Genomic DNA, 230,686 nt, shown 5'->3' with positions numbered 1-230,686 from the left:
TGCAGTCAGTCGCTTGCATGACAATGCGAGCAGCACGAGCTTCGAGCTTTTTATTGGTGGCCTTTACATCAACCATCAGGTTTTGATAGCTCTTCCCCAAGCCAATCATACTGGCGGTTGTTAGCATATTGAGTACCAATTTTTGGGCGGTTCCTGACTTTAATCGTGTTGAGCCTGTGAGTGCTTCAGGACCGACTACCGGAGATATAGCAACGTGAGCGATCTCGGCAATAGGGCTGTCCGGGTTGCAAGATAGTGCAATGCTTTTCGCGCCAATGCGGTTCGCATAATCAATTGCACCAATCACGTAAGGAGTTCGTCCACTGGCGGCAATGCCGACGAGGACGTCTTTGTCTGAAAAACGAATACGTTTGAGTTCTTCCTCGCCAAGTACTAGGGAGTCTTCAGCGCCTTCTTGAGCCTTAAACATCGCTTCTTTCCCGCCAGCGATTAACCCTATTACCATATCATCACTGACACTAAAAGTTGGTGGGCACTCTACCGCATCAAGTACGCCTAATCGTCCGCTGGTACCAGCGCCAAGATACACTAAGCGTCCACCTTGCTTAAATGCATTAGTGATAATATCGACGGCATGGGCAATGTTAGGCAGTTCTTGCTCTATTGCCAAAGGAACCAATTTATCTTGTTGGTTAAGACGGGATACGACGTCGAATGAGTTTAAAGTATCGATATCCATGGTATCAGGATTACGGGTTTCTGATACTAAGTGTGACAAAGCGGAAAGTAACGCATCGTTAGTCATAAATGAACGGCTCCTAAGGTTAATCTGCAGTATAAATTACGCCTAATGATGCAAAGCGACAAGCGCCAGTGACACTAGGTAAATTACTCGGTAAGTTGTGTAGGCGTCGCTGTGCGAGCCAAGCGAATGCCATCGCCTCCATAAAGTCGCTATCGACACCGTGTTGTGACGTCGTTGTCATATGCCAGTTAGGCAGAGCCGCCTGAATCCTTTCTACTAGTAAAGGATTATGCGCGCCACCGCCACATAGATATAGTACGGGGGATTGCCCAAATTGATGTCGGTCAACGGCTTCTGCAAGAGTCTGTGCGGTAAGCTCACATAAGGTACGTTGTACATCAGCAGGATCGTCGTATGGCGAGAGTAATGGCCGCAGCCAGTCTAAATGGAAGTATTCACGTCCGGTGCTTTTAGGCGCGGCCAAGGAAAAGTAGCGATCATGTTTGAGCTTGCTAAGCAGCGGTTGGATTATTTGACCCGTTTTCGCCCATTGTGCATTGGCATCATAGTGCTTACCTTGGTGAGCCAAACACCACGCGTCCATCAGCATATTGCCAGGCCCCGTATCGTAGCCCAGAGTTTGTTCTGGGGTTAATACGGAAATATTAGCAATGCCTCCGATATTAGCAATCACTGTGGTCGCATCGTGTTGTCCGAACAAAAAATGATGGAATGCGGGAACCAGTGGCGCCCCTTGACCACCGAGCGCCATGTCTTTACGTCTAAAGTCTGCAACGGTCTTTATCCCTGTTTTTATCGCTAATAAATTCGCATCACCTAACTGACAAGTAAATGGGTGAGCATGGTTGGGGCGATGAAAAACGGTTTGTCCGTGGCACCCGATAGCTTGAATATCTTTGGAGGTTAGCGCTGTACGTGCTAACAGTTGGTTGACGGCTGTGGCATATAACGCGGCGAGTTGATGATCGGCGTCGCCTATTTGTTCAATGGTTGTCGCTTGATTACTCGCGATAGATAATAACGTACTACGCAGTTGTTGAGGAATAGGGTATTCAAGTGCGTCGATTAGCTGTACGCGCTTCGATTGAACATCAACTAACGCGACATCAATGCCATCAAGGCTGGTTCCTGACATAATACCGATATAAAAAGCACGCTTAGACATAGTCAATCCTTCGTCATATTTACCTAATATTTGCTTGCCATTGTATACTCCGAACAGACCTATCGTCACAATAGTTACCCCAGATAATGGTGGACTGTTGCTCTTGATAAGGTTTACGAGCATAGTTTATAACCTAATGTTATCACTCATCGCGTGTTGTCAGTGAGTGGAGCGTAATTTTAATAAACAAGGAGATAGCATGGGGCCGCTTTGGTTAGACGTGTCGGGATACGAATTAGATAATGAAGAAAAAGAGATTCTGGCGCACCCGACAGTGGGGGGTGTTATTTTATTTGCACGTAACTATTACGATAACGATCAATTGAGCGCATTGACTGCCAGTATTCGTCGTGCCGCAGGGCGGCCGATTCTAATTGGGGTTGATCAAGAAGGTGGGCGCGTGCAGCGTTTTAAAGAGGGATTCTCTTTAATTCCAGCAGCGCAACAGTATCAACATGCGCAGCATGGTGAGTATATAGCCGAGCAAGCAGGCTGGTTGATGGCAATGGAGCTGATTGCTCATGATATTGATTTAAGTTTCGCTCCAGTGTTGGATAAAGGGTATGAGTGTCAAGCGATTGGTACTCGAGCCTTTGGAGAAACGCTATCGTCGGTGATTACCTATAGCTCAGCTTTCATGCGTGGCATGAAATCGGCGGGTATGGCAACAACAGGTAAGCATTTCCCAGGTCACGGCGCCGTGATTGCTGATTCTCACTTAGAGACTCCTTATGATGAACGCCGTTCGATCGCCGATGATTTGGCGATTTTTCGCCATCAAATTGAGTCAGGATTGTTAGACGCTATGATGCCCGCTCATGTGATTTATTCTTCTTATGACTCTGCGCCAGCCAGTGGTTCTGAGTATTGGCTTAAGCAGGTACTACGCCAAGAAATGAATTTTTCTGGAATTGTGTTTTCGGATGACTTAAGTATGAAAGGTGCACAAATCATGGGGGGGCCCGTGGTTCGAGCACAACAGGCACTGAAGTCGGGGTGTGACATGGTATTAGTGTGTAATGATCGAGAGGCTGCGGTCAATGTTCTTGATGGTTTAACCATTCAATGTGTTGAGAACGCCTCTCAATTAAGAAAAACTCAACAAGTATCACGTGACGATTTGATGCGTTCTCGTTTATGGAATGATGCAGTACGCTCGATGGAAGCGTTACTTGTCTAGGGCGCAGAAAGTTAGGATGGGTGTAAACAAAACTGTACATTAAATGTTTTTATAAATGTACACTTGAATTGTTCGATAAGCCTGTTAACTTATATATCAAGGTTAAGGCCATACATAATGAATTGTATGTGTAAAAAAAAAATTACAGGTATGTGGTAATGAAAAAGAGCGAGCTAAGCGATATCCATATCGTGGAAGAAGATATTCTGATTACACCGGATGTGTTGAAAGAAAAAATCCCGTTGAGTGACAACGCCCGTCGCTTTATTCGTCAATCGCGCCAAACGGTTGCTGATATTATTCATAAACGTGATCACCGTTTATTGGTCGTGTGTGGACCTTGCTCTATTCATGATACCGAAGCCGCAAAAGATTATGCCCGTCGTTTAAAAGCGTTATCAGAAACCATTAGCGATGAAATATTTTTAGTCATGCGTGTGTACTTTGAAAAACCAAGAACCACGGTGGGATGGAAGGGGTTGATTAATGACCCACATCTTAATGATACCTTTGATATTGAGCATGGTTTACATGTTGGGCGTCAATTGCTGGTGGATTTAGCTGAAATGGAGATTCCACTTGCAACTGAGGCGTTAGACCCAATCAGCCCTCAGTATTTGTCTGATACCTTTAGTTGGGCTGCGATTGGTGCTCGCACAACTGAATCACAAACTCACCGTGAAATGGCCAGTGGTTTATCTATGCCAATTGGTTTTAAAAATGGCACTGACGGCAGTCTTGCTACTGCGATTAATGCGATGAAAGCCGCTTCGTCTAGCCATCGCTTTATGGGCATTAGTCGTGAAGGACAGGTGTCGTTATTAACGACACGAGGTAACCAAAATGGTCATGTCATTTTACGTGGCGGTAAGCAGACCAATTACGATTCTGTTTCAGTTGCAGAATGTGAACAGGAAATGGCGGCAGCGAAGTTAGATGCTTCACTTATGATTGATTGTAGTCATGCGAATTCATGTAAAGATTACCGTCGACAGCCTTTGGTTGCCCAAGATGCCTTTACCCAAATTATTCAAGGGAATCGTTCCATTATTGGTTTAATGATTGAAAGCCATATCAATGAAGGTAATCAGTCCGCAGACTTACCATTTGATGAAATGGACTATGGTGTTTCAATTACCGATGCATGTATTAATTGGCAAGATACTGAGCAATTACTCACTCGCGCCCATTCTGAACTTGCTCCGTTCTTAAAAGCGCGTTTAGACAACGAATAAGGGTAGTCCCATGGCCGTGGAACTGAATGAATTACGAGATAAAATTGACAGCGTTGATAAGCAAATTGTCGATTTGCTTGCGCAACGATTATCCTTAGTTGAAGAGGTGGGGAAGGTTAAAAGCGAGCATGGCTTGCCTATTTATGCACCGGATAGAGAAGCGGCTATGCTGGCATCACGCCGTGAAGAAGCCACACGACAGGGCGTACCTCCACAATTAATTGAAGATGTGTTACGTCGTGTCATGCGGGAGTCTTATGCCAGTGAAAAGGACTCCGGTTTCAAATGTTTGCGACCGCAGTTACGCTCTGTAGTACTGATTGGTGGCAAAGGACAGCTGGGCTCATTATTTGCGAGAATGTTCCGGTTATCTGGCTACAACGTTGAAATTATTGAACGTGATGATTGGGATAACGCCGACCCTATTTTAAGTCGTGCAGGATTGGTGATTGTCACGGTTCCCATTCATCTGACTGAATCGGTGATTGCTAAGCTAAGTGGTTTACCTGACGATTGTATTTTAGCGGACTTTACGTCTGTCAAAACTAAACCGTTACAAGCAATGCTAAATATTCATAAAGGGCCTGTTGTCGGCTTACATCCAATGTTTGGACCCGATGTCCCAAGTTTAGCTAAGCAAGTGATTGTGTGTTGTAATGGGCGAGATGTGGATGCTTATCAATGGTTGTTAGAGCAGTTTGCCATTTGGGGGGCGAGTGTCTGTGATGTATCAGCGGAAGACCATGATCATGGTATGACCTTGATTCAGGCGCTACGACACTTTACGACTTACGCCTATGGTGTTCACTTGTCACAGGTGAAACCAGATGTGCAAAAGCTATTACAATTGAGCTCGCCTATATACCGTCTTGAGCTTGCTATGATTGGACGCTTATTTGCACAGGATCCTAATCTTTACGGCGATATTATTCTTTCTTCCCCAGAGAATTTGGCGATGATTGAAAACTATAAAGTCAGCTTTAATGAATCGGTACGTTTGATTCAGGAAGGAGATCGACACGCTTTTATTGAACAATTTAATGCGGTGAGTGATTGGTTTGGTGATTACTCTCAGCAGTTTATGAAGGAAAGTCAGAGTCTGCTGAAGCATGCGCATGACGCTGTGCATCGAGGCTAACTAACTTTCCTGAAAGCGTTGCTTTAGTTAATGACGCCGCCATGAGAGACGATGGCGGCGTTTATTTATGGGGTGGCAGCTCGATCAAATGCTCTAAATCTTCATGGAATTGCTTATCATCACCCATATTCAATTCTACTAATCGCTTGTAGTGGGCTAAGCTTTCAATATCCACATGATCGACATCCAACTTGATGTAGTCACTGGCTATATCTTTTACTTTTGTACTTAAATCAATTTCAATATCTGTATCAGGCAAAATCAGAACGACTTCAACCACTTTATTGATATCTAAAGATTGCGGCGGCTGGCACGCAATCATTAATCCATGAATAGAGATATCCTGTATATGGCCACTAAAGCTCAGTTCATCCCCTTGCAGTAAGGTGACAGGTGCATGATAGGTGACTCTTACAAACTCTTCTTTTTCCATTATGTTGATTCAACTCGTTAGGATGTTCTAATGAGGATAGCAAAGATTATCAAGATTGGTGTAAATAAAAGGGCGACTTACGCCACCCTTAATACGATTAAAAAGTTACTTAGTAATACGTTTGTATTTCACACGATGTGGTTCCGTCACCTGTGAACCTAATGTCGCTTTTAACCATTCCATATAATCGGTGTAGTTACCTTCATAGAAGTTCACTTGCCCTTCATCACGATAATCCAATATATGAGTCGCGATACGGTCTAAGAACCAGCGGTCGTGTGAGATAACCATGGCACAGCCAGGGAATTCTAACAATGCTTCTTCTAAGGCACGTAGAGTTTCTACGTCCAAATCGTTGGTTGGCTCATCGAGTAGTAATACGTTACCACCTGATTTTAATAGTTTGGCTAAGTGAACACGGTTACGCTCACCGCCTGATAGCTCGCCAATGATTTTTTGTTGATCAACACCCTTGAAGTTAAAGCGTGAGCAATAGGCTCGAGCTGGAATTTCAAAGTTATTAATGCGAATGATATCAGCGCCTTCGGAAATTTCTTCGAATACGGTGTTTTTATCATTCATGCTATCGCGGAACTGATCGACAGAGGCCAGCTTAACCGTTTCCCCAAGATCAATCGAGCCTGAATCCGGCTTCTCTGTACCACTTAGCATCTTAAATAGTGTTGATTTACCTGCACCGTTAGCACCGATAATACCGACAATGGCGCCTTTTGGCATACTAAATGATAGGTCATCAATTAATACGCGTCCGTCGAACGATTTGGTTAAGTTGTTTACGTCGACGACTTTATCACCTAGGCGTTCACCTGGCGGGATAAAGAGTTCGTTGGTTTCGTTACGTTTCTGATGTTCGCTGTTTTGTAGCTCTTCAAAACGTGACATACGCGCTTTTGATTTAGATTGGCGTCCTTTTGGATTCTGACGAACCCATTCGAGCTCTTTCTCAATCGTTTTTTGATGCGCTTTTTCTTGTGCGGCTTCATTGCGTAAACGAGCGTCTTTTTGCTCTAGCCACGAGCTATAGTTACCTTGCCATGGGATACCTTCACCACGATCTAGCTCGAGGATCCAACCCGCCGCATTATCGAGGAAGTAGCGGTCGTGGGTAATAGCAACAACGGTACCGGTATAATCACATAAGAAGCGCTCTAGCCATGCGACAGATTCGGCATCCAAGTGGTTGGTTGGCTCATCGAGCAACAACATGTCTGGTTTTTCTAGTAATAAACGACAAATTGCAACACGACGGCGTTCACCACCTGATAAATGTTCAACTTTTTGATCCCACTCAGGTAGACGCAGGGCGTCAGCCGCACGTTCTAAAGCGTTATCTAAGTTGTGGCCATCTTTGGCTTGGATAAGGGCTTCTAATTCACCTTGTTCTTTGGCAAGGGCATCAAAGTCGGCGTCAGGTTCTGCGTAAGCTGCGTAGACTTCATCTAAACGGGTCAACGCTCCTGCCACATCAGACACCGCTTCTTCAACGATTTCACGGACCGTCTTGCTCTCATCCAATACCGGTTCTTGCGGAAGGTAGCCAACATTCAAACCTGGTTGAGGACGTGCTTCACCATCAAATTCATTATCGATCCCTGCCATGATGCGTAGCAGAGTGGATTTACCTGAGCCGTTTAGACCAAGGACACCAATCTTAGCGCCTGGAAAAAAACTTAAGGAGATGTCTTTAAGGATTTGTCGCTTGGGTGGCACAATTTTGCTCACCCCAGACATGGTATATACGTATTCAGCCATTGCCGATCGTTCCTACTCTTTCAAATGAAAACCGTCATTCTATACTAATCATAGATTTTTTGTTACCGGGGCGAAGGCTTTTTCCTTGTTAACGAAATGCACTAATATCTTAGTTAAAATATGTGAACTAAGCGGATTAACAGAGAGAAAAACGTGAGTTGTCTAATTACTTACATCAACTTTACATCCTGCTGGTTTACATTTGCCTTGATAGTTTGCGTAATGAACAGTCCACAGCAAGCATGGAGTAGGAACTTTAACTCATGACGTTATATCCGGCAGTAAAACGAAAAGTGTGGGTCGTATTTTCACTTTTTATGATGAATTCAGTGGCGAGCGTGAATGCCTACGCTCAGCCGTCTTTGGACAAACAACGTGAGCTCTATGAACAAGCACAAGACTGGTTAGATCACGAGCAGGTATCTAAATATAAGCATATTCGACATAAGCTGGTTGGGTATCCATTAACCCCTTATTTAGACTATCGAACCTTATTGGTAGGGATTGGCGATAAATCACCGGTAACTGTGCGTGCTTTTATTGATAGTCATCGTGAATTTCCTTTTTCACGGCGTATCAGTGCACCGTATTTGTCAGCGTTGGCTGAGCAACATAAATGGAAGACATTGCTGGCATTTCAAACGCATGAACCTTCAGGGGAGAAATATCGCTGTGATTACTACTATGCCAAGTTAAAAACGGGTGATACTCAAGCGGCTTTTCAAGGCGCCAAAAAAATGTGGCTGAGTGGACAAAGTATTTCAGATGCATGTGATGATTTGTTTAAACAGTGGGCCGCAGCTGGGCAGCGTAGTGATGATTTGATATATCAACGTATGTTGTTGGCGTTTAGTGCTCATCAGTCACAATTATTAAGCTATCTTGCTCGGCAATTTTCTGGCTCGAAATGGGTGACAGCAGGGCAAGCAGTACGTGAGCTTTATGACGATCCTGAGAACGCCATCGCAGTCGCGAAACGCTTACCCAACTTACCTCATCGAGAGCAAGTACTCACGCTTGCTTTAAAAAAGTTGGCAGTACGAGATCCCGAGCAAGCAAAACATGAGCTAGAGCAAGGTAAGGCATTATCGATTTGGTCAGATTCCCAAGCCCATAGGCTGGAAAAACGGATTGCTTCTCAGCTATTTGATAGTGACGATATCGCCTTGATCCAGTGGCGCGATCATGTCATTGCACAGAGTCATGATACTCACTTGATCAGTCGACGCATTCGTTTTGCAATTCGTCATGCTGATTGGAAAGGTGTCAAAGTATGGATCTCCTTATTACCTAAGAAAGACCAAAAGACGTTACGCTGGCAGTTTTGGCAAGCGCGAAGTGACATGATGCAAGGGCATTCTGCTCAAGCGAAAAAACAGCTACAAGCCATGCTTGGGAAGCGAGATTTTTATAGTGTTGCCGCGGCTAAATTATTAAATCAACCTGTTAAGTTTCCTACGAGTACATTGACTTATCAGCCTCATTCAGTGAAAGATTATCACGTCGCTTTAGCGCGTATTGATGAATTAATTCAGCAAGATAAAATCACGGCTGCGAAAAGTGAGTGGTCATGGTTACTATTACGAGTACCTAAGAAAACTAAAACCATGTTAGCGGCTTACGCGTTACAACAACATTGGTATCACCTCACCGTTAGCGCAACGATTTCAGCGCAGTTATGGGATTATCTTTCATTACGTTTCCCATTAGCTCATCAGTGGTGGTTCCAGTTTTATGGTGAAAAGCATGATATTGAGCCGTTAACGTTAATGTCAGTCGCGCGCCAAGAGAGCGCACTGGATAGTGAAGCACACTCTCCTGTGGGAGCTCGTGGTATTATGCAAATCATGCCTGCGACCGCTCGTCATACGGCATCTAAATATCAACTCGATTATTCTAATGCTAAGCAATTATATGATGTGGGTAAAAATATCGAGATTGGTAGTCGGTATTTTGAAAGCCTGATGAATCGCTATGATGACAATCGTATATTTGCGCTAGCAGCCTATAATGCAGGGCCGACAAGGGTTAAGCGTTGGAGAGGGGATACTCAAGGTCGCTTAGGTCCATTTGCCTTCATTGAGGCGATTCCCTACAAAGAAACACGTGGGTATGTGCAGAACATTTTAATGTTTGAAAATTACTATCGCCGCTTAGCTCAGTCACCTAAAGCGTTTTTACGCCACAAGGAGATGAAAGCAAGATATTGATTCTTTTCCATAGTCATCTAAAATGGCTAGGTGTATCACTGGACGAGTACGATTATGTCACTGCAACCGGAATATCAAGACTGGCAACAATTAATGACGTTGTTAGATAATGCCACGCAACAGGAGCAACACGATATGTTGCTGACAATGTTAATGACGGCAGATGAGCGAGAGGCGTTGATCGCTCGCGTTAATATTTTATGTGAGTTGATGAAAGGCGATATTTCTCAGCGTCAGATCAGTCAGATGTTAGGCGTCGGTATTGCGACGATTACTCGTGGCTCTAATGAGTTGAAATCGTGCTCGGAAGATCAAAAAGCACATTTAGAACAATTGCTGTTGCCAAAAGGGACCTAACTAAAAACGCTAGTGAGTCATTCACTAGCGTTTTTTATCAATGGCTGGTTAACCGAGTTAATGGCCTAATGAGTTAAAGGCTTGCTGGATAATGGTCTGGATTCAGAAAAGGCACCAGTGCAAGAATTAACGCTTGATGATAAACAGAGCTGCGCGTCAAATGATGTTGTGTCAATAAGCCAATGGCTCCGCCTTTTTGTTTAATATTGTCGGTCGCAAATACCTCATCCATCACATCTCCCAATTCGTGTGCGTTGGCAAGTTTGGCAAGCACTTTCGGCGGTAGAGCTAAACTCGAAGAACGTGATTCACCCTGATGTTGCTCTGACTCAATCACAATCCATGCAAAAGTGGCATTGCCTTCAATCCCCGCTTCAATTCCGACATAATAATCTGAACCAGGTTCTGCTTGTTTGGCATTATGGACTCGATTTCTTGCGCCATGACGAGTTTCGTTATCACTCATCGGCTGATCTGCTACCCCCGATGGAATATCAATGCCATTAAATTGAAAAACGGTGTCTGGAAATACCATTTCAAACGCACTTTTCACTGCATTAATTTTAGCAGGGTTAAGAGAGGCAATAGTCACGGATGGCATAAGAGGTCCTTTAGCGTAATTGGATGGTTGTTGGCTTAACATTTTCAATAGGATAAGATCCTAAAACTTTTAAATGAGTAGTCAATGCCGTTAATTCAACCAGTGCTTGCTGCATCTCTGGAGAATCAAGGTGCGTTTGTAGATCAACGTAGAACATTTCTTCCCAAGGGTTCCCCATGATCGGCCTAGATTCGAGTTTTGTCATATTAATGCCATAACGTTGTAGCACCTGCAATGAGGAGACTAAAGAACCCGCTTCTTGAGTGGTGGACATGATCAGTGTGGTTTTTGCTGGAATTTGCAAAGAGACATCGACCGGTTTTCGAGCGACAACGATAAATCGGGTATAGTTTTCGTTTTGGTTAGAAATATGCGTTTTAATTGGCTGCAACCCATACAATTTACCACTGGCAGCACTGCCTATCGCAGCAACATCGCTGCGCCCTAATGATTGCACTGTTTTCATGGCATCGGCGGTACTCACACAGCTTTTAAGTTCGATGTTTTCCATGTGGCGTAGAAATTCGCTGCATTGTTGGTGTGGTTGTGGATGCGAATATAACTCACGAATATGTTCTAGCGGTACATCCCCGTTGGTTAATAAGCTATGCTCGATTGGATAGGTGATTTCTCCGACGATGTAAAGTGTGGTGTGCTGCAATAAATCATACACTTCATTAATTGAGCCAGAGCTGGTGTTCTCTATTGGGAGCACTCCAAAATCAGCCTGTCCGGCTTCAACCGTATCGGTAATATCGCGGAAATGTTGGCAATTAATTTCGAGTAAGTCAGTGTGCTTACGGCTAAAATAGTCACGTGTGGCGAGGTGAGAATAGGAGCCTTTCGAGCCAAGAAAAGCGACACGTGTGCGAGGAGTTCCATCCTGTGGATTAGCAAGTTCTTGTAAATACGCTTGTTGTAGTAAAACAGAATCTTCAATGATGGTATGGAAAAGTTTAGTAATGTACTGGGCATCCAGATCATAATTGGTCTTACCTGACTGAATTAATTTGACCAGTAGCTGCTGTTCACGTTTGGCGTCTCTAACGGGTTTTTTGGTATTCACTTTACTTTTCGCGACTTCAATGCTGAGTGTGCGCCGTTGTGAAAGCAGTGCAAGCAATTGATCATCTAGCTCATTAAGACGTAATCGTATTTCATCCAAACTCAGTGAAGTATCAGTCATAACAGTATCATCCTTATAAAAAAAGCCTCCCAACAGGGAGGCTTTCTGTTCGTTTTTGACTTTTTTATGCCAACGAGCATGCCTCCAATAATTAATGGAGAGTAAAGAAATCAAAGACGAACAGTTGTTGTGTCATATCGGTTGTGATTATTTTATCGATAGATTCGGTTTGATTTTACAATAAGCAAGGGGAGCGTTAGCGTCAAGCAAAAAAATAGCGCCCTCAGGCGCTATTCTTGGAAACGATTATTCTTCTTCAAGAGGAATTGGAGTGACGCCTCTTTTGGCTTCATGTTTATGACTGTATTTATTCAGTTGTCGCCCTAGTTTCTGTTCAACTTCGTTGATGGCAACATACAAATCTTCATGCACAGCGGATGCGGTTAATTGACCTTTAGGAACACGGATACTGGCTTCAAATTTTTTCTGCTTGTTAGGCTCTTCACTGAATGTTGCTTGGCAGCTAATCAAATCAACTTGCCACTTTTCCAGTTTTTTAAATTTGCTTTCAATATGATTACGGATGGCAGAGGTAACGTCGATATTTTTACCTGTAATGTTCAATTTCATAATGCCCTTCCTTCTGTGGTATCCCTTATGGGGTGTGACCAGAATGCAGGATAAATGACTTGTGATGTGTGACCTGAGTCACTTTTTTGTGTGAGATTTGTTAGATTAAAAATGAACGTGATCTGTCGCAAGGAGTGAGGTAAAAAACTCAAGAAAAGCCTTGAGATTCGTGACAATCACGTTACATTGAAGGTATTGAAACTAAAAATACTCGGCATTTTAGCGGGTCTTCTCGTTTCAAAATAAGGTAGTGCAAACTAATGTGGCCGGATAAACAGTGATGTCATGCACTGATTATCCGGCCATATTCATAAAAAAGGCCGCATCGATGGATGCGGCCTTTGCTTTTGTGGGGATTATTTTACCGGATTGAGCTCCATGAGCTTCTTAGTGCGTTCAATCGGTTTTTTTAAGCCTAGTGCTTGGTAAGCTTTCAATTCGATTGGAATTGATTTGCGTGCAGCTTGTGTATCTGGATACGTTTTTTGAATTTCTTGGGCTCGATTAATTGCCGCGATATACGCTTTTCTGCGCAAATAAAAATCAGCGGTTGCCAGATCATAATCAGCGATGCGGTGTTTTAAAGACTCCATACGTTTTTTCGCATCTTTTGCATATAAGCTATTCGGGTAGCGTTTCAAGAGTTTTTTGAAATCGGCGAAAGCAGATTTTGCTGGCTCAGGATCTCGGTCGCTACGATCCATACCAACAAATTCTTGTACAAAGTTACGATCTTGAGCCATATAAATGAGGCCACGCATATACAAAACCCAATCGATTTGTGGGTGGGTTGGGTTTAAACGGACAAAGCGTTGACTGGTGGCAAGAGCCATCGCGTAATCATCGCTCTTGTAATAAGCGTAAATAAGATTAAGTTGTACTTGTTTTGAGTAAGCACCAAAAGGATAGCGAGAATCAAGTGCTTCGAGTTTTTTGATGGCAGTCTGCCAGTTCCCTGATTGTAGAGACTCCTGAGACTCGGAATAAAGCTGTGAAGGAGGTACATCAGGCACTACTTTGTCGCTGCTAGAGCAGCCATATAATAGTGTGAGTGTGAGTAAGCCTGCGATAGTCTGATATTTCATGTCAGGAGATGCTTCCTTGAAATTAGTGCTTCTTTAACTTAAGAGCCGTAGCTCCAAAAAACGTGACGTTACTTTCTGGACAGTAACAGATACAATGGCGTCATATATTATCCATACTAGTGGCATTAGTCCCAAGGTTTTTGAAAAAGTTCGATATGGCGCAACAGATTGAATTAACCCAAACAGTAACAGAGCAACAGTTAGGTCAACGTTTAGACCAAGCTGTCGCTGAACTATTTACCGATTTTTCTCGTACTCGCCTGAAAGAATGGCTCATCACTGGAAAAATTTCTGTTGACGGCAATGTCGTCACTAAACCCAGAACTAAAGTCTTAGGCGGTGAAGTTATCACTGTTCAGGCTGAACTGGAAGACGAGGAGCGTTGGGAAGCGCAAAATATTCCTTTAGAGATAGTTTACGAAGATGATGACATCATTGTGATCAATAAACCGCGTGATTTTGTGGTTCATCCAGGAGCAGGCACTCCTGATGGCACCATTTTGAATGCGTTGCTTTATCACTACCCACAAATTGCGGAAGTTCCGCGAGCTGGGATTGTGCATCGTCTTGATAAAGATACCACGGGCTTGATGGTGGTGGCTAAAACTGTGCCAGCGCAAACTCGTTTGGTTCGTGCTTTGCAAAAGCGTAATATTACGCGTGAGTATGAAGCCATTGCGATTGGTACAATGACAGGTGGTGGTCAGGTTGATAAACCGATTGGTCGTCATGCCACGAAACGTACTCTAATGGCGGTGACTATTTCGGGACGTCCAGCAGTGACTCATTACCGGGTAGCTGAGCATTTCCGTGAACACACCCGTATTCGTTTACGTTTGGAGACGGGGCGTACTCACCAAATTCGTGTGCATATGTCTTATATTCAGCATCCGTTGTTAGGTGATCAAGCCTATGGAGGGCGAGCTCGCATTCCAAAGGGTGCAACAGAAGAATTGGCAGAAGAAATTCGCGCATTTGATCGTCAAGCGTTGCATGCAGTTATGCTACGATTTGACCATCCTATAACCAAAGAAACATTAGAATTTCACGCACCAGTACCGGATGATATGGTAGAAATGGCGGCAGCCTTGCGTTTAGACGCAAAAAACCATCGCACTGAAGAGTACTAAAACTATGCATCATGTTATTCCTAACTGGCCTGCACCGAAACACATTAAAGCGTTTTCATCGACGCGGATTGGTGGGGTATCACAAGGGGTTTATCAAGGTTTGAACTTGGGAGCCCATGTTGGGGATAATATGAATCATGTCGAAAGGAATCGACATGCTATTGCCGAGTCTCTAAATATGCCATCTGCCCCCATTTGGCTAAATCAGACGCATTCCACTTGTGTGTTACGCGCAGAATCGCCTCAATTAGATACGCATGATGCTGATGGTATTTGTACAGCATTACCTCAGGTTGTGTGTACCGTCATGACGGCGGATTGTTTGCCTGTTTTGATTACCAATACTAGCGGAACGCAAGTGGCCGCCGTCCATGCTGGGTGGCGAGGTCTCGCGGGAGGGATTATTGAAAATGCGTTGGCGCAGATTCAAGGTGAAGCATTAGTGTGGCTTGGGCCTGCAATTGGTCCTGATGCATTTGAAGTCGGGGCGGATGTGATTGAAGCCTTTACTCAAGTTCACCCACAAACCGAAAGCGCTTTTACCCTCCAAGAAAATGGTCAATGGCTGGCCAATATGGATGAAATTACGCGTATTCGCTTACAGTCATTAGGCGTAGATGGTATCTATTCCTCAAAAGTTTGTACCTACCAACATCCACAACAATTCTATTCCTATCGTCGTGATGGCATTACAGGAAGACAAGCAAGTTTCATCTGGATCCAACCTTAATTCTCAATGTGCAATTAAACTCATTCTTAAGCCTTGAAATTTGCTGATTCTGCTACCATTTTGCTAGCGTAGTCCATTTTACTCATTTGAGGTTAGGAAGGTTGTTATGCGCCTTGATAGATTCACCAGCAAATTTCAAGTAGCAATATCTGATGCCCAGTCATTAGCATTAGGCCGCGATCATCAATACATTGAGCCAGTTCATTTAATGGTGGCATTAATGGATCAAAATGGCAGTCCGGTTCGTCCTCTATTGACGATGCTTGATGTGGATGCCATGCAGCTTCGTTCTAAGCTCGGAGAAATCCTTGATCATTTACCTAAGGTGAGCGGTATTGGTGGAGACGTTCAGCTCTCTAATCACTTAGGCTCCCTGTTTAATATGTGCGATAAAGTCGCGCAAAAAAGAAAAGACTCCTACATCTCTTCGGAAATCTTTTTACTGGCCGCGATTGAAGACCGTGGCCCGCTAGGCAAACTCTTAAAAGAATTTGGATTGACCGAGAAAAAAGTCAATGAGGCGATTGAAAGTATCCGTGGTGGACAAACGGTCAATGATCCTAATGCTGAAGAATTAAGACAAGCTCTCGAAAAATATACGATTGATCTGACCGAGCGTGCCGAGCAAGGTAAGTTAGATCCGGTGATTGGCCGAGATGATGAAATCCGCCGTATTATTCAAGTGCTGCAGCGCCGTACCAAAAATAACCCTGTTATCATCGGTCAGCCTGGCGTTGGTAAAACAGCGATTGTTGAAGGCCTTGCTGAACGTATCATCAATAATGAAGTGCCAGAAGGCTTAAGAGGCCGCCGCGTATTAGCTCTTGATATGGGCTCATTAGTGGCGGGAGCAAAATACCGTGGCGAATTTGAAGAGCGTTTGAAGTCGGTGCTCAATGAGCTAGCGAAAGAAGAAGGCAACGTCATTCTCTTTATTGATGAATTGCATACCATGGTCGGAGCCGGCAAAGGCGAAGGTTCGATGGACGCCGGTAATATGCTAAAACCAGCGCTCGCGCGAGGTGAATTGCATTGTGTCGGGGCAACCACTTTAGATGAATATCGCCAATACATTGAAAAAGATCCTGCACTGGAGCGCCGTTTCCAAAAAGTGCTGGTGGATGAACCAACTGTGGAAGATACCGTCGCCATTTTACGTGGATTAAAAGAGCGTTATGAACTGCATCACCATGTAGAAATTACCGACCCGGCGATTGTAGCCGCTGCTGCGTTATCCAACCGCTATATCTCTGACCGTCAACTTCCAGATAAAGCAATAGATCTTATCGATGAAGCGGCCTCAAGCATTCGTTTACAGATTGATTCCAAACCTGAATCTCTCGATAAGCTAGAGCGTCGTATCATTCAACTTAAAATCGAACAACAAGCGTTAACCAATGAACATGATGACGCGAGTGAAAAACGCTTGGGTATCCTCAATGAGGAACTGGATGAAAAAGGACGAGAATATGCCGAGCTTGATGAAATTTGGAAAACTGAAAAAGCAGCACTTCAAGGTACTCAGCATATCAAAGCTGAATTAGAGCAAGCGCGGTTAGATATTGAAATGGCAAGGCGTGCTAGTGACTTAAGCCGCATGTCTGAATTGCAATACGGGCGTATTCCTGAATTGGAAAAACAGCTTGATCTGGCTACTCAAGCAGAAATGCAAGAGATGACGTTATTACGCAATAAAGTGACTGAAGCAGAAATAGCGGAAGTGTTATCTCGGCAAACTGGAATTCCGGTATCGAAAATGCTTGAAGCAGAGAAAGTGAAGCTGCTGAGTATGGAAACGGTATTGCATGAACGTGTAATTGGTCAAGTTGAAGCCGTCGATGTGGTTGCGAACGCGATTCGCCGTAGCCGGGCAGGGCTATCGGATCCTAACCGCCCGATCGGTTCCTTCTTATTCTTGGGGCCAACAGGGGTCGGCAAAACCGAATTGTGTAAAACGTTAGCGAACTTTATGTTTGATAGTGAAAACGCCATGATACGTATCGATATGTCAGAATTCATGGAAAAACATTCTGTGGCTCGATTAGTTGGTGCTCCTCCTGGTTACGTGGGCTATGAAGAAGGTGGCTACTTAACTGAAGCCGTGCGTCGTAAGCCTTATTCCGTCATCTTGTTAGATGAAGTCGAAAAAGCACACCCCGATGTTTTTAACATTTTATTGCAGGTGCTTGATGATGGACGTCTAACCGATGGCCAAGGTCGTACCGTTGATTTCCGTAATACGGTGGTCATTATGACTTCCAATTTAGGCTCTGAACGTATACAAGAGCAATTTAATACGGTTGATTATCAGGGTATGAAAGATCAGGTCATGGACATTGTGGCTCAGCACTTTCGTCCAGAGTTCCTTAACCGTATCGATGAGAGTGTAGTCTTCCACCCATTAGGGCAAGAACAAATTCGCTCGATAGCTTCTATTCAGCTGCAACGTTTACGCGAACGTTTATTAGATAAGGACTATGAGTTTCATGTAAACGATGAAGCGCTATCTTTTATTGCGGAGATAGGCTTCGATCCGGTATATGGTGCTCGACCTTTAAAACGAGCTATTCAACAATATGTAGAAAATCCACTGGCAAAATCAATGTTGGCAGGCGAGTTGTTACCGGGTGAACCAATTATGATAGGGGTTAACAATGGTCATATTACGGTTAATCAGTAACGATTAGCTTGTATTAATAATAGTGATTAAGCAAAAACCCAGACCATGAAAGTAAAAGTCTGGGTTTTTTTGTGCTTTTAATGAGCAGGTAGCTCGATAATTAGGCGCTTAAACCCAATTGTTACGTTTTATTGAAATTAGCTATTGCGAACTGTCAGAAAGTGCCTATAATTCGATTCCGTTGTCAGGCAAAGACAAAACGTCTTACTCGCAACAAGCGGCATTAAGTTTAAGAAATTAAATGAAAAAAGTGATTGACTTTCAAATACTAATCGCTAAAATGGCCGTCCGCTTTGAGATGAAACACGAAGCGCAGCTCTTTAACAATTTAAACCTATCAATCTGTGTGGGCACTCGTTGATGATAATCAATAGTTTCTTCGGAAACAAAATTGGTTTCAATGAACTGAGTGACCAATCGAGATTAACTTTGTTAATCTTGGCACAGTCAATTCATTATCATTCTGTTGGAATGATAATAGCTTTAAGATTACATGTTTGTTTTAAACAAATATTAGTTTTGAAGTCAGTATTCATTGAGCCGAAAAAACTTTAATTGAAGAGTTTGATCATGGCTCAGATTGAACGCTGGCGGCAGGCCTAACACATGCAAGTCGAGCGGTAACATTTCTAGCTTGCTAGAAGATGACGAGCGGCGGACGGGTGAGTAATGCCTGGGAAATTGCCTTGATGTGGGGGATAACCATTGGAAACGATGGCTAATACCGCATAACGCCTTCGGGCCAAAGAGGGGGACCTTCGGGCCTCTCGCGTCAAGATATGCCCAGGTGAGATTAGCTTGTTGGTGAGGTAAGAGCTCACCAAGGCGACGATCTCTAGCTGGTCTGAGAGGATGATCAGCCACATTGGGACTGAGACACGGCCCAAACTCCTACGGGAGGCAGCAGTGGGGAATATTGCACAATGGGCGCAAGCCTGATGCAGCCATGCCGCGTGTATGAAGAAGGCCTTCGGGTTGTAAAGTACTTTCAGCAGTGAGGAAGGGGTAACGTTGAATAGACGTTATTCTTGACGTTAGCTGCAGAAGAAGCACCGGCTAACTCCGTGCCAGCAGCCGCGGTAATACGGAGGGTGCGAGCGTTAATCGGAATTACTGGGCGTAAAGCGCATGCAGGTGGTCTGTTAAGTCAGATGTGAAAGCCCGAGGCTTAACCTCGGAATTGCATTTGAAACTGGCAGGCTAGAGTACTGTAGAGGGGGGTAGAATTTCAGGTGTAGCGGTGAAATGCGTAGAGATCTGAAGGAATACCAGTGGCGAAGGCGGCCCCCTGGACAGATACTGACACTCAGATGCGAAAGCGTGGGGAGCAAACAGGATTAGATACCCTGGTAGTCCACGCCGTAAACGATGTCTACTTGAAGGTTGTGGCCTTGAGCCGTGGCTTTCGGAGCTAACGCGTTAAGTAGACCGCCTGGGGAGTACGGTCGCAAGATTAAAACTCAAATGAATTGACGGGGGCCCGCACAAGCGGTGGAGCATGTGGTTTAATTCGATGCAACGCGAAGAACCTTACCTACTCTTGACATCCAGAGAACTTTCCAGAGATGGATTGGTGCCTTCGGGAACTCTGAGACAGGTGCTGCATGGCTGTCGTCAGCTCGTGTTGTGAAATGTTGGGTTAAGTCCCGTAACGAGCGCAACCCTTATCCTTGATTGCCAGCACGTAATGGTGGGAACTTCAGGGAGACTGCCGGTGATAAACCGGAGGAAGGTGGGGACGACGTCAAGTCATCATGGCCCTTACGAGTAGGGCTACACACGTGCTACAATGGCGCATACAGAGGGTTGCCAACTTGCGAAAGTGAGCGAATCCCAAAAAGTGCGTCGTAGTCCGGATTGGAGTCTGCAACTCGACTCCATGAAGTCGGAATCGCTAGTAATCGTGAATCAGAATGTCACGGTGAATACGTTCCCGGGCCTTGTACACACCGCCCGTCACACCATGGGAGTGGGCTGCAAAAGAAGCAGGTAGTTTAACCTTCGGGGGGACGCTTGCCACTTTGTGGTTCATGACTGGGGTGAAGTCGTAACAAGGTAGCGCTAGGGGAACCTGGCGCTGGATCACCTCCTTAATACGAATGATTATTGCGATGAGTGTTCACACAGATTGATATGGTTTAGAAAGTTAGAGCATACCTTGCTTTAAGCAAGGGTAGTGGGGCTATAGCTCAGCTGGGAGAGCGCCTGCATGGCATGCAGGAGGTCTGCGGTTCGATCCCGCATAGCTCCACCATCTTTAAATATATTAATTAGTGTATTTAAAAATGGTGTTTTTTTTGTGAAAACAGTATTGCTCTTTAACAATTTGGAAAGCTGACAAAATAATCGTATTTAGCGATAAATATGAATTATTTGTAAAAGTTCTCAATGTTTGTTGTATCAATTGATATGAACAAACACCAAACACATTCAAGTGTTCTTGGAAAATCATGCTCTTTTAATAGAGTATGTATTCAAAATTGAGTCCGGCAATATCGAGTCTGCAACATGTCCTTTTTGTCTTCACTTTTCAAAGTGAAAGCAAAGAGTTATGCAGACAAACCTTGGTGACTTTGTTCATCAACTCAAAACTTTTTTGGGTTGTATGGTTAAGTGACTAAGCGTACACGGTGGATGCCTTGGCAGTCAGAGGCGATGAAGGACGTATTAACTTGCGATAAGCGTAGATGAGGCAGTAAAAGCCACTTGAGTCTACGATTTCCGAATGGGGAAACCCAACTGCATAAGCAGTTATCGTTGCGTGAATACATAGCGTAACGAGGCGAACCGGGAGAACTGAAACATCTAAGTACCCCGAGGAAAAGAAATCAACCGAGATTCTGGAAGTAGCGGCGAGCGAAACCGGATTAGCCCTTAAGCTTTTTATGCGTCAGGTGAAGTGTCTGGAAAGGCACGCGATACAGGGTGATAGCCCCGTAACCGGCAACGCATTTTAAGTGAAATCGAGTAAGGCGGGACACGTGATATCCTGTCTGAATATGGGGGGACCATCCTCCAAGGCTAAATACTCCTGACTGACCGATAGTGAACCAGTACCGTGAGGGAAAGGCGAAAAGAACCCCTGTGAGGGGAGTGAAATAGAACCTGAAACCGTGTACGTACAAGCAGTAGGAGCCTCTTTTATAGGGTGACTGCGTACCTTTTGTATAATGGGTCAGCGACTTATATTCAGTGGCAAGGTTAACCGATTAGGGGAGCCGTAGCGAAAGCGAGTCTTAACTGGGCGCACAGTCTCTGGATATAGACCCGAAACCGAGTGATCTAGCCATGGGCAGGTTGAAGATTGAGTAACATCAATTGGAGGACCGAACCGACTAATGTTGAAAAATTAGCGGATGACTTGTGGCTAGGGGTGAAAGGCCAATCAAACTCGGAGATAGCTGGTTCTCCCCGAAAGCTATTTAGGTAGCGCCTCGGACGAATACTACTGGGGGTAGAGCACTGTTAAGACTAGGGGGTCATCCCGACTTACCAACTCTTTGCAAACTCCGAATACCAGTAAGTACTATCCGGGAGACACACGGCGGGTGCTAACGTCCGTCGTGGAGAGGGAAACAACCCAGACCGCCAGCTAAGGTCCCAAATTATTACTAAGTGGGAAACGATGTGGGAAGGCTCAGACAGCTAGGATGTTGGCTTAGAAGCAGCCATCATTTAAAGAAAGCGTAATAGCTCACTAGTCGAGTCGGCCTGCGCGGAAGATGTAACGGGGCTAAGTAATAAACCGAAGCTGCGGCAATATTCCTTTTGGAATGTTGGGTAGGGGAGCGTTCTGTAAGCCGTTGAAGGTGGATTGAGAAGTCTGCTGGAGGTATCAGAAGTGCGAATGCTGACATGAGTAACGATAATGGGGGTGAAAAACCCCCACGCCGGAAGACCAAGGGTTCCTGTCCAACGTTAATCGGGGCAGGGTAAGTCGACCCCTAAGGCGAGGCTGAAAAGCGTAGTCGATGGGAAACGGGTTAATATTCCCGTACTTCTTACAATTGCGATGGGGGGACGGAGAAGGCTAGGTGGGCCTGGCGATGGTTGTCCAGGTTCAAGTGCGTAGGCTGAGTATTTAGGTAAATCCGGATACTCATTAGGTCGAGACACGACGTCGAGCACCCAAGGGTGTGAAGTCATTGATGCCATGCTTCCAGGAAAAGCCTCTAAGCTTCAGATTGTAAGGAATCGTACCCCAAACCGACACAGGTGGTCGGGTAGAGAATACCAAGGCGCTTGAGAGAACTCGGGTGAAGGAACTAGGCAAAATGGTACCGTAACTTCGGGAGAAGGTACGCTCTATATAGGTGAAAAGACTTGCTCTTGGAGCCGAAAAGAGTCGCAGATACCAGGTGGCTGCAACTGTTTATTAAAAACACAGCACTGTGCAAAATCGTAAGATGACGTATACGGTGTGACGCCTGCCCGGTGCCGGAAGGTTAATTGATGGGGTTAGACTTCGGTCGACGCTCTTGATCGAAGCCCCGGTAAACGGCGGCCGTAACTATAACGGTCCTAAGGTAGCGAAATTCCTTGTCGGGTAAGTTCCGACCTGCACGAATGGCGTAATGATGGCCACGCTGTCTCCACCCGAGACTCAGTGAAATTGAAATCGCTGTGAAGATGCAGTGTACCCGCGGCTAGACGGAAAGACCCCGTGAACCTTTACTACAGCTTGGCACTGAACATTGAACCTACATGTGTAGGATAGGTGGGAGGCTTTGATATGCAGACGCTAGTTTGCATGGAGCCGTCCTTGAAATACCACCCTTGTAGTTTTGATGTTCTAACTTGGTTCCCTTATCGGGAATGAGGACAGTGCCTGGTGGGTAGTTTGACTGGGGCGGTCTCCTCCCAAAGAGTAACGGAGGAGCACGAAGGTGGGCTAATCACGGTTGGACATCGTGAGGTTAGTGCAATGGCATAAGCCCGCTTAACTGCGAGAATGACAATTCGAGCAGGTGCGAAAGCAGGTCATAGTGATCCGGTGGTTCTGAATGGAAGGGCCATCGCTCAACGGATAAAAGGTACTCCGGGGATAACAGGCTGATACCGCCCAAGAGTTCATATCGACGGCGGTGTTTGGCACCTCGATGTCGGCTCATCACATCCTGGGGCTGAAGTCGGTCCCAAGGGTATGGCTGTTCGCCATTTAAAGTGGTACGCGAGCTGGGTTTAGAACGTCGTGAGACAGTTCGGTCCCTATCTGCCGTGGGCGTTGGAGAATTGAAAGGGGCTGCTCCTAGTACGAGAGGACCGGAGTGGACGAACCTCTGGTGTTCGGGTTGTGTCGCCAGACGCATTGCCCGGTAGCTAAGTTCGGGATCGATAACCGCTGAAAGCATCTAAGCGGGAAGCGAGCCTTGAGATGAGTTCTCCCTGGCGCTTTAAGCGTCCTAAAGGGTTGTTCGAGACTAGAACGTTGATAGGCAGGGTGTGTAAGCGTTGTGAGGCGTTGAGCTAACCTGTACTAATCGCCCGTGAGGCTTAACCATACAACACCAAAAAGGTTTTGTAACGGACTCAATATGAGTACTTGAGTGTGTGAGAACGGCTTTTAAAGCCACAAAAAACAGCTTTCCAGATTATTGTTATGGCCCTTGGGCGATAACAGAAAGAATTTGCTTGGCGACCATAGCATTTTGGACCCACCTGATCCCATGCCGAACTCAGCAGTGAAACGAAATAGCGCCGATGGTAGTGTGGGGTTTCCCCATGTGAGAGTAGGTCATCGCCAGGCTTTAATCCTTGTCTTCAGATGTTAAATATCTAAAGACAAAACTAAAGATATAGCATTGTTTTTGTAAGACTTATCTTTAGATACTGAACATAGCGGAGCGGTAGTTCAGCTGGTTAGAATACCGGCCTGTCACGCCGGGGGTCGCGGGTTCGAATCCCGTCCGTTCCGCCATTTATTTTAGGGGTGTAGCTCCAATTGGCAGAGCAGCGGATTCCAAATCCGCGTGTTGGGAGTTCGAATCTCTCCACCCCTGCCATATCAATAAGCCTCAGTCGCAAGACTGGGGCTTTTTTGTTTGTTGTTTCTTATCGATTGATTTGTAGAAAAGCGCAGCGGATTCGCTTTCCATAAGCCCGTGCGTGTTGGGTGTTTGAATCTCTCCACCCCTGCCATATAAAATAGCCTCAGTCGTAAGACTGGGGCTTTTTTGTTTGTTGTTTCTTATCGATTGAGTTGTAGAAAAGCGCAGCGGATTCGCTTTCCATAAGCCCGTGCGTGTTGGGAGTTCGAATCTCTCCACCCCTGCCATATAAAATAGCCTCAGTCGCAAGACTGGGGCTTTTTACGTCTGTAGCTAAGGCTATAGATGAGGGGAGATTTGTATAGAAGCGCAGCGGATTCGCTCTTGGTAAGTTGATCTTGTTAGACGTTTGGGAGGAATGTCTGTGGTTAATGCATGGTGATGCAGTAGATTTTATTCGTTGAATGTTCGTTCAAAATATTCTCGAAGGGCTTATCGTTAACTGGTACTCTGTTAAGTCGAGCTGTGGCACATAATGTGTCAGCTCATAATCATTGATATTACGATAGAGGAGCTGCTATGAACTCAGTAGTTAACACGATACAAGCCCACCGTTCTATTCGAGCATTTACAGAACAACCTATTAGTAAAGAGCAACTCGACTCGATTATAGAAAGTGGTTTAGCGGCGTCCACATCGAGTTTATTACAAACCGTATCTATAGTCAGAGTCACGGACCCTGCGAAGCGTAAAGCGCTAGCAGAATTAGCAGGCCCACAACCTTGGATTGAAGCTGCCGCTGAATTCTTGGTGTTTTTCATTGACTACCAACGTCACCATGAAATTAGTGATCAAGTGAAGTCTGAATATACTGAGCTAACCCTTATTGGTGCTGTAGATGCAGGTATTATGGCGCAAAATTGCTTATTAGCGGCCGAGTCTATGGGGCTTGGCGGTGTGTATATCGGTGGACTACGTAATGATCCAGCTCGTGTTGATGACATTCTAGGCCTGCCAGAAAACAGCGCGACTTTATTTGGGATGTGTTTAGGACATCCGGCGCAAGATCCGCAGAAGAAGCCTCGTTTACCGGCCAGTGTTATTGTACATGAAGATCAGTATCAACCACTGGATCATCAAGCGATTGCAGACTATGACCAAGTGATGTTGGATTATTATGCCACACGTTCTGGTAATACTAAGCAACAAGGATGGTCTGAGCAAATCACCAATACATTAAGTAAAGAGTCACGTCCGTATATGCAAAGCTATTTGCATAGTAAAGGGCTGAATAAAAAATAGAGGATAAGGTGCCAGTATGAGACTGGCACTTTTATTTTCCATTTAGGGCAAATATGCCTTTAATTCAGCTTGGCTAAGTGCGGCGCTAGAAAAATCAGAGATGATCACGCCATGGGATTGTTTTTGTCCTTTGCGCTCATTGAAATAGTTGAGCAATCGCTGGTTAATATCATTAGAGACTTTTGGAATGTTAGGTATTCCTAACGTTGGTGAGTAGCCGCTAGAAAAGTTCAATGTTAAGACTCCCGGTGACTGTGCTGCATTATCTAAGTTTTGTTTAATAACTGACCATTTATTGTTATTGGTTGAGCTTTTGACTTTATAACTGTCTTGTACGTGAATCTTCACCCCTTTACTTTCCTGCGTATTAAAAGAAGTATTATCTTCCCAATACGTCATATCTATTCCACCAGATGTATAGAAAGAACCCGCAAAGCGACGGAGCAGAACAATTTTACCACGGGCTTGCCCCATCGTAGGTAAATAGCTATGACCCCACCAAAAATTGCGATAAGCAGGGCGGTTTTTATAGTCCACGAAGGTTTGCTCAAAACTGTGTGTATTACCCGTAGCATCGTATTCTTCTTTGACTTGCATGAGCACGGTTTCACTGGGATGCAGGTTCAAGAAATCCGTCACTTGCTGCATAACGTCATCAAAATTTAAGTGTTGGTAGATGGACCCGTGGTGAACCAGCAACGAGTCTTGATAATGGCGTAAGCGAATATCGAGGTAGCGAACACCATTATCCAATTGCTGAGCGATAGTGGTATTTTGAGTTTTAGCAATACCAGGCAAAGGTTCATGTGTTGCACCAGAGTCATGGGTGCCAGGAATGGTCATAGCGGTGAGTTGTGTATCATCACTAACGGTGTTCATCCAATCGGCCAACGGAGCCGCTTGGGCGTTAAATGCAGTGCAAGCCCCTGTTAACAGGGCAATATTGATTAATAATTTCATTAATAGCCTACTTATTCGTCCATAATATAATGCAATTATTTGCATTGCTTATTAGCTTATATAGACAAGTAGGTCCTTCAATGACAAAGCGGTTGCAAACGTATTTTTTGGAATACATTCTTGTTTTTTTTTGCAACAGAATAAAAAAAGCCTGACGTTAGTCAGGCTTTTAATCGAGATGGGCTAAGCAAGGCCTTGAATAATTACAAACTTTTCAAGGAGCTGTTCTTCTGTCTCAATATTATTAGGGTCGGTAACTATGCACTTATTGATCGGACAGACCGACTGGCACGTCGGCACTTCATAATGACCTTTACACTCGGTACATAGGTCGGGATCGATTTCATAAATCTCATCCCCTAAGTAAATCGCACCGTTAGGGCATTCGGGTTCGCACATGTCACAGTTGGTGCACTTTCCCGTGATCAATAAAGCCATGGTTATTTTCCTACTGGGTTACGCGTATCTTGACCGCCACCTAGGTTACGCATCAACAGTGCATAGTCTAAGTTCATATCTTCAGGCATAGGGATAAACACAAAGTGTCCATTGCCTTTTGCATCATCAACAGCTTGGCTTTTACGGTTTTCCATCATTTCAAGAGTGAATACAACATTACCATTTGGCGTCATAAGCTCGAGGCTATCACCAACAAGAAATTTGTTTTTCACCTCGACTTCTGCCAATGCGCCGCGACGCTTACCTGTGAATTCACCGACAAATTGTTGAGTCTCAGAGACAGAGTAGCCATTATTATAGTTTTGGTAGTTATCATGGGTATGACGACGTAAAAAACCTTCTGTATAGCCACGATGCGCTAAATTCTCTAGTGTTGACATGAGTGACTCATCAAACGGCTTACCCGCAACGGCATCGTCGATCGCTTTGCGGTAGACTTGGGCAGTACGTGCACAGTAGTAGAATGATTTGGTACGGCCTTCAATTTTTAATGAATGGATACCCATCTTGGTCATGCGTTCTACGTGTTGAATCGCACGTAAATCTTTTGAATTCATGATGTAGGTGCCGTGCTCATCTTCATAAGCGGCCATTTTTTCATCGGGTTTATGGCTTTCAGATAATAACACTACGTCATCGGTAGGTTTGCCTAGACCAATCGCCGAATCTGGACGTTCATTTTTGACTTCAATGGCTTGAGTGTCGACATCTTTTTTAGGATCAAAAGCTTCAACAATTTGACCGGATTCGTTTTCGGTGCCTTTTTCGACTTTATATTCCCAACGGCAAGCATTAGTACACGTCCCTTGGTTAGGATCGCGCTTATTCATGTAACCTGAAAGTAAGCAGCGGCCAGAATAAGCCATACATAATGCACCGTGTACAAATACTTCAATCTCAGTATCAGGACAGTTTTCACGAATTTCTTCGATCTCTTCTAACGATAATTCACGAGACACGATAACACGCTCAACACCATTGGCAGCCCAAAACTTTACGGTTGCCCAGTTAACGGCATTAGCTTGTACGGACAAATGGATAACAGTGTCTGGAAACGCTTCTCGCACCATCATAATCAGTCCTGGATCGGACATGATCAAAGCATCTGGCCCCATATCGACAACGGGTTTGAGATCGCGAATAAAGGTTTTTAGTTTTGAGTTGTGTGGCTGGATATTACATACCACATAGAACTTCTTGCCTTGAGCATGAGCTTCATCAATGCCGATTTTGAGGTTTTCATGATTGAACTCGTTATTACGCACACGAAGACTATAACGAGGTTGGCCGGCATAAACGGCATCGGCGCCATATGCAAAGGCATAGCGCATGTTTTTAAGGCTACCAGCTGGTGATAGCAGTTCAGGGACGAAAGTGCTGGATGTTGTCATGGTTTGTATTCTCAATCTGATTTCAAGTCAGGCTAATACCACCTGATGGTATTAGGTAGGGGCGCAGATTTTACGTCAAATCGAGCGATATGAATAGAGATCACAAAAGAAAAACCACTCTATTTATATGGAAAATAGAGTGGTCAGTAGTTATTTAATGCTGAGTATCAGAAAATCCACCCAGTGCATCAAATAAATTGGGTAAGAATGCGCCTAATTCACCACACATAAGCGAAAAATCGGCATCAAAACGCGCCGCTTGGTCTTCACGTGGAATGTCTTCATTTTCATCTTTTAATTCATCGCTAAAGCCCAGACGCTTAATGCTGCAATCATCACTAAGTACAAAGCTAATACGATCTTGCCAGTTGAGCGCCAGCTTGGTGACGACTTTATTGTGTTCAATATGGCTCAAGATCTCTTCGCTGGTTAACTCTTGTTTTTTACAACGAAGCACCGCGCCATCTTCGAGTAATGAACGGAGCTCAGCTTCATCCATTAACGAAAAGCCTTGTGGAAGTTGACCTTTTTGTACCCATTCCGTTAGCGTAGTTTCAATCGGAGTTTCAGGAATCGCGGGTACAACCGGTAAACTTCCCATTGTTTTACGTAATAATGCCAGTACATCTTCTGCTTTCTTATAGCTACTGGCGTCCACTAAAATTAACCCTTGGCTTGGCATAATCAATACATAGGTGTATTGGCTGCGAGGGAACGCACGTGGCAGTAAATCAATCACAATATCTTCTTTGATATTGTCTTTTTCTTTTTTCTTCAGTGGGCGACCTTCTTGCTGCTCGATGGTTTCGACTTTTTCAGCAAGTGATTCTTTAATCACAGATGCTGGCAGCATTTTTTCTTCTTTCTTGGCACACAGGAGAATACGATCATCACTCACGTGAGTCATCATGTCGCCTTGCTTACCCATGGCATGAACCCAGCCAAATTTTTGTTTATCTTGGCTGCCGCACGGCGTGAAGCGAAATTCGTTCAGTTGTTGTTCTAGCTTGTCAGCATTGAAAGTTACATCACGGTTGACGCGATAAACCATACAGTTTTTAAACCACATATCTCTTTTTTCCTTATCCGAAAGTTCACCATAATAGGGCATTTCATAGCGCTTGTCTTAAGCAATTTAATCGCGATAATGGTGAACAACGCGAGAAACTTATATGAAAATTTCTTTGCAAAGGTCACAAAAGTGTCATAATTATTATTGATAATGCCTACAGTTGATAATAAGCAAAGGTTATTCAATTATGACTAGAAGGATTCTAGTAGTTGAGGATGAAGCTCCAATACGTGAAATGCTCTGTTTTGTTCTTGAACAAAAAGGTTACCAAGCCGTAGAAGCTGAAGATTACGACACGGCAGTCAGTAAACTCTGTGAACCTTTTCCTGATCTAGTATTACTAGATTGGATGCTCCCCGGTGGTAGTGGTATCAACTTCATAAAACATATGAAGCGTGAAGAACTAACGAAGAATATTCCGGTTGTGATGCTCACAGCTCGTGGTGAAGAAGAAGATAAAGTTCGTGGACTTGAAGTCGGAGCGGATGACTACATCACTAAACCTTTCTCACCTAAAGAATTGGTCGCGCGCTTAAAAGCGGTGATTCGTCGTGTTACCCCAACCGCGTTAGAAGATGTGATTGATGTACAAGGTTTGAAGCTGGATCCTGTGTCGCACCGTGTCACATCAGAAGAAGCGCCGCTTGATATGGGGCCAACCGAGTTTAAAATGTTGCACTTTTTCATGACCCATCAAGAGCGCGTGTATAGCCGTGAACAGCTTTTGAATAACGTCTGGGGCACAAATGTCTATGTTGAAGATCGTACCGTTGATGTTCATATTCGACGTCTACGTAAAGCGCTAGAGAGTGTCGGTCATGATAAATTGATTCAAACAGTACGTGGTGCGGGTTACCGTTTCTCTACTCGAGCTTAAATAAGGTACCGACTTAGACCTATGGCTGAACGATTAACTTGGAAAAAGCTGGCTTGGGAGCTGGCTTTTTTTTACTTACCTTGGATTATCACTGGATGCATCTTTGGGCACCTCTCTTGGTTATTGTTTACGGCAACTGCACTGCAGTTGTTGTGGCACCTCTATAATCAAATTCGCCTATCTTCTTGGTTGTGGGATGAAAAACGCTTATCGCCACCTTCAGGATCCGGTCAGTGGGAATCGCTATTTAATGGGATGTATCGATTACAGCAGCGACAACGTAAGAAGAGACGTGAACTAAGTAACTTGATTCGTCGTTTCCGCAATGGTGCCGAATCTTTACCTGATGCGGTCGTGGTTTTTCGCTCCGAAGGTAATATCGTATGGTGTAACCGTTTGGCGCAGCATCTATTAGGGTTTCAGTGGCCAGATGATAATGGTCAGCCGATTGCCAACTTAATTCGCTCTCCCGATTTTATTAAATACCTTAAAAAAGCCGATTTTACCGATCCATTAGAAATTCGTTCCCCACTAAACGTTGAACGCTCATTAGAATTACGGATTGTGCCCTACACCGATGGTGAGCATTTGATGGTGGTACGTGACGTTACGCAATTAAAGCAATTGGAAGGCATGCGTCGTAATTTCTTTGCCAATGTATCTCATGAGCTGCGTACGCCAATGACGGTGTTACAAGGGTATTTAGAAATGACTGAAGACCCAGATATGGTGGTAGGGCCTATGTGGCCCAAAGCTCATGGTGTTATGACCGAACAGTTATCGCGGATGAATAGTTTAGTTAATCAGCTACTCACATTGTCGAAAATTGAGGCCGCGCCCAAGCATGAGTTGGAAGAAACCGTTAATGTACCGGGCATGCTAGAAGTGCTTGAAAAAGAAGCGCAAAGCCTAAGTGGTGATGGCGCACATCAACTGAATTTTGAGATCGATAAACAGTTAACAGTGCTCGGAGATGAAGACCAACTGCGTAGTGCGATTTCTAACTTAGTGTACAATGCCGTGAAGTACACTCCTGATGGCTCAACCATCACAGTACGCTGGTTCTCCAGTATTCAGGGCGCACACTTGCAAGTTATTGATACCGGCGATGGTATTGAACCTCAGCATTTACATCGTTTGACGGAACGCTTTTATCGTGTCGATAAAGCCCGCTCTCGTGATACCGGAGGCAGCGGCTTAGGTTTAGCGATTGTAAAGCATGCTTTGTCACATCATGAATCGCGCTTAGAAATTCAAAGTAAAGTCGGAGAAGGGAGCCAGTTCTCCTTTGTTCTTCCAACTCGATTGGTGGTAAACCTTGATCCAACGACGTAATTATCATATCCGCGTGACTATGGCTCTGCTAGTTGTTATGGCTTTGTCCTTGGCTTCTTCTGTGTGGGCAAAGGATAAGGTCGTTTTACCTCAGTATCAAAAGAGTATCGGTGTGACGGGCAGCCTTACTAGTGTGGGGTCGGACACCTTAGCAGGCCTAACTACTTTGTGGGTTGAAGACTTTAAAGAGATTTATCCGAATGTGGATGTACAAGTACAAGCCTCTGGTTCGGCAACGGCGCCGCCAGCACTAACCGAAGGTACCGCACAAATAGGGCCGATGAGCCGCCCAATGCGCTCGCGAGAAATTGATGGCTTTGAACGTGAACATGGCTACAAACCTGTCGAGCTCAAGATTGCCATTGACGCAATTGGGGTGTTTGTACAAAAAGACAACCCGATTAAAGGCCTCAACTTTACTCAGCTCGATAGTATTTTTTCTGAAACGTTAAATTGTGGCGCGACTAAAAAAATCAATACTTGGGCTGAATTGGGATTATCTCAGCGCTGGGCAAAGCGTGGCATTCAATTGTTTGGTCGTAATTCCGTATCGGGAACCTACGGCTACTTTAAAAAAGTCGCGTTATGTCGTGGTGACTTTAAACGCAACGTAAATGAACAGCCAGGTTCGGCATCTGTTGTGCAATCGGTGGCATCATCGATTAATACCATTGGCTATTCAGGAATAGGCTATCGTGTATCGGGTGTTAAATTACTGCCGATAGCAAAAGAAGGCACCGATTATGTCGCGCCGACTAAAGAGAATATTTTCTCCGATCGCTATCCATTATCACGCTACGTCTATGTTTACGTAAATAAGAATCCACTCAAACCTCTTGCCCCGATTGAACGAGAGTTCATCCGTTTTATATTTTCTCGGCAAGGTCAAGCGTTGGTACAGCGCGAAGGATACCTTCCTCTGCCAGCACAGCAAGCAGAGGAAGAACTTGCGAAAGTTGGATTAACGCCTTAATCATGATGGCTTAAAAGACTAACTCCCAGCCGATTTGATCCCAATATTGTTGTTCGGTTTGTAAATCGGCATGTAGCAGCAAGTTATTTTCTAACCAGTTCTCATCAGCACAAGTTAAATGCCATGCATCGTCGTGGATAGATAAGTAGAGTTCGGGTAAGACTTCTTCGTGACGTTGGCTGTTAACGACAATCGCGAGACGTAAAATACGAATTAAGCCCAGAATGTGTTTTTTCTTAAAGAGTGCAAAATTACTCAATTCATTGAGCTTGAGCGCTTTACGCTGAAAGCGGGCTAAGGTCGCAAGAACTTGTTGTTGTTCACGGTTAAACCCTGCCATATTGGTGTAGGTAAGAATGTATGCTGAGTGACGGTGGAAGGCTTGATAGCTGATATTCAAACCGACTTCATGGAGCAAAGCACTCCATTCGAGTAATGCGGGTAACTCTGAACTGGATTTTATTCCGATATCACCACCGACTTGATCTAAAAAGTCGCGAGCATAACTTTTTACTTTCGCGGCATGCTCTAAATCGACAGCATGTTTATCTGCCAACGCTTCTGTAGTGCGCAGGCGAATATCACTGTATTTGAAGCGATCTTCCATTTCATACAGCAAACCTTCACGTAATGCGCCATCGGAAAAATGCATTTCTTTAATATGCAGATCGCGAAAAATCGCCGCCATGATCGCCACACCTGCGGCAAATACTGGTTTACGATCGTCACTTAAGCCATCAAGTTCAATGTCATCAATAGTGCGCCATGTACATAACCGCTCGATTAACTCTTCTAAACGTGGTGCGGTAATGATGCCATCTTCATGCCCCAAGCCAATAAGGACATCTTTAATGGCTTTCGCGGTACCAGAAGAACCAAATGCGACTTTCCAGCTTGCTTTACGATAAGTGTGTGCCAGAGACTCTAAACGTTGTTGCGCCGCTAAAATGGCTTGTGCAAAGTTCTTTTTCGATAGCTTATTATTTGTAAAAAAACGTTGGGTATAGCTAACACATCCCATTTGTTTGCTGTTCACATGGGTGGGTGCAAAACCTTGACCAATGATCATCTCGGTACTGCCGCCACCAATATCCACCACGAGCATCGCATCATCAGACGTGGGCTGAGTATGAGCAACCCCCAGAAAGATTAAGCGCGCTTCTTCTATCCCGGCGATGACTTCGATAGGAAAGGGTAAAATCTTCCGGGCTCTTTCAATAAACGTTCTTGAATTAGTGGCTTGCCTTAGGGTATGGGTTGCAGCAATCCGCACATTATCTGGCGCAAAATCTTGAATACGTTCGGCAAACATAGCAAGGCAATCTAGTGCTCTTTGCATGGCTTCTTCACTGAGATTTTTGTCTTCATCCAGACCTGCCGCAAGATGAACACGCTGTTTATGGCGGCTCACAATTTGTAAATCTTTATCAATGACTTTAGCCACGACCATGTGAAAGCTATTGGAACCAAGGTCTAGAGCGGCGATATCACGAGAATCATTCGTTAAATTCATGTTTTCTCACTTCGCTTATCCGTTTACGAGTTTGTTTTTCCATATTTTTAAGATAATCGTAAATTGCGCTTTGTGAGCGAATTTTCTTCCGATTTCCACGCTCAACATAACGGTTACTCATTTCTTTATCAATCACACGCGCTTTGACGGTATCGGTGAGCTGAATATTAAAAATATCAATGATGCGTTTTTTGAGCCGTTCATCGCGAATAGGAGCGGAGACTTCAATGCGGTAATCAATGTTTCGTGTCATCCAATCGGCGGACGATATCCACACTTGTGGATCCCCATTATTGTGAGTGATCAACACACGTGGGTGCTCTAAGAAACGATCGACAATACTAATGATTTTGATGTTATCGCTAATCCCTTGCACTCCCGGCACTAAAGAACACATGCCGCGAATAATCATATCTATTTTTACACCGGCTGAGCTGGCACCATAAAGTTTGTTAATTAACCCTTTATCGACCAAATTATTGACTTTGATTTTCATCGCAGCAGGTAATCCGGCACGAGCATTGGCGATTTCATTATCAATAATACGGTAAAGCTGTTTACGCGAGTTACGCGGAGACACAATTAAATGGTTAAATGTGACTGGTCGATAGGGGTTTTCAATATATGAGAATACATGGCGGACTTCTTCGGTAAGATCTTTATCTGCGGTGAGTAACGCAAAGTCGGTGTAGATACGTGCCGTTTTCTCATGGAAATTACCTGTGCCAATATGAGCATAACGATTGATTTCACTGCCTTCTTTACGCGCAATGAGCAGTAACTTAGAGTGAATTTTCATGCCAGGTACGCCAAAAATGACCTGAACGCCTGCATCAGTAAGGATTTTCGACCAACTGATATTGGCTTCTTCATCAAAACGCGCTTGCAGTTCCACTACCACCACCACCCGCTTACCATTATGCACGGCATCGATTAACGAATTCATTAATCGCGAATCTTTGGCGACGCGATAGATATTGATCTTGATACTGATAACTTTGGGATCAAAAGATGCCTGACGGACTAACTCCGAGATATGTTCGAACTGATGATAAGGGTAATGCAGCAAAATATCTTTATCTTTAATGGCATCAAAGGCGTTTAAGTGGCCTTCAAAATCCGCACAGCGTAAAGGTGGTTGTGGTTTATTTTCTAAATACGCACGGCCAAGGTTAGGAAAGCCAATGAAATCTTTGAAATTGTGATAACGGCTCCCAGGAAGTAAACTATCATAATCAGAAATTTGCATTTTATGACACAGGAACTGCAGCATATCGTCGGGCATCTCGCGTTCGTAAACAAAACGGACTGGCATGGCGGTCAGCCTTTGCTCTAATCCTTCGGATAGCTGTTCTAATAAACTGTATTCGACTTCATGACTGAGATCGTATTCGGCATCACGCGTCATTTTCATCGCGTACCCATTAAGCTCATCGTAGTCAAAAAAGCCACGAAAAATATCGTCTAAACAGAAACGAATAACGTTATCGAGCAAAATAATGGTTTTACGGCGTTTTCCTTTCGCTTCAGGAAGCTGTATAAAGCGAGGCAAGTGATCGGTAGGAATTTCAACTAACGCATATTGAGAGTGATGATTTTGTTGTAATTCGACGGCGATATACGCGTATTCGTCTTTAAGAAATTGCAGAACATCGATGTCATCATCCATGAGAAGAGGGGTGATATGTGGTAGAACATGATCACGAAAATAATCGGTTAACCAAAGCTTCTGATGATCATCAAGCTGAGTTTCATTTACTAAAAAAATACGGCGCCTGGCCATTTCAAGAATCAATTCGTTGTACAGATTATCGAACTCTTGGCTTAGTTTATACGCCTTATTTTGCATTTGTGCGAGCAAGTGCTTCGCTGGGTTATTGCCACCGCGTTCATTATTGATCAGAATACGGCGTTTCACATCAGCAAAACGAACTTTGTAGAATTCATCGAGGTTATTGGAAAAGATACCGAGAAAGCGGATGCGCTCAATTAAAGGGACTGTTTTATCTGCCGCTTCTTGCAGTACCCTCTCGTTAAAAGATAACCAACTAAGCTCTTTTTCTACGTAAAGCTTTTCTGCACTCATGAAATACCTTTTTCTGCCGATGGAAAGAAATTTTAGTTCATAGTCTGCAAACTAGTTTTTTTGTATGACATTTTTATTACATCGATTGCATATTTGACAAACAAGGGACTTTTTGCTGCTTTAACCAGCAATGTAATAAATTTGTCATTTAAACGACATATACTCCGTTAACGCTACCTAAGTTGAGAACCTCATGATACACACCGATTTTTCGTTAAATCAAAGAGACAAGCAAAGACGTTGGAAAGACCGTCTTGTGCGAGTTGGTGTGACTTTTGGAGGCGTCGGCGTTTTAGGCTTTCTTGTTCTCATGTTTGTCTATTTAGCTATGGTTGTTATGCCGTTGTTTAGTGGTGCGAAATTTACCCCTAATATTTACAAACAAACGCTGCCGATTGCCAATGTTTGGCACGTAGATCTTGATGATTACGGTAAGCACCTATTAACCGTGAGTCAGGCGGGGGAGGGTCAATTTTGGTCATTAACCTCTGATGAACCTAAGCCGCTGAAAAGTGTATCATTATTAAAAAAACCACAACAGCTGGTGGCGATGCCGTCGGATTATGCGTGGTTTGCTTTACTGGATAACCACGATCAGGTTGTCGTGGCTAAGCCAACCTTTCATTATCAGGTTACCAAGAATGGCCGTACGTTCAACCCTGGTTTTCAGCAGCATCGTTATGATTTGACGCCAGACTCAAAGTCGACCCAAATTACTCAATTTACATTTACTAAGACACCTGAGCTTGTCATGTTTGCAAGTTACCTATCGGATAACTCGTTACATGTGCGCTGGAAAAATGCAACGGATAAAAAGTTCACGAATTTTCAATTTCCAGCCGCGTTCGATGCGGTTGATCAGCTACTATTGACCCCCGATGGTAAAACGCTTTATGTACGTAACCACAATAACCTAATTGTCGCTGAACACAAAAAATCTCGCTTTGTGGTGAGGGAAATCGTCGATCTGACCAAGGCTCAGCCGAAGCGTCAAGTTACCGATGTCCGCTTACTCTCTGGAGCTTACTCATTACTTGTATCGTATGATAATGATGAAGTAAGCCAGTGGTTTGATGTATTAAAAGATCAAGTGCGTTCTTTGCACCATATTCGTGATTTTCACTTAGCAGCCCATAGCCAGTTTTTGTTACCGGATACCTTTAGCAAAGGGTTTTACAGTTTTCATCAAGATGGAACAGTACAAAACCACTTTACCACCAGTCATAAAACGTTATTTTCTGAAAAGGTGTTTGAGAAAGCGCCTAAGCTTGCGTCAATGACGAATAATGAACGTTATTTAGCGACCTATAGTGATAATCATGTGGTGTCAGTATCACGCATTAGTAATGATTACCCTGAGATTTCTTGGTCCTCACTGTGGGGAAAAGTTTGGTACGAGCATTACCCTGATCCGCAGTTTGTGTGGCAGTCTACGTCAGCCAGTGATAAATTCGAACCTAAATTCAGCTTAGTACCAATTGCATTTGGAACCTTAAAAGCGGCGGCTTATGCGATGCTTTTTGCGATTCCGATTGCGGTTTTTGGCGCGATTTATACCGCCTATTTCATGACGGCTAAGATGCGCCGTGTGGTTAAGCCGAGTATTGAGTTAATGGAAGCGTTGCCGACGGTGATTATTGGTTTTTTAGCCGGCCTGTGGTTCGCACCATTGGTTGAAAGAAACTTAGCCGCCATCATGTCTTTGATGCTCGCTCTACCGCTTACCACCATGATCGTGGGCTATTTCTGGTCCGTCATTATTCCTGAAAATATGCGTAAACGTATCCCCGGTGGTTGGCATGTGATTATTCTTATTCCGGCTATCGTACTCGTGACGTGGGCAACATTATCGCATAGTCAACTGCTCGAAATGTGGATGTTTAATGGCGATGCCCGTGTATTCCTTATGGAACACGGTATTGACTTCGATCAGCGTAATGCGCTGGTTGTTGGGTTTGCTATGGCCTTTGCTGTGATACCGACGATTTTTACCATTGCTGAAGATGCGGTGTTTTCTGTTCCCCGGCATTTATCCGATGGATCGCTCGCGTTGGGGGCTACGCCTTGGCAAACCTTAACAAGAGTGATTTTACTAACGGCGAGTCCTGGTATCTTTTCTGGGATTATGATGGGGTTAGGGCGCGCTGTCGGTGAAACCATGATCGTCTTAATGGCGACAGGTAATACGCCCATACTCAATTGGAACATTTTTGAAGGGATGAGAACCTTATCAGCAACGATCGCGGTAGAATTACCGGAATCGGAAATCGGCAGTTCGCATTACCGCGTATTATTTTTAGCGGCTTTATTGCTATTTACCTTTACGTTTGCAGTGAATTCGTTAGCGGAGTGGGTTCGCCAACGCTTACGTGCTCGTTATCGCATGTTATAAAAGGGGAACGAAGTGATCAACTGGATAAAATCCGGCGCCCCTTGGGTTTGGCTTACCGGCGGAGCAGTCAGTATTAGCTTGATCTCCGTGCTAGGATTGTTGCTATTAATTGGCTGGAAAGGATTAACCTATTTTTGGCCAGCTCCTTTGTATCAATGGCAAGATAATTCTGGTCATCGCCTGATTGGCCAGCTTTACGATCACGATGAAGTGCCACTCAGTCATTTGCATATTGATAAATTGCATTTAAGTAAAGCAATTAAGCAAAAGGGATCGGTCGAACGTCTGCACATTAAGATTGCGAATCGAGAACGTAATACCGCCGATTTTGTATCTGTTCTTGGTATCGATCTCTCCAAGCCCTCTCGGCCTAAAGATTGGGCGGTGATTGACCGTGAGCGCAATGGACAATTTTATGGTCGGCCGGTGCAATATGTATTAGCGAACGGACACACAACGGCTGATATTGGCCCGAATCTGCAACAAGGCATGCAGCAAGCGGCTGATATTCGGCGTAAAATTGATGATCTTATCCAACATAAAATAGGCGATTTAGGTCAAAAAATTGAACGCCTGCAACGGGAAAAACGCCGCTTACAGTTGAATGATCAATTTACTCCTAATCAGCAACGCGAAATTGAGTTAGAGAAAACGCGTTTGGACAACCAATTGTCTTTGGCGGAAAATCATGTGGATGAGTTGCGTAAACACCTCGGAATGCAGGCCTTAATTTTAGAAGATATGACTGGGCAGCGGGTGGCGATTCCGGTTAAACAGATTTTACGTTTTTGGTATCCAAATCAACTGACATGGACAGAAAAAGTCACACATTGGGCGAAAGGTGTGTGGCTGTTTTTATCGGAAAAGCCGCGCGAGTCGAACTCGGAAGGTGGGGTGTTTCCGGCGATATTTGGCACCATTTTATTGGTGTTACTTATGTCGATAGTAGTGATGCCATTAGGAATCGTCGCCGCTGTGTATTTACATGAATACGCAAAAGATAATGCTTTTACTCGTATGATTCGCGTGGCGGTGATTAACCTTGCCGGTGTACCGTCAATTGTTTATGGAGTATTTGGTCTGGGCTTTTTCGTCTACACCATTGGTGGGTCAATCGATAAACTTTTTTTTGCCGATCGTTTACCCGCCCCAACATTTGGTACACCAGGATTATTATGGTCGGCATTAACGTTAGCGGTATTAACCTTGCCCGTCGTCATTGTGGCTACCGAAGAAGGGTTAAGTCGTATCCCTTATTCGATTCGCCATGGCTCGCTTGCTTTAGGGGCTACACAGTTTGAAACGGTCTGGCGCATTGTGTTGCCGATGGCCAGTCCAGCGATGATCACAGGCTTAGTCTTAGCGGTGGCGCGCGCTGCCGGTGAAGTTGCGCCATTAATGTTGGTCGGTGTGGTAAAATTGGCCTCTAACTTACCCGTTGATGAGCAATTTCCGTATTTGCATTTAGAGCGTAAATTTATGCATTTGGGCTTTCATATTTATGATTTAGGTTTTCAAAGCCCCAATATAGAAGCCGCTCGACCATTGGTTTACGCGACGGCATTTTTATTGGTTGCGGTGATTATTACGTTAAACTTAACGGCAATCAGCATCCGTAATAACTTACGCGAAAAATTCAGAACCTTAGGACAGGATTAAGCATGTATTCAGTCAATCAGACATTAGGCTATGAGCTTCCTTTGGACGTCAATAACCTTGATGACGAGCAAACTTCGATAGAAATTGAGAATTTGAGTCTTTATTACGATAAGCAGTATCAAGCGTTAAAAGAGATATCAATGCGTATTCCCAAGGGCAATGTGACGTCTTTTATTGGCCCGTCTGGATGTGGTAAATCCACACTGTTACGTTGTATTAATCGTATGAACGATTTGGTTGAAGATTGTCATATTGAAGGTCAGGTCAAGCTACATGGTAAAAACGTTTATCAGCATGATGTTGATGTACCGACGTTACGTCGCCGTATCGGTATGGTGTTCCAGCGTCCCAATCCTTTTCCTAAATCGATTTATGAAAATGTAGTGTATGGACTACGTTTACAAGGGATTAAAAATAGTCGGGCGTTAGATGATGCCGCCGAACATGCGCTGCGCTCAGCAGCGCTCTGGGATGAAGTTAAAAATCGATTGCATGAAAATGCATTTGGCCTTTCTGGCGGTCAGCAGCAACGCTTGGTGATCGCGAGAGCGATAGCTATCGAACCTGAGGTACTGTTGCTTGATGAACCTACCTCAGCATTGGACCCGATATCAACGTTAACGATTGAAGAGCTTATTCATGAATTAAAACAAAAATATACCGTCATCATGGTGACGCATAATATGCAGCAAGCGGCGCGGGTCAGTGATTATACGGCATTTATTCATATGGGCTCACTGGTTGAATATGCAGATACGGATACGATCTTTACATCGCCAACCAAAAAACAAACCGAAGATTACATAACGGGGCGTTATGGCTAAAATAGGCAGAAACCACCAATGATGCAATTAGGTCGACACATCTCAGGGCAATTCAATGCAGAGCTAGAGTCTATTCGTACGCATTTATTAACGATGGGCGGGCTGGTGGAACAGCAGCTTTCTTATGCCATGCATGCTTTACATAAAGACGATATTGAACTGGCACGTAAAGTAGTGCGCGATGATCATAAAGTGAATGCGATGGAAGTATCGATTGATGAGGCTTGCACGCGTATTATTGCCAAGAGGCAACCAACGGCCAAAGATTTGCGTCTTATCATGTCGATCATCAAGACAATTACAGATTTAGAGCGTATTGGTGATGTTGCAACAAAAATGGCGTATATCACTATTGAGAGTAGTACGGTTAAAGAGCGCACGTTTCAGGCCGCATTAGAGCCATTGTGCCGCTCTGCAATTGAAATGCTCCATCAAGTTCTCGATGCGTTTGCTCGTATGGACTTAGAAGCTGCAGTCCGCATTTATAAGTTGGATGATAAACTCGATAATGAAGTCGAGAGCGTGATTGCGAGCCTGACGACATCCATGATAGAAGATAGCGATAATATCCCCAATATTCTTACTGTCATGTGGTCGGCGAGGGCGATTGAGCGCATTGGCGATCGCTGCCAAAATATTTGTGAATATATTATTTATTTCGTTAAAGGTAAGGATGTAAGACACATCGACGAGCATACGATAGATGAAGCGGTTGAGGATTAACGTTGTTTGCTGATTCAAACCCCTGTTTTTATTACATCAATAGTCTATCTCTAACCTATAAAAAAATCCCAGCCTAGGCTGGGATTTTTATTGATGATGACTTTTTAACAGCGGCACTGACTGAGTCAGTGCCATGTCCCTTAAGCGTACTTAAGGCAAAGTAATTTATTTTTTGTCTAGATCTGAAGAGTGCTCAGAAAGGTAAGCTGCAACACCGTCTGTAGACGCTTGCATACCTGATTTACCTTTTTCCCACTGTGCAGGACATACTTCGCCGTGCTCTTGGTGGAAAGAGAGTGCATCTACCATACGTAGCATTTCGTCAATGTTACGACCTAGTGGGCCGTCGTTCACAACTTGGTGACGAACAACACCGTCTTCGTCGATTAGGAAAGAACCACGTAGTGCGATGCCAGGGCCGTTTGGATCAGCAACGTCAAACGCGTTAACAACTTCATGCGTTGTGTCTGCAACTAGTGGGTAGTTAACTTCACCGATACCACCGTTGTCTACAGACGTTTTACGCCATGCATTGTGTGAGAATACAGAGTCGATAGAAACACCGATCACTTCACAACCTTTTTCTTGGAAGTCAGCTAGACGTTTGTCGAATGCGATGATTTCTGATGGGCAAACGAAAGTGAAGTCTAGTGGGTAGAAGAATAGAACAGCTTTCTTACCTTTAATGAATTCAGAAAGGTTGAAGTTATCAACGATTTCACCGTTACCTAGAACTGCTCCAGCGGTAAAATCAGGGGCTTTGCGACCAACTAGTACCATTTTTATTGCTCCTAAATATAGCATTATGTGTGAGCCCAAACAGTGTGTTTGGGTCATTCCGTGTAACTACAAGACAAACTATAGTACAAAGGGTAGTATAGAAAAAAGCGAATAAAATAGATTATCTTAATCGAAAAAAGCGATGAGACATCGCTGTCGGAATTTCTCTGTGTATTGCAATAAAATAGTAATAAAATTATGAATAAGTGGCCAAGTTTAAAGCAAATCCATTACCTAATCACGTTGTATGAGACACGTCATTTTAGCGATGCTGCCGAACGCTGTTTTGTTAGTCAATCGACTTTAAGTAAAGGCATTCAAAATTTAGAAGAATTGATCGGTTGCGCGCTTTATGAGAAGAAAGATCGCAAAAGTCCGCTGGTGTTTACGGTTGCAGGCGAAGAAGTCGTCAAGCTAGGTCGTGAATTATTAGCTCAAGGGCAAGATTTAGTTGAATTAGGCAAAATATGCAGTGGTAGCACCATGGAGGGGCAACTCAAACTTGGTTGTATTCCAACCATTGCGCCTTTCTTATTGGGAGATTTAGTGCAGCAAGTGAATCAACATTTTCCTAAGCTACATTTACTCTTACGAGAAGATACCACGACAAACTTACTCGCGGCTTTGAGAGCCGGAACACTGGATGCGTTGGTGTTGGCGCTCCCCGTTGAGATTGGCGAAATGGAAAAGCGCATTGTCGGTAAAGACGGTTTCCATATGGTTATGAGTCGTGAGCAAGCGCAGGCCTTACCTAAGCCGCTACGCTATCATGATTTGCCTGATCAATCGGTATTCTTACTAGAAAATGAGCATTGCCTTACCGAGCATGCGGTATCAGCCTGTCGGCTGACTGAGAAAGAGAAAATTAATCCATTTACTGCCACCAGTTTACATACATTGGTGCAAATGGTCGCGAACGGGTTAGGCACGACATTTATCCCCCACATGGCAATCAAACATGGTTTATTGAATAATCAAAATTTAGTCACCGTAGATCCACCTGGGCAACAAGCCTATCGGGATATCGGGTTGGTATGGCGGCCGAGTTCGTCGCGTTCGCAATCTTTTCAGCAATTAGCGGACATTATTAGTACCTTACTCGATCCTTAAGTACGCCAAGTTGACTGACACAATAACTAGGAGTAAGTATTTACTCACTCCTATGTCGCATTAATAAAAGGGGGGCTGATGTTAATCGGCTGCCTCTGTTTCTTCTGGTTCAATGTTTTCTTGTATTTCTAATAAGTTAATTGCAATGGCAATGAAGTCGGTATCGGTAATGATGCCTTCTAATTGGCCTTTATTGACCACAAGTAAGCAACCAATACGATGTTTGTGCATATATAGCGCACTTTCTTTCAAGCCTGCTTGAGGAGCAACGGTCATGACATTGGTATGCATGATTTCATATAGTTGAGTGGTATCTTCGCTCGGGTTTACGCGATGTTGCTGTAGAGTCGAGACTTGCGCTGCGAGGATATCGCGTTGGGAAATGACGCCCTGCAATTGTTGGTTGTTATCAATAATTGGGATATGGCGAATATCTAACGCGTCCATCATATTACGCGCATCAGCAATCGTATGAGTTCGCGATAATGTGTGTGGGTTACGAGTCATCATTTCTTCTACTTTGATCATTATTAGCTCCATTTCCTCAACGATTTTATTCACTATAGTTTCTTGGACGTAAGCATACTGAGAGCTACTTCAGTTTTCCTGCTGACAACATCAAATTGATGCGAGAAAAGGGCAGTCCTGTATCTTATCGATACTTAGGTATATACTATCGCGCCGCGCAAGATCGCATTCATTCACTAAGTAAAGATCAGAAGTCATGCACGTTTCAGATTTTCATTTTGACCTACCGGATGAGCTGATTGCTCGTTATCCGAAAGAAGAGCGTACCGCGAGTCGTTTATTGCAGTTAGATGGCAATACTGGCGATGTTGTGGATGGGACGTTCAAAGATGTTTTAGACATCGTACAACCGGGTGATTTGCTCGTATTTAATAATACTCGAGTCATTCCTGCTCGTATGTTTGGGCGAAAGGCCTCTGGCGGTAAGCTGGAAGTGCTCGTCGAGCGTATGTTAGATGATAAGTCTATTTTAGCGCATGTTCGTTGTTCAAAACCGCCAAAGCCGGGCACACAGTTGTTCCTAGGTGAGAACGATGAGTATCAAGCTGAAATGTTGGCTCGTCATGATGCGTTATTTGAACTGCGTTTTCAGTCTGAACTGACTGTCCTCGAGATTCTTAACGCCATCGGACATATGCCACTGCCGCCTTATATCGATCGTCCAGATGAAGACGCCGATAAAGAGCGCTACCAGACGGTCTATAATAAAAAACCGGGCGCGGTCGCTGCGCCGACAGCCGGACTGCACTTTGATACCCCTTTAATGGAACAAATCAAAGAAAAAGGTGTCGAATTCGCTTACGTTACTCTGCACGTTGGTGCTGGGACTTTCCAGCCTGTTCGTGTTGATGACATCGAAAACCACCATATGCACTCCGAATACGTTGAAGTTCCGGAAGAAACTGTTCAAGCCATTCAAGCTGTGAAAGCACGTGGCGGTCGAGTGATTGCTGTAGGCACTACGTCTGTACGTTCTCTAGAGAGTGCGGCGCAAGATGCATTGAAAAACGGAACCGAACTGGTGCCATTTTTTGGTGATACAGAGATATTTATCTACCCTGGGTATGAATATCAATTGGTTGATTGTCTTATCACCAATTTTCACTTGCCGGAGTCGACCTTAATTATGTTAGTCAGTGCCTTTACGGGTTATGACAACATTATGTCGGCCTATCGACATGCAGTAGAGCAAGAATATCGCTTCTTTAGTTACGGTGACGCGATGTTCTTACATAAACGAGATATATAATAAATGTGTTTCGTCGGTTTCTGGGTTAGGTAAATAACCCAAACCAAATATATCAATTGATTCTTAAAGGTCGCTAGGGTTGTTAACTTAGTGACCTATAATCCCGTCAGACTGTTTCTCTGACATTGGAGGCTTTGTGAAATTACAGTTCGAATTGAACAAAAAAGACGGTACCGCCCGTCGTGGTAAAATAACGTTTGAACGCGGCAGCGTACAAACTCCTGCATTTATGCCTGTCGGTACCTACGGGACTGTCAAAGGTATGACTCCGGAAGAAGTAAAAGGAACTGGCGCTGAAATTCTATTAGGGAATACGTTTCACCTATGGTTGCGTCCAGGCCAAGAAGTGATGAAACTGCATGGCGATCTGCATGACTTTATGAACTGGCAAGGTCCGATTCTGACTGACTCAGGCGGTTTCCAAGTCTTTAGTTTGGGCGATATTCGTAAGATCACTGAACAAGGGGTGCATTTTCGCAACCCAGTGAATGGTGATAAGATTTTCATGGATGCAGAAAAATCGATGGAAATTCAAAAAGATCTAGGGTCTGATATCGTCATGATCTTTGATGAATGTACTCCATATCCAGCGACGCATGCGCAAGCAAAAGCGTCAATGCAAATGTCACTACGTTGGGCTCAGCGTTCACGTGATCACTTTGATGCGTTAGAAAACCCTAACTCATTATTTGGTATCGTGCAGGGTGGCGTGCATGAAGATCTGCGTGATGAGTCGGTTAAAGGTCTGACTGATATTGGATTTGATGGATACGCTGTTGGCGGTTTAGCCGTGGGTGAGCCGAAAGAAGAAATGCACCGTATGCTAGAGCATACGTGCCCGCAACTTCCTGAAGATAAACCACGTTACCTTATGGGTGTGGGTAAACCAGAAGACTTAGTCGAAGGCGTACGTCGCGGCATCGATATGTTCGATTGTGTTATGCCAACCCGAAATGCGCGTAATGGACACCTATTTGTGACAGGTGGTGTGATCAAGATCCGTAATGCGAAACATAAAACGGATACAACCGCCCTGGATCCAGAGTGTGACTGTTACACTTGTCAGAACTATTCTAAATCGTATTTGCATCATCTAGATCGTTGTAACGAAATTCTTGGTGCACGTTTAAATACTATCCATAACCTACGTTATTACCAACGTGTTATGGAAGGTATTCGTCAAGCAATTGATGAAGATCGTTTTGATAGTTTTGTTGAGGAGTTTTACGCACTGCGCAACCGTGAAGTGCCACCTCTACAAAAAGATAACGCTTAATCATGGGAACCAAGCAAGTTTCGCTATGCCATTAACTTAATGGTAGGCTTGAATTTTGCTTGGTTCAGCCCAATTACAATCATATATAAATTAACAACAACTTAGAGGACGTTTTAATGAGTCTAATTTCTGTAGCACACGCTGCTGGCGAAGGTGCAACACAGCAAGGCGGCGGTATGAGCATGATTATTATGCTTGGTATGTTTGCTGTCATTTTTTACTTCATGATTTTCCGCCCGCAACAAAAGCGTGCTAAAGAGCATAAAAACCTTATGGCTTCGATGTCAAAAGGCGACGAGATACTAACCAGTGGTGGTTTCGTTGGTATTATCAATAAAATCTCTCCAGAGAATGATTTCATTGCAATTGAATTAAACTCAAGCAATGTTGTTGTTATTAAGAAAGATTTTGTTTCTGCAGTACTACCTAAAGGTACTATGAAGTCCCTTTAATATAGCCAAGGATTCTTGCTGTGCTAAACCGTTATCCTCTTTGGAAGTATTTAATGGTGCTGTTTGCCATCATTATTGCCGCAGTCTATGCGCTTCCTAACTTATACGGTGAAGACCCGGCTATTCAAATTACAGGGGCACGTGGTGCCTCTGTTAATATGTCAACGCTGGACTCTGTCACTCAAGCGCTCGATACCGCGCACATTTCTCATCAATCTGTTTCTCTAGAAAATGGTTCCATTTTAGTTCGTTTTAAAGATACAGACACTCAATTAACCGCACGCGACACGATTCGTTCTGCTCTTGGGCAAGATAAGATCGTCGCGTTAAACCTTGCACCAGCGACGCCAACTTGGCTACAAGATATTGGTGCTGCACCAATGAAGCTCGGTCTTGATTTGCGTGGTGGTGTTCACTTCTTAATGGAAGTGGATATGGATGCCGCTCTTGATAAGCTGGTGGGTCAACAAGAAGATGCATTCCGTACTGAGCTACGTGATGATCGTATTCGTTACCGCGCGATCAGCCCGAAGAAACATAGCGTAGAAATTACGTTACGCAGTGAAGAGCAAGTCTCGAAAGCGAAGGCGTTACTTGAAGAAAAACATCGTGATATGACGTTTACTGAAAGTGACAAAAACGGCCGCCCTCTTTTGGTCGCGAACTTTACAGAAAAGCGCATGCAAGAAATTCGTAACTATGCGGTAGAGCAAAACCTGACGATTTTGCGTAACCGTGTTAACGAATTAGGTGTTGCTGAGCCGCTAGTTCAACGCCAAGGTACAAACCGTATCGTCGTGGAACTTCCTGGCGTGCAAGACACGGCTCGTGCGAAAGAAATTTTAGGCGCAACCGCGACACTTGAATTCCGTCAAGTGGATGAAAGTGCTGATATTGGCGCAGCCGCCAATGGCCGAGCGCCAGCAGGCAGCGAAGTGAAAAAAGATCGCGATGGGCGTCCGGTTGTGTTGAAAAAACGTGTCATCTTAGGCGGTTCAAGTATCACTGATGCGTCATCGAGTACCGATCAATATGGTCGACCACAAGTTAACATCTCACTCGATAGTGAAGGTGGTAGCAAAATGTCGGCGTTTTCGAAAACCCATATTGGTAAGCTAATGGCGACCGTATTCACTGAATACAAAGATAGTGGCAAGAAAACCGCTGATGGCAAAGTTATCTTGAAGAAACATGAAGAGGTCATTAACCAAGCGACCATTCAGTCAGCACTTGGTAGCAGCTTCCGTATTACGGGCATCAACTCAGCATCTGAAGCTCACAACCTTGCCTTGCTGTTGCGTGCGGGTGCCTTGATTGCGCCTATCTCCATTGTCGAAGAGCGTACGATTGGCCCATCAATGGGACAACAAAATATCGACATGGGCGTTAAAGCATGTATTTGGGGTTTGGCTGCAGTGATGCTGTTTACGCTATTGTATTACCGCCGCTTTGGTCTGATTGCGAATATCGCATTGTTATCTAACTTGGTGCTGATCATTGGTGTTATGTCATTGATTCCAGGGGCAACTATGACATTGCCAGGCATTGCCGGTATTGTCTTAACCGTTGGTATGGCAGTCGATGCAAACGTATTGATTTTTGAGCGTATTCGAGAAGAAATTGCCGATGGACGTAGTCCTCAACAAGCCATCAATCAAGGTTATGCGAATGCGTTTAGCACCATTGCCGATGCCAATATCACCACCCTAATTACTGCGATCATCCTGTTTGCAGTCGGAACGGGAGCGATAAAAGGCTTCGCGGTGACATTATCCATTGGTATTTTAACGTCCATGTTTACGGCTATTATCGGGACACGTTGTATCGTGAACCTGATGTATGGTGGTAAACGTATCAAAAAATTGTCGATCTAAGGTTAGGAATCATTATGTTTCAAATTCTGAAACCAGGAAAATTGATCGACTTTATGAGTCGTTCAAAATACGCGTTTGTTTTTTCAATGGTATTGATCATAGCTTCTATCGCAACCTTATCGATTAAAGGGTTGAACTGGGGCTTGGACTTTACTGGCGGTACCTTGATTGAAGTCGGCTTTGATCAATCAGCAAACTTACAAGAAGTTCGAGAGTCATTGAAGGCGAAAGGCTTTGACGAAGCGACGGTACAAAACTTTGGTTCTACTAAAGAAGTATTGGTTCGTTTACGCCCAAGTGGTGATAAAGTTAAAAGCGTCGGTGAAAATGTACTCTCAGCGATCAGAGAAGGTACCGGTAAACACGTTGAGATGCGCCGGATTGAAACGGTGGGCGCGAGTGTCGGTGACGAATTAGCAGAAGATGGCGGTCTGGCCATTATTGTCTCGCTAATTTGTATCCTGATTTACGTGTCCGCACGTTTTGAATGGCGTTTGGCAGCAGGAGCCGTGTTATCGTTGGCGCACGATGTGACCATTACTTTGGGTGTGTTCTCTTTGATGCAAATTGAAGTGGACTTAACCATTGTCGCGGCACTGCTAACCGTGGTCGGTTACTCATTGAATGATACTATTGTGGTATTTGACCGAATTCGTGAGAACTTCCGTAAGATGCGTAAGGGCTTACCGGCAGAAATCATGAACAGTTCAATTACGCAAACATTGAGCCGTACGTTAATTACGTCGGGTACCACGTTATTTGTGGTGATTGCCTTGTTTGCTGAAGGTGGTGCGATGATCCATGGTTTTGCTACCGCATTACTGCTTGGTATTACCGTAGGTACTTATTCATCGATTTATGTCGCATCGGCATTAGCGTTGAAACTGGGCATTACCAAAGAACACCTCACACCTGTTCAGGTGGAGAAAGAAGGTGCTGAGTTTGACCAGTAACCTTAAATAAAAAAAGCCACATTACGTGGCTTTTTTTATCACTGATAGATTGTTTTATTAACCGTGAAAGGGGAGTAGTCATGACTATTTCACAATTAGATTCCAAGACAGCACTTATTGTCATTGATTTACAAGAAGGCATCGTACCTCTCGCTCCAGAAGCAGAGGCAAAAGTTGCCGTTGAAAACTCGATAAAATTAATTAATACCTTTCACACCAAAGAGTTACCTGTGGTGCTTGTCAATGTGGCAGGTAGTGCCCCTGGGCGGACGAGTTATGCCCACTCCGGCGGAGAAGAAGTACCGACAAACTGGGCTGATTTGATTCCAGCATTACCGCGCAAAGATGACGATATCTTAGTGACAAAACACTGTTGGGGAGCCCTGATGAACACGGACTTACACACTCAGCTTCAGCAACAAGGCGTCACACAAGTTGTCGTGGTGGGTATTGCCACATCTATGGGTGTTGAGTCGACAGCACGTCAAGCGTATGAGCTGGGCTATAATGTGACCTTGGCCAAAGATGCTATGGCTGATCTAAGTTTCACTAACCATCAGCATTCGGTTGACAATATATTCCCAATGATAGCTGAAATAGGTTCGACGAACGACTTACTTAATATCTTGAACGCTTAGAGTTTATCTGAGAATACAATAGGCGTGTATCAGCGTGCATAAAAAAGCCCGAACTCATTGAGTTCGGGCTTTTAGCATCTGTGACGAGGCTTAATAACTACTTCAGGATAGCGTCGTTCGCGTTTTCGCGGATGTGTTTAATAATTGTTTTTACACCACGAGCGCTTGAAGCAACAACGTTACCGGATTTTAGATAGTTAGTGCCACCCGTAAAATCGGTCAAAATAACGCCTGCTTCGCGAGCGATAAGATCGCCAGCGGCTAAATCCCAAGGTTTCAAACCAAGCTCGAAGTAACCTTCAACGCGGTTGGCCGCTACGTAACATAAATCTAAAGCAGCAGAGCCTGTACGACGGAAATCAGCACACTCACCAAATAATGAAGAAAGGATCTTCATGAAAGATTCTGAGTGCTGTTTTTGTTTGAATGGGAAGCCAGTCGCGAGGATTGCGCCTTGCAAATCTTTGATTTGTTTTACGCGGATACGTGCATTGTTCAATTGTGCACCAGAACCACGTTGTGCGGTGAACAATTCATTCATCATTGGGTCGTAAACACACGCAACTTCTGTTTTGCCTTTCATGCGCACAGCAATAGAAACAGCAAAATGAGGAATGCCTTTTACAAAGTTAGTCGTGCCATCCAGTGGGTCGATGATCCATTGTACGTCCTTATCTTTTCCTTCGATAAGACCGCCTTCTTCTGCCACAATACAGTGCTCAGGGTAAGAGCTCTGGATAGTATGAATAATCATGGCTTCAGCTTCTTTGTCTACGTTTGTGACAAAGTCATTAATACCTTTCTGAGTTGTTTCAATTTTCTCAGCGTTTTCTAGAGATTTAGCAATATGATTGCCTGCTTTTCGCGCGGCGCGAATAGCAATGTTTAGCATTGGATGCATACGGTTTCCCAACGGATGTTAAAGAACGAAAAAGCGGCGGGCAGTATACCAAAACTTTACCAAAAGGGAAGTGGTTATTTTATAATCATTCATTGGAAGAGGTTGTAAAAGGGTCTGACCATTTTTATAAGGAGTATGATAAACTCACATCCGCGATTTTTTAAACGGTGTAATCCTTCATGCTAGACAATATCAAAGTCGTTTTAGTTGAAACGTCACATTCCGGTAACATTGGTTCTGCTGCTCGCGCCATGAAAGTTATGGGTCTTAGCAACCTCGTTTTAGTGAACCCTCAATGTTCTATTGATGAGCAAACCATGGCGTTGGCTTCAGGTGCCAGTGACATTGCAATGAATGCTCAAATTGTTGAAAGCTTAGATGAAGCGGTCAGTGATTGTGGGTTAGTTGTGGGCACCAGCGCACGTTCAAGAACACTAGAATGGCCAATGCTCGATCCAAGACAATGCGGTGAGAAATTTGCGATTGAGACAGAGTCCCATCCTGTTGCGATCGTATTTGGGCGTGAACGCACCGGTTTAGAAAACCATGAATTACAGCGATGTCACTTTCATGTAGCGATTCCCGCTAACCCTGATTATAGCTCCTTGAATTTGGCGATGGCAGTACAAACATTATGTTATGAATGCCGAGTCGCGCAGTTAGATCGTGATGCTGCAGCGTATGCGAAACCGCCAGCAATGGAGTACCCGCGTCAACAAGAGCTGGAATTGTTTTATGATCACCTTGAAAAAGTGGCAACACAAGCGGATTTCATTAACCCAGATCAGCCAGGGCAGGTAATGAACAAGTTGCGTCGTTTGTTCAGTCGTGCGCGACCAGAGGCTCCTGAGTTAAATATTTTACGAGGAATTTTGTCGTCCGTTGAAAAGAAAATTAAAGATAAATAACCTTTTAATTTTTGTGGATGAATACCTGAGTAATTTACTCAAATAAATACTTGACCAAATTAGTCGGGTATGGAACACTGAGACCATATAAACAATGTGGATACGGTGTGATATGAGACTGACTTCGAAAGGAAGATATGCAGTAACAGCGATGCTTGATGTAGCGCTGAACTCGCAACAAAATCCGGTGCCTTTGGCCGATATATCAGAAAGACAAGGTATTTCACTATCATACCTTGAGCAATTGTTTTCCAAGTTACGCAAAGCTGGATTAGTCTCTTCTGTTCGTGGTCCTGGTGGCGGTTACCGTTTAGGTTCTGAACCAACAGATATCTCAATCGGTACAGTTATCGCTGCGGTGGATGAATCCATCGACGCGACCAAATGTAATGGTAAAGGGGACTGCCAAGGTGGAACTCGTTGCTTGACTCATACCCTTTGGCGTGACTTAAGCTCACGTATCAGTGACTTCTTAGATAACATCTCGCTCGGTGAGTTGATGATTGATAATGAAGTTTTACAAATTTCCGATCGCCAGACTGCTGGTTTGACGGTTAACCACGGGATGGCACAGAATAATTCAAATACTGTCACCGTTAGTGCAACCCCCGCTGGTATTAATGCTCGCTCGTAGCGGCAATATTACATTGGAGTAGAAAATGAAACTGCCTATTTATTTCGACTATTCAGCAACCTGTCCTGTTGACACACGCGTTGCTGAAAAAATGGTTCACTTCATGACGATGGACGGTAACTTCGGTAACCCAGCTTCTCGATCGCATCGTTATGGTTGGCAGGCAGAAGAAGCAGTAGACACGGCACGTGAGCAAATTGCTGATCTATTGAATGCTGATCCTCGTGAGATCATCTTTACGTCTGGCGCAACTGAATCTGATAACCTTGCAATTAAAGGTGCCGCGCACTTTTATGGTAAAAAAGGTAAACACATCATCACGATTAAAACGGAGCATAAAGCCGTTTTAGACCCTTGTCGCCAGCTAGAGCGTGAAGGTTTTGAAGTGACTTACTTGGCCCCTGAACCTAATGGTTTGGTTGATATCGCCAAGCTAGAAGAAGCGATGCGTGAAGATACCATCCTTGTCTCAGTGATGCATGTGAACAACGAAATCGGTGTGATTCAAGATATTGAAGCGATTGGCGAACTATGTCGCTCTCGTAAAATTGTCTTCCACGTTGATGCGGCTCAATCGGTGGGTAAACTGCCTATCGATATGCAAAACCTTAAAGTGGACTTGCTATCCATTTCTGCACACAAAATTTATGGTCCTAAAGGGATTGGTGCGCTTTACGTACGTCGTAAACCACGTATCCGTTTAGAAGCGCAAATGCACGGCGGTGGTCACGAACGTGGTTTCCGTTCAGGCACACTCCCGACTCACCAAATCGTGGGTATGGGTGAAGCGTGCCGTGTCGCTAAAGAAGACATGCAAAAAGATTACGATCATGCCATGGCGCTTCGTACTCGTATGCTAGATAGCTTAAAAGATATGGAAGCTGTGACAGTCAATGGCGACTTAGACCAACGTCTTCCAAACAACTTAAACATTAGCTTTGCTTTTGTTGAAGGTGAATCATTACTGATGTCATTGAAAGACATTGCTGTCTCATCAGGTAGTGCATGTACATCAGCAAGTCTAGAGCCATCATACGTACTTCGTGCGCTGGGTCTAGATGATGAGCTTGCTCATAGTTCTATTCGTTTCTCTTTCGGTCGTAACACGACAGAAGAAGAAGTAGACCACGCAGTGAAACAGATTCGTGAAGCCGTGACTAAATTACGTGACATGTCACCACTTTGGGATATGTATAAAGACGGCGTAGACCTAAGCACTGTTGAGTGGAGCAGTCACTAAACTGCTTCGATAACACAAAGGATTAAAGGTAAAAATCATGGCATATAGCGAAAAAGTACTCGACCACTACGAGAACCCACGTAACGTAGGTTCATTTGAGAGTGAAGACCCATCAATTGGTAGCGGCATGGTTGGCGCACCAGCATGTGGTGACGTAATGCGTCTACAAATTAAGGTGAGCTCTGAAGGCATCATCGAAGACGCAAAATTTAAAACGTACGGTTGTGGTAGTGCGATTGCTTCAAGCTCTCTTGTAACAGAGTGGGTTAAAGGTAAGAGCATTGATGAAGCTGCATCAATTCAAAACTCACAAATTGCTGAAGAACTAGAACTTCCACCTGTGAAAGTTCACTGTTCTATTCTTGCAGAAGACGCTATCAAAGCAGCGGTTTCTGACTACAAGAAAAAATCTCAGTAATTAGAGTGAATAAAGAGTGGGACTTGCTGGTCCCACTCTGTTTTGTGAATTTAGATAATTTAAGGTTGTAGTATGGCCATTACTCTTTCAGAAACCGCTGCGCACCGCATTCAAACCTTTCTCGATAATCGTGGAAAAGGCATCGGTCTGCGTCTTGGTGTGAAAACAACCGGATGTTCTGGTATGGCATATGTACTGGAATTCGTTGATGAGCTGAACGAAGAAGATCAGGTTTTTGACGACAACGGCGTAAAAGTAATTATTGACCCGAAAAGTTTAGTTTACCTAGATGGTACTGAGCTGGATTACAAGAAAGAAGGGTTGAACGAAGGTTTTGAGTTCAATAACCCGAATATCAAAGGCGAGTGTGGTTGTGGTGAAAGCTTCACCGTTTAACTGTAATTGCTCAGAGTTCGGTGTATTGGCTAGCCTGAAAAACAGGACAAGTTTGACATGAACTATTTTGAATTATTTGGGCTACCAACTCAGTTTACACTGGATGGTAGCCTTCTTGCTTCTCAGTTTCGCGAATTACAAAAACGCTTTCACCCTGATAACTTCGCATCAGGTTCAGAAGGTGAACGGTTATCCTCGGTTCAGAAAGCGTCGCAGATCAACGATGCTTATCGCGTTTTAAAAGCACCTATTAGCCGTGCTGAATATCTTGTGTCTCTGCATGGTATTGAACTGCGAGGTGAGCAGCAAACACTGCAAGATCCTATGTTTTTGATGGAACAAATGGAACTGCGTGAAGAGCTGGAAAATATAGCGTCTAGCTCCGATCCTGACAGCGCCTTAATGACTTTTGATAGTAAAGTTTCATCACTGATGAAAACCCACCTTACACAAGTTGAACAGCAACTTGATAATGAAGAGTGGGAGAGTGCAGCTGAGACAACTCGCAAACTTAAATTCATTGCAAAATTAAAAGATGAAATAGAAAAAGTCGAAGATAAATTACTCGGCTAATTCGAGAATAAGGATCCATCCATGGCATTACTTCAAATTGCAGAACCGGGTCAAAGCGCCGCTCCACATGAGCACAAGCTGGCAGTCGGTATTGATTTGGGCACGACTAATTCTCTGGTCGCGACTGTACGCAGTGGCACCGCATCAACACTGAATGATCCTCAAGGTCGTAGTATTCTGCCTTCTGTTGTCAGTTACACTAAAGATACTGTCAATGTGGGCTACGATGCCCGTGAGAATGCGAAATTCGATCCGCAAAATACGGTTAGCTCCGTTAAGCGTATGATCGGCCGCTCTCTTGAAGACATTCAGACTCGCTACCCAGACTTGCCATACCAGTTTAAAGCCAGTGAAAAAGGCTTACCTATTTTGCAAACTGCACATGGCGAGAAAAATCCAATTCAAGTCTCCGCTGATATTTTGCAAGCCTTAGGCGCCCGTGCAGAAGAATCTTTGCAAGGTGAACTATCCGGCGTAGTGATTACGGTACCGGCTTACTTTGATGATGCTCAGCGTGCTGGCACGAAAGATGCCGCGAATCTCGCAGGGCTGCATGTATTACGTTTACTTAATGAACCTACCGCTGCGGCCATTGCTTACGGCTTAGATTCGGGTCAAGAAGGCATCATTGCCGTTTACGACCTGGGTGGCGGTACCTTTGATATTTCTATTTTGCGTTTATCAAAAGGTGTGTTTGAAGTCTTGGCAACCGGTGGTGATTCAGCCCTTGGTGGTGATGACTTTGACCAATTGATTGCTCAGCACTTGAAAGAAGCAATAGGTATAGAAGGCGCATTATCTGCAGAGAAGTACCGTGAGCTACTTAATGCCGCCACTCAAGCAAAAGTTGATCTGTCTAATGCTGATAGCGTGATTGTCGACGTGCTTGGTTGGCAAGGCACACTCACGCGTGCCGACTTTGATGATTTAATTAGGCCTTTGGTTAAGAAAACGCTCATGTCTTGTCGTCGTGCTCTACGTGATGCCGATGTCGGAGTCGATGAAGTCCTCGAAGTTGTCATGGTTGGCGGCTCAACACGTACTCCACTGGTCCGTGATATGGTTGGCGAGTTTTTTGAACGAGAACCACTGACGAGTATTAACCCAGATGAAGTGGTGGCGATTGGCGCAGCTCAGCAAGCCGATATTTTAGTCGGTAATAAACCCGACTCAGAAATGTTGCTGCTGGACGTTATTCCATTGTCGTTAGGCATTGAAACCATGGGCGGTTTGGTGGAAAAAATCATTCCACGTAATACCACTATTCCTGTGGCTCGAGCTCAAGAATTTACCACGTTTAAAGATGGCCAAACTGGCATGACTGTTCATGTGATGCAGGGCGAACGTGAACTGGTTGACGATTGTCGTTCTCTAGCCCGTTTTTCTTTAAAAGGCATTCCGCCAATGGCGGCAGGTGCAGCGCATATTCGTGTGACTTATCAAGTGGATGCGGATGGCTTACTGTCAGTAACTGCCATGGAAAAAAGCACAGGTATTCAATCAGAAATTCAAGTGAAGCCTGCGTATGGTTTGAGCGATGATGAAGTGGCTAATATGCTACGCGATTCTATGACGTATGCGGAAGATGATATGCACGCTCGTTCGCTTGCCGAGCAACGTGTTGAAGCGGATCGCGTGATAGAAGGGTTAATTTCTGCTATGCAGCAGGATGGGGACGAGCTTTTGACAGACGCAGAACGCGCAGTCTTACTTGAGTCCATCGAAGCATTGATTGAATTACGTAACGGCGAAAATCCAGATGCGATTGAACAAGGCATCAAAGATACGGATAAAGCCAGCCAAGATTTTGCTTCTCGCCGCATGGATAAATCTATTCGTGCCGCATTAGCAGGTCAGTCTGTAGACGATATATAGAGATAATAACCATGCCAAAAATTATTGTTTTACCACATAGTGAGTTATGCCCTGAAGGTGCTGAACTAAGTGGAAATACCGGTGAGTCGGTGCTTGATGTGGCACTGAAAAATGGCATTGATATTGAGCATGCGTGCGAAAAATCGTGTGCTTGTACAACTTGCCATCTTATCATTCGTGAAGGTTTTGACTCACTTGATGAAAGTGATGAGCTAGAAGATGATATGCTTGATAAAGCATGGGGGCTTGAGCCTGAATCTCGTTTAGGTTGTCAGGCTCGTATTGCTGACGAAGATCTCGTGGTTGAAATTCCGAAATACTCGCTTAACCACGCGAAAGAAGATCACTAATCGACAAAGCCGTCTTTCGCTAGGCGACATCAATAATAGGAAGCAATTATGATATGGACAGACTCGCAGGATATTGCGATCGAACTGAGTGAAAAGTTCCCAGAAGTTGATCCCAAAAACGTCCGCTTTACAGACCTTCATCAATGGATATTAGATCTTGAAGAGTTTGATGACGATCCAGAGCGTTCTAACGAGAAAATTCTTGAAGCCATCATTCTTTGTTGGATGGATGAGCTTGATTAAGGGTTTTTCGTGAGTCGCTAATTTGTAGTGCGGTCTCATCGTCAATTGAAAAACGAGCCTAAATGGCTCGTTTTTTTATTCTAACTGTCATTTTTTTCGCGCATAATGCTAATATGCGACAATAATGATTCGTCATGGCGCAGGTTCGCGTCATAGTAGATAAGACAAGGAGAAACCATGTCTGCACATATGTCTGTATTTTTAAGTACCGAAGCTCCTCAGCCTCAGTGGGGAGAAAACGCATTGATTTCGTTTGATGAGCATGGTGCTCACATTCACGTCAAAGAACTCTCTGATTTCGCTAGTGTGCAACGCGCCGCACGCAAATTCTGCTCGCAGGGCATTCGTCAGATCCTACTGGCCGGAGAGAACTGGGGCTTAGAAAGCATTTGGGCCTTTTATCAAGGCTATCGCGAAGCGAAACACCGCAATCATGTTGAATGGGCAGAGCTACCAGCGGCAGAGCAAGAAGAGCTGAATGCTCGTATTAAAGTCATCGACTGGGTACGTGACATCATCAACAAAACAGCAGAAGAAGTGGCACCGCGTCAGCTGGCAACAATGGCGGGTGAATTTATTAAATCCCTGTCCCCAGAAAAGGTTACTTACCGTATCGTCAAAGATAAAGATCTATTGACGGAAGGTTGGGAAGGCACTTACGCCGTCGGCCGTGGCTCGCAACGTACATCCGCCGTCCTACAGCTTGATTACAACCCAACAGGGCAAGAAGACGCGCCTGTTTATGCATGTATCGTCGGCAAAGGTATCACGTTTGATTCAGGCGGCTACAGCTTGAAACCGTCTAATATGATGACGTCGATGAAATCGGATATGGGTGGTTCAGGCACGGCGACAGGGGCACTAGCGCTGTCTATCTTGCGCGGATGCAATAAGCGCATCAAACTGATTTTATGTTGTGCTGAAAACATGATTTCAGGTCGCGCACTCAAGCTAGGCGATGTTATTCGTTACAAAAATGGCAAAACCGTTGAAGTGATGAATACGGATGCGGAAGGCCGTTTGGTATTGGCTGATGGTTTGATTTATGCCAGTGAACAAAAACCAGAAATGATCATTGATTGTGCAACATTGACCGGTGCGGCCAAAAATGCCTTAGGTAATGATTTCCATGCGCTATTGAGCTTTGATGATGCGCTGTCAGATACCGCACTCCAATGCGCAGCAGAAGAGAAAGAAGGCTTATGGCGTTTACCGTTATTTGAATTCCACCGTGAAATGCTGCCATCAAACTTTGCTGATATGTCGAACATCTCTTCTGGGGATTATGCGCCGGGTGCAAGCACCGCTGCCGCGTTTTTGTCGCACTTTGTGAGCGACTACCAGTCAGGTTGGTTACACTTTGATTGCGCAGGTACCTACCGTAAATCAGCGAACGACAAGTGGGCGGCTGGTGCAACGGGGATGGGTGTGAAAACCCTTGCAAATATCTTAACTCAATAATATTAATCGTGACTTAGCGAGGATTAACGGGCAGGTAATATGCCCGTTAATTTTCTCTAATCATCATACTTTGTGTGATAACAATCATGACTTGCACCAATCGTGGTCGATAATTCGTCACGAATGCTAAAATTTATCTTATTGTTATCCAAAGTTTTATAATCCAATTCATAGTCATTTAACGATAATCAAAAAGGACATCTTATGTCTCTAGAAAGAACATTTTCTATCATCAAACCTGACGCTGTTCAGCGTAACTTGGTTGGCGAAATTTATAACCGCTTTGAAAAAGCGGGTTTAAAAATCATTGCCGCTAAAATGGTACACCTGACAGACGAGCAAGTTTGCGGATTTTATGCCGAGCATGAAGGCAAAAGCTTTTTTGGCCCGCTAAAAGAGTTTATGACGTCTGGGCCGATCATGGTGCAAGTATTGGAAGGCGAAAGTGCGATTACCCGTTACCGTGAACTCATGGGAAAAACCAACCCAGATGAAGCTGCATGTGGTACTTTACGCAATGATTATGCGTTAAGTATGCGTGAAAACTCGGTCCATGGCAGCGATAGCCCAGAATCTGCGGCCCGTGAAATAGAATTTTTCTTCCCAGCATCAGAGATTTGTCCGCGCTAAATAGCAATGAAATCGATGTGAAAATGAAAGCTTCTGACGACAGAAGCTTTTTTTATACTCATCACTTATTGGCTCGGGTAAGTAAAACCATAGTTTAGATAAAGACTTAGAGAAAACGCGGTTTTAATACACTTGTTGTCATTGCGTAAAGCCTGTACAATTCGCGCCCTTATTGACTATTCCACGTTTGAGAGGCCTTCATGACTAGTAATAAAGTCAACTTATTAGACTTTGATCGCAAAGGTATGCGTACATTTTTCTCAGAAGAATTAGGTGAGAAAGCGTTTCGTGCCGATCAGGTCATGAAGTGGATCTACCATTTTGGTATTGATGACTTCGATAACATGACTAACCTAAACAAAAAGTTGCGCGAGAAACTACACGCAAAATGTGTGGTACAAGCACCAACAGTCTCTGCTGCTCAATATTCATCAGATGGTACGATTAAATTTGCAATGAATGTCGGCAACCAAGATGTTGAAACGGTTTATATTCCAGATGGTGATCGTGCCACATTGTGTGTGTCTTCACAGGTCGGTTGTGCCTTGGATTGTAAGTTCTGTTCAACCGCACAGCAGGGGTTCAACCGTAACTTACGTGTCTCTGAGATCATTGGTCAGGTATGGCGTGCCGCGCGAGAAGTGGGTCTGGAAAAAGAAACAGGCCGCCGCCCAATCACGAATATTGTCATGATGGGAATGGGCGAGCCATTACTAAACATGAAAAACTTAATTCCATCATTGGAAATTATGTTAGATGATTTAGGGTTTGGTCTATCGAAACGTCGCGTTACAGTATCGACATCGGGTGTGGTTTCTGGTCTAGAACAAATGATCGATAAAATCGACGTGGCCTTAGCGATTTCTCTCCATGCACCCAACGATGCGTTACGTAGCCAAATCATGCCGATCAATGATCGTTGGAATATTGATGCGTTTCTTGATGTGGTGCGCCGTTATATTGCGACATCCAACGCTAACCGCGGTAAAGTAACGGTAGAATATGTACTATTGGATCATGTGAACGATGGCACTGAGCACGCAGAAGAACTGGCTCAGTTAATGCGTGGTACGCCATGTAAAATTAACCTAATTCCATTTAATCCGTACCCAGGTTCTCCGTATAACAAGCCAAGTAACTCGCGTATCGATCGTTTCCAGAAAACATTGATGAAGCATGAGCACACAGTGACCATTCGTAAGACGCGTGGTGATGATATCGATGCGGCTTGTGGCCAGTTAGTTGGTGAGGTTCTTGATAGGACTAAGCGAACGAAAGCCAAAGAGCTCGCCGCTCAAGCAATTCCATTTACTGCGATCTAAAAGAACGAAAGAAACAGGCCAGCAATCGCTGGCCTGTTTTGTAATAAAATGTGCAAATGGATGATTTTTGCCCATCCTACTGTCAAAATCAGGAAAAACCTTGAGCTGTTTGTTATTTCTGATTCAATTCATTGTTGTTTCGTTACTAATATCTATTAGAATGAAACATTAGGCTAAAAGTAATTTGAAACTCAGTTGACACTGAGGTTAGTAAGTATCACCTTGTTGAAGTCTGCCATTAACTCTAATAAAAAAATCTAGCAATAGGCTTTTGACTTGAGCACAAACAAGAGATAAATATCGCGGATGAATATGGAACACGACGACACAACAGTGAACAACAACAAAAGCACGCTTCCACCCGGCACGTTATTGAAAAATAAACGTGAGTCTTTGGGGTACTCTAAGCAGGATGTTGCGAGTAGATTGCGTCTGCGTATTGCGATTATCAATAGTATCGAAGGTAATGAGTTTGAATCCGATCAGGTCGCAACGTTTACGCGTGGTTATTTGCGATCTTATGCCAAAGCCGTCGGTATGTCAGATGCTGAGATTTTAGAATCGTACGAAGAACATTGCAAAGTGGCAGATGCAGAACCTGAATCTATGCAAAGTTTTTCTAAGCAAACCAAGCGCGATAAAAATGATAATCGTTTGATGACTCTAACCTGGGTTATTCTGTTGGTGATTATTGGTATGTCTTCTTTATGGTGGTATCAAAATAGTCAGCAAGATACGTTGTCTCCCCAGTCTAATTCAACGAAATCGTCGATTCCTAGTGTGTCAGAGATAAAAAAAGCGGCAGTGGACGAAGAATTTAACACGGTGAGCGACCTGACAAACCCATCAGTTGATAACCAAGCAGTGCAAGAGTCTCAAGAGCCAAAAGAAGATGCTCAACAAGAGTCAACGGCAGCGGAGCAGTCGAGTAGTGATGACAGCATAGACAAAAGCCAAGCTGCAGCACCCACTGCATCAAAAAGCACCCAATCAACGGAACAAGCGACACCTAATACCTCCTTATCAATGCGCTTTATCGCGGATTGTTGGATTCAAATAAAAGATGCGACAGGTAAAACCTTAGCAATCGGTATCAAGAAAAAAGGACAATCTCTAGATGTGAGTGGTAATAAACCATTCAAAGTTGTCCTCGGAGCTCCTGAAGCGGTTCAAATGTCCTTAGGCGATGAATCCGTTGACCTTTCTGGTTATACTTCAGGGAAAGTAGCAAGATTGACCTTACCTTAGACCATTATTATGCAACAACAAAATCCTATTAAGCGTCGTAACTCGACTCGGATTCATGTCGGCGACGTTCCGATCGGCGGTGGGGCACCCATTGCTGTTCAATCTATGACGAACACCAGAACAACAGACGTTGATGCGACCGTCGCGCAAATTCGCTCATTAGAGCAGGTTGGCGCTGATTTAGTTCGTGTATCCGTTCCAACCATGGATGCGGCTGAAGCGTTTAAACAAATTCGCCAACAGGTGAATCTTCCTCTTATTGCGGACATTCATTTTGATTATCGTATCGCGCTGAAAGTGGCCGAGTACGGGGCTGACTGTTTACGTATTAACCCAGGCAACATTGGTAAAGAAGAACGTATTCGCTCCGTTGTCGATTGTGCGCGTGATAAAAATATCCCGATTCGTATTGGTGTCAATGGCGGCTCATTAGAGAAAGAGATTCAAGAAAAATATGGCGAGCCAACACCAGAAGCTTTGGTTGAATCGGCTATGCGTCATGTGGATATTCTAGACCGCCTCAACTTTGATCAATTTAAAGTCAGCGTGAAAGCCTCAGATGTGTTCTTATCAGTGGGGGCTTATCGTCTATTGGCAAACCAAATCGATCAGCCATTGCACCTTGGTATCACCGAAGCCGGTGGTGCGCGTGCGGGGGCGGTGAAATCGTCCATTGGCTTAGGCATGTTATTGGCTGAAGGTATTGGCGATACATTACGCATATCTCTGGCGGCGGATCCAAGAGAAGAAATCAAAGTTGGCTTTGATATTCTGAAATCACTGCGCATTCGCTCGCGCGGTATTAATTTTATTGCGTGTCCGAGTTGTTCTCGTCAAGAGTTTGATGTCATCAATACGGTTAACCAATTGGAACAACGTTTAGAAGACGTGCTAACACCGATGGATGTTTCGGTGATTGGTTGCGTAGTGAATGGCCCAGGAGAAGCGGAAGCTGCACACCTAGGCTTAGCGGGTAGTAATCGCAAAAGCGCTATTTACGAAGACGGCGTGCGCCAAAAAGAACGTTATGATAACGACAACCTTGTCGACCAATTGGAAGCAAGAATTCGTGCTAAAGCATCAATGCTCGATGAGAAAAATCGCATCGATGTAACTGAAGTAAATAGTGAATCTTAAAATCTCAACGATATTACGGTAAGTATTGTGGCTAAAACAATTCAAGCAGTTCGAGGCATGAATGATTGTCTCCCAAGTCAATCTCCACTTTGGCAGAAAGTGGAAGGTGTAGTTAAGAATGTAATCGGTGCCTACGGGTATAGCGAAGTACGTATGCCAATCGTTGAGATGACCCATCTATTTAAACGCGCCATTGGTGAAGTCACCGATGTTGTTGAAAAAGAGATGTATACCTTTGATGATAACGATGAAAGCTTAACTTTGCGTCCAGAAGGCACGGCAGGCTGTGTGCGTTCAGGCATTCAAAACGGTTTGCTATACAACCAAGAACAGCGTCTATGGTACATGGGCCCGATGTTCCGTCACGAACGTCCACAGAAAGGGCGCTATCGTCAGTTCAACCAATGTGGTGTTGAGGTGTTTGGTATTGATGGCCCGGATGTCGATGCAGAGCTTATTATGATGACGGCTCGTCTATGGCGTGAGCTGGGTATTTATGAACACTTACGTTTAGAGCTTAATTCGATCGGTTCTCTTGATGCTCGTGCTAATTACCGCACGGCTCTGATTGAATTTTTTGAACAGCACCAAGAAGTTTTGGACGAAGATGCGAAACGTCGTATGTACACCAATCCATTGCGTGTATTGGATTCAAAAAACAAAGATATTCAAGCTATTCTTGGTGATGCGCCAAAATTAGCTGATTACTTAGATGATGAATCCCAACAACATTTTGCTGGTTTGTGTGAACTTCTTGATGCTGCTGGTATCGAATATACAGTTAACCAACGCTTAGTCCGTGGTCTGGATTACTACAATCGTACTGTTTTTGAATGGATCACCGACAGCTTAGGTGCCCAAGGCACGGTATGTGGTGGCGGACGTTATGATGGATTGGTAGAGCAACTTGGCGGCAAAGCAACGCCTGCTGTCGGTTTCGCTATGGGTCTTGAGCGTCTTGTATTAATGATGGAAAACATGGGGAATCTGTCATTGCGCCGCGCGGTTGATGTTTACGTTGTGACGGCAGGTGCAGGCACGATGTTAGCGGGCATGAAAATGGCTGAGCAACTGCGTGAACAAGTTCCAGGACTGCGTGTGATGAGCCATTGTGGCGGCGGTAACTTTAAGAAGCAGTTTAAACGTGCCGATAAAGTAGGAGCTGCGATTGCGCTCGTACTAGGTGAAGACGAAGTCAACCAAGGTACAGTTGTGATTAAAGATCTGGCTGGTGGCGAACAAACCACAGTACAACAAGCCGAAGTAGCGGATAAACTCGCTCACCTCGTATAAGTACGCTGACTTTGCGATATTTCATTTAAGAAGGACAAGAAGTGGAACTCTACGATACTGAAGAACAGACAGTTGAAGCGATTAAAGACTGGTGGAAAGAGAATGGCAAAGCGGTCATCGTTGGTGCCGTTATTGGTTTGGGTGGCTTGTTAGGATGGAATTACTATCAAGGTGCGCAGACGGATAAGCAAGAAGATGCCTCTGCAAACTACACCCAGACGATGCAAGCGTTATCGACCGACAGCGACAAAGCTCAATCACAAGTGCAAGATTACATTGATGCTCATAAAGATACGTCTTATGCCGTGTTAGCGTCCATGCAACTCGCGAAAGTACAAGTAGAAGCAGGTGAACTTAAGAAAGCCGCGACTCAGCTTAAATGGGCACAATCACATACAGATGATGACGCATTAGCACCGGTTATAGCGTTACGTCTTGCACGCGTAGAGTCTGAGCTAAAACAGTATGACGATGCACTGACCACCCTAAAAGGTGTTAAAACCAAAGGTTGGGAAGGACGTGTTGATGAGTTGCGTGGTGATGTATTGCTCGCTAAAGGTGATAAAAGCGGAGCTTATTCTGCGTACTCACAAGCTCAGCAAGCGAAAGATGTTAGCCAAACGCTACAAATGAAATTGGATGATTTAGCCAAGTAAGGGCCTAAGTTGATGAGAAAGATGTTCAACAAAGTGCTGCTTTCAGCTTCTGTACTGGGCTTATTGGCTGGTTGTGCTGGAGAAGAAGACAACGTAATCATGGCACCTGTTCCACAGGTAAAAAACCAAATTACGATGGATTCAGATTGGAGTACTTCGATTGGTGATGGTGTTGGTGATTTTTATTCCAAATTAAAACCTGCCTATGCCTATGACAACGTATATGTCGCCTCGCGTGACGGCGAGGTGCAAGCTTTAAACCCAGCGACAGGAAACGTTGTTTGGGAAGCTGATTTGGAGAAAGATAAGCCAGCTCGTTTAGCCGGTGGTATCGGTTATGCCTATGGGCTTATCTATATCGGTAGTGAAAACGGGGTGATTTACGCGCTGGATGCTAAAACCGGTAAGGTAAAATGGACGCATGATGTAGATGCGGAAGTATTAGCAACGCCAGTGGCGGATAATAACGTCGTCATGGTGAATACCAGCCGAGGTTCTCTTATTGCCTTGGATCATACTACAGGTAAACAAAAATGGGTGATCAGTACCGAAGTTCCTAACCTAACATTGCGTGGAGATAGCGAACCTGTTTCGTTTTCTGGCGGTGTATTTTGGGGGACGCCATCTGGTAGTTTAGCGGCAGCGATTATCGATCGCGGCCAACTGATCTGGCAACAATCAATTGGTCAACCGAAAGGCGCTACTGAAATTGATCGCTTAGTTGATGTCGATGCGTCACCGCTAATCATTGGCACTAACTTATATACGATTGGTTACAATGGACAGCTAGTGGCTGTGGATTTACGTTCCGGTAAGCCAATTTGGAAGCGTAATTATTCTTCAGCGACCGACATCGCAACCGATGGCTCAAAAATTTTTCTAGCGACTGATGATGATCACTTAGTGGCCGTTGATTCACGTAGCGGTACTGAGCTATGGAGCAATGCTAAATTAGAAAATCGCCTAGTGACAGCACCCACCATGATTGATGGTTACTTAGTCGTAGGTGACTCTGAAGGCTACCTATATTGGTTAGACCCAGATACAGGTGATTTTGTTGCCAAGCAAGAAGTCGATAGCAGTGGGTTTGCGGTATCGCCACTCGCATTAGACGATGGTTTTATTGTGGTCACGCGTGATGGTTCTGTAAAGAAACTGACGCTAGACAAATAAAACGTGATATAATTCACAATTGGCTCCTGGCTGGTAACAGCTAGGAGCCGTTTTATTCTTATTTATAGTATGTGATTTTAGGTAAACATTATTCTATAAGAGACTTTTTCCCTATAACTACATAAAAACGAAGATGTGTTGAGGTTATTATGGTACCTGTAATTGCTCTTGTTGGGCGTCCAAATGTTGGTAAATCCACGTTATTTAACCGACTGACTCGCACTCGAGATGCATTAGTCGCTGACTTTCCTGGATTAACGCGTGATCGTAAATACGGTCAAGCGAAACTAGGCGAGAACGAATTCATTGTGATTGATACCGGCGGTATTGATGGCACTGAAGAAGGCGTAGAAAACAAAATGGCTGAGCAATCGTTGGCGGCTATTGAAGAAGCGGATGTTGTATTGTTCTTAGTGGATGGACGCTCTGGTTTGACATCCTCAGACGAAATGATCGCTGACCATTTACGTAAATCCGATAAGCCATCGTTTTTAGTGGTGAACAAAGTCGACGGTGTTGATGCCGACGCCGCCAGCGCTGAATTTTGGCAGTTGGGTATTGACCATATTTTCCAAATAGCGGCAGCTCATGGACGTGGCGTTAGCGTCATGATTGATCGCGTATTAACCCCGTTTGCAGAAGAACTAGCAAAAGAAGCAGCACTTGAAGACCTCACAGGTATTGAAGACGAATCTGAAAAGCTAGACTACACCGAAGAAGAAGCAGAAGAAGCGTACAAACGTTTACAAGATCAACCGATCAAGCTTGCTATTATCGGTCGTCCAAACGTGGGTAAATCGACTCTGATTAACCGTATTCTTGGTGAAGAGCGTGTTGTTGTTTATGACATGCCCGGTACGACGCGTGATTCAGTGTACATCCCGATGAAACGTGATGAGCGTGAATACGTATTGATCGATACTGCAGGTGTACGTCGCCGTAAACGCATTAACGAAACTGTTGAGAAATTTTCCGTCGTGCAAACGTTGAAAGCCATTGAAGATGCGAATGTTGTTTTAGTCGTAGTCGATGCACGTGAAAATATTTCAGATCAAGATCTTAGCTTACTTGGTTTTGCCTTGAACGCAGGTCGTTCAATCGTGATCGCGGTAAACAAATGGGATGGATTGGATAAAGACGTAAAAGAAAGCGTGAAAAAAGAACTCGATCGCCGCTTAGGCTTTGTTGATTTCGCACGTATTCACTTTATTTCTGCATTACATGGTACCGGCGTTGGCCATTTGTATGAATCAGTACAAGAAGCGTATAACTCGGCAACCACTCGTGTGGGAACCTCAGTACTCACGCGCATCATGAAAATGGCGACAGATGATCACCAACCACCAATGATTCGTGGTCGTCGCGTTAAAATGAAGTACGCGCATGCCGGGGGATACAACCCGCCAATCATCGTTGTACATGGTAACTTGGTTGAAGAGTTACCCGATTCGTACAAACGTTACCTGATGAACTACTATCGACGTGCTCTCGAAATCATGGGGACACCGATTAAGATTCAATTCCAAAGCAGTGAAAACCCGTATGAAAATAAAGGCGGGAAAGGCACTCTCTCTCAAGAACGTAAACGCAAGCGCTTGATGGAAATGGTTAAATCACGTAAGAAATAGAAAAAAAAGCCCAAGTTATCTTGGGCTTTTGTTATTCTGGGCCAATAACATTTATGAGGCCCGATCATGTTCCCTTCGACACTCGTTACTTTTCCCCATTCTTCAGATACATTGACTGCCACTGTATTAGCCGTACAGCCACACGCAGACGGTATCGATATTGTTACAGATATTACGCCATTTCATCCAGTGAGCCATATTTGGCCTGATCAGCCTGCCGATAAGGGCGAGCTGTATTATAGCGGGCAAACCTATCCAGTGACCGATTGTTTCACAGGGGTGGTCGAACACGCTACGGGGCAGCTTTACGTCCATCATGACATTCCAGTAAAGCGTAATGAATCAGGATGGAGCTTTGTTGTTGTGCATCGCATTGATCATTCCGATGCAAATATTGCTTGCCATGACTCTGTTGAGCTCTCAATCGATAAGGAATATCAAACATCGCTTAGCCTTGCACACACTGCAGAGCACCTGGTCAGCATGGCATTGAATAAAGTACTTCACGAACAGGGATATTGGCGCAAAGAGGCTGATCGTAAAGACCCGCTTGGTCACTATCATTTTCATAATTATGCTCAAGAAGCGAGTCGAATTACGCCTTATGCAGCGTTGGTCTCTTATCGATTAGGCAAAACGCTACGCAAACGTGGCCTAAATACCCATGAAATGATGGAAGATCTCACAAGCATCATAGAGCAAGTCAATGCTCAATTAGCTCTCTGGATCGCTCATTCGGGGAAAATTGAACTGATTTGTGAAGGTGATACTTTAACAGACTCTCGATACTGGCAATGCTATTTACAAGATGATCTGGTAGCAAAAATGCCATGTGGTGGTACCCATGCGACACACTTAGGTGAGTATAAAGTGATTACCGCAAGTGTCATACCGCATGATTCACTGCATTTTGAACTCCAAACGCATGTTGATGTAATTTGAGTCAACGATCTTTTTATTAAATGCTGTATATTTCCTATTATAATCTCATGGTTAGTATAATAATCTTTAATAAATCCATATACAGCATATGTAACTCATGCTTTCGGGGTGTGGTTATATAAAAGTTCTTTTAAGTACAGATCGCTGATCAAAGGGTATTAAGGGCAAGATCATGCAATGATCCATATGTACAGAGTAGAGCATGACGAATAAATGTGGTCGAGTTCTACTCATTTGTGATTTAGATCATGATTTATAGTGCAACGATCGTTGAAACTAACACAAAAGGAATGAGGAAAATGTATGGAAGATCGATGTCCGCAGTGCGCAGAATTATTACAGTGGGACGGGGGTTATGTGTGTCACTCATGCGAGCAGCATTATCACAAGCAAGTTTACTGCCCAAGTTGTCATCGCCCATTAGAAAAGCTACAAGCGTGTGGTTCAGTTAGCTATTTTTGTAATACATGCAATGAGTTAAAGTCTAAATCAGCCGTAAATACAGTATTTACGGCGAGTGATCATGAGGCTTAAGACGAAGTGACTGTCGAGTAAATTTCACCGTCGGCAACGCGAGTAATAAGCTTATCACCCGGTTTAACATCCGTAGTGTTATGGATAACTGTCCCTTGCTCATCTTGGGTTATCGAGTACCCACGAGAGAGGGTCGAGAGTGGGCTAACGGTATCGAGTTTCTCTGTTAGCATACCGAATTGATAGCGACGTTTGAGTAACTGACGTTGCATCGCGTCTTTAAGTTGGCCTTCGGCTATCGATAACGCATGCTTTTGACTGGTAATGCGTCTTACCGGAGATTGTAACTGTAAACGGTACTCTTGCCGAGCAATATGCTGGCGAGTATGCGTTAAGTGACGTTCAATCGCACGGCGTAAGCGCGCTTCTTTATCATCGAGTAACTGTTGCTGTCGCTGTAAACGATACATTGGGTGTTGCTGATTCAAGCGATACTGCAGTTGCTGAAGCGCGTTTTTGTGTTGTGACACATAGTAACGCCATTCACCCAGCAGTTTATGCTGATAATTAACAAACGCTTGCCGTTTATCACTATTATCACGGCTGACCAATTCAGCTGCGGCAGAAGGCGTTGGCGCGCGAACGTCTGCAACAAAATCCGCAATCGTCACATCTACTTCATGGCCGACAGCACTGATCACTGGGATCTGGCTGGAATAAATAGTCCGAGCGACAATCTCGTTATTAAAACACCACAGATCTTCAAGTGACCCACCACCGCGGCCGACGATCAACACATCACATTCGTTACGGCTGTTGGCACAACCAATGGCCTGTGCAATGTGCAGCGCCGCATCATTCCCTTGAACCATCGTAGGGTAGATGATAACGGGTAAGCTTGGATCGCGGCGTTTTAGTACATTAAGAATATCATGCAAGGCTGCACCGGTTTTAGAGGTAACGATTCCCACACAACGCGGATGCTCAGGCAATAAGTGCTTATGATCTTGAGAGAATAAGCCTTCTCCAGCCAGCTTCATTTTGAGTTGTTCAAACTCTTGTTGAAGTCGGCCATCACCTTCTGGTTGCATACTATCAATAATGATTTGGTAGTCGCCGCGTGGCTCATAAAGGGATAAACGGGCTTTAATGAGTACTTGCTGGCCATTTTGAGGACGAAATTGTACAAGACGATTACGACCTTTAAACATGGCGGCTTTGACTTGCGCTCGAGAATCTTTGAGCGTGAGGTACCAGTGACCGGAGACAGGTGCGGAAAAGTTAGAGATTTCACCCACTAACCAAACGATGCCCATTTCAGATTCTAGAACACGACGCACTTCAGCATTGAGACGAGAAACCGTATAGATATTTTGATTGGCGAGGTTAGACAAAGCAAATTTCCGAGACGAAGGTATGGAAGTTAGCGACAAAATAATACATACCTAGGGGGGTAATGCAAATTATTTTTAAAAAAATGTATAGCCAACCGATTGCTTGGTGGGTATAATCCTTCCGCAATATCAAATATTAATCTTTATGGTTATGCGAAACGACGATAAAGATTGTTTACTTTAAACTCCACTGTTTGTGAGATATTGCACATGTTACGAATTGCAAAAGAAGCTCTGACCTTCGACGATGTTCTACTCGTCCCAGCCCATTCCAATGTTCTACCAAGTACAGCCGATCTTCGCACTCGACTTACGAAAAACATTTCGCTAAACATCCCAATGATTTCAGCGTCTATGGACACAGTGACAGAAGCTCGCCTTGCTATCGCACTTGCCCAAGAGGGCGGTATTGGATTTATTCACAAGAATATGTCTATTGAACAGCAAGCTGAAGAAGTTCGTCGCGTGAAAATTTTCGAAGCCGGCGTGGTCACACACCCTGTGACGGTTAGCCCTGATGCGACTATCTCTGATGTTAAAGCACTCACTGAAAAGCACGGTTTTGCCGGTTTCCCTGTGGTGTCTGACAATCACGAATTGGTGGGTATCATCACTGGCCGTGACATTCGCTTTGTGACGGATATGACTAAATCTGTTTCTGCGGTAATGACGCCAAAAGAGCGCCTAGTGACGGTTGCCGAAGGGGCGTCACGTGAAGTAGTACAAGAAAGCATGCACCGTGATCGCGTAGAGAAAGTGTTAGTCGTGAATGATGAATTTCAACTAAAAGGCATGATCACAGCAAAAGACTTCCACAAAGCAGAGCGTAAACCAAACGCGTGTAAAGACGAGCATGGACGTTTGCGTGTTGGTGCTGCAGTTGGCGCGGGTGGTGGCAATGTTGAACGTGTTCAAGCATTGGTTGATGCTGGCGTTGACGTGCTATTGATCGATTCTTCTCATGGTCACTCTGAAGGCGTTCTACAACGCATTCGCGAAACTCATGAAGCATTCCCTAACCTCGATATTATCGGTGGTAACGTCGCAACAGCAGCGGGCGCGCAAGCACTTATCGACGCTGGTGTGAGCGCAGTGAAAGTCGGCATCGGCCCAGGTTCTATTTGTACCACTCGCATCGTCACTGGTGTTGGTGTGCCACAAGTAACGGCTGTGTCTGAAGCAGCATCGGTTGCTGACGAGCATAATATTCCGGTCATTGCTGATGGCGGCATTCGTTTCTCTGGCGATATTTCAAAAGCGATTGCAGCGGGCGCATCGTGTGTCATGGTTGGCTCAATGCTAGCAGGCACGGAAGAATCTCCGGGTGATGTGGTACTTTATCAAGGTCGTTCATACAAAGCTTACCGCGGTATGGGCTCGTTAGGCGCGATGTCTAAAGGTTCATCAGACCGTTACTTCCAAAGCGATAACGCGGCAGACAAATTGGTTCCTGAAGGAATTGAAGGTCGTACCCCTTATAAAGGTCGCCTAAAAGAAATCGTTCACCAACAAATGGGTGGTTTACGTTCTTGTATGGGGCTGACTGGGTCGGCTGATATTGAAGCTCTACGTACTAAAGCAGAGTTTGTTCGCATCTCTGGTGCAGGCATCAAAGAATCACACGTACATGATGTGCAAATCAGTAAAGAAGCACCGAACTATCGTGCTTAATTAATACCTCAAGTAAACGTTTGCTTTTTTTGCTTGAAGACTGATGAGGAGGCGGGTAGACTCGCCTCCGTTCCCTAATTTAGCTGGTAAAGACTCCCCAATATGACAGACATTCATGACCAACGAATTCTAATTTTAGATTTCGGCTCTCAATATACTCAACTTGTTGCTCGTCGCGTGCGTGAAATCGGCGTTTACTGCGAACTATGGAGCTGGGATGTTGAAGAAGCGGATATCCGCGAATTTAATCCAGATGGAATTATCCTTTCTGGTGGCCCTGAAAGTGTAACAGCGAACCAGTCACCACGTGCGCCCCAGTATGTGTTTGACTCTGGCGTTCCTTTGCTCGGTGTATGTTACGGTATGCAGACCATGGCAGAACAGCTAGGCGGCAAAGTTGCTGGCTCTGATCTGCGTGAATTTGGTTATGCGCAAGTAAAAGTGAATAATGACTCTACCATCTTCAATGGCTTGAAAGACGCCGAAGATGAGAACGGTAACCCACTGCTTGACGTATGGATGAGTCACGGCGATAAAGTCGTTGAAATTCCATCTGATTTCGTAAAAGTGGCGTCAACGGATACCTGTCCGTATGCGGCGATTGCGAACGAAGAGAAAAAATACTATGGCGTGCAATTCCACCCAGAAGTGACTCACACTAAACAAGGTCTTCAAATGCTTGAAAACTTTGTATTAGGCGCGTGTGCTTGTGACCGTTTATGGACGCCAGCATCGATCATCGAAGATGCCGTTGCTCGTATTAAAGAAACCGTCGGCGATGACGAAGTTATTCTTGGTCTTTCTGGTGGTGTTGACTCTTCTGTTGTGGCAATGCTGGTACACCAAGCGATTGGTAAGCAGCTCACCTGTGTGTTTGTGGATAATGGCTTATTGCGTTTGAACGAAGCTGAGCAAGTCATGGACATGTTTGGCGATAAATTCGGCTTAAACATTATTCATGTCAATGCGGAAGATCGCTTCCTTGATGCATTACAAGGCCAGTCTGACCCAGAAGAAAAACGTAAGACCATTGGTGGCGTGTTCATTAACGTATTCGATGAAGAATCACGTAAACTGAAAAACGCAAAATGGTTAGCGCAAGGCACTATTTACCCAGATGTGATTGAATCAGCCGCATCAAAAACCGGTAAAGCGCACGTGATCAAATCTCACCATAACGTTGGCGGCCTGCCAGACGACATGGCAATGGGCTTGGTTGAACCACTACGTGAATTGTTTAAAGACGAAGTGCGTAAAATTGGTCTTGAACTTGGTTTACCATACAACATGCTATTCCGTCACCCATTCCCTGGGCCAGGTTTAGGTGTGCGTGTACTGGGTGAAATCAAAAAAGAATACTGTGATTTACTGCGTAAAGCCGATGCTATCTTTATTGAAGAACTGCACGCTGCGGATCTTTACAACAAAGTATCACAAGCGTTTACGGTTTTCCTTCCTGTTCGCTCAGTGGGCGTAATGGGTGATGGCCGTAAATATGATTGGGTTGTGAGCTTACGAGCCGTTGAAACCATCGACTTTATGACCGCGCATTGGGCACACTTACCATACGATTTCTTAGGTAAGGTCTCTAACCGCATCATCAATGAAGTGAATGGTATTTCCCGCGTGGTTTACGATATCTCAGGCAAACCACCTGCGACGATTGAGTGGGAATAATGCTCCTTTAAGAAAGGTCTGGCATTAACAGGCACTAAATCATACCTAAGTCCGCGTAATTGCGGACTTTTTTTGTTTTTGGCTTAGTCATTTTTGGCAATGTCTGGCAACACCAAGCACGGTTTGACCGTGGTATTTTGATGGGTATGATTCATCGGTAATGCCATGGATTACGCCCGATACCATGCTGAGTGTTTTTGATGGGACATGGTATTAAATCATTATATCTATCTGTTTTATAAAGATTAATCTCTGGTTTTTTAGGGGTGTTTCAGCATGGTATTAAACAACAATAATAGGTCGAAACATGCTGACTGATACCAAGCTACGCAATCTCAAGCCCAAAGATAAACTATATAAAGTTAATGACCGTGATGGCCTCTATGTTGCTGTCACCAAAGCGGGGTCTATCTCCTTTCGTTACAACTACTCGATCAATGGTAGGCAAGAAACCATTACCTTTGGTCGCTACGGAGTAGGGGGCATCACGTTAGCAGAAGCGCGTGAGCGTCTCAATGAAGCGAAGAGAATGGTTATTGATGGAAAGTCACCGGCCAAAGAGAAAGCCCGTGCTAAGGCGAGAACGAACGACGCTGAAACCTTTGGTGCCTGGGCCATAAAATGGCTGCGAGGCTATCAGATGGCCGATTCTACCCGGGATATGCGTCGCTCAGTTTATGCTCGAGAACTTAAAGATAAATTTGGTAACTGGAAGCTCACAGAAATTACGCATGAAGATCTGCGTTCACTGACTGACTCGATAGTAGAGCGTGGAGCACCCGCAACGGCTGTACACACGCGTGATATTGTACTCCAGGTGTATCGGTGGGCAATTGAACGGGGCCAGAAAGTTGAGAACCCGGCAGACCTGGTTCGGCCCGCAAGTATCGCGCGATTTGAACCAAGAGACCGAACGTTAACACCAGCTGAGATCGGTTTGATGTACCGATATATGGAAAAAGTAGGAACCACGCCTTCGATTCGTGCTGCGGTAAAATTGCTATTGCTAACTATGGTGCGCAAAAGTGAGTTAACCAATGCGACTTGGAGTGAAATTAATTTTAGCGAAGCGCTGTGGACGATTCCGAAAGAAAGAATGAAAAGACGAAAGCCTCACCTGGTGTTTTTGTCACGCCAGGCGATGGACATTCTTATTGCCTTGAAGACATTTGCTGGTGGATCTGATTACATTCTTCCTTCTCGTTATGACTCCGATGCCCCAATGAGCAGTGCGACAATGAATCGTGTATTGGCTCTAACGTACAAGGCCGCTCAAAAAGAAGGTCAGTCACTAAGTAAGTTCGGGCCACATGATTTACGTCGAACAGCGAGTACTTTACTGCATGAGGCTGGATACAATACGGATTGGATAGAAAAATGCTTAGCACATGAGCAGAAAGGGGTTAGGGCTGTTTACAACAAAGCCGAGTACCGAGAACAGCGCGCGGCCATGTTGCAGGATTGGGCTGACATGATTGACGAGTGGGTTAATTTATATTCCTAGAAAAAGGGGGATATACTGCCCCTTTTTAATTTTACGGTACAGACTTTACCAAGAAGGCATTTTAAATAGACGTCCACTTTGTCCATTATCGTGAAGATTTAGGACGATTTCCTCGTCTGAGAAATTAACTCCAGATGGCATATCGGAATCAATAACTGTTAATATATACTGTATGCCGTATAGTTCAGAATAAGTTCTTACAAAGTTTAAAAAGGCTTTTTTCTTACGTTCATCAAGTGTTTCTAATCCACCGTCATGATAAATAAACCGAACGAAGTCGGCATTTGAATAAGCAAAGCTAACTGATAAATCATATCCCATACAAAGAATCTTTTTATATGAATGACCATCACTCTCACCTGTCTGCTCACCGGTATCACCCATTATTCCGGCATAGAACTCTAAGTTTCCTTCTTTGTTCTGTTTAGTGCTAATAAAACCGTTCTTATCTAAAACACTTAGAACAAATATAGAGAATAGATTTTTAATTGAACTGTAAACACCTTGTTTATCTTTAGTTACCTCTTCTCTGTTATCCTTAATTAACGCTTTTGTAAGCGATTGCTCGTTTTCATCTTCGTTTATTTTTTCTTCTGTTTCACTTATTTTTTTACTTAATGTAAGCTTTCTATTTATATCATTTATCTCTGTTTTAATAGAAAGAAGTATAGATGTGACTTCTTTATATTTATCAAAAGTTCCTATTTTATTTAAATATGATAGTTTTTTGGAACGAGATGTGTTTAATTCTTCAAGTTTATTTGTTACGAGATTAAGCTCGTCTTCTAATTCTTTAACTTTGACTTTAACGTATTTTTTTCTTTCTGTTGTTATTTTTCTTTTGAATTCTATTAGATCATCATAGGACTTTTTTATCTGTCCATCGAATATTATCCCAGCTTCCTCAAATAGTTTTTGGGTTAAAGATGTTTTCAGGTTTATTTTTTCGTCTTTTAGTGTATTGTTTAGTTTTCTTATATTGGCAGAGAGGTAATACTTTACTTTGTTTAATTCGGAAATGTCTTCATCTATTTCTGATACTAATTTATTTATATTTTCCGTGTCTACCTTATTAAAGTTAAACGTGTCTAACTGTTTCTGTAATGATTCAGATTCTTTATTCTTTATATCCAATAATCCAGTTAATACTTCTTCTTCGTCTCCTAGTATTTCTCCAATATCTAAGCGTAATTCCGTAAGTAGTTCTTTTGATTTCTCAATATCATAAGCTAGTTCATAGTTTCGCTTCAGATTATCCGCATTAAAACCGAGGATTTTTCCTACGTATGGCTTCCAGTGTAGATGTCTTCCTAGGAAATTACTCAACTTAAAAATATCAGAAAAATCATCTTGATTTCTTAGAGCATAATTAATTGCAGTTCGATAGTCCCATGGAGATATACTTTTTAAATTAAAGTTTGCATCCAGAATTAACTTCGCTGTATCAATAGGTATATCGAAATAATCCCAGAACTTATCACTTGATAAGGTGAAGTCTTGTTCTTTTTCTTTGTGTATTTTTATCGATATTTTTGTGTTGGATGATACAGATCTTTTTACAGTTAAGTACTTTCCGTTGTTTAACTTTAATTCTAAAAAAAACACAAAATTCTTAAATTTTTCAAAGTATTTAAATAGAAAGAATGAAGGCTTTCTTTCTTTTAATAAACAATAATCAATTAGGTCCATTAATCTGCTTTTTCCAAGATTATGGGTGTCCTTATCCTGATTTTCACGAAGTTTTATTTCTGCAAATACAACATTGAATCCTTCATTAAATGTAATAGGATTAAATATGTTATTTTTGTTTGAGTAGATTTTAGTTAATTTCATTTTCCTATATACTCAACTAAGTCATTTTTTTCATGATATTCAATTAAACCAAGAATAAATAAAAACTCCAATGATAGATCCAAAAGATATATCGCCTTTTCATTCTTCTTTTTTAGTTCTTCGTATAAGTTGCTGTAAGGCTCAACTTTTTTATATTTTATCCGCTTTAGCAAAAAAGAAGATACAGCTAAAACAGTCAAATCAGGATGAGAGTTCTTATTAGGCTGTAATAGCATAAATGCCATCCTTTTCACTTTCCACTTCACCTATATCACAAATGTAATACATATAGTGTAGCATTAGTTTTGTTAATCTTTTGTTGGTTTTACAGTCTTGGTCTCTAGATATTATTAGATCATAAATTTTTTCAATTATGTAATTGAATTCATGTGTTGGTTTTTTTATTGCTCTGATTTTTTCGTCTAACTCTGATTTGCACTCTAAATATTTTTCCTGAAACTCTGAGTTTTCGGGTCTAGACAAGAAGTCGCTTATTTCATTAAAGGCAATCATTTTGTTTTCAATTATCTTAGAATAACTTGAATTTAAATTATTAATTTTGTTTTTCTTTTCTAAAGATGTTCTTTTAATATTTTCTATGGTTTTTTCTGGTTTGGTATTAACTAGTTCATTAATGTTTGTTATTTCATTTTTAATGCGAATAATCACATCCGCAAGCTCATCTGGTTCTATATTTAGAGGCATATCAAAAGCATTTAGATCTACTTTTTCAGGAATGTCAGGAAAAGCCTTTAAATAATTTTCAATGTCTTCAACTCCAAGTAGGACTATATTTCTTTTTTCCAGGCCGGTTTGATTCGACATATAGTCTAAAATTTCTTCATGAGCATTTGCTGGTAACTTTCTATTAGCGAATAGCATGTAGTTTTTCATACCATCTTCTAAAATCAACTTTCTCATTTTTTCGACTTCTTCATTCACGATAGAGCTTTTAGAACCGAAAAAGTCGTTGTCTGAAAACTTTTTATTATACTCGGTGGTATGCTTCGCCTGAATGATTGTTAAGCCTGTCCATGGATCCCTATAGCTAGGTATATCTGTGGCTTTACCGTCAAACCGAGCATCTCGACCTCCATCAGCTCCATCTGCAAAGGTTTTAGTGCCGTAGCCCAATAACTTATAACATAGTTGAATAACCAACGACTCAAATTGTTTGGGAGATATTTCAGAATAGTTGTATTTCATAGCATCAAGTTGCATTCGGTTTTGATACATTCTCTTCCATAAACACATAACTATCAACCAATTGGTGAAAATATCGTGAAGTTAGTAGTTGTAACGCATTGTCCACCTAGAGGGTGGCGCAGCCTTTTAGTGCTATTTATATAAATTGGTTGGATTTTAGCGGCTAAAGTTTCTCATTAATTTTGAACGTTGGTAGCTGAAATTCTTCTCGAATAGTTCCCAAGGCCTTAGACACAGCTTGGTTTGACAAAGGCTTACCCGTGATTTCACCCAGCAATATACCAATATTTTCATTAGATTTGTTCTGTTTGCGAAGAACCAGCATGCGCTTTTTATTGTCCGTTATCCGATAATCTACCATCTTGCGCGCTAAATTGCGTAGTTCGGGTACATTAGTTGGGGCCAGTGAAGAGTTCAGCATGAAGTGATAAAAGTACTCATCAATTAATCTATCTCCGGACTTAGCGTTATGACGGTCTGGATGAGCTATTTGGCGTCGTAATCTCAAGACTTCTTTCTCAAATTGTTCTGTAGAGCGCTTGGCTTGCTTATATAGAGAGTTCCATCGGCCATGAAGCTTGGGACGATGGTTTAGACAGTAATTCGTACTCAGATCTGGTCGCTTTTTCTTTCCTTCTTTTTCATCATTGTCTTTAGCATTGTCATGATCATTGTTTTCTCTCTCAATATATCCGTGTTTTGTCCATGTGTGCATGAACTGTGAAAACTCTGTTGGGTTCCCACACAAGGCACACAGTCGTGTTTTTTTATCCGCTTTTAAACTGATATCAGGCGCTAGTTTTGATCTATGAGGTTTCTTTCCTTCACAAATCATAAACAATGATTTGAGCATATCTTGAGTCGATATGAATAGTATGTCTTGCTCTGTGTGGGAGCTCTTCTCAACAAAGTCGCGTAAATAAAAGTGAATTTGGTCGGCCGTATAACGAAAACCTCTCAACTTGATGAGATCACTATAGTTACACTTTTCTCTTGAGATAGAGCAATAGGACAAATACTGGTTTGGAAGGCTACTCAAGTATTCCGATACCACGGGATCAATCACCTGTTTAATCAAGTTTATGATGCTGTGGCTTTTAGACTCTTCCGAGTATGAATGCCATTTCTCCCTAAAAATGCGAATGGCATTTGCTACAGACTTATCAGAATTCTCCCATACAGGGATATAAAACTGACCTAGTCGTTCTGACGCATCTACCTCAGTTTCAAATATTTTCATATCCCACTTTTTTGTCCAATGATTGGTCTAATCTACAGGCAACTCCTGGCATTATCAACCCAAGAATGTTGAAAAGGAGAAGGTTATGAATCCATCAATGACAAACAAAACGCTGATTAATCGCAAGACCTTACTCAGCATGATCCCTTTGTCTGATCGAACAATCTATAACCTGGAACAGCGTGGTGAGTTTCCTCGTCGTATTGTTCTGACCAGCCGAAGTGTTGCTTGGGACCTAGCTGAAGTGGAGAACTGGATAGAAGAAAAGCGCAGATCTGCGTTAAAAGCCGCAAGACCCGGTTTTATTTGGTAAGTCTGAGTTCATATGACGATCAAAGATGTAACGGATGTTCAGGCTAGGGGAACCACTCGGCAAAAAAGTGCCTCGGGTGCCAGCGGTAAGCTAGAGCTAAGCACGAAATATATCGACAACATCATAGCAATCCAGGAGTGCAGTGCTCAGGAGGCTAATGAACTCGGTTTTATCGCTCGGCTTTTGATTCAAGCAACCATACCGCATAGCAAACCCCAATCGAATGAGTGGAGTCGTAAGAATGGTAATTTCACAATGCACATGATGGCCCCCTCATCGGTAGGTTTGCCTTATGGTTGCTATGCACGTTTGCTTCTGGTTTGGATGACCACTCAAGCAGTAAGAAACAAGTCCAGATTGGATAAAGGTTATATCGATGAGGCAGAGGCGCGCAGGCTTGAATTAGGGAATTCTCAGAGAAGTTTTATGGCCGAACTAGGGTTATCGGGAACTGGGGGGAAAGATGGTTCTATTCCGCGTTTGCGTGAGCAGATGGGCAAACTTTTTAAAACCACCATTAGCGTTATGTTTACGGAACATAATGAAGGTGATGAATATATTGCTGAGGATGAGATTGGTGCCAGAGTGGCGGATGTTTCACATATATGGTGGAGCACAAAGCATCCAGATCAAAATTCATTATGGGGCTCTTGGGTAGATCTGTCGCCAAAGTTTTTTCAACTGATAACAGATAAACCAGTTCCTCTAGATATGAGGGTTTTGCGGTTGATTAAGCGCTCTCCTATGGCTCTTGATATATATTGCTGGGCAACATACCGAGTCAGCTATTTAAAACGTTCAACAGTCATTCCTTGGGAAGGGCTAATGGACCAAATAGGAGCCAATTATCCTAATACTTCTCAGGGGCATCGAGATTTCAGAAAACGGTTTCTCGATGGGCTTAAAAAGGTTCAATATGCATGGCCAGAGCTAGATGCTACTCCAACTCAAAAAGGATTGCTTTTGAAGCCTAGTGCTCCTCAAGTACCTCGACGGACAAAGCGATAGAGTGAGCGGCATGAAACAGTATGTACGCACCATTCTTGATGTTATTAAGCCTGGGTATTTAGAAAGTTATCCACGCATGTTCTGTCCCGCTTTAAAGGGGGTATTTTGCGCATGTTCTGTCCCGGCTTACGCATGTTTTGTCCCGGAGTGCGCATGTTCTGTCCCGCGAAGTACCAAAAAGTTTTTTAATAACAGGTGGTTGTAGATCCCCCTATAGTACTTTCCTGTAGGTATACCTATATAAAAAAATAAACCTGTAGTTGAACAAACAAATATTGTGGATAACTTTGATAAATAAGTTGCTCAAAAGTGTCAATGAAATCATTTTTTGGGAAGTTATGTATTTTTAACGTTATGAAAAATAAAGTATTTTTATTTTAATTACCTTGGCGTTTAAACATTTATTGACACTTGAGGGGCAGTTAAACACGAAGGCTTTGAATTTAGCCTAGATCGGAAAGTGTAAGGAAAGCTGTGCTTTTCGGTGTCGTGATATTGAGTAAAGCCAACACACATAAATTACTGTAAGACCGCTATTTCAGCGCTATTCAGTCGTTATAAGAGTGCTGTAACTATCGGCTTTTTATATAAACAGATTACCGAGCAGGCAAAACAGGAAAATACACAGAAATGCAGACTTGTATGCAGAGGTTACCTTGCTAAAACCAATGCTGATATGCGGGCAGGATGTGTGAAGTAGGCCCACCATGCAAGCATGGCGAAGCCTCTTCACTTATGACTTATTCGCACCTTCGGCACTCAACGTTGATCCTGCCCTGCGGGGCCTGAGAGAGGATACACAGATGGAGAACAACACAAATAATACGACGAGAAAGAATAGTCCTCCGATTAAGGTCTATTGCCTACCGGAAGAGCGTGCGCTGATCGAATCCATGTCAGTACAGGCAGGGCTCAGTGCTTCGACCTATTTGCGTGAAGTAGGCCAAGGCTATCGTATCCAGGGAATTACCGATGCAGAGCATGTACGCGAGTTAGTGCGGGTTAATGGTGACTTAGGACGTCTGGGTGGATTGCTGAAGTTATGGCTTAGTAATGATGCCAAGGTGGGACATGTTGGGGCCAATACGATCTTGGCAGTGCTTAATCGTATCGAGGCGACGCAAGATCAAATGAGTTCACTTATGGAGACTATTCTTCGCCCGAGGGTGGACCAATGATCGCCAAGCATGTCCCGATGCGTTCTCAGGGGAAATCTGACTTTGCAGGCTTGGTGAATTACATCACCGCTCACCAGAGCAAAGAGCATCGACTTGGTAACGTTCGTTTAAATAACTGTGAAGCGAAAACCGTGCGCGATGCGATCAGTGAGGTGTTGGCGACTCAGTTTGCGAACACCCGAGCAAAGAGTGATAAAACCTACCACCTGATAGTGAGCTTCACTAATGGTGAACAGTTAGAAGCGCATACTTTAGCCGCGATAGAAGAACGCCTTTGCCAAGGCTTGGGCTACGGTGAGCATCAGCGTGTCAGTGCTGTACACAATGATACGGACAATCAACATATCCATATAGCAATTAACAAGATTCACCCTACTCGCAACACAATCCATGAGCCGTATTACCCGCATAAAAAGCTAGCGGAAATGTGCGAGGCCATCGAGCAGGACTTTGGTTTGCAGCCGGATAATCATATACCGCGCAAGCGCGGGGCCGAATCACGTGCGATGGATATGGAGCGGCATTCGGGTATTGAAAGCTTAGTGGGGTGGGTGAAGCGCGAATGCATGGACGAGATTAAATCAGCCAATAGCTGGCAGGCGTTTCACCAGGTCATGCAGGACAATGGTTTGCAGTTAAGAACGAGAGGAAATGGTCTAGTGATCGTTGCCGACGGTGAAGCGATCATCAAAGCGAGCACCTTGGGACGTGAGTTTTCTAAACCCAAACTCGAAGCGCGCCTTGGTCCCTTTGAAGCGACTGCATCGGATTCTGTTAAGCCGAGCCGCCAATATACACACCGACCTGTTCGCTTGAAGGTGAATACCACCGAGCTATATGCCCGTTATCAAGCAGAGCAGAAACGTGCCGCAGAGAGTAAAACGCAAGCCCTTGAGCAGGCTCGTCGTGATAAAGATCGACAGGTTGAAAACGCCAAGAGGAAAGGGCGTGGCCGTCGCGCAGCGATTAAGTTAACCGGTAGTAATAAGCTTACTAAGAAGCTTTTGTACAAACAGGCCAGCGATGCATTGAAAAGCGATCTTGAGCGCATTCACAAGCGTTACCAAGAGCAACGGCAAACGATATATCAAAGCAATAAACGCCAAGCCTGGGCAGATTGGTTAAAGAGCCAGGCATTGCAGGGAGATAGCGAAGCCCTCAAAGCGCTACGTAGCCGAGAGGCTGCACAAAAGCTCAAAGGTAATAACCTCAAAGGAGACGCAGTTCAGGCCGAGCCCAAAGCAACGGTCGATACGATTACGAAAAAAGGCACCATTATTTATCGAGCAGGTAACAGCGCCGTGCGTGATGATGGTGAGCGTCTACAAGTGGCGACGGCTTCCAATCAAACCAGTGTCTTAGCTGCGCTAAAGGTAGCAATGGAGCGTTACGGTAATCGTATTACCGTTAATGGTTCGCCTGAGTTCAAAGCGCGAGTAATCAAGGCGGCGGTAGATGGCAATCTGTCTATCAAATTTGCCGATCAAGGACTAGAACGCCGTCGTCAGGCATTTATGGCCCAGAATAACATGGCCAAGCGGTCTGATAAGCCTGGCGTGTTACCGATTGGCAAAGTGCCACCTCCACGCCGTGGCCGGTTGCAAAACCTATCTCAGTTAGAGGTCTTAGCGATACAGTCAGGCTCTGTAACTCAAAAAGCGACGGTCATGTCGGCACTAGAGCAGCGTAAAGCTAAGCTCCAAGCTGAGCAGGCAGCTAAAAAGGCGAAAAGACAACATAAGAGCCGATCACGTTGATGTGATTGCAAAGGAATCGACGGAAGCCCTAACCGCTTCGGTTGGTAATAACACCGATGTTTAACCCTATTTGGCCGCGCGTTTTACGGTGTCGCGCAGGTCGGGCGCCGGGATAGTAAGTGGCGATCTATCTCTGAAAAGGCCCACATTCACCGCTGGCAACGGCAGGAGTAGGAGACGAGCCTACAGGTTGGTGAATGCAACTTTTAGTCATAATAACTAAGAGTAATTAACCATGTTAAAACGAAAAATTTTAGCGGCTAAAATTCCCGTGCTTGCCATCTCCTTGGCGTTAAACCTTTCTAATCCTGTATATGCGGGGATTCCGGTTGCAGATGGTACGAATCTAGTTCAGAACATCATGTCGGCAATGGAAGCTGTTACACAGACTACTAAGCAAATTCAGCAGTATCAAACCCAGTTGCAGCAGTATGAAAATATGCTGCAAAACTCGATGGCCCCTGCTTCATATATTTGGGACCAGGCGCAGCGGACCATCAACGATCTGAACCAGGCGACCAACACACTCGCCTATTATCAGAACCAGCTTGGTAGCCTCGATGCTTACCTAGGCAAGTTCCAGGACGTAGCCTATTACCGCAGCTCGCCATGCTTCTCTTCGGCGGGGTGCAGCGATGCCGAACGCGCCGCAATGACCGAGAACCGACGCCTTGCGTCTGAATCGCAGAAAAAGGCCAACGACGCGCTGTTTAGGAGTTTGGAACAGCAGCAAGATAACTTGGAAGCCGATGCCCGTCAGCTCAATCGCCTGCAATCTGGTGCTCAGAGCGCGGACGGCCAACTGGCTGCGATTGGTTACGCTAACCAGCTTGCTAGCAACCAGGCCAGCCAGCTCCTGCAAATCCGCAGCTTGCTGATTGCTCAGCAGAATGCCGTTGGTACTCGGATGCAGGCGGATGCTGACCGCGAAGCTCAATATCAAGCGTCCCGTGAAAGGTTGTTCGATATGGGTGAGCCAACCGACCGTTCAGAAAACAGGAGTTTTTAGTTATGAAGAATATTACCCGAGTTTTTATCGTTAGTGCGTTGGCCTCTTTTGTCCTGGTAGGATGCGGTGAAGATAACGGGCCAAAGCCTGCAACGATCAACTGTAACAACCCGAACCTGACGAAAGAGCAGAAGGAAAAAGGGAACTGTCTTTGGGATATGGGCGAACCCACGGATCGCTCCAAGAATAAGGGGTTCTAATCATGAGCAAGATATTCATTCGACTTGTGATGCTCCTGGCCGTTGTACTGACTTCGCAAACTGCGTCAGCGGCCATTGATCCTAATGGTGTCTTGGATGAAGTGGCCGTGCGTTTCATGACGGCCAGTGCTACTTGGGGCACGGTAATTACAAACTATGCCGCCTGGCTATTCTGGACGCTGGGAACTATATCCCTTGTTTGGACTGGTGGGACCTTAATCCTTAAACAAGCGGATATAAGGGAGTTTTTTGCCGAGTTCGTCCGCTTCATCCTGACGTTTGGTTTCTTTCTCTGGTTGCTCAGAAACGGCCCAGACTTTGCGACGTCAATCATCGACTCGTTGAGAATGATCGGTGCTCAAGCCGGTGGCCTTCCGAGAGATCTAACCCCGTCAGAGCCTATTAGTATTGCGTTCGACATTATTGTGAAAGCTGGTGAGTCCTACAGCATCACAAGCCCGATAGATAACTTGTCTATCTTCTTAATCACGTTGGCAATTTTGGCGTGTATGGCGGTAGTGGCGGCAAATGTGTTGTTGGCCTTGGTGACGGCTTGGATATTAGTCTATGCCGGTGTTTTCGTGCTGGGGTTTGGTGGTTCGCGTTGGACTTCAGATATAGCAATCAACTACTTCAAAAGCGTATTAGGCGTTGCTTTGAAGTTGATGACAATGACGTTGCTTATTGGCATTGCTATGTCGATCATGGACGGTTTCTATGCCGAACTATCCAATGATGCTCCCATGCGTGAATTGTTGGTGATCTTTGTCGTTTCATTGGTTCTCGTGATGCTCATTCACTCGGTTCCCAATGTGGTCGCTAGCCTGGTTCCTGGAGGCGGTACGGCGACGGGTGCTGGCAGTATCAGTGCCGGGGCGATGGCCGGAGCGGCTGTTGCCACTGGTGGTATGGCTGCCGGTGCCGCAATGGCTACCGCCGGCGGTGCGTCTGCTATTCAGGCTGCATTTGCAAAAGCGGGTGAGAATGTAGCGAATAATACTGACGTTATGTCGAGCTTGGGCGGTGCATTTAATAGCGGTGGTGATTCTGATGAGGCTGGCTCCTTCTCCCAAGCTTCCGGTCAATCTTCTAGCGGTGGCGAATCCTCTGGCGGCGGCTTTAAAGGTAGCGCTGTAAAAGCGGGGCGTATTGCAGCGGATACCGGTGCGAATTTGGTCAAGGGAATGGGGGATATGGCCGGGGATAGAATCAGTGGCACTAGCGGAGGCCGTTTAGCCAGCTCGATCCGAAACAGTACGAAAGATAACGGGGATGATGACGATAAGGAGGGCGACTGACGATACTTCCCCTGCATTTGACAACGATAGCTTAGGCGGCGGCACTGGCTGGATGAATCAAACCGGCGGCTTTGATGGCCTATCCAGTGAGGACCAGAAAGAAGCCCGCCAAGCACACGCAGAATGGCAAGAGCGCGACCCGGAAAAGCACACCTTCGACGTTGAGGATTACGTTTCGTATGCCCAGGAACGTGAACAGGAACGAAATAGTGAGATTGCCAGCTTTGTTAAAAAAGGCCGCATGGCCTAACTAGATAAGGATTACTGATTATGGAGTTTAGCTTTCCACCTCAAAACCTTGCGGAGGTATTTGGTTTCTTCGCAGTGATGTTCATTGTGATGCTGGCCTTTTATTTTTTGGGGCAGTGGCTGCACAGCACCGGACACGGCCCGAAGATGAAAGCCATTGCCGACAAAATGGAGGTATTCCAAAACAAGCTGGCAGGGCGTGCTTACAAGGACATGACGAGAACGGTCGATCAAATCGACAAAATGAGACGCTGGCTATTTGGCCGACGCAAGTAGTTAGAAAGCACACGGGCCGGTGATGGTTGACTGGCTCGCATTATGTCCATTACATACTTATCAGGTATGAATAGAATGTGAAGGATTCTACCCAACTGCCATGTTTATAAATCTACTGTCTTAAGATCTTCTATCGGAAAATCACCATCAACTAACTCTACTGGTTCGGAGTTTATACCGATAGCCGCATAATAATCTTCACCGTGAAGTGATTTGTAGTTAACGAAATATGAATGTATTTTATTTTCTAAAATAATATTTTTTTGTTTTTCAAGCCATTTAAGTCTGTCAGTTGTGAAGAAAACAAGCTTACAGATAAACATACGGCTTAGAACGGATGGAATATATTCTTTTTTATCGAATGTTGTAAAAGGGTTACCTATGGAAAGAACAGATATAGATTTATCTCCCCCTTTATCACGCATCCTCTCTGCGGAGTTATAAATTCCACTTGGCAAGAATACACCTGTTTTAACTCCTTTCTTCATAGCAATTGACGCCATTCTTTTATCAAATGCAGATCCGCCAAACAAAATGCTATAATTGTTTTTAACACAATAATTTATTAATTCATCTACGATAGACTTTTCTTCATCGTTAGGCTTTGTGCTAGAAATAACAGCAACATCAAACTCTGTAATTAAATCCCCAAGAACCCAGAGATCTTTTTCTGTATAACGTATTAATCCAGATGGATAATTATTTTCATCTTTAGCTACAGCGTATACACCTAGGTTCTCCAGTTCAAATATTTTCTTAGACGGAATTGATACTTTTTTACCAGCCTTCTTCGAAGATTCTGGTTCAAATACAAGAATTTTGTTTGACGTTTCTTTAAGGTATTTTGTGATTAGCTTCTTAACTCGTTCCCAATCTAGTCCCCCATGTCCACATCCAAGAGCAGGCAATGTTATTGTCAAGCCCTCTTTATTCTTTAAGTAATTGGAAAGCCAGATAAGTCCATCTTCAATATACTCATACTCAGAGGGCTTTCTCCAATGATTCTTTGTGGGGAAATTTATGATTTCAATCTGTTTCGAAAACATATCTCCTTGTTTCCATACGCAAGGTCTTCCGGGGGCTATTTCATTTGCCTTACATTGCCGTACATATTCTTTGAACATCTCAGGGTATTTATTCTTGAAAGCCAGTGCTACGCCAGCGCCCATAACGCCCACGCAATTGACCGTGTTAACCCTGATGTCAGCATCAAAATCAAAGAAATCACCTTTAACAAATTCTAGCATTAGCTATCACACTCTATTTTTTGAAGAGCTCTGTTTTTCAAGCATTCAATTGATTGATTATGGATCATCACCCAAGCCATATTGATTGAATTCATGTCTGCCTTAGCAATAGCAACAAGCATCTTTAGATCATTTTCATCTTTAATTATATCAACTAACTGCTTCTCATCGCGCCCTTTAGCAACTATATCTCCAATAAGATCGTCATAAGTTACTAAAATTACAATTTTCCTTATGTTGTCTTCGCTAAGCCCACCAATATCTTCAGTTAGGATTCGTTTTAACATTGGCAATGATTTAACCGCATGATCGTTATCAGCCTTAGTCATTCCGTCTTGTCCCCATCGAGACTTCGGCCCTTTCCCAATATCATGAAAATACGCTGCCAAACGAACAATCTCTTTGTCCTGATTAGATAAGTCATTGTATTCGGGAAACTGAGCAAGTCCATCTGCCACTTTTTTACTGTGTGTACCAACATCATCACTATGAGGCCCGTAACTAGCTCTTAATCCATCGATATCGTCAAGCTCTTTTATAGATGAAAAATCATATGCTATAGCATCTAGTGCGGCGCGTGCACTCCCATATTTCTTAGGGATATTAATGCTTTTACATATATCTGAAATCGTCTTTTCTACTTCATGCTTTAAAAATCTTGGACCTGTTACGATAGACTTTCTACCGCCTTCGTAAAAATTAATGTAGTAATGACCTTCATCATACTTGATTGTAGGGGGCTGAATGCTTTTGGCTTGAAATATTTTTTCAACCTCTTTCTTTATCCATTCATTCCAAACAACAATGTAAGACACTTCGGAAATTTGAACACCGTTAGGAACAAGTAGCTCTGCCATTTTTTGATGTCGATAATCATCAGTTGGACATCCCCATTTTTTGTCATCAATCGCATCCCAGTTTAAAGAATTCAGCATGTTTACTGAGAATACGTTGTAGAAGTTTGGCGGTGTATCTGTGTTTGCAGAAGCATCTGAGAACACGACGCCAGCAGTTTGCTCAATAATTTCGATAGGAATGGCAAAGTATATAAGTAAAGGTTGGTCTACATTCTTTTTATTAATAACACCGAGCTGCATGGAAGTTTTTTTGGAAAAATAAAAAGGAACGTAATCGTGAACAAAATTGCCTCCCGAACAGGGCACAGGCATAGTGCTTCTTCTGCCCTGGATAACTTGCTCTGCGATGTTTTCATGAGATATCCCGCGTTCATTCTTTAGGTTTGTACACAGCAGACCACTATCAATGATCGATTCTAGGTTGTCGACCAAAGTAAAATGATACGCATATCTTCCTCTTAATCCCTGTGGGATACTCATATTACCACTCCTTGGAATTCAATGTCCGTTGGAAATGTAACAGTGCTCCTAACTAACAGTACACATACTTTCCATAGATAAAACATAACGATAGTTGACGAAAATTTAATATGCTTAATACAAATGTCAAATTGGTATTAATCATCATGACACTTGCGTAAAAATACTCAACTTAACACATAATGGCTGACTGAAATGATAGGTATGTAGCATCATTACTACATTAAAGAATGGTCGAACAGCTACTTATCGATTTAAGTAACAAGAGCCAGTACAACTCACTCTGACTCGACATTGAGATACAGTTACTTGGTCGAGGATTTACTCGGCTTTAGGCCCGGAGTGTTTCCTGGAGTTTTTTTGTTGTCACGTCGACGTTGATCTGGCTTGCCGGTTGACTTGGCTATTGGTTTTGGTCCTGGTTTTAAATCCATGATTTAATAGTTTTTTAATGAGGTCACTCCCTCATTGTATAATCTTTGGTCAGTGTTGATAACTGTCAAGATGTGTATGAAAAATAATCTAACAACATCCGCAAGGTTTCTTGCTAGTAACTCATGTTTTGATGCACTATCTAAAACATATAGCAGCAAATTGGAGACACGAGGTGGATAGAATTACATCTGGCCCTCGAGTGCTTACGGCTGAAGAGAAACAAGAGCTTCGTCGTGATATGGCAGAATCCTCTGCTTGGGGCAGGGCTGAACTAAAACGTCGACGAGTAGCAAAAAATCAAAAAACTCTGAGTATGAAGTCCAAGAGTACTTTTTATTAAATCAAGGGTAAAGAAGCTTGAGAAATGAGGATAGGGATTTCAATGAACTTAGAGTGTAGAACTATTCATCATCAGATAGAAATAGAAGTCCTGCTTCAAATATTTCTTTCTCATCACGAGCCTTCTTTTCACTGATTAACTTTTCAGATTCTGCTTTTTCAGTGTCATCTAAAAAATGAATCACAACATTTGTATAAGCATTATCTATAGATAAGTTCGAAATTTCTTGGTGATAACCACAATCAGAGGAAGAGCAATAATTACCTCTTTTTAATGTATCAATAGAAAAGAGTAAGGCAGAGTAGTTGCATGATAAAGGGCTACAATGATCAACTTTATAGTTGTATCGTTTTGAAGGCTGAATATTATGTAGTGGATCTAGTAACAGTATATTGAATACACTGTTCTCGTCCCAGAACCCTACTACGCGCCCAAGTGCTTGTGAAACTTGGAACTGAACAATTGGGTATTCTGCTTCATTTTCTCTGTAATCTTTATCTAACCAGTCTAAATCCTCACGTTGAATAGGAATATTTGTCTGATTCCAATCGATATTATGATACCGCCAAGCATCGCGTTGTTCACCCGTTGATACGAAGCTTTTAACATCTTTGCCTGATAGGTCTTTTAGTTTCTCAATTAAAGAAACAAACCAAGATGGATTAGATTTATCTAGTCCAAAAAACTCGATTTGTTTCCAATATTGAAAAGAAAAGGTCCACTTTTTTTCACCAACATCTACCAAGACTGGTTTGTTGTTTGATGGAGTATGTTCTAATACGGGCTTCATTTAGTTAGGACAAACGGCTTTTGTAGTAATCTCTGATGATTGAATTGTCGAGATACTCTTCACAACGTTGGCTTGAACGATAACCTTGTCTTGCTTCTAGCCAAGGTTTTTCTCTATGTGTCATTTCTTCGAGCTGTGCTCCGGAGAACTTACCGTACGCCTCTAATATAGTGTCAATATGCGAGGAATATGCACTTACCGAGTCCATATTAAAGTCATCAGCACAATCGCTTAAATAAACCTCAGAATAAAGAGATTTAGAAGAAGAAAATCGGTCGTAGAGTTCTCGGCATACTGGCCCGTGAATCCACGCTTGAAAATCAGTATCTACCAGTTTTTTATCGTAGAAAGCCAAATGCCAAGCATCACAGTAGTAAGTCAGTTTTTGAAGCTTAAGGTTGTTAAGGCTTTCTCCACCTTCACTGAGCTTCGTGATGATGTAGTCAGCTAAGTCATTGATTTTTATCATAAAATAATCCTGCTAACTTTCCATAAAATTGAGGGACGCATTATACACAAAATGTTCAGCAGTTTGAACAGAAGATCGTCACTTATATAACACTACTAGCAATACATCAGATGTCTATTTAATTATACTCGAAAGGATCCACTACTCTCATTACTAGCATAAAAAATTAGATTTTTAATACAGTTATAGGGTCAATCACACTTTTCTAGTACTTATCAGAAACAAAGCTGATGCTGTGTAAAGGTAAATTATGGAAGCGCACAAATTGCAAGCGCGTTAGTGTTCAATATCTTAGGTATTTGTCTATACCTAATAAGTTAGGTATGCGCGAGATGTTACATCTACATAAGGAAAGAGTGAACCGATAGATCGTCGGTTGACACTAGACAGGTTGTAAACTTCGTTGTGAAATGAAGGACTTCTCCGTCTGGGCCGAAGCCGAACTAAAACGTCGATGAGACGCAAAAAATCAAAAAAATTCTGCGCATGGTATAGATGATGGTATCGAGAAAAGCCACCTTTCTAACTAGCTGTTATTTAGATTAATTTCCTTCTCGTTGATATTCGAGTGGGAATAGGGCTAGCGATTAAAGCCTTTAGCCAATGAATGAAATGCCAGTCAGTATTACTGACTGGCATTTTTATCGTTGCTGCTTATTAAAGCGATGAAGACCGTTTGGCCGACGCGCGTAATTAGAAAGCACACAGTTCTGTGATGATGCAATAGTCTGCATTTTCACTTACATCAAACTGATTATAGTGAGGCTGTGACTTTTTTGGACGACTTTTAGCCAGGCTTTTCTCTGACTCGTTATTTTAGATTTGTGCTATTAAAGGTGTAACCTAACTCAACTCTAATCGTGAAGCTTCGCACCCTTAACAACTTTGTCTACTAATTTTTTCTCTGCACACATAGCAATCCCGACTAAGGGTAAGCTTTCCGTTTCATAGTAACGAACGGTGCTTCGATTAGCTTCATCATGACCTGTTGCGAACATATCTTCGATAAATATTGCGGTTTCTATTTTTGCACGGTTAGCACGTTGGACAAAAGTTGATAACTTACTTCTTGTGACTTTAAGTACTATTGTCGGCTGGATACAAAGTGTCAAATATGTATTATCATTCCCATCCACATATTGCTTGCCAGTTTCTATCATTGATGTCGATGTGACTCCACCAGATAGAAAACTCACAACATTCAACTTCTTCCATACTGGTAAATCATCTGCTACCACGATGACAAATTTAGAATCAAACTGCATATTTCCTCCTACTAATCAGTACACTAAATCAATGACAGGCGGCAAACCTATCTTTAAACCAACAAACAGTAACAACACGGCCATGAGCTTATTCATTACAACTAAATACCTAGTCTCGTTTATCTTTTCGCCAATAAGACGTCCAGCGATGTAGTAAAGAGTAGGAGCGCCAAACGCAAGTAGTGCCAAAATAGCGCACCATACAAAGATATATCCGTCCGTAATACCTGCTGATGGAAACTGAACCGTTGCAATAGGCAATGCAACTGTAATACCTTTCGGATTAAGTAGCTGAAGCATCAAACCGTCTCTCAGGTTCACGCGTTGACTTGGTCTAAGTTCAACCTTACCTACTTGGCTAACGAATATTTTGTAGGCCAACCAAAGAATGTAGATAGCACCCAGTATTGCTGTCCATTGTAAGAAAACATCATTCATTAATGTTTCACCAATCAGCGAAACAGCACTGAATAATGCGAACATGGCAATCGAGACACCGATACTAAAGCCCAATATTGAGTTTTGTTTCTGTATGCCACTGTTTAAGCTAATAGTATTGACTGGCCCTGGGGTGTACATGACCCCTAGAGCATAAAGAATTATGTCCAGCATAGAGTTAATCTTTTGGTTGGTGCTTTAGTTTAAGCTAAAGCGAGAGTTGTTTTTGATATTGGATTGGCGTGATACCAAACGTATTCTTAAAGTTACGATTAAGGTGACTTAAATCTGAAAACCCATACTTAAATGCAATATCCGCAGCGCTATTACCTAGCTCTACCTCTCGTTTTACACGATTGATTTTATAGCTAAGTACATACTGGTGTGGCGTCATGCCAAACTGTTTGTTAAACAAACGAATGAAATGATATTTAGACATATTGGCAGCGCTTGAAATCTCTTCAATATCTAGTTTTCGATTAAGGTTAAAGTGAATAAACTCCTTTGCTTGTTCCAATAGTTTATCAGTTCGCCCATAAGCTACTTTATCGATAAAAGAGCCATCTCCAAGACGAACAATTGAATGAGCGATGCCGAGTAACAGGTGCTCTTCTTCTAGTGAAGAAAGTGGCTGCTTCAAGTTCATAGAGCGTGCAATTGACATAATCTGTTTTTGCAAAATCGCATCATGGAAGGATGATACTTTCAATCGAGACTGATCTTTAGATACATTGCCTATGCTTTGCATCAAACTCATTATTGTCGATTCAGGTATGTATAGCATTTCATACTCCATATCTTTTCCGCCTCCAGCATGCCCATCATGAACCTGTTCTGGATTAAAAAAGATCACGTTTCCTGCCTGACTTTTATGAAAAGATCCATTACTAAAAAAATCCTGACGGCCACGGCATGTCACACCGATACTGAATTCTTCATGGGCATGTTTACCGTAGCTAAAGTCTTTGATCTTTGCCGAAAATGAACACAATTCTTTAGTGTGTGCACTTTTTTGATATCTAAATTGTTCTTGCATGTTTACAGACTCAATCTATTTAGTGGAAACATAATGAAAGTATAGGGAGCAAGTGATAGGGAAGATAGAACAAAATTGCTGAATGCATAACAGTTACTTTTTCTTACCTAGAAAATTTTGGAGCAAAAATGTGTTTTGGGTTTTAGCAACAAGAGTCGCACCCCTTACTCTGACTCGATATTTGCGACACTCAGGCAGAAGTAAGGCGTGGTAATACAGTCACTGCGGACTTTATGGTATGCGTGAAGTAGTTAAGCTAGTCGCTTGTTGATTTAGGGTTATTGTCGGTCGGCGATGATAATCGCTATTTTGGTAATAGCGGGTCAGGTTACTTTCTTTGCCCAACGATATATGGGTATGCTGCTCAAACTCGCTTTAAATGATGAGCCAATTATTGGATGAGATATTGAGCCTTTGCAGAATTGGCATCAGTGATGCGTCAATATGGCCGCACTGATCATCATGAAGTATTTGCCCGGTTAAATCGACGAGTTTAATGTACGGATACTATGGGTGTTCTGCTCGTGTTTCCTTCTCATTGATATTTGTGTGAGGAGTAGGGCCGGTTGTAAATAACTAACCTGTTTAGAGAACAAATGAAAGGCCAGTCATTAATATTGATTGGCCTTTTCTATCTACTATTATCGATAGGTTACGAGTTTGTATTTTTGGCTCCAGAGTATGCTGAAGTTTTCGCTGTGTTTATATCCAAATCAAAGGATTGAACGTTATATCGCGAATGGTCTGACGGCCTTATTCGACCCCTTCAACAAGAACAAACGTGCCAGTAGCCGCCTGGGCACGTAACTTTTTCGCGGCCTGATAGCTGTCACTGTAATAAAAGCGTTTAGCCTCGGTAAAAGAGGAAAATTCAAAAATCATATGCTCTTGGTGAGCTTCTCCTTCGAGATTTTCATATTGCCCAGTCCAAGCCACAATTTTGGGGTTGAATGGTTTAACTGCGGCTTCAGCCGCTTTGCCGTACTCCGCATATAAATCAGCATTAGTGACGGTAAGGTGTGCGATAAGGTAGCCTTTAGACATGGTATTACTCCTAACTGTTTTCAGTGTTGATAATTATAAAAAGCGACGTAAGCTAATATTTTCTAGATTAAACTTGGAGCTCTGATGATGGCGGTTGACGGTACTCATTTTGCTGGGCAATCATCCAGCCGGGGTAGTAAGGTGGTAGGGCACTGACGTTATCAAGACGCGCTAACTCGTCGGTACTTAATACAACGTCACAAGCTCCGAGATTATCTTCAAGTTGCTCCATACGTTTCACTCCGGTAATCACGCTAGTGACTGCCGGACGGCTTAATAGCCAAGCTAACGCAATACGACTCACCGACACCTCTTTAGCCTGAGCAATGGAGCGCATCTCTTTAACACATCGCCAAGCTCTGTCTAACTCTACCGGTGGAAAATTGAAGTTGTTGCGTCTCGCTCCTTCTTCTGAGGGGGCTCCGGGACCGAATTTTCCAGACAATAAACCGCCCGCCAGTGGCGACCATACGAGTAAGCCCAATTTCTCTTCACTCACCAGAGGCATCAACTCACGTTCAAGATCACGTCCGGCAATAGAGTAATAAGCCTGCAGAGTCTGAATTTGGTTGATATGTAGTGCTTGGCTTAAGCCCAAAGCTTTACCGATACGACCTGCATTCCAGTTTGAAACCCCGACATAGCGCACCAAACCCTGATGGATTAGATCATCTAATGCCCGCAGTGTCTCTTCTATCGGTGTGATCGGATCACTGGCATGAATTTGGTAGAGATCGATATGATCCAGTTGCAACCGTTCCAAACTGCGTTGAACTGAGTCCATAATATGGCCTCGTGACGCGCCGTTCTGATTGGGCTTTGGCCCCATCAGCCCACCGGTTTTTGTTGCAAGAATAACTTCATCGCGGGATATGCCGAGTTCTTTCAGTGCTTGTCCAACCACCCGTTCTGACTCACCGTGAGAATAAATATCCGCGGTATCGATAAAATTAATACCGGCATCGACAGCACGTCCAATCAAGGCAGTTGCTTCATTTTGTTTTACGCCGCCAATATTTGACCACTTACCAGCATCATCATTGCCCCCTAAAGTCATGGTGCCAAGGCAAAGCTCGGAAACATAAAGGCCGGTTTGGCCGAGTTGGTTGTACTTCATACTCACTCCTCTCGCTAAAAATGCCAAAATTACGAAATTGCAGGGTGATGAATCACGATGCGCTTAATAGGAATATTGTGTTTTTTCATGGCTGTGTGTCTTAGTGAAAATTATCGATAGACGACAGATGAAGCTAGATTATTGGTTTAATTAAGGTAGATAAAGTAGTATAAAAATAACTAACTGTTATGGATTTTGGTAACAATGAAGAATCTCACTGTTTTAACTATTTTTTGTCGAGTGGCAGAAATGGCCAGTTTTACTCGCGCCGCGGAAGCACTGGGTATTCCTAAAGGGCGGGCCTCCGTATCCGTTCGCGATTTAGAAAAAGAATTGGGGATTGCATTATTTCATCGCACCACGCGTAGCGTTCAACTGACAGAGGATGGTCAAGCATTTTATAAGCGTGCAGCCGATCTTCTAGTTGAAGCGCAAGAGTTGGAAATGATGTTTGTTGCCAAAGAAGCCTCTTTGGTGGGGAAATTAAGAGTCGATATGTCAACCGAAATGGCTCGAAGTGTCGTGATCCCTGCTCTTCCTCAGTTACTTTCTACGCACCCAGAACTTGAATTGGAGCTTTCCAGTACGGACCGACGAGTCGATCTAGCGCGTGAAGGCTTCGACTGTGCTATTCGTTTTGGCCCTATTGTGGATGAAACGTTAGTGGCGCTACCATTGGGCCGACTGCGGATGATTAATGTTGCCAGTCCTGATTATTTGCGCCGTCATGGCATCCCCCATACACTAAATGACCTCATAACTCATGGGCATAAAATGGTTCATTACAGCCCAACTCTGGGTGGTGAAAAAGATGGTTGGGAATATCCTGATAAGGACGGTTATAAATCGCTTATGTTGCCGGGGGCAGTACAGGTAAACAATGTGCAAGCTTATCATGAATGCGGATTGGCTGGGGTTGGGCTTATTCAGGCAGGGCAACCCGCTCTTAATGGTCATATAGAAAATGGGAGGCTGGTGGAGGTCTTACCAAATCTACGCCCTGAGCCACTTATTGCATCCTTAGTCGTTACTCATCGGCGTAATCTATCAAAACGAGTTCGGTGTTTTAAACAGTGGCTAGAAGAGATATTAGAACCGTATCTTGTTTAGGGGGTGTTACTTTCTTTTTATTGGTTAGAAAACCAGTTTCGTTCATTTTAACCTTCACGTTTGAGGTGAGTAGGCAGACGTATTATTAATTTATATCCCTACTTTTTACAAAATCAATAAATGTTCGTAAGGGAGTTGGCACCAATCTTCGACCAGAATAATACAAATACGGCCCGCTAAAAGACAACCACCAATTTTCAAGAATAGGTTCAAGTTGCCCTGAATCAAAATAGGGTTGTAACCATTCCTCAAACAAATAAACAACACCGGTGCCAGCAACCGCAGCATCAACAGAAAGATCGACAGCGCTACCTATATTAACCACTAAAGGACCTGAAACGTTGACCTCTATAATTTTATTATCGTTCTCAAATTCCCAAGTATTGGCTACCCCCGAACGAAATCGCCCCGTTAAACAAGGATACTTTAATAAGTCGCGAGGGTGAGTTGGTCGACCTAATTTATCTAACAATTTAGGTGCAGCGGCTAACGCATATCTTTGTCGGCGTGGGCCAATAGGAATAGCGACCATATCCTGTTCCAGTCGCTCGTCATAACGAATACCAGCATCAAAACCTGCATCAATAATATTGATAACATTACTTTCCGCCGTCACTTCAAGTTCAATATCAGGGTAGGCTTCCAAAAATGCAGGGACAATGGCTGGCAGTATTAATTTTACAGCACTAACAGGTACGTTAAGACGAAGTTTACCCGCGGGTTTATCACGATATAGATTGACCATATCTAACGCCGAATCAAATTCACTCATAATAGGATTCATACGTTCTAACAAAACCATACCTACTTCCGTAAGGACAACACTGCGAGTATTACGATGAAACAATCGCACTCCCAATTCCTCTTCTAAGCGTCGTATGGCATCACTTAAACGTGAAGCACTCATATTTTCTACTCTTGCCGCCTCACGAAAACCGCCGGCTTTGGCAACAGCAACAAATGCCGCGATATCATTCATAGGTGACTTCATTGTTCTAAATCTCGCACAATATGTCCTAATTAAATGGATTGTCGCACAAATTAATCAGACCTAGAATAGATTATCTACTCAACATTTCACATAGGAAAATCACCATGGTTAACATTCAACAGGCTGGCACATTTAAGCTCGGTAATAAAACAATCAACCGAATGGGTTACGGTGCTATGCAGTTGGCTGGCTCCGGCGTTTTCGGTCCACCTAAAGATAAAAAAGAAGCTATTGCTGTCCTTCAAGCCGCAATAGAAAGTGGTGTTAACCATATCGATACCTCTGATTTTTACGGCCCACATATTACGAACCAAATTATTCGTGAGGCGTTACACCCTTATAGTAAAGAACTGGCATTGGTGACTAAGGTTGGTGCTCGTCGCAATGAGAAAGGCGAATGGTTGCCCGCTTTTTCAAAGCCTGAACTTATTCAAGCCGTACATGATAATCTAACCAACCTTGGCATAGAACAAATCGAGGTAGTCAATCTGCGAGCTATGTTTGATGCTCATGGCCCAGCCGAAGGCTCTATTGCAGAACCATTATCCGTACTGGCCGAGTTACAAAAAGAAGGTCTGATACATCATTTAGGTGTCAGTAATGTTACTGCAAATCAAATTGAAGAAGCACGCAGTATCGCGCCAATTGTTTGTGTACAGAACCAATACAATCTAGTGCATAGAAGAGACGATGCACTTATTGATCTGCTAGCAAAAGAAGGCATTGCCTATATACCTTTCTTTCCACTTGGCGGCTTTACACCATTACAATCATCCATTCTAGAAGAAGTTGCGGTATCGCTAAACGCCACAGTAATGCAAGTCGCTTTGGCTTGGTTGCTTCAGCGTTCAGCTAATATTCTATTAATACCAGGAACATCTTCAACTAACCATTTACAACAGAATTTAGCCGCAGCGGAGTTGATTTTACCGAGTGAGGCCATTGCCAAATTAAATAAAATTGCTGTTAATATCTAAAAAATCTGAATTTTGGTATAGCGTGATTTTTTCATAGCGAGTTCTCCCTGATTCACTCAGTGTATGCAGAAGAATTCCACAATAGTATGCCACTATGTTAGGGGATGATTACAAATGAATGAAATGCCAGTCAGTAATACTGACTGGCATTTTTTATGTATGTTTACTTTCTTAAAACCTTGCGGAAATATTGGGGTTCTTTGCAGTGATATTCATTGTGATGCTAGCCGTCTATTTTTTAGGAGAGTGGCGGCACAACACCGGATACTAACCTGTGATGCAGCATCGTTCTGAATCCATTGCATATTATAGGTGTACTGTTATAACTGTGTTTCGGTGTTAATTTAAACATCAGTACCTATTAATGGTAAGTGCTGTCGAGTTCTTTAAACTGTCCCGGTGTTTTACCAAAGCGTTCCCGGAATATCTCAATGTAAGAGCTGACATTGCTATAGCCGCTCAGATAGGCCACTTCGTTTACGGGTAATCCGGCAAAAATCCATTGAAGTGAAGAAAGGATTTTTGCCTGCTGACGCCATCGACTAAAGGTTAGCCCTGTTTCCTGATGAAACAAACGGCTAAGATTTCTGACACTTATTCCCCATTGATGAGCCAGCTGTGTCTGATCCAGTGCGCATCTGGGGTTTTTTAATAATTCGTTCGCCACGTTTCTTGCCCGACGATCTTCTGGAAGTTTGAGTTTAAGTGGTAATTCACAAAGTTGGTGCAGCTCGTAGGTTAATACTTTCAGAAGTGAATTTATGTAATCAACAGATCTGCTCAGGAAAAGGCGCTCAAGTAGCGCCAGGATAAAAATATCCCTGCCATAAACCCCTGAAAGACGGGGTAAATGGATACCTGATGATTGTTCAAGGTAAATACATTTTCCACTTACGGTCCCTGTACTCCGAGCTCTGTGGTACTGATTCGCTGGAAACCACCCTACCGTTCCGGGAGTGATAATCCATTGACTCACTTCCGTTTCAATTATCATCTGTCCTTTATCGAACCAAAATAACTGCCCTGATTCATGCTTGTGCCATTGTGTTGAATGCGCCACATCATGTTCAATTCGAGTTGTTTTTATCTGCATGGCCGATTAGCCGTATATATTGTCTTGATGCCGATATTATACCAGTCAAGTACTGAAGTAAACTTCCTGTCATTAATCATAAAGGTGAATTAACATGCAAAATATTAAGCAGACAGTTATTGCGGCACTACAGGTGCTTATCATGGATCCGTTGCATGATGAGAGTAAAATTGAAGCGTTCTTTGCTCCTGACTATCAACAGCGCGTGGATGGTAAGCAACTGGACTACCGTGGGTTTATCAGACATATGGAGACCCTCAAATTGCATACAAAACGGATGAGTATTTCTATTAAAAGTGTTGTGGCTGAAAATGATACGGTGTTCACTCATCACTATGTGAATGTAGAAAAAAATCAGGGAGAGAAAAGCCAATTTGAAGTTTTTGCTCGCTTTACTCTCTCATCTGGAAAAATTATCTGTTGTGAAGAGCTAACAAGAATGATTAATGGGTTACTCGGGGACAGCGATCTGGGGAGCAGAAGTTAGTTTTTATTCAGTCTATAGTAAGTGGCCTGGAATAAAGCAGTTTTATCCTTCACTTCTTTATAGGAATATCTTTGCCGAGTTTACATCCAAGCGGCGGCTTTCGACATGTAAGGCTCCCGGCCAAATCTGTCATCAGAGGACATAGCTGCCGTTCGCCCCTTATTGTGCGTTAGTGCACTCAGCTTCGGCCACTGCTGCATCATTAAAATGATCATTTTGTCCATTGAAATTTCATGCTGAGCCTATTTTCAAGAAAACGAACTACTATTCCCTTTTTATAGCAGGTGTCAACAATATGGACCATAACTGCGATATCACACCTGAGTGCTCTATTTTGGTACAGATCATAATATTGTTTCCGATATTCTCATTTCAATGACGAGCGTGCTCTCTCATTTATTAACCTGAGACGAATCCTCTGGCGGTGCTTTGAAAGGTAGCATTTTAAAAGCAGGGCGTATTGCAGCGTATACCCCGGTGCGAATTTGATGAAGGGAATGGGTGATATGAACAGGGATGGAATCAGCGCCACTACCGGAAGGCGTCTAGAATAAACAAGACATCCACATTATAAATGAACCATATTTTCGCTGTTCTCGCACTGTTCATTGCGATCTGATGCTTGAATTTGCGAGTAGTTCTAGAGTTTGTAAGGGAAATACGCTGTTTTACTCGATATTTGCGTCTTTTAGGCAGAATAGATACGTGGCAATGCTGCTTTTACGTATGTAGAGGTGCTACTTTCTTCAGTGCTTGCCTTGCCAAACAGTTGGATCGCTATATGTCTACTGACATTTGGTGTTGCTGGTGTAGTCGGGAATTTCATGTGCGCAATGTATATAGACAAACACTTAAAGAGAGTCCTTGGCGCAGGGCTTCTACTTATTTCGTTGTGTTTGACATTAATTAGCCTCGCGACGTTTAACAGTAAAGTCGTTACATTGTTGCTCGTATCGGGATGGGGGCTTGGGGTTGCGATACTATTCGTTGGTCTTCAAACATGGATCATCCGATTAGCCAAAGACGATGCATTACCAGCTTCCGCTATTTATGCTGCTATTTTCAATGGTGCTGTTGGTATGGGGGCGGTATTAGGCGCTGGAATTTTAGAGCATTGGAATATTAGTACGCTTTATTTATCTGCTTCATTAATTACGTTGCTAAGTCTTGCTTTGGTGGTTGGTAGTCGTAAAGGAGCCACGGAACAAGCTACTATGGTATAAGTTTGGAATGTTATGAAATACGTCGACTATCAGCAAAAAATCAAAAATTATATGCATGGTGTGGATGATGGTATCGAAAAAGTTAGAATTTCTAACTAGCAGTTACTTCGATGTATTTTTTGCACGTTGATATTCGAGTGGGAATAGGGCTGGCTATCAATAGCGATTAAAGCCTTAAGCTAATAAAAAATGCCAGTCAGTATTACTGACTGGCATTTTTTATGTATGTTTACTTTCTTAAAACCTTGCGGAAATATTGGAGTTCTTTGCAGTGATATTCATTATGATACTGGGTTGTAGCCTGATGGGCGTTGGTATGGGGCTGATCATGCCTAATTTTATGGTCAAAGGTATGAAGTGGGTGCCCAGCGCGAAACGGGGATTTGCTTCGGGCGTATTAACCAGCAGTATTTTTATTGGGCAGTTTGTCTAACCGTTTATTACCTCATTTCTCATAGCTAGGTTGGATTACAGCCAATTTTATTTATTAGAGATGGTGTTTACGTTGGTTTTAGCCATCGTAGGCGCTCTCATGCTGAAAAAGCAATCACCGATAACCACTATTCCTAATTAAAGTTATTGAGAAGAGGCGTATTGGCGCAAGTCATAGCCAATACGCCATCGACATAACACGAGCGTGTTATGTCGATAGACTTTATATGCTAGATAGTCGAGTATCAACAAGCGGAGTAATATTGCGCGACTCGCTTTGATTGCCTCATTACCGCGCTCTTATCGCGCGGTATTAGCACTCTATGTACACCGTACACGCTGATCGGTTAATGAAAATCGGTTTCGAAATCTGACGCAATCATACTACCGGGGAGGGCAAGTGCACCTGCCGTGGTTTTACTCACGACCAATTCATTATTGACCGTAAAGGTGACTGGATCAACCCCGTCGACATCTGATGATTGACTGATATAGGCCTTATACACCCCTGGCTCAATAATCCATTGATTTCTAGTAGCGTCAAAGCTGGCTAACCATTTTGCTGGAATATTGAACGTCAATTTCTGACGTGTAGCCGGTTCTAACTGTTTTGTTTTAGCAAACGCTTTCAGTTCTATCGCTGGTTTCTTGAGTCTACCGGCAGGAGCAGCAATATAGACCTGAGCAACATTTTTACCGGCCACCTTACCAATATTAGTGACATCAACAGAGAATGTAACCTTGCCTAGTGATTGTTTTGTATTCAGTGTATTTTGCACCATCAGTGCAGAGCTATACTCAAAGTCGGTGTACGATAAGCCATAGCCAAACGGATAACTAACCGGTTTATTGAACGTATCAAAGTAGCGGTACCCGACATAAATGCCTTCATTATAGTAATGAGTATCGACTTTGCCATCTGAATCGGTATCGGTTCCTGGGAAGTTAGCTGCAGAAGGCAAGTCTGTATATGAAACCGGTATAGTCTGTGTAAGTTTGCCGCTTGGATTTACTTTACCTGAGAGTACATCAGCAATAACGTTTCCAGCTTCTTGACCTGGCATATAAGCTAATACAACCGCGTCAACTTTATCCTGCCAAGAATCCATGTTAATGATTCCGGCCACATTCAGCACTACAACAACTTTTTTGTCATTCTTGTGAGCCGCCGCTGACACGTTATTGATCAGTTCACGTTCGTCGGTAGATAATTGATAATCACCAGGTGTATTCGTTCTATCTGTTCCTTGTATTGAGGTTCTGCCAATACTGATAACAGCGATATCGTTGCTGTTTATATAGCTCTCAATCTCATTGGAAGTTAGAGGGGGTTCTGCGCACTCAACAATGGTCGATAATCCCTGAAAATCAGTTTCTGACTTATTTTCGAAAAAAAACATCTCGTAACGCTTCTTCAAATCGGTATCAAGAATAAACTGTTTGGACAAGCCATCGGCAATGTTAATGGTATAGGCTGCATTTACATCACCACTACCATATCCCCCTTTAAAAGTATTGATCTGGTTGATACCGAATGAAGCCACTGACAATGAGGAGTCAATGGGCAGTGTATTCGCTGTATTTTTTAACAGAATGATCCCTTCGCTGGCCGCAGCCCTAGAGATAGAAGCATGAGCATGCAAATCGGGGCTATTGCTGAACTCATAACCTTGGTTAGTTGGTGTTTTTAGAGACTGAGTTAATACTCTCACAGCACTGTTTTTAATCGTGCTTGAATCTAAATCTCCAGATTCATAGGCGGCGTTAAGTTGATCCAAAGCGCCCACTTCGTTAGGTCGATACGCCCACGCTTTACCGCCGGATTCAATAAGATCATTTCCTGATTTTATCATTTCTGGGTAGTTACCATCACCTGACCACCAATCACTCATGACCATGCCTTTAAATCCCCACTCATCTCTTAATACGATAGTATTCAGATCTTTCCATTGCCCCGAGAAATGACCATTCACTTGATTCATTGCTGTCATGACAGCCCAAGGACTCGCATTTTTAACCGCATACTCAAAGCCGCGCATGTAGATCTCACGTAATGCTCGTGGAGAAATGATATTATCGACGATATTGCGTGATGTCTCTGCGTTGTTAGCAACAAAGTGCTTAATTGTAGTACCGACACCTTCTGACTGTGCTCCTTTAACTTCCGCTGACGCCATCACTCCTGACAGAAACGGATCTTCGGAAAAATACTCAAAGTTTCTTCCGTTAAGCGGGTTGCGCTGAATATTCAGACCAGGGGCGAGCCAAAAGTCTAATCCATACTCTTTCACCTCATTAGCAATTGTCTTACCGACCAATTCCACAAGCTCAGGGTTCCAAGTAGAAGCAAGCAGTGTACTAACAGGAAATGCAGTACCGTAATAGGTGTTATTATCCCCAGCTCGGGTAGGTTCAATTCTTACCCCTGCCGCTCCATCGGCCAGTTTAACAGCACCAATATCGAGTCCAGACTCTGTGTTATGAACCCCATTGATATAGCCAACGGTGCCTGGAACATCACTCTTGAGGTTGTTCAGTGCGCTGTAATTGACGCTAAAACCTTCAGGGCCTGGAGCAAAGCCCGGCCCCACCAGAATACTCACCTGTTCATATGGTGTCATTTTAGCTACCAGCGCTTCTGCCTGTTCTTTATAGGTTTTAGGAGCTTCAATATTGTCAGTACTGCTTTGCTTACAGCCTTGCAGTAGCACAAGAGGTAAAAGGGTTGCGAGTATCGTTTTTTGGGTTTTCATTGTTATTTCCTATATCACGTTTATTGGCATAAATTGATCTCCAAAATTTGTTGTCTTCATCGGTAGGTACGTTAGCCAGCGAATGACAGGCTAAAAATATCGCGAAGCAGCTAGCCGTGGTCACCACCTCCAATTACCGCTCCTGAGCCGTGAGTGTTGGGGGGGGGCCTCACTCTTTTTAGCCATAAGTGAGGGGGTAAGTTACAACCACTGGCTTTTAGCTTGTCTTCGTCATGGCGCGGTTGGTGAGCGCGTTCGCTGTTCAGGGGGATGAAGGAGTTTTTACAAATTTGGATTTTCTTGTTTTTGTGTCGAGAGAATAAGGGGGGTAAAGAAATATTCAATGACAAAAAGACGAACTATAGCGGTAGTTCACACTTGATTGTGTCAATATGTAATAAATGTTCACTTACGCGAAATGAAAGGTCAGTTATTATGAATTGATAATCATAAAAACTTTGTATATCAGTGATATGGGAGGTGTCTAGAGGAATGTGACCTTATCAGGCGTATTCATTGTAATTGTAGGGGCTGTCCCATGTGCAGCGTGTTGTATGATTAACCATAACAAAGTTACCAAGACCGCTTTTGTCATGGTTGTTCTCAAAGTGACTCCCGGCATCCACTTAGACATAATTATCCTTCGCCTATTTATAAAAATACACAAACGTGCCATCACTCTGTTTATTTTAAGTACCATCATGATTGTACTTAAATTTTACTTAGTTTATTTAGAAAGTCGTTTTTTGAGGTGAATATTAGAGGGTGAAGAAAACAGAGTATGTTCTCATTTTATATAAATCAGCATACTGATTATTAATGGGTTGTTAAATTAATTCTCTGATTTTATAAAATCAAGCCTGGCTGAAATGCACACCCAATTTAGTGATTCTTCTCTACAATAATTTTTTATTAGAAATAGAAAGGATAAATGTAAATCCTATGGTTTAGAGATTGACTAGCATAAAATTCCGCAATATGTTCATTATCATAAAATGGTTTTTGATCATTAATTTGTCATCTATCTGTAACCTATCTGTAACCCATCTGAACTTACTTAATCATGGTGAGGGGCATGAGCTTCTATCTTTTGAGATAGCGATAAATCTATGTTACCGAATAGCAATGCCATATTTTTTTATCGCGTTAAGATTAATTTTTAATAATGATGATATTTGCAAAAATAGCCCGGTAAATATGGGAAATTGACCGCAAATATTCGAATTTATTCGTGACTGATTTTATTTTATTGCTATAGGTATAGGGACAAAATATCGTCTATAAAAATGATGGGAATAAATTCAATGTTGAAATTTATTCCATCTTCTCTAATAAAGGATTGTCTATGTTAAAAAAAGTAAGGATAGCTGGCTTAGGGATAGCCAGCACAATGCTCATGAGTCTGGGCTTTGTGATGCCTGCGACTGCCGCGAGTGTTCCCAGTGGCACGGTGTCGACAATTTTAGGAGAACATGCCGGAAAATGTATTGGCGTAAAAGGTTCGAGTAATGCAGCTGGTGCGTTGTTGCAAAGTCAGAACTGCTCGGATTCTGGTTTTCAAAACTGGAAAATGACAAAGCAATCCGATAATTATTATGAAATTAAAAATGTCGCCAGCGGCAAGTGCCTTGATGTAACCGGATGGTCAACTGTGGCGGGTGAGAACCTACAACAATGGGACTGTAACGGGTTAGAAACACAACGCTGGAATATTTCCGATCAAGGGAACGGTATTTTCGCTATCATTTCTAAGATGAGCGGACTTGCAGTAGAAGTTGCTGATGCCAGCACTCAAAATGGCGGCCGTATTGTACAATGGGATTGGATGAACCAATCTCACCAACGCTGGAGTTTTCCTAGCAGTGGTTCAGGTGGAGGAAATGCCGGTGGTGATAATCCTATCGGATTTGGTGCCAATGTAACTGGAGGTGCTGGTGGAGAAGTGGTAACGGTGAGCACACCAGAGCAATTACGTACTGCAATTACTGGCAACACCCCACGCATTATTCGTGTTTCTGGAAGCATTGATTTTCGTCGTACTGAAGGCTTTACCACAGGGCTTGGCTGTACCAACTCCGAAAATTATTGTTCTTTGAATGGTAAGCAGGAAAAAATCCTAGACCGTATGGATTACTGTGTTGGCCATTCTAAGTACAATATCACTTACGATAGTGCGGGTGTTCAGCCTTTACTTGTTGGCTCTAACAAAACCATTATTGGTGTGGGAGCAAACTCTGGTATTAAAGGTAAAGGTTTCCGTATGGTCAATGGTGTATCCAACATTATTATCCGTAACCTTTCGATCACTGACATTAATGACGGAATAGTATGGGGCGGTGATGGTATAACAATCGATAACGCCTCACGTATTTGGGTAGATCACAATTACTTCGCCCGTATTGCTCGTCAGTTTATTGTGACGGGGTGGGGTACGGCGCAACAAGTGACGATTTCTGGTAACTATCTAGATGGTACGACCGATTATGGGCATTACTGTAATCGTCGCCATTACTGGATGATGCTATTCCTTGCAGAGCGACAAAGTATTACGCTGGCAGGTAACCGTATTCATATGGGATCAGGTCGTTCTCCTAAAGTGGGAGCTAACACCAATGCTCAAGGTGGTGTCGTTCATATGATTAATAACTATCTTGACCAGAACTACGGCAGTGGCGCTGATAACATGCAGCAAACAACGTTGCTGATGGAAGGTAACTATTTCGAGAAAGGCACACGTTTCGAGCCAATTGCTCGCTCAGCAACCAGTAATCCTTTGTTCGCACCAACGAGTGCTAATATCGGATATGCTAACAATTACTGTAGTTCAATTCTTGGCCGTAGTTGTGTCTCCAACGTTGACCTCAATAACTCCGGTAACTTTGTGGTGAACTCATCGGCGATGAGCAATATCAACGCCAATAGTAACTGGCGCAATGTTATTCGTAGCGTGCGTCCGAAGAGAGCATCCGAAGTTCGTTCACAGCGCTTTGGACCTCAGTCTGATATTAAATAAGATAACCTTTTGATATATCAGTAATTAACACCCCACTTAGGTGGGGTGTTTTTTAGAGCGCATGACGGAAAAGAGAGTGGGCTAGATGACAAAATGTTAGAGTCTGCGCCATCTATCTTACCCTGAGAAATAAATGATAGGATGGTGAGACTTGATAAGAATGAACGTGTGACGTTACCTCGACATCATCAAGAGATGAGTCAGGCTGGGTAATACTAATTAGTTCATTCCATAAGTTAATTAATTCAAGGAGGTAGAATGCAATCTCATATGCTCGTTGTTGGAGGCTCTGGTGTGACCGGTAGTGGCGCTGTCAGTGAATTACACAATGCTGGATGGAAAGTCACAACATTATCTCGTTCGGTTAAATCCCCTCATGAAACGGCACATTTATCTGCCGACTTATTGGATATATCATCGCTGCAACAACATACGGATAGTTTGGCATCGGTGACACATCTTTTTTATGCCGCCATCAAACCCTCTAATGATGCGCAGGTAGAAGCCGAAGAAAATAGCTTGATGTTCAAGAATATCATCGAAAGTGTCATCGCGGCCGGTGCGGATTTAAAACGCGTGATATTTTTACAAGGTGGCAAGGTCTACGGTGCGCACCTTGGCGTGTATAAAACCCCCGCACGTGAAAATGATAGCCGTCATTTCCCACCCAACTTGTACTTTGAACATGAGGACTATGCCCGTACTTTGCCAGAGCGAGGCATCCAATGGACCGCTTTACGACCGGATATTATGATTGGTCATTCACTGGGTTCTGATATGAATATGGGGAACTTGATTGGTCTTTACGGAACATTATGCAAGCACTTTGGTGTGGCAATGCAGTTTCCGGGGTCAGCCGCCGCGTTTAATGTGCTTATCAACTTTACCAGTGCTAGTACCTTAGGAAAGGCCGTGGTATGGGCAGCTGAGAACGATAAAGATGGCGCTTATAATATTACGAATGGTGATGTATGTCGTTGGCAACACATTTGGCCTAAAGTCGCGCAATGGTTTGGTTTAGAGCCTGGTGAGCCACAGCCGATCAATCTTCAGCAGCGGTTGAATCAATATTGTTCTGACACGTGGAGAGAGCTGGCTAAAATGTATAACTTGCAAGAATCAGATATTAATCGTATTGCGCAAGGTGGGTTTGGTGATTTTCTCTTTCATGTTGAAACCGACGGCATATTTGATGTCACTAAGGCTCGTCAGTCTGGATTCAATAACATGACTCTTTATAGTGACGAGCAAATGATTCAGCACTTGGACAATATGGTGGCGCGTGGATTAATTCCTGATCCAAAAGCCATGAGATAATCGCACAGTTGTTTTGGCTGTAAGAGAAGCCAGAGCGCCTATCGGTTGGCAACACAATTTAACTAAAGCCCGTTTTTATAGCGGGCTTTTTAGATTAGCGATAGCAAAGAGTAAACATGCTACTATCCTTCGATATTTAATTGAATGGATAAAGAGAATGGACAGCGATTGGGGGGAATGTTTTTCCATACTTTGCTGGTGCTTTTAAGATTATTATATTATGTATTGGCGCTTCATTTAGCCATTAAGTGGCATTTTATGAAGATAGACGAGTAAAGAAGCACGCGGTGAGGCCGTGGATACAAGCAGTGTTGCGAAAAAGTGACTAAGGTGGTTGTTTCCGTGACTCTTTTCATTCTATTTATTACGTTTGTTGTGTATGCCACTAACTGGTATTACAGCGATGTACCATCTGATAGTAGATAGTGTTCGATGAAAACATCAATGAACCGGAATGCCAGTCAGCAAGAGGCGGTAAATACGGTAAAACAATGTGGCATTGTGCTATTGGCGGCTGGCAAAGGTGAGCGGTTTATTGAAGCCGGCGGCGTGGGCAATAAGCTATTGGCAAACTATCCGAATTCCCAAGGTAAACCTGTTCCCTTATTGTCGATTGCCTTGTCACAGGCCGTAGCTTGCGGGTTACCCGTCCGTTTGGTTACTCGCCCTGACGAAAACGTTATTATCAATTTAGCGCAGCAGTTTAGCGCTGCGATAACACTTATTGAGAGTGGTGGCTCTGGAGAGAGTATTGCTGCTGGTGTGCGTGATAGTTGTGAGTGGGATGGTTGGCTAATAGCACCTGCTGATATGGGCTGGCTACAAAGTGATGATTATTTGCAGGTTGCGGCAGCGTTAACCCATGATGATGCGCAAGCTCGAATGGTGAATGCAGACATGCCAGGCCATCCAGTAGGGTTTGCCAAAAGTTATGGGAGTGCGCTTAGCCAACTCACGGGCGATCACGGGGCGCGCCAGTTACTAGATCGTACCAAGTTACAACAACTTGTGGGGCATCGCGGCGTGATTAAAGATGCCGATCTGCCCGTATAAATCTCTGGCGCAATAATCCGTATTTTTCTTGTCGATTAGAGAGCGCAGTGCTCTCCATTGTCTTCGGTTAGTGGGGCAAGTTGATTGAGTGTGCTTTGTATTGCGGGCTTAGCATTCATATGACCTAAGTTTTTGATGCGTACAATATCGGCCATAATGGCTAAGCCAATTTCAGCGGGCGTTTTACTGCCAATGGCTAAACCAATGGGCGCATGAATACGTGATAGCTGAGCGTCATTTAGCTCACCAATACGCACTAGTCGTTCACGTCGTTTTGCGCTATTGCGCTGTGAGCCCATCGCACCAATATAAAATGCGGGTGTATTGACCGCTTCCATCATGGTGAGGTCGTCAAGACGAGGGTCGTGCGTCAACGACACAATAGCGGTATTAGCATGGCAGCTATGCTGCTCCAAATATTTTGCTGGGAACGTTTCTATCAAACTTACCCCGTACGGCAACTGAGCGATATTGGCCAGTACATGTTCGCGCGGTTCGAGTAGTATCACTTCAAATCCTAGCGCATGACCAAACTCCATACAGTAGTGAGCGACAGGCGAGTAACCGGCGACTAATAAACGTGCGGCAGCGGCCATACGAATATCGATATTTGGATGTTGATAAGTAATCGCTACCGTTGTTCCTGCAAAATCATCGGGAATAAGTTGCGAGCAGGCCGAAGGAAGCGTCACCTGTTTACGCATCGCTTGATAGCCTTGAATTGCATTAAGTTGCTGCGTGAGGTAGTCAATGGTTGTGTTACCAGCAGGTAGGTATTCCACCAAAATCTCTAACACGCCACCACACGGCAAGGTCACTTCGGGGGCGAGTTCACCATCACCGTAGCGGACGACTTGTGAGGCTTGATGCCAGCGGCCATTAGCAACTTGCTGAATAAAATGTTCTTCGACGCAGCCGCCAGATAACGAACCTTCTTGATGTCCTGCCTGAGTGGCCACCAACAAGCTGCCCGGCGAACGTGGTGATGAACCCCAAGTCTTCAATACGGTGCACAGCCAGATGGGCATAGACTCTGCCCATTTTATGGCGCTTTGCAGCACTCGAACATCAAGTGGTTGCGAAAAATGAGACATAGTTGCTCCTGAATTCATAAGCAAGATATCCGCATCTCACTCAATAAAATAAAACTGGCCCGACAGAGCGCCGGGCCATACTACTTAGGCGTTTAAAGCCGTTTTGAGATCGTCTGGCATCATTGGGATTCGACGCAGACGCACGCCAACCGCGTTATAAATAGCGTTGGCAATTGCTGGGGCAACAGGGGTGACCGCAGGTTCACCTAAACCAGCCGGAGCGTACTCGTTTTTAATAAACTCGACATGTAACTCTGGCGTTTGGCTGATCCGTAGCGGGGTGTAAGTATCAAAGTTAGCGTCTTTGAACTTGCCATCAACCAACTGGGTGCCTTCATACAATGCCATTGATAAGCCCCATAACGCGGCTCCTTGGCATTGTGCTAGCGCACCATTAGGGTCAACGATAATGCCAGCATCAACAGCAACCTGCATTTTTTCCACATGCACCAACCCTGTCTCGCGCTCTACCTTTACTTGTACCGCTACTGCGACCCAAGTCGGCATATTGCGTTCCTGTCCAAAGGTAGACGCAATACCGATACCGCTGTCCTTCGGTAGTGTCTTTCCATAACCAATCATTTCTGCAGCTTTTTTCAATACCGCAGCCTGACGATCTGCCCCGCCTGAGGCGATAGGACCTGAGCCAGCATTACGGCCTTGCGCCTTTAAGTGGTCCAAACGAAAGGCGAGTGGATCAGCGCCTGCGTGATGGGCGGCTTCATCCATAAAGCTCTCGACTGCAAAACCAGTCCAACCAGGGGCAACAGAGCGTAGCCAACCGGGACGAAACGTCGCATTCGCTAAATCGTTGGATACCGCGCGCACTTTTTGTGCACCGACGGTATACCAATGGTCAGCCCCTGCAATCGAAAACGGGTCATAGGGTTCGCCATTAGTGCCTTTTGGCATAAACGAAGGTACCATTGCCTGCGTTGGCCAGCCAGCCGTCGCATGGTGTTCCATTGCGATAACCTGCTTGTCATCGTCAAAGGCCATTTTCAATTGTTGCAGTGAGGCCGAGCGTGGACTATCAAATTGTAAATCTTGCTCGCGAGTAAAGACTAACTTAACCGGTTTGCCACCGATAGCTTGTGATGCTAATGCAGCAGGAATGGTATAGTCACCATTTAGGCGACGGCCGAAACCACCACCAAGCATGTATGCACGGATCATCACTTGCTGTTCTGGCACGCCCAATGCTTTCGCGAGTACAGGCAAGGCCAGAGATTGCCATTGGCAGCCAGAGTGGACTTCCCATACACCATCGTCATTTTTGAATACGGTCGCATTCAACGGTTCCATCTGTGCATGCAGCACTGTGTCGGTAATGTACTCATGTTCAATCGTCGATGCCGCTTTTTTAAACACAGGGGAAGTATTGCTGTCACCGGTATCTAAAATTGCCCCTTTGTCGGTGTCTTCGAGCAGTTCACGGCCATGGCTGATGATATCGCCTTCTGATACGTTGGCGGCATCACCAGCTTGCCATTTTACTTTCACCAACTCAGATGCTTTCTTCGCCGCATAATAGCTGCTCGCTAATACGACTAACCAACCGGGTACAGTGTTACTGGGATCGTCCAAGGTCAATACTTGTTGGAACCCTTTGACTTTTTTGGCGGCACTATCATCAAACGACAGCACTTTTGAACCATAACGAGTCGGCGGTAGGATAGGGATGGCGTAAACCATGCCGTCGATATTAGCATCAATACCAAATATCGTTTGGCCTGTGGTTTTGTTGTGAATATCAAGCCCACGGACTTGGCGACCAATCAATGTCATATCTTGGTTGGGTTTAAGCTCAAGCTTTTTCAATTCGTCTTCAGTGAATTGGCGGTTAATCCCTTTAGCAACGAGCTCACCATAACTGATGGATTTATCGCCACAGATGATCTTACCTTTGCTGGCATGGCATAAACGTTGAGGCACGCCCCACAGCTTAGCCGCTGCTTCAATCAACGCAGTACGACCGGCAGCGCCTGCTTGACGATAAACTGGCCAGCTTTGGGACACCGACCAGCTACCGCCAGTGACCATAAGCCCCCATTTTTTGTCGCTATCGACGTGGATAATTTCGACATCATCCCAATCAGCTTCTAACTCATCAGCGAGAATGCGAGCAATAGAAGTACCAACATGTTGGCCCATCTCCGCGCGCACAATGTTCACTTTAATTTTGCCATCGCTACCGATGGAGTACCACAATGAAGGCTCATAGACAGAAGAGGCATCTGGTAACGGTTTGCCGTCAGCTGTCGCTGGATCCATCGCCGCAAATGCAGCACTTGGAAAACCGAAGCTAACTCCTGCGGCTGTCATTGCGACTAAAAAGCCACGACGAGTCATGCCCGTCTCGTTGTTTTTATCTTTGTTAAACAGCCTGCTCATCGTTGCCTCCCTGCTTCATGCTCATCGTATTTGCAGCTTCACGCACGGCTTCGCGAATACGCACATAGGTCATGCAACGACATAAGTTGCCACTCATTACCGCATCAATATCGTCATCACTTGGATTAGGAATATCTTCGAGTAGCGCCACCGCTTGCATGATTTGCCCTGATTGACAGTAACCGCATTGTGGGACTTGATGTTTTTGCCACACCACTTGTACTGGGTGAGCGCCTTCTTCAGAAAGTCCTTCGATGGTCGTAATGTTAGCATTTTCAACCGCAGAAACTGGTGTCGTACAAGAGCGTGTCGCTCGGCCACCAACATGAACAGTACAGGCCCCACAAGTGCCAATACCACATCCAAACTTGGTGCCAGTCATATTCAGTTCGTCACGGATAACCCACAGTAGGGGAGTATCACCGTCTACGTCGACAGCCACAGGCTCGCCATTTAAAATAAATTTAGTCATGTTACTCACTTCTCCCGTGATTATTGCTCGAAACGGGGCTGACGACGGATCTCACCCACATGCTTTTCTAGGTTAGGCCAAGGTTTTTCACCGGCTGTTTCACGTAAATACGCGGCGACGGCGGTGATGTCTTCATCGCTCAGTGCATCACGAAATCCTGGCATCACCACGCCCTTGATTCCTTGATCGGCACGGAAGCCATCTAAAATGACGTTAATCAGATTGGTGGGCTCATCCAAATGTACCGCGGAACCTAAGGTCAACAATGGGCGGCCTTTAACCAGTTTTTTCTCGCTGTAATGACAAGATTGACACGATGCCGCATATAAACGCGCGCCTTCGTGAATGCGCAGATCCGGTAGTTTCTGTGCATCGACTGCTTTTTGCAGTTCAGGGCTTTGCGTTGGGTCGTCGTTAGCGTTACCCGCTTTATCAGCAAAGTAAGTAGCAATAGCCTGAATATCGTCTTGGGATAGTGCGGCTAAACCATCATGAACCACCGGCGCCATTGGACCCCCAGCACTGCCATGGTAGAGAGAGTTACCCGTACTTAAATATTCAACGAAATCTTGCTTACGCCATTTTAGTGGTGAGGTACTTGATGATGTAAGCGATGGTGCAATCCAGCCATCAATCGGCGCGCCACTATACATTTCATCGTGCTTTTCACCACCAAGCACGTTACGTGGAGTATGGCATGCGCCGCAGTGAGTAATCCCTTCCGCAAGATAGGCGCCACGGTTCCATTCATCTGATTTGTTTAGGTTAGGTTCAAAATCACTAGAATCAGCAAACAACAATTTCCAACCTGCTTGTAGGAAACGAAGATTTAACGGGAACGGGATGCCATTCTCTTTTTTCTCTTGATGCACTGGTTCAACAGACGACATGATATAGGCGTAAACCGCCTTAATATCTTCATCGCTCATTTTATTAAAGTGTTCATACGGAAATGCAGGTAAAAGGTGACTACCATCACGGCTTACGCCCGTACGCATGGCACGAGCAAAAGCATCTTCCGACCAGTTACCGATGCCGGTTTCTGGATCGGGCGTGATGTTACTAGAATAAATCGTCCCGAATTCTGAATGTATCTCATAGTTACCGGCTAACGGTTTGCCACCCGATGCCGTATGACAGGTACTGCAGTAACCTGCCGCTGCTAACACTTTACCTTTTTCAATCAGTTCTGATGAAAATGTCTCTTTGGCTGGTGGCTTTATTGGAGCGATCGACGGGTGCCAAGCATAAATGCCAAAGCCTACCGATACGACGACCACAGCAAAAAGCACGCTGTATAAACCGCGTTTCATATCACATTGCCTCATGTATTACGTTGTTTTTATTGTGATGGTAGATGGATTCCACCACCCTTGTTGACTTGTCGCTTTATTATAGACGCTCAGAACAAGCTGTGGGATGTTACGCATGTTGGCGATGAAATGCGACCAAACCAACAAGCGTGGTTATTGTACCGATAATACCTTTATAAGTGAATGACTTATAATCTGACAAACGCGAAATGTCATGAGGAGATTGAGGATAAAAGCTGCACTTTTTATGTGTGTTTATAACCTAGATCGAATTTTTCACTCTAACCTACTAAATTTATTTACTAAATCTTCAGTTTGAATTAAGAGAAAAACGCTATGACGCGTTCTCTTAAACAACATTATCGTATGGTTTAGTGTGCAGTTGTCGAGAAAGCGAACGGCAATAGCACACTGCATGGTTGTTTATGCAACAAACCCTCAATGTTTGGATTGATAGGCACTCGCTAACTTATCTAAAAATTCATGAAGCTTTTGATTCATTTCTTCATAGTTATGATTGACTAATACATCACGCTCATCGATAAATTGGTGGTGTGCTGCGTCACTGATATCATCATTTTCAATGAGCAAAGCGACAAGTTCTGGCGTGAACTCCATATGACATTGAAAACCAAACACCCAGTCGCTATAAGCAATGATCTGGCGCGGACATCCTTTGCTGTAGGCGATAATACGAGCATCACAGGTTAGGCTAGGCATATCACTGTGCCAATGACCCACTTCGAGGGACGTGCCGAAATGATGAAATAGTGAATGGGTTCTTGCTTGTTCAGTGAACGTGATAGGAAATTTCCCAATTTCTCGTTCTGGGCTGCGTTCATGCCGTCCGCCTAATGCCTCTCCAATCAGTTGTGCTCCCAAACAAACTCCAATAACGACTTTGCCTGCATCTATTGCCTTTTTAATGATTTTTTGCTCTTTTTTAGTATCGAAATGAGGGCATTGTTCGAGGGGCGTATCCGGAGATTGCGGCCCACCCATCACAATCAGAAAATCGATATTTTCAACAGACTCTGGGAGGCGTTCGCCTTGATAGAGGCGTGAGTACGTGATGGTATGACAATAGGTTTTGGCCCAAGCTTCATAAGCGCCTGGAGCTTCGAAATGTTCATGGATAATGAAATGAATATGCATATTTTTGTCTTTTGATTGAAAATAAGCGTTCATTTTATATCAAACTCATGTGGCGTCATTTATAATAAATGACACTTAATATAGATAAGTCGCCAATTAATTATGCAAGCGAATGCTCTCATCAGCGCGAGTGTGAATCACCAATTCGTCACGAAAACCATTCATATGGTTTCTGGCTACATTGAAGATTTTCATGCGCATCCATGGCATCAAATCGTGTTTCCACTTAAAGGCTTACTGCAATCAAATATTGGTGATAAATGTGTGGTCGTCCCCCATAATGGAATGCTCTATATTCCCGCCCATACCGTGCATAAATCGACGGCGATTACGGATACACAGTTTTTGGCAATTTATCTCAATCCCGATAAGGTTGTTCAATATGGAGAGAAGCCTAAATCTTGTCAGGTCAGTGCGTTTATCAAAGAATTGATATTACTGTTATTTAAAAGCGATACTCACGCGCTAGCACCCTCCCATATCACATCTTTATTGATGGTATTTCGAGATCAAATTGAGTTAGCACACCGTTATGAAATACCGCTACTCATTCCAGCAGATAGGCGTCTTTTGTCGATTTTTGTCATGCTTAAACAACAACCTGATTTACCCCTGACGTTAAAGCAATGGGCCCAAAAAGTCGGGGCTTCTGAGCGCACTTTGTCGCGATTGTGTGCAAAAGAATTTTCTCAATCATTTGCATTGTGGCGACAAAACATAAGGCTCGTTCTGTCTTTACAATTATTGGATTCAGCCATGACAATCCAAGATATTGCGATCGAATTAGGATATGGCTCTGATTCGGCTTACGTATATGCATTCAAGCAATTGTTTAATCAAACCCCGAGTAAATACCGTACTGTTAATCTAAAGCGTGGTTTTATGCTCGGTGATTTGATGGCAGAACAATAGTATGGACTGCGCTTGAGTATAGAATGATGCGTTACCTTACAATACAGGGGCAATAAGCCGGGCTAATTTGACCCCTAGCCACCACCACAGTGGACGCTGTTGTAATTGTTTGGCATTGAGCTCTGTGGCATAAGCGAAATCTTGCTCGAACATCGTTTTCATTTGTTGTGCGAAGTCATGATCGACGGTGAGCATCGATATTTCAAAGTTAAGACGAAATGAACGATTATCAAAATTATGTGTTCCGACACTGGCGCTATGATCGTCAATTAACATCGCTTTTTGGTGAATAAAGCCCGGTTTATACGCGAAAAAGCGAATGTTTAACTCAAGTAACTGCTCGATGTAGTGAAAAGAAGCCATATACACAGGAAGGCTGTCTGGATTGCCGGTTGTTATAATTCGTACATCTACACCACGTAAGGCGGCGAGTTGCAGCGCTTTCATGACGGCTTCATCAGGAATGAAGTAAGGCGATGAGATCCACACTCGATGTTTAGCGCTATTGATAGCGGTCACAAAGAACAAGCTAGCATTTTCTAATGCGCCCGTGGGGGCGGTAGGAAATGCCATTACGTGCTGATGATTGTGAGGTGAGGGCACTGGTGTCCAGTTGACGGGAGGAATTTCACGCGTTGCCCAATACCAATCAGCAAGTAACGTTAATTGTACCTGTAATACGGCAGGCCCTTCGATTTTTACATGAGTATCTCGCCAAGGACTTAACTTGGGATCGCGCCCCATATATTCATCGCCAACATTGTGGCCGCCTACCCAAGCGGTATGCCCGTCAATCACGATCATTTTTCGGTGGTTACGAAAATTCAATTGCAAGCGGTTGAACCAGCCTTGATTGGGTTTGAAGGAGCTTACGTCGATGCCAGCAGAGCGCATATCTTCTATGTACGTATCTGGTAAACCTTGACTGCCAACTTCATCAAATAACACTGTCACTTTAACGCCTGCTTGGGCGCGCTCTGACAGTGCCTGTTTGATTTGTTGCCCTAAATCGTCGTCGCTCAGCATGTAAAACTGAAATAGGATGTAGTGCTGTGCTTGCGCGATCCCTTCAAGAATACTGCTAAACGTGGCGTTGCCGTTGATAAGTAAAGTGACGGCATTATTGCTGACCAGTGGGTGAGGCGAAATATCTTGGGTAGCCTGATACCACGATGGGCATTCGTTAGCCGCAACTTGCCATGGTTTAAGTTGCTCGGCGCAGTTCTCGATAATCGTTTCTATTTCTTTCGCGCGTTGTTCAAAGGCCTCAGCCCGACCTTGAAAACGGTTACGACCAAAAACAGCATATAAAGGCACCGCAATAAAGGGGATGCTAAGAAGAGACACTACCCAAGCAACTGCACCGGTTGGTGTTCGTGCTGTCATAGCCGCATGTAGGGCGGTAGCTACACCAAGCGTGTAGAATACCGGCAGAATAATTCCAATCATTTTTGACCATCCATCAATATTGTTATGTGGTTCATACGTTTCCCTTCTTTTGTTGAGGTGCATTACTCAAAGTTGATTGTAGCCAGCAAGTACGGCATACCTAAGTACACAGTAACATTGTTATTTCGCTTGTCCTAGGCGCTGCCTCACAAGGCACATAGAGCGAGATTTTCACTTCTTAAGCTTAACTTAAGCTTCTCTTTATAAGATGCCAGTAACAAAAGAAGTGACTGGATCTGTTATGAAAATGAAGACTGCTTTACGTCATATTGACCGTTATCGCCGTAAAAAAATGGCTATCTTTGACCCCGTGCTATATAAGGCGCTGAGCTATGATACTTATCATCAGGATACATTGATCCCGGTTGAGCAAGTGCAGAGGATTTTGATCGTTCGTAACAATAAAAGAATCGGCAACATGTTTTTTTTACTGCCATTTGTTAAACAAATACGCACAGCCTATCCTCATGCTCACATTACTTTACTGCTCTCTCAGAGCTGGCAGGGGCAAATATTTGATGGGGTAGGCGTTGATGATATTCGGTATTCGAATTTTTCATTTGGAAAAGCGGCCGCATTTTTCTCCGAAATTAAACAGCTAAAAAAAACCGTGTTTGATCTGATTGTGGCTCCGTACTCATCGGTGGAAGATAGCTTAATCTCTGCAATGTTAGCCGGTAAAAATAAAGTGTCAGTGGCTCATGCGAAGAGAAACAGCGCCTTTACTCATGTGTTTGAGAAAAATACCGCAGAGACACATAGTGCTCTGCATCAATTGTTTTTAATTGAAGCATTAACGCAACAACCACTTGTTTATGCTAACCATGAGATGATATTTACGGAGGAAGAGCTAGCGTTGGGGGTGAAAGAAAAGCAAGTACTGTGTGATAACGAGTTTAAGGTTATCGCCTTCTTTCGCGGCGCTCGCGGTGCGAAAAAACTAACCGATGATAAGTGGCGAAGTATTCTTGATACGATACAAGGGTTAAGTCCATTACCGATAAGGTGGATTGAAATTTTAAGTCCTGATATCCAACAGCCTTTAATGCCGAATGGTTTAACTTACCAAAATAGTAATATGCGTCGGTTAGGGTGTTTTATAAAAAATGTGACGGCATTTATATCGTGTGATACAGGGCCTTTGCACTTGGCGGATGCGGCTGGGGCAAAGTGTATTGGGCTATTTACGCATACGTGTCCTAAAAAGTATGGCGTATTAGGCGAAGCAAGTATCAATATTGACGATGTTGGTTCATTGGAAAAGCGTGGCGAATTACAGCAACTATTTAATGAAAGCCACATAGAGATTTATCGTCATGATCATCGATAACGTGATACTTCTAGGGGGGACTTATGATGTGGGCGAGAGGGGCGAACGCATGCGTTTTTTCTTGGGAGTCGACATTTATCGTGAATCGGTTATATAAGTGAGAAGTTGAATACCGTCGACAAATTAAAGGCTGTTACATCGACACCGAATGCAACGTTATGTCATGCTCAACTCCAAATGGAAGTTAAATAAATCGATTTAACGGAGTATATCGTGTCTTACGCAGCAAAAAAATTGCGCTACTTGATCGTATTAAGCTTATCAAGCCATATTGGTTTGAGTATGGCAGCCAATACCAATCATGAAGGTGAAATGACGATGGATAATCAATATCAGCAACGTGCCAAGACACTCATGGCACAGATGTCAATGAGTGAAAAACTCGATTTACTCTCCGGACCTGGCATGGATCTCACGACCTACACCGGTAATTCGGCCATCAACCTTGATCCTAAATATGCAGTAGAAGGCGTGGCAGGGTATATCAATGGTGTGAAAAATGATCATATTGATATTCCAGCAATAAAACTTGCTGATGGTCCAGCTGGATTGCGCATATCACCAACACGAGAAGGCACTGACGATACCTTTTATGCCACCAGTTGGCCCATTGGTTCTTTACTGGCTTCCAGTTGGGATACTGAGTTAGTCGAGAAAGTGGGCCAAGCGGCTGGCGATGAAGTTAGGCGTTACGGCGTCGATTTTTTATTAGCTCCTGGGATGAATATTCAGCGTAACCCTCTTTCCGGGCGAAACTTTGAGTATTACTCAGAAGACCCTGTCGTGTCTGGTGAAATGGCAGCGGCTATGGTTAATGGTATCCAATCTAACGGTGTCGGTGCGACGATTAAGCATTTTGCCGCGAATAACGCGGAAACTAATCGCTTTTTTAGTGACTCGAAAGTGAGTCCCCGTGTCTTACGTGAAATTTATCTCCGGGGTTTTCAAATCGCTGTATCTGAGTCACAACCGTGGGCGGTGATGACGTCATACAATAAACTCAACGGTGCGTATACTGGTCATCGTCACGATTTATTAACGGATGTATTGCGTAATGAGTGGGGATTTAAAGGCCTTGTGATGTCGGATTGGTTTGCCAGTAATGTGACTGGCTTAGCAACGGATTTTAAAAGCTATGCCACTAAACCCGATCATGACTCTGCCGCAGAGCAAATCAAAGCCGGTAACGATTTAATTGAGCCGGGCGGGTTAAAAGCGGATCTTGAAGCCTCTTTGAAAAGCGGTGAGCTAAGCGCCGCGGACGTAGACCGCAGTGCATTGGCCATTTTAACTCAGATCCAAAAAACACCATCATTTAAGCACTTACCTTACAACAATGATCCCGATCTAAAAGCACATGGCCAGTTGGCACGCACAGCGGCGGCAGAAAGTATGGTGCTGCTGAAAAATGCACAGCAAGCGCTGCCATACTCTAAGAATACTAAAGTAGCCTCGTTTGGTACTGTCCAGATCAATACGTTAAAAGGTGGGACTGGCAGCGGTGAGGTGAACTCAGAGAAAGCGATTTCCATTGCTCAAGGATTAGGGCAGCGGTTCGAATTGGATGATGCTATTACGCAGTACTATCGCGATTATTGGGATGAAAATAAGCAGGAGAGTGACAGCCTTTTGAGCAAGCATGCGTTTGCAGAGGAACCTGATATTGAAGGTAACCCACAATTACAACAGTTGATCGCGAATGCTGCCAAACAAGATGCCGCTGCGGTGATCACGATTGGGCGTCAGGCTGGTGAGGGCAAAGATCGCACGGCAACACGCGGCGATTATTTGCTGACTACGCAAGAATTAGCACTGATTGATACTGTCTCGACTGCTTTTCATCAGGCAAATAAAACCGTAACTGTTGTACTTAACGTCAATGGCGTCGTGGATACTCATGAGTGGCAAGATAAGGTCGATGGTATTTTAATGGCGTATATGGGCGGTCAACAGACGGGGTATGCGGTTGCGGACATTTTATCTGGAGCAGTAAATCCAAGTGGTAAGCTTGCACAAACTATTCCCATGAATTACGACGATGTTCCTTCAGCGAAAACGTTCCCCGGAAAACAAGATGAACATCACTCAGGCATGACCAATGTCGATTACAACGAAGGCTTATTGGTGGGATATCGCTATTACACCACCGAGCAAAAACCAGTGGCATATCCGTTTGGCTTTGGTTTGTCTTACACCGACTTTCACTATGAAGACGTGCAGGTGAGCCACAATGGTTTAAACGATAAATCGGATAAAGCGGAATTAACACTCAGTGCCAAGATTCATAATACAGGTAAAGTGGCCGGAAAAGAGGTGGTTGAGCTATATGTGGCGGCGCCGAAAAATTCGTTAGAAAAACCAGCTTACGAGTTGAAGGCCTTTACGAAAACTCCGCTAATTGATGCAGGTAAAAGCAGCACCGTCAGTATGAGTGTGACCGCAAAAAGATTAGCAAGCTTTGATCCAGACCGTCATGCGTGGGTGGTTGCCCCTGGAGATTATCAATTCTACGTTGCGCCCTCATCAAATGTGTCTGAGGTGACACCTCTTAAAGTACATATTGACCATGAAATAGTGGTTGAGCGCACCAGCAAAGGCGCACTAGAGAGTATTAAATAATGAGCTTGGTTGATGAGGTGTGATGGGGAGTATCACACGTAAAGGGCTACGTCATAGTAGCCCTTTTTATCTATGAGACGTCAATTCGTCTATCGAAAGAATAGTTGAGCACAGCGCTTAATAAGATAATCAACGGCACCAATAGGCGTGAATGGATATTATAGATAATTACTCCGCGCGTTAATAAAGGCCGACAAGGAGCTTGCATTGGATTCACTCACACAAGTGGTATTGGGTAGTACGGTTTCTTACGCTGTATTTGGTCACCGGCTTGGGCGTAAGGCGTTATTAGTCGGGGCGGCGTTTGGTACCTTGCCAGATCTAGATGTGCTGATTAATTTTGGGGGTGATATTGAGAACTTTGTTTATCATCGCAGTTTTAGTCACTCTTTACTGGTTCAACTTTTAGCTAGCCCCTTATTGGCGTGGCTACTCTTGAGAATGAATTGGGCAAAAACGGTGTCGATAACCCGTTGGTCGGTCGGTATCTTTTTAATATTGAGTACCCATGCATTACTGGACAGTTTTACCGTCTATGGCACCCAGTTACTGTGGCCACTATCGACGTATCCTTTTAGTACTTCCAGTATATTTATTATTGACCCCCTTTATACCGTGCCGCTGCTCGTGGCTTGCGTATTACTTTGCTTTGCCCGTATGCGTCCGTACGCTGCAATTATCAATACGACAGCGCTGATTATTAGTTCGCTCTACTTAGCGTGGGGACTTGGGGCGAAAGCGCTGATTAACGATAAAATTGATAATGCGCTTGCGAAACATAACATCACGTTTACTCATTTTGTTAGCACTCCAACCCCGTTTAATACGTTGCTGTGGCGGGCTGTTGCGGTCACTAATCAAGGTCACTATGAAATTTATGCGTCGATATTTGATACGCCCGATGACGTCGATATACAGTTTTACCCAACCGACAATACATTGTTAGCCCAATTTAAAGACACTAAGCGTGTCAGGTTACTGCAGTTATTCACCAAGGGGCTGTATGGAGTATATCAACAAGATAAGCAAGTCGTTCTGAGCGATTTAAGAATGGGGTTGGAAGGGTATTATACGTTTTCATTTGTGATTGCTGAGCAACACGATCAGCATTTTACCCTTGGTTCATACCAAAAAATTCGTTCTCAATTTCCTAGGGAAAAACTGCAATTGATTTGGTCACGTATCACCGATCCGAGTGTCGAGTTATCAAGCGTACCGCCCAATGATCTCGGCTCACAATAAGTATGGTGTCTTAATTATGCAAACGCAACCCAACGTTATTCTTGGCGTGATTTTAAATGTGATTGGCTCTGCTTGCTTTGCGTTGATGTTTGCTTATACGCCCTGGTTAAGTGAACTCAATGGCGAAGAAATTTATGGATGGCGTGTCACATTGACGTTGCCATTATTAACCATTTTTATCGTGATGAAGGGGTATTGGCCTCAGGTTACCGATATATTGACAAGGATTCGGCGTGATCCCTATTTTTTGTTATCTCGATTGATATCAGCTTTGTTAATCGGTATTCAAATTTGGCTGTTTCTATGGGGGCCTGTCAATGATTACGCACTGGCGGTGTCATTAGGGTACTTTATTATGCCGATGACGGTGGTGTTGGTTGGGCAATTTGCTTTTAAAGATCGGATGTCTCGCTTTCAGAAGTTAGCCTGCTTACTGGCTTTAGCTGGCGTTATCAATCAATTAGTAATATCGCAAACCCTTAGTTGGCCAACCTTGGTGGTGTGTTTAGGGTATCCTCTCTATTTTTGGATTCGTGTTAAAACCCATACCAATCATATTGGTGGTATGTGGTTTGATACCATGCTGAGCCTCCCTGTTAGTGTGTTTTTTATTGTACAGGGTGGCGATGTGATCCACACATTTACCACGCATGTGGACTTAATATGGCTAGTGTTTGGCTTGGGCGTGATTAGTACCTTAGCGCTTGCATTTCAGTCTTTATCTGCCCCTCATCTTAATCTCAGCTTATTTGGCTTACTGGTTTATGTTGAGCCATTTTTATTAACTTGGGTGGCGATTTTACTCGGCGAAACCATTGCCCCAAGTGAGTGGCCGACTTACATTGCCATCTTCTCAGCCGTGTTTGTGTTGATGATTGAAGGCATACTCAGGATGAGGCGTCCAAGGGATAGCTAGATCATTTTCTCAATAATTTTGCTCACTTTGCGCATAAACCACCAAGCGTAAATGGCGCTCGGCATCGATGGTTAATGAGGTGTGGTCAAACGTGACAATTTCACCATTAACTTGTAGATCGCGAATGCCAGTACACGGGGCATGCACATCGTGCTGTTGCCACCAAGTATTAAACTCCGGTGATACTTTCTGTAATTCATCCACTAACTCGCGGATATCCGTTTCCTGATTAGCTCGGGCATAGTCGCGACGAAAACTCGACAGTATGCGAGGAGCCTGCTGCTCCCAGCCGACAAACAGTGTACGTAAATCCGGGTCGGTAAATAGCATCCAAAGCAGGTTACGCCGTTCAACTGGGTGTCGTTCGAAATTAAACAGTTGGTTTGCTTTGTCGTTGAAAGCGAGAACATCCCAACGCAGATTGAATACATAAGCCGGATGTTGGGGGATATCATTCATGAGGCGGCGAATGAGAGGTGGAACCTTACAAAAGGTTTTTCCGGGTTCCGTCGGTGGGCGTTCATGAGCCAATAGAAAGAGGTGACGACGTTCCGCTGCATCGAGTTTGAGAACGCTTGCTAGATTATCTAAAAAGGTGGTTGATACCCCAATATCTCTTCCTTGTTCCAGCCATGTGTACCAAGTTAATCCGACCCCGGCGAGTGCCGCAACTTCTTCGCGGCGCAGTCCAGGTGTTCGCCGTCTGCCACTGCTGGGTAGGCCAACATCTGTTGGTAAAAGCCGTTCACGGCGTGAACGTAAAAACGTTGCGAGCTCTTCGCGGGTTCGTTGCATGGTGCGCATCATTTATCTCACCGACAATAGTACTATTAGTAATAGTATAAAGTGTTAAATTGTAACAGTCTAATAAAGGCATAGAATGAGCGTTTTATTTCTTTGGAGACGTACTATGCATGTCCATTCTCGCTTGATTAGCCGTGACGGTTCTTTGAATTATTCACCGCCGTGGCGTGGTTTAATGGTGTTATTACTCGCTGGATTTATGACCATCTTTGATTTGTTTGTGGTGAATGTCGCCATTCCTAATATGCAAACAGGGCTTCAGGCCAGCTTCGCTCAAATCGGATGGATTGTGGCAGGTTATGAGTTGGCATTTGGAGTGCTACTTATCACAGGCGGAAGACTTGGTGATATGTATGGCCGTCGGCGTTTGTTTATAGTGGGGATGGCTGGTTTCATATTGGCTTCGGTTGGTTGTGGGGTTGCGCCTAATGCCAATATTCTGATTGGCACCCGCGTATTACAAGGATTCGCTGCGGCGCTGTTGTTTCCGCAGGTTTATGCATCGATTCGTGTGAATTTCGCTGGTGATGATAGCCGGCGTGCATTTGGTTTGTTAGGCATGACACTAGGGTTAGCGGCGATTGCGGCGCAGGTTTTAGGCGGTTGGTTGGTACACAGTAACTGGTTTGGATTAGGCTGGCGAAGCATCTTTTTGATTAATGTGCCTATTGGATTGCTCGCTGTGGTGGCTGCTCGGTGGATTCCAGAAACTCATGCAGAAAAACGGCCACTATTGGATTGGGTCGGCGTATTCATGGTGAGTGTCGGGCTATTACTGCTGTTAGTGCCGCTGATTGAAGGGCCAGAACATCATTGGCCAACTTGGAGCTGGTGGTCGATGGGCAGCGCAGTGCTTATGTTGATACTGTTTTATCGATACCAAGAACGGGTGAGAAAATTCGGCCAATTACCCTTGGTGAATATGCAGCTGTTATTTCAAAAGCGCTTTGCTCTCGGCGCTGTATTGGTGTTACTGGTATATTCCACATCCAGCTCATTTTTCTTAAGTTTTGCTTTGCTTGTGCAAACTGGGCTCGGGCTGGATCCATTTATCGCTGGCAGTATTTTTGCTCCATGTAGTGTGGGATTTGTAATTGCCTCATTAACTGCGCCAAAGTTAATGGCTCGGTGGAGTACTCATGCAATTGTTGGTGGCGCGCTGATTTATGCCGTGTCGATCGGTGGGTTAATTCTACAAGTGTATGCCGCGGGTGCCGGTTTAGTCCCTGTTCATCTTATTCCTATTTTGGTCGTGGTGGGGGTTGGTCAAGGCTTAATTATGACACCGTTACTTAATTTAGTACTGAGTTTTGTCAACGAGCAGCACGCTGGAATGGCTTCTGGCATCATCTCAACGGTTCAACAGTTGGGCGCAGCACTAGGCGTCGCGGTGATCGGCATTTTGTTTAATCATGCATTATCAACCCAGCCTGATGGCGCTGGGTTAGCGGGGCAGTATGCCTCAGCGTTTGTCGCCGGAATGCTGTATAACTTTGGCGCATCGCTTGTAGTCTGTTGGTTATTGATGAAATTGGTATCAAAGCGTAAGCAAAAGTAATGGTAAGCTATTTTATTTTGAATGATTGTGCTGGATAAAATCTCCAAGATAGTGGAGGCAGAATTCAACACTGCCTCCACATACCGATGGCTTAGTGACTGGAGGTTAACCCATGAGCGATATAACCCAATGCGTAAAGAGGCGTATTTTGATATTCATTGAGCTCTGAGTCGCTAATCCATTTCAACTTGAGCGCTTGCCAAGAGTGGTAATTGATACCACAAACATCGATTGTTTGTGCACCGCTAGGCTGCATGCATGCGAAGTGATGTTGGCTTGTCGGTTCTACTGGCGCGGATTCAATAAACCAAGTTTTCACACTTGGTTGGCCAAATTGCTCACATAGGGCTTTGAATCCATCACTATTGAGAAATGACATCATGGAATGATGATTTTCCCAAACGTAGAAAGGGGCATAACTATTAACAGGGCTATGATAATTTTTTGCATCTTTACGAGCGTATAAATAAGCTTTGAACACCAATCCGGGGTAACCATTCAATAGATGCCCTTTGTTTTTTATGCGGTTTTCTATCTGTTCCATCGAATAGTCGGAAGGTAGAACGAATGTATATTGCATTGCAATCATGGGTTAGTTCCTTATAAATCTTTAGCAGAGAGACCGGAAGAAAAAGACCAGTCTTCCACATTATTAAATTGAATAATCACCATGATGTCTTCTGCACTAATGGTGATTTCATGTGTTAATCGTTGATTAAGTGCTCGGTATAAAGCTCGTTTTTGAGCATGGCTGCGTGTCTTTCCAGCAAAAATGTGAAATAGAATCCCTGATTCGCTGCGCCCTTGGGTTAGATTTGGATAATATGAATTGAACTTAATTTGCTGTGGCTCAAAGATATCAAACATCTGAAAGCAGTCTTCAGTTGGCACATCAAAATGTTCTTCCAAACACTGCTGTAAAATGATCGAAATCTTTGCATGAACCGTTTCAAAGCGCTCTTTACTGAGTGCAATACGCGTGAATGGCATTAATTACCTCTAGAGTTATTGACTTCATCGAGGCGCTCAATCGCAGATGCGGTGACCGGCCATCCTGCATAAAAGGCTAAATGTGTCATAACCGCACTGAGTTCTTTGTTAGTTAATCCGTTATCGAAGGCCCGTTGCAGATGGCCCGGTAATTGTTCTGTTCGGTTTAAAGCGATAAGGGCTGAGACAGTAATCAAACTGCGTTCGCGAAGGCTCAAAGTGTCATCCTGCCAAACTTGTCCAAATAAAGTATCTATAGTGAGTCGGTGAAATTGAGGAGCGAGTTGGGCGATTATCGTCATGAGTTCGTTTTCTTGTGATGTCATTTTTGTCCTTGTTTAGTTTCGGGGGATAGGGAAATAATAAGTTGAAATTTTGATGTAAAAAATCAAAACTATTGGTATTAACTGTTTTGTTTTTCAGGATTATCAAATATGCGCAGTCTTGATTTAGATGCTTTACGATGTTTTGTTTTAGGCATTGAACTCGGTAGTTTTGCTTTAGCCGCAGAGCGACTTAATCGTTCACCCTCTGCGGCGAGTGCCCAGTTAAAAAAATTAGAACAGCAATGCCACATGCAGTTAGCAATGAAAGTGGGCCGACACCTTGAGCCAACCGAGGAAGGGGAGGTGGTGTTGTCTTATGCTCGTCGTATGTTGCAGCTCAACGATGAACTGATGGCTAGACTCACTGGTGAACGATTGCAAGGGAAAGCAATATTTGGTCTGCAAGAAGATTTTAGTGATGCGTTATTACCTAAACTCCTCGGGGCTTTTTCACGAACTCACCCCAATATACAGTTGCAGTCGGTCGTGGGTCGTCACCAGGAATTACTTGATGGGATTAGCTCTGGTGAACTGGATTTTTCGCTAGGCTGGGAAGGCGAGAAAGGGGCAGCCTATAGCGAGTTTTTAGCTGAGTTACCAATGCAGTGGTTTGGGCCTGCGAATAAACATCTCAGAGAGTCGGTGCTGACTGGGAAGCCTTTGCCACTAGTGATGCTTGATGGTTCCTGTTTAATTCGCAAACAGGCTACAGAAGCGCTCGATCATCATGGAATTCCGTGGAAAATTACGTTTGTTGGCCGTAGTCTTAGTAACTTATGGAGTGCGGTTGATGCTGGATTAGGCATTACTGTACGTTCTTCTTTTAGTCATCCCAATAACATTACGACGCTGAACGGTTTACCCCAATTGGGTAAGCTAAGGCTATGCCTTGATAGAAATCAGTATCAGTTAGATCAAGTCCAAGCTCAACTTTATGGCGAATTGAAGCAGCAGTTGTTGCACTATCTGGCAAGTTAATCAGCTTTCATTGCATGCTGAGCGAGGTGTGATTGTGAAAGTATTATGAATTCTTAAGCTTCCTTAAGTCTAAATTAAGTTTGTATTTATACTATAGGTAGCACATTACGTTGCTATTGAGGTTTTATGAGTATAAATAACGTCTTACGTTAAGTTGACCATTATCGCCGTCAGAGAATGTCGATACTGAACCGATGTTGTACAGAGCATTGGGCAATGATACTTATCACCGTGTAGATCTTATTCCGGTCTCACACGTACAAACGATTTTAATTGTTCGTAATAATAAGCGAATCGGAACATGTTTTTTCTTCTGCCATTTGTTAAACAAATGCGGACCGCCTACCCAGATGCGCATATTACCCTGCTATTGTCTCAGCCTTGGCAAGGACAAATATTTGAAGAGATTGGTATCGATAATATCGTGTACTCGAACTTTTTAGCAGGGAAGTTATGGTCTTTTTATAAACAAATGCAACAGTTGAAGACGCAAATGTTTGATTTATTAGTGACGCCATATTCTTCTTCTGAAGATAGTTTGATCGCGTCGATGATTCCAGCCAGAAATAAAGTGGCCTCGGATCATCCGGGACGAAATAGCGCATTTACTCATGTTTTTGATAACAGTATGGCGAGAAACACAGCGCATTCAGTAAGTTATTTCTAGTTGAGCGTTTAACAAAACAAAAACTCAATCGAGTAAACCATACAATGGCATTTACGGATAAGGAATTAGCGGAAGGTATTGTTGAAAAACAATTACTTTGCCGTAGTCATGAGCCGACGATCGCATTTTTCCGAGGGTCGCGAGGAGCGAAGAAACTCAATGACCAGCAATGGCGAGAAATTCTCGATACGATTCAAAGCTATAGCCCAGTCTCGATCCAGTGGATTGAAATATTAAGTCCAGACATTAAAAGCTCACTTATCTCCAATAGCTTAACTTACCAAAATAACAATATGCGTGCGCTGGGGAGCTTTCTAAAAAACACCACAGAGTTTTTATCGTGCGATACTGGCCCATTACACTTAGCCGATGCCGCTGGAGTCCAATGTATTGGTTTATTTACTCATACCTGCCCTAAAAAATATGGTGTGCTCGGGGAAAATAGCATCAGTATTTAAAATGTTAAATCACAGGAAATGAAAGCGTATTTAACTCGCTTGTTTAATCGCTCGGCATCGATGGTTAATGAGGTGTGGTCAAACGTGACAATTTTACCCTTAACCTATAGATCGCGACGGCCAGTACAGGTACGTATGCCTCTCTATTCACGTATAAATAGCCATCTAAACTTCTATCATGAATATTCTTCATGCAGCATATTAAGTAATAACATTGTTCTTCGTTCAGAGTTATCGCTATAAATATAGTCAAGACATCACTTAAATCGATATACCGCTCAATCTCAGTCAGGTTGTTTTAAGAAATACTGAGATGAAATAGGCATCAAAACTTACGTTTTATCTCAGACTACGGATACCAGATCGCTATGAAGACAGAATTTGCATTTACAATCAGAAGTATCACTCTTGATGAAAATTATCATCCTGCCACCAACACACGTACCACGACGAACTTTGCTAACTTGGCACGTGGCGAGCACCGCCAGCAGAATTTACGTAATGCTTTAGACATGATTGACGCACGTTTTAATGAGTTAGCCTCTTGGGATAACCCGCACGGTGATCGTTACGGCGTTGAGTTAGAGATTATCTCGGCGGATATGGATCTGGAAGGGTGCAGCGAAGTTTTCCCATCGATTGAAGTATTGAAAACTTACATTGTCGATCGTAAAACCAATCAGCGTATTGAAGGTATTGTGGGGAATAACTTTTCGTCTTATGTGCGTGATTATGATTTCAGTGTGTTACTACCAGAGCATAACAAGAATAAAGAGACGTTCACCATTCCAGATGACTTTGGGGTGTTGCATGGTCGAATCTTCCAGTCATTGGTGAATTCAGATGTGTATAAAGAAAACTTTTCTAAACGACCAGTGATTTGCTTGAGCGTGTCTGATAGTAAAATTTACCAACGCACTGAGAACCATCATCCTATTTTAGGCTTTGAGTATGAGCCGAACGAATCGTCATTAACAGAACAATACTTTAAGAAGATGGGCTTACAAGTTCGCTACTTCATGCCTAAAAACAGTAAAGCGCCATTCGCATTTTTCTTCTTTGGTGACTTACTTAATGATTACACAAATTTAGAGCTGATTAGCACGATCAGTACCATGGAAACGTTCCAAAGAATTTACCGTCCTGAGATTTATAATACTCACAGTGTGGCCGGTGAGCGTTATCAGCCGAATTTAAAAAATCCCGATCATTCACTGACTGATATTGTTTATGACCGTGAAGAGCGTAGTCAATTGGCGATCGAGCAAGGCAAGTTTGTTGAAGCGAACTTCATTAAACCTTATCAAGCATTTCTTGAACAGTACGTAGCGGACTGCGCTTAATAATTAATTGAATTTACAATGGCTTATATTATGACTAAATTATTTCCGACTTCAACAGCTGGCAGTTTACCGAAACCCACTTGGCTAGCACAACCCGAAGTACTGTGGTCTCCCTGGAAACTGGAAGGTCAAGAACTGATTGATGGTAAACAAGATGCATTGCGTGTTGGGCTGCATGAACAGCAACGAGCCGGTATCGATATTGTGAGTGACGGCGAACAGACTCGCCAGCATTTTGTAACTACGTTTATTGAGCACCTTAATGGTGTGGATTTCGAAAATCGCCAGACTGTCACTATTCGCAATCGCTATGAAGCGAGCGTGCCTTCTGTAGTAGGGGAAGTATCACGTCAAAAACCGGTGTTTGTGGACGATGCGAAATTCTTGCGTCAACAAACCGATCAACCAATTAAATGGGCATTGCCAGGCCCAATGACCATGATTGATACCTTGTATGATGGTCACTATAAGAGTCGTGAAAAACTGGCTTGGGAATTTGCTAAAATTCTTAACCAAGAGGCCAAGGAACTAGAAGCGGCAGGAGTCGATATTATTCAGTTTGATGAGCCAGCGTTTAATGTGTTTTTTGACGATGTCAATGATTGGGGAATTGCCACGCTAGAACGAGCCATCGAAGGGCTTAAATGCGAAACTGCAGTGCATATTTGTTATGGTTACGGCATTAAAGCCAATACAGATTGGAAGAAAACTCTTGGAAATGAGTGGCGCCAATACGAAGAAGTTTTCCCTAAGTTGCAACAATCCAATATCGATATTATTTCGCTTGAATGCCACAACTCGCATGTGCCTATGGAATTAATGGAATTGGTGCGCGGCAAAAAAGTCATGGTGGGGGCGATTGATGTGGCAACTGATGTCATTGAGACGCCAGAAGAAGTCGCCGCGACCTTGCGTGAAGCGTTGAAATACGTTGATGCAGATAAACTGTACCCTTGTACGAACTGCGGTATGGCACCACTGTCACGTCAAGTAGCACGCGATAAAATGAAAGCACTACATGCTGGTGTTGAGATTCTGAGACAAGAGCTTTCGGCTTAGTTTTACCGCGGTTGTTTGTTGTCACAATAATCGGTGACCTGAACAGCCAAGCCCAGTTTAATCTATAACCTAGGTTACCGTTGGATAGGAGCGTCTATAGCGCACTGTGCAAACGGTAACCTTTTTGGTGTCTGCCTCGATGATACTGAGCTACCGTAACGTTGAATGGTTTTTCTTAATTCATCGAATTATGAAAGCGTTACCGTTCTCGCATAAATCAATCAGCACACTAATTTAAGAAAAAAAGACATACCTTTTTGGCATGTCTCCTGTTATTCTTTTGGCGTAATAGTCGGGGGGCCAGTGCACATTGTATTGGCTGAGATCGAATACTCGAGACCCGCAGAACCTGATTCAGTTAGCACTGGCGTAGGGAACTATTTGCACTTTGACATTAGCGGGTTTCATCCAGTTAATTTTTTTGCCAGTCCGATCTCCGATCCTTCTTAGCATGGCCAAAGTTGTTAGTTCCTGTTACGCCTGTAATAGGAATGACTATGGCACAATCAAAACAGCAAACAACACAAGTTACCAATTCACATACTATTCCTGTGGTTTTGACTATCGCAGGATCAGATAGTGGTGGCGGTGCTGGGATCCAAGCAGATATAAAAGCGATGTCGGCGACCGGCAGTTTTGGCTGCTCGGTAATTACGGCGATCACCTCGCAAAATACTCAAGGCGTTTCGGCGATTTTTCCTATTCCTTTAGCGCACGTTGCCAGTCAGCTCGATGCCGTGTTTACCGATCTCAATATTGTCGCGGTGAAAATTGGTATGCTCGCGGATGCAAACATTATCCAAGTTGTTGCCGATAAAATACAACAATATCAACCTAAGCATTTGGTGATTGATCCCGTAATGGTTGCAACCAGCGGCGATTTATTACTCGAACAAGCGGCAATCAGTTCCTTGAAAAACAAACTCATCCCACTTGCCGACATTATCACCCCCAATTTGCCAGAAGGTGCCACATTAACGGGACGGCCAGTACCGCAATCAGAAGTAGAAATGAACGATATGATTGACGATCTGCGTGCGTTAGGCGCAAAGGCTGTCTTGTTGAAAGGCGGACATTTAGAAGCGGATGAAAACAGCAACGATGTATTGATTTTACCGACATCATCAGAGGTTATTAGAGCCAAGCGTATAGCCACCAACAACACTCATGGTACCGGATGTACGCTGTCTTCCGCGATGGCTTCTTATTTGGCACAAGGACATGACTTGTCGCAAGCCGTTGTATTAGCAAAGCGCTATATCAGTGCAACTCTTGCTCATGCCGATGAGCTTAATATTGGGCGTGGGCACGGCCCAGTACATCATTTTTTTGCAGGTCATGAGTATGTACGCTAGAGCATTTGGTATTGAGCTGGTGAACGCTGGGTTGCAATACAATGATACCCAAACACCGGTACTTGCCGGGATTACGATGACTATTCCCGCCCAGCAATGGACAGTAATGTTGGGGCGTAGCGGCTGTGGAAAAACCACAATGTTACGTTATCTCGCTGGGCTTTTAGAAGACCAAGTACAATGGAGTGGGCACCTTAATATTACGCATAATCACAGGCGAGAACAGCCTATGGTTGTTCATGAGCATATCGCTTATATGGCGCAGCAAGATTTGCTCTTGCCATGGTTAAATGTATTGGACAATGTCTGTCTTAGTACTCGTTTTTCTGCTTCACCCTCCCATTCAGAGCAAGACCGTCAACGTGCGCTAACACTGCTTGAACAAGTGGGGTTAGCGGACAATGTCGACGCTAAACCTGCTCAACTTTCCGGGGGCATGCGTCAACGTGTTGCGCTAGCACGCACCTTAATGCAAGACAAGCCGCTAGTGCTAATGGATGAGCCATTTTCGGCGCTTGATGCGGTGACTCGTCATAAATTGCAGGCGTTATCTGCTGAATTATTAAAAGAAAAGACCGTTATGCTGATTACTCATGACCCGCAGGAAGCGGTGCGTTTAGCGGATCAATTGTATGTATTGCAAGGCACGCCAGCACGAGCCCAGCGTTTGGATGTCCCTATGACAAAACCGCCGAGAGTGATAAATGGTGAATGTGCGGAATTACAGCAAATGATTTTGCAGCAATTGGAGAAAGATTATGAGTGAGATAGCTCAACCAAACTCTGCAGCGCAACGCTTGAGTAAAAAAGAGCCTATTACTTATCCAGCGCTGCGCTTGGTGATTAGCCTTATCGTTATATTCGGCGGATGGCAATTGGTCGTTATGGCGTTTGCAATACCTAGATTTATCTTGCCATCACCAGTGGCGGTCCTTGAGCGTCTCGTCGTCCGTTATGATGTTTTGTTGAAAAATACCTGGGTGACGGCACAAGAGATTTTATTGGGTTTAGGACTTGGGTTATCGATGGGCTTACTGTTTGCCTTGATGATGCTGATGTTTAAGCCGCTTAAACGTTGGTTACTGCCAGTCTTGATTGCCAGTCAGGCGATTCCAGTGTTTGCCATCGCCCCGGTTTTGATGCTGTGGTTAGGCTATGGCATTGCTTCTAAGGTCGTGATTTCAGCCATCATTATTTTCTTTCCTGTGACGACATGTTGCTATGACGGGTTACGTAATACCCCAACTGGCTACTTAGATTTGGCCAAAACCATGGGCGCCTCAAAGTGGCAGTTATTGCGTCATATTCAGTTGCCAGCGGCTTTACCGACGCTGGCTTCTGGAATACGGGTGGCGGTGGTCATTGCTCCTATTGGTGCGGTCGTTGGTGAATGGGTCGGCTCAAGTGAAGGTTTGGGGTATTTAATGATCCAAGCGAATGCTCGCATGATTATTGATGAGATGTTTGCGGCGTTATTTATTCTCGCCGCGGTGTCGATCGCACTGTATTTCATTACCGATAAATTTTTGAAAAAAATGATCCCTTGGGAAAATAATTAGAACTGATTGAAAAGGAATTTTTTGTGAAGAAACAAATATTAATTAGTGTTATGGCGTTACTCGTTTCCGTTGTATCCAGTCACGCTATCGCCGCACAACAAACCATGACGCTGATGTTAGATTGGTTCGTTAACCCCAATCATGGCCCGATAATTATTGCCAAAGAACGTGGCTATTTTAAACAACACGGTTTGCATGTAAAAATCCAAGAGCCGGCTGATCCTAGCACTCCCTCTAAATTAGTCGCGGCTGGCAAAGTTGATATGGCGGTGTCCTATCAGCCTAATTTAACTATTGATGTCGCAGCTGGCTTGCCGCTTATTCGCTCGGCCACATTAATTGCAACACCGCTTAATACCGTATTTGTTTTAGATAATGGCAAGATTACATCGATTGCCGATTTAAAAGGCAAAAAAATAGGTATCTCGAATCCTGGTAATGAAGAAGCCGCAGTAGGAACAATATTAGCCGATGCTGGTTTAACGGTGTCTGATGTGAAAATCATTAATGTGGGTTGGGCATTGTCTTCATCACTCGCATCTGGAAAAGTGGATGCTATTTCGGGTGGATACCGTAATTTTGAAGCGAATCAATTAGCATTAGAAGGGTACAAAACTAAGGCGTTTTATCCAGAAGAACATGGCATTCCTGCATATGACGAATTGGTGTTTGTGGCCAATGCGAAAAAATACGACCAGCAAAAAATCGAAGCTTTTAATGCCGCCATCCAGCAAGCAACAACTTACATTATTAACCACCCTAAAAAGTCTTGGCAAGAGTTCGTTGCTTATGCACCTGATACTTTAGATAACGAACTCAATAAACGTGCGTGGAAAGATACCCTGCCGCGTTTTGCGCTGCGCCCAGCCGCCGTTGATCTTAAACGTTACGATGATTATGCCCAATTTTTATACGCACATAAGATGATTAAAACGCTACCACAAGCCAAAAACTATGTGCCGATCTTTCACTAAAGGACAGGGATTGAATTATGAACTATCAAGATCTTATCGACGCATGCCAAGACGACTGGCATGAATATGTCGAACACTCGTTTGTTCAGCAACTTGCGCAAGGCACGTTAGCACAGCCTTGTTATCTGCATTATTTAAAACAAGATTTTCTATTTCTAAAACAGCGTGCCCGAGCTTACGCATTAGCGATTTATAAATCTCGTACGTTACGTGATATGCGTCAAGCTCTGCCAACCATTTACAGCCTGCTCGACGGAGAAATTGCGCATCACGCGGCTTATTGTGCCGAATGGGGGATTGATGAAACCACCATCGAAAGCGAGGTTGAAGATTTTGGTACGGTTGCATATACCCGCTATGTGCTCGATGCCGGAATGGCAGGGGATTTAGTTGATCTGTATGCCGCGTTTGCTCCCTGCTCAATTGGATATGCTGTCATTGGTAAAAAGCTGATGGAAGATGATCATACTGTCTTGGAAGGGAATCCTTATAGCAGCTGGATTCATTTATACGCAGGTGAACAGTTCCAGAGTGGTGTGGCAAAAGGAGCGGAATATTTTAATCAGATGTTGGCTGAAATCGATATTCATAGCCAGCGTGGTCAAAACCTAATTGAAGTGTTTAAAACTGCGACTCGGATGGAAGTCGCATTTTGGCAACAAGGTTTAGATGTTAAACAAGGCTGTTGAGGAGTGACCATGTTAGTAGAGCAGATCACGCAGGCGCTGACAGCCGTGCGTGAGCAAAAACCGCTAGTGGTGAATATTACCAATTTTGTCGTGATGAATAATACGGCGAATGCGTTGCTTGCCATTGGCGCGTCACCGATTATGGCGCATTCAAAACAAGAAATGGCAGAGATGATGTCGTTTGCTGGGGCGCTAGTGATTAACATAGGTACGCTAGATAGTGACTGGATACCACGGATGAGCTTTGCGGTTGAACAAGCCAATATTCATAACAAAGTCGTGGTGTTAGACCCGGTAGGATGTGGAGCCAGCTCATTGCGCACTGCGACCGCACGAGAGATTGCTCGCTTGGCCAAAAAACTCATTATTCGTGGCAATGCGTCAGAGATTATTGCCTTAGCCTGTGAGCAGGCAAAGAGTAAAGGTGTGGATGCACTCAATAGTAGTGATTCTGCAGTAAGCGCTGCACGCTTTTTAGTCACAGAGTATGACGCGAGTGTCGTTATCTCGGGCGAGGCTGATTATGTTGTGACTCATACTCATACGGTGAGACTCAATAATGGTCATGCTTTAATGCCTTATGTTACGGGGATGGGGTGTACGCTGACCGCATTGACTGCCGCCTTTGCGGCAGTAGGTGATACCTCAGGGGTAGCAGCTGCTGCCGTTCTTGGGGTGGCTGGCGAAATGGCGGCCGAACAAGCTCGTGGTCCGGGGAGTTTACAGATGACGTTGCTTGATGAGTTATATCAACTAAATGATGAAACCTTAAAAACACGGTTAACACTGCAAGTCATCTGAGCCATCTATTGTTTATCAATATTATCACTCTTGTTTGCGTTGAACGTTGAACGGGTCATCGCAAGCAAGGGAGCAAGGGAGCAAGGAAATACAATGAATAACGTATACCGTTTATACTTGGTCACCGATGATACGCTCGATCTCACCACACTAAAGCATGTGGTCCGTGAAGCGGTAAAAGGGGGAGTGACATTAGTCCAAGTGCGAGAAAAGCATGGAAATGTACGCGCTTTTATTGAGCGGGCACAAGCGATTAAAGACATTCTGCAAGGCACTGGCGTGCCGCTAATTATTAACGACCGAGTTGATGTTGCGCTTGCGGTGAATGCCGATGGCGTGCACTTAGGTCAATCTGACATGCCGGTGACCATCGCCCGTCAGCTTTTGGGGGCAGATAAAATCCTCGGACTATCCATAGAAACGCAAGCACAATTGACTCAAGCACAGACGATGCCGCTCGATTACATCGCGTTAAGTGCGATTTTTCCAACTCAGACCAAAACTAATACGACCATGTATTGGGGGGTTGAAGGGCTGCAGAAAACCGTGAGCATGACATCGTTACCTGTCGTTGCGATTGGCGGCATTAATGAACATAATATTTCCGAACTTTGTGCCACCGGCGTTGATGGTCTGGCGCTTGTTTCTGCGATATGCAGTGCGGATGATCCTCAAGCTGTATCACGATATTTTATAGAATTAATGAATTGATTTTTTGTGATGACTTTTCATAAAGCTCTTATTAATAAGTCGTGATTGATGCTGGGGAACTCCGACTTCTTATGAGGTATTTCTACCGATTGCCCATCCTGAGCGTTGTTTATGACTGCTTTTTGACTTGTTTATTACTCCTTAGGTTTTTGCTCACTTTACTATGGCTTATCGTCGTTCAATGTTCTGGCAGTGACGATTGTTAAGTATTTAGTTGATAGTTCTATAATATAAATTATTGAATTTATTTGTTTTATAGGCTTGGCAAAGCGTGATGTTCACGACTAGAATCAACTCATCTCTCTCTATGTTATGTTGATGGAAGCATTAATTATATGGATCACTCCAGCAAGCAAGATGTCACCGATACTTGGAAACTTGTCGATAAGGTCCTGTCTCTTGTGCGCCCGTTTGGTGCGATTACCGTATTGTTTGGTATAATATCGCTTGCTGGATATTTCGGCTCAATAGAAGGACTATATCGTCCCATTGATAATGGCCCCGCCACTCATCCACTGACTGCGCTAATTATTGTTTTACTTGGTTTTTCTTTGTATAAAAACGTGCAAACCCCCTTAGAAATTAAACAACGCCATCTATTTGCCTTTCTTGCTTTTATCTTTACCGTTATTCGACTGACTGATGTGGTATACCAGTCTGATTTTTCGCAATATATTACGCCATTTCTCAGTGATGTATTAAGAGAATTGCAAACAGGTAAAAGTAATTATATGGGAGGAAATACCGCATTAATGTTGCTGTTTATCTCTAGTTCGATAGTGGCATATAACTTTAAAAAATATGTGTTCTCACAGATGATTGCGACCATTGCGGTTTCTATGCCGTTGATTACCATTTTGGGTTATACCTATGGGCTGACTAAGTTTTATGGACAAATGTCGTTGTTCACTGCGACCGCTGGTTTTGCGCTTTCTGTGGCAACGGTGGCGTTAACGGCAGATAAAGGCCTAGTTCATGCGTTATTGAGTCCACATATCGGTGGTAAAGTGGCTCGTTTTCAGTTCGTGACTGGCTATATTTTTCCGGTTGTTATTGGCTATTTCATAGTTAAACTAACCGTTGCGCCACAAGGGAGTTTATTTGGTGTGTTTGTGGTTGGCGTGTGCTGGTTTATTATGATTATGGTGGGTATTTCTGCGCTTGTTGTCGAAAAAGTTGATCATAAACGCCGGCTTGATGAGGAAAAGCTTCATCAAGCAGCGACAACCGACTCTCTGACTGGGTTATTTAATCGCCGTGTGTTTTTTGATGCGGCTAATCATGAAATGGCTCGCTTAAAACGCTCCGGTACATCGTTGTCAGTATTGATGCTTGATGTTGATTTTTTCAAAAAAATTAATGATAAAGCCGGACATGCGATGGGAGATCAGGTCCTCATACAACTTAGCCAAGTGCTCAACTCATCTCTACGTGAAGTTGATATTATCGCGCGTGTAGGAGGGGAGGAGTTTGCCATTATTTTACCTGATACCTCACAAGAAGGAGCACAACGAGTCGCTGAAAATTTACGTCGCAATGTTGAAAAAATTGTCGTTGCTAACTGGACACCGATTTATGGGCCCGTGACGATATCGATTGGGGTCGCTATGGTAGAAACCAATACGCAACAGACTTTTGATGAGATTTTAGCTAATGCAGATAAAGCGTTATATCAATCGAAAGCGAATGGACGAAATCAAGTTTCTCTATATCAAATCGATGGTTGTTAACACTATTTTGGACGAGTATGGACATACGCTTTTAAGTTGGTTGGCCACTTTCAATCGTTTTAAAGCCTCTAACGCTGGTATTTTTTCAATCAAAAAAGTGGATAAAGTACGTTGCAGTGCTGTAGCTGGTTTAAGGCTAAGATAGACACTGACTGAAGCTTACTCTTTGTGGCGGATGGTTGTATATTATAGACCATTTGTATGGGATCTTATATTTCATTTTTACTGTCTATCTTTTCGATCTCGCTTCTTTACAATCCGCGCTTTATTTCTATATATATTTCTATTATTCAGGGTATTTGAATGTCGACAAAATTAGCGAATCCAGCACCACTAGGGTTGATGGGGTTCGGGATGACGACCGTATTACTTAATATTCATAATGCGGGCTTTTTTCCTTTAGATTCTATGATCTTAGCAATGGGGATCTTTTATGGTGGTTTAGGCCAAGTATTGGTCGGCATGATGTGTTTTAAGCGTGGTGATACATTTGGTACTACTGCGTTTACTTCTTACGGTTTATTCTGGCTATCTTTAGTTGGTCTTATTGTGATGCCAAAAATGGGCTTAGCTGCGACACCTCCAGGATTCATGGGATGTTATCTCGCATTGTGGGGGATCTTTACCGGGTTTATGTTTATTGGTTCTCTGCGTTACCCGAAAGCGAAACAAGTGGTATTTGGTTCTCTTACCATCCTATTTGCATTACTTGCTGCTGAGCACTTTACGGGAAGTCATATGCTTGGGAAAATTGCCGGTTATGAAGGTATTTTCTGTGGTTTAAGCGCCATTTACTTTGCGATGGCTACCGTACTAAATAACGAATATGGTCGTACGATTTTACCTGTAGGTGAAGCAAAATAAGATCACAACAATCGTGAAGAAACATGCTCATTGATGTGTTTATTGAAAGGCCAGCAAATGCTGGCCTTTTTATTTATATCGATAAATTCTAACGACTTATTTGTTCAATCTATAGGCAAGTTAGCAGAAAACCGTTAGGCTAAGCGGTGTTCACTATGGACGAGGTAAAAACAGTTATGGACTGCTGTTGATAGAGAACACTATATTTAACCTATGTATAAACGGTTTATTAAAACATAATAAAGAACACGTTCTGCGTAACGGTGAATGAACATATAATAAAATTTATCACTGTTATGTGATACGCAGGATGACAAAGGAATGTATCATGCTTAAAAAATTAACGAATCTCTTCCCTGTATGGGCAGTGTTATGCTCATTATGTGCTTTTTGGCAGCCAGAATGGTTTACGAGCCTGAAAGCTGGAATTGTCCCTTTACTCGTCGTGATTATGCTGGCGATGGGACTGACGCTACGCCCAGCCGATTTCCTAAATGTGGTGAAAAATAAGCGTGCTATTGGCGCGGGATTAGTGCTGCAATTTAGTGTTATGCCATTGACCGCGTTAATGGTGAGTACACTATTAGGTTTTGACCCTGTGCTGACTGTCGGCATGGTATTAGTTGGGAGTGTGGCAGGAGGAACCTCTTCTAATGTGATGTGTTATCTCGCTAAAGGAGATGTGGCGCTTTCTATTACAATGACTGCTATTTCTACATTGGTGGGCGTATTGATCACGCCATTATTAGTCGCGGTGTTGGCAGGAAAAAGTGTCGATGTGCCAGTTGCAGGTATGCTGCTTAGCTTAGTCAAAATCGTACTTGTTCCCGTCGCTATTGGTGTTATCGTCAATGTGTATTTTCATTCCGTTACGGCCAAAATGGACGATATTCTACCACTCGTATCTATGCTCGCGATTGTGACAATTATTGCGATAGTGGTGGCGCTAAATGCTTCGCAACTTACTCAGATTGGTCCAATTGTCGCCCTCGCTGTCATTATTCATAATAGTGTAGGGCTAACACTCGGTTTTTGGGTGTGTCGTTTTCTGGGGTTTGAGAAAAAAACTTGCCGCACAGTGGCTTTTGAAGTCGGGTTGCAAAATTCTGGACTCGCCACTGCACTTGCTATGAAGTTTTTCACGCCAGCGTCTGCGGTCGCCGGCACGATTTTCTCTGTATGGCATAATTTATCTGGTTCAGTGTTAGCTGGTTATTGGGCGAAAAAGCCGTTAGACCATGATAAAGCGCAGAGTTAACCACTTGACGATGGTGTCTTATTATCTTGAAAAAACCGGCAATAAGCCGGTTTTTTGTTTGAGTGATAGGAATGTGAGCATAGAAAAAATAGACAAATAGAATAGTAAAAACGCCTTACAGATGACTAATTCTCATCTAAAATACGTTAATATCAGCGTGTATTTAATTAGTGCTTGCTGTTTATTCAAGGCTCGTTTTCATTAATTATTCTATTTATTTTTATTTAATTTATCGATTTTTAAGATGTTTCAATATGAAACTCGCGATAAAAAGAGGCTCACTATGTTTTTCAAAACAAAGTCACAAGGTCCGAAATCAGATGCCGAATGCGCTGTGACCCTAACTAAAACACTCAAAAGTAATGAAATTAATACACAGACATTATCTGATTGTGAGTTAGTGGGTGGGACAGCTTTGGTGTTAGCGTATATTTCCCCGCACTGTGATTTTACTGAAGTCAATCGTAAACTTAATAGTGCTATGCCTTTTGCCAAACAGGTTATTGGTGTGATGACCGCTGGTGAGTTGGGTGGTGGAGATAAGGATGGCAAGCTGTATCATGACGCCCCAAGCAGTTGGGATCGTGTCATTGTACATGCTTTTTCTACTCGGTTATTTAGCCAGTTATCTATTCATACTGTGCCATTATTTAATCAAGATAAACAAGGTAGTGGCAGTCTCTATACTCAATCGGAACACCGCGTACAAAAAATCATTACAGAACTTAAGAAAGTTAAGGTCCCTTTTTTTATTGATAGCCACGATACCGTGTCGTTAACGTACTTTGATGGGGCGATAGGCAGTGAAGACTTCTTTACGAAAGCCATGTATGAATCGAAAATGTTTCCTTGTTACTTCATCGGTGGCAGTGCAGGGGGAAAATTAGATTTTAAGCATGCACCTGTGTCTGTTAATGGCGAGATGAAAACGGGCAGTGTGATCATGTGCTTTGCCAAAATCGCTAAGGGTTATCGTTATGGAATTATGAAAAGTCATAACTTTGATAATACAGGCCACGGATTTGATATTGTTGATTTTAATCCATTTACCCGGACATTGCATTCGGTCCTCAATGAGCAATTACAGCTACAAACCCCCGTTGAATGGTTATGCCAGTACTTTAAGTGCTCACCAAAAGAGGTAGAGTCAAAACTTAATAAATACTCGTTTGGCGTTCAGGTTGGTAATGAGTTGTTTATACGCTCTGTCGGTACGGTGCAAGATGATGGTTCACTTGCGATGTTTAGTGACTTGGGATTTGGTGAGCGTTTATTTTTGGTGAAAGCAAAGGATTTTGTGCAGTCAACGACACAGGACTATCATAAATTTCTCGCAGACAAACCGTCTAAACCTGTGGCGATGCTGCTAAATGATTGTATTTTACGTCGCTTGAATAATCCGGAGAGTTTATCCAAAGTAGATACGTTTAAAGGTGTCTGCTTATCCGGCTTTTCAACTTTCGGTGAGTTTTTAGGATTACACCAAAACCAAACCGTGACAGCCATTGCGTTTTTTAAAGTGGGAGAGAATGACACATTCCGTGATGAGTATGCGGATAACTTTAGCTTTCATTTAGCCTCATTTATTAGCTATTACATGCAAATGAAGTTGGTGGGCGAAAGAAAAATAAGTTCATTACAACGTAATGTTATTGAACATATGAGTCATATTAATCCAATGCTACAGGGCGCGATTGAGCAGCTTGAGAGTAGCGCCTCGCATTCTGCGACGGCGGCTGGGCAGCAAGCCACTTTAGCAACTCAGTTTTCACAATTTATGACGCAAATTCATCAGCAGCAAGCTGAACGTGAAAATTTAGTGCAAGGTATGGGGCATCTAAAAGAGAGCGCGGATCGTATCGTTAATATTATCCAGTCGATCAGTGGTATTGCCGACCAGACAAACTTACTGGCTCTCAACGCGGCAATTGAAGCGGCTCGTGCAGGCGAAGCTGGGCGAGGTTTTGCTGTGGTGGCGGATGAAGTACGTGCTTTATCTAAGCGCACTCAAAAAAGTGTGCATGAAACAGGTAATACGATTGAAGATGTCACTAAAGCTATCAGCGAGATTAGCAAAGGCATTGAGAGTATTAGCCAAGTGCTTACTCAGGTGGAAACCGACTCACAACAGTTCAGTGGTGAACTCAATACGATGTCGGCCGATTCGAAAAATATTGCACAAGTAGCTGAAAAAGATATTCAACAAGCCCAAGAGGCTCAGGAAAGAATTACAGAAATAGAGAAAGAAACCCAGCTAATTGATAAGTTAGACGCGATTGCTAATCGTCGTTAATTACTTAGAAGTCATCGTATAGGGGGCAAGTTCAATTGCCCCCTCATGGTTTTTTGTTATTGTTTTCTGTGATAGATACGCTCAGGCCTACCGACTTTACCATGCATAATGTGTGCATCTAATAACCCGCTTTCTACTCCAAACTCCAAGTAACGACGGGCAGTGGTTTTACTGATCCCTAATGCATCACCGAGCGATTCAGCGGTGTACGCTTCATCCGATTGTTTATATAGCGCTTTTAATTTGTCTAAAGTCAGTTCATCGATACCTTTGGGGAGGCTTTCGATATGCGTATGTTTGGCCTGAAAATTAAATAAATCATCAACATGACGTTGGCTGACATTATCACTCGCTTTTAAGGAGCTCATGTATTTGAGATAACGATCTAGAGAGTCAACCATTCGTTCATAAGCAATTGGTTTCAAAAGGTAATCAAACACACCACAGCGTACTGCTTCACGTACCGTATCAATATCGGTAGCAGCCGTGATAAAAATGACGTCTGGTGGGTTAGGTTGGGTATTCAATTCTTTTAGTAACTCAATTCCATTGCCATCAGGTAAAAAATTATCGAGAAGAATGAGTTGAGGTTTCATAATTTTGATGATTTTGCGTGCTTCGGCGATTGAGTTAGCCATGCCCGTCGCGCGAAAACGGTGCGTACGTTGCAGATAATAACTGTGTAACTCTGCAATCGTCGGCTCATCTTCAACAATCAGTACATCTATGAATTCCATTGTGCATCGGCTCTATTGAGGGTGAAAATTCAAAATGGTATCTCATGGAGCGGTATAGTGAACAATCGAGCCCCATTAATTCGCCTAACATATTGGTTGTTAAATATAAATTAATCAATGATTATTGTGGTTACGTTTATATTGTTTGTCGGGTTTTCGTAGTATTCGCTTTATATTCATAGAGTTATTGTCTCATTTCATATGCCAAGTTAGCGTTACCTTGTCTCCGTTTTGCTCTATTTTTAGATAAGCAGGCATGCCTAACAAAAGGGAAGTTGCTCCACAGTTGAGTGTTTTAATTGGTTTAATAATTAACGTCATAAAAACCATAAACAGCATTAATACCTTGTTTTAGAGTGATAAATATCTATATGTGACGCAGAGAAAACTTTCATGATGAACATGAGTGTGATTGCAGTTGCATCAAATTTTTTGTGTAAAAATAAAATTTTTTTGATAATACGCATTGATTCTCATCACATTTCACGCATTATTGAATGTAAGAGGCAATAAAGCATTCACGGTATTGTGTGCCAAGTTTATCAAGGCTTTGTGGTATCACAATATTCAGTTGTTTCAATAAAACCATTGTCAAAGCAATGAAACTTGGAAATATAGGTAATATACATGGCTATTCCCATCGACGTTGAAGTCGGTTTAAGTGATTTAATGAAGCGTCGAACCGCTCGCGGTTATCAACAATCCGCTTGGATTAAGCGGCACTCCCTTCCCGTTATTTCTTTTCGCATCAATATGCCTGGGCCTGTGAAAATGAATCACGCCAGTTTAAAAGTGATGAATGCTGGATTACAAGCGGTGCGTAAAATTTGCGCTGAAAATGGTTGGACTATCATTGGCAGCCAAAAAATTAATGAAAAAACGGGTCCAGAGGCGATGATCTGTATTCAAGTTCCCTCTGCTACGTTACTTAAAAAAGCAATGATGGAGATTGAAAATACTCACCCTTTAGGTCGCTTAATGGATTTGGATGTTATTGATGCTGAAGGAAAAGTTATTTCACGCCAAGGTGTTCAATTACCTAGACGACGTTGTTTGCTGTGCGAAAAAGATGGGAAATTGTGCGCACGTTCACGTCGTCATGATTTAAGCGATCTTATGGCAGTCATTGAAGAAATGACACATGACTATGAGTGCTACGCTTAATACATTCATTATGTTATTTAATCGAGGTTATCGTGGCGACTCCTTCTCCTAGTCAGAAACCGGTTTTTAGTTTACCGAAGCTAATCGCTAACTTGGCCTATCACGCAATGAGTGTCGAAGTTTATTTGACACCAAAACCGGGATTGGTAGATAAGCGAAACAATGGATCTCACCATGATATGAATCTTGATTTGTTCGTTGCCAGTGCTGATGCAATTGCTCCTTATATGGAACGTTTCGTTATCGCAGGTCGAGCAAGTGCTAAGCAAAGTGTTACTGAGTTATTACAACGATTACGCCCAATAGGCCAAGAAGCCGAGCGAGTTATGCTGCGGGCAACTCACGGGGTTAATACCCATAAAGGCATGATTTTTAACCTTGGCCTGATTTGTGGTGCTGTGGGATGGCTTGAAGCCAAACAACTCAAAGTGGATACCTTGCACATCAAAGAAGTGATTCGTCAGTCCTGTGAAGGGTTGGTTTACGATGAGTTAAAAGCGCGTGTCGAGTTACCTGCTGCGACGGCAGGTGAACGTATTTATCAGCAATTTGGTATTAGTGGTGCTCGCGGTGAAGCTGCTTCAGGTATGGCGACTGTCATGAATTATGCATTACCAACCTATCAAGAGTGTCTGCGGGCATCATGCTCTGAAGAAGATGCGTTATTACGTACGTTACTCATTATTATGGCAAATAACGATGATACGAATGTGGTCTCTCGCGGCGGCATTGAAGGGTTAAGATTTTTACAAAATCATGCGTCTCAAATACTGGAAAATACCTCGATTAGGGACCACAATATAAAGACTGAATTGATCAAGTTTGACCAAGAGCTTATTGCTCGCAACCTCAGTCCTGGCGGGGCTGCAGACCTATTGGCGTCCACTTGGTTGATTCATGAAATAGTACAGTTGTTTACAAAAAAATAAGATTGGGTTCGTCATTTATTTAAGTGGCACTTTGTGTGTTTGCCTCCCCCAAAGAAAAACATGCTGGGTGCCACTTATTGTTTCCATATCCGCGGCTTTACCACCTTTCTACTTAAGCCATTATTTCATGACGTGATATCAATAAGGTTGCCTTGTTGGCGCTTCTCGCCGAGGATCGCTTCTATGTATGCTGTATTGAGCAGTAAATTGTGCGCGAGCAAGCATGCGCCGTAAAAAGGCGGAATAGTGTGCAATAGAGTTTAAATTTGCATCGAGTGTTTAAGTTGACTAGGCTGACGTTCTACAATCACATTGCCGTGTCTGACTGACCACAGTACATCCGATTGATTACGAATGACCTCGATATCATTACTGCCTTCTACAATGATGAAATTGGCAGGCTTGCCCTCGGAAATACCATAGTTATCTTGGATATTCAGTACTTTGGCACCATTATTGGTAATGAAGTCTAAACCGTAATTGAAGTCGTTATACCCCATCATATGACAAGCGTGGAGAGCGAAATCTAATTCACGAATTAACTTACCGTTACCTAAGCTATACCAAGGGTCTTGGATCGAATCTTGTGCGAGCGCAACGTTCATACCTGCTTCATTCAGTTCTTTGATACGAGTAATGCCTCGGCGTTTAGGTAAGGTATCAAAACGTCCTTGTAGATGAATGTTGGAGGTTGGACATGAAACAAAATTGATCTTAGACATTTTCAGTAAACGGAACAGCTTTGAACAATAGGCATTATTGTAAGAATGCATGGCCGTGGTATGGCTAGCAGTGACTTTATCTCCCATCCCAGATTCTAGTGCTGCGGTGGCGAGCACCTCCAGAAAGCGTGAAGCTTCATCGTCTATTTCATCACAATGCACATCCACTAGCTTACCGTGTTTCTTGGCGAAATCCATCACCCAACGCATTGACTCTACGCCATATTCACGGGTGAACTCAAAGTGGGGGATACCGCCAATGACATCCGCACCTAATTCGACTGCCTGTTCCATTAAACCAGTACCATTAGGATAAGAGAATATGCCTTCTTGTGGGAAGGCGACAACCTGTAAATCGATGTAAGCTGAGAATTCAGATTTGAGCGCCACAATGGCTTTGAGCGCAGTAAGATCGGGATCGGTGACATCAATGTGAGTACGAATATGTTGAATGCCATTGCTTACTAGCAGTTGCACCGCTTTACGTACTCTTGATTGTACATCTTCTGTGGTGAGCATCGGTTTGCGTTCGGACCAACATTCAATGCCTTCAAACAAGGTACCACTCTGGTTCCAGCGTGGCTCACCGACAGTCATTATTGCATCAAGATGAATGTGTGGCTCAACGAAGGGAGCGCACAATAAGTGCCCATTAGCGTCAATATCCGCCGCACTATCAACAGTTGTACTGTTTTGCTTTTCAATGGTTTTGATTAAGCCTTCTGCACAGTAGATGGTAAATAAGTCGTCCTGATGACGTAGTCGAGCATTGATAATTTTCATAGTTGTCCTTGCGTTGGTTAAGTTAGCCGACATAGTGTTGAAAAAAGCGTTGCTCTTGGCGTTGTTGTTCAATCGCGTTTTCTAAGCTGATTAAACGAAAAGTGATGTGAGTTCCGGGTTGGCTTTGTGCAAGTTGATTAACGCTTTGGGCACTTAGGCAACCAAGCTTTGGGTACCCACCGATAGTTTGTCTATCACGCATTAAAATGATCGGTTGACCGTCTGCCGGGATTTGGACGGCTCCCAGAGCCGTTCCTTCTGAAATGAGTCGCTGCTGATGACATACGATTGGTGTACCGGATAGTCTAAACCCCATACGGTCACAATGTGGTGTTAGTGTATATTCGCTATCAAAAAAACGCTGATGCTGTGCCTTAGTAAACCAATCAAACTGGTAGCTAGCAATTAAATCGAGAGTTACTTTAGGTGAATAAGCCGGAATAAATTGCGGAGGCGTTTGGCGGCGCATCATTAATGGTGTGTTAGGATAAGGAAGGCAATCGTTAGCTTTTAAAGCCTCACCTTTGGTTGTTAAACCGCCAAGTTCATCTCGCATAACCGTTGCACTGCTACCTAATATATTAGGCACGCAAAACCCGCCTTTTACCGCTAGATAGGCGCGCGTTCCTGAACTCGCGCCTCTTAACTCGAGAGTATCGTTAGCATACGCATGATAGCTTTGCCATGGCGCTATCTTTTTGCCATTGAGTGTACCTGCCATTTGTGCTCCAGTGAGCGCAAACGTCGTTTCATGCGTAAATTGTGCTCGGAACATTCCGATGGTGATCTCTACACATGGTGTGTTGATCGGGTTATCCAGCAGTCGGTTAGCCCATGAAAATGCATGTTCATCCATTGGGCCACCTGGGCTTACGCCAAGATGTTGGTAGCCTTTGCGGCCTAAATCTTGAATAACACTTAATGGGCCAGCCGAGAGAATGATTAACATGACACACCACCTTGGCGACTTAAATCAGCGTATTTACTATCGCTTATATCTAACGAGCCACCCATAGACAAAAAAGTCGCTCGCGAGATCGCTCGGAAGCGAACTTTGTCTCCTGGAGAGAATAGCGTCAAATTGTCACGATAAAAATCGACGAGTTCGAGTGGAGTGCGTCCGAGTACTTGCCAGCCACCAGGGGAGTCTTTGGGGTAAATAGCCGTTTGTTGATCAGCGATGGCGACGCTCCCCTTGGGAATACAAAAACTGGGGGTGTTTTTGCGTGACATGTTTAATTTCATATCGGTATTACCCAGATACGCAAATCCAAGCGTAAATCCTAATGCGTATACGCGATACTCTTGTTGCGAGTGTAAGTGAATAACTTCATCGAATGATAGGTGGGTATGCGCGCATATCGACGCTTTATCTAGCGCAACCTCGTCGCCGTAGTACACCGGGATTTCAATAACGTGACGCTGTTTTGGCATCGAGTGTGTGAAAGTATGAGCTGACGCCGATTGTGACATTTCAAGCTTTTGCAGTTGGGCTGTAAGCATCTGAACACAAGCAGTTACGTCAGTTTTTAAACTATCAAATCCAACTAAAACGGTGGTGTAAGCGGGAATGATATCGACGAGCCCTGTATCCAATACTTGACGAATAATAGGCAGAGAGGTGGCAATCGTGTCGGCAATTTGTGGCGTTATCTCGTTGCCGAAATCGATCAGCAACGAGGTTTCGCTTACTAGGTTGATGTTTATCACTCAGAGGTTCCCTTACTGTGTAACAGGCGCGCGAGTAATTGCGCGGTAGGGAGTGCTTGTGGGCCATCTCCATGGATACATAAGGTATCTGCGTAAACATCGACAGTATGACCGGTTAACGTCGTGACTTGGTTATGATGAATCAGCGACAGTGCCTGAGCTTGAATGGCGTCGATGTCGTTATAGGTTGAGCCGGGTTCCTTACGAGGGACAAGTCGACCATCGTCGGCGTAGGCTCTATCGACAAATGCCTCAAACCATAATTTGATGCCATATTGGTGAGCTTGTTGCTGGTATTGATCATGATTAGGAACCGCCATACAGACCAAGGGGAGTGATGGGGCAGCTTGCTGCATAGCTTTTAGTAAGGTGATAAAAACCGTATCATCTTTCATCATTGTGTTATAGAGCGCGCCATGCGGCTTTACGTAGCATAAGGGAACACCTTCACTCTGGCACATAAGATGTAAAGCCCCAATTTGATAGATAAATAAAGCGTGGAGTTCATCTGGTGATAGTGAAATATTTCGGCGCCCGAACCCTTGGAGGTCGTGATAGCCAGGATGAGCACCAATGGTTACGCCATTTTGCTTTGCTAAGCGAATGGTATTAAGCATCACTTGTGGATCAGAGGCGTGCATGCCACAAGCAATATTGGCCATATCGAGGTAGGGCATCAATGATTCGTCTTGCCCCATTATCCAAGGGCCAAAACTCTCGCCCATATCGCAATTAATCTTCATCATAACATCCTTGTTATTTCGCTATTTATCGACAAGTTATCGTAACACTGACTATAACGCGAAGAGAAATATTATACGGTTGTCGTTTGAGTCAACGTTGAGAAGATAGATCATGTTGGTTATCTACGAAGAGAACGGTACTCGTCTTTCTAGAATATGTTTCCAGCGCCGCTCTCCATACGAATTCCCCTTCATACTTCGCTCGGCCTAAAGTGTGACACGCTACCCAAAAGTTATTTTTTGTTCAATTAATCATTAACGGTTTCTGAGCTCTGTGTGACAATCATTTAACACAATCTGTGCACAAAAATAACACTAAAACGGGTTAGGGATTGTTCATGACAACTCCAAGTATAAATGGGGAGAACCTCAAAACGACAGTATGGGAACGCCGTTTTGAGCTGTTCGACCGACTAGAAGCCGACAAGAAAGGTCGGCAAGATGTTTTACAATCGGCAACTTATAAAGCGTTACTACGACGTGAGCGCTGGTTATTGAATTTTAATATATTCGCGCTATTTGGCGGTTTTTTCTTTTATTTAAGCAAAGGCATGTATACCAAAGCAGGTGTCATGGCTACGATGACGTTGTTATGGGGCGCCTTTCTCTCATGGATTGAATATACGCTAGGGGTTAAATTGCCAGTCTTATGCTACTGGTTACCTCCTGGTGTTGTGATGTCCCAGTGGGCGAATTACGATTATTATCGTAAAATGAAAAACGGAGAATATTTGTGGTTGGGGTGGCCTGCATTTGCTTATCGACGGGTTACGATACCCAGCTTATTACTCGTTGCGGCCTTACTATTGATGGGAATAAAGGCGTTCAGTCATTTTTATCAGCATGCGACGGCACAAGCGATGGTCTCAGAAGATCCAATCGCCATTGAGTGTGGATTTAACAAAGTGTATGTCACGACACAAGAGCTCGATTTGTTCGGCAAAGAAGCGTTATGTAGCAACTTTTAGAGCGATAATGTACCTCTAACGTGGTGGTCAATGAGAGTGTCTGCTTAAAATGCCACCAAGTGAATGATTATTTAAAAAAGCCGCAGCTTATAACGCTGCGGCTTTTTTATAAGAAAATGGTCGCTAAGTTACAGAGACGGCAGATAATTTTTTATTAGGTTGCATTTATATGCAGAGCTAAACTGAATGATTGAGTTGAGTGAAAGGTTAAATTGCCTTAATCATTGAAAAATACTGTGATAAACTCATCATAATGCTTTATTGTTTTGCAAGTATTTGCATTTTTAGTCATTTCTTTTGTGTCGTGTCAGAGTACTAATGTATACGTCACAGACTACTATTCTTCAGGAGCTTTCCGGATGTTTTACGGATATGGAGGCATAATTTGGCAAGGTACATTGGTAACTATTCAACTATCGCTACTATCGATGTTGGTTGCTTTTGTGCTCGGGCTTATTGCCGCAATTGCTAAATTATTTGGATCTAAAATACTGGTGTGGTTTGCGGATATTTATACCACGATCATTCGTGGTATTCCGGATCTTGTGCTTATGTTGGTGATTTTTTTCGGTCTACAGATTGGTTTAAATCATGTGACTGAATATTTTGGTATGGCGCAAATTAACATTGATCCGTTTTCGGCTGGGGTTATCACCATTGGCTTTATTTATGGTGCTTATTTTACTGAAACGTTCCGCGGTGCATTTTTGACAGTTTCAAAGGGGCAAATAGAAGCGGGGACGGCTTATGGTTTTACACCGAGACAAGTTTTTCAAAAGATCATTTTCCCACAAATGATGCGTTTTGCCCTACCTGGTTTATCGAATAATTGGTTGATCACCATGAAAGCCACAGCATTAGTATCGATTATTGGTCTGCAAGATGTGGTTAAAGTCAGCCAAGATGCTGGTAAAGGCACTTATCAGTTCTTCTACTTTACGGTCATCGCTGGTGCGATTTATTTAGCGTTTACGACGCTCTCGAATATCGTGTTTTGGTGGTTAGGAAGAGTCTATTCAACCGGTAAGAAAAAGGCTGAGTTATGATTGAGATTTTACAACAATACGGCCTGAGCTTTTTATGGACGGATGGTTATAAATTTACTGGGGTTGCGGTGACTTTGTGGCTATTGGTGATCTCTGTCTCGATCGGTTTTTGTCTTTCCGTTCCTTTGTCTGTCGCTCGTGTATCGAAATACAAAGTGTTGTCGTGGCCTGTATGGCTATTTTCTTATGTATTTCGTGGTACGCCATTATATGTACAGTTACTGATTTGCTACTCCGGTATGTATACACTGGGTTTTGTACGTGAATCTGAATTTTTGAGTTGGTTTTTCCGCAGTGGTTATAACTGTGCATTATTGGCTTTAGTGCTTAACACGTGTGCTTACACGATTGAAATTTTTGCAGGTTCGATTCGTGAAACCGATGCTGGTGAAGTGGAAGCGGCGCGAGCTTATGGTTTTTCGACGTGGGCACTGTATACCAAAATTATTTTACCTGCGGCACTTCGCCGTGCTATTCCGGCTTACAGTAATGAAGTGATTATGATGTTGCACTCTACATCATTAGCGTTCGCGGCTACGGTGCCGGATATTTTAAAAATTGCCCGTGATGTGAACTCCGCAACGTATATGCCGTTTCATGCGTACGGTATTGCCGCGGTGATTTACTTAGTGATTTCTTTTGTATTAATTGGTTTATTCAAACGCGCAGAAAAACGGTGGCTGAAACACCTAGCGCCCGTGTCACAGACGCCATAGTGAGGATATAATGACAACTTCAAAACTCGCAGTTACTGATCTGCATAAAAAATATGGTAGCCATGAAGTCCTAAAAGGCGTGTCTTTAGAAGCGAACGCGGGCGATGTAATTAGTATTATTGGTTCATCAGGTTCGGGGAAAAGTACGTTCTTACGTTGTTTAAACTTTTTAGAAAAACCAAGTAGCGGTAATATCTATATCAATGGCAACGAGATTGATATGAAAAAAGACGCGAATGGTGAGTTAAACGTCATTAACAAAAAAGAGCTGCAAAAAATGCGCACTCAGCTCACCATGGTGTTTCAACACTTTAATTTGTGGGAACACATGACGGTATTAGAGAATGTGATCGCAGCGCCAATTAATGTCTTGAAAATGTCTAAACAAGAAGCGATGACACGTGGCAAAGCGTATTTACAAGAAGTCGGTATTGATGAGCGCGCCTATGATCAATATCCAGCGCAACTCTCAGGTGGACAGCAACAGCGCGTATCGATTGCGCGGGCACTGACAATGGAACCTGAAGTATTGTTGTTTGATGAGCCAACGTCTGCGCTCGATCCTGAATTAGTCGGTGAAGTGTTGAAGATCATGCAAAAGCTGGCGGAAGAAGGGAAAACAATGGTGGTGGTGACTCATGAGATGGGGTTTGCTCGCCATGTGTCTAATCATGTGGTGTTCTTGCATCAAGGGAAAATTGAAGAGCAAGGTGCCCCGCAAGATGTGCTAGAGAATCCGCAAAGTGAACGTTTACAGCAGTTTTTATCTGGCGCGTTAAAATAGCGTTGTCTGAGTAATAAAAAGGCCTGACATAGCACTATGTCAGGCCTTTTTTGTTGATACACAGCGTATCCCTATTTACGATTTTTCCGTTTGAATAGGTGCAAGCGTTGCCCAAAAACATTGATCAATGCTCCAGAGACAATGAGCGCCCCACCAATATACGTCCAGCCATCAGGGATTTCTTTAAACCACACAATCCCAATCAAAATTGAAAAAACAATTTGTATATAGGCAAATGCAGACGCCCGACCAGCATCTTGAGTTTGCATCGCTTTGGTAAAGCCAAATTGTCCGATTTGAGTACACACACCTACCATGATCAGCATGAGCGAAACATGCCATTCAGGCCAGATAAAATCGGGAGCCATAATGATGGCTGAGATAGGTAACGCGACCAACGGAAAATAAAATATAATTACAGAGCTATCTTCTGTTGTGCTTAATTTTTTTACAATGACATACGCAATAGAGCTACCAAAGGCACCTAACAGCGCGATCCCAACACTGAAAAAAGACACCGGCTCAGCACTTGAGGCTTGTATATCAGGCTGTAACATGGCGTAGAGGCCAAGAAGACAAAGAACAATACAGATTAGCGTAGGAGTATGGATGCGCTCTTTTAAAAAAATAACCGCAAGTACGGCGGTAAATACCGGATGCATGTATTGCAAAATAGTGGCTTGAGCAAGCGGAAGGTTGGAAATCGAGTAATACACACACATTAGTGCCATTGTACCTACTGCCCCGCGTGCCAATAGCAGGGGTTTATTGTTTCCCCAAATCGATATGCCCTTACGGCGCACATCGGCATAGCTAATGACCAGAGAGACGAGCGCACGTGCGGCGACGATTTCAAAAACGGGAATGCCATAGTTATGTACGCCTTTTACAAAAGCAGACATAAACGCAAAACCAAGTGCAGAAAAAAATATAAAACGCACCCCAATTGGGAAAAGGGGGGCATTGGGATTTACGGGGTCCATAAAGTTACGGTCTATTGTGCAAAAAACGCTACTTTAGCTGGGATGCCTGTTAATGTCTTGTCTTTTTAAGTAATGATTACGGCTGTTTTTGGTATTTACGCTCCACTCGGTATCATTACTGTATCGAGAGATTTTTTTGCTGAGCGAGCCAGTCTAAACGGACGAGTCCTCTTTCTTTTATTGCGCGTTCGCCGTCATGACTAATTTGCCAGAGCGTCTTTTCATAAGGTGTATATTGAGGCCAGTGAGCAAAGCCAATTGGATCTGGATTACCGTGCTTTGCAAAGTGTACCCAACGCTCCATGAGGTTATCGGCTAATTCTTTATCTTCCATGGTTGGTGTATAACTAAGTTGATCAAGGTTGCCGAAAACATAAGGAATTTCAGAGGTATGAATCGCTCCTACATGGTGGCGGTGATCGGCTGTGCTTTGATAGGTAAAGTAATAACGCCATGTCGGAATTCCCAGCATAGCTGTGGTCTGAGCAAATTGACGTGTAGGTAGCGTCGCGAATACATCCGTTGCCAGTTGCACCGCTTTCAAGTGTTCTTGCTGCGTGCCATAACCATCAGTTAATGAGAGCGCATAAGGCCACATCGATCCCAGCTTATCTTTCATTTGCTCGCTCCAAGCTGGTGGAAAAAACTGCGCTTCATCATTATTACTACCAATTAATAACGGTATATGGTGAATCTTACCGGTTTGCAGCGCATTGCGGGTCGAATGGGTGATTGAGCGACCATCGACGATAGGCATGGTGGATGTTTTGTTGATAGGTAGATGCAATAAAGTCTTCGCAGGGAGCTTACGTAAAGCCGCTGGGGACATGTTGTTTATGGTTGATGGGAGAGCTTGCTCGAACGCTTTGATTGCTTGGTGGCGAGATTTATCAAGTAGAGAAAGCGCGCCAGACTCTATGATTGCTTTATTAAATAATCCCTTACTCAGTGGAGACGTTAATAGATATCCCACGGATGCACCGCCCGCCGATTCTCCCCAGATCGTGACATTATCAGGGTTGCCCCCAAAAGCGGCAATATTGTTATGAATCCAGCGCAATGCTTGTATTTGATCCATTATCCCAAAATTCATGGGTTGGTTTGGCTGTGCTTGAGATAATTTACGTTGAGGGAATACGCCAAAAGCACCTAGCCGATAGTTCATTGAAACGACAATGACACCTTTCTGGGCGAGATTGGCACCATTATACAGAGGCATAGATGACGAGCCGAGGCGAAAGCCACCGCCATGAATCCAAACCATCACAGGTAAGGACTGCTCTTCGAAAACACGTTTTGGCTTCCAGATATTGAGTGTCAGGCAATCTTCGCTCATCGTTTGATGACGTAGAGCAGATTCTGGTCCTTGCTTTGGTGGCGTTTGCCAGCAAGCAGGGCCAAATGCTGTGGTATTTTTAACGCCTTTCCAAGGATGGGGAGGTTGAGTTGCACGCCAGCGTAAAGCACCGACAGGAGGCGTAGCGTAAGGTATTCCCTGCCAAGTATCAGTATGCTCGGTCGCTTTACCTCTTATATCTCCAGAGCGAGTATGGACGGTGAGTGAAGGACGGGTATGAGCATGACTCAAGGTGGAATAACTGATACATGCTCCAATAAGTAGTAATACAATATTGCTTTTCCATGCCTTGAACTGAATTAAATTCATTGATTACCTTTTATTATTTATGTGTTTAGCCTCTATTAAACAATAGGTGACCAGTGCTTGGTGAGTGATGAGTAAGCGCTAGACATCAATCTTATGGTATGCAGAGTGATAAACTGAACTGTATGGCTAATGGCAGTTAACTTTCGTCTCTTTCTTTACGATTGAGTAACGCGTTTAGCAACTAATAAAATAATTTTCATGCAAAGTGTGATGTTGCTCCATTTGAATACGACTCTGACAAACCTCTGACCCCGATAAGGAAGAATTATCACAAAACCTGTGTAGAATTCAGCCTGTAAAATAACAACTATCAATGGTTAGGCACGACACAATAATGATGTATCAACCGACTCGGCAAGCAGAGCAGGCTTACTCTGATAACAGCCAAGTTGAAGAGAACGAACATCAAGCAACGGCAAAAAATGCTGTGCCATCGCAAAGTCAGGGGCAACCCAATGCTTTACGTAATGATGCGTCTCTTTTACTGCGTAATGACACTCCTAAACCCGCGTTGCTTACCTCAACGGCGGACGCCTTTGCTTGGGAGAAACCCTCCACCAGTAATGATACCTCATCACTGCGTCGCGACGCGCGAGGAGATCACTCGACGCAAAATTGGTCTAAAACGGCTAAACACTCAATTCGACCTGACTTTACCGATGATGTTAAACCGCTTCGCTATGAATTTTGTTTCGAAGTTGCCTGTTCTGAACAAGCGCTTATCAACAATGTAGGTTGCTCATTTTCATTAGGAAAAACTATCCGTGAACCTGAGCTCGGCCATTGGCATAAAGCACAATCAAGCTTTGGCACAAAATTTACCATTCATACCGCTTACAACGAACCTAAACGCTTAATGATTCAAGTCGGTTCAACCCCGATGGGGCTGACGATTAATCATAGCGTTAAATTAGAAGACATTGGGTCAGACAGTATCCGAGATAGTTTTGTTCCCGTTATTCCCGCGGTACAGCATGGTGACTATTTAGGTTTACCAACGAAAGGATATTATTATCATATTTGTAATCGTCGCTTGATCCAAGAGTACAAAATTCTAGGTGATAATAAATGGAGTTTTTATGCGACACGTTCGACGCATGAAGCGCTAGATGAGCGTCGTGGATATAATCGTTATCAAAATGCCATCTTGTTATTTTGGAAGCTAAGAGGGCATTTAGTTCGACAACAACATTTGGTTTATTTAGAGCAGCAAATTACCCGAGAACAACTAGACAACTTAAGTGATGAATGGTTACAACAACACAGCGTCGCTATTGATATTCCTACGTTGTTGAAATCACACCAGTCAACTTATGAGCGCCCGAGGATGACGACCTCAGGTGAGGTGGCTAACGTAGGTCAATTAAGTTATTTCGTGCAAAACCAACTTGGAACGAATCAGCGTGAGAGTTGGCATGATATTGCGAAGAAACATGGTATGTCACCCAAAGCGTTACTTGATCTGAATCCAAAATATCAAGCTAACCCAGGTTCACTGAATGTTGGTGATGAAATATTAATTGCAGATGCAACCGCGAAAGCGATGGCAGGGTATGAGGCTTATTCCTTACCAAAGCTGCCGCCACAGCGCTACAATAGAGCGAAAAATGTACGTTATCGTTATCCTTCGTCATTGATTGAAGGGACGCATCTACGTGCGATTAATAATAGTAGCGTGATTGATAGCGAGCTGCCGATTGTCAATGTCCGGCAGTTGCACTCTAATCGTTATCTATACGCTTAATTTCCCACGGCGAGATTTTTTTTCACTCAGTTTTTTCTTGTTATCGACACGACGAACCTTTGAAGCACGCGTAGGCCGAGTCGGGCGTCGTGTTTTCTGTACGACCATAGCTGCCTGAATAAATTCCACTAAGCGTTGCTGAGCATCTTCACGGTTTTGTTCTTGCGTGCGAAAGGATTGTGCTTTGATGACAAGTACCCCTTCTTTCGAGAGACGCGAATCGCTCAATGCTAATAAACGCTGCTTGTATACATCAGGTAGGGTTGAGTGAGGTATATCAAAGCGTAAATGAATCGCGGTGGCAACTTTATTGACGTTCTGCCCACCGTTGCCAGCAGAGCGAATTGCTGTCATTTGTATTTCCCAATCTGCCAATGAGACGGTATTTGAAATCTTAAGCATAGTGAGCATTCTTTGAGAGTGAAGCGCGATTGTAAAGCTTAGCGTAGGAATGTCAAAGTTGGCCATAAAAGAGTCTATCGCTTGATTCGCGCTGTTCAATGACACTTGAACAGCGCGCGGATGCCGTAATTTGGTGGGAGGCTGGAGTTATGCGTCCAGCGCCATACTGGTACCGGACAGGTTCTTTAGATTGACGACGACTATGTCGTTTTCGAGTAAAGAGGGAGTATTGATAGATTTTACTTGCCCAGAGATTAGGTAGCGCTCATCAAGCGCATAATGGACATTCTTTGGATGATTGAATATCGCTGGTGGTATGGCAGGTTGTGCTAAACCATCGAGAGATTCATCACCATGTATAACAGGTTCGTTAAGCGTGTTGAGAAGCTTAAATGGTTCTATTTTGACGGCATTGTGTGTGAGCCAGTCTTCTGTCATCGTGACAAGCTGTTCACTGGTCAATGGGATGGCAGAATACAATACAGATTGACCGGTTACTTGTTGTCCATTACGTTGACATAATAATAATATTGCCGATTGATATTTATTCGCGCCTTGATCCGAGTCGAGATGTTGGGCTGTAGAGCGGGTAGCAAAAAAACTCCAATTACCTCGTCCAACGACTTTATATTCCTGAATAAGCTGGGTATGTAAAAAATGGTAATAGTAACCGAAAGTCGGTAGCCCTAAACGAGGCCCGAATTGAACCGCAGGGATGATAGGAATGAAAGATTCTTTTGCTGAGTGCTCTCCCATTTTATGCAGTTGTACAGGCTGGCTAGAAATGCCAAGTTGCATTGAGCCTATCGTTGCGATCAGTTTTCTGGGTTCATCACTATAAGCTGTAGCAGTGTAGTGTGTCCCTGCCGATGATGCGTTTTTTTCCCAGTGACTTATTGTCGCTTCACTGGATGTTCGGCTGAGAGAAAATGAACAGCACACATTCGTCACAAAGGAGTGATCGGAACAAGCAACATCAAAACAGTATTCGAAGTCTGCCTTTGGCGGACTTGCTGTGCGAGATAGCTGCACAGGTTCTGGTTCATAGTTGGCAACCGGATCATTGTTTGAGAGCAACGCGGCTGATTCTTTATTGGTTTGAGCTTTTTCTTCGGCTGCCTTTATACAATTTTGCAGCGCATTTTGTACGGCTTTATCCACGGCATGACGAGCTTTCTCGTTAATGCTCCATACTTGTTTATCCTCTGCGTTTTTCTTGAGATGCAATAGTGGCAAAACAGGGGCTTTGCACAGTAAAACATAATCCCCAGATTGTAATTGCTCACGGAGCACAGGCACATCGCCATTAATAGCAATAGACTTAAGCACGTCATCATTGAGCGCTTCAAACCCTGCTTCAATCATATCAAACTCATAGGTCATAAGTTCGCTAACAGGTACAACTCGATAGGTCACAGCATGTACTCTTTATTTCTGAACATTTTGCTAACTTAACAAAGAAAAGTGTGGGTAATACCAGAGTAATGTTGGCGCTGTGTAGTTTTAAAATAAGACAAGATTAAGCAAGGAGTTAATCGGGTGCATGAGCGCACCCGACTTACTGAGATGGTACGCTTGGCTTTATTCGACACCACCAGAACCGAAGGCTTCGGCGTGAATACGACTTTCATCTATGCCGAGTTGACGTAATTTTGGCAAATAATTTTGCATAAAGCCTTCTGGGCCACATACGTAAAAATCGGCATTGTGATAGTCGCTCGGCAGTACATCCTCAAGAGTCAATGGACCTTGTTGTACGTCGCTATCCGCTATTGTCTTGTTATCGTAGAAATAACTTACCGAGAATTGCGGGCTGGGTAAGTTATCGGTGAATGTTTTAAAGGCATGCACATTGCTAGAACGCGCACTGTGAATGAAATACACCTTTTGTGTGTCGTTAGCCGCATTGATGGCATCGGCAATAGCCATCATTGGCGTAATTCCTACCCCACCACTTAATAGGACAGTAGGATGTGTTGAATCACTGTCCCAAAAGAAATCACCGTAAGGCGTAGAAACATCAATGATCGAGCCCTCGGTATACTCTTCATGTAATAAGTTTGATACCACACCTTCTGGGTACTTATCCAAAGCTGGCTGTTTTTTGACGGAGATGCGTAAGTATTCATTATTTGATGCTATAGATAAGCTATATTGACGAGGTTGATATAGGTCGGTATCGGGAATAAATACCCGTACACTAATGTATTGTCCTGGATGATAGTGAGGTAACGTTCCTTGATCGCATGGGGTTAAATAAAAAGACGTGATTTCATCGCTTTCTTGTACTTTCTTAGCGATTTTAAAAGGGCGCCAACCGGTCCAGCCTTGATGGTCATTGATAGCAGTTTGGTAAAGCTGAGATTCAACTTGGATAAATAGATCAGCAAGCTGCTGATAGGCGATGGCCCAAGCGTCGATAAGCTCTTGACTTGCCGCCTCTCCCAATACTTCTTTAATTGATGCTAACAGGTGTTTACCGACAATGGCATATTGTTCTGGTCGAATTCCTAAGCTGGTGTGTTTATGTGCGATGCGTTCTACCACAGCATTTAATGCCGACGGATCATCAATATGCTCGGCATAGGCAAGAACAGCGTTCGCGAGGGCGCGTTGTTGTCGGCCTTTTTGTTGGTGTACTTGGTTAAAAATATTTTTTAGCTCTGGGTTATGCGTCAACATGCGTTGATAAAAGTGGCTCGTTAGGGCAACTCCACTTTCACGTAATACAGGCACCGTGTCTTTGACTAAGGCGATTTGTTGTTCATTCATATAAAGCATCCTGTTAGTGATTCGTTAATCAGGTTTTCAGTTTCATCATTTACCTTCTCTAAACAGTCAATCTTTATGCCAGTTTATAAGTTATTAATTTTATTTGATTTTATTGTTTGGTATGGTATTTTTCACCCTAATGAGTAGGGTAAAAAATACCATTAGGGTAAAAAACACCATGATAAAAATGTTTAGTGCGCAAATGCTTAGCCCAAAAACGTCGATAACTGAGCGTTTACAACAATTCGTCAGTGAGGTTCAAGAGGTTTTACAATGTAGTGCCGTGGGCTTACTCAAACTTGAAGGAGAGCAGCTAAAACCCATCGCACTAAAAGGGGTTGTTTCGACCACCATGGGACGGCGTTTTACGGTTCAAGATCACCCGCGTTTGGCACAAATCGTCGCGAGCCAAGAGTTAGTGCATTTTACTGAGCAATGTACCTTACCCGATCCTTATGATGGACTTCTTGATACTTGCCAAGGTCAGCCATTACCTGTTCATGATTGCATGGGGATCAGTTTGTGGATCAACCATAAACAGTGGGGAGTCTTAACCTTAGATTCTCTTGAACAAGATCACTTTACCGAGGAACAACATGCTTCTATTCCCGTTATTGCTCGTTATTGCGAAGCTATTTTGAGAGTCAGTGAACTTGAAAGTGAAGTGCGAGCTGTAAGACTTTATCAAGATAAATTAATACCGGAAAAATTGACTGCCCACCATGAACCAGAATTGATTGGTGAACATGACAGTATGCATACGTTATTGAAAGAGTTAGATATTGTCGCTGACTCTGAATTATCTGTTTTACTGACGGGGGAGACTGGTGTTGGCAAAGAACTGTTTGCCCATCGGTTACATCGTCACTCTCGACGAGCGAATCACGGGTTAGTTCAGGTTAATTGCGCCGCCATCCCAGATAATTTAGTGGAGAGTGAACTTTTTGGTCATAAGAAAGGGGCATTTTCTGGAGCGCTTGTTGATCGCGCTGGTCGTATAGAGTCTGCTCATGGTAGTACGTTATTTTTGGATGAAATCGGTGAGTTACCATTATTAGCACAAGCTAAGTTATTACGAGTATTACAAAATGGTGAGATTCAGCGTGTCGGATCGGATCAGCTCAAAAAAGTAGATGTTCGTATTGTCGCTGCGACCAATCGTGATCTGAAAGAGATGGTTAAAAATGGCGATTTCCGTGCGGATTTATATCATCGACTTTCGGTGTACCCTGTAGAGATTCCGCCATTGCGGGAGCGAGGGCACGATATTCTCTTGTTAGCCGGATACTTTATTGAGCTTAATCGTAGTCGTTTTGGGTTTCGTAGTTTACGCATCTCGCCAGAGGCTGAGACTCTGTTATTACATTACAATTGGCCTGGGAATATCCGTGAATTAGAGCATGTGATTAGTCGAGCAGCCCTACGAACGGTCAGTGAAGGTGCGGATAAAAATACCATCGTCACGGTGACGCCTTTACATCTTGATAACGAATTACAGGCATTATCAGTTTGTCATAATACGAGTGACGCCAATATTGAAATGTCACAACAGATCTTGCAAGTAATGCCACTCAAATTGGCAACGGACGCTTTTCAAGCTAATCATATTAGGCAGGCGCTCACCCACACTCAGAATAATTGGGCACAAGCAGCGAAATTGTTGGGAATAGATGCGAGTAATTTACATAAGTTAGCGAAACGTCTCGGGCTTAAGTAATGCGCTGTTTCATGAGTACATGGGGGATATTAAGAAAGTGAGTACATTTTTATGTACCCACTTAATGACGACTACGCGAGTGTGACTGCGCCTTTAGATAAGCCTTCGCTGACCTTGACGCGTACAGAATGTGCGTCAGGGTTGAGATCTTTAACTAATACAGCGATGTGCTTTGAAATGTTTTCAATTGAGGGTTCGCCTTGTACTATCTCGACCAACTGATTGGGTATCTGCACTTCAAAGTCACCTTGAGAGGCGCTATAACGTACTGTCGTACGTTCTTCACCAACGGCCACATCATTGGCGTTGAAAAAGTGTTTCCCATTCAGATTTGCTGCCATCCAATCGTGATGCTTCGGGCATGTTTGACCATTGATTTGAATCTCAAGGTCCGAACTGTGACCATGAATGATACGCTGACAATTGCCATCATGGAGCTTTAAACCGTGGTTATATTGGAAACTAGCCGTAGTGCTGCGCGTCAGTTCAATCTCGAATTCAAACTCAGGCATTGCTTGGCAGAATTTGGTGATTAGGTAGTGTTTAATGTCTGCAACATAGTCTTCAGAGACCATAGGAATAGCACAAAACATGACACTTGGACCTTGGGCATGAATAATACCACCAGAGACTGGAAATTCTCCGGCGCTGCGATCATTATCCACAGTTAGGTAGCGGCTATCACAGACTAAGCGGTGATCCACTTCTTCATCGCAAATGAATTTCAGTTTTGGTTTGATTTTACCAAAATCAGAGATCATCCCTGTCTCGTTTTCTTCTCCTGTCACCATGACACTCAGAGAAATGCTATCTCCCTTGATATCTGTACCGTCATATACCGAAAAATCGATAGCGGTCAAATCATCAATATACATCGCAGTTTTCACACGAATACCTCTTTTAAAAAATAGCTCGCAAGCTAAAACGGAAGCGATTGTGGATAAACTTACGGTGTTTTTCAAGTCAGTTCTATTAGCAAAGGTTTATCAGTAATATAAATTGATATGGTTACTAGAAGAAAACTTTAAAACTATCAATATGTTTAGTGCTTTTTTAGTAAAAAAGGTGCAAGTAACAAGACCAATAAATACTTGGGGGAGAAGCGACAACGAGTGAGGTAGATAGAGATGGTAGAAACGATATGGGCGACGATGACAACAGCAAGAAAAATCGCAATGAGTTTCCTCATTGCGATTCTATTTGTTATAGCTTGAATTGCTTTACTAACCCATCGAGACTGTTTGATAACTGTTGCAAACTTTGACTCGATTCCGTCAATTGATCGGCAATTTGTGTCGTCTCTGTTGATAATTGATTAATTTCAGTTATATGCGTATTCATTTGATTAACTACCATAGATTGCTCTTCGGTTGCTGTCGCGACCTGAATATTCATATCACTGATTTGGCTAACGTTCTCGGTAATGCTTTTTAGAATAACACTTGCTTTTTCAGCCTGTTCAACCACTTCTGCCCCTTGTTTTTGGCTGGCTTCTGTGGCGGTAAATGTTTTCTTAGAAGTGACTTGTAACTCACCAATCATCTCTTTAATTTGATTAGCAGATTGAGCTGAACGCGTCGCTAAATTACGGACTTCATCAGCGACGACTGCAAAGCCTCGACCTTGTTCACCAGCACGCGCAGCTTCAATTGCTGCGTTGAGTGCTAGCAAGTTTGTTTGCTCAGAAATGCCTTGAATCGTATCGAGAATACTACCAATAGATTCTGTTTTGGCCGCGAGTGAGTCAATCTCTGTTCCAACGTTATTTAGTCGTTCTGAAAGCGTTTCAATTTCATTACGTGCACTGTTTACTTGGTTAGCCCCTTCATGAGCATTGCTATCAGCTTGTTTGGCTGAGTCTGATGCGTGAGAGGCATTGTTAGCAATCTCACTGATCGAGACACCCATTTGATTAATGGCCGTGGCGATCATTGTCGCGCGTTCACTTTCATGCGCACAGTTTTTATGGGTAAGTTGGGCGCGTTGTGATATCTCAGAGGCTGTTTGAGCAAGCGCTCGCGAATTGTCCATCACGCTGGTAATGACCGTGTTAAAGCTCGATACAAAATAATTGAATGAATTAGCGATATCAACAAATTCATCACTACCAGATAGTTTAATCTTAGCTGTGAGATCCAAGTTTTTAGAAGCTTGGCTAATACTCGTTTGCAACACTTTGACACGTTGATTTAAGCGGCGAGTGATAAAGCCAACTAATAGTAAGGAAATGATGAGGGCTCCTCCTGTAAGCGCCCACATATACAGTCGTGAATCTTGGTATTGTTGCTCACTATTTTGGAAGCTTTGTTGTCCATTTGCTAATAACTGGTCGAGAATATCATCGGCTTGCTTGCGCATATCACCGTAAGCATCCCGATATTTATCCATATAAATTTTACGAGCTAAGGCAACATTATTATTGTCGAATGCTTGGATCATTGGCAAGAACACTTCTTGACGTGCTTGCTCAAAGCGCTTTTGCAGGTCTTTCATCATTTTTTGCGCTTTAGGATCGACCTGTGCATCGTAGGCATTCTGCATTGCTTGAGCAACGGCAGGTAAGTCTTCATTTCTCAAATCGTTTAAATGAGGAAGAATACCTTCTTCACGTTCCATTCCTTCTAGAGGATTCATAAACATGACATCAATCCCAACGCGCATGCGTGGTATTAATGATGCAACACTCGCCATTGAGCGCATGGGCTTATTAGTATTTTTTGTCAGTAGTCGAGTTTCATTTTGTAAGCCTTCCATACTGCGTATGCTCGACATACTGAGAATGATAAGGATGGCACAAGGTATTGCTACTAAAGTGAGCAATTGAGCTTTTAAGTTCATTTTATTGATAATCACATTCATCTCCATTCCCCTAAGCGTCTATCAGTTAGAGGCATGCATTATTGGTATCGTCATTCATTATAGTATCGATCATAGTATGGACATTACGCTATTATTTACGCACATTTTTTATATTTATAATGCTTTGAATTTAATGCATTTTCATATAATTTATATATTTATTAGGTGTTTTATTTAGTTTGCACAATATGATGTGATGTTAATCTCAGTATGCTGAGTCTAGAAATGTAAAAAACGATCGATTAATCGAATGATACGTACCGCATTCACTTTACCTAGCGTATAGCACGCCAAGTAAAGTGAAAAAGTCGGTAATATATAGAAAGGAAAGCGTTATAGTTTAAATTGTGCCACTAATTCATGCTGTTTGTGCGAAAGCTGCGTTTGTTCGTTGGCGGCAAGAGTGATTTGTTTTCCCGTTTCAGCGCTTACATCGGCAAGATCATTAATAGTACGGATGTTTATCGCAATTTCATTGGTTGCCGCAACTTGTTCATCCGCTGCTGTAGCGACCTGATGACACATCGCTGTGATCGAGTCGATCGCACGGTTGATGGCTTCGAGGTTTTCTTTTACTGAATTCGTTTGTTGTGATGATGTTTTAACATACTCAAATGATTCTTCGATAATTTCAGAAACATGGCTGGCTTCTGATTGAAAACGTACCACCATTTCTTCAATTTGTTGCGTCGATTTTTGCGTACGCTGCGCTAAACTACGCACTTCATCAGCGACGACGGCAAAGCCACGTCCTTGCTCGCCAGCGCGAGCTGCTTCGATTGCGGCGTTTAATGCCAGTAGGTTCGTTTGCTCAGCGATTCCTTTGATGACATCTACAATATTATTAATTTCTTGGCTGGAATCTCGTAACTGAATAACTTGGTTATTGGCTCCAGACATTTGATCATGCAGCGTATTCATACTCGTAGCATTACTTGCGACAATTTCCATCCCATGATGTGACAATTGGGATGCTTCATTAGCGGCGTCTGCGGTATTAGTGGTATTGGCCGCAATTTCATTAACTGTTGCCGTCATTTCTTCTGTGGCGGTAGCGGCTTGAGATGTTTCCTCGCTTTGCTTTTCTAAGCTATTAGTATTCTCGGATATCGAGATACTTGTCTGCTCTGCGGCCGCAGAAAGTTGCACGCTGCTATCTGAAATTTGATTGAGCATATTTCGGATGACCGTAAGCATTTCATTAAAGCTTTGTGCACTGCGGCCAAGTTCATCGCGAGAGTTGACATCAGCTTTTAATGTCAGATCTTTGGTTTGGGCTACGGTATTGATCGTTGTCGCTAAATTCATTGCTTGTTGGATGAGAAGACGCGCGACATAGATGGATAATACGGTGGTAATCACGATTAACACGATAGTCAATATAAGGCTTAAATAGATGGAATGTTTAGTTTGGTTATCAATCGATTGCACCGTGATTGTCGCTTTGTGTGCTAATCCATCTTCTAACGCTTTCATTTGATTGATTCTATCTGTTGCAGCGTTAAACCATTCTTGTCCTGAAACGCCGAAATTACCGGTCACAAATTTTTCATTCGCGATAGCTCGAATTGCTTTGACTCGTTTGCCTGCAGGGCTAGTTCGTAAGTCTTCAAGCTCTTGCAATTGGCTTTGGGAAGCAAATTGTTCAAACGAGGCGAGGTACGCGTTTTGATAAGACTCTAAGGTGACAAATTTCTGATAAGCCCCTGGTCGAAATGAGCCGAGTGAGAGCGCAATGTTAAGTAATGCTCGTTCTTTACCGGCGGCTTCTTTAGCTTGTAAGAAAGTATAGTAATTACGTAATTGACTTGTCAGATGACCATAAGTAGACAGATCGGCAATTGTTCCACTGAGTGCTAATAATGAGGCATTCAGATCGGTATAAAATTGCGCGGCTTCGGCCGCCGATAATGACAGTGAATCGACTTTTGTTCTTAGCTCAGGTAACTGTTTTAAGCCGCCTATAACCATTTGTATGTCTTGCGTTACTTTTGGGTAAACCGAGCGTAGTCGTTCAGTAAGTGACTGGGATAATTTCGTTTCTCTCACTACACTATCGGTATTCTTACGTTGCTGCTGCATATTGTCGACAAAATTGTTTCCGTTTGAACCGACAAAACCTGATGTTGTACCGCGCTCTTTTTGTAACTCATGTACGATGAGGTTACCTTTAATTGATAATTTAACAAGAGCTTGAATATCTTCGGCTAGTTGTTTGTCGTTAAAGTCCTGTTTTAATGTCATTCCGGAAAAAAATAATGCACCTAAAATTGGTGGTATGACTAGCAATAATAATTTTTTCTTAAAAGATAGATTTTTTATGATATTCATAATAACTCATTGTAAAAACGATACATTGTAAAATTATAAATCATACAAAAATTGGATTACTATTCTTTAATGAAATACTGTGTTAGTGATCTCATTTATTTTTATGTTTTTATTATTTATTAATGAGTTATTAACAATGTATTTAAATGTTTCTAAGGTATTTGTTTTTATAATTGTTAATTTATTAAGGTGTTTTTCTTTATCTGTTAACATGATTAGTTTATCTACTCCTTAATAGTAAGGAGTTATATAAATATCTTTATTTTTATGTTTTTTATTTTTAATCATTTAAAATCAATCACTAATGTTATTTTTAATCTACTACCTAAGGAGTAGTTAATTGGCGAAAAGGTACAGCCTTTAATGTAATATTGATATATATCAATAAGTGACTTAGATAGAGTCGGTAAAAGTTTCTTCATATTAATTAATAGGAAGGACTAGGCTATGTCTCGTATCAATAATGATGCTGTTAACTCCTCTCAGAAAACATTAACACATTGGTTACCTGATGACGCACAATTTTGGCAATCGCAAGGTGAGGCGATTGCGAAACGAAACTTATGGATATCCATTCCGTGTTTATTACTGTCTTTTTGTGTTTGGATGTTATTTTCAGCGGTTGCGGTTAACTTAAATCAGGTTGGTTTTAATTTTACTACGGACCAATTATTTTTATTAACCGCATTACCAGCAGTGACTGGCGCAATTGGACGAATCCCTTATTCATTTATTATACCGGTCGTTGGTGGCCGCAGATGGACAGTCTTTAGTACGCTTATTTTAATCGTTCCATGTCTGTGGCTCGCATATGCGATTGAACATCCTCAGACGTCCTTTGAGCAGTTTGTATTAATCGCTTTATTATGCGGTATTGCCGGTGCCAATTTTGCGTCGAGTATGTCGAATATAAGCTTTTTTTACCCAAAAGCGCAGCAGGGCAAGGCTTTGGGGCTTAACGGTGGGCTCGGTAATCTTGGGGTCAGCGTTATGCAACTTTTGGTTCCGCTCGTGGTGTCAATAGGTATATTTGGTGGGGTGACATCTGGCGTCCTACAGCCTTCGGGCAAAGTCTTATATTTAGCCAATGCGGCATTAATTTGGGTCCCGTTCCTTGTGCTACTGTCGTTGTGTGCATGGTTTGGTATGAATGATCTTAAATCCGCACAAGCCTCTATTCGTCAACAACTTCCCGTACTTAAAGAGCCGCATTTGTGGGGCTTAAGTCTTCTCTACTTGGCGACATTTGGATCTTTTATTGGCTTTTCTGCTGGTTTTTCGATGTTGTCAAAAACACAGTTTCCTGAGCATGACATTTTAACATATATGTTTTTGGGACCTTTATTGGGCGCACTTGCGCGGCCGCTAGGAGGAACGCTGTCCGATCATTTAGGCGGGATTCGAGTGACATTGGTTAACTTTATTGCGATGGCAATACTCACCGCCGCCGTGTTTATGACCTTACCGTCGGCAACCAATCCAGGTTCATTTTATTTTTTCTTTTCCATTTTTATGGGCTTATTTGTGACTTCTGGTTTAGGTAGTGGTTCAACATTTCAGATGATTGCGGTTATTTTTCGTCAAATCTCTAGTGATAAAGCGCGTGTGGCGGGCCTATCATCTGATGCCGCGTTACGTAAAGCGACCACAGATTCTGCCGCCGCATTAGGGTTTATCTCTGCTATAGGTGCGATTGGTGGATTCTTTATTCCGCGCGCGTTCGGATTATCACTATCCATTACGGGCTCTCCGCTCACCGCGATGAAAATCTTTCTGGGTTTTTATATCAGTTGTGTCTTTATCACTTGGTTTGTCTATGGCAGACGCTTAGATCGTTTAGCAACGAAAAAATCAAGTGTTACCTCTTAAGTACTCCCTAATAGTGATGCACTCAATCTACCCCAAACTATGATGCGTAATTATTTATTAACTACATAAAAAACAATTGGTTATTTTTTTCTTTGTTACTACTTCTTAAGGAGTAGTGAGTGTTCCGAAGATAATGTTAACCGGAGCGCATTTGACGTGCATCAATAAGCCATAAGGGTCGTTGCTTATCCTTAGCGGCATACATTATTAATACGTAGTAGTGCGCTACTACTTTACACAAGGAGAGAGCGCCATGAGCAAATTTCTGGATCGTTTTCGCTATTTTAAACAGCGTGGAGCGACATTTTCTGAGGGGCATGGACAGTCGTATGATGTAAACCGTGACTGGGAAGATGCGTACCGCAGTCGCTGGCAGCACGATAAAGTTGTCCGTTCGACACATGGCGTCAATTGTACAGGATCGTGCAGTTGGCAAATCTTTGTAAAAAATGGGCTAGTGACATGGGAAATGCAACAAACCGATTACCCACGTACACGACCCGATATGCCGAATCATGAGCCTCGTGGTTGCCCTCGTGGGGCGAGTTATTCTTGGTACCTCTACAGTGCCAACCGCGTTAAATACCCGATGATTCGTCAAGAGTTACTCGAGTTATGGCGGGACGCTAAGTTAACCCACGCCGATCCGGTAGATGCATGGGCATCAATTGTTGAAGATCCATCAAAAACAAAACGTTATAAAAAATCTCGTGGGCGCGGTGGGATGATTCGCTCTAACTGGGATGAAATGAATGAATTGATTGCCGCATCGAATGTCTATACCGCAAAAACCCATGGCCCGGATCGTGTTGTTGGGTTCTCTCCAATTCCCGCCATGTCGATGGTCTCTTATTCCTCTGGAGCGAGGTATCTATCGTTAATTGGTGGGACGACTCTTAGCTTTTATGATTGGTATTGTGATTTACCGCCGGCCTCGCCAATGACATGGGGAGAGCAAACCGATGTACCTGAATCTGCCGATTGGTATAACTCAAGTTATATTATGGCGTGGGGCTCCAACGTGCCGCAAACACGTACGCCAGATGCGCATTTTTTTACCGAAGTTCGCTATAAAGGAACCAAGACCGTTGCGGTAAGCCCCGATTATTCAGAAGTGGCGAAATTATCTGACGAATGGCTTAACCCTAAACAGGGCACCGACAGTGCATTAGCACTAGCGATGGGGCATGTGATACTGACCGAATTCCACCAACAGCGAACGGTTCCGTATTTTCGCGATTATCTACGCCGTTATTCTGATATGCCAATGTTAGTGAGGCTAGATCAGACAACAGAAGGATTGTACACCGCAGGACGTTTCTTAAGAGCCGCTGATTTGGTTGATGATTTAGGCGAACATAACAATCCTGAATGGAAAACATTGGCCCTGACCGAACAGACGCAACAACTAGTGGTGCCGCAAGGCTCGATTGGATTTCGTTGGGGAGAAAAAGGTCGCTGGAATTTAGAAACCGTGACAGGGCCTGATCAGCAAGAGAGTATTTTAGCATTAGGGATTGAAACGCCAGATGCACATGCATGTGTACAGTTCCCATACTTTGGTGGCACTGAATCGGAACATTTTGATTCAGTGACATTATCCGATGTGATTGAGCATCAAGTGCCGTATAAACTGGTCACACTGGCCGATGGTAGCCATGCCAAAGTCACAACTGTCTATGATTTAATGCTCGCTAATTATGGCGTGGACCGTGGTTTTGATGATGCTGAATGCGCGCACAATTATGACGACATCAAGGCGTATTCGCCCGCATGGGGAGAGGCGATTACGGGAGTGGCTCGTCAGCGTATTATTCAATTGGCTCGTGAGTTTGCCAGCAATGCGGAAAAAACACGCGGTCGCTCGATGATCATTGTCGGCGCGGGAGTCAACCATTGGTATCACATGGATATGTCTTACCGAGCCATGATCAATATGTTGGTGTTTTGTGGATGTGTTGGCCAAAGTGGCGGTGGTTGGGCGCACTATGTGGGTCAAGAAAAACTACGCCCACAAACCGGGTGGTTACCGTTAAGTTTTGCTTTAGATTGGCAAAAGCCGCCACGTCAAATGAATTCAACGTCGTATTTTTATAACCATTCAAGCCAGTGGCGTTATGAAACCGTCAATACCAGTGATTTACTGTCTCCACTTGCCGATAAAACCCGTTATAGCGCGCACCTAATTGATCTCAATATAAAGTCAGAACGGATGGGCTGGCTGCCTTCAGCGCCGCAGTTGAACGTGAATCCGTTATCCATTGCGCAGCAGGCACAAGCAGCCGGTATGGATCCTGTTGATTATACGGTTGCCTCGCTTAAAGATGGTTTGATACGTTTTGCTTGTGAGCAGCCCGAACAACATTACCCACGCAATATGTTTATTTGGCGTAGTAATTTATTGGGCTCATCCGGTAAGGGGCATGAATACATGCTCAAATACTTATTGGGCACTGAACATGGCATTCAAGGCAAGGATTTAGGCAGTTATGCCGATACTCGTCCTCAGGAACTTGAGTGGCAAGATACAGCAACGGAGGGCAAGTTAGATTTAGTCGTGACACTCGATTTTCGTATGTCGAGCACTTGTCTCTATTCTGATATCGTCTTGCCGACGGCTACGTGGTATGAAAAAAATGACATGAATACCTCGGATATGCATCCGTTTATTCACCCATTTTCCAAAGCGGTCGACCCCGCATGGGAGGCGAAATCCGATTGGGATATTTATCGTGATATTGCCCATAGCTTCTCGACAGTATGCCAAGGTCACTTAGGTGTTGAAACTGACATTGTCACTCTGGCCAATCAACATGATAGTGATAGTGAAATTGCTCAAGCTTTTGGTGGGGCGGATTGGCGTCATGGGGAGTGTGAGCTTATCCCGGGTAAAACCGCACCTAAAATTATTCCTGTGAAACGTGATTATCCAAATACTGGCGCGCGTTTTTGTTCTGTTGGGCCTTTGCTTGATGAGCAAGGTAATGGCGGTAAAGGCATCCGTTGGAATACTCAAACCGAAGTTGAGTTACTAAAACATCTTAATCGTGTGCATACCTCGGGACCAACGCAAGGCCGACCTAAGCTAGAGTCAGCGATTGATGCGGCAGAGATGATTCTTACATTGGCTCCGGAAACCAATGGTGAAGTCGCGGTGAAAGCCTGGCAAGCGTTGAGTGAGATTACCGGCCTTGAGCATACTCATTTAGCGCGTAGTAAAGCACATGAAAAAATTCGCTTTCACGACATACAAGCCCAACCCAGAAAAATCATTTCGAGCCCTACATGGTCAGGGATTGAAGATGAGCACGTTTCTTATAATGCCTGTTACACCAATGTGCATGAGTTGATTCCGTGGCGCACGCTGACCGGACGTCAACAGTTATATCAAGACCATCAGTGGATGCGTGACTTTGGGGAAAGTTTAGTAGTGTATAGGCCGCCGATTGATACCCATGCGATCCGCCAAGTGGATCAGCGTCACGATAATGGTCAGCCTGAGTTAGCCTTGAACTTTATTACGCCTCACCAAAAATGGGGAATACATTCCACCTATAGCGATAACTTATTGATGCTGACGCTCTCGCGTGGCGGGCCGATTGTGTGGATCAGTGAAGTGGATGCACAAAAACTCAATATTCAAGATAACGATTGGCTTGAGGCGTATAACGCCAATGGCGCATTAACCGCGCGCGCCGTTGTCAGTCAGCGGGTTCCGCAAGGTATGGTGATGATGTATCACGCCCAAGAACGACTGGTCAATATCCCTGGCTCGGAAGTGACTGGGCAACGCGGAGGTATTCACAATTCAGTCACTCGTATTTGTCCGAAACCTACCCATATGATCGGCGGTTATGCCCAGCAAAGCTATGGTTTTAATTATTACGGAACCGTGGGATCCAACCGCGATGAGTTTGTTGTGATTCGCCGTATGCACCGTGTCGATTGGCTAGATGACGAATTGTCACCCAGTCAGACACAACCCACTTGTCAGTAGGAGAACGCTATGAAAATTCGTGCGCAAGTTGCGATGGTACTGAATCTGGATAAGTGCATTGGCTGCCATACCTGTTCGGTAACGTGTAAAAATGTATGGACCAGCCGTGAAGGTATGGAATACGCCTGGTTTAATAATGTAGAAAGCAAACCGGGTGTGGGGTATCCCAATGAGTGGGAAAACCAAACTCGTTGGCAAGGCGGCTGGATTCGCGGAGTGAAAGGTAAACTGACGCTGCGCCAAGGCTCAAAAGTGGGCGTATTATCCAAGTTATTTAATAACCCTCACATGCCAGATATTGATGATTATTATGAACCGTTCACGTTTGACTACGAACACCTTCAGAATGCGCCGAAAAGTCGCCATCAGCCGATAGCTCGTCCGCGCTCTTTAATTACCGGTCAACGAATGGAAAAAATTACCCAAGGGCCTAACTGGGAGGAAATCCTTGGCGGAGAGTTTGCAAAGCGGTCGGTGGATTACAACTTTCACGATATGCAAAAGCAAATGTACGGGGAGTTTGAAAATACATTTATGATGTATTTACCGCGCTTATGTGAGCATTGTTTAAATCCGGCCTGTGTTGCCAGCTGCCCAAGCGGGACCATCTATAAGCGTGAAGAAGATGGGATTGTTCTCATCGACCAGGATAAATGCCGCGGATGGCGGATGTGTGTTAGTGGTTGTCCGTATAAGAAAATCTATTTCAATTGGAAAAGTGGCAAATCAGAAAAATGTATTTTTTGCTATCCACGCATTGAAGCGGGCATGCCGACGGCATGTTCGGAATCTTGTGTGGGGCGGATTCGTTATTTGGGCGTCATGTTATATGACGCGGATCGTATTCAAGAGGCCGCCTCGGTTGAAAATGAACACGATCTCTATGAAAGACAATTGGATATATTTTTGGATCCCCATGACCCAGAAGTGATTCGTGAAGCTAAGGCACAAGGCATCAGCCAACATGTTTTAGAATCAGCCCAGCAATCGCCGGTATATAAAATGGCGGTTGAATGGAAGCTGGCGTTACCGCTGCATCCAGAATATCGCACCTTACCGATGGTGTGGTATGTGCCACCGCTTTCCCCTATTCAGTCTGCAGTAGATTCTGGGTATATCCCGACCAAAAATGGACTGCCTGAAATCGAGAAGCTACGTATTCCGATGCAATATTTGGCCAATCTATTAACGGCTGGCGATACCAAACCAGTATTACGAGCACTCAAACGTTTAATGGCGATGCGCCACTATAAACGCAGTGAAACGGTTGAGCAGTCGATTGATACAACGGCTATCGATGAAGTGGGTTTGAGTGAGAAAAACGTAGAAGAGATGTATCGCTACCTCGCGATCGCCAACTATGAAGACCGCTTTGTTGTGCCTTCAGGTATGCGCCAAGAAGCTGATACCGCGTTTGCAGAATCGAACGGATGCGGGTTTAGTTTCGGTGATGGCTGTCATGGCAGCGATAATCGCGTCAATTTATTCAATAGTCAGCGCATTGATGCGATTGACATTATGGCGGAGAAAAAATGATGTTGAGTCTAAGAATTATTTCACGCTTATTAGATTACCCCAATGAAGAGTTATGGCTGCATATTCACGAGTTAGCCGAAGCTGTGTCTGAGTGTTCTGAGTTAACAGAGCAGCAACGGCAAACGTTGAACAGTTGGATTGATGAATATCGTCAACAATCACTATTCGACGCACAGGCACAGTATTGCGCGCTGTTTGATCGTGGACGTGCATTATCCCTTTTATTATTTGAGCATGTCCATGGTCAATCACGAGATCGTGGTCAGGCGATGATTGACTTACTTGAACAATATCAAACAGCTGGTTTGCAACTGAATGCGAAAGAATTGCCAGATCATCTGCCGTTGTATTTAGAGTATTTAGCGATAGTGCCTCAAGCAGAGGCAATACAAGGTTTGGATGATATTGTCCCTATCTTGAGTCTATTGGCTGAGCGATTAAACCATCGTCAAAGTCGTTATGCATTTTTGATGACGTTGCTGTTAGAACTCGCGTCGATTGATGTCAATCTTGCACCGATCGTTGATAAGGTGCGCCAAGAGCCGCGAGATGATACTCCGCAAGCACTCGATCAAGTGTGGGAGGAAGAGCAAGTGACGTTTATGGATAATGCTGATTGTGATTCACAGACTAAGCATCATCAACGTCGTTTTGCCGATCGTATTCAACCACAATATTTGGATGTGAGCCAATTAGCGGGAGGTCAGTGATGTCGGTACTTAATCAATTTTTATTTGGAATCTACCCTTATATTGCCGCGATTATTTTCTTACTCGGCAGTTGGCTGCGTTATGACTACGCTCAGTACTCGTGGCGCGCGGGATCGAGCCAATTACTAGACAATAAAGGTATGCGTCTAGCCTCTAATCTTTTTCATATTGGTATTATCGGTGTGTTAGGGGGGCATGCGTTTGGCTTATTAACTCCGCATTGGGTCTATGAAGGGTTTTTTTCCATCGCACTCAAGCAAAAGTTGGCGATGTTTGGCGGAGGAGTGTTTGGGTTAATGACGTTAATAGGGGGCGCATTATTACTTAAACGTCGCCTCTATAATCCGCGAGTCAGAGCGACATCATCCTTGGCTGATATTGTTATTTTATGTTTGCTGGTGGCACAGGTATGTTTGGGATTATTAACCATCCCTTTTTCTGCCCAACATATGGATGGTTCTGAAATGGTCAAATTTATGGATTGGGCACAGGCAGTGGTGTACTTTCATGGTGGAGCTGCCGCCCATTTAGAGGGCGTCGCATGGGTATTTAAACTGCATATTGTGTTGGGGATGAGTTTATTTGTCGCGTTTCCATTTTGTCGTCTGGTCCATATTTGGAGTGCGCCGATTGAATATGTAACTCGTCGTTATCAAGTGGTTCGCTCGCGACGTTAAGTAAGTAGTCAGCGGCGTATCCATGACGCCGCTGACTTTATTCTACGCCCTGTTGATGAGCCCATACCGCCGCTTCTACTCGTGAACGTAACTGCAGCTTTTTAAGTAAGTGCTTTACATGAACTTTGACGGTGGTTTCCGCGATATCTAATTTTCTAGCAATGGTTTTGTTCGGTAAACTTTTTGCGAGTAGCTTAAGAATATCAAGCTCGCGAGCGGTTAATGAATCCACTTCGCGAGTGACAGGGGTGGGTTTGCTTCGCAATTGTTTGGCGAGTAAATTGGCAAGCTTAGGACTGACCACAAGCTCACCTAAACAGATTTGCTCAATAGCATGGAGTAAATCTTCTGCTTCCATATCTTTAAGTAAATAGCCATCGGCACCAGCTTGGATGGCTTTAACTAAATCTTCTTCATAATTAGAGACGGTAAACATGATAATGCGACTCGTAATATTCTGTTCTCGCATCATTTTTAATGTTTGTAGTCCATCGATGTTTGGCATATTGATGTCTAATAAAATGACATCCGGCTCCTCTTGCAAAGCCAAATCTAATGCGTGTTGTCCATTATTACTCTCTGTAACCACATGGATTTGCGGATTCAATTGTAAAAGCTGTTTTAAGCCTTGACGTAACATAGGATGATCATCGACTAACATGACGGTCGCCGGTGATGTTTTCACTGAGCTAGGGGAATTCATATCAATCCTTTTGTGAAGGGCTAAAGCCAATCAATAGCGTTGTCCCTTGATGTTCTTGTGAGTCTATCTTTAGTCTACCCGGTAGCGATTTTACACGATCAGCAATAATCGTGAGTCCATAATGAGTGCTGAGTGTCTGATTTTGTGGCGAGATTCCCACACCGTTATCACGAATGGTGAGGTGACACTCTTTGTCACTATCACGAGTTAAACTCACCAAAACATCGGTAGCGCCTGAGTGTTTGTAGATATTACTCAATGCTTCGCGAATAATATGTAATATATGAATGGCTTGTTGTGGCTGTATACAATGCTCTGGCCATTCATTTTTCAGGTGAATGATAAAGCCAAGTTTCTCACTATATTCATCAATGGTTTTTTGTATGGCATTGGCTAAGCAAGCGTCATCAAGTGTGAGGCGAAACGTGACGAGGAGCTCTCTTAATTGGTGATAGGCTGAGTTGATTTCTTGGCTTATTTCTTCTAATAACTGGTATTGTGATGGCGTTAGATTGTCACTTTTTATACGTAAGATGCCACTTTTGATTTTTAAAAAGGAGAGAGATTGTGCAATTGAATCATGCAGTTCGCGCGCAATAGTTTGCCGCTCTTCCAATACTAACAATTGATGGGTTTGTTGCTCTTGAATAAAGGCGCCGAGATATTGGGTAAAACTATCACAAAAGGTTTCGATCAATTGCGCTTGTGCCGCGGGGATTGCATGTGTACTCATGGTTTCTAATCGACCATACTCACGTGAATCATCACTGACTGACCAAGCTTGAGTTATCAGTTCTTGCTCCGTATTGCTGCGTTTAGACGGTTGGTAATCCATTGTATTATCGAGTATATAGCGCAAATGTTCACTAGGGTAAAATGTGATTCTTTGTAAGTCGGCGATGACCATTAACTCGTTAAATAATGATGCAAGTGCATCTACGCTGAGTCGATGGCGATTGAAGCTTCGTCCACTGCGATATAAAAAGTCTAAAAACTGATTTTGGCGTTCAAGTTCGTGTGTCTTGGTGTTGACTCGCTGCTCTAAATCGTCATAAGTCAGTTTAAGTTGGCTCGACATATCGTTCAGAGCATTACCGAGCACCGCCATTTCATCTCGATAATCACGTGATTCAAATCGCTGTTCAAAATCTCCCTGTCGTACCGCGTTAGCGATATGCAGTAAAGAACGCCAAGGGGTAAATAAGTGCTTATGTAACGCAGAAAACGCCAAAAAGAGAAACACTAAAGTGAGTAGAAAAAACACATTTTGCGTATTGGAAATCGCCGTAATATTGTTTTCTGTATGATGATCAATTTTTGAAATCAGCACATTGAGCTGGGCGATAAATGTTTTTACCGCTTGACGCTTTTGTAATGGAGCCACTGATGGTGATAATAATATCTTTTTCGTTTCTGACTCCCATAGCTTAATGATTGCGTCATAGGAATCGATAAAATGTTCATCGGCGATGAAGGTAGTAAATGTCGGGGCCGTGAGTGCTGCTTGTAAGCGTCGTACTTCCTCTCGAGCCTGGTTGAGAGAGGCTGGATTGCTGAATGCAAGGATACGATAACTTTGCATACGCATTGCCCCGACACGATTGATCATATGGGCATTACCTTGAATGCTTTTACTGGTTTGGGCGCTAATTATCATTCCGGTGGTGGATAATAACGAGAAAGCGAGAATGATGATGCTGATTTTTTTTACAAACGAGCAATGGCACCAAGCCTGCAAGCGATCAATGAACATAACACCTTTAAATGCCGAGGAATTAGTGGCAAATTATATCATTACCCCTACAAACTGTGTAAGTTTATAATGTGACCTCGCTACGATTGTAGATGTTATTGACGAGAAAGTACGCTTGCTGGTCGGGCTTTAGCAATGGATGCAGTTAGTAGGCCAGCGATAAAGGCTTTAATGATGTCTCCAGGAAGAAAGATGCTCGCCATGGTTGTACATTCCCATATACTCTTTTTCAGCACGATGGCCATCCCTGCGATACCAAATATATACACCACAACAATCCCACCGATAACAGAGGCGACTCCCGCAACCAGCGCTAGTGAACCTTTTTGGCACTTCTCTACAATCCACCCGATGATCAGTGCGCTAATAGGCCAGCTAATCAAAAAACCACCAGAAACAGAAAAGAAGACACCTAGGCCGCCATTTCCGCCTGACAGAAGTGGTAAGCCGACTGCGACAAGCAATAAAAATAATAAAACAGCTTGTGAGCCGCGTTTGGCGCCTAAAATGGTGCCACAGAGCATAATACCAAGATTTTGAGCGGTAATCGGCACCCCAAATCCCAATGTTAGTTTGGGAACTAATCCCAGAGCGGCAATTAATGCGGCAAAAAGTGCCACGTAAGCGACGTGTTTTTCAGTGTTATTTCTCATGTAAATTCCTATAAAAGAGATGAATGAACGTTACTCTTGAGCATCATTATCGACCGGGTTGATACCACCTCGTGCGCGGATGGCATCCGCGACATGATCCGCATCATCGAGGGCTAGTATGGTAAAGGGCAGTAAAATTCGCCATCCAGAACGTTTGTATGATCGTGCTTGCCATGCCCACTTTAATGATTGCCCTTTGGTAATCAGTACCGGCGTCATACGAATTACTAATGCGATTGCCACCTCTAAAGCGTGTGGGTTAAGGCCGATCTTTTGCAGTGGGCGAGTGATTAAACTGACGACATCGACCATATCAGAGAGGCGAGTAGTCATCGTCACTAAGTTTGCTAGGGCGACCGTTGAAAGCAGGCGTAAAATTAAGGTAGCGCCTTCTTGATACTCGCCAATCCAAACATGCCAAATACCGACAAGTACAATAAACGGGAATAGCAGTGATAAGGCTTTCCAGCCGTGTTTAAAAAAAGACCATCCAGGCAAGGCGTACAAGCAAAGCACTAACAATAAAACACTCGCTTGAATGATAATATTTTCAATAAAAAACAAGGTAAGTGTAGTGATGCATAATGCAGCAAGTTTTTGTCCTGCAGGCCAATGATGAGCACGAGTATTAACCGGCGAGGTCAGAGATATCATCACTGTCTCCTAACGTGTTCATGGTATTGAGATAATGTGGTAGAACATCATTCGGGCTTCCGATTCGTTCGAGTTGACCTGCTTCTAGCCACACAATTTGCTCGTAATGTTCTATATCACTGGGGTCATGGCTAATGTGTATCAGTTTGCCAGGAAAACGGTCAAGATAGCGCTGTAGCTGTTTTTTGGTAGGAATATCCAATCCCGCAAAAGGTTCATCAAGGATAATGAGTTTGGGGCGCATAGCGACGACTGCCATTAGGCACAACAAATGTTTTTGCCCTTGAGATAGCGAAGCCGTGTGGGCATCCTTCCAATGGCTTTTACCAAATTGCTCTAAGATCTCGAACGCGTATTGCGTTGCTTCGGATTTTTTCTGTCCCAGCTGGCGTAAACCGAAGACCATTTCTTCTAACACTGTCGGGAAAATAATCTGATGATCAGGGTTTTGAAACAATAATCCGACTTCTTGTAACGCTTGTTTACGTTGGGTCTCCGGGTTAATCCCCGCGAGTGTGACAGCACCGGAATCAACAGCAAGTAAGCCTGATAACACACGCGAGAGCGTTGATTTACCAGAACCGTTGCGTCCAATAATACCTAATCGTGGCACGTCTGATTGAAAGGACAATTGGTTTAATATTCGTTTGCCTTGGATATCCAAATTCACCGCTTGTAAGTTGATGCCGGTCTCTGTGTAAGCATGTTGATGGGGAGGGGCGTATGTAACCGTCATGTTTATGGCACCTAGCTTATGTATTAACAATACAACTGATTAACTTTTATTCAATTGTAAACATTTGTTGTATTTTATTGTTTACATACTAGCAAGTTCGATGAATGGGGTAAATATTTTATTAGGATCAGCTCAGCAAGGATGGAAGGTATTGATCAATTTGGCTGCGAACCATAGCTGCGAACTATAGTTGCTTAGAAACCATAAAAAGAGTCGTTCGCAGCCATATTATCTGTGATCTTATATTGATGACGAGTGGGGGGTTACTCGAACTTCAGCCAATCAAAGTTAGGTTTGCCACTGTTCACTTGTAATGTGATCGTGTGTTGCCCAAAGGGGATATTGATTGTTGAGATACTATCAGCCCAATAATAGATACTGCCCGTGTTCCACAACGATAATTTTTTCTGAGCAGTACCATCAACGAGTATGGTTACCTCGGAGTATTGCTGCGCAGCATAGTGCAGGGTTAAGTTATATGAGCGTGGTGTTTTTACGTCTATTTGATAACTCAGTGTTTGGCTTTGACTGCCAGTTTTCGAAAATAACTGAATATCTTGATTGTCAGAGACTCGGTGCGTAAAGCCAGAGAGAGTAATAGCGTCTTGCGCTTGTATGACTGCCGGGATCTGGCGGTAGTCCTGAGGACTTTGAATACCTTGATAGAGTTTTCCAAGTATTGACCACTGACCAGGGGCATCGAGTAGATCCATATAGGGCCAGTTTTGTGAACCGTGGGAGCTGCGTCCGACAAACCATGCATAACGAAACACTTCATCAGATTGATCCATCCACCTGACAGTCTCGGCCATATAATTCATTTGTTGTTCAAGGGTTTCAGTTTGTTCTGGTAGACTTAAGTTCCATTCTGTGACCCAAACAGGTTTATGATAGCGCTCATAAAATTGGCGTATGTATTGTTTGAATGAATCGACACTCGCCATATAACTGTGTACGGCGATATAGTCGACGCGACAGTGAGGGCATGCCTCAAAAAATGCATCAAGGTAGGCAAAAGGGCTGCCGTTATCCTCTGTATTAGGGATATTCACTTCGCCAGGACTGTAATTGACAGCTGCGCTGATCAATTGAAGCTGATAGTCATCCGCTATGGACTCGAGTCTTGGCCAAATATTGGCAAGCTCTTGTGGCGTAAGGTTCGCTTGATCGACAAAATTGGGTTCGTTAAATGCAAGCAAGTACTCAACATTAGGATGATTATCGAGGTACTGGCGTAAAGCCGTCTCATCAAAATCTGAACGATGTGTCATGGGTACATAATCAACATTACGGTCGTTTGGCGAGTTGTCTTTTATATTTGTCGGTTCGGTGCTCCAGTTATACCACCAAGCAATACGGCCGCTCATAATGTCAAGATCGGCCGGGTGTATATTGGTCGATGCAATGCCGCGTTTAGAAGGTATCCCCTGACTGTATGCGGTATCTAGGAATATAATACTACAAAGTAAGAGGAGTAAAAATTGACGAGTAAGGATATACATAGAGGATTACTTTTCTTAAAAAAAAGAAATACTAATGACTGATGAAGTAATTCTAGTCAATTAATGATAAAAATGTCTTTTTTTTGGGAGCAATATAAAAAAATAGGTTTTTGTTGCCGTAATATACCACTGAAAAAATGTTCTACTTAAATGCTAATCATTTATTTTATTAAGATTACAAGACAAATAGGCATAAAGATGTCATTAATAATCAAGATTACAAATATTGATAATAAATCTCAATGATGAGACATTTAAGTTAAGTCATTTTTTTGTTAGGTTTGTGCAAATTAGTGAATAAATTAATAATATAAATATCATTTATATCATCTATTCTATTTTTTATTTTTTATGTTTATATTTTAACTTTTTGTTTTATAAGGTTTTTATTATATACGCCAATTAAGTCAATATATGAAACATGTTTTATTGCTTGTTTTTTGTTCACTATTAATTTGGTTTTTATTTCTGTAGGATACGCACGAATTTTATTCATAATAAAAATAATTTTATTTAAAATTAATTTTACAGTAGGAGTTATGAAATGCGTCGATTAGTTCAGCGTATGTTAACTGTTAGCGTCATTTTGGCAAGTGGATTGCCAAGCTATGTTTCTGCTAACACATCTGATGCCTCAAATCTATCCGAGGCGCGTAAGCATTACGAACAGCAAAAAGAACAGATAACTCACGCGAGCGATTACATGAAGTCGCGCCAGAAGCAATCCAGACAAGAGTTATTGCGTGTTGAACAAAGCCATGAAGATGCGATGAATATAAAGGTAGAAAAAAATGAAAAATAAAGGCATTGTTTTTAGTTCATTGATTGCCTTAAGTATATCGTCTTCAGCAAGCTTTGCTGCATCTTCTGACGATTCGAGCGGGTATTATAATGGACGTTCTTGGCTTGATGTAGAAGCCAAAGTTAGCTCAATTTTGGATAATATGTCACCGTCTGAAAAATACCAATTTATTCGAGTTGATGACGGCCATATGATTCCAACCAATCAACGCTTTGGTATTGAAGGTACGGTTGCGAATGACTCGACAATGGGTTTATACGTCAACGGAAAAATTTTTGGTGCGAGTTATCCATCACAAACGATGATGGCGGCGACATGGAACCTACAGCGTGCTAAACAACAAGGTAAAGCGTTAGGGTATGAAACTCGCATGGCGGGTGGTGAACAGTTGTTATCACCTGTTGTTAACTTATACCGCACACCATTGAATGGTCGAGCAGCAGAGTCAATTTGTGGTGAAGATCCTTTCCTATGCTCTGTTTTAGCTCCATCCATTACCAATGGTATTCAAGCTCAAGGCGTGCAAGCGAGCGCCAAACACTTGATTGCCAATGAGCAAGATGCTAACCGTCAAAACTTAGATGTGAAGGTCGATGAGCGCACATTGCGTGAAATGTACCTTGTGCCATTTGAGTCGTTGGTTAAAAACGCCGATATCGCATCATTGATGTGTGGTTTTAATAAGATTAACGGTGATTACTCTTGTGAAAACCATCATATCATTACGGATATTGTGAAAGGTGAGTGGGGCTATCAAGGCTTTGTTTTATCGGATTTTAACTCCATCAAGCATGGCTTAAAAGGTGCTCAAGCTGGTACCGACCTCGACATGCCTTCTGGTCTTGAGTTTACTCAAAACAAACTGCAACCATATGTAAATAGTGGTCAGCTTCATCCTGACGTTATTAATGACAAAGTAAAACGTAATTTACGTGCACTGATTCGTTATGGTTTTGATGAACGTACTTTTGAAGCACAAAACTTAGCGCATCCAGAATATGGCCAGCAAGCGGCTTTAGCGACAGCGCGTGAAGGTATTGTGTTACTGAAAAACCACTCACGTTACCAAGGTAAATTGTTACCGCTTGATAAATCAGCTCATATCGCGGTAGTCGGTAATGCGGCGCAGCTGGCACCAAGCTCTCCTTTTGGTACCGCTAACTCTGATGCAACAAGTGATTATGTGTCTGAGCTAGCCGGTTTAAAAGCGTTGAATGTGTCTCCAGAGAATGTGACTTTTCTGAAAGGTATGGCGTTAGATCCAACACAACTTCAGTTCCTACAGCCATCTTGTGTGAAAGGAAACGATGCGTGTGCACCTGGCGTAACTGTTGAGTACTACAACAACTTGGATCTTGCTGGCACACCATCACTCATACGTCGTGAGCTGGGTGTGAATTTCAACTGGGTTGATATGACCAACAAGGTTGTTAATGCCTGTAATGACACACAAGCTGATGTTTCGCGTATTAAATGCAATGCGATACCGACAGGTGCTGAAGATGGTTCTCGTGATCTAAACGATATTAATCCTCAGCAGGGCGCATTCTCTATGCGTGTTATCGGTAAAATTCGTCCACAAACAACCGGTCCTCAAGTACTAAAAGTACGTGCGGACGGTCCATTTGAAGTGTATCTAAATGATAAGCTAATGATGGAAAGCGATGGCATTTCGCGAGCGAAAGATGTTCCGAATGCGATTCCCGTTACGGCTAAAACGCCACGCTTGAAAGCGGGTAAATTGTACACTGTGCGAGTAGAGTACAAACGTAATCAAGAACGTTTCCAAACCAACTTAGGTGGTATGAACGGTCTTCAGGTAAGCTGGGCATCACTAACACCGCCAACGGATATTAATCGTTATGATGCCGTTGTTGCTGTCGTAGGTCGTAATTATGAATACGAAGGTGAAGGAACAGACCCTAGCTTCAATCTACCAGATCAACAGAAAGTCATGTTGAAAAAACTGACCAAAGCCAACCCTAACACCATTGTTGTTATGCATGGCGGTGGCGGAATGAACATGATGCCTTGGAATAAAACTGCAGCAGGCGTGTTACATGCTTTCTATAGTGGTCAATTTGGTGGTCAGGCTCTAGCAGAAATTCTGTATGGTGATGTGAACCCATCAGGTCACTTACCGATTACGTTGGATAAGAAATTTAAATTTAATCCAAGCTATCCGTCTTACCACGATATTGATGCGTATGTGGGTAAGAATGCTAAAGATACCATGACCTACAGCGAAGGAATTTTCTTTGGTTACCGTGGTTACATGCAGTCACGCCATAAGCCGCTGTATCCATTTGGATTTGGGTTATCTTATACAACGTTTAATTACTCTGGTTTGAAACTAAGCGATCGTGTTGTGAAAAATGGCACTATGTATGCAACGTTCGAAGTGACGAATACCGGTTCTAAAGCTGGTTACGCAGTCCCTCAGTTGTACATTGCACCAAAACATAGCGAAGTTAAGCGTCCTAAACGTGAGTTGAAAGGGTTTGACAAAGTTTATCTACAAGCGGGTGAAACCAAAACAGTCACTATTCCACTAAATGCGCGTTCTTTTGCTCATTATGAACAAAAAACAGATAGCTGGGATGTCGACAAAGGTCGCTATAAGATTCTTGTTGGTGACAGTTCAGCGAATATGATTCTTCATAAAGTGATGAAAGCAAAACAAGAGATTGTATTGAAAACGAGTACTTCTAACCCATTACCAACACCTCTACAGAGTGCGGTAAAAGTTTCTAAGTCAGAGTCTTACTTTAATTAATCTTAGTATTATATTGCAGTAGTGAATCACAAGCCTAACCGCAACGCGGTTAGGCTTTTTTTATATATGAAGGGTGAGGGGAGTTACCTTCATTCAGTTGCTTATATCTCCGACCGTATATTTTCTGGTAGCTATTTTTCTCGTTATACTCATCATCATATGATAATAATTGTGTGATTTTACTCCCATTTTGTAGTAAATTCCTCGGCTTATATTTGAACAACCATTTGTGATGTTGCCCGTAAAGGCGTGGCGGAGAGTAGTGTGGAAATGGCATTAATATTACAGCCCTGGTTTATCTTCATTGGTATGACAATCATTATTGTCTTACAAGGCCTATCATTGTGGCTACAACACCGTCGACATACTCGTGATATTACGCAAGCGATACATCAAGACCAGAGCTTACGTAATCAATGGCGAGACCATGAACTGTACGTTACTGAAACGCAGCAACATATGAATAATGAATTGTCATTGGTGCGTGAGGCAATGCGTTCACATTCTATTTTGTTAGAGAACATTCAATCTCTAGTCGATGGATTAGTTGATATTCCGAGTGTCATTCACGATGATATTAAAGCTCAATTAAACATGAAATTTGACGGATTAAATGCATCGTTTCAGAAAATCATCTCCCAAAGTTACCAGAATTTAGTTCAGCAACAGAAAAGTCAGAGTAATGAATTGAGCACTCTGTTACACGATCATAGTGTCGCGGTTCAGCAGCACTCTAAAAACCTTGTGGACGCCACACAAAATCAATTAATGGGCATCAATGACAGTCTCCAACATACCATTATTAAAACCAGTGAACAGCTTGAACTAGAAGTGCGTAGTACCCGTGATTATGTAGAAACACAGTTACTTAATCGCTCTGAAAAATTACATGAACTTGTCGGTCAAATTAAACCACTAATGACGCAAGCCATCACCTCGTCATCGCGAGGACTGCAACAACAGATGAATCAAGATAGTGAAAAAATGGAGGCTCTTTTCGCATCATTAACTCAAGATTTATCCGTAATCAATCAACTTATTTTATCGAATGAACAACATGTTATATCACATGTTAATGATACTCATGAACAGCAATTCCCTCGTATTAAGAAAGTGATTGTGCAGGCTTATCAAGCATTAAAATCGCAACACTTAGCTATCCAATCAGCATCGACTGAACTTACTGAAACACAGAAGCAATCTCAAATAGAATTGTTACAGCAGCTTATTCCTATATTGCAGGCGTTGGACGTGGACAAATTATCAAATGTAAAGTCTAGCCCCACAATGACGTGGTCTACCTCGAATGAGCAACCATCGGTAGAGCAAAACAAGAGGCCTTCTCATTTATCAGCATCGTCGATGTCTTGAAAATAAATAATATTACCAAACTTATTTCATATTTATTAAGTTACTAAATTTAATAAATAAAAAGAAAGTTTACTTGCTAATCACCGATAGCATCTACTTTTTTGAGTGGGCTATTAATAAGGGAAAATAGTGAGTTAATGAGTGCCTATTAATAAAATTACGATAACAAGCCGATAGATCTTTAATGAATTATCTATCGGCATGACATATAGAATTAGTTATAACAACCTTTAATTCATAATTTATTAATTATAAATCCTATTCTTGTTGGTAAGTTGGATAATCTGAATATCCGATATCTGTACCACCATACATAGTTGCGGCGTCTACTTCGTTGAGCGGCCAATCGTTAAGAAAGCGTTCTGGGAGGTCTGGGTTAGCAATAAACGGACGACCAAAACCAAACAGATCACCGTAATTGTTGTTGAGTACACGATGTGCTTTTTCCTGAGTATATTTTCCTGCATAAAGAATACGACCCGAAAAATGACGGCGTGCTGCTTGATAGAACTCTTCTGGGAGATCGGGGGCATTATTCCAGTCGGCTTCTGCTAGAGATAAATAAGCAATACCTGCCTCATCTAAACGTTTAATGGCTTCAACATAAGTAGTTAGTGGATCACTTTCTACTAAACCAAGATAAACGCGATCATCGTCTGTACTTTCAAAGAGTGGGGCAAATCGTACACCGACCTTATCTTTGCCAAATACGTTGACGACGGCATCAACGATCTCAACGAGGAATTGTAAGCGGTTATCTAAACTCCCACCATACTGATCAGTGCGGTGGTTGGTATGCTCAGAAATAAATTGGTTGACGAGGTAACCATTAGCACAGTGTAGTTCGACGCCATCAAACCCTGCTTCTTTTGCATTACGTGCGCCTTGCGCATACATTTCGACGAGTTCTTGTACTTCTGCGGTTTCCAGGGCTCGTGGCATGCTGGGATCGGTTAATTTACCTTCTCCAGGACCGGTTTCAACAAACACTTTTACGGCATTCGTTTTGATTGCAGAGGGGGCGACAGGTGCGCCGTTACCCGGTTGTAAGCTGTTGTGTGATACACGTCCAACGTGCCAAAGCTGTGAGAAAATGATGCCACCATTATCATGCACACTTTGGGTGACTTTTTTCCACCCTTCAATTTGCGCTTGGCTATGAATACCTGGAGTCCAGGCATAACCTTGGCCACGTGGTTCAATTTGCGTGCCTTCCGTTACCATGAAGCCGGCACTAGTACGTTGAGAGTAGTAATCAACCATCACATCATTAGGAATATTTCCCGGTTGTGAACTTCTCGAGCGTGTTAACGGCGGGAGAAAAATACGGTTTTTTAAGGTGTAGTTGCCAAGGGATACAGTATCAAATAAGGTTTTTTCCGTCATAAAGCGATCTCATTATTGTAAGTATAGTCTGAATAAGCTGATGACTTAGACTTAAGTCATCAGCTGTTTAAGTAAGAGGTGCGCAGCATAAGCAATATAAGGTACAATCTGAAACAAGATATTATTGTTTTGGTTACAATTATGAATGGTATGCAAAAGCTGGATATTAAACAGCTACGAATCCTCAATGCTTTATTGGCAGAAAAAAACTTATCGCGAGTCGCGGATAATATGGGGTTAACTCAACAAGCTATCAGTGAACAGTTACGAAAATTACGTGATGTGTTTGCCGATCGTCTGTTAGTGCGCCAAGGCAATAGTATGGTGCCTACGCCGTTAGCACTAGAATTAGGCACTAAGATTCACACTATTTTATCGGATATTGAGTCGTTATCTCAGGTTAATGAGTTTTCGCCTGCCACTTACAAAGGTGTGATAACCATCAGCGCGACGGACTATGCGATTGAAGCGGTACTCCCCAGTTTTTTACGGGTAGTACGAGAGCAAGCGCCTCATTTAAAATTGATTGTTACGGATTTTGAGTCTGATCAATTATCCGCGAAGCTGACCTCTGGTGAGCTTGATCTTGCGTTAACTTTTCCTCCTTTTGTCTCGAATGACATTCCGTGGGCGCACCTTTTTGACGAGCAACATATCTGTGTAGCGAGCGCATGCTCTGAGTTATGTAATCAAGCGCCCTTATCACTAGAACAGCTGGCTTCTTTGCCTCAGTTGGTTATTTCTCCATCCAAAGCGAATTTAAAAGGTTCTCATGATCGATGGTTTGCCGAGCAAGGTTTGGAGCGTAATATTGTAATGTCACTGCCTAGCTTTAAAGGTGCACCTGATGTGTTATATACCACAGATATGGTCGCGTTTTATCCCTCCCGTTTATTACCTAATAGCAAGGTCGCCAGTATTGCAATGGATGTACAACCTCCTAAGTTTGAGGTCATAGTTGCTTGGCATCCTAGAACTCAGCATAGCCAAATCCACCAGTGGCTCCTTGGTAAATTACAGGAGATATGCGGTAAGTCGCTTATTAATCGGGCTTACTAGTTCAAATAACTTGTAAGTAATAGTAAATGAAAGAGTATTTAAAAAAATAGACTATTTTAAACTACTGTAATCAGTTACTTAGTTGGTTTTTTTTGATAATTACCCCTTTGGTTGTATTTTTTCTCATGTATAAGACTTAAGGAAACTATTGTCATATAATATTTGTCATTAATGATAGTAACTAAACCCCTATCATTATTTTATAATAATAATAAAATCAAGGCGGTAAATATGCCACTAAGCTCAAATACCCCGAGTAACCTAAAACCTGTTTTTATCGACAAACTTCGAAAATCAGCCATAAGAGATTTGTTTATTATTGCGGGCGTTTTTTTTACGGCTTTATCGCTAGTCGTTGTTTTTCATTTAGAGCCATCCGAGCAGTTGTTGGCTAACGTAAAATATAATAATTTGTTAGAAATAAATGAGATTCTTTTACTTATTATTTTTTCTGGATTTTGCGCTTTTATTTATATTTGGAGACGATTTCAGGATATAAAACTCATAAATAAAGAATTTGTGCATAAAGCCTATTTTGATGATATGACTCAATTACCGAATAGAGCGTTAGCGTTTGAGCGTTTAAAGAAACAAATGTTACATACCAGAAGAGGCGGGCATTTTGCTGTAGCGTTTATAGATTTTGATCGTTTTAAAGTCATAAATGATACTTACGGACATCATGTTGGAGATGAGTTGTTACGACAAGTTGGTAAACGGTTAGCAAGTGTTGTAATGGAGGGTGAAATGATAGCTCGCTTAGGCGGTGATGAGTTTTTATTTGTCTCTCCACTGGATGAGTCTTGCGATATTGAAGCCGTTATGGCTCGCATTAAGTCTACGAGAAAAGAGACTTTTACTATTAGCCATACAGAGCTTAATGTCGACTATAGTATCGGCGTTGCCATTTATCCCGATGATGGCGAAACAATATCTGAACTACTGAAATCTGCAGACACCGCGATGTATCATGCCAAACTACAGGGGGATGAATACTGTATTTATACCAAACCTGAGACAAAAAGCTTATCGTTTCATTAGGGGAGGATAATTACTCGTTATTAAATGGGCTGTATGCATATTAGTAACCGCGTGAATATAGAGATAATACAATGAAGTGTTATTTAAAAGCGCCCAAAACGATAAGGGGTCGGATCGGTCAATAGCTCAGTGTCCATTATGAGGTCCGCCGCAAGTTGCCCAGCGGCAGGTCCTGTGCCAAAGCCGTGCCCTTTTAACCCACTCGCGAGAATCAAGCCCGGCATTGCGTCGATATGATCAATTACTGGATTAGAATCTGGAGTTACCTCAATGATTCCGGCCCAAGCTTCCTCTATCTGGGCTTGTTTAAACACAGGCCATACCTTTATATGCGTTACTTTATTTTTAATCTAATAAGGAGAGATTGTATTTATCAATGTTTATCTGCATAGTTAGTATTTTTATGTTTAAGGCTATGCACTTATGATTCATTATCACATTACTGCGATCGATCCGGTAGCTCATCTATTTTCAGTCTCTATGACCATAGATTCTCCCCAAGCACAGACCGAAGTGTGGCTACCCGCATGGCTGCCAGGTAGTTATATGATTCGAGATTTTGCAAAGAATCTCATTGGCTTGCAAGCTTATGATCAGAATAAGCAGCCTCAATCTGTAACTCAATTGGATAAGCAGCGCTGGTTGATTGATTGTGATGGTTCACAACTCCACTTGAATTATCAAGTCTATGCGTGGGATATGTCAGTACGTACCGCGCATCTCGACCAAACTCATGGTTTTTTCAATGGCAGTAGTGTGTTTTTAGCCGTAAAAGGCTTAGAGCGTAGCACTCATTATGTCGAGATTGGCGCGCCTCAAGGTTTAGAGCATTGGCAGGTAGCGACAACATTGCCACGTGTAACTGGCGGCGATTTTGAATTTGGTCGCTTTTATGCGAACGATTATGAAGCTTTGATTGATCACCCTGTGGAGATGGGAACATTCACGGTCGGCACATTTGAAGCTTGTGGCGTGAGGCACGATGTCGTGTTAACTGGGCGCCATTATTGTCATATGCCTCGTCTCCTGCGAGATCTTAAAGCCATCTGTGAAACCGAAATCCAGTTTTTTGGAACTCCTGCACCTTTTGAGCGATATGTGTTTATGACTCATGTAGCAAAAAATGCGGGTGGCGGGCTAGAGCATCGTGATTCTACGGCATTACATTGTTCTCGTAATGAGTTGCCTACGAGTGATGATGAGCCTATGAGTGATGATTATCGTAATTACTTAACGCTCTGTTGCCATGAATATTTCCATTCGTGGAACGTCAAGCGAATTAAACCTGCCGTATTCACGCCTTTCAATCTACAAAGTGAAACCTACACGCCTCAATTATGGGCATATGAAGGGATTACTTCTTACTACGAAGAGTTACTGACATACCGCAGTGGCTGTGTTGATAAAACAGGATACCTAGATTTACTGGCGAAAACGTTCACTCGTGTATATCGCGGTGCGGGTCGCCTTCAGCAAAGTCTCAATGAATCGAGCTTTAATGCTTGGACCAAATTTTATAAACAAGATGAAAATGCAATCAATGCAATTGTTAGTTATTACACTAAAGGTGCTTTATTTGCACTCTTTTTAGATCTTACTATTCGCAAAGAGACCGACGGGAAACAGTCGTTAGACGATGTGATGCGGTCACTTTGGCAAGATTATGGGGTTACTGGAATAGGCACCGATGATGATACGCACCTAAACATTGTGAGTGAGATCCTCGGACGTGATGCCAGCCCAGAGTTTGCATGGCTCGATAAAGCAGAAGATTTACCTTTAGAATCACTACTCGCAGAGTTTGGCGTTGCAATGACGTTGCGAGCCAGTAATAGGAATGGCGATCAAGGTGGCGGTGATTCTCCAGGGTTAATTTATGGTTTCGGTGCACGTTATCGTCCCGAAGGCTTGGGGGTGCGTATTATGAATGTTGCCAATGGCTCGCCAGCGCATCAGTGTGGCCTAAGTCATGCTGATTTGTTAATTGCAGCCGATGGTTTACAAGTAAGCAGTGGTTTTGAACAATCGTTATCCGTATTTAAACAAAAATCAAGTATCACTTTACATTGGTTCCGAGATGATGTGCTGATGAGTGGTGAAATGCCGATTGAAAGTGCTAAAAAAGATACCATATTCTTGGCTTTGCAAGACGAATCTAAAATTCAGCAATGGCTCGACTCATCGGTAGAGTGAGTGTGTGTGGATGCGTAGATAACTGTGATAAATGTCTGCCTTTAACTCTTAGTGATTAATATTGGTAAGAAGTGAATCACATTCCTTATGAGTGTGGCTTGTTGTAAAAATGGTTTCACCTTATGTTGATTCCACAGCGTAGGATTGTAACTGCTTAGCAGGCAAGACCTGACACTCTTCTCATAATGCGTTTTATAAAGCGTTTTCATCATGTGGAAGGTGTCGGGTCTTTTTATTTTATGCTGATAAAAACCGGATTGTTACCTGAAAAGGGCAAAACCTGAAGTCACATAGCGCAAGCTATGGGGGGTCAGGTTTTTTTATTCCTATAAAACCTACAAACGTGAAAGCAGAGGTCCACCCATGAAAACATTACTTTCATCCTCAATATTATTAGCATTATCTAGTATTAGTGTTAGCGCATATAGCGCCCCACACGATGATGGCAACTGGATCGAAAGCTACTCCGATCCAAATTATGGCAGTACTTTAGAGCAGTTTACCGATTTAGATGAAGGGTCGCGCTGGTATTACAACTTGCGTCTACAGGCGACTGCGTCTGCGGGAGAGTCACTGGAGCATAATGCCAACAAAATAGAAGCAAGTTTGCGGTTACGAGGAAAAACCATGTTTACCGACGATCTAGGTTTCATGGGAGACTTCTGGTTAAAAGCACGTGAAAATTACAACCAAGAAGATGGTGTAACGACCAATGCGTATGATGATTTGGATGAAGATGCAGCTTGGGAAAACTTGATTTTTGGTATTGAGTCAAACAAATATGGCTCGATTGCCTATGCTAAACATACCTCTAACTGGGCTATTTTTGCCGCAGATATTGGTATGCATGGTCAATTTAATATTCAAGGAGAAGCGGGCGGTAAAAATGCCGGTAAAATCATTTATAAAAACTTTTTCTCAAACAATCTATTTGTACATACCAGCTACGATCGTAACTCGGATATCGTCGGTATCGATATTGGTTACCAAACCGCGAATATTTACCCTTTTTATCCAGACTCTTATGGTATTTATGCCTCCGTGCATAATGGGCAGCCCTCGTTAAATAATGGCTATCAAAAAACCATTATCGGTAACGTTGATCAAAGTAAAGATATTAAATCCGATACTGACTTTAATCGCCATAGTGATGACTTATACACTTACTCATTATCTGGTTATAAACAGTTTGGTATGAATGGTCGGTTTGGCTCAGTCTTGGCTTATTCAGAACGCGAAGACGGAGAAACTAAACGAGAAATACGTGAGCGTGGATATACCAAAGGCGGTTTGGGCTTTTCAGCCTCTGCAACTTATGAATATTTTCCAGAGAACATTGAAGGGTGGGGAGCGGCTGTCACCGCTTCACATGATGAGTTTAGTGATCAATTTGTTCCCCAAGTGTATTACTGGTTCCACCCGCAAATGCGTATGTGGGCGGGCCATGTATTTACCTCACATGGTGAAGAGTCGACACAAATAGAATTTCAAATCGATTACTAACATAAGCTATTGTAAAAAATAAAAAAGTAGGTCATCTAGAGTGATGACCTACTTAAAAACGACATTGAATCTTTAGTTAAACTTTGAATTTAGATACTTGATCATCGAGCTCATGATAAAGCTGGTTAAGCGCTGTAAATTGCGTGCGAATATTGCCGGCCGCATCATTAACCCCATCTGTTTGATCTTTCATATTGACTAAGTTTCTACTAATTTCATTGGACACTTCAGATTGCTCATTGGTGGATAGTGCCGTTTGTTCAGATAAATCACGTACCGCGTTGAGCGATGTATTCAACGCATCAAATACCGCAATCACATTATCAAAGTTGCTTGCCGCATCAGTCGCGTTGCCTTTACTCATTTTAATTGCATCAAAGGCGTCATTCACGCTCTGAGTAAATTGATTTATCATTTCTTCTATTTTATTGGTGCTTTCCCCTGTTTGTGTCGCTAGAGTGCGAACTTCGTCGGCGACAACAGCAAAACCGCGGCCAAACTCTCCGGCTCGCGCTGCTTCAATGGCGGCATTCAGCGCCAAGAGGTTAGTTTGTTCAGAAATACCGCGAATGACTTCGAGTACGGAATAAATAGATTGCGTATTTTTCTCAAGCTCTTCGGCTTTGGTCATTGTGATTTCAATGTTACCGACTAATGATTCTATCGTGGTATGCGAAGAGTTAATGGCTTGACGACCTTGCTCGATATTCTCAGAAGATTTGTTGGATTCTTCTGATGTATTACTAGCCACGTTTGCCATTTGATCCGTCGACATAGACATTTCATTGGCGGCTGTCACAATTGAATCACAGGAATTCGCCAAGACTTTGGTAATGCCACTCACCGAGTGAGCTACTTTATCGAGTTGTTGAGTCGATTCGCCCAATGCCGCACTTTTTTGTTTAACGACACGCATAGTGCCTTGTAAGTTATCTAAGAAGCCATCAAATTGCGCCGATAAGTCTCCGAGTTCATCTTTAGCCTCTGAGTTAATTCTTGCCGTAAGGTCACCATCGCCTTCCGATATTTCTTTGATGCGTTTAGATAAGCTTTTCACATTGTTAGTAATTTTCTTCGGTACGATATAACCTAAACCAAATGCAAAGATAAAGCCGACGATAATGATCACAATCGCTATATTTTGGATACGTTCAGTCGTATTGACGACTTCTTGTTCCATTTTACGTCCGTGTTGTCGTACGGTTTCGCCCGCTTTATCTAACAGATCACGGATATTATTAAATGCTTTATCAGCGGATATGAGGGTGTCGTAACGCTCTACTGATTGTCCGAATTCATCGGACTTGAGCAGTATCAGACTTTGATTAAGCCACTCCGTAAAGAGATCGTTAAATTCATCATAGTCATTGATATAGCCTGGAGCATTTTGCATTAAAGACTGAAAAGAGCGAACGCGAGTGATTGCTTGTAATGCGTTTTCATCGAATAAATGTTTGTTTTGTTGATAATCGCCAATGTTGGATAGAATATCTTGTTGTGCCAGCCTAGCTTGATACATATCTCGATCCGCGTTGAGAACTTTGGCAATAGCATTTAAATATCGATCCATTACAACTGGTTGTACTGGCGTATCAGAGGCTTGCCAGTTATTAACTGTTTTACGTAATTGTGCTTCCATTTCATCGAGCATATTTCTCAACGTTCTAAATTTAGCGTTTATCGTATCAAACTGTTGATCAACATGAATTTTTGATTGATAGCCACTTGTGACATCTTTACTCCTATTTACCCAAGTTTGATATAACGTATCAAAATCACTAAATGGCGCGAGTAGTTCAGGTTCGTCTTCCAAGAACTTACGATATTTGTGAAAACGGTCGTATACTTGCTGCGCATTTTCTTCGAATGTTTTTTGCTGTTCAGCTTTATCCCCATAGTCAGTGAGCATTTCAGCTTGAGCGAGGCGCGCTTGATAAATATCTCTATCAGCGTTTAGAACGACTGCGATTGCTTCAAAATAAGACTGAGTCTGTGTCTTCATTGCATCACTTTCATATTTTAGTAATGCCTGCATAAAAATGAATAGCCCTAAAAGCAGTAGTGCCAATAAAATGATAGGAAGCATCATTTTTAAGCGAATGGAGTGTATTCTCATAGCGGCCTCATGTTCGGTCGATGTTCAAACTGGGTGACAGGTAAGTATAAATTTTAGTTTAGGAAGGGTTTATAAGCTTATCAAATTGCTTGAAGGGGAAATAGGGAGTGTTAAGTCACAAACTAGGCGGAAAAATTTAATGATAAACTTATTATATTCATTAATTTTTGAGTTAATATATTGGCTTAAATGTCATGTCGATATAAAGACATTTTTTATTTTATCCAAGCTACCGAATTTAGTTAGAATACATTTCCCATCGGTTTCGGCCGTTTCCTTTTGCTTGATAAAGCGCTTGGTCTGCCTCCTCGGTTGTAGGTATGACGAGGTGCGTATTAATAGTATGGCTAACTGAAATACCAATACTGATCGTCAGATGTTGAGCGACTTGGCTAAATAAGTGTGGTATTTGGGCCTGATTGATAGCCGCTAAGATATTATTCGCAACGGTTTTTGCCCCTTCTTGTGACGTGTCAGGCAATAATATAATGAACTCTTCGCCACCGTAACGTGCGACAAAATCGGATTGACGAGATAGCTGCGCAGACAGAATGTTTGCGACCTGCTGTAAACAGCGGTCTCCGTCCACATGGCCATAATTATCATTAAATTGTTTAAAATAATCCACATCTAGTATCATTATCGCAAGTGACTGTTGCTGTCGTTGACATAAATTCGCAATATGACCGTAGTATTCATCAAACGCTCGTCGATTCGCGATTCCGGTCAGTGGGTCCTTCTGCGTCATATCCTTTAATGTGGCGGTTTGTTTTTCGATGGTGCTCGCGTAAAGCTCAAAACTTTGCGCAAGTTGAGTGATTTCATCATGTCCTGTAATCGTTATATCTTGTTGCGGATCTTTTCTGCGTTGCTGAACTTGATTTCGCAATTTTTTCAGCCGCTTGATGATAAAGTAGTGAATGAAAATAGCGAAACCAATATAGCCAATAAATATACTTAAGAACGTTAAACTTGCGTGCTCAATCTGTTTTCTTACTAAAAATGAAGTTTTAGATGCATCAGACGTGACCGTGGAATTCATTAAGAAAGATTGAAATTCGGTGAGCCGCGCGTAATCCGATATTAAGTTACTGACAAAGTTACCGCGACTCCGTACCTTACTGACCAATTTAAGTTGGGCGATACGCAAGGCGATGATACCAGTTTCAGGCGCTAAAATAACATCGTGCAGTGTATGTATATCTTCTTGTTTCTGCGGGGTTAATGCAACGTTATGCTCATCGATAATTGTGTTTAACTCATGAAATTGAGATCGCAATTTTTTACGTTGCTGACGAATAAGATTAATATCTTCAACCGTTAGTAATTCGCCTGTTAGCATAATGATATTGGCGAAAGTCATTTTCCATGGTGTGTCTTGGTGAGTGTTTGATAATTTATCAATATAGTCACAAAGATCATCACGAACTTGATACATAATCTTTTGTTGCTGAGATAAATGCGCTTTAATGGTGAGTTTTTTTACGACTAATTCGTCCAAAATAACAATTTCTTGTTGGAATAACGCTAATTGCGAACGATTGTAAGAGTCTTTTGTTCCCGCTTGGTCATTGGCATAGGCTTGAGAAATTTGTTGTTCAATCCCGCCCATTGCAATTCTGCGCATGGCTTCTGAATTTGCCATGGTTAATTGCTCAGTCTTACCTCTTAATGAATTCATATAGGCATATAAGTTTCCGGAATGAATAACATTAGGGAGAGACTGTTCACTGATCTTGGTTATTGTATTTTCAAACGTTTTTAATTTGGAGTAAGTCGCCAGTGATAATGCCAAAATGGCACAAATAAAAGTGACAATACCAATATTGATGATACTGGCTAATGAGTAATATTTTGGGGGAGAGCTCACGTCGCCGTTAGCGGTAGTTTTCTTAGTCATGGTTAGCTCCCTTTATAAATATACGCCGCGTTTGGGGAGCGGATAATGTTGGTTTACGGCGCAAAAAATTAATGACGACATCAGAGATAAGTGGCGTAGCTTGCTGACTAAACGCAACCGTTTCAGCATGCATAAAAGACGTATAACCATCTCCGCCTTCCCTTAAGAAATCCGAAGTTGCCAGTGTATAGTCTTGGTCCAATTGTACAGCTTTATCGTGAATCAGTAGTTGGCTTATCCGTTTGCCTTTAGGCTTAGAAAAATCGACATGAAAACTCATGCCTGACACCTGCGGAAATGCGCCAGTTCCTTCAACATGGCCGACTTTGCTAACCCCGTTTTCTAATGCGTCTTGGAGTTGCTGTCCGGTTATTTTCAATATTTGTATATGATCGCGATACGATAACGCGGCCAGAACATCACCATAAGTTAAATGATATCCAGAGGGATACGTCTTATTTGTACGGATAGTTCCACCATTAATCAAGGCGATGTCGCTATGACTGCCGATACGCATGGCATCTGTAACAACATTACCAAAGGCATTTTCAGACGTTCTAACTGCGCTTCTATGTAGGTCTAATGACGAGGTAAGTTGAGTCAACGGTTGATTAAACAGTATGGAAAAACGGCGACTGTAATCTTTCACTTGTTGTTGTATGAACGGGTCTGCTGGCAACTCGGCTAGGGGAACCATTTGCGTGGTTATCGAATATTGCTCAGGTTGCGCTCGGGGCCAGGTTATCGTGATAGCAGCAGCGGTATTAGGTTTATTGATAAACACATCGCTATCAATAGGGCTCGGCTGAGAGCGAGTGTGGGAATCTATAAAGGGGTTTTGTCTTAAAATAATATCAACGACAGAGTCGTTGAGTAGAGACTGGCGGTGCGGGGTATTTTTATGTGCCATTAATATAACGAGTTGGGCACCTTGCTGACGAAGGGCTTGTGCTTGCTGGGTAATGACTGCCTTTCCATCATCGACGTGTAGGCGTGATAATGCGTAACCGGAGAAGTCGCTGGAATGGTCAGAAGCAAGAATACCAATTTTTATGCCATTTTTCTTTATGATGAGACTACGCTCTATACCATCAATATGGTTCTTTTCTGTCAATGTATCGGTCACATTGCTTAATACCATTGGAAATGCCGCTTCATAAGCGCGAAGAGACAGTTCATCGATAGAAAAAGTAAACTCTCTATCGGCGACAGCCATCGCATTGGGTTCTAAGTCGTTGAGCAAATCGATAATATGAGCGCCGCGATCCAGTGATGACATCAAACTAGGCGCAAGGCTAGACCCACCAAATAAAAACAGCGTTGGTTCTTGCTGACGATAGGTTCTAAGTAATGTTGCGAGTTGCGCGTAACTACCTTGCGGGCTGGTAATGTGATTAAGGTATCCTGTATAAACAATCGTTATCTGTTGTGTCGCGGCACTGACCGATGTTGTGAAAGACAAACACAGTAACATTAATAGTTTAACTGTATGACTTACCATTAAACTTCCTTCTATACGTAATTACGGAATCACTGCCATTGCGAGAGAGTGTTTATCATTGTTCATAAAAACGCAAAGGCTATGATTCTTCTCCCAGAGAGTAACCGAATCGGCTCAATACTCATACGCTAAGGTGAACACCTTTGAGTGTAGCTAAATACGCAGCTATATGGTTATTGTTTAATAATTAAAGATATTATTTTTTGTTCTGGTTGTGAGGTCGATAGAGTCAATATTATCGGGTGGTGCTCCTAACCAGTCGGTGATGGTTGACTGGACGACGCGATGCCGGCTTTGGAGCCGCTCTCAAAGTGAGAATGCCGAGACGTCTCTAATCGAGTTGTGATTACGCAGTTGATCGTTATCAATAAAACAGTCATTTCTCGCAACTTTCGATGTGCAAATATCATCAAATTGCTAGCATGACGCCATTCAGGCTATTGTGAGGGAAGGCGATATGACGATGGGCGTAAATCAAGTACTGCTTAATATTGCATTAAACTTAAGTTCTAATCGCTCTTATAAGGAGCAATATCAATATCTTATTGACGGTGTGGCTCAGGTCTTTCCCTGTGATGCGAGTTGTCTCTTTATTTTCGATGAAGAAGGTTTTCTTGTCCCTGTCGCGCAGCAAGGGCTATCCAGCTCGGTATTAGGGCGGCGTTATTTTCCTAACAATCATCCGCGCTTAGATGCGATTATTCATAGCCGAGAACCTGTTCGTTTTGCCGCTGACTGCACGCTGCCTGATCCTTTTGACGGAGCGCTTCTGACCGTTGAACACTGTATTGACGTTCATGATTGTATGGGAGTGAGCTTGTATGTTGAAGAGCAGTTGGTTGGCGTGTTAACGATTGATGCGTTAGCGGTAGGCGCGTTTGATACCATTGATATGATTGAGATTGAAACATTTGCAGCGCTCACCGCGGCGATGCTACGCAATATTTCTCAATTAAAAGCACTGAAAGCACAAAATCAGAAACAAAAAAGCGTGACCCAAACCCTGATTCAACAAGCCCGTTCTCAGCACGGTGAAATGGTGGGGGGAAGTGTGCAAATGCAGCAACTGCGTAATAATATTGCCACGGTTGCCCAGTCTGATTTTTCCGTCTTAATCACGGGGGAAACGGGGACGGGGAAAGAACTGGTTACCCATGCGGTACATGCACAGTCACATCGCCGAGATAAACCCATGATTTATGTCAATTGCGCCGCGCTACCGGAAGGCCTTGCCGAGAGTGAATTATTTGGGCATGTCAAAGGTGCATTTACAGGTGCCAATAGCCAACGAGCAGGTAAGTTTGAACTTGCTGATGGCGGCACGATTTTTCTTGATGAAGTAGGCGAATTGCCACTCATCTTACAAGCCAAATTGCTGCGTGTGATCCAACAAGGTGAATTGCAACGGGTGGGGAGTGATCAGCATTTGCTCGTCAATGTACGCATTATTGCGGCCACTAATCGTCAGTTAGAACAGGAAGTGGCGGCGGGGCGATTCCGCGTGGATCTTTTTCATCGCTTGAATGTATTCCCGATTCAAGTCCCTCCTTTACGAGAGCGTGATGGCGACATTCCGGTATTAACTGGCTATTTATTGGAAAAAGTGCGCCAGCAGTTTAATGCGCCAAATCTACATGTTCACCCTAAGGTGCTTCATCAAATCGAATCCTTACCTTGGTATGGCAATGTACGAGAACTGGAGCACGCCTTAACACGAGCTGCGTTACATGCGATTCGACAAGGTGAAAACACGATTATGCTCAGTCATTTTGACGCATCGTTATTTATGGATGATGTCAAAACAACATCATTTAATTTACCGGCAGAAAGCCAACCGTTACGCGAGCTGGTGGAGTGCTATCAACGGGAGTTGATAGAGCATGCGTTAGCAAAAACAGGGGGCGTTTGGGCAAAAGCGGCGCTATTTTTACAAATGGACCGCGGTAACTTGTACCGTATGGGAAAAAAATTAGGGATTAAACCCAACTGACACTCTTTAATGTGTCTTAATGACATCATAAGTGATGTTATTAGGACATCGTCCACTATAGTGTTATTATTTTAAATCCTTTAAATTCAATAAGTTAAATGTTGGCATGTATTCTGCTTTTAGTGATTAACATCATACGATGAACACAATCACTGGAGAAGCCAATATGTTCTGTATTCAATGTGAACAAACGATCCAAACCCCAAAAATTAAAGGGTGCTCTTTTGCGCAAGGTATGTGTGGTAAAACTTCTGAAGTTTCTGATTTACAAGATGTATTGGTGTATACCCTACAGGGCGTTTCATTCTGGGCAAGCCAAGCTGACCACTTTGATTTCTTTGATGATGAAGTGAATCGATGGGCGCCGAAAGCATTTTTTGCCACATTAACCAATGTTAACTTCGACCCAGAGCGTATTCTAGAGCTTGCTTCGCAAGCTGCCGTGTATAAAGACCGCTTAAAAAATCAGGTGATGACTGCGGCAACGCTTGCTAATACACCGTTAGATCCCCTTCCAGACGTTGCTCTTTTCGAATTACCTAAAACGGCCGAAGAAATTCTTGCATTTGCCCCACAGGCGGCGGTAAATCGCGGCAAAGAGTATGTTAACGACGATGTAATCGGCTTGCGCTTATTGTGTCTGTACGGCTTAAAAGGCGCGGCGGCGTACATGGAGCATGCGCGCGTATTGGGGCAAACCAACCGCGATATTTATTCGCAATATCATAAGATTATGGCTTGGCTTGGTACCAATCCAGATGATCTCAACGCGCTATTAGACTGCTCGATGCAAATCGGCTTGATGAACTACACCGTGATGGAAATGCTCGATGCGGGAGAAACCGATACCTTTGGTCACCCTGAACCAACATCTGTGAATGTGAAACCAGTTAAAGGTCAGTGCATTTTAGTTTCAGGACATGATTTACATGATCTCGAGAAAATTTTGCAACAAACCGAAGGAACAGGCATTAACGTATACACCAATGGTGAAATGCTGCCAGCTCACGGCTATCCACAGCTCAATAAATATCAACATCTAGTCGGAAATTACGGCAGCGCTTGGCAAAACCAACAAAAAGAATTTGCCAACTTTCCCGGTGCGATTGTGATGACATCGAACTGCTTGCTAAACCCGAATCTCGGTCAATACGCGGATCGTTTATTTACGCGCAGTATTGTAGGGTGGCCCGGAGTGCAGCACATAGAAGGGGACGATTTTAGTGCAGTGATTGCCTGCGCCCAGCAACAAGTCGGTTTTCAATACGATGAAATAGAACACCATATAACCGTGGGCTTTGGGCGCAATGCGTTAATGAGTGCCGCGCCGGCAGTGATCGATCAAGTGAAACAAGGGAATATCCGCCACTTTTTCCTTATCGGTGGGTGTGATGGTGATAAATCGGAGCGCAGTTACTACACCGATTTTACCGCGCAAGCGCCAGAGGATACGCTGATCCTTACCTTGGCGTGTGGCAAGTATCGGTTTAATAAAAATAGCTTTGGGGACATTAATGGCATTCCGCGTCTTTTGGATGTTGGGCAATGCAATGATGCTTATTCGGCTATTCAACTCGCGCTCGCGTTAGCGAAAGAGTTTGAGTGTGATATTAACGAACTGCCGCTGACATTAGTGCTTTCTTGGTTCGAGCAAAAAGCCATCGTAATTTTGTTGACGCTGTTTGCCTTAGGCGTCAAAGGTATTTACACCGGCCCGACAGCGCCTGCCTTTTTAACTCCGAATCTGATTGCCATCATGCAAGAAAAATTTGATATGCGCAGTATTAGTAATGTGCACGACGATCTAAAAACCATTCTGGCTGCCTAAGCCCATGCTAAGCGGTGTCTTCTTTACTGAAGACACGCTTATCACATCATTAGAGATGTAAATGAGGAAAGCCTATGTTTTTTGAATGGCATGGTCAGCAGCCAGTGATGCTGCGCTGCATTGATAAATACTATGAAACCTATGATACCGTCAGTATTAAATTGGCGGATTGCACCGAACCCCGACAATTTCAATATAAACCCGGCCAGTTTGTAACCCTGGGCATCTCTATCGATGGCCACATGGAACACCGCGCTTATTCGATCAGTTCACCGTCTCATGAACCCTATCTGCAACTGACCATTAAACGTGTGTCTGGCGGGAAAGTGTCTAATTACATAATTGATACACTGCAAGTCGACGATAAAGTACAGGTTTTGCCGCCGACAGGGCGCTTCAACTGTATTGACTGCCCACCAACGTATCACAAGGGGCAAGCGCAGGTATTATTAATCAGCGCAGGTTGTGGAATTACCCCAGTATTTGCTATGACGCAGCATTGGTTAAACCAAGCCACACCCGCTGAGAGGCCGGCCGATATTGTCTTTCTGCATAGTGCACGTAGCCCGGAAGCGACTATTTATTATGATCAGTTAGAAACGCTTGATGCGGTTTATGATAATTTTCATCTGCAACTGTTACTGAAAAATCGGGATGGTACTCAGCATACCCAAGGGCGTTTGCGCGAGTCACTGCTCCAAGCATTGGTGCCAGACTTACGGCAACGAAGCGTATATTTGTGCGGGCCAAGCCAATTTATGCAAGATGTAGCAACCTACTTGCAAGCGCTTGGCTGCGATATGGCTAACGTCTATCAAGAAAGTTTTACGCCCACTAGTCACAGTCACGCCAACGCCGAGCACGCTTCACAAACTGTGCAGGTTACGGTGCCTGACTATGCGCAAACCATTAATGCGCAACCCGGCCAACTGCTCGCCGATGTACTCGAAGAGGCAGGTTTACCAATAGTGACAGCGTGCCGTAGTGGGATTTGCGGCTCTTGTAAGTGCCGAGTGCAGCACGGTGAGGTATCGTCGCTTAGCCAAGAAACCTTGAGCGAAGAAGAAATTGCGCAAGGTTATGTGCTGGCGTGCTCGGCAACCATTAACACAGACGTAGAAGTGGAGCTGGGGTAGGAGGCAGACAGCAAGCGACGGCTTAAGATTAACCTAAGCCGCCGCGGTATTGCTTGCTCACGATTTGAGGCTGAGTTATTGAACTTTATCTAAGCGAAAGAGCTGGTTATCACGATTGGCGACACAGCGACTTTGCATTAAATTGGCGCCATTTTGAGCCGAGTTATCGGCAACAGTTAAGCATTTATCACTGTGTAAATTAATGATGCGCCATAATCCGGTGCCTGCGCTTTTAAAACGAAATAATTGCCCAGTACCGCCCCAGTAATTCCAAAGCATCGCATTCGCCCCGTCGTTGTTGCTCATATCCTCTATATCAATAGCGCTTGATGGGCTGACAACCGGCGAAATACGGTGCCACATACCGCTTACTGGCGATATGGTAAAGTGTTGGCAGGTATTATCGAGCCATGCCCATTGCGAGAGATTAGTGCCATTTGCGGTATCGCAGTTGTTGACATCCACCGCCATATTACTATGCGCAGGTGTGAGGCGATAAGTACCAGAAATCACACTGTTGTTGCCATAGCTGGGTTGCTGACCGATAGCGTTGCACCCGTTCACATGAATACTGGAATTATTGGTGCGCACCAACTGGCAGTTAGGACGATTGATGCTATTGGTGACTGTACCTGCTAAAACATGTGTGTTGGTCGCATCTTCTAAAAAAATGCCTTGTTCGGTGGCTTGATCAATATCGACATAGTCAATCGTTGTGCCGTGACTGCGTGATACGCTAAAGAAGCCTCGTCCAGATTGGCGAGAATAGACGCTTTTCACATGAATATTGGGGCCATTATCATTAGCGACCCGAAACGTTGCGTAGCCACCATTAATATTATTGCGTTCTCCCCACACGTTGCCCACTTCGGCATTACGCGAGTCATTAAGAATCAAGCCACATCCGCCATTATTGGTCACGGTCACATCGCCGATGTTGATGCCGTCAATGCCATAGGTTTCAATTCCATGGCCTGTCGCGCCATCGATATTAATATTACCGGTGATGGTTAAATTACGAGCATTGCGCGTTGAGGAATCAACACGAATTCCCAAACCAACAGGATTTTGACCATTTAATGCCATGGTGATGTTCTCTAACGTCACATTCGAACACCCTCGAAACCACACGCCATAACGAGGTGCGCCTTCGACATGTAAATTACGCACCGTAATATCATCGCGGCGATCACAATAGACGGGCACGACAAGGTCGCCGCCATTCGCCGTTACAGTATGATTATGAAAGTCGAGCGTTTGCCCAGGCTGTGGCCGCATACCATAGACGTTACCGCCATCACTACCACTCACGCCAGAATTACGAATATGAATCGTGCCACTGGTGAACGTATCTGCCGCGGCATTCACCGCATCGAACATGCGACTACCGCGATAAACAACGCGACCATCCACAGCAGCCTGCCACGTACTGCCACTTTTAGTGATCTCAGCATCCGCCCAAGTTGCTTGAGCGTATAAACTCAAACAGGCAAGCAGTGCGAATTGGCGCAAGAATTGGTTTATTTTTTCCATATTGCATTCCTTATGCATTGATGTGAAGCTTTATGCATAATAATCATAATGGATTTTCGTAATCTCTGAGCGTGGATGATTATTTTTTTGAAGCAAGCGTTAACTTTAGAATTGTTACCTGTGTATGCGGGGCGTCAGCAGCGCACCGCCTACCAAACTTCGTAGTTATACAAAACGTGACGACACTTATTTTAGGAGTGAATGCTGGCGGGTAAGTTGAATACTGTTTTAAGCAGGCAGATCGTGTGCCTGCTGATTCAGTTCATCGTATTTAAACGTTTTGATTGTGCTTTAAATTATTCATTGTCGTAAGCACGAATGATATCTGTTTCAGCCTGAGATATTGATAATGGGAGAACGATTTGAGCTGAGAAGAACTTAACTAGTTTATCTAACTAAAAGGCGTCTAGGAAATCAGTGGCGATTCAGAGAATACAACGAAGAGCGCCCTCATGGTGCACTGAATGATCTGACCCCATGGTAATATTTAATGAAATATGAACAGGCTGAAAACTCTAATTATGAGTGTAACTAATTAGGGGAGGTTTACAAAGCTGCACAATTAACCCTAGATAAGAACTATCCAGCGACTGAGATTACCCAAGCTATAAATGTTGTACAGTGGGGTCTACAACTCATAAAAGAGTTTAGGGGGAAGCTGAAATCTTCAAATATGGTGCCCCAAAATATCTTGGATATGAGTATAGGGTAAATCATTGGGTGCTAAAAACGTGAGCAGATATGAGACAGAATAAGACAGTGAAGTGAGTTAACTAATTGAATTTCAGTGTTTTTAGATACAAAAAAGGCCACCCGAGGGTGGCCTTTTCCAAACGTTTGGTGGAGCTGGCGGGAGTTGAACCCGCGTCCGAAAATCATTCATCTTTGGTACTACATGCTTAGTCGATCTTTAATTTCGCCATCCACCTGCGAACCGACACGCGAGCGAATGACTAACCTGAATTATATCTCGCGATTCATCCCTCAGGTGGGGGAATCCACGCCAGCTTGTTTTTGTTTGATCTTTTGAACTCCCCGTCCTACAAGCAGAGGCTAGGGCAAAAGAGCTCTCAGCAGGTTATTAAGCTGCTAGTGCGTAGTTTTCGTCGTTTGCGACTATTTTTTGCGGCTTTTTAACGAGGCCTACCGCAACCTCGGCATGCACCTTAGACTGCAAAATTCCCGTCGAATCCTGAATCAGCCCCAGTGTTAAGAAGATAGTAACAGATTTTTTGAACCTGTCTACCTTCTATTATTCAAGTGGTTACTATTAACGCATTCCACTCTTCATAATTCTTGCTTTCTGGCGTTGCCAGTCTTGCTCTTTTACGGTTTCACGTTTGTCATGAAGCTTTTTACCTTTCGCAACACCGACTTTAATCTTCGCCCAAGAGCGAGACCAATACAATGACAGTGCGATTAACGTCATACCTTCACGGTTAACTCGTCCGAACAAGTTATCAATTTCACGGCGTGATAGCAATAACTTACGCACACGCGTGGGGTTGGCGACAACGTGAGTAGACGCTTGTTGCAGAGGAATGAGGTTCATTCCTGAGATATACGCTTCTCCGTCTCGCAGAAATACGTAACTTTCTGCGATATTCGCTTTACCTTGGCGAAGTGATTTCACTTCCCAACCTTGCAGCTCAAGCCCCGCTTCTACTTCATCTTCAATAAAGTATTCGTGGCGAGCTCTTTTATTTAGCGCGATGGTATTGCTACCCGCTTTATCTTTAGATTTCTTTTTTACCATAGTGGGCGCATTATACGGATTAGTTAGTGTTATGAAAATGCTTTTCTTTTGAATCAAGCTTTGATGTAGCATACGGGCATGAGCACACAGAAACAAGCACTTGTATGACGCTAGACGTTAATTATGTCACACCATCATTGTTTAACTACATGAGGGCTGTGTGATAGGTTTTCAAGTGTTGTTTATAATCCATATGTGTAGACTTGAGCCGGAGCAAGGTAGGCAGTACAATCACTCTTTGCCGGAATGTCATGAGGAGAAAAGATGAATCAAGTAAGTCGTTCTGCGTTAGTCTCTTTTAGTGCAGAGCAGATGTTTCATCTGGTCAACGATGTCGCGAGTTACCCTGAGTTTCTGCCGGGGTGTTCGGGAGCGCGGGTGTTGGAATCTACCGATGAGATGATGGTCGGCGCGGTCGATGTCTCGAAAGCTGGCATCAAGAAAACATTTACTACACGTAACGATCTCACTCAAAAGAATACGATTCTTGTGGAATTGGTTGATGGCCCGTTTAAATCGTTGAAAGGGGGGTGGTATTTTACTCCGCTGGATGAGCAGGCGTGCAAAGTAGAACTGAAATTAGAGTTCGAGTTTTCTAGTAAGATGGTTGAGTTAGTCTTTGGAAAGATTTTTAATGAACTCACTAATAACATGGTGGATGCTTTTACACTACGCGCTAAACAGGTATATCAATAATGAGTGAAGAAAACGCGATGATACACGTGGAAGTGGTGTATGCACTTCCTCATGAGCAACGTGTTATTAACGTCATGGTCAAACAAGATATGACGGCCGAGCAGATTATTGAGCAATCAGGGGTACTAACGATGTACCCAGAGATTGATCTCGATAAGAACAGTATTGGGGTGTTTTCTCGTAATATTAAGCGTAATGCAACGGTACGAGATGGCGATCGCATTGAAATCTATCGGCCTTTACTGGCAGATCCTAAAGAAATTCGTCGTAAACGAGCAGAGCAAGCAAAACAGAAAACGTGATATTTAAAGCGCTTGCAACTGGTTGTGCGTATGTCGATAAATACATCGCTCATTGAATTCAATAAAAAAGCTCGTTATTCAACGAGCTTTTTTTATGCAATTGCTTTTCAGAACACACCACGAAACTAGTTCATACTTTTGTAAAAACTTTTACCTACCTTGTAATCGCCTGAGATTTTAACGAGTTTGTCTTCGTCATTAAACTTAGCGATCAGGTTTTTTTGTATATTGTCATCATGTCCGTGGGTGTGAGAATAGATGTAGTACCAAGTGTTTGGGTATCCATTTTCGACTAGCATAGGGGTGCCTAACACATAACGAACTTGGTCTTTAGACATACCAAACTTAAGTTGGTTGATTTCTTTTTGATCGATATAGTTTCCCTGATTAATATCGATTCTATAGACCAAACGCTCAACAACGGAGCAGCCTGAAAGCATTGTCAGGGCTAAGGGGAGGGCGATAAGCCACTTGGTTAACTGCATATTCAAATATTCTGTACTTATAGTAATGGGCTCAAAAACTCGACTGATAATAAACAAGCTCAGAGCAGAAGTAAAAACATCATCTTCTTCCTGAACTTATTAAGACTACGAATTTTGAATTTGGTTGCAAACTTACACGAAAAAATCATTTTTCTATGTAAGTGATGAGCGATTCTCATCCATTATTACGCGCTTCGCAACCCATTTATGCCGCAATTAACAGCTCTTTAGCATTCGCTAATGTTGTTGAGGTTATTTCACTACCACCAAGCAGGCGTGCTAGCTCTTCAATACGCTCTTCATGCGAGAGCTTAATCATTTGGGTTTCAGTCATGCCAGATTTGGTTTGTTTTGCAACAAACATTTGGTTATGCCCACAACCCGCGACTTGCGGCAAGTGAGTCACACACAACACTTGAGTGGACTCTCCTAATTTACGCAGCATTTTGCCGACAACAGCGGCCGTTGGGCCGGAAATACCCACATCAACCTCATCGAAAATCAAGCTTGGAGTATCGACTTTTTGTGCGGTGATGACTTGAATCGCGAGTGACATACGCGATAGCTCACCACCGGAGGCGACTTTAGCAATGGGCTGTAATGGCTGACCTGGGTTGGTGGAAACTAAGAAAGTAACCGCATCAAACCCGAGTGGTGATGGGTGTTCTTGAGCATTGATCTCAATTTTGAACTGCGCTTTTTCCATGCTGAGTTCATGCATACTTTGAGAGATCAACTTATCGAGCTCTTTCGCGTAGCGATTACGTGATTTATGCAGTTTTTCGGCAATCGTTACCAAGCGCTGATATTTCTCGGCGACGTCTTCTTCGTACTCTGCCATTTTCTCATCTGAGCAGTCGAGCTGTTCAATTTGTTGCAGCAAGGCTTGATGATGACTATAAAGTTCATCTGGTTGCACTTGGTGTTTGCGTGCCAGTGACATGATTTTTGAATAGCGAGATTCTACGAATGCCATCCGATCTGGATCAACATCGATATTATCCAAATAGGCACGTAGTTCACTGTTGGCTTCTTCAAGTTGAATCATCGCATCGGAGAGCATAGTTGGCAGGCTAGCTAATTGTGCATCCATTTCAGCGAGTTCTGTCAATGTGTTACTTGCCGTTTGGAGCATGCCTATTGCGTTTACATCATCCCCTTCATAGAGAATATCAATGGCTTTTTGGCAGTTCATTGCCAAATCTCCACTGTTAGACAGACGTTTAAACTCGCTTTCAAGATCAGTAAATTCGTCTTCGCCAATGCTTAATTCATTGAGTTCTTTAATTTGATATTCGAGTAGCTGAAGCTGCGCTTGGTTGTGCTGGCTGTTTTCTTGCAATTGGCGTAATTGATTATTTGCCTGACGCCAGTTTTGATAAGCAATACGGGTTTTTTTCAACAGTTCATGGTGGCCGGCGTATTGATCAAGCATGGCAAGCTGTTGTTCATTTTTCATCAGCTGTTGATGGGCATGCTGTCCATGAATATTGATCAATAGCTGTCCCAATGCTTTGAGTTGCGAAAGAGGAACGGGGCTGCCATTGATAAAAGCGCGTGAGCGGCCTTCTTTAGTAATGGTTCGGCGTAATATACAGTCTTTATCGTTGCCGTCCATTAGGTCGTTATCTTCTAACCAACGGATGGCATTGACGTTGCTATCTAAAATAAAGGTCGCACATACCTCGGTCTTTTGTTCACCTTGACGCACAATGCCCGCTTCAGAACGCCCGCCTAAACAGAGGCTTAATGCATCTATTGCGATGGATTTACCCGCACCTGTCTCACCGGTTATGGTGGTCATGCCTGCGGCAAGATCGAGTTGTAGTGACTTAACAATAGCGAAATTGTTGATACTTAAATTAGCCAGCATATTATTGCACCTGTATAACTGAACAACACTGTATAGCTAAACAGTATATACTGTTTGCCTATACAGTAAAGTTATACAGGTGTTTTCTTTTCAAAACACAATAAAATGTGATCTTTCTCTAAAACAGTTTGCTCGACCAGCCTAATTTATTTCGCAGAATACGGTAGTAATTATAGTCCTTGGGATGAATCAGCTTGAGCACGTTAGGGCTTTGATAAATATGGACTTCATCTCCTGGGGTTACAGGGAGTGTGACTTGGCCATCGCAACTCACTTCTTGATTTTGCACATTATTAGGGGAAACCACTAACTTTATACGCCGTTTACTGTCTACTACCAGAGGGCGGCTGGATAATGTATGTGGAAACATGGGTACTAACGTAATGGCATCAAGTCCTGGTGATAAAATAGGGCCGCCACCGGAGAGTGAGTAGGCAGTAGATCCGGTCGGGGTCGAAATAATTAGCCCATCAGAGCGCTGTGAAAATGCGAAGTTATCGTCAATGTAGACTTCAAACTCCGTCATACGTGCTACTTGGCCTGGATGGAGCACCGCTTCATTTAGCGCAGAGTTATGACTTTTGATTTGCCCATGACGATGAATTTCCGCCTGTAAGAGAAAGCGTTTTTCTTCGATGTAGTTGCCTTCGAGAACTTGTGTCAGCCCCTCACAGACTTCATCGGGCTTTAAGTCGGTGAGAAAGCCAAGGTTACCTCGGTTAACGCCAATGACAGAAATGTCAAAGCGGGAGAGGACTCGAGCGGCACCAAGCATATTGCCGTCGCCACCTACAACAATGGCAAGGTCGGCTTTTTGGCCAAGTTCAAGTAACGAGGCAAATTGCGAGTCGGGAATGTCAGGTAAAATCTCAGCCAGGCGTTCATCAACATACACAGGGTAGTTAAGAGAAGTAAGCCAATGGTAAAGCTCTTTATGTGTTTGAATCGCGTGTGTGTCACGAGGTTTACCTATGATAGCTATCACTTCAAATGGTTTTTTCATATGCTTTCCAACCGAATAGGGCTTGAATCAGAAATCTTCATCCCCATAATAAAGGCAAGTCATACTTTTATGCGAATTTTTGTGTCACGAAAAAGACGAGAATTCGATTCCTAACCACATAGAGAGTGGAATTCTGGAGATATCATGAGCAACGAAGAAAACAAAATCCAAGAAGAAGAGCTACAACAAGACGCGACAGTCGAAGAAGTTGCAGCAGACGCCGTTGGTACAGACGCCGATGTTGATTGGAACGAAACCATCATCGATGAAGAAGGCGAAGTGCTGGAAGATGACCAAGAAACGAAAGTTGCTCAGCTAGAAGCGGCATTGCACGCGAGCCAAGAGCAAGTGAAAGAACAGAAAGATGCAGTACTACGTGCTAAAGCCGATGTAGACAACATGCGTCGTCGTTCTGAACAAGAAGTCGACAAAGCGCGTAAATATGCGTTGAGTCGTTTTGCTGAAGAGTTGTTACCCGTTATTGACAACCTTGAGCGTACTATGCAGGCCGCTGACGCTGAAAATGAAGCGGTTAAACCGCTTTATGAAGGTGTTGAGCTAACCCATAAAACATTCGTAGATACGATTGAGAAGTTTGGTTTAACGCCTATTAACCCTGAAGGTGAAGCGTTTAATCCTGAACTGCATCAAGCCATGTCGATTCAAGAGAGCGAAGATCATGAACCAAATATGGTGATGTTTGTGATGCAAAAAGGCTACTTATTGAATGGCCGTGTGGTTCGTCCTGCAATGGTTATGGTTTCAAAATAAATCCATCGCTCACGATAGGTGAGCAGGATGGTTGAAATAAAAAAGTCGGTGCGTACCGGCTTTTTTATTGGTATTTCCGGTTTTTGTTGAGTAAATGCCGTTTTCGGTCATCTAAACAGCCAAAAAATCGAGAAATTTTAATTTTTTTTCTATGACTCCCTTGAAAAGGATATATACGCCCTTATCTATGGGTCATAGAGAAGCAAACTTGATACGTTTAGTTTGTGAATCGGGTGCGAAACCCATTCTCAGTCCCCCATTTTGGGGAGTAACCAAACGAACATAGAATTATTCGGAGATAGCTCGATGGGTAAAATCATTGGTATTGACTTAGGTACTACAAACTCTTGTCTTGCAGTGCTAGATGGTGATCAACCACGCGTCATTGAAAACGCAGAAGGTGAACGTACTACTCCTTCAATTGTCGCTTACACAGATGGTGAAACACTGGTTGGTCAACCGGCAAAACGTCAAGCGGTTACTAACCCTCAAAACACGCTATTTGCAATTAAGCGTTTAATTGGTCGTCGTTTCGAAGACGAAGAAGTTCAACGCGATATTTCAATCATGCCTTACAAAATTGTTAAAGCTGACAATGGCGATGCATGGGTTGAAGCACGTGGCGAGCAAATGGCTGCACCGCAAGTTTCTGCAGAAATTCTTAAAAAAATGAAGAAAACCGCAGAAGACTTCCTAGGTGAAGAAGTGACTGGCGCAGTAATCACTGTTCCTGCTTACTTTAACGATTCTCAGCGTCAAGCAACGAAAGATGCGGGTCGTATCGCAGGTCTAGAAGTTAAACGTATTATCAACGAACCAACAGCAGCAGCATTGGCTTATGGTCTTGATAAGAAAGGCGGCGACCGCACTATCGCTGTGTATGACCTTGGTGGTGGTACATTTGATATCTCAATCATCGAAATTGATGAAGTTGAAGGCGAGAAAACATTCGAAGTATTGTCAACAAACGGTGACACTCACTTAGGTGGTGAAGACTTCGATAACCGTCTTATCAACTACTTGGTTGAACAGTTCCAAAATGAACAAGGCATCAACCTTAAACAAGATCCGCTAGCGATGCAGCGTCTAAAAGAAGCGGCAGAAAAAGCGAAGATCGAACTGTCTTCAGCGCAACAAACTGACGTAAACCTACCTTACGTGACTGCTGATGCGACAGGTCCTAAACACATGAACATCAAAGTGACTCGTGCGAAACTAGAGTCATTAGTTGAAGATCTTGTGCAACGTTCACTTGAGCCAATGAAAGTGGCACTTGCGGATGCTGATCTATCGGTTGGTGAAGTGACTGACGTTATCCTTGTTGGTGGTCAAACACGTATGCCAATGGTAAGCAAAGCAGTTGCTGACTTCTTCGGTAAAGATGCACGTCGTGATGTAAACCCTGATGAAGCCGTGGCGATTGGTGCAGCCGTTCAAGGTGGCGTACTAGCGGGTGATGTGAAAGACGTTCTTCTTCTTGACGTAACACCTCTGTCATTTGGTATCGAAACCATGGGCGGTGTGATGACGAAACTTATCGAGAAGAACACAACGATCCCAACAAAAGCGAACCAAGTGTTCTCAACAGCAGAAGATAACCAAAGCGCAGTAACGATTCACGTATTGCAAGGTGAGCGTAAGCAAGCGACTTACAACAAGTCTCTTGGTCAGTTCAACCTAGAAGGTATCAACCCTGCGCCACGTGGTGTGCCACAAATCGATGTGACTTTCGATTTGGATGCTGACGGTATTTTGAATGTGTCAGCGAAAGATAAAACTACTGGTAAAGAACAGAAAATCACGATCCAAGCTTCTGGTGGTCTAACTGACGAAGAAGTGGAAAAAATGGTTCAAGAAGCAGAAGCCAACAAAGAAGCGGACAAAAAGTTCGAAGAGTTAGCAACTGCACGTAACCAAGCGGACCAAATGATCCACGGTACTCGTAAGCAGATGGAAGAAGCAGGTGATGCTCTACCAGCTGAAGACAAAGAGAAAATTGAAGCTGCAATCACAGCACTTGAAACTGCTCGTAACGGTGAAGATAAAGAAGACATCGATGCGAAAGTTCAAGAACTTGTGACTGCGTCTCAAAAACTGATGGAAATCGCTCAGCAGAAAGCACAACAAGGTGCTGAAGCACAAGCTGGCGAGCAAGGTCAATCAGCTGAAGACGACGTTGTTGATGCTGAATTCGAAGAAGTGAACGACGAGAAAAAATAATCGTTAGTAAAACGAGACCTCAATAAGAATGTGCCTTTGGCACATTCTTTATAAAGGTTAGTTTTGCATTCACTTCAGACTCTCTTTTAAAGAGAGTTACGAATAAGATACGGGCGTTTGAGGTGACTCTAACGCCCGTATGCTGTCCACATCGTGTGGCTATAGATAAGGCGAAAGGATACGGTGAGCAAGCTCTTTAGAGAGTTTCGAGCTTTATCTATATCGATACAAACACCAAGCGGGCGAGCCCGTTTGTAGTAACAATTGGTGATCAAGAACATGTCAAAACGTGATTTTTACGAAGTATTAGGCGTCAGCCGCGATGCCTCCGAGCGCGACCTGAAGAAGGCTTATAAACGCCTTGCAATGAAGTTCCACCCAGACCGCAACCCTGGCGACGATGAGTCTGCTGTTAAGTTTAAAGAAGTAAAAGAAGCGTACGAGATTTTGACTGATCCGCAGAAAAAAGCGGCGTATGATCAGTATGGTCACGCAGCCTTTGAACAAGGTGGCGGCGGCGCTGGTGGCTTCGGCGGTGGCGGCTTTGGCGGCGGCGGTGCTGACTTTGGCGATATCTTCGGTGATGTGTTTGGTGACATCTTCGGTGGCGGTCGTCGTGGCGGCGGCGGTGGCTTCCGTCCACAGCGCGGTTCGGATTTACGTTACAACATGGAACTGACGCTTGAAGAAGCGGTTCGTGGTTGTGATAAAGAAATCGAAATTCCGACCTTAGTAGACTGTGAAGTTTGTGACGGTTCTGGTGCCAAGAAAGGTTCGCAGCCACAAACATGTGGCACCTGTCATGGACATGGCCAAGTGCAAATGCGCCAAGGTTTCTTTGCGGTACAGCAAGCGTGTCCAACGTGTGGTGGTAAAGGCTCAATTATTAAAGATCCATGTAATTCTTGTCATGGTGAAGGGCGTAAGCAAAAAACCAAATCACTTCACGTTAAGATTCCAGCAGGTGTCGACACGGGTGACCGTATTCGCTTATCTGGCGAAGGTGAAGCTGGCGAGCATGGTGCTCCAGCTGGTGATTTGTATGTTCAAGTCAACATTAAAGATCACGCAATCTTTGAACGTGATGGTAACAACTTACGTTGTGAAGTGCCGATCAGCTTTGGATTAGCAGCACTTGGTGGGGATGTTGAAGTTCCAACCTTGGATGGTCGCTTGAACCTGAAAGTGCCGGAAGAAACGCAAACTGGCCGTATGTTCCGTTTACGTGGTAAAGGTGTGAAAGGTGTTCGCGGTGGCCCTATCGGCGACTTAATCGTCAAACTGGTTGTTGAAACGCCAGTGAAGTTAGACGCGGATCAGAAAGAATTACTGCGTCAGCTTGAAGAATCTTTTGGTGGAGAAACAGGCAATAAACATAAGCCAAAATCAGATGGTTTCTTCAAAGGCGTTAAAAAATTCTTTGATGACCTAACGAGCTAATATCACGCTGATGTATTTGAAAAAGCCAACGCCAAGCGTTGGCTTTTTTTATGTCTTTTTGATGGGGGGGATTGGTTTTTCGCTTTAATGGTGTCGTTTATTATTATACAGCGATTCTTATTCTTACTACCATTCTACTACCAACACTCCTTAGGCATCTGTTCACCATTACTACGGAGTAATAGAGATCTATATTGGATCCCTTGGCAGGTGTCTTGTTTTTGCTTATTTTGTGGAAAGGCCGTAATTAAATAAGTATCAGTGTGTTGTTCGATATGGATTTGGTAAACATCAACGGGCGTGCGACAAAATGTATCACAGAGCCCTTGATTGGTGATGGCGTTAATGGCTTGCGATACGGAGAGTTGGCTATCAAGATAGAGCTGAATGCGCGCCATATCGATGATCACTTGCTGACGCTGGTTATTGAGTACATACCGAGTATATGATGGATAGGCGAGAGCACTTACTATCCCAATGATGCTTATCACCAGTAAAACTTCGAGCAATGTCATACCTTGCCTACGTATATCAGTGTACTTACTGAATATTTTTAGAATCATTTCCCACCTCTTTTTATGACGAGACGACTTAACCAATGTGCTTGATATTCTCATTACTTTACTCATTTTGAGGAAAGCATATGGCGATTTTTCGGGAGTTGCCTCGCGGAATGACGTTTATCGAGCTTGTGCTTGTCATTGCTATCATGGGAATTGCGTTATGTTTGACGCTGCCTTCATTCACTCGTGGTCAGCAATCAATGCAAGCCGCTCAATTAGCCGATGAGTTGGTGACTTTCTTAGCTACGGCGCAGCGCCTTGCCGACGAACGCCACCAAGATTTATTAATAAAAAAACACATGACTGGCTCGCAAGATGAGGATTGGCAATTACAGCTGACAACAAAATCATCATTGCTATCTCCTGCACTACTTGTGTTAGAAGGAGAGGGATTTTCCGATATTGATATTGCTCTGCGTTATACCCAGCAGCAAATATTGTTGGATGGTTTTCGCCATAAGCTAAGCAATGGCCATATTAAAATTATCGATAGTGAAGGTGTGGAGCGTTTACGCGTTGTGACTTCATACAGTTCAGGACGAATTCGCGTATGCGCTCAGGCGGGGGCAGGTCATGTTTATCCATCGTGTTAACCAACAAGGTTTTTCTTTATTAGAGCTGCTTGTCGCATTAACACTCGGTAGCGCTATCATCGGCAGTCTTAGTCGTTTATTCGTACAGCTAGAGCGTAGCGTTCAGCAGCAGCAACAAGCGCAACAGCTTCATCAACAAACGGCTGCGATTGTTGAATCGATAGCACTTGAATTACGGCGAGCGGGCTATCACCGCCACCAAGGGCTCATTGCGACTTTTGCCGGCGAGACGCTGAGTGTCGTCACTTCACAGCATGGATCTGCGCTCGGTATTATTTATCAACTTCCGCCGAGCCAAGACACGGCCGAATACCTGCATATGGTTTATCGTTATCAAGCGTCTGAGCAGCAATTGCTGTTATGTGAAAGTTTGTCCATCTCCCCAGCTACGATGGCTAAAGTTATGCGTTCGACAAGATCTGAGCCGTGTTATCAAGTGGTAGACCCTTTGCAATATCGAGTAACCGCTTGGTTTGCCGATAACACAACCTTCGTTTTAGAATCCGGAGCGTTAGTGCAAGAGGTGTCGGTTAGCGTAACTTTGCAATCGCAGATGAGTGATATTCCGACCGACACTCAGCAGATAACTCGTATGGTACTGAATGGCGGATATTTGCGATGATAAAAAATAACCAGCAAGGCGCAGCCCTATTGCTAGTGGTCATTGTATTACTGAGTTTCATGCTCACTATCAGCCTAGCGCGCTACCGTGCACAGTGGTATCAGGCGAAACAAATGAAACAGCATATTATGGTTAGCCAGCATCGATGGCACGCTCGCGGCGCGGCAGAGTGTGCGATATCGGAAGTATTCAGGCGCTCTTCTGGAATCATAAATCGGTGTCAGGGGGTTACTGCTGCAGAGATAAGTATTGATAAACACGATGCTCTTTGGAGCATCCACAGTCAGTCTGGACAGCAACAAGTTTGGAGTGATGTCGTTTGGTTATCCGGTGAGCCTCATCGTTTAGCAGGCAGCTATTATGAGCCTTAATGGAGTCCGAACCTCTGGCATCAGTTTGCTTGAAGTGTTGGTCGTGATGGTGATTATGTCGATGTCCACTCTGGGGCTGTTAGCGTTACACCAACAGATATCTCAGGCAGCTCACCTTACTGAGCAATCGCTAAAAGCCGAGCAACTAGCGACTCAGCAGTTGGTGCAATGGCAAAAAAAGTCGCTCACCGCTGACTCTGGAGTACCTTGGCAAGATGGTGCGAAACAAACGGGAGAATACGATATGCAGTGGTGGGTGACGCAGCCGATTAATCTAGACAGTTATTTGATTAAGCTCGAAGTGAGTTGGGAAAGTGCAGAGGAAGATAAACGCTATTCATTACACTTTATGACGATATATACGTACGTTGGCCTCTCGATGATAACCGCGCCAGAGGTATTGACTGATTAATAACAAAAAAGCCTGCTAAAACTAGCAGGCCGAAAAACAAACCGTGGATTAATCGTTGAGCAATTGGCTGGCATGGAACGCCAAGTGATCATTGATAAAGGTTTGAATAAAAAAGTAACTATGGTCATAACCAGGCTGTATGCGTAGCTCTAGAGGAACGTTATTCTCTTTTGCTGCTTGCTGCAAAGTCTCTGGCTTTAGTTGATCATCAAGGAAACCGTCAGCATCACCTTGATCAACAAGGATCGGTGTGGTGACGTTATGCGCTTTGATAAGTTCAACGGCATCGTATTCTTTCCACAGAGCTTTATCTTCACCTAAGTAGTGACGAAACGCTTTTTCTCCCCAAGGCACGATGCTTGGGTGACAAATCGGACTAAATGCTGAAATAGATGCATATTTTTCAGGGTTTTTGATGCCGATCGTTAATGCACCATGGCCACCCATACTGTGACCAGCAACCGAGCGTTTACTCGTTACTGGGAAATTAGCTTCAATCAGGCCCGGCAACTCATCAACCACGTACGAATACATTTGGTAATGTGTTTTCCACGGTTCTTGAGTGGCATTGAGATAAAATCCCGCACCCAGACCAAAGTCATAACTTTGGTCTACATCATCCGGTACAGCTTCGCCTCGTGGGCTGGTATCCGGTGCCACAATCGCAATGCCTAACTCTGCCGCTTTTTGAAAAGCCGCTGCTTTTTGCATAAAGTTCTCATCCGTGCACGTTAAGCCAGACAACCAGTACAATACTGGAACTGGTTGCGCGGCAGATGCGTGCGGCGGCAGAAAAATAGCAAAACGCATATCACAGTGTAAAACCGATGAAGTATGTTGGTATTGCTTATGCCAGCCATTAAAGACTTTGGCTTGGCTTACATTAGTCAAATCCATGACGACTCCTCAGGCGGCGTTAATAACGCCGCCGTAGTATGCATAATTAAAAGTGAATAACAGAACGAATGCTTTCGCCTTTATGCATGAGTTCGAATGCTTCGTTGATATCTTCGAGCTTCATCGTATGAGTAATGAATTCTTGTAGACCAAATTCACCAGCCATATAACGCTCAACAATTTCTGGAAGCTCAGAGCGGCCTTTAACGCCACCGAAAGCGGAGCCACGCCATACACGACCAGTTACTAGCTGGAATGGACGAGTTGAGATTTCTTTACCGTGACCTGCAACACCAATGATGACAGATTCACCCCAGCCTTTATGGCAACACTCTAGCGCTTGACGCATTACGTCAACATTACCGATACATTCGAATGAATACTCAACGCCACCGTCGGTCATTTCTACAATGACGTCTTGGATTGGCTTATCGAATTTTTGTGGGTTAATACATTCAGTGGCGCCGAGTTTCTTGGCGAGATCAAATTTACGCTCATTGATATCAATACCGATGATCTGTTTCGCACCCGCCATACGAGCACCAATAATCGCCGATAGACCAATTCCGCCTAGGCCAAAGATGGCAACATTATCACCTTCTTGAACGTTCGCTGTTTTTGTTACCGCGCCCATACCGGTTGTTACGCCACAACCCAGTAAGCACACTTCTTCTAGCGGTGCTTCTTTACTGACTTTCGCCAGTGAAATTTCTGGAAGTACCGTGTATTCAGAGAACGTTGAACAGCCCATGTAGTGGAAAATAGGCTCGCCATCTTTATAGAAACGCGTGGTGCCATCTGGCATCAGGCCTTTACCTTGTGTCGCGCGTACCGCTGAACATAGGTTGGTTTTACCTGATAGACACATTTTACATTCACCACATTCGGCAGTGTAAAGAGGGATAACATGGTCACCGACTTCTACATGTGTCACGCCTTCCCCAACCATTTCAACAACACCACCGCCTTCATGGCCGAGGATTGATGGGAAAACACCTTCAGGATCTTCACCTGATAGCGTGAAGGCATCAGTATGGCAGACGCCAGTTGCGATGATTTTTACAAGCACTTCGCCTTTACGTGGCAACATAACATCCACTTCTTCCATCTTAAGTGGTTGATTTGGCCCCCACGCAACAGCAGCGCGAGATTTAATAAATTTATCCTGAGACATTAGTGTTTTCCTTATTAAGTGATGTGTACTTTACAGCTTATTCACAATATTAGGCAGTATAGTCGATTCCATTTAAAAGATAATTAGGGCAAAATAATAATTACTTTTACAATATTGTAATAATTGGGTGCTATGGCGAATTGGGAAGGCGTAAATGAATTTGTGACGGTAGCGGATACGGGCAGTTTTACTCAGGCAGCGCTACGTCAATCAACCTCAGTGGCGAATATTAGCCGACGCGTTAATGCGCTAGAACAGCGTTTAGGGGTAAAACTCTTGCTAAGAACGACACGACGCGTGTCATTGACTGAAGCAGGTCAGCTGTATTATCAATATTGTCGTTCTTTGGTTGAAGGCCTTGCTGAGGCGGAGTTAGCCGTCACGCAAATGCAAGCAACACCTAAAGGGAAAGTTAAAGTCACCGCTCCAGTCACGTTTGGTGAGTGGAAGATTGCGTTGTTATTACAAGACTTCCTACAGCTTTATCCAGAGTTAGAACTTGAGTTAGTACTGACTAATCGTAAGCTAGATTTAGTGGCTGAACATATTGATGTTGCGATTCGCTTAGGGCAGCTTGACGACTCTAGCTTTATTGCACGCAAGCTCTGTGATCGCCAATTGTATGTGTGTGCAACGCCACAATACTTGTCTAAGATGGGGGTTCCGCATACTTTATCTGAACTACAAAATCATCAATGCTTGGTTGGTACTCACGATCATTGGCGGTTCAACGTTGGTGGGAATTCACGTACCGTGAAAGTGAGTGGCCGCTTATCGTGTAATAGTGGTTTTGCTTTGTTAAATGCTGCCTTAAAAGGGATGGGGTTAGTCCAGTTACCTGATTACTATGTCCGTCCATATTTACGTACGGGTGAATTAGTAGAAGTATTGGATGGCTCCAAAACCGATAGAGAAGGGGTATGGGCATTATATCCGGAGAATCGGTTATTATCCCCTAAAGTGCGATTATTGCTTGATTACCTCTCAGACAATCTAGAGGTGTAGCTTTAACAGAGATTGGTTATAATGCGCAGCCCAATAATGAAGGTACCCCAGTATGACGGACTCTGACACCGCATTTAGTGAACAAGACCAGCAATTTATGCAGCGTGCAATGCAACTTGCCCATCAAGCGGAGCTGGCTGGAGAAGTGCCAGTGGGGGCGGTATTGGTGAAAGACGGGGTAATCATCGCGGAAGGTTGGAATCGCTCGATCAGCGACCACGATGCTACCGCTCATGCTGAAATTCAAGTGATTCGTCAAGCTGGGCAAGTCCTCAATAATTACCGCTTATTAGAGACAACGTTGTATGTCACATTAGAGCCATGCCCAATGTGCGCCGGCGCGCTATTGCATAGCCGAGTAAAGCGGATTGTCTATGGCGCACCAGATCTCAAGGCTGGCGCAGCGGGCACAGTATTAAATTTGTTTGAAAATGATGCAGCATATCATTATGCGTGTGTTGAATCTGGCTTATTGGCTGACGAATGCCGTGCACAGCTACAGGCATTTTTTAAGCGTCGTCGTAAAGAAATTAAAGCTAAAAAACAACAAGAGCAAATGCGGCTAGGATTAAGCCAAAACTCTGAGAACAAACAATAAGACAGGTTGTTTATCTTGGTATGAGTATCTTGGTATGAGTATATGGGGGGATGTGCAAACACCTGTATCCATCTCCTCGATGTTGATGTTTGCACTGCGGTGATTAACAACTCATAAGGACATAAGAGTTGTGACGCTCGAAAATTTTACGTTTGTTATTCGTTTGCATTCTACGGCGTCGGTTAGCAGCTGTTGCTTGTTTTTTGAATAATTTTGATTGTTTACGTTTCAACATAAAACAACCTCCTATACGTCTAATTTCATCTATATTGATCTCTTCTCGCGTCTTGGCGCGTTCTTGTTTGCTTGATTTTTTGAATCAATCCGCCGTGATATGCCAAGTAAAGCCATGATGCGTTTAGTCGTGTTTGTTTGCATAAATCGAAGCATTCATCAAACAAAAAACGACATGCACATCATTGCTGCCATCGTCGACATATCAATGAGATGATGAGTTGAGATAAAGGGTATCTGCGGTTAATCACACGTTCTCAGCATTGGAGTATGACCCTTGCTATGACGAGAACTTTCTACTGTTTTAGGGCTTTTCAGTAGAAAGATCAAGTGATAATTTCGTGACGACACAGACCCGTTTTATTGTTTCTCTGCTTGGCTCACAGTTTTAGGATGAGCGGCGTCTTTATCATTGTCCGTGTCCGTGTCCGTGTCTGAATTGTCATCTTCAAGATCTTCAGGTAGTGGTGTCACGTCGATGACTTTTAAATCGTCAGTATTACTATCACTTGAAATGATAGTGTTTTGCTCTAAGTGGCCAACAATACTTTGATAGTAGCGTCGAATGTTTTCGACATAGACTAAGGCTTCATCACCACGAGCATAGCCATAAGTCGTATGAGTAAAGTACTTCTTCTGACGTAATTGTGGTAATCGGTCTTTGACATCCCCCCAGGAATTTGGATCACCGCCTTGCTCACGTGTTAAACGTCGCGCATCCATCATATGCCCATATCCTACGTTGTAGGAGGCGAGTGCAAACCAAATCTTTTCATGTCGAGAAATAGAATCTGGTATACGGTTGACCATTCGGTCTAAATACTTGACGCCACCACGGATCGATTGTTCTGGGCTTAAACGGTTTCTGACTCCAACACTACGAGCCGTAGGTAAGGTTAACATCATCATGCCACGCACTCCCGTCGGCGATTTAGCGCGCGGGTTCCAATGTGATTCTTGGTAAGCTACAGCCGCTATTAAGCGCCAATCAAAATCACCAGAATACTTTTTAAATAGTGGCGTCCATTTGGGTAAACGGCTATCTAAAGCACGAATAAAAGCCCGTGTATCAACATAGTCAAAGGTGCCAATGTGACCAATGTATTTTTCTTCGATCGAGGCGAGATAGCCGGATTGTTTTAAATCACCGAAAAACTCAATCATTAATGCGTATAAGCTTTCATCATCTGAACGCCGCATAAACCATGAGATTGGTTGATCTTCTGTCATCTCAAACGCGACAGCTAAATTTGGATAAATACGTTGTGCGAGTGACACTTGTACGGAATCGGCGACGGTAAACTGTAAATCTTTTTTCGATACTTGGCGTAATAAATCGTTGATATCACTATTTTTATCGACTTTAAATTCAAAACCTGGATGACTATGTTGAATATCCGCGAGGGTTTTTTCAAAGTGTGAGTCTTTGACGACATGAATGACGGATGCGTCATCTTGATTTTGTTTAAGCTGAGCTTGATGGCGAATTAACTGATTGATGTTTCTTGGGCGCCATTGGCCTTTACGGTAGATCAACTGTTGTGACACGTAGTAATAAGCTGGCCCGGCACGAAAATGCTTTAAGCGTTGCTCTGATTGACTTAACCCTGCAGCGATAATATCTATTTCACCGTTTTTTAGCGCAGGAAACAGGCTTGCGAGGCGGTAGGCCGGTTTAATCTCTAATTTGACCCCGAGCTCTCGGGCAAACTCACGGGTCAGTTCATAGTCTAGGCCGGCAGGCCCATCTGGACCAATATAATACGACAATTGGTTATTTAAAGTTCCTACGCGCAAAACGCCGCGTTCGCGGATTTGGTCCAATTCGCTTTTTGGCTCTGAATCAATTTGGCAGCCGGATAGAATGACTGAAAAAAGCATTAAGGCTAGGCAGCGTTGCAAAGTGTTGGAGAAGAGCGTTGTCATGAATTTGAGATCTCTCGCGGCTAATATGGACTTTATATCAAAGTCGGCTCATTTGGCAAAGTTCTGACAATTCAATACGCCAGATATGTTCCACCATTATACCAATTCACTGAAATTTTTGTGATTTTCTCAAACATTTTGTGCCAAGCCCCGTGAATAGTGATGATAGCGGTATGTAAGCGCGATTTTTACTAGGAATATTGCGGTTTATAACCTTCAACTCTTTGCCATTTTGCTACCCCATATCAAGGGGGTTATAAATGCAGCAAAATGGGTGGATTTCAAACTTCAGCAAAAAAATGACGCAAACGGTTGCTTTTAGTGTTACGTCACAAAAAAAAATCCTCTATAATGCACCGCATTCAACGAGGTTAAATCGCGATTTAGTTCAATAAAAAATAATAAACAACTGTTTTTTATTGAATTTATTCCGATTTCTATCACACTCACTAGTCAATAGAGACCTAAGCACATGAGAATTTTGCGTGGTTCCCCAGCTCTTTCTGAGTTTCGTGTACAAAAGTTACTTGAAACTTGTCGTGAACAACAGCTCCCTGTCACTGAAATCTATGCTGAGTTTATGCACTTTGCTGAGCTCAATGCTGATCTTGCTGATCAAGAAGTAGAAAAGTTAGCCAAACTGCTGACCTACGGCCCAACGATTCAAGAGCATGAACCGCAAGGCTTACGTCTACTTGTTACACCTCGCCCTGGTACTATCTCTCCTTGGTCGTCAAAAGCAACGGATATTGCCCATAACTGTGGGTTAAGTGCTGTTGAGCGTTTAGAGCGTGGTACGGCTTATTATGTGACGTGTGAAACGGCTTTGTCAGAAG

197 protein-coding genes, 3 tRNA genes, 3 rRNA genes, 1 other RNA gene, 1 pseudogene, 1 riboswitch and 1 other annotated feature (2 of these 207 cut by a window edge) are annotated in these 230,686 nt (G+C 43.4%); of the genes and pseudogenes, 127 read left to right on the top strand and 78 right to left on the bottom strand.

What is annotated here, in order from left to right; genetic code table 11:
* Both murQ and OCU30_RS09690 read right to left on the bottom strand, forming a co-directional pair.
* Positions 1 to 766, bottom strand: the 5' portion of a protein-coding gene (gene murQ, locus OCU30_RS09695) for an N-acetylmuramic acid 6-phosphate etherase (RefSeq protein WP_077315674.1). Its footprint begins 152 nt before the window's first position; only the first 766 of its 918 coding nucleotides appear in the window; the start codon lies at positions 764 to 766; its stop codon lies beyond the left edge, outside the window.
* A 19-nt stretch (positions 767 to 785) separates the two neighbouring features.
* Positions 786 to 1,892 carry an anhydro-N-acetylmuramic acid kinase gene (locus OCU30_RS09690; RefSeq protein ID WP_077315673.1) on the bottom strand — a complete coding sequence of 369 codons (1,107 nt, stop codon included), beginning with the start codon at positions 1,890 to 1,892 and terminating at the stop codon, positions 786 to 788.
* Between the two features lie 199 nt (positions 1,893 to 2,091).
* Here OCU30_RS09690 and nagZ point away from each other — a divergent pair, with 199 nt between their 5' ends.
* The 3 genes from nagZ to tyrA all read left to right on the top strand — a co-directional run bounded on the left by nagZ (position 2,092) and on the right by tyrA (position 5,445).
* Positions 2,092 to 3,072 carry a beta-N-acetylhexosaminidase gene (gene nagZ, locus OCU30_RS09685; protein ID WP_077315672.1) on the top strand — a complete coding sequence of 327 codons (981 nt, stop codon included), beginning with the start codon at positions 2,092 to 2,094 and terminating at the stop codon, positions 3,070 to 3,072.
* Positions 3,073 to 3,230: 158 nt separating this feature from the next.
* Positions 3,231 to 4,307: a 3-deoxy-7-phosphoheptulonate synthase gene (locus OCU30_RS09680; RefSeq protein ID WP_077315671.1), complete on the top strand. Its 1,077-nt coding sequence runs from the start codon at positions 3,231 to 3,233 to the stop codon at positions 4,305 to 4,307.
* Positions 4,308 to 4,317: 10 nt separating this feature from the next.
* Positions 4,318 to 5,445, top strand: a complete 1,128-nt coding sequence (gene tyrA, locus OCU30_RS09675; RefSeq protein WP_077315670.1) for a bifunctional chorismate mutase/prephenate dehydrogenase — start codon at positions 4,318 to 4,320, stop codon at positions 5,443 to 5,445.
* Positions 5,446 to 5,506: 61 nt separating this feature from the next.
* Here the strand turns inward: tyrA and OCU30_RS09670 are convergent, their stop codons facing one another.
* Both OCU30_RS09670 and ettA read right to left on the bottom strand, forming a co-directional pair.
* On the bottom strand, positions 5,507 to 5,878 hold the full coding sequence (locus OCU30_RS09670; RefSeq protein ID WP_077315669.1) for a PilZ domain-containing protein: 372 nt from the start codon (positions 5,876 to 5,878) through the stop codon (positions 5,507 to 5,509).
* A 105-nt stretch (positions 5,879 to 5,983) separates the two neighbouring features.
* A complete protein-coding gene (gene ettA / locus OCU30_RS09665; RefSeq protein ID WP_077315668.1) occupies positions 5,984 to 7,651 on the bottom strand; it encodes an energy-dependent translational throttle protein EttA in 1,668 nt (555 codons plus the stop codon).
* Between the two features lie 263 nt (positions 7,652 to 7,914).
* On the opposite strand from ettA, the gene sltY reads away from it, so the two are divergent.
* Both sltY and trpR read left to right on the top strand, forming a co-directional pair.
* The gene (gene sltY, locus OCU30_RS09660; RefSeq protein WP_077315667.1) at positions 7,915 to 9,861 is read left to right on the top strand and encodes a murein transglycosylase; all 1,947 of its coding nucleotides are present in this window, start codon (positions 7,915 to 7,917) and stop codon (positions 9,859 to 9,861) included.
* A gap of 54 nt (positions 9,862 to 9,915) precedes the next feature.
* On the top strand, positions 9,916 to 10,218 hold the full coding sequence (gene trpR, locus OCU30_RS09655) for a trp operon repressor (protein WP_077315666.1): 303 nt from the start codon (positions 9,916 to 9,918) through the stop codon (positions 10,216 to 10,218).
* A 73-nt stretch (positions 10,219 to 10,291) separates the two neighbouring features.
* Here trpR and yjjX read toward each other — a convergent pair whose 3' ends face one another.
* The 4 genes from yjjX to bamD form a co-directional block, all read right to left on the bottom strand.
* Positions 10,292 to 10,819 carry an inosine/xanthosine triphosphatase gene (gene yjjX, locus OCU30_RS09650; protein ID WP_077315665.1) on the bottom strand — a complete coding sequence of 176 codons (528 nt, stop codon included), beginning with the start codon at positions 10,817 to 10,819 and terminating at the stop codon, positions 10,292 to 10,294.
* 10 nt (positions 10,820 to 10,829) lie between these two features.
* Entirely contained in the window at positions 10,830 to 12,005 is a 1,176-nt protein-coding gene (pheA, locus tag OCU30_RS09645) for a prephenate dehydratase (protein ID WP_077315664.1), read from the bottom strand.
* Between the two features lie 15 nt (positions 12,006 to 12,020).
* Positions 12,021 to 12,142: a sequence feature (Phe leader region), on the bottom strand.
* A gap of 109 nt (positions 12,143 to 12,251) precedes the next feature.
* Complete coding sequence (gene hpf / locus OCU30_RS09640) at positions 12,252 to 12,575, bottom strand: ribosome hibernation-promoting factor, HPF/YfiA family (protein WP_077315663.1); 324 nt, start codon at positions 12,573 to 12,575, stop codon at positions 12,252 to 12,254.
* Positions 12,576 to 12,931: 356 nt separating this feature from the next.
* A complete protein-coding gene (gene bamD / locus OCU30_RS09635; protein ID WP_077315662.1) occupies positions 12,932 to 13,660 on the bottom strand; it encodes an outer membrane protein assembly factor BamD in 729 nt (242 codons plus the stop codon).
* 155 nt (positions 13,661 to 13,815) lie between these two features.
* Here bamD and rluD point away from each other — a divergent pair, with 155 nt between their 5' ends.
* The 10 genes from rluD to nfsA all read left to right on the top strand — a co-directional run bounded on the left by rluD (position 13,816) and on the right by nfsA (position 25,489).
* Positions 13,816 to 14,790 carry a 23S rRNA pseudouridine(1911/1915/1917) synthase RluD gene (gene rluD, locus OCU30_RS09630; RefSeq protein ID WP_077315661.1) on the top strand — a complete coding sequence of 325 codons (975 nt, stop codon included), beginning with the start codon at positions 13,816 to 13,818 and terminating at the stop codon, positions 14,788 to 14,790.
* Positions 14,791 to 14,794: 4 nt separating this feature from the next.
* Complete coding sequence (gene pgeF / locus OCU30_RS09625) at positions 14,795 to 15,520, top strand: peptidoglycan editing factor PgeF (protein ID WP_077315660.1); 726 nt, start codon at positions 14,795 to 14,797, stop codon at positions 15,518 to 15,520.
* Positions 15,521 to 15,626: 106 nt separating this feature from the next.
* Complete coding sequence (gene clpB, locus OCU30_RS09620) at positions 15,627 to 18,200, top strand: ATP-dependent chaperone ClpB (protein WP_077315659.1); 2,574 nt, start codon at positions 15,627 to 15,629, stop codon at positions 18,198 to 18,200.
* 552 nt (positions 18,201 to 18,752) lie between these two features.
* Positions 18,753 to 20,293, top strand: a 16S ribosomal RNA gene (locus OCU30_RS09615).
* Positions 20,294 to 20,378: 85 nt separating this feature from the next.
* Positions 20,379 to 20,454 (top strand) — tRNA-Ala (locus OCU30_RS09610).
* A 353-nt stretch (positions 20,455 to 20,807) separates the two neighbouring features.
* Positions 20,808 to 23,701, top strand: a 23S ribosomal RNA gene (locus OCU30_RS09605).
* 129 nt (positions 23,702 to 23,830) lie between these two features.
* Positions 23,831 to 23,946 (top strand): 5S ribosomal RNA (gene rrf, locus OCU30_RS09600).
* The 16S, 23S and 5S rRNA genes sit together here with 3 tRNA genes alongside, the layout of an rRNA operon.
* Before the next feature lie 94 nt (positions 23,947 to 24,040).
* Positions 24,041 to 24,117 (top strand) — tRNA-Asp (locus OCU30_RS09595).
* 8 nt (positions 24,118 to 24,125) lie between these two features.
* A tRNA-Trp gene (locus OCU30_RS09590) sits at positions 24,126 to 24,202 on the top strand.
* Between the two features lie 564 nt (positions 24,203 to 24,766).
* Positions 24,767 to 25,489, top strand: coding sequence for an oxygen-insensitive NADPH nitroreductase (nfsA, locus tag OCU30_RS09585; protein WP_077315578.1), 723 nt, complete (start codon positions 24,767 to 24,769; stop codon positions 25,487 to 25,489).
* A gap of 42 nt (positions 25,490 to 25,531) precedes the next feature.
* Here the strand turns inward: nfsA and OCU30_RS09580 are convergent, their stop codons facing one another.
* The 4 genes from OCU30_RS09580 to rdgC form a co-directional block, all read right to left on the bottom strand.
* On the bottom strand, positions 25,532 to 26,449 hold the full coding sequence (locus OCU30_RS09580) for a phosphatidylinositol-specific phospholipase C (RefSeq protein ID WP_159439154.1): 918 nt from the start codon (positions 26,447 to 26,449) through the stop codon (positions 25,532 to 25,534).
* 183 nt (positions 26,450 to 26,632) lie between these two features.
* Positions 26,633 to 26,887 carry a YfhL family 4Fe-4S dicluster ferredoxin gene (locus tag OCU30_RS09575; protein ID WP_077315576.1) on the bottom strand — a complete coding sequence of 85 codons (255 nt, stop codon included), beginning with the start codon at positions 26,885 to 26,887 and terminating at the stop codon, positions 26,633 to 26,635.
* Positions 26,888 to 26,889: 2 nt separating this feature from the next.
* Positions 26,890 to 28,299: a prephenate-dependent tRNA uridine(34) hydroxylase TrhP gene (gene trhP / locus OCU30_RS09570; RefSeq protein ID WP_077315575.1), complete on the bottom strand. Its 1,410-nt coding sequence runs from the start codon at positions 28,297 to 28,299 to the stop codon at positions 26,890 to 26,892.
* Positions 28,300 to 28,453: 154 nt separating this feature from the next.
* Positions 28,454 to 29,368: a recombination-associated protein RdgC gene (gene rdgC / locus OCU30_RS09565; protein WP_077315574.1), complete on the bottom strand. Its 915-nt coding sequence runs from the start codon at positions 29,366 to 29,368 to the stop codon at positions 28,454 to 28,456.
* 190 nt (positions 29,369 to 29,558) lie between these two features.
* Here rdgC and phoB point away from each other — a divergent pair, with 190 nt between their 5' ends.
* From phoB to OCU30_RS09550, 3 genes are read left to right on the top strand one after another with little or no spacing between them, the layout of a single operon-like run.
* Entirely contained in the window at positions 29,559 to 30,248 is a 690-nt protein-coding gene (gene phoB, locus OCU30_RS09560; protein ID WP_077315573.1) for a phosphate regulon transcriptional regulator PhoB, read from the top strand.
* A 21-nt stretch (positions 30,249 to 30,269) separates the two neighbouring features.
* The gene (phoR, locus tag OCU30_RS09555; RefSeq protein ID WP_077315572.1) at positions 30,270 to 31,583 is read left to right on the top strand and encodes a phosphate regulon sensor histidine kinase PhoR; all 1,314 of its coding nucleotides are present in this window, start codon (positions 30,270 to 30,272) and stop codon (positions 31,581 to 31,583) included.
* Between the two features lie 19 nt (positions 31,584 to 31,602).
* Positions 31,603 to 32,556: a PstS family phosphate ABC transporter substrate-binding protein gene (locus OCU30_RS09550; RefSeq protein WP_077315583.1), complete on the top strand. Its 954-nt coding sequence runs from the start codon at positions 31,603 to 31,605 to the stop codon at positions 32,554 to 32,556.
* Positions 32,557 to 32,566: 10 nt separating this feature from the next.
* Here OCU30_RS09550 and ppx read toward each other — a convergent pair whose 3' ends face one another.
* Both ppx and ppk1 read right to left on the bottom strand, forming a co-directional pair.
* On the bottom strand, positions 32,567 to 34,069 hold the full coding sequence (gene ppx / locus OCU30_RS09545; RefSeq protein ID WP_077315571.1) for an exopolyphosphatase: 1,503 nt from the start codon (positions 34,067 to 34,069) through the stop codon (positions 32,567 to 32,569).
* Complete coding sequence (gene ppk1, locus OCU30_RS09540) at positions 34,053 to 36,155, bottom strand: polyphosphate kinase 1 (protein ID WP_077315570.1); 2,103 nt, start codon at positions 36,153 to 36,155, stop codon at positions 34,053 to 34,055. Before ppk1 ends, ppx begins: the two co-directional genes overlap by 17 nt.
* A gap of 193 nt (positions 36,156 to 36,348) precedes the next feature.
* Between ppk1 and OCU30_RS09535 the strand changes: the two genes are divergently transcribed.
* From OCU30_RS09535 to phoU, 4 genes are read left to right on the top strand one after another with little or no spacing between them, the layout of a single operon-like run.
* Positions 36,349 to 38,547 (top strand): ABC transporter permease subunit, encoded by a 2,199-nt coding sequence (locus OCU30_RS09535; protein ID WP_077315569.1) that lies wholly within the window; start codon positions 36,349 to 36,351, stop codon positions 38,545 to 38,547.
* A gap of 12 nt (positions 38,548 to 38,559) precedes the next feature.
* Positions 38,560 to 40,206, top strand: coding sequence for a phosphate ABC transporter permease PstA (pstA, locus tag OCU30_RS09530; protein WP_077315568.1), 1,647 nt, complete (start codon positions 38,560 to 38,562; stop codon positions 40,204 to 40,206).
* A gap of 2 nt (positions 40,207 to 40,208) precedes the next feature.
* On the top strand, positions 40,209 to 41,030 hold the full coding sequence (pstB, locus tag OCU30_RS09525) for a phosphate ABC transporter ATP-binding protein PstB (RefSeq protein ID WP_077315567.1): 822 nt from the start codon (positions 40,209 to 40,211) through the stop codon (positions 41,028 to 41,030).
* 21 nt (positions 41,031 to 41,051) lie between these two features.
* Complete coding sequence (gene phoU / locus OCU30_RS09520) at positions 41,052 to 41,753, top strand: phosphate signaling complex protein PhoU (protein WP_077315582.1); 702 nt, start codon at positions 41,052 to 41,054, stop codon at positions 41,751 to 41,753.
* 165 nt (positions 41,754 to 41,918) lie between these two features.
* Here the strand turns inward: phoU and OCU30_RS09515 are convergent, their stop codons facing one another.
* A complete protein-coding gene (locus tag OCU30_RS09515; RefSeq protein ID WP_077315566.1) occupies positions 41,919 to 42,533 on the bottom strand; it encodes a peroxiredoxin in 615 nt (204 codons plus the stop codon).
* Positions 42,534 to 42,731: 198 nt separating this feature from the next.
* On the opposite strand from OCU30_RS09515, the gene OCU30_RS09510 reads away from it, so the two are divergent.
* Positions 42,732 to 43,643 (top strand): hydrogen peroxide-inducible genes activator, encoded by a 912-nt coding sequence (locus OCU30_RS09510; RefSeq protein ID WP_077315565.1) that lies wholly within the window; start codon positions 42,732 to 42,734, stop codon positions 43,641 to 43,643.
* Between the two features lie 81 nt (positions 43,644 to 43,724).
* Here the strand turns inward: OCU30_RS09510 and OCU30_RS09505 are convergent, their stop codons facing one another.
* Complete coding sequence (locus OCU30_RS09505) at positions 43,725 to 44,171, bottom strand: CBS domain-containing protein (RefSeq protein ID WP_077315564.1); 447 nt, start codon at positions 44,169 to 44,171, stop codon at positions 43,725 to 43,727.
* 196 nt (positions 44,172 to 44,367) lie between these two features.
* On the opposite strand from OCU30_RS09505, the gene queA reads away from it, so the two are divergent.
* The 6 genes from queA (at position 44,368) to OCU30_RS09475 (ending at position 50,613) form a co-directional block, all read left to right on the top strand.
* Entirely contained in the window at positions 44,368 to 45,420 is a 1,053-nt protein-coding gene (gene queA, locus OCU30_RS09500; protein WP_077315563.1) for a tRNA preQ1(34) S-adenosylmethionine ribosyltransferase-isomerase QueA, read from the top strand.
* A 136-nt stretch (positions 45,421 to 45,556) separates the two neighbouring features.
* The gene (gene tgt / locus OCU30_RS09495) at positions 45,557 to 46,696 is read left to right on the top strand and encodes a tRNA guanosine(34) transglycosylase Tgt (protein ID WP_077315562.1); all 1,140 of its coding nucleotides are present in this window, start codon (positions 45,557 to 45,559) and stop codon (positions 46,694 to 46,696) included.
* A gap of 116 nt (positions 46,697 to 46,812) precedes the next feature.
* Positions 46,813 to 47,148, top strand: a complete 336-nt coding sequence (gene yajC / locus OCU30_RS09490; RefSeq protein WP_077315561.1) for a preprotein translocase subunit YajC — start codon at positions 46,813 to 46,815, stop codon at positions 47,146 to 47,148.
* 20 nt (positions 47,149 to 47,168) lie between these two features.
* Positions 47,169 to 49,022 (top strand): protein translocase subunit SecD, encoded by a 1,854-nt coding sequence (gene secD / locus OCU30_RS09485; protein WP_077315560.1) that lies wholly within the window; start codon positions 47,169 to 47,171, stop codon positions 49,020 to 49,022.
* A 14-nt stretch (positions 49,023 to 49,036) separates the two neighbouring features.
* The gene (secF, locus tag OCU30_RS09480; RefSeq protein WP_077315559.1) at positions 49,037 to 49,975 is read left to right on the top strand and encodes a protein translocase subunit SecF; all 939 of its coding nucleotides are present in this window, start codon (positions 49,037 to 49,039) and stop codon (positions 49,973 to 49,975) included.
* Positions 49,976 to 50,055: 80 nt separating this feature from the next.
* A complete protein-coding gene (locus tag OCU30_RS09475; RefSeq protein ID WP_077315558.1) occupies positions 50,056 to 50,613 on the top strand; it encodes an isochorismatase family protein in 558 nt (185 codons plus the stop codon).
* A 97-nt stretch (positions 50,614 to 50,710) separates the two neighbouring features.
* Here OCU30_RS09475 and suhB read toward each other — a convergent pair whose 3' ends face one another.
* Positions 50,711 to 51,514 carry an inositol-1-monophosphatase gene (suhB, locus tag OCU30_RS09470; protein ID WP_077315557.1) on the bottom strand — a complete coding sequence of 268 codons (804 nt, stop codon included), beginning with the start codon at positions 51,512 to 51,514 and terminating at the stop codon, positions 50,711 to 50,713.
* Between the two features lie 179 nt (positions 51,515 to 51,693).
* Between suhB and trmJ the strand changes: the two genes are divergently transcribed.
* From trmJ to OCU30_RS09370, 20 genes are all read left to right on the top strand, one after another.
* Positions 51,694 to 52,422: a tRNA (cytosine(32)/uridine(32)-2'-O)-methyltransferase TrmJ gene (trmJ, locus tag OCU30_RS09465; protein ID WP_077315556.1), complete on the top strand. Its 729-nt coding sequence runs from the start codon at positions 51,694 to 51,696 to the stop codon at positions 52,420 to 52,422.
* A 112-nt stretch (positions 52,423 to 52,534) separates the two neighbouring features.
* Positions 52,535 to 53,056: a Fe-S cluster assembly transcriptional regulator IscR gene (gene iscR, locus OCU30_RS09460; protein WP_077315555.1), complete on the top strand. Its 522-nt coding sequence runs from the start codon at positions 52,535 to 52,537 to the stop codon at positions 53,054 to 53,056.
* Positions 53,057 to 53,081: 25 nt separating this feature from the next.
* A complete protein-coding gene (locus OCU30_RS09455) occupies positions 53,082 to 54,296 on the top strand; it encodes an IscS subfamily cysteine desulfurase (protein WP_077315554.1) in 1,215 nt (404 codons plus the stop codon).
* Between the two features lie 37 nt (positions 54,297 to 54,333).
* Positions 54,334 to 54,714 (top strand): Fe-S cluster assembly scaffold IscU, encoded by a 381-nt coding sequence (gene iscU, locus OCU30_RS09450; RefSeq protein ID WP_077315553.1) that lies wholly within the window; start codon positions 54,334 to 54,336, stop codon positions 54,712 to 54,714.
* Positions 54,715 to 54,786: 72 nt separating this feature from the next.
* The gene (iscA, locus tag OCU30_RS09445) at positions 54,787 to 55,110 is read left to right on the top strand and encodes an iron-sulfur cluster assembly protein IscA (protein ID WP_077315552.1); all 324 of its coding nucleotides are present in this window, start codon (positions 54,787 to 54,789) and stop codon (positions 55,108 to 55,110) included.
* 57 nt (positions 55,111 to 55,167) lie between these two features.
* Positions 55,168 to 55,683 (top strand): co-chaperone HscB, encoded by a 516-nt coding sequence (gene hscB, locus OCU30_RS09440; RefSeq protein ID WP_077315551.1) that lies wholly within the window; start codon positions 55,168 to 55,170, stop codon positions 55,681 to 55,683.
* A 21-nt stretch (positions 55,684 to 55,704) separates the two neighbouring features.
* Positions 55,705 to 57,558 (top strand): Fe-S protein assembly chaperone HscA, encoded by a 1,854-nt coding sequence (gene hscA / locus OCU30_RS09435; protein ID WP_077315550.1) that lies wholly within the window; start codon positions 55,705 to 55,707, stop codon positions 57,556 to 57,558.
* An 11-nt stretch (positions 57,559 to 57,569) separates the two neighbouring features.
* Positions 57,570 to 57,908, top strand: coding sequence for an ISC system 2Fe-2S type ferredoxin (gene fdx / locus OCU30_RS09430; protein WP_077315549.1), 339 nt, complete (start codon positions 57,570 to 57,572; stop codon positions 57,906 to 57,908).
* Between the two features lie 48 nt (positions 57,909 to 57,956).
* Positions 57,957 to 58,151, top strand: coding sequence for a Fe-S cluster assembly protein IscX (gene iscX / locus OCU30_RS09425; protein ID WP_077315548.1), 195 nt, complete (start codon positions 57,957 to 57,959; stop codon positions 58,149 to 58,151).
* A 177-nt stretch (positions 58,152 to 58,328) separates the two neighbouring features.
* On the top strand, positions 58,329 to 59,612 hold the full coding sequence (gene pepB, locus OCU30_RS09420; RefSeq protein WP_077315547.1) for an aminopeptidase PepB: 1,284 nt from the start codon (positions 58,329 to 58,331) through the stop codon (positions 59,610 to 59,612).
* Positions 59,613 to 59,816: 204 nt separating this feature from the next.
* The gene (ndk, locus tag OCU30_RS09415) at positions 59,817 to 60,242 is read left to right on the top strand and encodes a nucleoside-diphosphate kinase (protein ID WP_077315546.1); all 426 of its coding nucleotides are present in this window, start codon (positions 59,817 to 59,819) and stop codon (positions 60,240 to 60,242) included.
* Between the two features lie 200 nt (positions 60,243 to 60,442).
* Positions 60,443 to 61,564, top strand: a complete 1,122-nt coding sequence (rlmN, locus tag OCU30_RS09410) for a dual-specificity RNA methyltransferase RlmN (protein WP_077315545.1) — start codon at positions 60,443 to 60,445, stop codon at positions 61,562 to 61,564.
* Positions 61,565 to 61,870: 306 nt separating this feature from the next.
* Positions 61,871 to 62,812, top strand: coding sequence for a cytoskeleton protein RodZ (gene rodZ, locus OCU30_RS09405; RefSeq protein WP_077315544.1), 942 nt, complete (start codon positions 61,871 to 61,873; stop codon positions 62,810 to 62,812).
* A gap of 9 nt (positions 62,813 to 62,821) precedes the next feature.
* On the top strand, positions 62,822 to 63,949 hold the full coding sequence (ispG, locus tag OCU30_RS09400; RefSeq protein ID WP_077315543.1) for a flavodoxin-dependent (E)-4-hydroxy-3-methylbut-2-enyl-diphosphate synthase: 1,128 nt from the start codon (positions 62,822 to 62,824) through the stop codon (positions 63,947 to 63,949).
* Positions 63,950 to 63,976: 27 nt separating this feature from the next.
* Positions 63,977 to 65,242 (top strand): histidine--tRNA ligase, encoded by a 1,266-nt coding sequence (hisS, locus tag OCU30_RS09395; RefSeq protein WP_077315542.1) that lies wholly within the window; start codon positions 63,977 to 63,979, stop codon positions 65,240 to 65,242.
* A gap of 41 nt (positions 65,243 to 65,283) precedes the next feature.
* The gene (locus OCU30_RS09390) at positions 65,284 to 65,898 is read left to right on the top strand and encodes a YfgM family protein (RefSeq protein ID WP_077315541.1); all 615 of its coding nucleotides are present in this window, start codon (positions 65,284 to 65,286) and stop codon (positions 65,896 to 65,898) included.
* A gap of 12 nt (positions 65,899 to 65,910) precedes the next feature.
* Entirely contained in the window at positions 65,911 to 67,071 is a 1,161-nt protein-coding gene (gene bamB, locus OCU30_RS09385; protein ID WP_077315540.1) for an outer membrane protein assembly factor BamB, read from the top strand.
* A gap of 149 nt (positions 67,072 to 67,220) precedes the next feature.
* A complete protein-coding gene (gene der, locus OCU30_RS09380; RefSeq protein WP_077315539.1) occupies positions 67,221 to 68,699 on the top strand; it encodes a ribosome biogenesis GTPase Der in 1,479 nt (492 codons plus the stop codon).
* Between the two features lie 63 nt (positions 68,700 to 68,762).
* Positions 68,763 to 69,641, top strand: coding sequence for an alanyl-tRNA editing protein (locus tag OCU30_RS09375; RefSeq protein ID WP_077315538.1), 879 nt, complete (start codon positions 68,763 to 68,765; stop codon positions 69,639 to 69,641).
* 303 nt (positions 69,642 to 69,944) lie between these two features.
* Positions 69,945 to 70,175: a zinc ribbon domain-containing protein gene (locus tag OCU30_RS09370; protein WP_077315537.1), complete on the top strand. Its 231-nt coding sequence runs from the start codon at positions 69,945 to 69,947 to the stop codon at positions 70,173 to 70,175.
* Here the strand turns inward: OCU30_RS09370 and xseA are convergent.
* The gene (gene xseA / locus OCU30_RS09365) at positions 70,172 to 71,509 is read right to left on the bottom strand and encodes an exodeoxyribonuclease VII large subunit (RefSeq protein ID WP_077315536.1); all 1,338 of its coding nucleotides are present in this window, start codon (positions 71,507 to 71,509) and stop codon (positions 70,172 to 70,174) included. The two genes, OCU30_RS09370 and xseA, sit on opposite strands and share 4 nt — an antisense overlap.
* Positions 71,510 to 71,719: 210 nt before the next feature.
* Between xseA and guaB the strand changes: the two genes are divergently transcribed.
* From guaB to OCU30_RS09350, 3 genes are all read left to right on the top strand, one after another.
* Positions 71,720 to 73,180, top strand: coding sequence for an IMP dehydrogenase (gene guaB, locus OCU30_RS09360; RefSeq protein ID WP_077315535.1), 1,461 nt, complete (start codon positions 71,720 to 71,722; stop codon positions 73,178 to 73,180).
* 102 nt (positions 73,181 to 73,282) lie between these two features.
* On the top strand, positions 73,283 to 74,857 hold the full coding sequence (gene guaA / locus OCU30_RS09355; protein WP_077315534.1) for a glutamine-hydrolyzing GMP synthase: 1,575 nt from the start codon (positions 73,283 to 73,285) through the stop codon (positions 74,855 to 74,857).
* A 307-nt stretch (positions 74,858 to 75,164) separates the two neighbouring features.
* The gene (locus OCU30_RS09350) at positions 75,165 to 76,361 is read left to right on the top strand and encodes a tyrosine-type recombinase/integrase (RefSeq protein WP_077315533.1); all 1,197 of its coding nucleotides are present in this window, start codon (positions 75,165 to 75,167) and stop codon (positions 76,359 to 76,361) included.
* A gap of 45 nt (positions 76,362 to 76,406) precedes the next feature.
* Here OCU30_RS09350 and OCU30_RS09345 read toward each other — a convergent pair whose 3' ends face one another.
* From OCU30_RS09345 to OCU30_RS09330, 4 genes are all read right to left on the bottom strand, one after another.
* A complete protein-coding gene (locus OCU30_RS09345) occupies positions 76,407 to 78,194 on the bottom strand; it encodes a DUF2326 domain-containing protein (RefSeq protein ID WP_077315532.1) in 1,788 nt (595 codons plus the stop codon).
* Entirely contained in the window at positions 78,191 to 78,430 is a 240-nt protein-coding gene (locus OCU30_RS09340) for an ABC-three component system middle component 8 (protein ID WP_077315531.1), read from the bottom strand. Before OCU30_RS09340 ends, OCU30_RS09345 begins: the two co-directional genes overlap by 4 nt.
* Positions 78,414 to 79,430, bottom strand: a complete 1,017-nt coding sequence (locus tag OCU30_RS09335) for an ABC-three component system protein (RefSeq protein ID WP_205408839.1) — start codon at positions 79,428 to 79,430, stop codon at positions 78,414 to 78,416. Before OCU30_RS09335 ends, OCU30_RS09340 begins: the two co-directional genes overlap by 17 nt.
* A gap of 133 nt (positions 79,431 to 79,563) precedes the next feature.
* Positions 79,564 to 80,640, bottom strand: a complete 1,077-nt coding sequence (locus OCU30_RS09330; protein WP_077315530.1) for a transcriptional regulator — start codon at positions 80,638 to 80,640, stop codon at positions 79,564 to 79,566.
* Positions 80,641 to 80,725: 85 nt separating this feature from the next.
* Here OCU30_RS09330 and OCU30_RS09325 point away from each other — a divergent pair, with 85 nt between their 5' ends.
* The 9 genes from OCU30_RS09325 to OCU30_RS09285 all read left to right on the top strand — a co-directional run bounded on the left by OCU30_RS09325 (position 80,726) and on the right by OCU30_RS09285 (position 87,928).
* The gene (locus tag OCU30_RS09325) at positions 80,726 to 80,953 is read left to right on the top strand and encodes a helix-turn-helix transcriptional regulator (protein WP_001069954.1); all 228 of its coding nucleotides are present in this window, start codon (positions 80,726 to 80,728) and stop codon (positions 80,951 to 80,953) included.
* Positions 80,954 to 80,965: 12 nt separating this feature from the next.
* Positions 80,966 to 81,961, top strand: a complete 996-nt coding sequence (locus tag OCU30_RS09320; protein ID WP_077315529.1) for a replication protein RepA — start codon at positions 80,966 to 80,968, stop codon at positions 81,959 to 81,961.
* An 803-nt stretch (positions 81,962 to 82,764) separates the two neighbouring features.
* Complete coding sequence (traJ, locus tag OCU30_RS09315; RefSeq protein WP_077315580.1) at positions 82,765 to 83,139, top strand: conjugal transfer transcriptional regulator TraJ; 375 nt, start codon at positions 82,765 to 82,767, stop codon at positions 83,137 to 83,139.
* Positions 83,136 to 84,896, top strand: coding sequence for a TraI/MobA(P) family conjugative relaxase (gene traI / locus OCU30_RS09310; RefSeq protein WP_261821301.1), 1,761 nt, complete (start codon positions 83,136 to 83,138; stop codon positions 84,894 to 84,896). Before traJ ends, traI begins: the two co-directional genes overlap by 4 nt.
* A gap of 235 nt (positions 84,897 to 85,131) precedes the next feature.
* Complete coding sequence (gene trbJ / locus OCU30_RS09305; protein WP_077311916.1) at positions 85,132 to 85,905, top strand: P-type conjugative transfer protein TrbJ; 774 nt, start codon at positions 85,132 to 85,134, stop codon at positions 85,903 to 85,905.
* A gap of 2 nt (positions 85,906 to 85,907) precedes the next feature.
* Positions 85,908 to 86,105 carry a hypothetical protein gene (locus OCU30_RS09300; protein WP_077311918.1) on the top strand — a complete coding sequence of 66 codons (198 nt, stop codon included), beginning with the start codon at positions 85,908 to 85,910 and terminating at the stop codon, positions 86,103 to 86,105.
* 2 nt (positions 86,106 to 86,107) lie between these two features.
* Positions 86,108 to 87,403 carry a P-type conjugative transfer protein TrbL gene (gene trbL / locus OCU30_RS09295; RefSeq protein ID WP_077311920.1) on the top strand — a complete coding sequence of 432 codons (1,296 nt, stop codon included), beginning with the start codon at positions 86,108 to 86,110 and terminating at the stop codon, positions 87,401 to 87,403.
* Between the two features lie 52 nt (positions 87,404 to 87,455).
* Positions 87,456 to 87,653 carry a conjugal transfer protein TrbL gene (locus OCU30_RS09290; RefSeq protein ID WP_205408780.1) on the top strand — a complete coding sequence of 66 codons (198 nt, stop codon included), beginning with the start codon at positions 87,456 to 87,458 and terminating at the stop codon, positions 87,651 to 87,653.
* A 20-nt stretch (positions 87,654 to 87,673) separates the two neighbouring features.
* On the top strand, positions 87,674 to 87,928 hold the full coding sequence (locus OCU30_RS09285; protein ID WP_077311922.1) for a hypothetical protein: 255 nt from the start codon (positions 87,674 to 87,676) through the stop codon (positions 87,926 to 87,928).
* A 104-nt stretch (positions 87,929 to 88,032) separates the two neighbouring features.
* Here OCU30_RS09285 and darG read toward each other — a convergent pair whose 3' ends face one another.
* From darG to OCU30_RS09240, 9 genes are all read right to left on the bottom strand, one after another.
* Complete coding sequence (darG, locus tag OCU30_RS09280) at positions 88,033 to 89,175, bottom strand: type II toxin-antitoxin system antitoxin DNA ADP-ribosyl glycohydrolase DarG (protein WP_077311924.1); 1,143 nt, start codon at positions 89,173 to 89,175, stop codon at positions 88,033 to 88,035.
* Positions 89,175 to 90,512, bottom strand: a complete 1,338-nt coding sequence (locus tag OCU30_RS09275) for a DarT ssDNA thymidine ADP-ribosyltransferase family protein (protein ID WP_077311926.1) — start codon at positions 90,510 to 90,512, stop codon at positions 89,175 to 89,177. Before OCU30_RS09275 ends, darG begins: the two co-directional genes overlap by 1 nt.
* An 836-nt stretch (positions 90,513 to 91,348) precedes the next feature.
* Entirely contained in the window at positions 91,349 to 92,077 is a 729-nt protein-coding gene (locus OCU30_RS09270; RefSeq protein WP_077311930.1) for a hypothetical protein, read from the bottom strand.
* Between the two features lie 4 nt (positions 92,078 to 92,081).
* Positions 92,082 to 92,546, bottom strand: coding sequence for a Panacea domain-containing protein (locus OCU30_RS09265; RefSeq protein ID WP_077311932.1), 465 nt, complete (start codon positions 92,544 to 92,546; stop codon positions 92,082 to 92,084).
* Between the two features lie 854 nt (positions 92,547 to 93,400).
* A complete protein-coding gene (locus OCU30_RS09260) occupies positions 93,401 to 93,811 on the bottom strand; it encodes a DUF2000 family protein (protein WP_077311934.1) in 411 nt (136 codons plus the stop codon).
* A 15-nt stretch (positions 93,812 to 93,826) separates the two neighbouring features.
* Complete coding sequence (locus OCU30_RS09255) at positions 93,827 to 94,423, bottom strand: LysE family translocator (protein ID WP_077311936.1); 597 nt, start codon at positions 94,421 to 94,423, stop codon at positions 93,827 to 93,829.
* 34 nt (positions 94,424 to 94,457) lie between these two features.
* Positions 94,458 to 95,285 carry an AraC family transcriptional regulator gene (locus OCU30_RS09250; protein ID WP_077311938.1) on the bottom strand — a complete coding sequence of 276 codons (828 nt, stop codon included), beginning with the start codon at positions 95,283 to 95,285 and terminating at the stop codon, positions 94,458 to 94,460.
* A gap of 753 nt (positions 95,286 to 96,038) precedes the next feature.
* A complete protein-coding gene (locus OCU30_RS09245) occupies positions 96,039 to 96,329 on the bottom strand; it encodes a DUF1330 domain-containing protein (RefSeq protein WP_077311940.1) in 291 nt (96 codons plus the stop codon).
* A 67-nt stretch (positions 96,330 to 96,396) separates the two neighbouring features.
* On the bottom strand, positions 96,397 to 97,446 hold the full coding sequence (locus tag OCU30_RS09240; protein ID WP_077311942.1) for an aldo/keto reductase: 1,050 nt from the start codon (positions 97,444 to 97,446) through the stop codon (positions 96,397 to 96,399).
* A 204-nt stretch (positions 97,447 to 97,650) separates the two neighbouring features.
* Here OCU30_RS09240 and OCU30_RS09235 point away from each other — a divergent pair, with 204 nt between their 5' ends.
* The gene (locus OCU30_RS09235) at positions 97,651 to 98,556 is read left to right on the top strand and encodes a LysR family transcriptional regulator (RefSeq protein WP_077311945.1); all 906 of its coding nucleotides are present in this window, start codon (positions 97,651 to 97,653) and stop codon (positions 98,554 to 98,556) included.
* An 85-nt stretch (positions 98,557 to 98,641) separates the two neighbouring features.
* Here the strand turns inward: OCU30_RS09235 and OCU30_RS09230 are convergent, their stop codons facing one another.
* Positions 98,642 to 99,535 carry a LysR family transcriptional regulator gene (locus OCU30_RS09230; protein WP_205408766.1) on the bottom strand — a complete coding sequence of 298 codons (894 nt, stop codon included), beginning with the start codon at positions 99,533 to 99,535 and terminating at the stop codon, positions 98,642 to 98,644.
* A gap of 116 nt (positions 99,536 to 99,651) precedes the next feature.
* On the opposite strand from OCU30_RS09230, the gene OCU30_RS09225 reads away from it, so the two are divergent.
* Entirely contained in the window at positions 99,652 to 100,524 is an 873-nt protein-coding gene (locus OCU30_RS09225; protein ID WP_077311950.1) for an aldo/keto reductase family oxidoreductase, read from the top strand.
* Between the two features lie 361 nt (positions 100,525 to 100,885).
* Here OCU30_RS09225 and OCU30_RS09220 read toward each other — a convergent pair whose 3' ends face one another.
* On the bottom strand, positions 100,886 to 101,617 hold the full coding sequence (locus OCU30_RS09220; RefSeq protein ID WP_077311953.1) for an AraC family transcriptional regulator: 732 nt from the start codon (positions 101,615 to 101,617) through the stop codon (positions 100,886 to 100,888).
* A 94-nt stretch (positions 101,618 to 101,711) separates the two neighbouring features.
* Here OCU30_RS09220 and OCU30_RS09215 point away from each other — a divergent pair, with 94 nt between their 5' ends.
* The 3 genes from OCU30_RS09215 to OCU30_RS09205 all read left to right on the top strand — a co-directional run bounded on the left by OCU30_RS09215 (position 101,712) and on the right by OCU30_RS09205 (position 103,760).
* Entirely contained in the window at positions 101,712 to 102,104 is a 393-nt protein-coding gene (locus OCU30_RS09215) for a nuclear transport factor 2 family protein (RefSeq protein WP_077311955.1), read from the top strand.
* A gap of 734 nt (positions 102,105 to 102,838) precedes the next feature.
* Entirely contained in the window at positions 102,839 to 103,327 is a 489-nt protein-coding gene (locus OCU30_RS09210) for an MFS transporter (protein ID WP_159439087.1), read from the top strand.
* Positions 103,328 to 103,610: 283 nt separating this feature from the next.
* Entirely contained in the window at positions 103,611 to 103,760 is a 150-nt protein-coding gene (locus OCU30_RS09205) for an MFS transporter (RefSeq protein WP_139343466.1), read from the top strand.
* A 346-nt stretch (positions 103,761 to 104,106) separates the two neighbouring features.
* On the opposite strand, the gene OCU30_RS09200 is transcribed toward OCU30_RS09205, so the two are convergent.
* Entirely contained in the window at positions 104,107 to 106,512 is a 2,406-nt protein-coding gene (locus OCU30_RS09200; protein ID WP_095532877.1) for a beta-glucosidase, read from the bottom strand.
* A gap of 1,345 nt (positions 106,513 to 107,857) precedes the next feature.
* Between OCU30_RS09200 and OCU30_RS09195 the strand changes: the two genes are divergently transcribed.
* The 3 genes from OCU30_RS09195 (at position 107,858) to OCU30_RS09185 (ending at position 111,895) form a co-directional block, all read left to right on the top strand.
* Positions 107,858 to 109,525, top strand: coding sequence for an RICIN domain-containing protein (locus OCU30_RS09195; RefSeq protein WP_077311960.1), 1,668 nt, complete (start codon positions 107,858 to 107,860; stop codon positions 109,523 to 109,525).
* A 258-nt stretch (positions 109,526 to 109,783) separates the two neighbouring features.
* Positions 109,784 to 110,842: an NAD-dependent epimerase/dehydratase family protein gene (locus OCU30_RS09190; RefSeq protein ID WP_077311962.1), complete on the top strand. Its 1,059-nt coding sequence runs from the start codon at positions 109,784 to 109,786 to the stop codon at positions 110,840 to 110,842.
* A gap of 432 nt (positions 110,843 to 111,274) precedes the next feature.
* Positions 111,275 to 111,895 carry a nucleotidyltransferase family protein gene (locus OCU30_RS09185; protein WP_261821300.1) on the top strand — a complete coding sequence of 207 codons (621 nt, stop codon included), beginning with the start codon at positions 111,275 to 111,277 and terminating at the stop codon, positions 111,893 to 111,895.
* A gap of 35 nt (positions 111,896 to 111,930) precedes the next feature.
* Here OCU30_RS09185 and OCU30_RS09180 read toward each other — a convergent pair whose 3' ends face one another.
* The 5 genes from OCU30_RS09180 to OCU30_RS09160 all read right to left on the bottom strand — a co-directional run bounded on the left by OCU30_RS09180 (position 111,931) and on the right by OCU30_RS09160 (position 118,323).
* The gene (locus OCU30_RS09180; protein WP_077311964.1) at positions 111,931 to 112,989 is read right to left on the bottom strand and encodes an XdhC family protein; all 1,059 of its coding nucleotides are present in this window, start codon (positions 112,987 to 112,989) and stop codon (positions 111,931 to 111,933) included.
* A gap of 84 nt (positions 112,990 to 113,073) precedes the next feature.
* Positions 113,074 to 115,383, bottom strand: a complete 2,310-nt coding sequence (locus tag OCU30_RS09175) for a xanthine dehydrogenase family protein molybdopterin-binding subunit (protein WP_077311965.1) — start codon at positions 115,381 to 115,383, stop codon at positions 113,074 to 113,076.
* A complete protein-coding gene (locus OCU30_RS09170) occupies positions 115,367 to 115,855 on the bottom strand; it encodes a (2Fe-2S)-binding protein (protein WP_077311967.1) in 489 nt (162 codons plus the stop codon). Before OCU30_RS09170 ends, OCU30_RS09175 begins: the two co-directional genes overlap by 17 nt.
* A gap of 20 nt (positions 115,856 to 115,875) precedes the next feature.
* On the bottom strand, positions 115,876 to 117,168 hold the full coding sequence (locus tag OCU30_RS09165; RefSeq protein WP_077311969.1) for a cytochrome c: 1,293 nt from the start codon (positions 117,166 to 117,168) through the stop codon (positions 115,876 to 115,878).
* Between the two features lie 438 nt (positions 117,169 to 117,606).
* On the bottom strand, positions 117,607 to 118,323 hold the full coding sequence (locus tag OCU30_RS09160; protein ID WP_077313605.1) for a glutamine amidotransferase-related protein: 717 nt from the start codon (positions 118,321 to 118,323) through the stop codon (positions 117,607 to 117,609).
* A gap of 102 nt (positions 118,324 to 118,425) precedes the next feature.
* On the opposite strand from OCU30_RS09160, the gene OCU30_RS09155 reads away from it, so the two are divergent.
* Complete coding sequence (locus OCU30_RS09155; protein WP_077311971.1) at positions 118,426 to 119,235, top strand: AraC family transcriptional regulator; 810 nt, start codon at positions 118,426 to 118,428, stop codon at positions 119,233 to 119,235.
* Between the two features lie 36 nt (positions 119,236 to 119,271).
* Here the strand turns inward: OCU30_RS09155 and cls are convergent, their stop codons facing one another.
* Positions 119,272 to 120,684, bottom strand: coding sequence for a cardiolipin synthase (gene cls / locus OCU30_RS09150; protein ID WP_159439088.1), 1,413 nt, complete (start codon positions 120,682 to 120,684; stop codon positions 119,272 to 119,274).
* A 241-nt stretch (positions 120,685 to 120,925) separates the two neighbouring features.
* On the opposite strand from cls, the gene OCU30_RS09145 reads away from it, so the two are divergent.
* The 4 genes from OCU30_RS09145 to rarD all read left to right on the top strand — a co-directional run bounded on the left by OCU30_RS09145 (position 120,926) and on the right by rarD (position 126,791).
* Positions 120,926 to 122,014, top strand: coding sequence for a glycosyltransferase family 9 protein (locus tag OCU30_RS09145; protein WP_235861810.1), 1,089 nt, complete (start codon positions 120,926 to 120,928; stop codon positions 122,012 to 122,014).
* Between the two features lie 213 nt (positions 122,015 to 122,227).
* Positions 122,228 to 124,633, top strand: a complete 2,406-nt coding sequence (locus tag OCU30_RS09140) for a beta-glucosidase (RefSeq protein ID WP_235861811.1) — start codon at positions 122,228 to 122,230, stop codon at positions 124,631 to 124,633.
* A gap of 207 nt (positions 124,634 to 124,840) precedes the next feature.
* A complete protein-coding gene (locus OCU30_RS09135; RefSeq protein WP_077311974.1) occupies positions 124,841 to 125,875 on the top strand; it encodes a metal-dependent hydrolase in 1,035 nt (344 codons plus the stop codon).
* 16 nt (positions 125,876 to 125,891) lie between these two features.
* A complete protein-coding gene (rarD, locus tag OCU30_RS09130; RefSeq protein ID WP_077311976.1) occupies positions 125,892 to 126,791 on the top strand; it encodes an EamA family transporter RarD in 900 nt (299 codons plus the stop codon).
* Between the two features lie 9 nt (positions 126,792 to 126,800).
* Here the strand turns inward: rarD and OCU30_RS09125 are convergent, their stop codons facing one another.
* Complete coding sequence (locus OCU30_RS09125; RefSeq protein ID WP_235861812.1) at positions 126,801 to 127,586, bottom strand: helix-turn-helix transcriptional regulator; 786 nt, start codon at positions 127,584 to 127,586, stop codon at positions 126,801 to 126,803.
* 115 nt (positions 127,587 to 127,701) lie between these two features.
* Here OCU30_RS09125 and OCU30_RS09120 point away from each other — a divergent pair, with 115 nt between their 5' ends.
* Positions 127,702 to 129,153, top strand: a complete 1,452-nt coding sequence (locus tag OCU30_RS09120; RefSeq protein WP_077311978.1) for an MFS transporter — start codon at positions 127,702 to 127,704, stop codon at positions 129,151 to 129,153.
* 91 nt (positions 129,154 to 129,244) lie between these two features.
* Here the strand turns inward: OCU30_RS09120 and OCU30_RS09115 are convergent, their stop codons facing one another.
* Genes OCU30_RS09115 through OCU30_RS09105 form a run of 3 tightly spaced genes read right to left on the bottom strand, consistent with a single transcriptional unit; the run spans position 129,245 to position 130,469 of the window.
* A complete protein-coding gene (locus OCU30_RS09115; RefSeq protein WP_077311980.1) occupies positions 129,245 to 129,742 on the bottom strand; it encodes a DUF4865 family protein in 498 nt (165 codons plus the stop codon).
* 11 nt (positions 129,743 to 129,753) lie between these two features.
* Positions 129,754 to 130,143 (bottom strand): tautomerase family protein, encoded by a 390-nt coding sequence (locus OCU30_RS09110; protein ID WP_077311982.1) that lies wholly within the window; start codon positions 130,141 to 130,143, stop codon positions 129,754 to 129,756.
* On the bottom strand, positions 130,143 to 130,469 hold the full coding sequence (locus tag OCU30_RS09105; protein ID WP_077311984.1) for a carboxymuconolactone decarboxylase family protein: 327 nt from the start codon (positions 130,467 to 130,469) through the stop codon (positions 130,143 to 130,145). Before OCU30_RS09105 ends, OCU30_RS09110 begins: the two co-directional genes overlap by 1 nt.
* A gap of 108 nt (positions 130,470 to 130,577) precedes the next feature.
* Between OCU30_RS09105 and OCU30_RS09100 the strand changes: the two genes are divergently transcribed.
* The 16 genes from OCU30_RS09100 (at position 130,578) to OCU30_RS09025 (ending at position 147,208) form a co-directional block, all read left to right on the top strand.
* Complete coding sequence (locus tag OCU30_RS09100; RefSeq protein ID WP_077311986.1) at positions 130,578 to 131,447, top strand: LysR substrate-binding domain-containing protein; 870 nt, start codon at positions 130,578 to 130,580, stop codon at positions 131,445 to 131,447.
* A 301-nt stretch (positions 131,448 to 131,748) separates the two neighbouring features.
* Positions 131,749 to 132,114 (top strand): glycosyltransferase family 9 protein, encoded by a 366-nt coding sequence (locus OCU30_RS09095; RefSeq protein ID WP_077311988.1) that lies wholly within the window; start codon positions 131,749 to 131,751, stop codon positions 132,112 to 132,114.
* 44 nt (positions 132,115 to 132,158) lie between these two features.
* Positions 132,159 to 132,572: a glycosyltransferase family 9 protein gene (locus OCU30_RS09090; protein WP_077311990.1), complete on the top strand. Its 414-nt coding sequence runs from the start codon at positions 132,159 to 132,161 to the stop codon at positions 132,570 to 132,572.
* 368 nt (positions 132,573 to 132,940) lie between these two features.
* Positions 132,941 to 133,915, top strand: coding sequence for a DUF1852 domain-containing protein (locus tag OCU30_RS09085; protein ID WP_077311992.1), 975 nt, complete (start codon positions 132,941 to 132,943; stop codon positions 133,913 to 133,915).
* Positions 133,916 to 133,945: 30 nt separating this feature from the next.
* Entirely contained in the window at positions 133,946 to 134,974 is a 1,029-nt protein-coding gene (locus OCU30_RS09080; protein ID WP_077313614.1) for a methionine synthase, read from the top strand.
* A 283-nt stretch (positions 134,975 to 135,257) separates the two neighbouring features.
* Positions 135,258 to 135,367, top strand: a riboswitch (TPP riboswitch).
* 104 nt (positions 135,368 to 135,471) lie between these two features.
* Entirely contained in the window at positions 135,472 to 136,329 is an 858-nt protein-coding gene (gene thiD, locus OCU30_RS09075) for a bifunctional hydroxymethylpyrimidine kinase/phosphomethylpyrimidine kinase (protein ID WP_077311994.1), read from the top strand.
* Positions 136,319 to 137,095 carry an ABC transporter ATP-binding protein gene (locus OCU30_RS09070; RefSeq protein WP_077311996.1) on the top strand — a complete coding sequence of 259 codons (777 nt, stop codon included), beginning with the start codon at positions 136,319 to 136,321 and terminating at the stop codon, positions 137,093 to 137,095. The genes thiD and OCU30_RS09070 overlap by 11 nt, the downstream gene beginning before the upstream one ends.
* Positions 137,088 to 137,888 (top strand): ABC transporter permease, encoded by an 801-nt coding sequence (locus OCU30_RS09065; RefSeq protein ID WP_077311998.1) that lies wholly within the window; start codon positions 137,088 to 137,090, stop codon positions 137,886 to 137,888. The genes OCU30_RS09070 and OCU30_RS09065 overlap by 8 nt, the downstream gene beginning before the upstream one ends.
* Positions 137,889 to 137,938: 50 nt before the next feature.
* Positions 137,939 to 138,862: an ABC transporter substrate-binding protein gene (locus tag OCU30_RS09060; protein WP_420856683.1), complete on the top strand. Its 924-nt coding sequence runs from the start codon at positions 137,939 to 137,941 to the stop codon at positions 138,860 to 138,862.
* 17 nt (positions 138,863 to 138,879) lie between these two features.
* A complete protein-coding gene (locus tag OCU30_RS09055; RefSeq protein ID WP_077312003.1) occupies positions 138,880 to 139,551 on the top strand; it encodes a TenA family protein in 672 nt (223 codons plus the stop codon).
* Positions 139,552 to 139,560: 9 nt separating this feature from the next.
* Positions 139,561 to 140,352, top strand: a complete 792-nt coding sequence (gene thiM, locus OCU30_RS09050; RefSeq protein WP_077312005.1) for a hydroxyethylthiazole kinase — start codon at positions 139,561 to 139,563, stop codon at positions 140,350 to 140,352.
* Between the two features lie 93 nt (positions 140,353 to 140,445).
* Positions 140,446 to 141,063 carry a thiamine phosphate synthase gene (thiE, locus tag OCU30_RS09045; protein WP_077312007.1) on the top strand — a complete coding sequence of 206 codons (618 nt, stop codon included), beginning with the start codon at positions 140,446 to 140,448 and terminating at the stop codon, positions 141,061 to 141,063.
* 335 nt (positions 141,064 to 141,398) lie between these two features.
* The gene (locus tag OCU30_RS09040; RefSeq protein WP_077312009.1) at positions 141,399 to 142,793 is read left to right on the top strand and encodes a GGDEF domain-containing protein; all 1,395 of its coding nucleotides are present in this window, start codon (positions 141,399 to 141,401) and stop codon (positions 142,791 to 142,793) included.
* Positions 142,794 to 143,096: 303 nt separating this feature from the next.
* Positions 143,097 to 143,657: an acetate uptake transporter gene (locus tag OCU30_RS09035; protein WP_077312011.1), complete on the top strand. Its 561-nt coding sequence runs from the start codon at positions 143,097 to 143,099 to the stop codon at positions 143,655 to 143,657.
* 328 nt (positions 143,658 to 143,985) lie between these two features.
* Positions 143,986 to 144,915 carry a bile acid:sodium symporter family protein gene (locus OCU30_RS09030; RefSeq protein WP_077312013.1) on the top strand — a complete coding sequence of 310 codons (930 nt, stop codon included), beginning with the start codon at positions 143,986 to 143,988 and terminating at the stop codon, positions 144,913 to 144,915.
* A 283-nt stretch (positions 144,916 to 145,198) separates the two neighbouring features.
* Positions 145,199 to 147,208, top strand: a complete 2,010-nt coding sequence (locus tag OCU30_RS09025; RefSeq protein WP_159439089.1) for a methyl-accepting chemotaxis protein — start codon at positions 145,199 to 145,201, stop codon at positions 147,206 to 147,208.
* Between the two features lie 56 nt (positions 147,209 to 147,264).
* Here OCU30_RS09025 and OCU30_RS09020 read toward each other — a convergent pair whose 3' ends face one another.
* Positions 147,265 to 147,945 carry a response regulator gene (locus OCU30_RS09020; RefSeq protein ID WP_077312017.1) on the bottom strand — a complete coding sequence of 227 codons (681 nt, stop codon included), beginning with the start codon at positions 147,943 to 147,945 and terminating at the stop codon, positions 147,265 to 147,267.
* Between the two features lie 627 nt (positions 147,946 to 148,572).
* Here OCU30_RS09020 and citX point away from each other — a divergent pair.
* Together citX and citG are read left to right on the top strand one after the other, a co-directional pair.
* The gene (gene citX / locus OCU30_RS09015) at positions 148,573 to 149,109 is read left to right on the top strand and encodes a citrate lyase holo-[acyl-carrier protein] synthase (RefSeq protein WP_077312019.1); all 537 of its coding nucleotides are present in this window, start codon (positions 148,573 to 148,575) and stop codon (positions 149,107 to 149,109) included.
* The gene (gene citG, locus OCU30_RS09010) at positions 149,109 to 150,038 is read left to right on the top strand and encodes a triphosphoribosyl-dephospho-CoA synthase CitG (protein ID WP_420856682.1); all 930 of its coding nucleotides are present in this window, start codon (positions 149,109 to 149,111) and stop codon (positions 150,036 to 150,038) included. Before citX ends, citG begins: the two co-directional genes overlap by 1 nt.
* A gap of 260 nt (positions 150,039 to 150,298) precedes the next feature.
* Here citG and codA read toward each other — a convergent pair whose 3' ends face one another.
* From codA to OCU30_RS08990, 4 genes are read right to left on the bottom strand one after another with little or no spacing between them, the layout of a single operon-like run.
* Positions 150,299 to 151,543 carry a cytosine deaminase gene (codA, locus tag OCU30_RS09005; RefSeq protein WP_077312023.1) on the bottom strand — a complete coding sequence of 415 codons (1,245 nt, stop codon included), beginning with the start codon at positions 151,541 to 151,543 and terminating at the stop codon, positions 150,299 to 150,301.
* 22 nt (positions 151,544 to 151,565) lie between these two features.
* Complete coding sequence (locus OCU30_RS09000) at positions 151,566 to 152,492, bottom strand: 5-oxoprolinase subunit C family protein (RefSeq protein ID WP_077312025.1); 927 nt, start codon at positions 152,490 to 152,492, stop codon at positions 151,566 to 151,568.
* Positions 152,486 to 153,253: a 5-oxoprolinase subunit PxpB gene (pxpB, locus tag OCU30_RS08995; protein WP_235861814.1), complete on the bottom strand. Its 768-nt coding sequence runs from the start codon at positions 153,251 to 153,253 to the stop codon at positions 152,486 to 152,488. Before pxpB ends, OCU30_RS09000 begins: the two co-directional genes overlap by 7 nt.
* The gene (locus OCU30_RS08990; protein WP_077312027.1) at positions 153,250 to 153,996 is read right to left on the bottom strand and encodes a 5-oxoprolinase subunit PxpA; all 747 of its coding nucleotides are present in this window, start codon (positions 153,994 to 153,996) and stop codon (positions 153,250 to 153,252) included. The genes pxpB and OCU30_RS08990 overlap by 4 nt, the downstream gene beginning before the upstream one ends.
* A 338-nt stretch (positions 153,997 to 154,334) precedes the next feature.
* On the opposite strand from OCU30_RS08990, the gene OCU30_RS08985 reads away from it, so the two are divergent.
* From OCU30_RS08985 to hisP, 4 genes are all read left to right on the top strand, one after another.
* Positions 154,335 to 154,964: a DUF2628 domain-containing protein gene (locus OCU30_RS08985; RefSeq protein ID WP_077312029.1), complete on the top strand. Its 630-nt coding sequence runs from the start codon at positions 154,335 to 154,337 to the stop codon at positions 154,962 to 154,964.
* 359 nt (positions 154,965 to 155,323) lie between these two features.
* Complete coding sequence (locus OCU30_RS08980) at positions 155,324 to 156,010, top strand: ABC transporter permease (RefSeq protein ID WP_077312031.1); 687 nt, start codon at positions 155,324 to 155,326, stop codon at positions 156,008 to 156,010.
* Positions 156,007 to 156,726, top strand: coding sequence for an ABC transporter permease (locus OCU30_RS08975; protein ID WP_077312033.1), 720 nt, complete (start codon positions 156,007 to 156,009; stop codon positions 156,724 to 156,726). The genes OCU30_RS08980 and OCU30_RS08975 overlap by 4 nt, the downstream gene beginning before the upstream one ends.
* A gap of 10 nt (positions 156,727 to 156,736) precedes the next feature.
* Entirely contained in the window at positions 156,737 to 157,510 is a 774-nt protein-coding gene (gene hisP, locus OCU30_RS08970; protein ID WP_077312035.1) for a histidine ABC transporter ATP-binding protein HisP, read from the top strand.
* 71 nt (positions 157,511 to 157,581) lie between these two features.
* Here hisP and OCU30_RS08965 read toward each other — a convergent pair whose 3' ends face one another.
* Both OCU30_RS08965 and OCU30_RS08960 read right to left on the bottom strand, forming a co-directional pair.
* Positions 157,582 to 158,493 (bottom strand): DMT family transporter, encoded by a 912-nt coding sequence (locus tag OCU30_RS08965; RefSeq protein ID WP_077312037.1) that lies wholly within the window; start codon positions 158,491 to 158,493, stop codon positions 157,582 to 157,584.
* 115 nt (positions 158,494 to 158,608) lie between these two features.
* Positions 158,609 to 160,159, bottom strand: a complete 1,551-nt coding sequence (locus OCU30_RS08960; protein ID WP_077312039.1) for a carboxylesterase/lipase family protein — start codon at positions 160,157 to 160,159, stop codon at positions 158,609 to 158,611.
* Positions 160,160 to 160,493: 334 nt separating this feature from the next.
* On the opposite strand from OCU30_RS08960, the gene OCU30_RS08955 reads away from it, so the two are divergent.
* The gene (locus tag OCU30_RS08955; RefSeq protein ID WP_077312041.1) at positions 160,494 to 161,903 is read left to right on the top strand and encodes an MIX and LysM peptidoglycan-binding domain-containing protein; all 1,410 of its coding nucleotides are present in this window, start codon (positions 160,494 to 160,496) and stop codon (positions 161,901 to 161,903) included.
* Here OCU30_RS08955 and arfB read toward each other — a convergent pair.
* The 3 genes from arfB to hmpA form a co-directional block, all read right to left on the bottom strand.
* The gene (gene arfB, locus OCU30_RS08950; RefSeq protein ID WP_077312043.1) at positions 161,892 to 162,305 is read right to left on the bottom strand and encodes an alternative ribosome rescue aminoacyl-tRNA hydrolase ArfB; all 414 of its coding nucleotides are present in this window, start codon (positions 162,303 to 162,305) and stop codon (positions 161,892 to 161,894) included. The two genes, OCU30_RS08955 and arfB, sit on opposite strands and share 12 nt — an antisense overlap.
* Positions 162,306 to 162,452: 147 nt before the next feature.
* The gene (locus OCU30_RS08945; protein ID WP_077312045.1) at positions 162,453 to 163,721 is read right to left on the bottom strand and encodes a hypothetical protein; all 1,269 of its coding nucleotides are present in this window, start codon (positions 163,719 to 163,721) and stop codon (positions 162,453 to 162,455) included.
* A gap of 165 nt (positions 163,722 to 163,886) precedes the next feature.
* The gene (gene hmpA / locus OCU30_RS08940) at positions 163,887 to 165,077 is read right to left on the bottom strand and encodes an NO-inducible flavohemoprotein (protein ID WP_077312047.1); all 1,191 of its coding nucleotides are present in this window, start codon (positions 165,075 to 165,077) and stop codon (positions 163,887 to 163,889) included.
* Between the two features lie 178 nt (positions 165,078 to 165,255).
* Here hmpA and norR (OCU30_RS08935) point away from each other — a divergent pair, with 178 nt between their 5' ends.
* Complete coding sequence (gene norR / locus OCU30_RS08935) at positions 165,256 to 166,794, top strand: nitric oxide reductase transcriptional regulator NorR (protein ID WP_205408767.1); 1,539 nt, start codon at positions 165,256 to 165,258, stop codon at positions 166,792 to 166,794.
* Positions 166,795 to 166,865: 71 nt separating this feature from the next.
* Here norR (OCU30_RS08935) and OCU30_RS08930 read toward each other — a convergent pair whose 3' ends face one another.
* The 3 genes from OCU30_RS08930 to OCU30_RS08920 form a co-directional block, all read right to left on the bottom strand.
* The gene (locus OCU30_RS08930) at positions 166,866 to 167,681 is read right to left on the bottom strand and encodes a 6-carboxytetrahydropterin synthase (RefSeq protein WP_077312049.1); all 816 of its coding nucleotides are present in this window, start codon (positions 167,679 to 167,681) and stop codon (positions 166,866 to 166,868) included.
* 316 nt (positions 167,682 to 167,997) lie between these two features.
* Complete coding sequence (locus OCU30_RS08925) at positions 167,998 to 169,647, bottom strand: methyl-accepting chemotaxis protein (protein ID WP_205408768.1); 1,650 nt, start codon at positions 169,645 to 169,647, stop codon at positions 167,998 to 168,000.
* 339 nt (positions 169,648 to 169,986) lie between these two features.
* A complete protein-coding gene (locus OCU30_RS08920; RefSeq protein WP_077312051.1) occupies positions 169,987 to 171,984 on the bottom strand; it encodes a methyl-accepting chemotaxis protein in 1,998 nt (665 codons plus the stop codon).
* A 447-nt stretch (positions 171,985 to 172,431) separates the two neighbouring features.
* On the opposite strand from OCU30_RS08920, the gene OCU30_RS08915 reads away from it, so the two are divergent.
* The 5 genes from OCU30_RS08915 to narI all read left to right on the top strand — a co-directional run bounded on the left by OCU30_RS08915 (position 172,432) and on the right by narI (position 180,773).
* Positions 172,432 to 173,853, top strand: coding sequence for a NarK family nitrate/nitrite MFS transporter (locus OCU30_RS08915; protein WP_139343467.1), 1,422 nt, complete (start codon positions 172,432 to 172,434; stop codon positions 173,851 to 173,853).
* A gap of 253 nt (positions 173,854 to 174,106) precedes the next feature.
* Positions 174,107 to 177,850: a nitrate reductase subunit alpha gene (locus tag OCU30_RS08910; RefSeq protein WP_077312053.1), complete on the top strand. Its 3,744-nt coding sequence runs from the start codon at positions 174,107 to 174,109 to the stop codon at positions 177,848 to 177,850.
* A 9-nt stretch (positions 177,851 to 177,859) separates the two neighbouring features.
* A complete protein-coding gene (narH, locus tag OCU30_RS08905) occupies positions 177,860 to 179,386 on the top strand; it encodes a nitrate reductase subunit beta (RefSeq protein WP_077312055.1) in 1,527 nt (508 codons plus the stop codon).
* Positions 179,383 to 180,096: a nitrate reductase molybdenum cofactor assembly chaperone gene (gene narJ, locus OCU30_RS08900; protein ID WP_205408769.1), complete on the top strand. Its 714-nt coding sequence runs from the start codon at positions 179,383 to 179,385 to the stop codon at positions 180,094 to 180,096. Before narH ends, narJ begins: the two co-directional genes overlap by 4 nt.
* A complete protein-coding gene (narI, locus tag OCU30_RS08895) occupies positions 180,096 to 180,773 on the top strand; it encodes a respiratory nitrate reductase subunit gamma (protein ID WP_077312057.1) in 678 nt (225 codons plus the stop codon). The genes narJ and narI overlap by 1 nt, the downstream gene beginning before the upstream one ends.
* A gap of 37 nt (positions 180,774 to 180,810) precedes the next feature.
* Here narI and narL read toward each other — a convergent pair whose 3' ends face one another.
* From narL to OCU30_RS08865, 6 genes are all read right to left on the bottom strand, one after another.
* Positions 180,811 to 181,476, bottom strand: coding sequence for a two-component system response regulator NarL (gene narL / locus OCU30_RS08890; protein WP_077312059.1), 666 nt, complete (start codon positions 181,474 to 181,476; stop codon positions 180,811 to 180,813).
* A 1-nt stretch (position 181,477) separates the two neighbouring features.
* The gene (locus OCU30_RS08885) at positions 181,478 to 183,229 is read right to left on the bottom strand and encodes a histidine kinase (protein WP_077312061.1); all 1,752 of its coding nucleotides are present in this window, start codon (positions 183,227 to 183,229) and stop codon (positions 181,478 to 181,480) included.
* Between the two features lie 95 nt (positions 183,230 to 183,324).
* On the bottom strand, positions 183,325 to 183,882 hold the full coding sequence (locus OCU30_RS08880; RefSeq protein ID WP_077312063.1) for a biotin transporter BioY: 558 nt from the start codon (positions 183,880 to 183,882) through the stop codon (positions 183,325 to 183,327).
* A gap of 30 nt (positions 183,883 to 183,912) precedes the next feature.
* The gene (locus OCU30_RS08875; protein ID WP_077312065.1) at positions 183,913 to 184,536 is read right to left on the bottom strand and encodes an energy-coupling factor transporter transmembrane component T family protein; all 624 of its coding nucleotides are present in this window, start codon (positions 184,534 to 184,536) and stop codon (positions 183,913 to 183,915) included.
* Positions 184,511 to 185,272, bottom strand: a complete 762-nt coding sequence (locus OCU30_RS08870) for an energy-coupling factor ABC transporter ATP-binding protein (protein WP_077312067.1) — start codon at positions 185,270 to 185,272, stop codon at positions 184,511 to 184,513. Before OCU30_RS08870 ends, OCU30_RS08875 begins: the two co-directional genes overlap by 26 nt.
* 263 nt (positions 185,273 to 185,535) lie before the next feature.
* On the bottom strand, positions 185,536 to 186,774 hold the full coding sequence (locus OCU30_RS08865; protein WP_077312069.1) for a glycosyl hydrolase: 1,239 nt from the start codon (positions 186,772 to 186,774) through the stop codon (positions 185,536 to 185,538).
* A 544-nt stretch (positions 186,775 to 187,318) separates the two neighbouring features.
* Between OCU30_RS08865 and OCU30_RS08860 the strand changes: the two genes are divergently transcribed.
* The 3 genes from OCU30_RS08860 to OCU30_RS08850 all read left to right on the top strand — a co-directional run bounded on the left by OCU30_RS08860 (position 187,319) and on the right by OCU30_RS08850 (position 191,723).
* Positions 187,319 to 187,576: a hypothetical protein gene (locus tag OCU30_RS08860; RefSeq protein WP_077312071.1), complete on the top strand. Its 258-nt coding sequence runs from the start codon at positions 187,319 to 187,321 to the stop codon at positions 187,574 to 187,576.
* On the top strand, positions 187,566 to 190,352 hold the full coding sequence (locus OCU30_RS08855) for a beta-glucosidase (RefSeq protein WP_077312073.1): 2,787 nt from the start codon (positions 187,566 to 187,568) through the stop codon (positions 190,350 to 190,352). Before OCU30_RS08860 ends, OCU30_RS08855 begins: the two co-directional genes overlap by 11 nt.
* A 264-nt stretch (positions 190,353 to 190,616) precedes the next feature.
* The gene (locus tag OCU30_RS08850) at positions 190,617 to 191,723 is read left to right on the top strand and encodes a hypothetical protein (protein WP_077312075.1); all 1,107 of its coding nucleotides are present in this window, start codon (positions 190,617 to 190,619) and stop codon (positions 191,721 to 191,723) included.
* A 258-nt stretch (positions 191,724 to 191,981) separates the two neighbouring features.
* Here OCU30_RS08850 and OCU30_RS08845 read toward each other — a convergent pair whose 3' ends face one another.
* A complete protein-coding gene (locus OCU30_RS08845) occupies positions 191,982 to 193,109 on the bottom strand; it encodes an alkene reductase (RefSeq protein ID WP_077312077.1) in 1,128 nt (375 codons plus the stop codon).
* 141 nt (positions 193,110 to 193,250) lie between these two features.
* Here OCU30_RS08845 and OCU30_RS08840 point away from each other — a divergent pair, with 141 nt between their 5' ends.
* Positions 193,251 to 194,168 carry a LysR family transcriptional regulator gene (locus OCU30_RS08840; RefSeq protein WP_077312079.1) on the top strand — a complete coding sequence of 306 codons (918 nt, stop codon included), beginning with the start codon at positions 193,251 to 193,253 and terminating at the stop codon, positions 194,166 to 194,168.
* Between the two features lie 231 nt (positions 194,169 to 194,399).
* Positions 194,400 to 195,209 (top strand): diguanylate cyclase, encoded by an 810-nt coding sequence (locus tag OCU30_RS08835; RefSeq protein ID WP_159439090.1) that lies wholly within the window; start codon positions 194,400 to 194,402, stop codon positions 195,207 to 195,209.
* A gap of 83 nt (positions 195,210 to 195,292) precedes the next feature.
* Here OCU30_RS08835 and OCU30_RS08830 read toward each other — a convergent pair whose 3' ends face one another.
* Entirely contained in the window at positions 195,293 to 195,523 is a 231-nt protein-coding gene (locus tag OCU30_RS08830) for an NAD(P)/FAD-dependent oxidoreductase (protein ID WP_306345662.1), read from the bottom strand.
* Between the two features lie 109 nt (positions 195,524 to 195,632).
* Here OCU30_RS08830 and OCU30_RS08825 point away from each other — a divergent pair, with 109 nt between their 5' ends.
* Together OCU30_RS08825 and OCU30_RS08820 are read left to right on the top strand one after the other, a co-directional pair.
* Positions 195,633 to 197,402: a M61 family metallopeptidase gene (locus OCU30_RS08825; protein WP_077312085.1), complete on the top strand. Its 1,770-nt coding sequence runs from the start codon at positions 195,633 to 195,635 to the stop codon at positions 197,400 to 197,402.
* A gap of 363 nt (positions 197,403 to 197,765) precedes the next feature.
* Positions 197,766 to 198,905, top strand: a complete 1,140-nt coding sequence (locus OCU30_RS08820) for a hypothetical protein (RefSeq protein ID WP_077312087.1) — start codon at positions 197,766 to 197,768, stop codon at positions 198,903 to 198,905.
* A gap of 76 nt (positions 198,906 to 198,981) precedes the next feature.
* On the opposite strand, the gene OCU30_RS08815 is transcribed toward OCU30_RS08820, so the two are convergent.
* From OCU30_RS08815 to OCU30_RS08805, 3 genes are all read right to left on the bottom strand, one after another.
* Entirely contained in the window at positions 198,982 to 201,021 is a 2,040-nt protein-coding gene (locus OCU30_RS08815; protein WP_235861815.1) for a methyl-accepting chemotaxis protein, read from the bottom strand.
* A 238-nt stretch (positions 201,022 to 201,259) separates the two neighbouring features.
* Positions 201,260 to 202,921 carry a sensor domain-containing diguanylate cyclase gene (locus OCU30_RS08810; RefSeq protein ID WP_077312091.1) on the bottom strand — a complete coding sequence of 554 codons (1,662 nt, stop codon included), beginning with the start codon at positions 202,919 to 202,921 and terminating at the stop codon, positions 201,260 to 201,262.
* Positions 202,914 to 204,422, bottom strand: a complete 1,509-nt coding sequence (locus tag OCU30_RS08805) for a bifunctional metallophosphatase/5'-nucleotidase (RefSeq protein WP_077312093.1) — start codon at positions 204,420 to 204,422, stop codon at positions 202,914 to 202,916. Before OCU30_RS08805 ends, OCU30_RS08810 begins: the two co-directional genes overlap by 8 nt.
* A gap of 457 nt (positions 204,423 to 204,879) precedes the next feature.
* On the opposite strand from OCU30_RS08805, the gene norR (OCU30_RS08800) reads away from it, so the two are divergent.
* The 3 genes from norR (OCU30_RS08800) to OCU30_RS08790 all read left to right on the top strand — a co-directional run bounded on the left by norR (OCU30_RS08800) (position 204,880) and on the right by OCU30_RS08790 (position 209,376).
* The gene (gene norR, locus OCU30_RS08800) at positions 204,880 to 206,412 is read left to right on the top strand and encodes a nitric oxide reductase transcriptional regulator NorR (RefSeq protein ID WP_077312095.1); all 1,533 of its coding nucleotides are present in this window, start codon (positions 204,880 to 204,882) and stop codon (positions 206,410 to 206,412) included.
* 166 nt (positions 206,413 to 206,578) lie between these two features.
* Positions 206,579 to 208,240: a hydroxylamine reductase gene (hcp, locus tag OCU30_RS08795; protein ID WP_077312097.1), complete on the top strand. Its 1,662-nt coding sequence runs from the start codon at positions 206,579 to 206,581 to the stop codon at positions 208,238 to 208,240.
* Between the two features lie 74 nt (positions 208,241 to 208,314).
* Entirely contained in the window at positions 208,315 to 209,376 is a 1,062-nt protein-coding gene (locus OCU30_RS08790; RefSeq protein WP_077312099.1) for an FAD-binding oxidoreductase, read from the top strand.
* Positions 209,377 to 209,451: 75 nt separating this feature from the next.
* Here OCU30_RS08790 and OCU30_RS08785 read toward each other — a convergent pair whose 3' ends face one another.
* A complete protein-coding gene (locus OCU30_RS08785) occupies positions 209,452 to 210,909 on the bottom strand; it encodes an RICIN domain-containing protein (protein ID WP_159439091.1) in 1,458 nt (485 codons plus the stop codon).
* Between the two features lie 400 nt (positions 210,910 to 211,309).
* Between OCU30_RS08785 and OCU30_RS17320 the strand changes: the two are divergent.
* Positions 211,310 to 211,393, top strand: a pseudogene (locus tag OCU30_RS17320) (integrase core domain-containing protein); the annotation flags it as partial.
* Between the two features lie 354 nt (positions 211,394 to 211,747).
* Here OCU30_RS17320 and ssrA read toward each other — a convergent pair.
* Positions 211,748 to 212,114, bottom strand: a transfer-messenger RNA (tmRNA) gene (gene ssrA / locus OCU30_RS08780).
* Positions 212,115 to 212,179: 65 nt separating this feature from the next.
* Positions 212,180 to 212,665, bottom strand: coding sequence for an SsrA-binding protein SmpB (smpB, locus tag OCU30_RS08775; protein WP_077312103.1), 486 nt, complete (start codon positions 212,663 to 212,665; stop codon positions 212,180 to 212,182).
* Between the two features lie 264 nt (positions 212,666 to 212,929).
* Between smpB and OCU30_RS08770 the strand changes: the two genes are divergently transcribed.
* Both OCU30_RS08770 and OCU30_RS08765 read left to right on the top strand, forming a co-directional pair.
* Positions 212,930 to 213,361, top strand: a complete 432-nt coding sequence (locus OCU30_RS08770) for an SRPBCC family protein (RefSeq protein ID WP_077312105.1) — start codon at positions 212,930 to 212,932, stop codon at positions 213,359 to 213,361.
* On the top strand, positions 213,361 to 213,663 hold the full coding sequence (locus tag OCU30_RS08765) for an RnfH family protein (RefSeq protein ID WP_077312107.1): 303 nt from the start codon (positions 213,361 to 213,363) through the stop codon (positions 213,661 to 213,663). The genes OCU30_RS08770 and OCU30_RS08765 overlap by 1 nt, the downstream gene beginning before the upstream one ends.
* A 125-nt stretch (positions 213,664 to 213,788) precedes the next feature.
* Here the strand turns inward: OCU30_RS08765 and bamE are convergent, their stop codons facing one another.
* The 3 genes from bamE to nadK form a co-directional block, all read right to left on the bottom strand.
* Positions 213,789 to 214,148 carry an outer membrane protein assembly factor BamE gene (gene bamE, locus OCU30_RS08760; RefSeq protein WP_077312109.1) on the bottom strand — a complete coding sequence of 120 codons (360 nt, stop codon included), beginning with the start codon at positions 214,146 to 214,148 and terminating at the stop codon, positions 213,789 to 213,791.
* Positions 214,149 to 214,353: 205 nt separating this feature from the next.
* Positions 214,354 to 216,021 carry a DNA repair protein RecN gene (recN, locus tag OCU30_RS08755; protein WP_077312111.1) on the bottom strand — a complete coding sequence of 556 codons (1,668 nt, stop codon included), beginning with the start codon at positions 216,019 to 216,021 and terminating at the stop codon, positions 214,354 to 214,356.
* 118 nt (positions 216,022 to 216,139) lie between these two features.
* The gene (nadK, locus tag OCU30_RS08750) at positions 216,140 to 217,024 is read right to left on the bottom strand and encodes an NAD(+) kinase (protein WP_077312114.1); all 885 of its coding nucleotides are present in this window, start codon (positions 217,022 to 217,024) and stop codon (positions 216,140 to 216,142) included.
* Positions 217,025 to 217,168: 144 nt separating this feature from the next.
* Here nadK and grpE point away from each other — a divergent pair, with 144 nt between their 5' ends.
* The 3 genes from grpE to dnaJ all read left to right on the top strand — a co-directional run bounded on the left by grpE (position 217,169) and on the right by dnaJ (position 221,455).
* On the top strand, positions 217,169 to 217,795 hold the full coding sequence (grpE, locus tag OCU30_RS08745) for a nucleotide exchange factor GrpE (protein ID WP_077312116.1): 627 nt from the start codon (positions 217,169 to 217,171) through the stop codon (positions 217,793 to 217,795).
* A 306-nt stretch (positions 217,796 to 218,101) separates the two neighbouring features.
* Entirely contained in the window at positions 218,102 to 220,015 is a 1,914-nt protein-coding gene (gene dnaK / locus OCU30_RS08740) for a molecular chaperone DnaK (RefSeq protein WP_077312118.1), read from the top strand.
* A 279-nt stretch (positions 220,016 to 220,294) separates the two neighbouring features.
* Entirely contained in the window at positions 220,295 to 221,455 is a 1,161-nt protein-coding gene (gene dnaJ / locus OCU30_RS08735; RefSeq protein WP_077312120.1) for a molecular chaperone DnaJ, read from the top strand.
* Between the two features lie 137 nt (positions 221,456 to 221,592).
* On the opposite strand, the gene OCU30_RS08730 is transcribed toward dnaJ, so the two are convergent.
* Entirely contained in the window at positions 221,593 to 222,018 is a 426-nt protein-coding gene (locus OCU30_RS08730; protein WP_261821299.1) for a type IV pilin protein, read from the bottom strand.
* An 80-nt stretch (positions 222,019 to 222,098) separates the two neighbouring features.
* On the opposite strand from OCU30_RS08730, the gene OCU30_RS08725 reads away from it, so the two are divergent.
* From OCU30_RS08725 to OCU30_RS08710, 4 genes are read left to right on the top strand one after another with little or no spacing between them, the layout of a single operon-like run.
* The gene (locus tag OCU30_RS08725; RefSeq protein ID WP_077312125.1) at positions 222,099 to 222,611 is read left to right on the top strand and encodes a prepilin-type N-terminal cleavage/methylation domain-containing protein; all 513 of its coding nucleotides are present in this window, start codon (positions 222,099 to 222,101) and stop codon (positions 222,609 to 222,611) included.
* Positions 222,592 to 223,233, top strand: coding sequence for a prepilin-type N-terminal cleavage/methylation domain-containing protein (locus tag OCU30_RS08720; RefSeq protein ID WP_077312127.1), 642 nt, complete (start codon positions 222,592 to 222,594; stop codon positions 223,231 to 223,233). Before OCU30_RS08725 ends, OCU30_RS08720 begins: the two co-directional genes overlap by 20 nt.
* A complete protein-coding gene (locus OCU30_RS08715; protein ID WP_077312129.1) occupies positions 223,230 to 223,604 on the top strand; it encodes a hypothetical protein in 375 nt (124 codons plus the stop codon). The genes OCU30_RS08720 and OCU30_RS08715 overlap by 4 nt, the downstream gene beginning before the upstream one ends.
* A complete protein-coding gene (locus OCU30_RS08710) occupies positions 223,594 to 224,016 on the top strand; it encodes a type IV pilus modification PilV family protein (RefSeq protein WP_077312131.1) in 423 nt (140 codons plus the stop codon). Before OCU30_RS08715 ends, OCU30_RS08710 begins: the two co-directional genes overlap by 11 nt.
* A 48-nt stretch (positions 224,017 to 224,064) precedes the next feature.
* On the opposite strand, the gene fghA is transcribed toward OCU30_RS08710, so the two are convergent.
* Together fghA and OCU30_RS08700 are read right to left on the bottom strand one after the other, a co-directional pair.
* The gene (gene fghA / locus OCU30_RS08705; protein WP_077312133.1) at positions 224,065 to 224,913 is read right to left on the bottom strand and encodes an S-formylglutathione hydrolase; all 849 of its coding nucleotides are present in this window, start codon (positions 224,911 to 224,913) and stop codon (positions 224,065 to 224,067) included.
* 46 nt (positions 224,914 to 224,959) lie between these two features.
* The gene (locus OCU30_RS08700; protein ID WP_077312135.1) at positions 224,960 to 226,087 is read right to left on the bottom strand and encodes an S-(hydroxymethyl)glutathione dehydrogenase/class III alcohol dehydrogenase; all 1,128 of its coding nucleotides are present in this window, start codon (positions 226,085 to 226,087) and stop codon (positions 224,960 to 224,962) included.
* 132 nt (positions 226,088 to 226,219) lie between these two features.
* On the opposite strand from OCU30_RS08700, the gene OCU30_RS08695 reads away from it, so the two are divergent.
* Both OCU30_RS08695 and tadA read left to right on the top strand, forming a co-directional pair.
* On the top strand, positions 226,220 to 227,092 hold the full coding sequence (locus OCU30_RS08695) for a LysR family transcriptional regulator (RefSeq protein ID WP_077312137.1): 873 nt from the start codon (positions 226,220 to 226,222) through the stop codon (positions 227,090 to 227,092).
* Positions 227,093 to 227,144: 52 nt separating this feature from the next.
* Positions 227,145 to 227,690 (top strand): tRNA adenosine(34) deaminase TadA, encoded by a 546-nt coding sequence (gene tadA, locus OCU30_RS08690; protein WP_077312139.1) that lies wholly within the window; start codon positions 227,145 to 227,147, stop codon positions 227,688 to 227,690.
* Positions 227,691 to 228,284: 594 nt separating this feature from the next.
* On the opposite strand, the gene mltF is transcribed toward tadA, so the two are convergent.
* Positions 228,285 to 229,850, bottom strand: a complete 1,566-nt coding sequence (gene mltF / locus OCU30_RS08685; protein ID WP_077312141.1) for a membrane-bound lytic murein transglycosylase MltF — start codon at positions 229,848 to 229,850, stop codon at positions 228,285 to 228,287.
* Positions 229,851 to 230,322: 472 nt separating this feature from the next.
* Here mltF and purL point away from each other — a divergent pair, with 472 nt between their 5' ends.
* Positions 230,323 to 230,686, top strand: partial view of a phosphoribosylformylglycinamidine synthase gene (purL, locus tag OCU30_RS08680; protein ID WP_077312143.1) — the 5' portion only. Its footprint extends 3,530 nt past the window's final position; the window shows 364 of its 3,894 coding nt (coding positions 1-364); its start codon is at positions 230,323 to 230,325; the stop codon falls past the right edge of the window.

Source organism: Vibrio palustris (assembly GCF_024346995.1).
In the GTDB taxonomy this organism is placed as follows: Bacteria; Pseudomonadota; Gammaproteobacteria; order Enterobacterales; family Vibrionaceae; genus Vibrio; species Vibrio palustris.
The sequence above is the reverse complement of the archived record's forward strand: the minus strand, read 5'-3'. Positions and strand labels throughout refer to the sequence as shown.

Coding starts and splice junctions, on each gene's coding strand:
- OCU30_RS09690 (WP_077315673.1), bottom strand. CDS start 1,892: ATGTCTAAGCGTGCTTTTTATATCGGTATTATGTCAGGAACCAGCCTT.
- nagZ (WP_077315672.1), top strand. CDS start 2,092: ATGGGGCCGCTTTGGTTAGACGTGTCGGGATACGAATTAGATAATGAA.
- OCU30_RS09680 (WP_077315671.1), top strand. CDS start 3,231: ATGAAAAAGAGCGAGCTAAGCGATATCCATATCGTGGAAGAAGATATT.
- tyrA (WP_077315670.1), top strand. CDS start 4,318: ATGGCCGTGGAACTGAATGAATTACGAGATAAAATTGACAGCGTTGAT.
- OCU30_RS09670 (WP_077315669.1), bottom strand. CDS start 5,878: ATGGAAAAAGAAGAGTTTGTAAGAGTCACCTATCATGCACCTGTCACC.
- ettA (WP_077315668.1), bottom strand. CDS start 7,651: ATGGCTGAATACGTATATACCATGTCTGGGGTGAGCAAAATTGTGCCA.
- sltY (WP_077315667.1), top strand. CDS start 7,915: ATGACGTTATATCCGGCAGTAAAACGAAAAGTGTGGGTCGTATTTTCA.
- trpR (WP_077315666.1), top strand. CDS start 9,916: ATGTCACTGCAACCGGAATATCAAGACTGGCAACAATTAATGACGTTG.
- yjjX (WP_077315665.1), bottom strand. CDS start 10,819: ATGCCATCCGTGACTATTGCCTCTCTTAACCCTGCTAAAATTAATGCA.
- pheA (WP_077315664.1), bottom strand. CDS start 12,005: ATGACTGATACTTCACTGAGTTTGGATGAAATACGATTACGTCTTAAT.
- hpf (WP_077315663.1), bottom strand. CDS start 12,575: ATGAAATTGAACATTACAGGTAAAAATATCGACGTTACCTCTGCCATC.
- bamD (WP_077315662.1), bottom strand. CDS start 13,660: ATGAAATATCAGACTATCGCAGGCTTACTCACACTCACACTATTATAT.
- rluD (WP_077315661.1), top strand. CDS start 13,816: ATGGCGCAACAGATTGAATTAACCCAAACAGTAACAGAGCAACAGTTA.
- pgeF (WP_077315660.1), top strand. CDS start 14,795: ATGCATCATGTTATTCCTAACTGGCCTGCACCGAAACACATTAAAGCG.
- clpB (WP_077315659.1), top strand. CDS start 15,627: ATGCGCCTTGATAGATTCACCAGCAAATTTCAAGTAGCAATATCTGAT.
- nfsA (WP_077315578.1), top strand. CDS start 24,767: ATGAACTCAGTAGTTAACACGATACAAGCCCACCGTTCTATTCGAGCA.
- OCU30_RS09580 (WP_159439154.1), bottom strand. CDS start 26,449: ATGAAATTATTAATCAATATTGCCCTGTTAACAGGGGCTTGCACTGCA.
- OCU30_RS09575 (WP_077315576.1), bottom strand. CDS start 26,887: ATGGCTTTATTGATCACGGGAAAGTGCACCAACTGTGACATGTGCGAA.
- trhP (WP_077315575.1), bottom strand. CDS start 28,299: ATGACAACATCCAGCACTTTCGTCCCTGAACTGCTATCACCAGCTGGT.
- rdgC (WP_077315574.1), bottom strand. CDS start 29,368: ATGTGGTTTAAAAACTGTATGGTTTATCGCGTCAACCGTGATGTAACT.
- phoB (WP_077315573.1), top strand. CDS start 29,559: ATGACTAGAAGGATTCTAGTAGTTGAGGATGAAGCTCCAATACGTGAA.
- phoR (WP_077315572.1), top strand. CDS start 30,270: ATGGCTGAACGATTAACTTGGAAAAAGCTGGCTTGGGAGCTGGCTTTT.
- OCU30_RS09550 (WP_077315583.1), top strand. CDS start 31,603: ATGGCTCTGCTAGTTGTTATGGCTTTGTCCTTGGCTTCTTCTGTGTGG.
- ppx (WP_077315571.1), bottom strand. CDS start 34,069: ATGAATTTAACGAATGATTCTCGTGATATCGCCGCTCTAGACCTTGGT.
- ppk1 (WP_077315570.1), bottom strand. CDS start 36,155: ATGAGTGCAGAAAAGCTTTACGTAGAAAAAGAGCTTAGTTGGTTATCT.
- OCU30_RS09535 (WP_077315569.1), top strand. CDS start 36,349: ATGATACACACCGATTTTTCGTTAAATCAAAGAGACAAGCAAAGACGT.
- pstB (WP_077315567.1), top strand. CDS start 40,209: ATGTATTCAGTCAATCAGACATTAGGCTATGAGCTTCCTTTGGACGTC.
- phoU (WP_077315582.1), top strand. CDS start 41,052: ATGCAATTAGGTCGACACATCTCAGGGCAATTCAATGCAGAGCTAGAG.
- OCU30_RS09515 (WP_077315566.1), bottom strand. CDS start 42,533: ATGGTACTAGTTGGTCGCAAAGCCCCTGATTTTACCGCTGGAGCAGTT.
- OCU30_RS09510 (WP_077315565.1), top strand. CDS start 42,732: ATGAATAAGTGGCCAAGTTTAAAGCAAATCCATTACCTAATCACGTTG.
- OCU30_RS09505 (WP_077315564.1), bottom strand. CDS start 44,171: ATGATCAAAGTAGAAGAAATGATGACTCGTAACCCACACACATTATCG.
- queA (WP_077315563.1), top strand. CDS start 44,368: ATGCACGTTTCAGATTTTCATTTTGACCTACCGGATGAGCTGATTGCT.
- yajC (WP_077315561.1), top strand. CDS start 46,813: ATGAGTCTAATTTCTGTAGCACACGCTGCTGGCGAAGGTGCAACACAG.
- secF (WP_077315559.1), top strand. CDS start 49,037: ATGTTTCAAATTCTGAAACCAGGAAAATTGATCGACTTTATGAGTCGT.
- OCU30_RS09475 (WP_077315558.1), top strand. CDS start 50,056: ATGACTATTTCACAATTAGATTCCAAGACAGCACTTATTGTCATTGAT.
- suhB (WP_077315557.1), bottom strand. CDS start 51,514: ATGCATCCAATGCTAAACATTGCTATTCGCGCCGCGCGAAAAGCAGGC.
- trmJ (WP_077315556.1), top strand. CDS start 51,694: ATGCTAGACAATATCAAAGTCGTTTTAGTTGAAACGTCACATTCCGGT.
- iscR (WP_077315555.1), top strand. CDS start 52,535: ATGAGACTGACTTCGAAAGGAAGATATGCAGTAACAGCGATGCTTGAT.
- OCU30_RS09455 (WP_077315554.1), top strand. CDS start 53,082: ATGAAACTGCCTATTTATTTCGACTATTCAGCAACCTGTCCTGTTGAC.
- iscU (WP_077315553.1), top strand. CDS start 54,334: ATGGCATATAGCGAAAAAGTACTCGACCACTACGAGAACCCACGTAAC.
- iscA (WP_077315552.1), top strand. CDS start 54,787: ATGGCCATTACTCTTTCAGAAACCGCTGCGCACCGCATTCAAACCTTT.
- hscB (WP_077315551.1), top strand. CDS start 55,168: ATGAACTATTTTGAATTATTTGGGCTACCAACTCAGTTTACACTGGAT.
- hscA (WP_077315550.1), top strand. CDS start 55,705: ATGGCATTACTTCAAATTGCAGAACCGGGTCAAAGCGCCGCTCCACAT.
- fdx (WP_077315549.1), top strand. CDS start 57,570: ATGCCAAAAATTATTGTTTTACCACATAGTGAGTTATGCCCTGAAGGT.
- iscX (WP_077315548.1), top strand. CDS start 57,957: ATGATATGGACAGACTCGCAGGATATTGCGATCGAACTGAGTGAAAAG.
- pepB (WP_077315547.1), top strand. CDS start 58,329: ATGTCTGCACATATGTCTGTATTTTTAAGTACCGAAGCTCCTCAGCCT.
- ndk (WP_077315546.1), top strand. CDS start 59,817: ATGTCTCTAGAAAGAACATTTTCTATCATCAAACCTGACGCTGTTCAG.
- rlmN (WP_077315545.1), top strand. CDS start 60,443: ATGACTAGTAATAAAGTCAACTTATTAGACTTTGATCGCAAAGGTATG.
- rodZ (WP_077315544.1), top strand. CDS start 61,871: ATGAATATGGAACACGACGACACAACAGTGAACAACAACAAAAGCACG.
- ispG (WP_077315543.1), top strand. CDS start 62,822: ATGCAACAACAAAATCCTATTAAGCGTCGTAACTCGACTCGGATTCAT.
- bamB (WP_077315540.1), top strand. CDS start 65,911: ATGAGAAAGATGTTCAACAAAGTGCTGCTTTCAGCTTCTGTACTGGGC.
- der (WP_077315539.1), top strand. CDS start 67,221: ATGGTACCTGTAATTGCTCTTGTTGGGCGTCCAAATGTTGGTAAATCC.
- OCU30_RS09370 (WP_077315537.1), top strand. CDS start 69,945: ATGGAAGATCGATGTCCGCAGTGCGCAGAATTATTACAGTGGGACGGG.
- guaB (WP_077315535.1), top strand. CDS start 71,720: ATGTTACGAATTGCAAAAGAAGCTCTGACCTTCGACGATGTTCTACTC.
- guaA (WP_077315534.1), top strand. CDS start 73,283: ATGACAGACATTCATGACCAACGAATTCTAATTTTAGATTTCGGCTCT.
- OCU30_RS09350 (WP_077315533.1), top strand. CDS start 75,165: ATGCTGACTGATACCAAGCTACGCAATCTCAAGCCCAAAGATAAACTA.
- OCU30_RS09345 (WP_077315532.1), bottom strand. CDS start 78,194: ATGAAATTAACTAAAATCTACTCAAACAAAAATAACATATTTAATCCT.
- OCU30_RS09340 (WP_077315531.1), bottom strand. CDS start 78,430: ATGCTATTACAGCCTAATAAGAACTCTCATCCTGATTTGACTGTTTTA.
- OCU30_RS09335 (WP_205408839.1), bottom strand. CDS start 79,430: ATGTATCAAAACCGAATGCAACTTGATGCTATGAAATACAACTATTCT.
- OCU30_RS09330 (WP_077315530.1), bottom strand. CDS start 80,640: ATGAAAATATTTGAAACTGAGGTAGATGCGTCAGAACGACTAGGTCAG.
- OCU30_RS09325 (WP_001069954.1), top strand. CDS start 80,726: ATGAATCCATCAATGACAAACAAAACGCTGATTAATCGCAAGACCTTA.
- OCU30_RS09320 (WP_077315529.1), top strand. CDS start 80,966: ATGACGATCAAAGATGTAACGGATGTTCAGGCTAGGGGAACCACTCGG.
- traJ (WP_077315580.1), top strand. CDS start 82,765: ATGGAGAACAACACAAATAATACGACGAGAAAGAATAGTCCTCCGATT.
- traI (WP_261821301.1), top strand. CDS start 83,136: ATGATCGCCAAGCATGTCCCGATGCGTTCTCAGGGGAAATCTGACTTT.
- trbJ (WP_077311916.1), top strand. CDS start 85,132: ATGTTAAAACGAAAAATTTTAGCGGCTAAAATTCCCGTGCTTGCCATC.
- OCU30_RS09300 (WP_077311918.1), top strand. CDS start 85,908: ATGAAGAATATTACCCGAGTTTTTATCGTTAGTGCGTTGGCCTCTTTT.
- trbL (WP_077311920.1), top strand. CDS start 86,108: ATGAGCAAGATATTCATTCGACTTGTGATGCTCCTGGCCGTTGTACTG.
- OCU30_RS09290 (WP_205408780.1), top strand. CDS start 87,456: ATGAATCAAACCGGCGGCTTTGATGGCCTATCCAGTGAGGACCAGAAA.
- OCU30_RS09285 (WP_077311922.1), top strand. CDS start 87,674: ATGGAGTTTAGCTTTCCACCTCAAAACCTTGCGGAGGTATTTGGTTTC.
- darG (WP_077311924.1), bottom strand. CDS start 89,175: ATGCTAGAATTTGTTAAAGGTGATTTCTTTGATTTTGATGCTGACATC.
- OCU30_RS09275 (WP_077311926.1), bottom strand. CDS start 90,512: ATGAGTATCCCACAGGGATTAAGAGGAAGATATGCGTATCATTTTACT.
- OCU30_RS09270 (WP_077311930.1), bottom strand. CDS start 92,077: ATGAAGCCCGTATTAGAACATACTCCATCAAACAACAAACCAGTCTTG.
- OCU30_RS09265 (WP_077311932.1), bottom strand. CDS start 92,546: ATGATAAAAATCAATGACTTAGCTGACTACATCATCACGAAGCTCAGT.
- OCU30_RS09260 (WP_077311934.1), bottom strand. CDS start 93,811: ATGCAGTTTGATTCTAAATTTGTCATCGTGGTAGCAGATGATTTACCA.
- OCU30_RS09255 (WP_077311936.1), bottom strand. CDS start 94,423: ATGCTGGACATAATTCTTTATGCTCTAGGGGTCATGTACACCCCAGGG.
- OCU30_RS09250 (WP_077311938.1), bottom strand. CDS start 95,285: ATGCAAGAACAATTTAGATATCAAAAAAGTGCACACACTAAAGAATTG.
- OCU30_RS09245 (WP_077311940.1), bottom strand. CDS start 96,329: ATGTCTAAAGGCTACCTTATCGCACACCTTACCGTCACTAATGCTGAT.
- OCU30_RS09240 (WP_077311942.1), bottom strand. CDS start 97,446: ATGAAGTACAACCAACTCGGCCAAACCGGCCTTTATGTTTCCGAGCTT.
- OCU30_RS09235 (WP_077311945.1), top strand. CDS start 97,651: ATGAAGAATCTCACTGTTTTAACTATTTTTTGTCGAGTGGCAGAAATG.
- OCU30_RS09230 (WP_205408766.1), bottom strand. CDS start 99,535: ATGAATGATATCGCGGCATTTGTTGCTGTTGCCAAAGCCGGCGGTTTT.
- OCU30_RS09225 (WP_077311950.1), top strand. CDS start 99,652: ATGGTTAACATTCAACAGGCTGGCACATTTAAGCTCGGTAATAAAACA.
- OCU30_RS09220 (WP_077311953.1), bottom strand. CDS start 101,617: ATGCAGATAAAAACAACTCGAATTGAACATGATGTGGCGCATTCAACA.
- OCU30_RS09215 (WP_077311955.1), top strand. CDS start 101,712: ATGCAAAATATTAAGCAGACAGTTATTGCGGCACTACAGGTGCTTATC.
- OCU30_RS09205 (WP_139343466.1), top strand. CDS start 103,611: ATGATACTGGGTTGTAGCCTGATGGGCGTTGGTATGGGGCTGATCATG.
- OCU30_RS09200 (WP_095532877.1), bottom strand. CDS start 106,512: ATGAAAACCCAAAAAACGATACTCGCAACCCTTTTACCTCTTGTGCTA.
- OCU30_RS09195 (WP_077311960.1), top strand. CDS start 107,858: ATGTTAAAAAAAGTAAGGATAGCTGGCTTAGGGATAGCCAGCACAATG.
- OCU30_RS09190 (WP_077311962.1), top strand. CDS start 109,784: ATGCAATCTCATATGCTCGTTGTTGGAGGCTCTGGTGTGACCGGTAGT.
- OCU30_RS09185 (WP_261821300.1), top strand. CDS start 111,275: ATGAAAACATCAATGAACCGGAATGCCAGTCAGCAAGAGGCGGTAAAT.
- OCU30_RS09180 (WP_077311964.1), bottom strand. CDS start 112,989: ATGTCTCATTTTTCGCAACCACTTGATGTTCGAGTGCTGCAAAGCGCC.
- OCU30_RS09175 (WP_077311965.1), bottom strand. CDS start 115,383: ATGAGCAGGCTGTTTAACAAAGATAAAAACAACGAGACGGGCATGACT.
- OCU30_RS09170 (WP_077311967.1), bottom strand. CDS start 115,855: ATGACTAAATTTATTTTAAATGGCGAGCCTGTGGCTGTCGACGTAGAC.
- OCU30_RS09165 (WP_077311969.1), bottom strand. CDS start 117,168: ATGAAACGCGGTTTATACAGCGTGCTTTTTGCTGTGGTCGTCGTATCG.
- OCU30_RS09160 (WP_077313605.1), bottom strand. CDS start 118,323: ATGCATATTCATTTCATTATCCATGAACATTTCGAAGCTCCAGGCGCT.
- OCU30_RS09155 (WP_077311971.1), top strand. CDS start 118,426: ATGCAAGCGAATGCTCTCATCAGCGCGAGTGTGAATCACCAATTCGTC.
- cls (WP_159439088.1), bottom strand. CDS start 120,684: ATGATTGGAATTATTCTGCCGGTATTCTACACGCTTGGTGTAGCTACC.
- OCU30_RS09145 (WP_235861810.1), top strand. CDS start 120,926: ATGAAAATGAAGACTGCTTTACGTCATATTGACCGTTATCGCCGTAAA.
- rarD (WP_077311976.1), top strand. CDS start 125,892: ATGCAAACGCAACCCAACGTTATTCTTGGCGTGATTTTAAATGTGATT.
- OCU30_RS09125 (WP_235861812.1), bottom strand. CDS start 127,586: ATGCAACGAACCCGCGAAGAGCTCGCAACGTTTTTACGTTCACGCCGT.
- OCU30_RS09120 (WP_077311978.1), top strand. CDS start 127,702: ATGCATGTCCATTCTCGCTTGATTAGCCGTGACGGTTCTTTGAATTAT.
- OCU30_RS09115 (WP_077311980.1), bottom strand. CDS start 129,742: ATGATTGCAATGCAATATACATTCGTTCTACCTTCCGACTATTCGATG.
- OCU30_RS09110 (WP_077311982.1), bottom strand. CDS start 130,143: ATGCCATTCACGCGTATTGCACTCAGTAAAGAGCGCTTTGAAACGGTT.
- OCU30_RS09105 (WP_077311984.1), bottom strand. CDS start 130,469: ATGACATCACAAGAAAACGAACTCATGACGATAATCGCCCAACTCGCT.
- OCU30_RS09100 (WP_077311986.1), top strand. CDS start 130,578: ATGCGCAGTCTTGATTTAGATGCTTTACGATGTTTTGTTTTAGGCATT.
- OCU30_RS09095 (WP_077311988.1), top strand. CDS start 131,749: ATGTTTTTTCTTCTGCCATTTGTTAAACAAATGCGGACCGCCTACCCA.
- OCU30_RS09090 (WP_077311990.1), top strand. CDS start 132,159: ATGGCATTTACGGATAAGGAATTAGCGGAAGGTATTGTTGAAAAACAA.
- OCU30_RS09085 (WP_077311992.1), top strand. CDS start 132,941: ATGAAGACAGAATTTGCATTTACAATCAGAAGTATCACTCTTGATGAA.
- OCU30_RS09080 (WP_077313614.1), top strand. CDS start 133,946: ATGACTAAATTATTTCCGACTTCAACAGCTGGCAGTTTACCGAAACCC.
- thiD (WP_077311994.1), top strand. CDS start 135,472: ATGGCACAATCAAAACAGCAAACAACACAAGTTACCAATTCACATACT.
- OCU30_RS09070 (WP_077311996.1), top strand. CDS start 136,319: ATGTACGCTAGAGCATTTGGTATTGAGCTGGTGAACGCTGGGTTGCAA.
- OCU30_RS09065 (WP_077311998.1), top strand. CDS start 137,088: ATGAGTGAGATAGCTCAACCAAACTCTGCAGCGCAACGCTTGAGTAAA.
- OCU30_RS09060 (WP_420856683.1), top strand. CDS start 137,939: ATGGCGTTACTCGTTTCCGTTGTATCCAGTCACGCTATCGCCGCACAA.
- OCU30_RS09055 (WP_077312003.1), top strand. CDS start 138,880: ATGAACTATCAAGATCTTATCGACGCATGCCAAGACGACTGGCATGAA.
- thiM (WP_077312005.1), top strand. CDS start 139,561: ATGTTAGTAGAGCAGATCACGCAGGCGCTGACAGCCGTGCGTGAGCAA.
- thiE (WP_077312007.1), top strand. CDS start 140,446: ATGAATAACGTATACCGTTTATACTTGGTCACCGATGATACGCTCGAT.
- OCU30_RS09040 (WP_077312009.1), top strand. CDS start 141,399: ATGGATCACTCCAGCAAGCAAGATGTCACCGATACTTGGAAACTTGTC.
- OCU30_RS09035 (WP_077312011.1), top strand. CDS start 143,097: ATGTCGACAAAATTAGCGAATCCAGCACCACTAGGGTTGATGGGGTTC.
- OCU30_RS09030 (WP_077312013.1), top strand. CDS start 143,986: ATGCTTAAAAAATTAACGAATCTCTTCCCTGTATGGGCAGTGTTATGC.
- OCU30_RS09025 (WP_159439089.1), top strand. CDS start 145,199: ATGTTTTTCAAAACAAAGTCACAAGGTCCGAAATCAGATGCCGAATGC.
- OCU30_RS09020 (WP_077312017.1), bottom strand. CDS start 147,945: ATGGAATTCATAGATGTACTGATTGTTGAAGATGAGCCGACGATTGCA.
- citX (WP_077312019.1), top strand. CDS start 148,573: ATGGCTATTCCCATCGACGTTGAAGTCGGTTTAAGTGATTTAATGAAG.
- codA (WP_077312023.1), bottom strand. CDS start 151,543: ATGAAAATTATCAATGCTCGACTACGTCATCAGGACGACTTATTTACC.
- OCU30_RS09000 (WP_077312025.1), bottom strand. CDS start 152,492: ATGTTAATCATTCTCTCGGCTGGCCCATTAAGTGTTATTCAAGATTTA.
- OCU30_RS08990 (WP_077312027.1), bottom strand. CDS start 153,996: ATGAAGATTAATTGCGATATGGGCGAGAGTTTTGGCCCTTGGATAATG.
- OCU30_RS08985 (WP_077312029.1), top strand. CDS start 154,335: ATGACAACTCCAAGTATAAATGGGGAGAACCTCAAAACGACAGTATGG.
- OCU30_RS08980 (WP_077312031.1), top strand. CDS start 155,324: ATGTTTTACGGATATGGAGGCATAATTTGGCAAGGTACATTGGTAACT.
- OCU30_RS08975 (WP_077312033.1), top strand. CDS start 156,007: ATGATTGAGATTTTACAACAATACGGCCTGAGCTTTTTATGGACGGAT.
- hisP (WP_077312035.1), top strand. CDS start 156,737: ATGACAACTTCAAAACTCGCAGTTACTGATCTGCATAAAAAATATGGT.
- OCU30_RS08965 (WP_077312037.1), bottom strand. CDS start 158,493: ATGGACCCCGTAAATCCCAATGCCCCCCTTTTCCCAATTGGGGTGCGT.
- OCU30_RS08960 (WP_077312039.1), bottom strand. CDS start 160,159: ATGAATTTAATTCAGTTCAAGGCATGGAAAAGCAATATTGTATTACTA.
- OCU30_RS08955 (WP_077312041.1), top strand. CDS start 160,494: ATGATGTATCAACCGACTCGGCAAGCAGAGCAGGCTTACTCTGATAAC.
- arfB (WP_077312043.1), bottom strand. CDS start 162,305: ATGCTTAAGATTTCAAATACCGTCTCATTGGCAGATTGGGAAATACAA.
- hmpA (WP_077312047.1), bottom strand. CDS start 165,077: ATGAATGAACAACAAATCGCCTTAGTCAAAGACACGGTGCCTGTATTA.
- norR (WP_205408767.1), top strand. CDS start 165,256: ATGATAAAAATGTTTAGTGCGCAAATGCTTAGCCCAAAAACGTCGATA.
- OCU30_RS08920 (WP_077312051.1), bottom strand. CDS start 171,984: ATGAATATCATAAAAAATCTATCTTTTAAGAAAAAATTATTATTGCTA.
- OCU30_RS08915 (WP_139343467.1), top strand. CDS start 172,432: ATGTCTCGTATCAATAATGATGCTGTTAACTCCTCTCAGAAAACATTA.
- OCU30_RS08910 (WP_077312053.1), top strand. CDS start 174,107: ATGAGCAAATTTCTGGATCGTTTTCGCTATTTTAAACAGCGTGGAGCG.
- narH (WP_077312055.1), top strand. CDS start 177,860: ATGAAAATTCGTGCGCAAGTTGCGATGGTACTGAATCTGGATAAGTGC.
- narJ (WP_205408769.1), top strand. CDS start 179,383: ATGATGTTGAGTCTAAGAATTATTTCACGCTTATTAGATTACCCCAAT.
- narI (WP_077312057.1), top strand. CDS start 180,096: ATGTCGGTACTTAATCAATTTTTATTTGGAATCTACCCTTATATTGCC.
- narL (WP_077312059.1), bottom strand. CDS start 181,476: ATGAATTCCCCTAGCTCAGTGAAAACATCACCGGCGACCGTCATGTTA.
- OCU30_RS08885 (WP_077312061.1), bottom strand. CDS start 183,229: ATGTTCATTGATCGCTTGCAGGCTTGGTGCCATTGCTCGTTTGTAAAA.
- OCU30_RS08880 (WP_077312063.1), bottom strand. CDS start 183,882: ATGAGAAATAACACTGAAAAACACGTCGCTTACGTGGCACTTTTTGCC.
- OCU30_RS08875 (WP_077312065.1), bottom strand. CDS start 184,536: ATGATATCTCTGACCTCGCCGGTTAATACTCGTGCTCATCATTGGCCT.
- OCU30_RS08870 (WP_077312067.1), bottom strand. CDS start 185,272: ATGACGGTTACATACGCCCCTCCCCATCAACATGCTTACACAGAGACC.
- OCU30_RS08865 (WP_077312069.1), bottom strand. CDS start 186,774: ATGTATATCCTTACTCGTCAATTTTTACTCCTCTTACTTTGTAGTATT.
- OCU30_RS08860 (WP_077312071.1), top strand. CDS start 187,319: ATGCGTCGATTAGTTCAGCGTATGTTAACTGTTAGCGTCATTTTGGCA.
- OCU30_RS08855 (WP_077312073.1), top strand. CDS start 187,566: ATGAAAAATAAAGGCATTGTTTTTAGTTCATTGATTGCCTTAAGTATA.
- OCU30_RS08845 (WP_077312077.1), bottom strand. CDS start 193,109: ATGACGGAAAAAACCTTATTTGATACTGTATCCCTTGGCAACTACACC.
- OCU30_RS08840 (WP_077312079.1), top strand. CDS start 193,251: ATGAATGGTATGCAAAAGCTGGATATTAAACAGCTACGAATCCTCAAT.
- OCU30_RS08835 (WP_159439090.1), top strand. CDS start 194,400: ATGCCACTAAGCTCAAATACCCCGAGTAACCTAAAACCTGTTTTTATC.
- OCU30_RS08825 (WP_077312085.1), top strand. CDS start 195,633: ATGATTCATTATCACATTACTGCGATCGATCCGGTAGCTCATCTATTT.
- OCU30_RS08820 (WP_077312087.1), top strand. CDS start 197,766: ATGAAAACATTACTTTCATCCTCAATATTATTAGCATTATCTAGTATT.
- OCU30_RS08815 (WP_235861815.1), bottom strand. CDS start 201,021: ATGAGAATACACTCCATTCGCTTAAAAATGATGCTTCCTATCATTTTA.
- OCU30_RS08810 (WP_077312091.1), bottom strand. CDS start 202,921: ATGACTAAGAAAACTACCGCTAACGGCGACGTGAGCTCTCCCCCAAAA.
- OCU30_RS08805 (WP_077312093.1), bottom strand. CDS start 204,422: ATGGTAAGTCATACAGTTAAACTATTAATGTTACTGTGTTTGTCTTTC.
- norR (WP_077312095.1), top strand. CDS start 204,880: ATGACGATGGGCGTAAATCAAGTACTGCTTAATATTGCATTAAACTTA.
- hcp (WP_077312097.1), top strand. CDS start 206,579: ATGTTCTGTATTCAATGTGAACAAACGATCCAAACCCCAAAAATTAAA.
- OCU30_RS08790 (WP_077312099.1), top strand. CDS start 208,315: ATGTTTTTTGAATGGCATGGTCAGCAGCCAGTGATGCTGCGCTGCATT.
- OCU30_RS08785 (WP_159439091.1), bottom strand. CDS start 210,909: ATGGAAAAAATAAACCAATTCTTGCGCCAATTCGCACTGCTTGCCTGT.
- smpB (WP_077312103.1), bottom strand. CDS start 212,665: ATGGTAAAAAAGAAATCTAAAGATAAAGCGGGTAGCAATACCATCGCG.
- OCU30_RS08770 (WP_077312105.1), top strand. CDS start 212,930: ATGAATCAAGTAAGTCGTTCTGCGTTAGTCTCTTTTAGTGCAGAGCAG.
- OCU30_RS08765 (WP_077312107.1), top strand. CDS start 213,361: ATGAGTGAAGAAAACGCGATGATACACGTGGAAGTGGTGTATGCACTT.
- bamE (WP_077312109.1), bottom strand. CDS start 214,148: ATGCAGTTAACCAAGTGGCTTATCGCCCTCCCCTTAGCCCTGACAATG.
- recN (WP_077312111.1), bottom strand. CDS start 216,021: ATGCTGGCTAATTTAAGTATCAACAATTTCGCTATTGTTAAGTCACTA.
- nadK (WP_077312114.1), bottom strand. CDS start 217,024: ATGAAAAAACCATTTGAAGTGATAGCTATCATAGGTAAACCTCGTGAC.
- grpE (WP_077312116.1), top strand. CDS start 217,169: ATGAGCAACGAAGAAAACAAAATCCAAGAAGAAGAGCTACAACAAGAC.
- dnaK (WP_077312118.1), top strand. CDS start 218,102: ATGGGTAAAATCATTGGTATTGACTTAGGTACTACAAACTCTTGTCTT.
- dnaJ (WP_077312120.1), top strand. CDS start 220,295: ATGTCAAAACGTGATTTTTACGAAGTATTAGGCGTCAGCCGCGATGCC.
- OCU30_RS08730 (WP_261821299.1), bottom strand. CDS start 222,018: ATGATTCTAAAAATATTCAGTAAGTACACTGATATACGTAGGCAAGGT.
- OCU30_RS08725 (WP_077312125.1), top strand. CDS start 222,099: ATGGCGATTTTTCGGGAGTTGCCTCGCGGAATGACGTTTATCGAGCTT.
- OCU30_RS08720 (WP_077312127.1), top strand. CDS start 222,592: ATGTTTATCCATCGTGTTAACCAACAAGGTTTTTCTTTATTAGAGCTG.
- OCU30_RS08715 (WP_077312129.1), top strand. CDS start 223,230: ATGATAAAAAATAACCAGCAAGGCGCAGCCCTATTGCTAGTGGTCATT.
- OCU30_RS08710 (WP_077312131.1), top strand. CDS start 223,594: ATGAGCCTTAATGGAGTCCGAACCTCTGGCATCAGTTTGCTTGAAGTG.
- fghA (WP_077312133.1), bottom strand. CDS start 224,913: ATGGATTTGACTAATGTAAGCCAAGCCAAAGTCTTTAATGGCTGGCAT.
- OCU30_RS08700 (WP_077312135.1), bottom strand. CDS start 226,087: ATGTCTCAGGATAAATTTATTAAATCTCGCGCTGCTGTTGCGTGGGGG.
- OCU30_RS08695 (WP_077312137.1), top strand. CDS start 226,220: ATGGCGAATTGGGAAGGCGTAAATGAATTTGTGACGGTAGCGGATACG.
- tadA (WP_077312139.1), top strand. CDS start 227,145: ATGACGGACTCTGACACCGCATTTAGTGAACAAGACCAGCAATTTATG.
- mltF (WP_077312141.1), bottom strand. CDS start 229,850: ATGACAACGCTCTTCTCCAACACTTTGCAACGCTGCCTAGCCTTAATG.